General features: G+C 40.7%; 179 protein-coding genes and 3 pseudogenes (1 of these 182 cut by a window edge). 112 read left to right on the top strand and 70 right to left on the bottom strand.

Annotated elements, in window-relative coordinates; genetic code table 11:
- Positions 1-60 carry the final stretch of a HelD family protein gene (locus tag ACO1XM_RS04995; protein ID WP_486226438.1) on the top strand. 1989 nt of this gene lie to the left of the window's left edge, so 60 of the gene's 2049 nt are visible here — the last part of the coding sequence; its start codon lies off the left edge, out of view; it ends in the stop codon at positions 58-60.
- A gap of 3 nt (positions 61-63) precedes the next feature.
- Here ACO1XM_RS04995 and ACO1XM_RS04990 read toward each other — a convergent pair whose 3' ends face one another.
- The gene (locus ACO1XM_RS04990) at positions 64-765 is read right to left on the bottom strand and encodes a LytR/AlgR family response regulator transcription factor (protein WP_486226436.1); all 702 of its coding nucleotides are present in this window, start codon (positions 763-765) and stop codon (positions 64-66) included.
- Complete coding sequence (locus ACO1XM_RS04985; RefSeq protein WP_486226434.1) at positions 762-1817, bottom strand: sensor histidine kinase; 1056 nt, start codon at positions 1815-1817, stop codon at positions 762-764. The genes ACO1XM_RS04990 and ACO1XM_RS04985 overlap by 4 nt, the downstream gene beginning before the upstream one ends.
- A 172-nt stretch (positions 1818-1989) precedes the next feature.
- Between ACO1XM_RS04985 and ACO1XM_RS04980 the strand changes: the two genes are divergently transcribed.
- From ACO1XM_RS04980 to ACO1XM_RS04960, 5 genes are all read left to right on the top strand, one after another.
- Entirely contained in the window at positions 1990-2565 is a 576-nt protein-coding gene (locus ACO1XM_RS04980; RefSeq protein ID WP_486226432.1) for a hypothetical protein, read from the top strand.
- A 6-nt stretch (positions 2566-2571) separates the two neighbouring features.
- Positions 2572-3261, top strand: coding sequence for an SGNH/GDSL hydrolase family protein (locus ACO1XM_RS04975; RefSeq protein ID WP_486226430.1), 690 nt, complete (start codon positions 2572-2574; stop codon positions 3259-3261).
- Positions 3262-3271: 10 nt separating this feature from the next.
- Complete coding sequence (locus ACO1XM_RS04970) at positions 3272-4243, top strand: hypothetical protein (RefSeq protein ID WP_486226428.1); 972 nt, start codon at positions 3272-3274, stop codon at positions 4241-4243.
- Between the two features lie 135 nt (positions 4244-4378).
- On the top strand, positions 4379-4858 hold the full coding sequence (locus ACO1XM_RS04965; protein ID WP_486226426.1) for a hypothetical protein: 480 nt from the start codon (positions 4379-4381) through the stop codon (positions 4856-4858).
- A 50-nt stretch (positions 4859-4908) separates the two neighbouring features.
- A complete protein-coding gene (locus tag ACO1XM_RS04960) occupies positions 4909-5523 on the top strand; it encodes a Crp/Fnr family transcriptional regulator (protein WP_486226425.1) in 615 nt (204 codons plus the stop codon).
- Positions 5524-5529: 6 nt separating this feature from the next.
- Here ACO1XM_RS04960 and ACO1XM_RS04955 read toward each other — a convergent pair whose 3' ends face one another.
- Positions 5530-6234 carry a DUF4386 domain-containing protein gene (locus ACO1XM_RS04955; protein WP_486226423.1) on the bottom strand — a complete coding sequence of 235 codons (705 nt, stop codon included), beginning with the start codon at positions 6232-6234 and terminating at the stop codon, positions 5530-5532.
- Between the two features lie 169 nt (positions 6235-6403).
- Between ACO1XM_RS04955 and ACO1XM_RS04950 the strand changes: the two genes are divergently transcribed.
- The 5 genes from ACO1XM_RS04950 to ACO1XM_RS04930 all read left to right on the top strand — a co-directional run bounded on the left by ACO1XM_RS04950 (position 6404) and on the right by ACO1XM_RS04930 (position 10992).
- Complete coding sequence (locus ACO1XM_RS04950) at positions 6404-6901, top strand: GbsR/MarR family transcriptional regulator (protein ID WP_486226421.1); 498 nt, start codon at positions 6404-6406, stop codon at positions 6899-6901.
- An 83-nt stretch (positions 6902-6984) separates the two neighbouring features.
- On the top strand, positions 6985-7341 hold the full coding sequence (locus ACO1XM_RS04945) for a hypothetical protein (RefSeq protein ID WP_486226419.1): 357 nt from the start codon (positions 6985-6987) through the stop codon (positions 7339-7341).
- Positions 7342-7402: 61 nt separating this feature from the next.
- Positions 7403-8320, top strand: a complete 918-nt coding sequence (locus ACO1XM_RS04940) for a TIGR01777 family oxidoreductase (protein WP_486226417.1) — start codon at positions 7403-7405, stop codon at positions 8318-8320.
- A gap of 290 nt (positions 8321-8610) precedes the next feature.
- Positions 8611-9906, top strand: a complete 1296-nt coding sequence (locus ACO1XM_RS04935; protein ID WP_486226415.1) for a S41 family peptidase — start codon at positions 8611-8613, stop codon at positions 9904-9906.
- A gap of 300 nt (positions 9907-10206) precedes the next feature.
- A complete protein-coding gene (locus ACO1XM_RS04930) occupies positions 10207-10992 on the top strand; it encodes an alpha/beta fold hydrolase (protein WP_486226542.1) in 786 nt (261 codons plus the stop codon).
- Here ACO1XM_RS04930 and ACO1XM_RS04925 read toward each other — a convergent pair.
- Complete coding sequence (locus ACO1XM_RS04925; RefSeq protein ID WP_486226414.1) at positions 10989-11555, bottom strand: Crp/Fnr family transcriptional regulator; 567 nt, start codon at positions 11553-11555, stop codon at positions 10989-10991. The two genes, ACO1XM_RS04930 and ACO1XM_RS04925, sit on opposite strands and share 4 nt — an antisense overlap.
- A 108-nt stretch (positions 11556-11663) precedes the next feature.
- On the bottom strand, positions 11664-12863 hold the full coding sequence (locus tag ACO1XM_RS04920; protein WP_486226412.1) for a hypothetical protein: 1200 nt from the start codon (positions 12861-12863) through the stop codon (positions 11664-11666).
- A gap of 300 nt (positions 12864-13163) precedes the next feature.
- Between ACO1XM_RS04920 and ACO1XM_RS04915 the strand changes: the two genes are divergently transcribed.
- Together ACO1XM_RS04915 and ACO1XM_RS04910 are read left to right on the top strand one after the other, a co-directional pair.
- Positions 13164-13979: a DUF6597 domain-containing transcriptional factor gene (locus tag ACO1XM_RS04915; RefSeq protein WP_486226410.1), complete on the top strand. Its 816-nt coding sequence runs from the start codon at positions 13164-13166 to the stop codon at positions 13977-13979.
- A gap of 90 nt (positions 13980-14069) precedes the next feature.
- The gene (locus ACO1XM_RS04910) at positions 14070-14528 is read left to right on the top strand and encodes a DUF6265 family protein (RefSeq protein WP_486226408.1); all 459 of its coding nucleotides are present in this window, start codon (positions 14070-14072) and stop codon (positions 14526-14528) included.
- Positions 14529-14609: 81 nt separating this feature from the next.
- Here the strand turns inward: ACO1XM_RS04910 and ACO1XM_RS04905 are convergent, their stop codons facing one another.
- Together ACO1XM_RS04905 and ACO1XM_RS04900 are read right to left on the bottom strand one after the other, a co-directional pair.
- Entirely contained in the window at positions 14610-17078 is a 2469-nt protein-coding gene (locus ACO1XM_RS04905; RefSeq protein WP_486226406.1) for an ABC transporter permease, read from the bottom strand.
- Between the two features lie 121 nt (positions 17079-17199).
- Positions 17200-18060: a hypothetical protein gene (locus ACO1XM_RS04900; RefSeq protein ID WP_486226404.1), complete on the bottom strand. Its 861-nt coding sequence runs from the start codon at positions 18058-18060 to the stop codon at positions 17200-17202.
- A 516-nt stretch (positions 18061-18576) separates the two neighbouring features.
- Between ACO1XM_RS04900 and ACO1XM_RS04895 the strand changes: the two genes are divergently transcribed.
- The 3 genes from ACO1XM_RS04895 to ACO1XM_RS04885 all read left to right on the top strand — a co-directional run bounded on the left by ACO1XM_RS04895 (position 18577) and on the right by ACO1XM_RS04885 (position 22042).
- Positions 18577-19662 (top strand): peroxiredoxin family protein, encoded by a 1086-nt coding sequence (locus ACO1XM_RS04895; RefSeq protein ID WP_486226402.1) that lies wholly within the window; start codon positions 18577-18579, stop codon positions 19660-19662.
- 121 nt (positions 19663-19783) lie between these two features.
- Entirely contained in the window at positions 19784-20728 is a 945-nt protein-coding gene (locus ACO1XM_RS04890) for a YeiH family protein (protein ID WP_486226400.1), read from the top strand.
- A 549-nt stretch (positions 20729-21277) separates the two neighbouring features.
- Positions 21278-22042, top strand: a complete 765-nt coding sequence (locus ACO1XM_RS04885) for a prolipoprotein diacylglyceryl transferase (RefSeq protein WP_486226398.1) — start codon at positions 21278-21280, stop codon at positions 22040-22042.
- A gap of 62 nt (positions 22043-22104) precedes the next feature.
- Here the strand turns inward: ACO1XM_RS04885 and ACO1XM_RS04880 are convergent, their stop codons facing one another.
- Both ACO1XM_RS04880 and ACO1XM_RS04875 read right to left on the bottom strand, forming a co-directional pair.
- The gene (locus ACO1XM_RS04880) at positions 22105-22578 is read right to left on the bottom strand and encodes a hypothetical protein (RefSeq protein ID WP_486226396.1); all 474 of its coding nucleotides are present in this window, start codon (positions 22576-22578) and stop codon (positions 22105-22107) included.
- Positions 22579-22611: 33 nt separating this feature from the next.
- A complete protein-coding gene (locus ACO1XM_RS04875; protein WP_486226394.1) occupies positions 22612-26505 on the bottom strand; it encodes an Ig-like domain-containing protein in 3894 nt (1297 codons plus the stop codon).
- 208 nt (positions 26506-26713) lie between these two features.
- Between ACO1XM_RS04875 and ACO1XM_RS04870 the strand changes: the two genes are divergently transcribed.
- Together ACO1XM_RS04870 and ACO1XM_RS04865 are read left to right on the top strand one after the other, a co-directional pair.
- Complete coding sequence (locus ACO1XM_RS04870) at positions 26714-30124, top strand: ligand-binding sensor domain-containing protein (protein WP_486226392.1); 3411 nt, start codon at positions 26714-26716, stop codon at positions 30122-30124.
- A gap of 14 nt (positions 30125-30138) precedes the next feature.
- Positions 30139-30828 (top strand): response regulator, encoded by a 690-nt coding sequence (locus tag ACO1XM_RS04865; protein ID WP_486226390.1) that lies wholly within the window; start codon positions 30139-30141, stop codon positions 30826-30828.
- Between the two features lie 3 nt (positions 30829-30831).
- Here the strand turns inward: ACO1XM_RS04865 and ACO1XM_RS04860 are convergent, their stop codons facing one another.
- From ACO1XM_RS04860 to ACO1XM_RS04835, 6 genes are all read right to left on the bottom strand, one after another.
- A complete protein-coding gene (locus ACO1XM_RS04860; RefSeq protein ID WP_486226388.1) occupies positions 30832-31857 on the bottom strand; it encodes a Gfo/Idh/MocA family oxidoreductase in 1026 nt (341 codons plus the stop codon).
- 106 nt (positions 31858-31963) lie between these two features.
- Complete coding sequence (locus tag ACO1XM_RS04855) at positions 31964-32728, bottom strand: oxygenase MpaB family protein (RefSeq protein WP_486226386.1); 765 nt, start codon at positions 32726-32728, stop codon at positions 31964-31966.
- Positions 32725-33105, bottom strand: coding sequence for a ribosomal maturation YjgA family protein (locus tag ACO1XM_RS04850; protein ID WP_486226384.1), 381 nt, complete (start codon positions 33103-33105; stop codon positions 32725-32727). The genes ACO1XM_RS04855 and ACO1XM_RS04850 overlap by 4 nt, the downstream gene beginning before the upstream one ends.
- The gene (locus tag ACO1XM_RS04845; RefSeq protein WP_486226382.1) at positions 33089-33940 is read right to left on the bottom strand and encodes a DUF817 domain-containing protein; all 852 of its coding nucleotides are present in this window, start codon (positions 33938-33940) and stop codon (positions 33089-33091) included. Before ACO1XM_RS04845 ends, ACO1XM_RS04850 begins: the two co-directional genes overlap by 17 nt.
- A gap of 206 nt (positions 33941-34146) precedes the next feature.
- The gene (locus ACO1XM_RS04840) at positions 34147-34725 is read right to left on the bottom strand and encodes a hypothetical protein (protein ID WP_486226380.1); all 579 of its coding nucleotides are present in this window, start codon (positions 34723-34725) and stop codon (positions 34147-34149) included.
- A 43-nt stretch (positions 34726-34768) separates the two neighbouring features.
- Positions 34769-34969: a hypothetical protein gene (locus ACO1XM_RS04835; RefSeq protein ID WP_486226378.1), complete on the bottom strand. Its 201-nt coding sequence runs from the start codon at positions 34967-34969 to the stop codon at positions 34769-34771.
- Positions 34970-35529: 560 nt separating this feature from the next.
- On the opposite strand from ACO1XM_RS04835, the gene ACO1XM_RS04830 reads away from it, so the two are divergent.
- Both ACO1XM_RS04830 and ACO1XM_RS04825 read left to right on the top strand, forming a co-directional pair.
- A complete protein-coding gene (locus ACO1XM_RS04830) occupies positions 35530-36540 on the top strand; it encodes a lipid A-modifier LpxR family protein (RefSeq protein ID WP_486226376.1) in 1011 nt (336 codons plus the stop codon).
- 177 nt (positions 36541-36717) lie between these two features.
- Positions 36718-39114 carry an ABC transporter permease gene (locus tag ACO1XM_RS04825; protein ID WP_486226374.1) on the top strand — a complete coding sequence of 799 codons (2397 nt, stop codon included), beginning with the start codon at positions 36718-36720 and terminating at the stop codon, positions 39112-39114.
- Positions 39115-39187: 73 nt separating this feature from the next.
- Here ACO1XM_RS04825 and ACO1XM_RS04820 read toward each other — a convergent pair whose 3' ends face one another.
- Entirely contained in the window at positions 39188-42208 is a 3021-nt protein-coding gene (locus tag ACO1XM_RS04820; RefSeq protein WP_486226372.1) for a glycosyltransferase family 117 protein, read from the bottom strand.
- A 292-nt stretch (positions 42209-42500) separates the two neighbouring features.
- Here ACO1XM_RS04820 and ACO1XM_RS04815 point away from each other — a divergent pair, with 292 nt between their 5' ends.
- The 4 genes from ACO1XM_RS04815 (at position 42501) to ACO1XM_RS04800 (ending at position 46138) form a co-directional block, all read left to right on the top strand.
- Positions 42501-43721: a sensor histidine kinase gene (locus tag ACO1XM_RS04815; RefSeq protein WP_486226370.1), complete on the top strand. Its 1221-nt coding sequence runs from the start codon at positions 42501-42503 to the stop codon at positions 43719-43721.
- Positions 43670-44410 carry a response regulator transcription factor gene (locus ACO1XM_RS04810; RefSeq protein ID WP_486226368.1) on the top strand — a complete coding sequence of 247 codons (741 nt, stop codon included), beginning with the start codon at positions 43670-43672 and terminating at the stop codon, positions 44408-44410. The genes ACO1XM_RS04815 and ACO1XM_RS04810 overlap by 52 nt, the downstream gene beginning before the upstream one ends.
- Before the next feature lie 281 nt (positions 44411-44691).
- Positions 44692-45465: a hypothetical protein gene (locus ACO1XM_RS04805; protein WP_486226366.1), complete on the top strand. Its 774-nt coding sequence runs from the start codon at positions 44692-44694 to the stop codon at positions 45463-45465.
- 88 nt (positions 45466-45553) lie between these two features.
- The gene (locus ACO1XM_RS04800; RefSeq protein ID WP_486226364.1) at positions 45554-46138 is read left to right on the top strand and encodes a DUF1287 domain-containing protein; all 585 of its coding nucleotides are present in this window, start codon (positions 45554-45556) and stop codon (positions 46136-46138) included.
- Between the two features lie 661 nt (positions 46139-46799).
- On the opposite strand, the gene ACO1XM_RS04795 is transcribed toward ACO1XM_RS04800, so the two are convergent.
- A complete protein-coding gene (locus tag ACO1XM_RS04795; protein WP_486226362.1) occupies positions 46800-47411 on the bottom strand; it encodes a DUF2306 domain-containing protein in 612 nt (203 codons plus the stop codon).
- Between the two features lie 7 nt (positions 47412-47418).
- On the bottom strand, positions 47419-49212 hold the full coding sequence (locus ACO1XM_RS04790; RefSeq protein WP_486226360.1) for a WG repeat-containing protein: 1794 nt from the start codon (positions 49210-49212) through the stop codon (positions 47419-47421).
- Between the two features lie 499 nt (positions 49213-49711).
- Between ACO1XM_RS04790 and ACO1XM_RS04785 the strand changes: the two genes are divergently transcribed.
- The gene (locus tag ACO1XM_RS04785; protein WP_486226358.1) at positions 49712-50203 is read left to right on the top strand and encodes a T9SS type A sorting domain-containing protein; all 492 of its coding nucleotides are present in this window, start codon (positions 49712-49714) and stop codon (positions 50201-50203) included.
- On the top strand, positions 50193-51647 hold the full coding sequence (locus tag ACO1XM_RS04780; protein WP_486226356.1) for an FISUMP domain-containing protein: 1455 nt from the start codon (positions 50193-50195) through the stop codon (positions 51645-51647). Before ACO1XM_RS04785 ends, ACO1XM_RS04780 begins: the two co-directional genes overlap by 11 nt.
- A 345-nt stretch (positions 51648-51992) precedes the next feature.
- On the opposite strand, the gene ACO1XM_RS04775 is transcribed toward ACO1XM_RS04780, so the two are convergent.
- Positions 51993-52241 carry a hypothetical protein gene (locus tag ACO1XM_RS04775; protein WP_486226354.1) on the bottom strand — a complete coding sequence of 83 codons (249 nt, stop codon included), beginning with the start codon at positions 52239-52241 and terminating at the stop codon, positions 51993-51995.
- A gap of 7 nt (positions 52242-52248) precedes the next feature.
- On the opposite strand from ACO1XM_RS04775, the gene ACO1XM_RS04770 reads away from it, so the two are divergent.
- From ACO1XM_RS04770 to ACO1XM_RS04725, 10 genes and pseudogenes are all read left to right on the top strand, one after another.
- Positions 52249-52440, top strand: coding sequence for a hypothetical protein (locus tag ACO1XM_RS04770; RefSeq protein WP_486226352.1), 192 nt, complete (start codon positions 52249-52251; stop codon positions 52438-52440).
- 17 nt (positions 52441-52457) lie between these two features.
- Positions 52458-52865 carry a helix-turn-helix domain-containing protein gene (locus tag ACO1XM_RS04765; protein ID WP_486226351.1) on the top strand — a complete coding sequence of 136 codons (408 nt, stop codon included), beginning with the start codon at positions 52458-52460 and terminating at the stop codon, positions 52863-52865.
- Between the two features lie 302 nt (positions 52866-53167).
- Entirely contained in the window at positions 53168-53704 is a 537-nt protein-coding gene (locus ACO1XM_RS04760) for a hypothetical protein (protein ID WP_486226349.1), read from the top strand.
- A 552-nt stretch (positions 53705-54256) separates the two neighbouring features.
- Positions 54257-54541: a hypothetical protein gene (locus ACO1XM_RS04755; protein ID WP_486226347.1), complete on the top strand. Its 285-nt coding sequence runs from the start codon at positions 54257-54259 to the stop codon at positions 54539-54541.
- 762 nt (positions 54542-55303) lie between these two features.
- Positions 55304-55561 carry a hypothetical protein gene (locus ACO1XM_RS04750; RefSeq protein ID WP_486226345.1) on the top strand — a complete coding sequence of 86 codons (258 nt, stop codon included), beginning with the start codon at positions 55304-55306 and terminating at the stop codon, positions 55559-55561.
- Between the two features lie 385 nt (positions 55562-55946).
- Positions 55947-56447, top strand: a complete 501-nt coding sequence (locus tag ACO1XM_RS04745; protein WP_486226343.1) for a YcxB family protein — start codon at positions 55947-55949, stop codon at positions 56445-56447.
- Between the two features lie 131 nt (positions 56448-56578).
- Positions 56579-57100: a J domain-containing protein gene (locus ACO1XM_RS04740; RefSeq protein WP_486226341.1), complete on the top strand. Its 522-nt coding sequence runs from the start codon at positions 56579-56581 to the stop codon at positions 57098-57100.
- Between the two features lie 150 nt (positions 57101-57250).
- Positions 57251-57538: a hypothetical protein gene (locus ACO1XM_RS04735; protein ID WP_486226339.1), complete on the top strand. Its 288-nt coding sequence runs from the start codon at positions 57251-57253 to the stop codon at positions 57536-57538.
- A 9-nt stretch (positions 57539-57547) separates the two neighbouring features.
- A complete protein-coding gene (locus tag ACO1XM_RS04730) occupies positions 57548-57778 on the top strand; it encodes a hypothetical protein (RefSeq protein ID WP_486226337.1) in 231 nt (76 codons plus the stop codon).
- Between the two features lie 251 nt (positions 57779-58029).
- Positions 58030-59307, top strand: a pseudogene (locus ACO1XM_RS04725) (IS4 family transposase); the annotation flags it as partial.
- Positions 59308-60475: 1168 nt separating this feature from the next.
- Here the strand turns inward: ACO1XM_RS04725 and ACO1XM_RS04720 are convergent.
- The gene (locus ACO1XM_RS04720; protein ID WP_486226335.1) at positions 60476-60787 is read right to left on the bottom strand and encodes a helix-turn-helix domain-containing protein; all 312 of its coding nucleotides are present in this window, start codon (positions 60785-60787) and stop codon (positions 60476-60478) included.
- Between the two features lie 16 nt (positions 60788-60803).
- Positions 60804-61127, bottom strand: a complete 324-nt coding sequence (locus ACO1XM_RS04715; RefSeq protein WP_486226333.1) for a type II toxin-antitoxin system RelE/ParE family toxin — start codon at positions 61125-61127, stop codon at positions 60804-60806.
- Positions 61128-61607: 480 nt separating this feature from the next.
- On the opposite strand from ACO1XM_RS04715, the gene ACO1XM_RS04710 reads away from it, so the two are divergent.
- Together ACO1XM_RS04710 and ACO1XM_RS04705 are read left to right on the top strand one after the other, a co-directional pair.
- Positions 61608-61820 (top strand): hypothetical protein, encoded by a 213-nt coding sequence (locus tag ACO1XM_RS04710; protein ID WP_486226331.1) that lies wholly within the window; start codon positions 61608-61610, stop codon positions 61818-61820.
- On the top strand, positions 61807-62145 hold the full coding sequence (locus ACO1XM_RS04705) for a type II toxin-antitoxin system PemK/MazF family toxin (protein WP_486226330.1): 339 nt from the start codon (positions 61807-61809) through the stop codon (positions 62143-62145). Before ACO1XM_RS04710 ends, ACO1XM_RS04705 begins: the two co-directional genes overlap by 14 nt.
- A 258-nt stretch (positions 62146-62403) precedes the next feature.
- Here the strand turns inward: ACO1XM_RS04705 and ACO1XM_RS04700 are convergent, their stop codons facing one another.
- The gene (locus tag ACO1XM_RS04700; protein ID WP_486226328.1) at positions 62404-63138 is read right to left on the bottom strand and encodes a hypothetical protein; all 735 of its coding nucleotides are present in this window, start codon (positions 63136-63138) and stop codon (positions 62404-62406) included.
- 375 nt (positions 63139-63513) lie between these two features.
- On the opposite strand from ACO1XM_RS04700, the gene ACO1XM_RS04695 reads away from it, so the two are divergent.
- The 3 genes from ACO1XM_RS04695 (at position 63514) to ACO1XM_RS04685 (ending at position 65425) form a co-directional block, all read left to right on the top strand.
- Positions 63514-63876: a VOC family protein gene (locus ACO1XM_RS04695; RefSeq protein WP_486226326.1), complete on the top strand. Its 363-nt coding sequence runs from the start codon at positions 63514-63516 to the stop codon at positions 63874-63876.
- Between the two features lie 177 nt (positions 63877-64053).
- A complete protein-coding gene (locus ACO1XM_RS04690) occupies positions 64054-64443 on the top strand; it encodes a hypothetical protein (RefSeq protein WP_486226324.1) in 390 nt (129 codons plus the stop codon).
- Positions 64444-64702: 259 nt separating this feature from the next.
- The gene (locus ACO1XM_RS04685; RefSeq protein WP_486226322.1) at positions 64703-65425 is read left to right on the top strand and encodes a hypothetical protein; all 723 of its coding nucleotides are present in this window, start codon (positions 64703-64705) and stop codon (positions 65423-65425) included.
- A gap of 95 nt (positions 65426-65520) precedes the next feature.
- On the opposite strand, the gene ACO1XM_RS04680 is transcribed toward ACO1XM_RS04685, so the two are convergent.
- The 8 genes from ACO1XM_RS04680 to ACO1XM_RS04645 all read right to left on the bottom strand — a co-directional run bounded on the left by ACO1XM_RS04680 (position 65521) and on the right by ACO1XM_RS04645 (position 77105).
- Positions 65521-66213 (bottom strand): hypothetical protein, encoded by a 693-nt coding sequence (locus tag ACO1XM_RS04680; RefSeq protein ID WP_486226320.1) that lies wholly within the window; start codon positions 66211-66213, stop codon positions 65521-65523.
- Between the two features lie 153 nt (positions 66214-66366).
- A complete protein-coding gene (locus tag ACO1XM_RS04675) occupies positions 66367-66684 on the bottom strand; it encodes a rhodanese-like domain-containing protein (RefSeq protein WP_486226318.1) in 318 nt (105 codons plus the stop codon).
- 80 nt (positions 66685-66764) lie between these two features.
- Positions 66765-69017, bottom strand: coding sequence for a beta-glucosidase BglX (bglX, locus tag ACO1XM_RS04670; protein WP_486226317.1), 2253 nt, complete (start codon positions 69015-69017; stop codon positions 66765-66767).
- Positions 69018-69031: 14 nt separating this feature from the next.
- Positions 69032-69802: a glycoside hydrolase family 16 protein gene (locus ACO1XM_RS04665; RefSeq protein WP_486226315.1), complete on the bottom strand. Its 771-nt coding sequence runs from the start codon at positions 69800-69802 to the stop codon at positions 69032-69034.
- A 30-nt stretch (positions 69803-69832) separates the two neighbouring features.
- Positions 69833-70942 (bottom strand): glycoside hydrolase family 16 protein, encoded by a 1110-nt coding sequence (locus tag ACO1XM_RS04660; RefSeq protein WP_486226313.1) that lies wholly within the window; start codon positions 70940-70942, stop codon positions 69833-69835.
- A 96-nt stretch (positions 70943-71038) separates the two neighbouring features.
- Positions 71039-72484: a hypothetical protein gene (locus tag ACO1XM_RS04655; protein ID WP_486226311.1), complete on the bottom strand. Its 1446-nt coding sequence runs from the start codon at positions 72482-72484 to the stop codon at positions 71039-71041.
- Between the two features lie 22 nt (positions 72485-72506).
- Positions 72507-73994 (bottom strand): RagB/SusD family nutrient uptake outer membrane protein, encoded by a 1488-nt coding sequence (locus ACO1XM_RS04650; RefSeq protein WP_486226309.1) that lies wholly within the window; start codon positions 73992-73994, stop codon positions 72507-72509.
- 3 nt (positions 73995-73997) lie between these two features.
- Positions 73998-77105 (bottom strand): SusC/RagA family TonB-linked outer membrane protein, encoded by a 3108-nt coding sequence (locus ACO1XM_RS04645; RefSeq protein WP_486226307.1) that lies wholly within the window; start codon positions 77103-77105, stop codon positions 73998-74000.
- A 222-nt stretch (positions 77106-77327) separates the two neighbouring features.
- On the opposite strand from ACO1XM_RS04645, the gene ACO1XM_RS04640 reads away from it, so the two are divergent.
- From ACO1XM_RS04640 to ACO1XM_RS04625, 4 genes are all read left to right on the top strand, one after another.
- Positions 77328-80267 (top strand): ligand-binding sensor domain-containing protein, encoded by a 2940-nt coding sequence (locus ACO1XM_RS04640; protein ID WP_486226305.1) that lies wholly within the window; start codon positions 77328-77330, stop codon positions 80265-80267.
- 53 nt (positions 80268-80320) lie between these two features.
- Complete coding sequence (locus ACO1XM_RS04635; RefSeq protein ID WP_486226303.1) at positions 80321-81493, top strand: helix-turn-helix domain-containing protein; 1173 nt, start codon at positions 80321-80323, stop codon at positions 81491-81493.
- 108 nt (positions 81494-81601) lie between these two features.
- Entirely contained in the window at positions 81602-83110 is a 1509-nt protein-coding gene (locus tag ACO1XM_RS04630) for a PQQ-dependent sugar dehydrogenase (protein WP_486226301.1), read from the top strand.
- 146 nt (positions 83111-83256) lie between these two features.
- Positions 83257-83613 (top strand): DUF2200 domain-containing protein, encoded by a 357-nt coding sequence (locus tag ACO1XM_RS04625; RefSeq protein WP_486226299.1) that lies wholly within the window; start codon positions 83257-83259, stop codon positions 83611-83613.
- 113 nt (positions 83614-83726) lie between these two features.
- Here the strand turns inward: ACO1XM_RS04625 and ACO1XM_RS04620 are convergent, their stop codons facing one another.
- Both ACO1XM_RS04620 and ACO1XM_RS04615 read right to left on the bottom strand, forming a co-directional pair.
- Complete coding sequence (locus tag ACO1XM_RS04620) at positions 83727-84818, bottom strand: PAS domain-containing protein (protein ID WP_486226297.1); 1092 nt, start codon at positions 84816-84818, stop codon at positions 83727-83729.
- A gap of 184 nt (positions 84819-85002) precedes the next feature.
- Positions 85003-85887 (bottom strand): PAS domain S-box protein, encoded by an 885-nt coding sequence (locus tag ACO1XM_RS04615; RefSeq protein ID WP_486226295.1) that lies wholly within the window; start codon positions 85885-85887, stop codon positions 85003-85005.
- Between the two features lie 261 nt (positions 85888-86148).
- Between ACO1XM_RS04615 and ACO1XM_RS04610 the strand changes: the two genes are divergently transcribed.
- From ACO1XM_RS04610 to ACO1XM_RS04580, 7 genes are all read left to right on the top strand, one after another.
- Positions 86149-87021, top strand: a complete 873-nt coding sequence (locus ACO1XM_RS04610) for a M90 family metallopeptidase (RefSeq protein ID WP_486226293.1) — start codon at positions 86149-86151, stop codon at positions 87019-87021.
- Between the two features lie 570 nt (positions 87022-87591).
- Positions 87592-88611, top strand: coding sequence for a DUF2235 domain-containing protein (locus ACO1XM_RS04605; protein WP_486226291.1), 1020 nt, complete (start codon positions 87592-87594; stop codon positions 88609-88611).
- A 38-nt stretch (positions 88612-88649) separates the two neighbouring features.
- A complete protein-coding gene (locus ACO1XM_RS04600) occupies positions 88650-89411 on the top strand; it encodes an N-acetylmuramoyl-L-alanine amidase (protein ID WP_486226289.1) in 762 nt (253 codons plus the stop codon).
- 66 nt (positions 89412-89477) lie between these two features.
- The gene (locus ACO1XM_RS04595) at positions 89478-91514 is read left to right on the top strand and encodes a hypothetical protein (protein WP_486226288.1); all 2037 of its coding nucleotides are present in this window, start codon (positions 89478-89480) and stop codon (positions 91512-91514) included.
- A gap of 26 nt (positions 91515-91540) precedes the next feature.
- The gene (locus ACO1XM_RS04590; protein ID WP_486226286.1) at positions 91541-93787 is read left to right on the top strand and encodes a hypothetical protein; all 2247 of its coding nucleotides are present in this window, start codon (positions 91541-91543) and stop codon (positions 93785-93787) included.
- Between the two features lie 92 nt (positions 93788-93879).
- Positions 93880-94464, top strand: a complete 585-nt coding sequence (locus tag ACO1XM_RS04585; RefSeq protein ID WP_486226284.1) for a hypothetical protein — start codon at positions 93880-93882, stop codon at positions 94462-94464.
- Between the two features lie 7 nt (positions 94465-94471).
- Entirely contained in the window at positions 94472-96532 is a 2061-nt protein-coding gene (locus tag ACO1XM_RS04580) for a patatin-like phospholipase domain-containing protein (RefSeq protein WP_486226282.1), read from the top strand.
- A 103-nt stretch (positions 96533-96635) separates the two neighbouring features.
- Here the strand turns inward: ACO1XM_RS04580 and ACO1XM_RS04575 are convergent, their stop codons facing one another.
- From ACO1XM_RS04575 to ACO1XM_RS04560, 4 genes are read right to left on the bottom strand one after another with little or no spacing between them, the layout of a single operon-like run.
- Positions 96636-97703, bottom strand: a complete 1068-nt coding sequence (locus tag ACO1XM_RS04575) for a maleylacetate reductase (RefSeq protein ID WP_486226280.1) — start codon at positions 97701-97703, stop codon at positions 96636-96638.
- A complete protein-coding gene (locus ACO1XM_RS04570) occupies positions 97700-98473 on the bottom strand; it encodes an IclR family transcriptional regulator (protein ID WP_486226278.1) in 774 nt (257 codons plus the stop codon). Before ACO1XM_RS04570 ends, ACO1XM_RS04575 begins: the two co-directional genes overlap by 4 nt.
- 9 nt (positions 98474-98482) lie before the next feature.
- Positions 98483-99688: a 3-oxoadipyl-CoA thiolase gene (pcaF, locus tag ACO1XM_RS04565; protein WP_486226276.1), complete on the bottom strand. Its 1206-nt coding sequence runs from the start codon at positions 99686-99688 to the stop codon at positions 98483-98485.
- Positions 99689-99694: 6 nt separating this feature from the next.
- On the bottom strand, positions 99695-100558 hold the full coding sequence (locus ACO1XM_RS04560; RefSeq protein ID WP_486226274.1) for an intradiol ring-cleavage dioxygenase: 864 nt from the start codon (positions 100556-100558) through the stop codon (positions 99695-99697).
- An 89-nt stretch (positions 100559-100647) separates the two neighbouring features.
- Between ACO1XM_RS04560 and ACO1XM_RS04555 the strand changes: the two genes are divergently transcribed.
- From ACO1XM_RS04555 to ACO1XM_RS04500, 12 genes are all read left to right on the top strand, one after another.
- Positions 100648-102405, top strand: a complete 1758-nt coding sequence (locus ACO1XM_RS04555; RefSeq protein WP_486226272.1) for an FAD-dependent oxidoreductase — start codon at positions 100648-100650, stop codon at positions 102403-102405.
- Positions 102406-102440: 35 nt separating this feature from the next.
- The gene (locus ACO1XM_RS04550; RefSeq protein ID WP_486226270.1) at positions 102441-103805 is read left to right on the top strand and encodes a 3-oxoacid CoA-transferase; all 1365 of its coding nucleotides are present in this window, start codon (positions 102441-102443) and stop codon (positions 103803-103805) included.
- Positions 103806-103861: 56 nt separating this feature from the next.
- Positions 103862-104836 (top strand): ring-cleaving dioxygenase, encoded by a 975-nt coding sequence (locus ACO1XM_RS04545; RefSeq protein ID WP_486226268.1) that lies wholly within the window; start codon positions 103862-103864, stop codon positions 104834-104836.
- Positions 104837-105101: 265 nt separating this feature from the next.
- Positions 105102-106430 (top strand): DEAD/DEAH box helicase, encoded by a 1329-nt coding sequence (locus ACO1XM_RS04540; protein WP_486226266.1) that lies wholly within the window; start codon positions 105102-105104, stop codon positions 106428-106430.
- 241 nt (positions 106431-106671) lie between these two features.
- Positions 106672-107724: a WD40/YVTN/BNR-like repeat-containing protein gene (locus tag ACO1XM_RS04535; protein WP_486226264.1), complete on the top strand. Its 1053-nt coding sequence runs from the start codon at positions 106672-106674 to the stop codon at positions 107722-107724.
- A gap of 424 nt (positions 107725-108148) precedes the next feature.
- A complete protein-coding gene (locus tag ACO1XM_RS04530; protein ID WP_486226262.1) occupies positions 108149-108475 on the top strand; it encodes a PadR family transcriptional regulator in 327 nt (108 codons plus the stop codon).
- Positions 108475-111135, top strand: coding sequence for an ABC transporter permease (locus tag ACO1XM_RS04525; RefSeq protein WP_486226260.1), 2661 nt, complete (start codon positions 108475-108477; stop codon positions 111133-111135). Before ACO1XM_RS04530 ends, ACO1XM_RS04525 begins: the two co-directional genes overlap by 1 nt.
- A 321-nt stretch (positions 111136-111456) precedes the next feature.
- Complete coding sequence (locus ACO1XM_RS04520; protein ID WP_486226258.1) at positions 111457-112899, top strand: hypothetical protein; 1443 nt, start codon at positions 111457-111459, stop codon at positions 112897-112899.
- A 123-nt stretch (positions 112900-113022) separates the two neighbouring features.
- Entirely contained in the window at positions 113023-118584 is a 5562-nt protein-coding gene (locus ACO1XM_RS04515) for a carboxypeptidase-like regulatory domain-containing protein (protein ID WP_486226256.1), read from the top strand.
- Positions 118585-118819: 235 nt separating this feature from the next.
- Positions 118820-120418, top strand: a complete 1599-nt coding sequence (locus tag ACO1XM_RS04510) for a helix-turn-helix domain-containing protein (RefSeq protein ID WP_486226254.1) — start codon at positions 118820-118822, stop codon at positions 120416-120418.
- Between the two features lie 322 nt (positions 120419-120740).
- Positions 120741-121559 carry a class I SAM-dependent methyltransferase gene (locus tag ACO1XM_RS04505; protein WP_486226252.1) on the top strand — a complete coding sequence of 273 codons (819 nt, stop codon included), beginning with the start codon at positions 120741-120743 and terminating at the stop codon, positions 121557-121559.
- Positions 121560-121721: 162 nt separating this feature from the next.
- Entirely contained in the window at positions 121722-122543 is an 822-nt protein-coding gene (locus ACO1XM_RS04500; protein ID WP_486226250.1) for an alpha/beta fold hydrolase, read from the top strand.
- A gap of 525 nt (positions 122544-123068) precedes the next feature.
- On the opposite strand, the gene ACO1XM_RS04495 is transcribed toward ACO1XM_RS04500, so the two are convergent.
- A complete protein-coding gene (locus tag ACO1XM_RS04495) occupies positions 123069-123875 on the bottom strand; it encodes a LuxR C-terminal-related transcriptional regulator (protein WP_486226248.1) in 807 nt (268 codons plus the stop codon).
- Between the two features lie 165 nt (positions 123876-124040).
- Between ACO1XM_RS04495 and ACO1XM_RS04490 the strand changes: the two genes are divergently transcribed.
- Complete coding sequence (locus ACO1XM_RS04490) at positions 124041-124703, top strand: NAD(P)-dependent oxidoreductase (RefSeq protein ID WP_486226246.1); 663 nt, start codon at positions 124041-124043, stop codon at positions 124701-124703.
- Positions 124700-126121, top strand: coding sequence for an FAD-binding oxidoreductase (locus ACO1XM_RS04485; protein ID WP_486226244.1), 1422 nt, complete (start codon positions 124700-124702; stop codon positions 126119-126121). The genes ACO1XM_RS04490 and ACO1XM_RS04485 overlap by 4 nt, the downstream gene beginning before the upstream one ends.
- 333 nt (positions 126122-126454) lie before the next feature.
- Here the strand turns inward: ACO1XM_RS04485 and ACO1XM_RS04480 are convergent, their stop codons facing one another.
- Positions 126455-127489, bottom strand: a complete 1035-nt coding sequence (locus ACO1XM_RS04480) for an ankyrin repeat domain-containing protein (RefSeq protein WP_486226242.1) — start codon at positions 127487-127489, stop codon at positions 126455-126457.
- A gap of 305 nt (positions 127490-127794) precedes the next feature.
- Between ACO1XM_RS04480 and ACO1XM_RS04475 the strand changes: the two genes are divergently transcribed.
- The 13 genes from ACO1XM_RS04475 to ACO1XM_RS04415 all read left to right on the top strand — a co-directional run bounded on the left by ACO1XM_RS04475 (position 127795) and on the right by ACO1XM_RS04415 (position 144265).
- Complete coding sequence (locus ACO1XM_RS04475; RefSeq protein WP_486226540.1) at positions 127795-129333, top strand: glycoside hydrolase family 43 protein; 1539 nt, start codon at positions 127795-127797, stop codon at positions 129331-129333.
- Between the two features lie 11 nt (positions 129334-129344).
- Positions 129345-131276 (top strand): glycoside hydrolase family 97 protein, encoded by a 1932-nt coding sequence (locus ACO1XM_RS04470; protein WP_486226240.1) that lies wholly within the window; start codon positions 129345-129347, stop codon positions 131274-131276.
- A gap of 405 nt (positions 131277-131681) precedes the next feature.
- Positions 131682-132053, top strand: coding sequence for a hypothetical protein (locus tag ACO1XM_RS04465; protein WP_486226238.1), 372 nt, complete (start codon positions 131682-131684; stop codon positions 132051-132053).
- Positions 132054-132072: 19 nt separating this feature from the next.
- Complete coding sequence (locus ACO1XM_RS04460) at positions 132073-132525, top strand: HAD domain-containing protein (protein ID WP_486226237.1); 453 nt, start codon at positions 132073-132075, stop codon at positions 132523-132525.
- 222 nt (positions 132526-132747) lie between these two features.
- On the top strand, positions 132748-133674 hold the full coding sequence (locus ACO1XM_RS04455; RefSeq protein WP_486226235.1) for an alpha/beta hydrolase: 927 nt from the start codon (positions 132748-132750) through the stop codon (positions 133672-133674).
- A gap of 152 nt (positions 133675-133826) precedes the next feature.
- Complete coding sequence (locus ACO1XM_RS04450) at positions 133827-134441, top strand: DUF4145 domain-containing protein (RefSeq protein ID WP_486226233.1); 615 nt, start codon at positions 133827-133829, stop codon at positions 134439-134441.
- A gap of 310 nt (positions 134442-134751) precedes the next feature.
- Positions 134752-138558, top strand: a complete 3807-nt coding sequence (locus ACO1XM_RS04445; protein WP_486226231.1) for an ATP-binding protein — start codon at positions 134752-134754, stop codon at positions 138556-138558.
- Positions 138552-139406: a hypothetical protein gene (locus tag ACO1XM_RS04440; protein WP_486226229.1), complete on the top strand. Its 855-nt coding sequence runs from the start codon at positions 138552-138554 to the stop codon at positions 139404-139406. The genes ACO1XM_RS04445 and ACO1XM_RS04440 overlap by 7 nt, the downstream gene beginning before the upstream one ends.
- A gap of 518 nt (positions 139407-139924) precedes the next feature.
- Positions 139925-140215 (top strand): hypothetical protein, encoded by a 291-nt coding sequence (locus ACO1XM_RS04435; protein WP_486226227.1) that lies wholly within the window; start codon positions 139925-139927, stop codon positions 140213-140215.
- A 398-nt stretch (positions 140216-140613) separates the two neighbouring features.
- Positions 140614-140913: a hypothetical protein gene (locus ACO1XM_RS04430; RefSeq protein ID WP_486226225.1), complete on the top strand. Its 300-nt coding sequence runs from the start codon at positions 140614-140616 to the stop codon at positions 140911-140913.
- Positions 140914-141209: 296 nt separating this feature from the next.
- Positions 141210-142349, top strand: a complete 1140-nt coding sequence (locus tag ACO1XM_RS04425) for an AraC family transcriptional regulator (RefSeq protein ID WP_486226223.1) — start codon at positions 141210-141212, stop codon at positions 142347-142349.
- 199 nt (positions 142350-142548) lie between these two features.
- Positions 142549-143238 carry a DUF2306 domain-containing protein gene (locus ACO1XM_RS04420; RefSeq protein ID WP_486226221.1) on the top strand — a complete coding sequence of 230 codons (690 nt, stop codon included), beginning with the start codon at positions 142549-142551 and terminating at the stop codon, positions 143236-143238.
- 154 nt (positions 143239-143392) lie between these two features.
- Positions 143393-144265 carry a CPBP family intramembrane glutamic endopeptidase gene (locus ACO1XM_RS04415; RefSeq protein ID WP_486226219.1) on the top strand — a complete coding sequence of 291 codons (873 nt, stop codon included), beginning with the start codon at positions 143393-143395 and terminating at the stop codon, positions 144263-144265.
- 454 nt (positions 144266-144719) lie between these two features.
- Here the strand turns inward: ACO1XM_RS04415 and ACO1XM_RS04410 are convergent, their stop codons facing one another.
- The 13 genes from ACO1XM_RS04410 to ACO1XM_RS04350 form a co-directional block, all read right to left on the bottom strand.
- Positions 144720-145229, bottom strand: coding sequence for a GNAT family N-acetyltransferase (locus ACO1XM_RS04410; RefSeq protein WP_486226217.1), 510 nt, complete (start codon positions 145227-145229; stop codon positions 144720-144722).
- Entirely contained in the window at positions 145230-145751 is a 522-nt protein-coding gene (locus ACO1XM_RS04405; protein WP_486226215.1) for a type II toxin-antitoxin system TacA family antitoxin, read from the bottom strand. It lies immediately after the preceding gene.
- Between the two features lie 149 nt (positions 145752-145900).
- Complete coding sequence (locus tag ACO1XM_RS04400) at positions 145901-146602, bottom strand: hypothetical protein (RefSeq protein WP_486226213.1); 702 nt, start codon at positions 146600-146602, stop codon at positions 145901-145903.
- On the bottom strand, positions 146574-151307 hold the full coding sequence (locus ACO1XM_RS04395; protein WP_486226211.1) for an efflux RND transporter permease subunit: 4734 nt from the start codon (positions 151305-151307) through the stop codon (positions 146574-146576). Before ACO1XM_RS04395 ends, ACO1XM_RS04400 begins: the two co-directional genes overlap by 29 nt.
- Complete coding sequence (locus tag ACO1XM_RS04390; protein WP_486226209.1) at positions 151300-154479, bottom strand: efflux RND transporter permease subunit; 3180 nt, start codon at positions 154477-154479, stop codon at positions 151300-151302. The genes ACO1XM_RS04395 and ACO1XM_RS04390 overlap by 8 nt, the downstream gene beginning before the upstream one ends.
- Positions 154480-154499: 20 nt before the next feature.
- Positions 154500-155582, bottom strand: coding sequence for an efflux RND transporter periplasmic adaptor subunit (locus ACO1XM_RS04385; RefSeq protein ID WP_486226208.1), 1083 nt, complete (start codon positions 155580-155582; stop codon positions 154500-154502).
- A 27-nt stretch (positions 155583-155609) separates the two neighbouring features.
- Positions 155610-157070 carry a TolC family protein gene (locus tag ACO1XM_RS04380; protein ID WP_486226206.1) on the bottom strand — a complete coding sequence of 487 codons (1461 nt, stop codon included), beginning with the start codon at positions 157068-157070 and terminating at the stop codon, positions 155610-155612.
- Between the two features lie 199 nt (positions 157071-157269).
- Entirely contained in the window at positions 157270-160584 is a 3315-nt protein-coding gene (locus ACO1XM_RS04375; RefSeq protein WP_486226204.1) for a golvesin C-terminal-like domain-containing protein, read from the bottom strand.
- Positions 160585-160601: 17 nt separating this feature from the next.
- Positions 160602-161492: an ABC transporter ATP-binding protein gene (locus ACO1XM_RS04370; RefSeq protein ID WP_486226202.1), complete on the bottom strand. Its 891-nt coding sequence runs from the start codon at positions 161490-161492 to the stop codon at positions 160602-160604.
- Positions 161493-161567: 75 nt separating this feature from the next.
- Entirely contained in the window at positions 161568-162257 is a 690-nt protein-coding gene (locus tag ACO1XM_RS04365) for a hypothetical protein (RefSeq protein ID WP_486226200.1), read from the bottom strand.
- Entirely contained in the window at positions 162254-162619 is a 366-nt protein-coding gene (locus ACO1XM_RS04360; RefSeq protein ID WP_486226198.1) for a GntR family transcriptional regulator, read from the bottom strand. The genes ACO1XM_RS04365 and ACO1XM_RS04360 overlap by 4 nt, the downstream gene beginning before the upstream one ends.
- A gap of 1 nt (position 162620) precedes the next feature.
- A complete protein-coding gene (locus tag ACO1XM_RS04355) occupies positions 162621-163400 on the bottom strand; it encodes a hypothetical protein (protein WP_486226196.1) in 780 nt (259 codons plus the stop codon).
- Positions 163390-164220 (bottom strand): ABC transporter ATP-binding protein, encoded by an 831-nt coding sequence (locus tag ACO1XM_RS04350; protein ID WP_486226194.1) that lies wholly within the window; start codon positions 164218-164220, stop codon positions 163390-163392. Before ACO1XM_RS04350 ends, ACO1XM_RS04355 begins: the two co-directional genes overlap by 11 nt.
- 319 nt (positions 164221-164539) lie before the next feature.
- On the opposite strand from ACO1XM_RS04350, the gene ACO1XM_RS04345 reads away from it, so the two are divergent.
- The 4 genes from ACO1XM_RS04345 (at position 164540) to ACO1XM_RS04330 (ending at position 172350) form a co-directional block, all read left to right on the top strand.
- A complete protein-coding gene (locus tag ACO1XM_RS04345; protein WP_486226191.1) occupies positions 164540-165466 on the top strand; it encodes an ABC transporter ATP-binding protein in 927 nt (308 codons plus the stop codon).
- Positions 165463-169113 (top strand): ABC transporter permease/M1 family aminopeptidase, encoded by a 3651-nt coding sequence (locus tag ACO1XM_RS04340; RefSeq protein ID WP_486226189.1) that lies wholly within the window; start codon positions 165463-165465, stop codon positions 169111-169113. The genes ACO1XM_RS04345 and ACO1XM_RS04340 overlap by 4 nt, the downstream gene beginning before the upstream one ends.
- A gap of 202 nt (positions 169114-169315) precedes the next feature.
- A complete protein-coding gene (locus ACO1XM_RS04335; RefSeq protein WP_486226187.1) occupies positions 169316-169657 on the top strand; it encodes a PadR family transcriptional regulator in 342 nt (113 codons plus the stop codon).
- Complete coding sequence (locus tag ACO1XM_RS04330) at positions 169654-172350, top strand: ABC transporter permease (RefSeq protein WP_486226185.1); 2697 nt, start codon at positions 169654-169656, stop codon at positions 172348-172350. The genes ACO1XM_RS04335 and ACO1XM_RS04330 overlap by 4 nt, the downstream gene beginning before the upstream one ends.
- Positions 172351-172646: 296 nt before the next feature.
- Here the strand turns inward: ACO1XM_RS04330 and ACO1XM_RS04325 are convergent, their stop codons facing one another.
- From ACO1XM_RS04325 to ACO1XM_RS04315, 3 genes are all read right to left on the bottom strand, one after another.
- Positions 172647-174416, bottom strand: coding sequence for a DUF885 domain-containing protein (locus tag ACO1XM_RS04325; RefSeq protein WP_486226183.1), 1770 nt, complete (start codon positions 174414-174416; stop codon positions 172647-172649).
- 182 nt (positions 174417-174598) lie between these two features.
- Entirely contained in the window at positions 174599-175306 is a 708-nt protein-coding gene (locus ACO1XM_RS04320; RefSeq protein WP_486226181.1) for a LytR/AlgR family response regulator transcription factor, read from the bottom strand.
- Positions 175299-176333: a sensor histidine kinase gene (locus tag ACO1XM_RS04315; protein ID WP_486226179.1), complete on the bottom strand. Its 1035-nt coding sequence runs from the start codon at positions 176331-176333 to the stop codon at positions 175299-175301. The genes ACO1XM_RS04320 and ACO1XM_RS04315 overlap by 8 nt, the downstream gene beginning before the upstream one ends.
- A 203-nt stretch (positions 176334-176536) precedes the next feature.
- On the opposite strand from ACO1XM_RS04315, the gene ACO1XM_RS04310 reads away from it, so the two are divergent.
- From ACO1XM_RS04310 to ACO1XM_RS04300, 3 genes are read left to right on the top strand one after another with little or no spacing between them, the layout of a single operon-like run.
- Entirely contained in the window at positions 176537-177637 is a 1101-nt protein-coding gene (locus tag ACO1XM_RS04310; protein WP_486226177.1) for a hypothetical protein, read from the top strand.
- A gap of 45 nt (positions 177638-177682) precedes the next feature.
- Positions 177683-178135, top strand: coding sequence for a nuclear transport factor 2 family protein (locus ACO1XM_RS04305; protein WP_486226175.1), 453 nt, complete (start codon positions 177683-177685; stop codon positions 178133-178135).
- Between the two features lie 11 nt (positions 178136-178146).
- Positions 178147-178704 carry a hypothetical protein gene (locus ACO1XM_RS04300; protein ID WP_486226173.1) on the top strand — a complete coding sequence of 186 codons (558 nt, stop codon included), beginning with the start codon at positions 178147-178149 and terminating at the stop codon, positions 178702-178704.
- Positions 178705-178816: 112 nt separating this feature from the next.
- Here the strand turns inward: ACO1XM_RS04300 and ACO1XM_RS04295 are convergent, their stop codons facing one another.
- From ACO1XM_RS04295 to ACO1XM_RS04265, 7 genes are all read right to left on the bottom strand, one after another.
- The gene (locus tag ACO1XM_RS04295; RefSeq protein WP_486226171.1) at positions 178817-180823 is read right to left on the bottom strand and encodes a family 16 glycosylhydrolase; all 2007 of its coding nucleotides are present in this window, start codon (positions 180821-180823) and stop codon (positions 178817-178819) included.
- Positions 180824-181298: 475 nt separating this feature from the next.
- On the bottom strand, positions 181299-183686 hold the full coding sequence (locus ACO1XM_RS04290; RefSeq protein WP_486226169.1) for a DUF3160 domain-containing protein: 2388 nt from the start codon (positions 183684-183686) through the stop codon (positions 181299-181301).
- Positions 183676-184230 (bottom strand): hypothetical protein, encoded by a 555-nt coding sequence (locus ACO1XM_RS04285; RefSeq protein ID WP_486226167.1) that lies wholly within the window; start codon positions 184228-184230, stop codon positions 183676-183678. Before ACO1XM_RS04285 ends, ACO1XM_RS04290 begins: the two co-directional genes overlap by 11 nt.
- Before the next feature lie 970 nt (positions 184231-185200).
- The gene (locus tag ACO1XM_RS04280) at positions 185201-185323 is read right to left on the bottom strand and encodes a hypothetical protein (protein WP_486226165.1); all 123 of its coding nucleotides are present in this window, start codon (positions 185321-185323) and stop codon (positions 185201-185203) included.
- 152 nt (positions 185324-185475) lie between these two features.
- Positions 185476-186438, bottom strand: coding sequence for an alpha/beta fold hydrolase (locus tag ACO1XM_RS04275; protein WP_486226163.1), 963 nt, complete (start codon positions 186436-186438; stop codon positions 185476-185478).
- A 232-nt stretch (positions 186439-186670) separates the two neighbouring features.
- Complete coding sequence (locus ACO1XM_RS04270; protein WP_486226161.1) at positions 186671-187099, bottom strand: DUF2141 domain-containing protein; 429 nt, start codon at positions 187097-187099, stop codon at positions 186671-186673.
- Positions 187100-187117: 18 nt separating this feature from the next.
- Positions 187118-187636, bottom strand: coding sequence for a DUF2306 domain-containing protein (locus ACO1XM_RS04265; protein WP_486226159.1), 519 nt, complete (start codon positions 187634-187636; stop codon positions 187118-187120).
- A 489-nt stretch (positions 187637-188125) separates the two neighbouring features.
- On the opposite strand from ACO1XM_RS04265, the gene ACO1XM_RS04260 reads away from it, so the two are divergent.
- From ACO1XM_RS04260 to ACO1XM_RS04250, 3 genes are all read left to right on the top strand, one after another.
- Entirely contained in the window at positions 188126-188533 is a 408-nt protein-coding gene (locus ACO1XM_RS04260) for a hypothetical protein (RefSeq protein ID WP_486226157.1), read from the top strand.
- A 312-nt stretch (positions 188534-188845) separates the two neighbouring features.
- Positions 188846-189727, top strand: a complete 882-nt coding sequence (locus ACO1XM_RS04255; protein WP_486226155.1) for a hypothetical protein — start codon at positions 188846-188848, stop codon at positions 189725-189727.
- Positions 189728-189743: 16 nt separating this feature from the next.
- On the top strand, positions 189744-191945 hold the full coding sequence (locus ACO1XM_RS04250; RefSeq protein WP_486226152.1) for an ATP-binding protein: 2202 nt from the start codon (positions 189744-189746) through the stop codon (positions 191943-191945).
- 408 nt (positions 191946-192353) lie between these two features.
- Here the strand turns inward: ACO1XM_RS04250 and ACO1XM_RS04245 are convergent, their stop codons facing one another.
- The 5 genes from ACO1XM_RS04245 to ACO1XM_RS04225 all read right to left on the bottom strand — a co-directional run bounded on the left by ACO1XM_RS04245 (position 192354) and on the right by ACO1XM_RS04225 (position 196867).
- Positions 192354-192839, bottom strand: coding sequence for a hypothetical protein (locus ACO1XM_RS04245; RefSeq protein WP_486226150.1), 486 nt, complete (start codon positions 192837-192839; stop codon positions 192354-192356).
- Positions 192840-192869: 30 nt separating this feature from the next.
- Positions 192870-193229 carry an SPW repeat domain-containing protein gene (locus ACO1XM_RS04240; protein ID WP_486226148.1) on the bottom strand — a complete coding sequence of 120 codons (360 nt, stop codon included), beginning with the start codon at positions 193227-193229 and terminating at the stop codon, positions 192870-192872.
- Positions 193230-193254: 25 nt separating this feature from the next.
- The gene (locus ACO1XM_RS04235) at positions 193255-193845 is read right to left on the bottom strand and encodes a hypothetical protein (protein WP_486226146.1); all 591 of its coding nucleotides are present in this window, start codon (positions 193843-193845) and stop codon (positions 193255-193257) included.
- Between the two features lie 53 nt (positions 193846-193898).
- Positions 193899-194360, bottom strand: a complete 462-nt coding sequence (locus tag ACO1XM_RS04230; RefSeq protein ID WP_486226145.1) for a nuclear transport factor 2 family protein — start codon at positions 194358-194360, stop codon at positions 193899-193901.
- A 65-nt stretch (positions 194361-194425) separates the two neighbouring features.
- Positions 194426-196867 carry an ABC transporter permease gene (locus ACO1XM_RS04225; RefSeq protein WP_486226143.1) on the bottom strand — a complete coding sequence of 814 codons (2442 nt, stop codon included), beginning with the start codon at positions 196865-196867 and terminating at the stop codon, positions 194426-194428.
- A 595-nt stretch (positions 196868-197462) separates the two neighbouring features.
- Here ACO1XM_RS04225 and ACO1XM_RS04220 point away from each other — a divergent pair.
- The 17 genes and pseudogenes from ACO1XM_RS04220 to ACO1XM_RS04140 all read left to right on the top strand — a co-directional run bounded on the left by ACO1XM_RS04220 (position 197463) and on the right by ACO1XM_RS04140 (position 216480).
- The gene (locus ACO1XM_RS04220; protein WP_486226141.1) at positions 197463-197888 is read left to right on the top strand and encodes a hypothetical protein; all 426 of its coding nucleotides are present in this window, start codon (positions 197463-197465) and stop codon (positions 197886-197888) included.
- 21 nt (positions 197889-197909) lie between these two features.
- Positions 197910-199016, top strand: a pseudogene (locus tag ACO1XM_RS04215) (NHL repeat-containing protein); the annotation flags it as partial.
- Positions 199017-199631: 615 nt separating this feature from the next.
- A pseudogene (locus ACO1XM_RS04210) lies at positions 199632-200162 on the top strand (NHL repeat-containing protein); the annotation flags it as partial.
- Positions 200157-203171 (top strand): T9SS type A sorting domain-containing protein, encoded by a 3015-nt coding sequence (locus ACO1XM_RS04205; RefSeq protein WP_486226538.1) that lies wholly within the window; start codon positions 200157-200159, stop codon positions 203169-203171. The pseudogene ACO1XM_RS04210 and the gene ACO1XM_RS04205, both read left to right, overlap by 6 nt.
- Before the next feature lie 9 nt (positions 203172-203180).
- A complete protein-coding gene (locus tag ACO1XM_RS04200) occupies positions 203181-203681 on the top strand; it encodes a nuclear transport factor 2-like protein (protein ID WP_486226139.1) in 501 nt (166 codons plus the stop codon).
- Positions 203682-204174: 493 nt separating this feature from the next.
- Complete coding sequence (locus ACO1XM_RS04195; protein ID WP_486226137.1) at positions 204175-205116, top strand: carbon-nitrogen hydrolase family protein; 942 nt, start codon at positions 204175-204177, stop codon at positions 205114-205116.
- Positions 205117-205184: 68 nt separating this feature from the next.
- On the top strand, positions 205185-205619 hold the full coding sequence (locus tag ACO1XM_RS04190) for a YHS domain-containing (seleno)protein (protein WP_486226135.1): 435 nt from the start codon (positions 205185-205187) through the stop codon (positions 205617-205619).
- 300 nt (positions 205620-205919) lie between these two features.
- Positions 205920-207215: a glycosyltransferase family 4 protein gene (locus tag ACO1XM_RS04185; protein ID WP_486226133.1), complete on the top strand. Its 1296-nt coding sequence runs from the start codon at positions 205920-205922 to the stop codon at positions 207213-207215.
- Between the two features lie 18 nt (positions 207216-207233).
- Positions 207234-208436, top strand: coding sequence for a glycoside hydrolase family 57 protein (locus ACO1XM_RS04180; protein WP_486226131.1), 1203 nt, complete (start codon positions 207234-207236; stop codon positions 208434-208436).
- 302 nt (positions 208437-208738) lie between these two features.
- Positions 208739-209110 (top strand): hypothetical protein, encoded by a 372-nt coding sequence (locus ACO1XM_RS04175; protein WP_486226129.1) that lies wholly within the window; start codon positions 208739-208741, stop codon positions 209108-209110.
- Complete coding sequence (locus ACO1XM_RS04170) at positions 209107-210153, top strand: Rieske 2Fe-2S domain-containing protein (RefSeq protein WP_486226127.1); 1047 nt, start codon at positions 209107-209109, stop codon at positions 210151-210153. Before ACO1XM_RS04175 ends, ACO1XM_RS04170 begins: the two co-directional genes overlap by 4 nt.
- Positions 210154-210156: 3 nt before the next feature.
- A complete protein-coding gene (locus tag ACO1XM_RS04165; protein WP_486226125.1) occupies positions 210157-211005 on the top strand; it encodes a hypothetical protein in 849 nt (282 codons plus the stop codon).
- Between the two features lie 12 nt (positions 211006-211017).
- A complete protein-coding gene (locus tag ACO1XM_RS04160; protein WP_486226123.1) occupies positions 211018-211707 on the top strand; it encodes an SDR family oxidoreductase in 690 nt (229 codons plus the stop codon).
- 187 nt (positions 211708-211894) lie between these two features.
- Positions 211895-214093 carry a tetratricopeptide repeat-containing sensor histidine kinase gene (locus ACO1XM_RS04155; protein WP_486226121.1) on the top strand — a complete coding sequence of 733 codons (2199 nt, stop codon included), beginning with the start codon at positions 211895-211897 and terminating at the stop codon, positions 214091-214093.
- Complete coding sequence (locus tag ACO1XM_RS04150) at positions 214069-215562, top strand: PP2C family protein-serine/threonine phosphatase (protein WP_486226119.1); 1494 nt, start codon at positions 214069-214071, stop codon at positions 215560-215562. Before ACO1XM_RS04155 ends, ACO1XM_RS04150 begins: the two co-directional genes overlap by 25 nt.
- Positions 215563-215566: 4 nt before the next feature.
- A complete protein-coding gene (locus ACO1XM_RS04145) occupies positions 215567-216094 on the top strand; it encodes a SiaB family protein kinase (RefSeq protein ID WP_486226117.1) in 528 nt (175 codons plus the stop codon).
- A 2-nt stretch (positions 216095-216096) separates the two neighbouring features.
- Positions 216097-216480, top strand: coding sequence for a DUF1987 domain-containing protein (locus tag ACO1XM_RS04140; RefSeq protein WP_486226115.1), 384 nt, complete (start codon positions 216097-216099; stop codon positions 216478-216480).
- A gap of 606 nt (positions 216481-217086) precedes the next feature.
- Here ACO1XM_RS04140 and ACO1XM_RS04135 read toward each other — a convergent pair.
- Both ACO1XM_RS04135 and ACO1XM_RS04130 read right to left on the bottom strand, forming a co-directional pair.
- Positions 217087-218370: a sensor histidine kinase gene (locus ACO1XM_RS04135; RefSeq protein ID WP_486226113.1), complete on the bottom strand. Its 1284-nt coding sequence runs from the start codon at positions 218368-218370 to the stop codon at positions 217087-217089.
- The gene (locus ACO1XM_RS04130) at positions 218367-219449 is read right to left on the bottom strand and encodes a hypothetical protein (protein WP_486226112.1); all 1083 of its coding nucleotides are present in this window, start codon (positions 219447-219449) and stop codon (positions 218367-218369) included. The genes ACO1XM_RS04135 and ACO1XM_RS04130 overlap by 4 nt, the downstream gene beginning before the upstream one ends.
- A 346-nt stretch (positions 219450-219795) precedes the next feature.
- Here ACO1XM_RS04130 and ACO1XM_RS04125 point away from each other — a divergent pair, with 346 nt between their 5' ends.
- Together ACO1XM_RS04125 and ACO1XM_RS04120 are read left to right on the top strand one after the other, a co-directional pair.
- Complete coding sequence (locus ACO1XM_RS04125; RefSeq protein ID WP_486226110.1) at positions 219796-220278, top strand: hypothetical protein; 483 nt, start codon at positions 219796-219798, stop codon at positions 220276-220278.
- Positions 220265-222088, top strand: coding sequence for a PAS domain-containing sensor histidine kinase (locus tag ACO1XM_RS04120; protein ID WP_486226108.1), 1824 nt, complete (start codon positions 220265-220267; stop codon positions 222086-222088). Before ACO1XM_RS04125 ends, ACO1XM_RS04120 begins: the two co-directional genes overlap by 14 nt.
- A 104-nt stretch (positions 222089-222192) precedes the next feature.
- Here the strand turns inward: ACO1XM_RS04120 and ACO1XM_RS04115 are convergent, their stop codons facing one another.
- Positions 222193-222753 carry a SiaB family protein kinase gene (locus ACO1XM_RS04115; protein WP_486226106.1) on the bottom strand — a complete coding sequence of 187 codons (561 nt, stop codon included), beginning with the start codon at positions 222751-222753 and terminating at the stop codon, positions 222193-222195.
- A 23-nt stretch (positions 222754-222776) separates the two neighbouring features.
- Positions 222777-224195, bottom strand: coding sequence for a PP2C family protein-serine/threonine phosphatase (locus ACO1XM_RS04110; protein WP_486226104.1), 1419 nt, complete (start codon positions 224193-224195; stop codon positions 222777-222779).
- Positions 224196-224761: 566 nt separating this feature from the next.
- On the opposite strand from ACO1XM_RS04110, the gene ACO1XM_RS04105 reads away from it, so the two are divergent.
- Genes ACO1XM_RS04105 through ACO1XM_RS04090 form a run of 4 tightly spaced genes read left to right on the top strand, consistent with a single transcriptional unit; the run spans position 224762 to position 230604 of the window.
- Positions 224762-226729 (top strand): tail fiber domain-containing protein, encoded by a 1968-nt coding sequence (locus tag ACO1XM_RS04105; RefSeq protein WP_486226102.1) that lies wholly within the window; start codon positions 224762-224764, stop codon positions 226727-226729.
- A 10-nt stretch (positions 226730-226739) separates the two neighbouring features.
- Positions 226740-228623 carry a T9SS type A sorting domain-containing protein gene (locus tag ACO1XM_RS04100; RefSeq protein WP_486226100.1) on the top strand — a complete coding sequence of 628 codons (1884 nt, stop codon included), beginning with the start codon at positions 226740-226742 and terminating at the stop codon, positions 228621-228623.
- 1 nt (position 228624) lies between these two features.
- Positions 228625-229401 (top strand): hypothetical protein, encoded by a 777-nt coding sequence (locus ACO1XM_RS04095; RefSeq protein WP_486226098.1) that lies wholly within the window; start codon positions 228625-228627, stop codon positions 229399-229401.
- A 12-nt stretch (positions 229402-229413) separates the two neighbouring features.
- Complete coding sequence (locus ACO1XM_RS04090) at positions 229414-230604, top strand: caspase family protein (RefSeq protein ID WP_486226096.1); 1191 nt, start codon at positions 229414-229416, stop codon at positions 230602-230604.
- Positions 230605-230686: the final 82 nt, after the last annotated feature.

Below are 230686 nucleotides of genomic sequence, written 5' to 3'. Positions count from 1 at the left end.
GCTATGCATAAACTGATGCTAACGTATAGCGAAGCCTCGTCAAACTTTTTGAAAGCTTAGCATCTACGTGTGTTTTGTTGTACCGAAGCGTAGCTTTAACTTTTCGAGTACTTCTTCTCTGTAGTTGCCCCCGATGGGAATTTGCTTACCCTGAATGGAAATTTCTTGTGTGTTATAGGATTGAATTTTATCGACTGCAATTATGAACGAGCGGTGTATACGCCAGAACTTATGGGGATCCAATTCTTCTTCTATTTTGCTTAAGGCGTATTTTGACGTATAGGTACCAGATATGGTGTTTACATTAATATATTCTTTCTGGCTTTCTATGTAAGTGATCTCGTCAATCGCAACGACGCAATTTTTTTTATCGGCATAAATTGTGATAACACTTTTCGTTGTACTATCGGTAGTGGGAATGTTTACCTTATTAATGGCTTCAACAAAACGGGTGAATTCAATGGGCTTAAGCAAATAATCCTTTACGCTGAATTCATATCCTTGCAAGGCATATTCATGGTAAGCTGTGGTAAGGATGACAGCTGGCGGATTTTTCAATGTTTTAAGAAAATCCAGTCCCTTTAATCCAGGCAGGTGAATATCCAGTAATAGAAGATCAATGTGCTGACTGCTCAGGTATTCCATTGCCTGAAAGGCATCTGAACAGACGGCTACTAATTTTAAGTGAGCAATTTTCGCAATGTAATCTTTCAGGATATCTGCCGCCAGGGGTTCATCTTCAACTATAAGGCATTGTATGGTCATTTGCTCAGTGTCAAACTAAGTGCTACGGTAAAGATAGTGGCTTCATCCTGAATGACCAATCTATGCGCTGGGTAGATTAATTCCAATTGGCGCTTTATATTTTCGAGTCCAATGGAACTTGTGCTTTCATTGTTTGTATTTTTCTCAGCTTTGCTATTCATGATACTTGCTTGCAGCAGCCCCTTTGTAAGTGTTATATCGATTTTAATAAAGGCATCGCTGCGCGATTCACTGAGTCCGTGCTTAAAGGCATTTTCAACAAAGTGTATTAACAGTAGTGGCGCGATACGTTGGTTAGGATTGTCGACACTGTTATTAAATGTAATTGTTAGCCGATCTGTATAGCGAAGCCGTTCAAGACTAATGTAATCTTCTATCATCCTGATTTCTTCTGTTAATAAGATGTCGCTTTTACTAGCCTCATAAAGCATAAAACGCATCAGCTTCGATAGCTTAAGTATGGCTTCTGGCGTATGAGAAGATTCCTTTCGGGCAAGGGAGTAGATATTGTTTAAGGTGTTAAATAGGAAATGAGGATTGAGTTGTGCCTTCAGGTATTTCAGTTCAGTGTTGGCCCGTTCTTTCTCAAGTGACAATTCACGTAGCCGAATGCGTGCCTGAATGCGTATTAATTTAATAGCCAGCGCGATGCCGGTAATAAAAGCAAGACTAAAAGCGTGATACAATAAGCTGCCCGGATTCAATATTGCACTGTGCTCACCCTCATATTGAAGAATAAAAGGTAGAATAAGGTAATGATTAAGAACTGACATCAATACAACAGCCAAACAAAAGCTGGCGGTAAATGCAATGGAGGCTTTCGTAAACCATTCATTATTGTTAAGGTATTGATTAAGCCAGTAAAAACTTAAATAGATTAAGGGTATTTTGATGGTGAGAAAAGTCAATTGAACCAGAAGCAACTGTCCGAAACGCATCCAAACCTCTTTTGTATCGAAAACGAAATCAAGGGCGTCAGAAGAAATATTCAAGTAGGCCTTAAAAAGAATATAAGCCAGCCAGAAGAGTATGTGATTCCTTATCCTTTTCATTATATACACAAGTTCAAAGTAAAGCAATCACACAGAGTTTTAACAGTACCGCAGGATGTTTTAGTTGACAGAAAAATGCTTTCTGTTGACAAAGAACGTAATTCGGTTTAAGGGATTGGCCTGAATGCTTTCAAAACAATAGTTTTAAAGGCAGATCAGTAAATTTGAAAATATGCCAAACCTTTTCATAACATTAAAACCCTTGTTGGATTTGATTATTGTGATTACAGGTGTTTCGGTTGCTTTTCTTTTAAATGGATGGAGTGAGAACAATAAGGAGGCCGCTGAGCGTGAGAAAGTGATGCGAAGTCTGCAGCAAGAAATTAATGAAATCTTGTTTTACTTTCCTTCCATGGCAAAGTATCAGGAAGATAATAGCAAAAAATGGGATAGCCTGTTGAATTTGAATATTGTCGGAGATTTTAATCAATATTATTACCTGCAGCCACAGTATAATTATTCTGTAATAGAATATGCCATTGACACCCGCAACAGCGATATCGTGGATTTCCGTTTACATGAACAATTGTTAAAACTTTATAAACGAATCAAGATGCTGGAACAAGCTGAAGTATACATGACGAATATTGCATTACAATACCAGGCAAGCGATGTTAAAGAAGTTCAATCAAAGCAAAATTTATTCTTGTTCCATCGTTTTATTGGCTTTTCGAAGAATCGGGCCAGCATCATGAAGAACATAAATGATATAGCAGCTGAAACACAACAGATGATCAAATTAAAATAATACCCTATGTTACACCGTAATAATTTATGCCTGTTACTGATCATTATATTGATGCAGGTAGCCTGTGCTAAAGAGACAGCAGTAATTCAGGAAAAGGAGGATGCGCATAAGGTTACTCAGCCGAATAAACATGGAAATGATAGTAGCTATGTTGAACCAACTTTCAGGATACTTTTTGTAGGCAATAGTCTTACATACACCAATGACCTCCCTGCGATGGTGCGAGATATTGCAGCTGCTAACGATATTCAGATTGAAACAGAGATGCTGGCATATCCCAACTACGCACTGGAAGACCATTGGCAGGATGGAAACTTTCAAAAGTTAATGAATGAAAAGAACTTTAATTATGTAATTGTACAGCAGGGTCCGTCATCGCAGCAGGATGGAAGAGCCATGTTACTGGACTATGGAGCACGCTTTAAAAAAGTATGCGAGGAAAAAGGAGCAAGGCTTGTTTTCTTCATGGTGTGGCCTTCACGCGCCAACTATCAGACCTTTCCGGGTGTAATTAATAATTACCGCGATGCGGCACTGCAAACCGAGTCCATGTTATGCCCTGTAGGTGAGGTCTGGAAGACTTATATGGATGCAACGAATGATTTCACCTATTACGGAGCTGATGGTTTTCACCCTTCAGTGGAAGGTAGCACTAAGGCAGCCCATATTATTTACCAATCATTGTTTTCCAATTGAACATGTAATCATGAAGCCAATACAAATGAAACAAGCCATTTTCCTACTGTTCCTCTGCACCTGCTCATTACAGGCGCAGCAATTGGATCTATCCTCTCCACCCATTGATTTAACACTATTGGGCGCTGGATTTATCTCAACACCTATTAACGAACGCGATTTTGCAATATCTCCAAATGGCATGGAAATTTACTTTACTGTTTCCACCCCTAAATCTACTTTTCAAACTATTGTGTTTTGTAAAAGAATTAAAGGAGAGTGGACAAAACCAAGTATTGCTCCTTTTGCAGGCAGGTATAGCGATCTTGAACCAGCCTTTAGTGCAGATGGTAAAACACTTTACTTTGCTTCCAATCGTCCGTTAAGCGGCAACCAGATAAAAGATTTTGATATCTGGAAGGTAACAAGACAAGGTGACACCTGGTCAGAGCCTGTAAACCTGGGCGAAGTAATTAATACAAAAAGTGATGAGTTCTATCCTTCTGTTGCAAAAAACGGAAATTTATACTTCACTGCTTCCTATAAAGAGGGACCTGGAAGGGAAGATATTTATCAGTCAGTTTTTAAAGACAATGCCTATCAAAAGCCAGTGCCCCTGGATACCGCAGTAAACACCAAATTCTACGAATTCAATGCCTTCGTTGATCCAGATGAACAATACATCATTTTTACATCTTACGGTAGAAAAGATGATACCGGAGGCGGGGACTTGTACATGAGCAAAAAAGATGAAAAAGGTCACTGGATGTCAGCGGTTAATCTAAAGAGCATTAACTCTAAACAATTAGACTATTGTCCGTACGTTTCACCAGACGGTAAGGCATTATTTATAACCAGTGACCGTCATAATCTTCAACATACTTTTAGTCAAAATACAGCTACTTATCAGGATATTATGAGTACCTCCACTCAAATACAAAACAGCACAGGTAATATATTTTGGATTAACTTTCACCATTTAGTAAATAATCTAACTAAATAAGGTTGACGCACACGGCATAGGTTTGGTTTAGGTTAATTAAACAGCCATAAGTGAGATACCTTAGGCCATCCCGCAGATAGGGATGGCTTTTTTATTCTATTAAATTTTGAAATTAATTCGGATATTTAGGTTAAGATGAAAACAACATTATTCTGTCTCATAATAGCTGTAATGGCTGGAGGAAAAGTAGCAGCACAGACTAAAGAAGTATGGATGCTCGGACCTATGTTGCATTACAATATAGGGGGGGAGAAAAACCGTTGGTCATTTTCACTCGAACTGGCTTATTGGAACTACGAAAAATTTCCTTATAGTTTTGATGCAGCCATTGAGTTTGAAAAACAAAAGTTTAGAATTTATAGCGAAGTGCAAACTGGTATTGGCTTGGCTGGTTTGGCTGTAGGTCCATTAATTGAATTCAGAACCAAAGAAAGAGCAATTAAAGCCGGCTTTCAAGGATCCCTCTGGGCAAACTATTTTTTAGGATTTGATTTGAGAGTACGAAGTGTAGGTGGTGATACCTATTTTTGTCCTGGTACCTATTTTAAAATGCCACTTGGAATTTATGGAGATACTGATGGGGATTCAGATGACCATGATTGGGATTGGGATTAATAAGACCTAATCAATCTTCGCATAAAATTCTAAGGCATTCTTTAATGATCATGATAAAAACAACGGAGGCATACCCAGACACCAGGCCACAGCAATTGCTATTTGCTTTTATTAATCGGTTCAACACTTTTACTGAGGATGAGATTGACATTCTAATGAAGCATCTCATCGTTAAAGCCTTTAAGAAGGATACCGAACTTGTAAAAGCTGGTGAAATTTCTACCGAATGTTACTTCGTATTGGAGGGGTGCTTAAGGCAATATAAACTGAGTGATGGTACGGAACAGACAATTGAATTTTACACGGAAGAACAAGCTGTAGTCTTGTTTACGAGCTATACAAATCAAACAAAATCCGATAGCTATTTAGTCTGCCTGGAAGACAGTATTTTACTGGTAGGTGACATAAACAGTGAAAATACTTTATACGAGAAAGTTCCGGCATTACAAAAAGTTACCAGAATGATGATGGAGCAGGACTTTGGAAAAACACAGACGGCCTTTGCAAACTTCATGTCATCTACACCAGAGCAACGCTATACATCCCTGCAAACGAACAGACCTGATTTAATACAAAGGGTAGCACAGCATCAGTTAGCGAGTTATATTGGTGTTACACCTGAATCGTTAAGCCGCATCCGTAAAAGAATAGTAAAGGCTCAATAACTAAGTTTACTTACCGCCTTTTACGATCAGCCAAAAGGCAAGTACCAACTCACCTAAAGTCATGGGTATAGCCAACATACTTTCTACCAACGATTGATATTGTTTATAATCACTGAAAAGCAGATTGGCTGTATTGGTTCCCAGGTAACACAGTCCGGCAAAAAGTGTTAATAAACCCACCCCCTTTGGCAGCTGTGCTGACTTCATCATGATATAGCCAAGTATTAATAAATGAAAAGCAAAGATGATCAAGCCAAAAGACCAGGTATTTAAAAAGTGCTGAAGGTTGCGCATGACTACAGTAGCGTCCTGTACAGGATAAGCACCATCAGGCATGATTGCCAGTAAGCTAAGCAGGGAAGCACCCAGCATGGGTGCATATATTAATCTTATCCAGGCAGTCAATAGTGAAAGTCTTTCATTAATATTTCTGAAGTAGAGGTAGAGCGCCCAGGCCACAACAATGTCGAGTAGTAGTATGACGACAAAGCACAGGATGACGCTCCTGAATAGTAGAGGAGAGGCACGCAGATTCAAAAACGTGGCATCGGCATCCGAGGGTATATACATATACTGAAAAGCATAACCATAGGCATAGCCTGCAAGAGCAGCCAGGAGCAGCAAAGCATAACCAGCTATCAGGGCGGCTTTTCTTTCAGAAATAGCGCTGCGTGTTTGTGTCATGTGGTTATTAATTTTTATCAGCTGCATAGTTATACAGCCAAAGAATGACACGCATTGACTTTGGTTAAGTAATAGCCAGCGATCATCAGATTCTATAAATGAGCTAATTAGACATTAAATTCCTCCTTCCCCCACTTTATTTTATTAAACTTTCAAAAATATTTGAAAATTAGAAAACAAAATGTACCTTTGATCCGTGGAATACAGCGAAGCAAAACATAAGTTTATTCAGGCCTGGGGTACACTAGGATCCAGTTGGGGTATTAACAAAGCAATGGCACAAATCCATGCTTTGCTATTACTGTCAACAGAGCCTCTTTCCGCTGAAGATATTATGGATGAGTTGCAGATGTCGAGGGGGAATGTGAATATGAACGTACGAGCGCTGATGGATTGGGGAATTGTAAAAAAGGAATACAAAGTAGGGGAGAGAAGAGAGTTTTTTAGCACCGGCAAAGATGTGTGGGAATTGGCAAAGCAGGTTTCCAGAGAGAGAAGAAGGCGCGAGATAGAGCCGGTGTTACAAGTACTTGGTGAAGTACAACAGGTCAAAGGTGATGACAAGAAACAGATTGCAGAATTTAAGAAAGTGACCAAAGACTTGTATGATTTTTCAAGTAAAGTGGATGGTATGATAGAGAAGTTTACAAAATCCGATCAAAACTGGTTTTATAAATTATTACTGAAGCTTTAATTTTTTTTATAACCTAAAGTTTCAAAACTTATTGAAAATAATGAAATCACTTAAATATTTGTTTAACCTTAAATAATACAGTAATGAACTACATCTTGCTCACCTACGCTTTGTACTTGCCAATCACAATTGCCTTGACTATCTACGTAGCACGAACCTTGTTTCAGAATGGCAGAGTATTTTTAGTTGACATTTTTCACCAAAATGAGCTGCTGGCTGATAGTGTAAACAGACTTCTGCTGGTCGGCTTCTACCTGATTAACATTGGTTATGCTGTATATACACTCAAAATATTTACTGAAATAAGCAGTGTACAAGTTGTTGTTGAGGCGCTTAGCCTTAAACTCGGTGCCATCATTCTGATTCTGGGGGGTATGCATTTCTTCAATCTCTTTGTTTTCTTCAAACTCCGTAAAAGAGCCAGCGAGAATATAGCTTAAGGTTGATAAGGGCGTTGCACAAGCAATGCCCTTTTTATTTAACAGGTTCACGTTTATAAATATGAATAAGACAAAAATTATCCTGGCAGGTGGTAGTGGTTTTCTCGGTACGTTACTCACCAATCACTTCTTGAAACAAGGACATGAAGTAATTATCCTAACCAGAAGGACATCGCAACGAGTCGATGGTGTTCAATATGTGCACTGGGATGGAAAGCATCATGGTGATTGGACCAAACACCTGGAGGGTGCTGATCTTGTGGTTAATCTTAATGGCAAGTCAGTTGACTGCCGCTATACAACAAAAAATAGACAATTGATTTATGCGACAAGACTTGAAGCAACTGAGGCCTTAGGCAAAGCCATTCTCAATTGTAAACAGCCGCCTGCTTGTTGGATTAACGCTTCCTCAGCCACCATTTATCGCTACTCCATTGATCAAGCCATGGATGAATACACTGGCGAGATAGGTGAAGGGTTTTCAGTGGATGTGTGCAGACAATGGGAACAATCGTTTACCAAGTTTGAATTAGCGGATACTCGAAAAGTGATCATGCGCATCGGTATTGTGTTGGGTAAAGACGATGGTGCCATCAAGCCATTAAAAATGTTGGCTAGGTTAGGTTTGGGCGGAAAACAAGGATCAGGTAAACAATACATGAGTTTGATTCATGAAAAAGATTTTGTTAACGCAGTTGATTTCTTATTTAAAAATTCTACAGCTAGAGGAGTATACAATGTAGTATCTCCAAACCCGATTACTAACACCGACTTTATGCGAGACTTGAGAAGATCACTCGCCATGCATTTTGGTATACCGCTACCTTCTTATTTACTGAAGCTTGGCGCAATGCTTATCAAAACAGAAACAGAGTTAGTTATGAAAAGCAGGAGAGTGGTACCAAAGCGCCTGCTTAAGGAAGGCTTTGTATTTGAATTTCCTGTAATGAAAGACGCTTTGGCTGATTTAAAAAACTAAACAATAAAGTATGAACTGAATGGATCATTTGTAAAATCAATTCATCATAGCTTTAGTTTTCATATTTCCTATTCTTAAAAATTTTATTACCCTAAGTTAAGATGTAAACCCCCAAGTAACATTTCGATGCTATGAGGCGTCTCGTTGTCGTAAAAGCTGTTTAAGCAGCCTTAAAAACTATACGAAACACCTTGACCATGAAATGCAACAACAGAATGGGAATCACCTCATTATTGATAATTGTTCTCACCCTTTTTAGGTGCTCATCAGAAAATTTAACGGATGATGAGATGGATAAACTATACCCACCTTCCGCATTACGAGCCGATGTAGATTACCTTATTGAGACACTGGAAAAACGACACGTCAATTTTTATCAGCGCGCCCAACAGGATTCAATTGAATTCATTAAAAATAAGATCAAAGCAGATTTAACGAGTGCGATGGACAGAAAGTCCTTCTTTAAAAAGATTGCGCTGCTGAATCCTTATTTTAACGATGCACATTGCCTTGTTTTCCCCTTAACGGATGAAGCCAATCGGGATATAAGTCGTGGAGCAAAACTGTTTCCTTTTCATGTTGTGCTCAATGAGCAAGGGTACCTATATCCTGAACGCAGCTATCAGCGCCTGGCTGACAAGGTTTTACTCGACAAGACTATGCGCATTGAATCTATTAATGGTGTACCTGCCGGTGAAGTGATTCGAACCATTGAACAATATAGTCATGGAGAAACAAGCCGGTTAAGGAAGCACATGACAACCTTACTTTTTCATCATTGGCTCTATACCTTATACGGTTGGAAAGATGATTTTGAACTTACACTCAATGAAGGTAAAGTAAACATTGCACTTAAGGCTGCTGATGAATGGAAAAGCCTGGAGATAAATACGGTTCAGTACAACAGACTTGAAATGATAGCAGATGTGGCTTACCTGCGCTTAAACAGTTTTGATGTAGACGAACATCTGGAGGCCTATAAGCATTTTATTGATGATGCTTTTGCAACTATCAAGAAAGATGAAATAAAGAAACTCATTATAGATGTTAGGGGTAATACAGGCGGTCAATCAGATGCAGGCGCTTATGTACTTCAATATTTAACAAGTAAACCGATCAACCAGGTTTCAAATGCCTACGAACGTATCCATGAAGGAAATGCCGGATGGTTTAATTACAAAGGGAAACCAGGATCATTAATTACGATGAACATGGACGATGAAGATATTATACAACCTATAGCCCATGATAAGCGATTTAATGGTGAGGTGCTTGTGTTATCGGACGAGATGACCTATTCAGCAGGCATCATCTTTATTACTAATGTGCAGGATCATAAGATTGCCACACTGATCGGCAGACCAACAGGTGGCTATGCGAATCAGACGGGTAACATTGAAGCTTTCCGTTTGCCTAATACTAAATTATTAGTTTATGCGCCTGCCAGAACGTTTGTGCGTGTGAATGGAGACAGTACGATACATTCTGTCAAACCGGATATATTACTCATGCAACCTGATAGTTTATACAAGGGTACAGATTATATACTGGACTATGCAATGAAATCATTAAATGAAAAGAAATAATAACTCTGTAAGTAAGGTGAATCTATAATTTACTAATAGAAATACGTTGGCGGGTACAATCCAATAATTTTAAAGGTGATAAATATTGTGCCTGCCAATACTTACCATATGTTAATTTGAAGACAATTGCCCACTTGGATACTGTTTTCACATGCCCTGATTGCTTAAACTTGTTCAACAATCAGTAATTCATAAAATATGCACAGTGATGTAAAGGAATGATTATCTAAAGGGCATTTTTTTCAAATTCAGGAAAACAAAATATTCTACATAGCGCAGGGCGATGGTGAGGTTATCTTGGTGATTCATGGTTATCCTTATAGCAGCTTTGAATGGAGGGATGTTGTAAAGGTCTGGAGCAAGTCTAACCGCGTGATACTTATTGATTTATTGGGATTTGGTTTTTCTGATAAGCCACAATACCACAACTATACTTATGAAGACTATGTTCTTCACATAACATTGCTGATGCAACATCTAGGCGTGAGACGAGTACACGTAGTAGCGCACGATCTGGGGGCCAGTGTAGCACAAGAACTCATCGCCCAGCAAAAGGATAAGCGTTTAGATATTGAAATCAGTTCGATAGCCTTTGTAAATGGTGGCTTGTTTATGGATGTCTATAAACCGCGTTTGATACAACGATTACTGTCACAGTCGCCCGATTGGTGCGGCAGACTTATTAATCAATTACTGAGCAGATCGTTGATTGAAAAATCTATTTGCCAGCTTTTTGGTAAACAAAGTCGCCCCTCACAGGAATTACTCAACCAACTCTGGGATGTATTAATCTATAATGAGGGAAAGAACATCTCCTATCGCTTAGGACGGCTTGTTTTTGAAAAATATCGGTATCAGCTTCGATGGATTTCAGCTATGCAGGAAACGATGATTCGTATTTGCTACATCAACGGACCTGCAGATCCAAATTCAGGTGAACATATGGCCAGGCGCTACGAACAGCTTATTCCAAATCCAAAAGTTTTCAGATTGAATCAGCATGTCGGTCATTGGCCGCATTTGGAGGATAGCGTGTCATTTTTAGAAGCTTATCATGATTTCCAACAGCTGCATAGGCAAGCTTAAAATTTTGAACTTCTTATCCTGCTGAGACTTTGCGGTGTTATACCCAGATAAGCTGAAAGATCAGCCAACGGTATGGCTGCAATTTGTTTGGGGTGTAACATGATTAAATTCTTATAACGCTGTTCTGCAGTTAGCGCTATTGCTTCAATGAGGCGATTTTGCAAAGTGTGAACATAGCGTATCAGGAAGTGGTTAAGTACCAAATGATACTTTTCTGCACCCAGGCTTTTTTCAAGATTTTTCCAGGTACAACATATTATCTCGCTGTCAATTAATGCAATAATTTTAAAGGCTTGAATAGGAGGTTGCAACAGGGTAGCAGGGTCGCCATCCAAATCTCCTTTAAATGTAAAACCTAGGATGTGAGTTTCTTGCCCCAGCATTTTGGTGGTTTTAAAAATGCCATTTTTTATATAAAAGAAGAAGGGAGCTGGTATTTCAGTATTAACAATGGCTTCACCTGCTTTGATAATTCGCGTACTACCTATCTGCTGAATGGTTGTGAATAGCTTTTTTGAGAATTCATCGGATGCATGGTCTACATGAAATTCGGGACTGAGCATATATGTTAAGTTAATTCAGCCTGCAAATTACAGCATTGTACCTGATAACTTAATTTTGAAATTGTTAATAAAAAAAAGAGGAAGATTTTACCTTCCTCTTTTTTACTACTAATTTTTCTTTCTGCTACTAGAATTGTCGGCTCGCTTAAAGGTGGGGTTTGACGAGCCACCGTTATTCGATTTAATTTCGCGTGACGCTGAGCTCTTGCCTCCATTACTTGAACTCGACCGCTGAAAAGTATTACTGCTTTTCTGCTGGGGTGTATAACTACGTTGAGAATATTCCTGTTTATTTTTGTCACCACCACTTCTGTTGAAAGAAGAACTTTGTTTAACACGCTCACTTTTTTCAAAAGTTTGCTTATCGGAGTTGCTACTTCGCTCAACAGGTTTGTATTGTTGTTTTTCTTCACGACTGCTGTACTGTTTGTCAGGCGTGCTGTCAAAACTCCTCTCAGTCCTTTGCTTTTCGTTGGTCTGTAAAGTGCGTGTTCCTCCATTCGCATAACCACCTTTCTCAGCGCGACTGCTATTGTTATTGCTATAGTTTCTTTCATTAGCCTGCCTCGAGCTTCTGTATTGAACAACCCTATCGTGATGCCTGTTGTGTACCACTACCGAAGATGTTCTGTGTGGGCGATACAAGTCACGGGCATATGCTACTCTGTGGGTATGGCAATGCGAATAATAAGGTCTGTAAGGATTCCAGTAGCTGTAATAGTCATAGTAGCCTATAGGTCTCCAGCTGCTCCACCAAACTGGCCGTAAGTGCCAGTGCCATGGAGAAACCCACACGGTATAGTAGGGGCTATAAATATACTGAACCGATGGCCAGGCCCATACATTCACCACAGTTCGTGTAGTCATGGTTCCTGCGTTAATGCGTACCTCATCGGTGGGTTCTATAATGGTTTCAATGCCATAAATATCCTCGTCACCAGTAATTTGAAGCACTGCTTTTCCGTTTGCCAGTTTCTCCAGCTCAATCACCGCTATATCCTGACTTTCATTGTCGGATATGACAGCCTGCAGAATGAATGCATGAACATTGCCACGATTTTTATCAATTACCCGTATATAATCAATTTGGCCGTCCCCGTTCAAATCCAGGTTGTTTACCCTGGCGTCAGCGGAATTAAGCAATCGTTCAAATTCTTCAGGCGAGCTTGATTTCTTAAAGAGTTCGAGTGCACCCTCAAGGCTGAAATCATCCCCAGGAACTTCAGCCTGAAAGTCCTGCGCAATGAGTGCTATTCCTCCACTCAGCAGGAAAAACAGCGACAGCATTTTTAACCTAAGCGTTTTCATAACATGGTTGTTTAATGTAAACAGATTATTACAAAGAACGAGCCAAAGAAACATTAGTTTGTATGAGGAGGCTATAAAGGGATTAAAATGAGATTAGAATTGGGCTGCGGGCTTAACAATGTGTCTGGGGGCTTTTTTCGTTGTTCGTTGTTCATTGTTCGTTGATGGTTGTTTGTTGTTCGGCAGGAACCTTCCCTTAAAGAATAAATTAAGTAACCATTTATCCTCTAACTTCGAGCCTCTAACCTCGAGCAATATTGATTATCCCAATCCGAAATAGTAGTTTCGGTAAAACAAATTATGGATTATCAGACTTATCTTCCATCTGAGTTATTAGCTGATTTTGTTAAATGCTACTGGACTTTAATGGCACCTGCTGAAGCGCATCCGGAACGGCAAAAGATAGTTCCTGATGGTTGTATGGAAATGATTATACACTATGGCGATCAGTACAAACAATTCCGCGATGATGAAAGTAATTTTATTCAACCCCGCAGTTTTGTTTTCGGGCAACTCACCAAGCCATTGGAAATAGCACCTACCGGAGTTACAGGCATTATTGCCGTAAGGTTTCATCCTGATGGTTTTATTCCTTTCACTACCATGCCAGTATCGGCTATGGAGAACCGTGCAGTGGCCTTGACTGAATTGTATGGACAGGAGGGTACCCAATTGGAGACAGAGGTAATTCGCACAACCCATCATATAGAAAGGATTGCGATCCTTGAAACTTTTTTATTGAAAAGACTGAAGGATAAAAATACCATTGACGCGCTTACTGCATCGAGTGTTGATGTCTTGTTATCCCTGAAAGGTCAGTTGAGTGTGGATCAGCTGGCAACACAACAGAGCACCTCCAGAAGGCAATTAGAAAGAAGGTTTGCTGCTACCGTTGGCCTTAGTCCCAAGCAATTAGCCAAAATCATTCGCCTGCAACATACCTTAAAAAACCTGGAGCAAAAGCAGTTCGCGAACTTAGCTTCATTGGCTGTTGAGCATGGCTATTTTGATCAGGCTCATTTTATTAAGGATTTTAAAGAGTTTACAGGCATGACGCCCAAACAGTTTTATGCAGATAGTCTGAAGATGTCAGCCTTGTTTATCCATGGCGATTAGTTGTCGTCTTTTTACAATTTTATAGCTGATCTGTGTTATAATTTTGACCTGATCAAATCACTCATCAATTTAAATCTGAAGCGGCTTGCTATGAAAAGACTATTTACTTGCCTGATACTGATTGTGCTAAGCACACGTGCAAATGCACAAGCAACTGAATCATTAAAATGGATGTTAGGTACCTGGAAGATTAATACGGGCCAGGGCTATGTTGTTGAGCAATGGAGTGTATTAAATGACAGCACTTTTTCAGGGAAGAGTTTTTTTGTTAAACCAAATAATGACACGATACCCCAGGAAGTGATACAACTCGCTTTGCGAAAAGGGCAGTGGTATTATACACCAACGGTGGAAGGGCAAAACAACAATCAGCCTGTAAGTTTTTCTTTACAATTTATCGGCAGGGCAGAGTTTATCAGTACAAATCCCAACCATGACTTTCCGCAACGGATTGCCTACAGGCGTATTAAAAACCAGCTCTTTGCCAGTATTGAAGGCTTAAAAAAGAACAAGTACATCAAGCAAAACTTCGACTTTTCTGCTGAGTGAATTGTCATGCGCTGACAAAGTTTAGCTTATTCAGGCCTGCACGAATTTCATTGCGTTGAGAAGAGTGAATACTACATACAGCTATTCGTCCTTCAGTACTTCCACAGGATTTTGTCGCGCGGCTTTCATAGCATGATACGAAGTGATGAGTATGGCGACTGCAAAAGTACTCAGACCAGCCCCCACAAAAATCCATGCGGAAGGTTGAATTTTATATGCAAAACTCTCCAACCATAACTTCATTAACCAATAGGCCACAGGTGCACCCAGGATAAAAGCAATGCTGATCAGACTTGTGTAAGATCTGGATATTAAACTGAGAATGTCGTAGACCGAAGCTCCAGAAACTTTTCGAATGCCAATCTCTTTTGTTCTTTGTTCTAGTGCATAAATGATCATGCCCAATAAACCAAGACTGGCAATTAAAATGGCTAGAAAAGCCATGACAGTAAGCACCTTTCCAAATTGTTGTTGCGAACGGAAAGTTTCCGCAAATGCCTGATCAATAAAGAAGTACTGGAACGGAGTGTCTCCTGCACGGGATTTCCAAAGGTTCTGCATTTCAGTAATTGTTTGTTCCCAGTCTTTGGCATCCTGCGCCTGAATGCGAAGCGCCAGTTGCTGTCGCTTTTCAGGATAAATTTGTTCAGTCTTGATATGAAAGATGGCCATAGGTTCAATGGGGTTGGCCAATGACCAGTAATTGTAATCTGCAACGACACCAGCAATTTCAAAGCTTGTATCTTCGTAATAGATGCGCTTGCCAATCACGGACTCATTCAAAGGCCAGCCAATTCTTTTGATAGCAGATTCATTCAGGATTACGCGGTTCACATCGGCAGGAATGTCTTTAGAGAAGTTCCTTCCATACTTTAGTTTAATATCGAGAGTAGTAAGATAATGCTCATCAGCGCCTGTAAAGTTGATTGGAATTCTCAGCTCATTATTCCCCTCCGCACCAAAGGTATCTCCACCCCAGATGCGTGGGGGGACTGAATTACACCAGGTAGCATCTGCTACCCCTGTTACGTTCATGCTGGCCTGAGCAAAGCTTTCGCCATCACGCAAGGCCTCCATATGTTCTATCACCAGCACATTATCTCTATTGAATCCCAGGTCTTTAGCGGCAACAAAGTTGAGTTGCTGAAATACTATGGCCGTACAGATAATGAGGATGATGGAAACGCTGAATTGAAATATGACCAAAGCATTTCTGAACGATTTTCCTTCACGACCGACCTTCAACTTTCCCTTCATGGCTTCAACTGGATTAAAAGAACTCAGGAAGAGGGCAGGGTAGCTGCCGGAAATAAGCGTCATGAGTAAGACAAGGCTAACCATGCCAGCTACCAGGGGCAGATTATTCAGCAGGTTTAGTTCCAGTTGCTTATCGGTGATGAGGTTGAAAAGTGGAAGCAAGACCTGTGTAAGTGCAAGGGCAATAGACAGTGCAACTACACAAAAGATGAACGCTTCTGCAAAGTATTGAAGACTGAGTGCGCCCTTACCCAGTCCAAGTATCTTCCGTACGCTTGCTTCTTTCACCCTGCGCGTAAATTGCGCGGTAGAAAGGTTCATAAAATTAACACAAGACAATAATACAATGAATATGGCCGCTCCGATGAAAGAATAAATGACCGTACGATTTCCTGAATCATTCAACCTGTTAAGCACCGTATGTTCCGGTAAGTGAATGCTTGTCATGGGTTGAAGAAACAGCTCCCATTGCTTGCCGGATTTAATATACTCATCAAAGGTCATGTTAAACACCCTGCTCATGGTTTGCCCCAGGTGTTTGCGGGGAATATCACTCATTTTTTTTCGTACGCCTTCAATATCAGCTCGCTGATCTAAGCGCACGTAGGTCTCGAGTTGCGTCCACACCCAACTCCAGTAAAAACGCTCTACAGGGAAGCTCTTCATGGAGAGCAGTACATCAAATTCTATATAAGAGTTGTCGGGTGTGTCGGCAACAATACCAGTAATCTCATAAGTCTTTTGTTCTTCACCATTTACACCACCCACCCGTATCAGTTTTCCTATCGGATCGGCCTCACCAAAATATTTTTTAGCAGCAGAGGCAGTCATTACCATGGTATTAGCCTGATCAAATACAGTAGAAGGATCTCCTGCTAATAAGGGGAAATTAAACATCGAGAAGAAGTTCGAATCAGCTGCTAAAACCCTGTCCTCCTCAAAAGCAAGCACCTCACCGCCAGGCTTCGCATAAGACATGATGAAATTACCGGGCGTATGGATACTGCTGATAAGTTCTACTTCTGGAAGCTCTTCTTTGATAGCGTAGGCCACCCCTGGTCCGGTAGATGCAAATTGATCTTTATTGTTTTCGCCCCAGATAAAAGTCTGGTTTACACGGTAAATACGTTCTACGTGATTGTGAAAGCGGTCGTGGCTGAACTCATGCTGCACATACAGGTAAATTAACAAGGTACTGGCCATACTTACTGTGAGACCAAGCAGGTTAATGGTAGAGAAAAGCTTTTGTCTTTTCAGATTGCGAAAAAAAAGAAGAATGAAATTGCCGGACATGGTTTGGTTTTTTCTTTTTATAGGCTAAAGTTGTACCAAACTTAAATACTAGCAGGAATGCGGTTTTTGCTATGTTAGCTGTTCGTTGCTGAGGTGAGGTGTCCGCTTTTGGGATGATTACTCACTGATCGGCAGAGCCCATGACAAGACTATATCTCTTACCATTCCAGCTATACAGCTCATCACCTCCTTTAAAATCATATTTTGAGTACTCATCTGCAGGATACATTTCATTGCTAGATAGGAAAATGTCCATTAGTTTATTCTCTGCCTCCTGTAGCGTCAACATGGTTTCAATATAGATTTGTTGATACGACATTTCACCGTTCAATTCACTTTCAGAGTTTGAAAATTGAAAGTGGCTAACTGGATAGGATAATACTTCACAGAGTTTAGTATCGTGGCTTACAAAAATTTTAGCTACATGGTATTTATATCCCGAGTCTCCTGCACCCTCTTTAGCATCTGTGGTATTAACAATTACGGCATGCCCTTCGGATGTCAGTGCTATGGGTTCACAGTAAATTTCAGTATAAGATAATCCATGACCTCCCGTTTTTGGCAAGGTCACTTGATCTAGTAAGGTGAAGGTATTGTCTTCAAATTTTAAAAGTGCCAGTGTAGAATAAATAGTTTCAAAGGGAAAGACATCTTCTCTATTTCCGGAATATTTTCCTGTACCGGTTTGGAGCAAAACAATGAGTAAGTTGTTTTGCCCTGAGGTTATATCGATCACACTGTCTGCAGAAATAATGGCCTGAGCAAATTTCCCCTTTTGTTTAGTCTTTTCTGTTATGAGGTAATAGAAAATGGAATCAGTTCCTGAGAGATCAAGCATCACCGCATCATTTCTATTTTTTTCTTCCATTTCTTTTCCATCATCTTCTTCAGCGGTAACTATTGCAGGATAGCTGAAAGCAGATGACGAGTCAGTGTCTGAAGATATAGACGACACGTCCTCTTGTTTTTGATCCTTTATCACACATGAATAGTTTAAAAGTAGTGAGATCAATAATATCGGATGTTTCAATAGTCTTAGCATGAAGGACAATTTATTTATACTTGTTCCAACAAGTGCAGTATTGATCTTTTTCTTATGAAGATTTGACCACAGATTATATTTCAATCACCAAGGTGTTGGGATGTTGTAAGTATGGAACAGTTTATTTTTTAAGATTCATACGCAAGCCATCACCTACTTCGGGTGATAAAAAATAAACAGAGCTGAAAACTTTCTGTAATTGTAATCCTTACAGAAAAAATCTAATTGCATGAGAACTAAAAAAGCATGATGCATTTTTGGCTTTCTGATGCTAGAAATAAATTAAAACATGATTTAGACCCGTCTTTGCTTGTTCTAAACCATTCTATTACGATATGGGCAGGTATTAACATAAAGCTTATAAGATTAACAGCTAAGTAATCACCTGCATAATTAATGCTTTGATACCCTGTAACCATTCACATGAATGCCAGTAATTAATCATAAACTAAATCTATGATTAAAACGATTATTGTATCGCTAGTGAGTTTTATGTGTTTTTATGCACAGGCTCAACAGAACTTTACCTATTCCGTAGAGTTAAAGCAGCCCAAAGTAACAAAGGCTAGTTTGCTGTTGGTTGAGTATGAGCTGGGTGGTGTTAGATACACTGACAGTCTGCTATTTGGTGAATCGGTGAATGTCATCACAAAAAGTTTAGCACAACCGGTGGCCGCATCCATACGCCTGCTGGGTAGTGCTGATGTTAAACAGGTCTTTCTGGCCAATAATGTACTTAGTATATCAAATAATCAAGGAGAATTAGTACTTGCACCTTATGTGCTGGAGCGTGAATTTTTGTCACTGAGTCAGAATGACAGAATCAGGGCCGGATACTTTCCTTTGTATGGCGAATTAAATGCGCGTAACGACTCCGTTGGATTAAAGAAATTGAGTGTGATTTTTGACAGCCTGCGCCAAAACGATATTGAGAAAGCTAAAAGCTATTTCGATAAGAATAACAATTCACTGCTTTCATTGTATGCGTTTAGTCGTTTTGCTTCCTTTAGTGGAGATTACACTACCCTTGAAAATGATTATGCGCTTTTGCAGCCATGGGCCAAAGAAAGCCCTGACGGAAAGCTTGTCCGTGCAAAGATAAACGGAGCCATTGCTGCTAAAACAGGCGTGACGGCAAAGAATTTTGAACAACGCTCTTCCACAAATGATTTAATAAAGCTATCCGATTTTAAAGGTAAATACGTGCTGCTTGACTTTTGGGCAAGTTGGTGTGGGCCTTGCAGAAAGGAGCATCCTGATCTTGTTAAAGCATATGCACAATTCAAGGCGTATGATTTTGAAATAATCTCAATATCACTTGATAATATTAAATCTGCATGGCTTAAGGCAATAGAAAAAGATGGATTGACTTGGTCTAATGTTTCTGATCTGAAGGGTATGCAAAATGAAGTTGCCATACTTTACGGAGTTCAATCAATACCTGCTAATTTTCTGATTGATCCTCAAGGCACGATTGTTTATAAGAATTTATCAGGGAGGGATTTGTTGGAAATTCTGAGCAAGAACCTTGTGACAAAATGATGCATAGTAGATTAAAACTCCATGTGGCATGACTAGTTTGATTAACACTTTTTAACAAAGTTTAGAAGTATAAAATCATTCTGAGAATAACCCTTCAGCAGTCTTTTCGTTACTTGCTTGCATGAAAGTTCAATACCAGAAGATTTTTCTCATTCTAATCGTTATGCTGCTGGTGTTATTGCAGGCTTCACCTATCTGGGGACTGACTGTTGGATTACTGTTTAGTTTAGTTTTAGGTACTCCTTTTAGCCGAGAGAAACTCACTCAGTTTCACAGTCCGCTTCTAAAAGTAGCCGTGGTAGGACTCGGTTTTGGGTTAAATGTCAACAACGTACTCACTACTGGAAAGGAGGGTATTGTGGTGACAGTCATCCTGTTGGGCCTTATTGTTACGGTAGGTTATGTATTTGCGAAAGTATTTCAACTGAACATGCGAACCGCATTATTAATTACTTCTGGTACTGCTATTTGCGGGGGTAGTGCCATTGCAGCCATGTCGCCCATTGTTAGGGCTAAAGGGGTAGAATTGAGTGTAGCCATGGGTGTAGTGTTTATTCTGAATGCCATTGCGCTCATGGTGTTTCCCCTGATTGGCAAAGCATTGCATATGACAGACTCACAATTTGCCTGGTGGGCCGCCATGGCTATACACGATACAAGTTCAGTGGTGGGAGCAGCAACGCAATTTGGTGATCAGAGTCTGGCACTGGCTACCACTGTTAAACTTACACGTGTATTGTGGATTATACCGGTTTCTTTAGTAGCGGCCATTGCCATGCAAAGCGATAAGAAGCAGTTTTCTATTCCTTACTTCATAGGCTTTTTCCTGCTGGCAGTACTTTTGTCGTCTTACATTCCCTTTGTGCAAACTGCAGCACCGGTATTTACGCAAGTATCAAAAGTGTTATTCACTATAGTACTCTTCTTAATTGGCTTAAGTTTAAATAAGGCCATGTTTGCAGCAATGGGAGCTAGGCCGTTGTTATATGGAACAGCCTTATGGATTATCAGTGCAGTGTCGTCTTTGTTATTGGTGTATAACTATAGTGGATTTAATAAATTTTAAATGCTGATTATTGCACCACCACTTGCCCTTGTTGAATTACGGGTGTCTGCCATTTAACGGTGTATTATAGTTTGTGTAAGCGCTATTAATACTGAGCAGGATTGAAGAGACCTTTTGGTCTCTTCAACTTTTTTACTCTTCCCCAAGTAGAGTAAACCTGCCAGATAAGATCAGACTTTATCAGTTGATTGTTATCTGTTAATAGTTTTGGTGAACCCTTAAACGAATAACGATTGACTATTTGCTATTACAAGTTCATTTTCCATGCTCTACCTACAGCTTAGCGCATGGTTTATAGTAAACAAAGTTGCCGGCACGCTTTCAATTATACAAGGGCATAACTACGGATATTAAAACTCAGGTACTTCTACGGGGAACCCCGTAGAAGTATGGGTGTACGATCGTAGAAATGCCTGTCTCTACTTATTGATTGTGCCTGATTCAGAATCGGGTTCGTAATATGTATCTTACTGTGAGCTTTTTTTTCCTCTAACCATTAACTTGCCGGCACTGTATTTTTTATAAGTTGATAAGTTCTTTTTCACAATTATGCACCCCATTCTTTTTGACTTCGGTTCCTTTACCCTCTATAGCTATGGCACGCTTATAGCGCTCGGTTGTATATTCGCCTTTTTGTTCATGTGGCGTCAAGGCCATAAACAGTTTGGTCTATCCCTACACCAGGCAAACACACTCGCGCTTCTACTCATCGTAGCATCGTTCGTGGGTGGCAAGGCGCTGCTCTTCTTCGAATCACCGGATGAATACGTAGAAACTCCAATGCGACTACTGACCGGTGGTGGATTTGTGTTTTACGGATCACTGCTGTTTTGCATTCCTACCATGCTGTTCTTCTTTCGCTACCACAAGCTACCCACGGCAGGCATGCTAGATATTATGGCCATGGTTACATGCATTGTACATGGTTTTGGACGGCTGGGGTGTTTTATGGCAGGGTGCTGTTATGGCATACATACGGACTCATTTCTTGGCGTTGTGTATTCGCATGATCGTTGCCCGGCCCCTCTCGGGCAATCATTACATCCAGTGCAGCTTTATGAATCGGCTTTTATATTCACTGTGCTATTCGTATTGTTCATTCTTCAAAAACGGAAACAGTTTGCGGGCCAGGTTTTCCTGGTATACATGATGACGTATGCGGTCGGTCGCTCGGTGCTGGAACTCTTCCGAGGGGATGAAGAGCGTGGATTTGTAATCGAGGGCTGGGTAAGTCATTCACAGTTCATTGCTTTGTTGATGTTTGTCGCTGCAGCCGTTTTCTACTATGTATTGAAAAAGAGAGCAACGGGCTGACCAAATAAAAAGCACCACTACTGTGATAGTAGTGATGCTTTTGTATTGCCGAGGTGATGGCTCTAAAGAGTAGTAGAAAAGTCAAACCGATAGTACCCGGAGATACTGGCAGTTCGCTGTTGAGCAGGTGCTGTATACTGAAAAACTGTGTTCCATTGTCCCGGTAGGTTGATCTCACCACCATAAACTATATGAGGCACACCGTCTGACCGCATGACGTTCTGTACTACATTATATTTTTGATCAGCAGGTATTCCTAACTTTCCCGAGACTGGCCAAAAGGGTTCTACATTGTTCGTGATAGTGAAGGTATCTCCGTCTTCGCTAAATTTTATTGTCATTCCCGGAAATTCGCTAGTTACATTTTTTATTACTGTAAATCCGGTTTCATCCGTAAGAAAGACTCCCGTTGCAGAATAGCGCTTATTACCTAACGTTGCTTTCCATGTATCGATGGGCTCATCCTCCTCCTCGGATTCGTCACAACCGGTCAGCGCGGGTAATGCAAGTAGCAGCGACAGTGATGCTAGTAACATGAGTATTTTATATGCTTTCATTTTCTTCCTGGTTTATTTTTTAATGACCTTAATCGTTGTTGTCTTGCCTTGACCGCGCAGGCGGAGTACGTACAAGCCGTTTGGCATATCCGTCAAATCGAGACTCATGAGTCGGGGTGCTACTTCGTAGGCCTCGCGCTGAAAGGCAACACCCGCAGAAGTAATTATGGTAACCTGCTTCTCGTATGTGCTACTGATGGTATATATGCCATTCCCCGGGTTCGGATAGGCCATCGTATTGATGTCTGCACCTTCCTCCAATTCGGTAATGTATACACACTCTGCCGTGATTGGCTTCGTGTTGTTCGATGCGTTTGTAGTTAGTGTAAGCGTACCACTGTAATCCCTGACTATTGTTGGCGAAAACGTGATTGAAATATCCCGTGTTGCATCGTCTGCCAACGTGAACGAGGTAGGTGTTACTGTAAACCCGGCAGGTACAGTGACATTAGTGATTGTTGCCACACCCGGGCCACTGTTGGTCACTGTTATTGCCAAGGTTAGTGTTTCCCCTCTCAGCAGCAGGCCAAAGTCAATCTCTTCAATTTCAAGTATAGCCCTGCTGTCAGTTACATCAATCGTTGCAGTTGCAGAAGCCTGCAAGTAGTTGTTTGTCTCAGCCGCAAGCGCTGTAATAGTTACCGAACCAGGCGCTACAAGGTTAAGTGTGTTGCCATCAACGGTGGCGACACTCGTGTTAGACGAGGAGAAGGTAACTTGCCCTGAAGGTGCTGTTGCGGACAATGTTAGGGTGTTTCCATTGGCGAGATCATATGTTTCCAGCAGATCAAACCCGCTGATCGATTGACTGGCTTTGTTCACGGTAAGGGATCGCTCAACAGCAGCAGCTGCGTTGTAGTTGGCATCACCAGCCTGCGATGCGGTGATGGTAGTTGTACCCGCGCCTACAATGGTAAGTTGATCTCCATCGATGGTTGCAACATTTGTATTTGAGGATGTGTAAGTGATGGCCAACAGAGAAGTAGTGGTTGCTTCCAGGGTGAAAGGGCCATCGCCAAAAGTCTTTACAGGTAGTTCGTCAAAGGTGATGGTCTGATCGCATTTTACTAACGTAACTGTAACTGCCAGGCGGCTCGTGCTCTCGCAATCAACAGTCTGGCTAGCGTAGTAGGTAGCATTGGCTGTCAATGCAGTGGTAGTTGCTAATGGAGTACCGCCTGTTTCTGCCGCGTACCACCTAATAAAAGTACCCATAGCCGTTAGTTGCGCCACAGTACTACCAAAGCAAAAGTCTTGAGTAGCATTTCCAGTGGGTGCAACCGGTATAGCGGGGGGGGCATTAACAGTAGCTATTGTGGCTACTGATGAACAACCATCTGAGCTTTTAATGATTACCTGATAATCACCCGTTACCAGTCCTGATTTGATATTGCTACTCTGATAATCAGTGCCATTATTGAAACTGTAGGTATCACCAGCTTGTTGAACAGTCACGGTAATAGTACCAGCACTCGTACAGGAAGGCTGAGTTAATGTAACAACAGGCGCTGCAGGCGTAATGGGCTGAGTAGCGATTGTGACTGTAACTGATGCTGAAACACACCCGTTTGAATTCTTGATACGCACCTGATAGTCACCTGCCATCAATCCTGACTTGACATTGCTGCTCTGATAATCAGTGCCGTTGTTGAAACTATAAGTCTCTCCTGCATTCTGTGTTGTAATGGTTATCGCACCTGTAGCGGTAGAACAAGTTGGCTGAGTCACTTCACTAACAGGGGTTGTCGGCACAGCTAACAGTTCAACAGTTACTGCCGAACGGCTAATGCTAGGGCAGAAGGTAGAAAATAGTTGCTCTGCGTAATAGGTAGTTCCATTTACCAATTCGGTTGTACTTGGCAGTACAGTTCCTCCTGTAGCATTGGCATACCACATAATCTCGGCACCGTCCATGGGGGTTGCTGCCAGGTCCGCAATGGTAGAAGCATCACAAAGTACCTGTGTGGGATTAGCCATAGGTGCCGATATTAAATAAACGCCAGCAGCCACAGCAACACGGTCAGCGCTTTCGCATCCATTCACGGTTTGACTGGCATAGAAAACCAGTTCAACATTCGTATCCAATGCCTGGCTGCCACTGAGTGGAGTTCCTCCAGTAGCTACATCGTACCATTTCAGATTAGTGCCATCGGCTGTAAGGTCAGCCACTGTAGCTGAATTACAAAAAAGCTGTGCACCTAAGGAGCCAGGTGCAGCAACAGTATTAACGGTAACTGAAACGGCCAGACGAGTACTCTCACATCCACTGAGTGTCTGGCTTGCAAAATAGGTGGTATTGTTAACCAGTGCGGTAGAGCCCGCGAGCAGATTGCCATTTGAGGCCGCATCATACCATTTAATATCTGTACCAGTAGCTACTAAATTAGCGATTGTTGATGCTGAGCAAAAATTCTGTGTGGCATTTCCGCTTGGTGCCGGTGTCGTGTTGATAGTTACCGTTACTGCCAAGCGAGCTGTACTTTCACACGTGCCCACTGTTTGAGAGGCATAGTAAATTGTGTTGTTTACCAAAGCAGTAGTACCATTTTGTAAGGTGCCACCTGAGCCTGCATCGTACCACTGAATGTTAGTGCCGGTAGCCGCTAATTGGGCTATGGTAGCTCCACTGCAAAACACTTGAGAAGCCGAACCCGTTGGGGCTGCCGGAGTTAAGCATCCAGGATCGAAAATGCGAACATGTCCGCTTGAAATACCATTGCCACTGTTGGCCGGAGCACCAATTGCGATTACCGTACCATCATCATTAATGGCAACGGCTTCTCCGGAAAGATCATTTTGAGCTTCACCTATAATATCGCTACCAACCTGCTGCCAGGTGTTGGTATTAAATGTATACACTTCCGCGCGGCCATTTTCATTTCCAGTACCGCCTCGAGCACCAATAATCAGGTATTGACCATCTCCGGATAGTGCAAGCTTTTTACCAAATTCATCAAAAACAATATTGGATACAATGTCAGATCCTGACTGTGTCCAATCACTACCAGTAAAATCAAATGTGCGAGCATAGCCAATGAATTGCGCACTGAAAATCCCGTCTGTAGGGGCACCAATAGCAAGCCTGTCTGCATCATTTGAGAGACTTACAGAAAATCCAAAGTAATCACCGGTATTATCACCAGTCAGTGTCTTGGATAAATTCCAGGAGTTTCCGCTTCTGTTAAAAATTTTAACACGACCCGTATAATCCGAACCGGGACTCGGAGTGAAAGAAGGGGAGCCAATGGCTAATACCGTTTCAGGCCCTGCCACTTTTAAGCTAACTGAAGTACCAAAATTCTCATAGTCAGTATCTCCAAGCAGGTCAGATCCAACCTGAGACCAGCTTGCTCCACTCCAGCTATAGATACGTACCAGTCCTCTTAACGTACTACCTGCGCCAGGGGCACCGACTGCGAGTAGATTTCCATCCTGTGATAAACTCACATCATTACCAAAATTCTCTTGAGCCGCCCCTGCAATCAGTGCAGTGCTGCGCAATACCCAATCGGTACCGCTCCAATCATAGACATATGCTCTTCCTGAAAACGAAAATTCGCCATACAGTGCAATATCACTGTGTGTACGTGCGCCTACAGCTAGAACATTTCCATTGGCACTCAGACTTAAGGCAGTACCAAAATTATCTCCTGCTTGTTCTGCATACAGGGTACTGCCTTTTTGAACCCAGGCACTACCGTTCCACATGCGTACTTTAACCGAAGACTTTGAATTACCGGGATCCTGATCGTTTGCATTGGCTCCAATCGCCACAACTGTTCCATCAGCCGAAAAACTGAGCGCAAGCCCGATGCTTTCGAGCGTGGCTCCGTCAAGATCACTTCCTCGCTGGACCCAATTCTGGGCGTACAACGTGTGGCTAAGCCCACCAAGCGTTAAAGACATTGTTATAAAAAATGCTTGTAGAAGAGCAGGATATGTTCCTCTGTTCCAAGCAATTGGCAGAAAATTACTGCACATTTGGTAAAATTTAATCCGCATAGGCTAACTATAGATTTAGATTGGGAGACTTAAAATTTAACTGTTGCGAAGTTCCCAGAACCTGTTCATTCATAATAGAGTAGATATATGGAATTTGTAAACCCATAAAACTATGGGTTTACCCCGTAGAATTACGGGGCATTTTAATGCTTACTGCTATATGCGTTATTGCAATAACTTTGCTTTTTTAAACTTGACCAACATTCTGTTTTTAGTAAAAACCATACTGAAGCTTAAGTTGCTGCACGTAATCATTCTTATAAGCGTGTATTGTTTGTGTTTAGCTTTACCATCGCATGGGCAGAAGGTGGAATTTGAGCGATTCTCTGTAGAGCATGGCTTGTCCAGTACAAGTGTGCAGTGCATTTTCCAGGATCAGCAAGGTCTTATCTGGCTGGGCACCTTAGACGGACTGAATTCATGGGATGGCTATACTTTCAAAACCTATAAGCACGATCCTAAAGACACAACAACAATTTCTCATAGCTGTGTTTGGTCTATTTATCAGGATAAGCAGGGTAGACTGTGGGTAGGTACCATGTATGGCTTGAATCTATTCGATCCAAAAACAGAAAAATTCCAGCGTTATCATATTGTTCCGGAGGGAGCATTGCCTCAGGAAGTATTTTTGAAAAACAGCATCCGTGCTATTACTGAAACGAATTCAGGGCAACTGGTATTGGGCACCTGGGGTGACGGACTCCGTTTTTTTGATAAGGACATAAAAGTTCTCTTGCCCAAAGAACTCAAGAAAATTAAACTTGCTTCAGATAGTGTTTTCAGTATCATCAACGATTCTGCAAACCTTTGGGTAGGGACAACTTCAGGGCTCACATATGTTGATTTAACCAAGGACAGTACAGTACATTTTAAGCACAAGGCTGAAGACACAAAGTCCCTGTCGGATAACTATGTATTTATAGTATATAAGGATAGTAAGCAACAGCTTTGGGTTGGTACAGTTAATGGCTTGAATAAATTTGATGTTAAATCGAAAACTGCTGAGCGATTTTATCACAAGCCCGATCAGCCCTCCACTATTTCAAACAATAACATACAGAGCATATGCGAAGACAAGCATGGCAGGCTTTGGGTTGGAACCAGAGATGGCTTGAATCTCTTGGATGTTGCCAAAAAGACTTTCAGGGTATACAAACACCAACCCAATTCAAATAAATCACTTTCAGACAATTTTGTCTATAGTATATTTGAAGAAGCCTCGGGTCATCTTATTATAGGAACACATGGTAACGGCATCAATGTACTTGATGGCCTGGCAAAAGAATTCACTTCTTACGCGCATGACCCGGCAGATCCGAAATCACTATCGGCAAATCTGGTTTGGTCAATTTTCAAAGACAGTAAAGCGCGCCTGTGGGTAGGTACAACGAAAGGACTTAATCTTTACAAGGAGGACGGAAGTTTTGAAAATCATCGCCACAGTTCCTTTTCTTCAAATTGGTTTCCTGATTTTAATATCATGTCTATTTCTGAAGATACTGCAGGCAAGCTATGGATAAGTACTTTAGAAAACGGTGTCGCTGTGCTTGATCTTATTGCTAAAACAACCACTTGGCACAATCCCAACCAAGCCTCAACACTTACAAGCAATAACATAGGACCTGTCTACAGAGATAGGGCGGGTAACATGTGGGTAGGGAACGGTAGTGCACTTAGTCTGTTTGAACCATCTACAAAAAAGTTCATACACCATCGCAACATTCTTGGCGATTCAGTCAATCAAAAAATCTTTATAATCACCATTCAGGAGAACAATGAAGGTAAACTTTGGTTAAGCACAAATGTTGGAGCAAGTCTATTTGATCCAAAAACAAAAACATTTACCAACTACATTCATAACGACAAGGATACAACAACCTTGTCAGCTTCCTATGTAATGCATGCACTCGAGGATAGTAAGGGCAGAACCTGGTTCGGTACTGACCATGGATTGAATTTATTGAATAAACAGACCCAGACTTTTAATACAATGCACTATGGAGGGATCGAGTATCCTGGAGATTATTTCTATGAAGTACTGGAAGATAGCAGAGGTAGACTATGGAGTGGTACGAACAAAGGATTGCTTTGTTTTACTCCAGCTGTGGATTTTTCACCTGGCGAAGGTCGCTGGGGAACGATAAGAAATTACACTAAGGCTGATGGTTTGCAACATGATGAATTTAATGGAGGTGCTTTCTTCAAGGACAGTAATGGTACCATGTACCTTGGGGGCATCAACGGATTTACAATTTTTCATCCGGATAGCATTCAGGATGATGTCTTTCTTCCTCCTTTACTAATCTCAGGACTTGAACTATTCAACAAGCCTGTAAGTCCAGGCAAAGAGATTCATGATTTTATATTACCGACTTCCATGACTGAGACAAGTGAATTAATGCTGTCTTATAAAGAATCTGTCTTTACACTAAAGTTTTCTGCTTTAGCCTATGCCAAAGCAAAAGAATTTAAGTATGCATATCAATTGCAAAATTTTGAGGAAGACTGGAACTATGTAGATGCAGACAGACGCTTTGCTACTTATACCAATCTTGATCCTGGCAAATATGTGTTTCGCGTAAAAGCAGCCAATCGTGATGGCCTTTGGGGAGAGGAGCGGCTGTTAACAATTATTATTTCACCACCCTGGTGGCAAACATGGTGGTTCAAAGTGTTGCTTGTACTTAGCGCTATTGGAGCGGTGGTATTACTTCTGTTTATCAGAACTAAAAGCATCAGACAAAAGAATCAAGTATTGAGGGTGGCAGTGCTATTGAAAACCAAGGAACTTAATGAAAAAAATGAAGAACTCACCGTTCAAACCGCCTTGTTGCAACAAAAGAACCTGGAACTGGAAAGGGCTAAAGGGCAACTGGAATTTGAGTTACAATATCAACACCAACGACAACTGTTGAAGTTGAGTATTGATGTTCAGGAGGGAGAGCGCAAACGCATTGCGCAGGATTTGCATGATGAACTGGGAGCCGTGCTCTCTATTGCCCGCATGCACTTAGTCCATCTTGAAAGTGTACAATCCGAAAAAAATACTTTGCAAGGTCTGCAACAGGCACGTGTGCTGACTGAAAATGCACTTGTAACCATGCGCAGAATCAGTCATGAACTGATGCCTTTGCAATTGCAGAAATACGGACTGATAAAAACACTTGAAGCGCTGGTAAATCAGATCAACGATGCCAATAAAATAACCGTTCAGTTAATATCACCTGAAGATGAACCACGCTGGTCAAAGCCCGTTGAACTTGGCTTATATAGGGTTTTAATGGAGATGATAAACAATACAATCAAACATACACAAGCAGATTGTATCTGGATACAGCTACACCAATCGCTGGAGCATATCGTAGTTTTGTATTCCGACAATGGAAATGGCCTGCCGGAAAACCATAACAAGGGACTCGGTCTTCAGAACATAGATGCGCGCATAAACGCGCTTGGCGGCACGTTTGAAATCGTTAAAGAGCCTGCCACAGGATTTAATGCCAGAATAATAATTCCACTGTAATTAGAACAATCATCATGAACAAAAATTCATTAGCTGAAACAACAAGTATCAAGATAGGATTAGTGGAGGATCAGTTTTTATTCCGTCAGGGTATGCGGGCTATTCTTCATACGCGTCCGGGATTAGAAGTTGTTTTTGAATCGGCTGAAGGTTACACAGTAATTGATAAGCTAAATGAAAGCACAATATTACCAGATGTCATGCTGGTAGATTTATCGCTACCACAATTGGGTAATGAGGAATTTGGTGGCAAAGAGGTGACGATAGCCTTACGCAAGCATTTCCCTGAGATAAAAATCATTATACTCTCAGGACATGAGGATGAAAACTTTATTGCCGACCTGATCGGAAGCGGGGCGCATGGATATTTAATAAAAGACAGTGATCCAAGTGAAGTATTTGAAGCCATTGCATCCGTTAAAGAGAAAGGATCTTACATCAATCCCCGCGCATTGAGGGCTATTCAAAACCAGTCAGGGAGAAAGAAAGCGAGCCCTGGACTTAGCTCGCCATTAACGAAAAGGGAAGAAGAGGTACTTCAACTGATCTGTCTTCAACTTACTTCCGAGGAGATCGGTGAAAAACTCTCCATCAGTGTTAAGACTGTCAATGGTTACCGCATAAGCTTACTGGAGAAAACAAACTCGATTAATGTAGCGGGCTTAACCTTGTATGCAGTGAAAAATGGCATCGTAAAATTATGATGCCTAATCTTTGCTACTGTTAAACGCAGCTTCAATAATACGCATTACGTTAATGCCATCCTGAGCAGATACGGGTACCGCTTCATTGTTAACAATGGCCTGATACATGGCCTCATAAAAGGACAAATAATTACCTCGTAAGGTGGGTACACGCTCACGTATTGTCTTACCATCTTCTACATAATGCAGAATGCCTTGTTCGGCTTCTGGTTCTTCACCCCAGTCAGGCAAGCTTGGTTTTTCTCCGGCCTGCAATCGTATTTCCTGTCTGTCGCTGCGCGATTTTACAAAGGAGCCATTGCGGGCATGAAGAATGTACGCGGGGCCCACTTCTTTTACAAAGTATCCTGATTTTAAGCGTACGCGATGATTGGGATAATAAAGTATTATCTCGAAGTAATCATCTACACGGGAATGTTCACGGGTAATGGCTATGTCTGCAAAGACTGCTTTGGGCATGCCAAAAAGCACCAGCACCTGATCAATCAGGTGAGGCCCAAGATCATTTACAATACCTGCACCAGGTCCGGGCGTTTCTTTGTGTTGTTTAGGACTCAGTACAGGATTGAAACGATCGAAAGAGAAAGTCACTTCAACGAGGTCTTTTAACTTGCCACTGTCAAGTACATGTTTCACCGTCATGAAATCACTGTCCCACCTGCGATTCTGGAATACCGCTAACTTTTTATTTTGTCTGGCGGCAAGCGATTTCAATTCTTCTGCTTCTGCAACGGTGGTGGTGAAAGCTTTCTCTACTACAACGTGCTTGCCTGCCAACAGGCATTGCCTGGCATAATCGAAATGAGTATAGGTGGGTGTGTTGACAATAACAAGACTTATGCTTTCATCATTCAGTATAGCATCTATGGATGGGTAGCCTTTAGCATTCGCATAGTGTTTTGAGATTTCATCTTTGGAACGCTCCCAGGCACCGGCTATCTCATAGCCACCTTGTGCTTCAAGAAAGGGCGCATGAAAAACCCGCCCCGACATACCAAATGATAGCAATGCTGTTTTTATTTTCTGCATGTACAAATATGCATACTTTGTGTGCTTTAAAAACACAAAATTTTACATTTCTACCTTGCGTGCAAAGCATGTTGATCAGCGATATAGTCGAATGGAGCTTAGCTTATCAAGTTGCTTCAATAGCCCTGATCTGTGCTTTGTATTGTGCGGGAAGAAGCATTTCCTTCATCAGCCAATCAAGTTTAATGCGTTTGCTGATTTTATACAGACCGAGCAGGGGAGGCACAATTGAAAATTTCCTAAAACGCAATAAACTGCTCACTGCTGGAGGAGCAAGGTGATTTTGTACTTCTTTCAATATAAAATAACGCAAAGGCCCAAGGTGTTTTTTATATTGTAGAAATAGATCAGCGCTATGGTGACTGTATTCCAGATGTTGCTGAAGGTGTTCTGCGCGCTGCACATACCATGCTTCGAGATTTTCAGGTAAATCAGCTATGCCCATCCCTACACCCAATCGCTGGAAGACAGCAAATACTTCCTGCTTTTCTTCCAGTGTTAGCTTGCGTTCCAGGGTCTCATAAGAGCGGATTGAATAATCAACAAGCATATAGAGTACATCGCGGTAGGCCCACTGTGGTATGCTTGTGCCTCTTTTAGTTTCAACACTACCATGGATGTGAACAAGATTACTAATGGCTTGTTCTGCCACTTTTTTTTCAGACAGAATAATGGCATGCGCATACTTTACAGTGCTGAAAAGCCGGTTCAAGGGATCAGCAGGGAGTTTGCCTGTGAAGTATAACCAATCTACCGCTTTGTTCAATGCAAACTCAGCAGCAGCACCCGCAAAGATGAAGAGTACGGTGTCGCTCTTTCCCCAAATTTTACGCACAATGGAATTGTCAGTAACAAAATATTCCTGCTTCATATAAAAATCTTTCGCTGCCTGTATACTTCAACTACTAAAACAAGTATGATCCCTGCTGTGTAGGCAACGATATCCAACCAGGCAAAAGAATTGCCAATAACTGTATTCGCCAATTTAGAATTTTCCAATCCTATTTTTTCAACAAAGTTGATAGATTGCAGCCACTCTATAAAAAATGAGAAGAGCAAAACGCCTACGGCAGTTTGTTTATAGGACCAGCTGAAAAAAGACTGGATAAAACAATAAATCAGGATAACCACCAGCACATCTCCTAGGTAAGGTCTTACAAAACGATCGCGGACAAAAAGTGCAATCAATACTTCAACAACAAAAATAATTGAAGTTATGATAAAGTAAGTTTTATTGAAACGTATCATTGCGTGGGATAAGCGGTATTATTTTTTGATTTTGTGCTCTGAAGAACTTGAGTTGAATAACAATAACAATGCTGAGTACTACAAGTAAAAACCAGGAAGATATTTTTCCGAGACTCACCATTTTCCATCCTTCGTGTTGTGTGGCATATTTCCAGGCACCTAAGTAGGTGGCAATATTCTCACCAATCCAGATAAAAAAACCGATGAGTAAAAAAGAGAGCACGAGGGGCATTTTTCTTTCTACATTATTGGTATTGAAAACCACTTTTGTTTTCCAAAAAATGATGACCAACAAAAAAGTCAGCACCCAGCGAAAATCGTATATATAGTGGTGGGTGAAGAAATTGAGGTAAATGCTGATAGAGATGAAAGCAGCAGGAAGCAAACCAGGCCAGTTTTCCAGTCTTAACTTATTCCAACGCCAGGCCTGACAAACATAGCTGCCCACACTGGCATACATAAAACCACTGTATAGAGGCACATCAAATATTTTAGTATAAGCAAACTCAGGATAAGACCATGAGTGCATGGCTACCTTGAATATCTCCATGAATAAACCCAGTAAATGAAACAGGGTGATGACGAGTAATTCTGCGCCCGACTCCACTTTAGAAAAGTACAGGATGGCTTGCATCGCGATACAGGCGATGAGCAGAAAATCGTAGCGTGGTAAAAAGGGTATGTTTACCAGATTGGATACTATGAGCATACAAAAAATAAAAGCCGGGAATACACAAGCTAAAACCTGCTTGATGCCAAAGGAGAAGAGTTCCTTCCAATATTTCTCTAGCAAGCCATCGCCACTTCTGGCGCGCGCAAAGTACAGTACATGCATGAGCTGTTTCAACGGAAGGGCAGTGGTTTTATATAAACGAATAAGCAAGACGAAGCATTACAACATGATATATACATTTGGCGTTTTAACCGTGAGTAGAAATGAGGTAATCAGAGTTAAGGCAATAGCAGCACCAAGCAGCATGTGCTTGCTTAATGTCAGACGATTGTGATTTGTTGTACTTGTTATCATAATCGTATTGGATATTAAGCATTGGATTTATTAAGTTGCCTGGCTTCTTCAAGGGATACAAAACGAAATAACATCCCCGCGATAACATATAACGCAGTAAAGAATCCATTAACTCCGATAATTTCTTTAATAGAGCTGCCAGGATAATGCTGCATGTCAGCGGCCAGTGCGATGATGGCGATAATCATAAAAGTAGAGGCCATAGCAAACATAGTGCACTCCATGCCACGCGAAGAGAAACGAGCAAAGTAAGTCCCCACCAGGCCAACAAGTATAACAGCCGCATACATCAGGTTACCAACATGCGCGCCACCCCCAATTAGGCCTACGGCCAGGTTAGACCAAATAAGTAGAAAGGTAGAACTCATGGCAAAAACCATGGCTATCTTGTAAATGTAGTTAGAGGAGAAAGCAGTGAGTAGAACAAAGGCAGCACCAGTACCAAAAAATAATATGCCCATAATGATAAAGTCCCCCACACTCCAATCTACTTCTGTGGTATACTGCATAGCAACCAAAGGGACTAGTAAGAGTATGGCTGTAATGACAGCAACAATCATGAGCGGTTTAACGAGATTTACATCTGCATTCATGCTGTTAAAATTTGAATTAAGACTTTTCTTGCGCTAACAATTACTATACTGTTTTTTTAAGCGTGCGTAAGCGATACCGTATAATAAAATACCAAACACTCCCGATCAGCAAGAGTAGGAGTGGAAGGGCACCAGGTTCGCTATCGGCATATATCTTAAAAGCAAGTAGCACTAAGGCAAAAAGCAAGAGGATGCTCGCCATAAGTTTTTGCCTGCGCAAAGTGTATGATTTTTCGGTATTCATGGAGATACTATTTGAATGACGATGCAAGGTAATTAAAAGTACTTTTAATTTCAAAGTGATTAAATGTAAAATTGACAAAAACCTCCTTTTTTTCATGAAAATAGTCTTTTGGATAGGGGAGAACTACCCTGGGTCAGCAGTTCAACACTTGGATCATGGAAATTAATTGTTGGGCAGTGCTTATCTATAGGCTTACTACATCACCATACATGACATCGTGAGGAATAATCATGCGCTGTGATCGGAACCTTAGCTTCAGGCATACAATTTTGTGGATGCTATTCACTTTGGCACTGATGCTACATTGCAAAAAAAGGTAGTGAATATTCTTTTGTATGACATTTGATTTTTAAAATATTTTAGAAGTGGATAAACACGCAGTGCGATACGAGACCGTAGACTTAACAAATGCAGGCTAGACACAACTCCCTACATCATCAATACCAAAGGTCATGGATTTAAGCAGGCTCAGGTTATTGTCAGGGTCAGAGGACGCACAAATTTTGCTTAAAGTTACTTTAGCATTATCTTGTGTTACTAAAGCTGTTTTTTCTGTCTCTATGCCTTTGATCAAAGCTTCGTGGCTCACACTTGTATTACTTTTAAGTGTAATTTTTACAGTGGGTGCGCAGCATACTCGGACTGTGGCCTTCAATCAACAACTGACTGTCACCTGCGATAATAATTTCTTATTGTTTAATGGCGATGATGGCTACTATACCAGTGGTTTGTTTTTGCGTTACGACAGATTGCGCAGCAAGACATTACCTAATGTAGCGAAGCAGGTTTTTTCTTTTGAAGCTGGTCAACAAATTTACACCGCGCACAGTCGTAAGATATTACCTAATCCTACCCAGCAGTTTCCTGGAGGCCTGGATGAAATAGACCGGCCCATCGCTGGCTACCTGTACGCTAAAATATCCGTGAACACAATATTCAATAATAATAAGCTGCTCAACCTGGGTATTTCAGTGGGTAGCATTGGAGAAAATTCTTTCGGAAGCGAAGCCTATGCTTTTTGGCATCGTGTAATAGGTGTAAAGGAGCATTGGAACTGGGTCTGGGATCATCAGGTAGAGGACGTTTTAGGTGCAAACCTGCATGGCACTTTTGCAGCACCTTTAATACGCCAGGCCAAAAAAATTCAGCTGACACCAATAACAGAGGCAAGGATGGGTACCAGCTTTATGGATTTTAAGCAAGCACTCTTATTTGAGTACGGCAAGTTGCTGTCGATCAGCAACAGCAGTTATTGGCACACAAAATTGCAATCCACAGCACGTGCAGAAGGTAGTCAACATGAATTGTCGGTGTATTATAAGCCAGCGCTTAGCTACCAGTTGTACAACGCCACAATAGAAGGTGGGAGGTTTAATGAGCCGCAGGGTATTGTTGGGGCTCCCGAACCCTGGGTAATAAGCCACGAAATTGGCTTGCGCTTTTCTACACCACGGTATTGCCTGTCGTATCAGTTTGTTGTGCAAAGCAAAGAAGCAAAACTTCAGTTCCGGAACCAGTCTTATGGAAGTTTGAGCATGGCCTACCGTTTTGGCAAGTCTGTAGACCAATAAGTTTGCTGGCTGTGGTGCTAAATTAACGTACTCGATAGTGAAGGTTGATCAAGCAAGATGAATCACACTTTTTTACACTGCCGAATTTAAAACTATTTAAGGCTTACAGGAATCAATAGAACGTATAGGTAAGTAACCTTTTGTTCTTACCTGAGTATTACCCTAAATAAGCACCTTATGATCAGAAACTACTTGTTGATTGCCCTGCGAAACATCCGCCAGAGTCCGCTCTATGCATTCATTAACATATTTAGTCTGGCCATAGGTCTGGCTGCCTGTTTGGTTATTTATCTCTTTATTCGGGATGAACAAAGCTTCGATGCTTTTCACACCAAGAAGGAAGTTATTTACCGCCTGGACGAGGTGCAGAATTTTACAGGTACCAATGTGCAAAAGGTCGCGCTGAGTATGCCGGGCATGGGGCCTAATTTGCAGAAGGAGTTTCCTGAAGTGGCCATGTACACGCGCTTTATGTGCAGGCCAAAACAATTGGTGGGAGATAACGACAAAAAATTTCTATTACCCAACCTGGCCACGGTTGACAGTACTTTTCTGGAGATGTTTGATTTTGCTGTACGCATTGGCGACAAATCTACCGCGCTGGATGAGCCTTACTCCATGATGCTGACTGAGGAAACGGCTTTGAAATTTTTTAATAGCATTGATGAGGCTGTGGGTAAGTCCCTGACTTTTCGGGACAAGGAATATAAAGTGACCGGTATTCTGGAAAATATTCCGGAGAACTCGCACATGCAGTTTGATGCACTCGTCTCCATGACTACCTTGACCAGCGAGAACAAGGCTTTTAATGATCGTTGGGGAAGCAACTTTTTAAATACATATCTGGTATTGCACAGTGGTACAGATGTAAAGGCATTGGAAGAAAAGTTTCCTGCTTTCTTAAGACGGCACATGGACGATCCGCAGATTAATACCTACTATGTGCTCTTCCTGCAACAATTGAAAGATGTACATTTGGCATCGACAGACATAGAACACGATTACAACAACTACCGCAAATTCAATGGCAAGTACCTGGACGTATTTGCTATTGTTGGTTTCTTTATCATCCTGATTGCCTGCGTTAATTTCATGAACCTGAGCACGGCCAGGTCATCGCACCGTTGGAAAGAAATTGGTGTGCGCAAAACTGCGGGCGCAAAAAAGGGGCAACTGTTTATGCAATTCATTTTTGAATCAACAGTGCTGGCCACCTTGGCATTGGTCTTGGCTTTTTGTATCGATCTATTATTACTTCCGCTCATCAATAATGCAATTAACCGTCAACTCTCCTTGCTGCCATTGTTTGAAGTACAAAACATCACCTATGTATTACTGGCTACTGTAGTGCTGGGTGCCATTACAGGCATTTATCCATCGGTGTACATGACATCCTTTAATGTATCACGTGTATTAAAAGGAGGCGATGCTGCATCAAACAGCAAGTCAGTATTCAGATCTGGTTTAGTGGTGGTGCAATTTGGCCTGGCCTTGGCTATGATTGTAAGCACTTTTATTGTGGTGCAACAACTCTCTTTCATGAAAACCAAAGACCTGGGTTTCAATAAAGACCAAATGATGCTGATAGACATGAATGGTGAAGCCAATGAAAAATTTGAAGTGATGCGGACGGAGCTGAAGCGCAGCCCTTATATTTTAGGTGTAACAGCCAGCGGTCAGCGCTTAGGAGAAAATTTTCATCAGACATCATTCAAAGTAAAAGGGGATACAGGTGTGTTCTCCATTACCCCCTCTAACGTAAATGTTGATTACGAGTACCTTGATGTGTATGGTATACAATTGAAAGAGGGCAGAAAGTTTTCGAAAGACCGCAGCACAGATAAAGACTTCGCTTTTATTATCAATGAAGCTTTTGCGAAAGAGCTGGGCATCAAAGAAATTATTGGTACACCAGCCGGAATGGGCTGGTACCATAACGATACACTGGGAACAATTATCGGTGTGGCAAAAGATTTTAATTTCAATTCACTGCATTATAAAATTAACACCTTGCAAATGTCGGTACACCCGGAGTGGGGCTATGATGAGATGTCGGTGAAGATTGATGAAGCCCACACAGAAGAAGCGATTGCATTTATCAAGAAGACCTGGGAGGAGCATGTTTCTTATCCCTTTGATTATTCTTTTCTGGATGCACATTTTGAAAACCTCTACCGGTCAGATAAACAAATGAGTGCTGTGGTTACGATTATGGCGGGACTGGCTATTCTGATTTCATGTATGGGGCTTTTTGGTTTAGCAGCCATTACGACTACCCGAAAAACAAAAGAAATTGGTATACGAAAAGTCCTTGGTGCCTCAGAGGCACAACTCACTTTAATGTTGTCGCAAAGTTTTGCCGTGCTCATTGCCATTTCGTTTGTGTTGGCCAGCCCGTTAACCTATTGGCTGCTCTTGCAATGGTTGAATGGCTTTGCATACCGTATTACTATTAATCCCCTTATTTTTATACTGGGTGGTTTGCTGGCTCTAAGCATCGCATTGGTCACGATTGGTTATCACACATTGCGCTCAGCACGCAGAAATCCGATACAATCATTACGGTCAGAGTAAAAAAGTTTGTACGCATTAGATACATTGAAAGGATTGTGCAGACTTACTGTACAATCCTTTTTTTTGATGTCCTTTACAATCCCAGGTTGTTAACTTTTTCAGCATAAGTGGAGTCCCCAAGACTTTGCATGAGTGTAGCAGCTTGTGTGAGCATATACCGATCCAGGCGCGTAACAGTTTTGTTTTCTGAAAGATTTTGCTTTGTCTGGCTGTAGTAAAAATTGAACAAATCTTCTGTTACACTTTTGGCGAGTATGGTGTTATCAAGTTCAATCAGTAATTCTGCTGTATACAGATCCGTGTATGCAGGAAGTAAGTGCGGATGGTGTAATTTTTCCAGTGATGCTTTGATCACCTCCGCTGCTTTATCTTTATTGCCTGCCAGAACATAAGCTTCTGCCAGTGAATTAAAAGCTTGTCGCAGCGGCACGATCATGCGTGCATGATAATCTTCATAGTTAAAGTGTACTGACTCATCAGCCAGATTAGAGAAGTTACTTTTTTCCACAAGATTTTTATAAGTCAGGTCGGTATTTACAGCCAAACCCTCTTCACTTCTCATAGTGGTAAGCCGGTAGAGCAGCCCTTCTTGCTCCAGGTAAGGTTGGAGATCGATTCCCAGACTATTCATGGAGCTTACATTAAAGTAAAACGGTCTTTTCCAGTCATTGCTTACGATCAGGTCGAGTATGGCCAGCGCATTTTTCTCCAGATAATTACCGCTGAGGTTAAATGATAAGGTTGCCGCAGGATCATATGGTATTTTTAGTTTTAACAAGCGTGTTGGTACGATGTGATAGGCTTCTTCATTATAACCCACTCTCTTTAATGCAGAATGTTCATCACTAAGGAGTTTGAGGTATTGCTGTACATCAATGCCCTGCTTGATTTTATCATCAATGTAAAGCACATCATTTGGTCCGTATTGCCGATAATCTTTTTCGGTGAGGGTGAGTTGTAAAGGCGCTGAAGTGTAATATTGTTTACGGAGTTGATTGATGTACCAGTCTGTATTGAAATAACTTAATACAACCACACGAACATCAGTGCGAAAGCCTTCAACCTCCTGTAAATACCAAAGCGGAAAAGTATCATTGTCACCTCCGGTAAAGAGTATAGCATTAGGTGCACAGGTATTCAGCATGGCTTTGGCATAATCAATCTGAAAGGTTCTGCCAGCGCGGTTGTGGTCATCATAATTCTGATAACACATCCAGGCAGGAAGTAATAAACTGATGCTGGCAATGAGTATTTGAGTACTGTGTGATTTGTTGAATAGTAACGCGATTGACAATAGCCCCAAACCCACCCAAATGGCAAAAGCGATGTAAGAAGCAACGTAGATGTAGTCTCGCTCCCTTGGTTCAATAGGGGGTGAGTTGAGATAGAGCGCCAATATCAAACCAGTGCAGAGAAAGAAAACGAGGTTGACAGTAAATCCCTTTTTATCCTTTTGAAATTGCACCCAGGCTCCGATAAGCCCCAGTATTAGGGGGATCATCCAGTATTGATTACGGGCACGCTCAAAGTGGCCCTTACTAAGTCTATCCCAGGGCTTAAGCCAGGCACTATCTTGTACATCACTTTCCCTGCCAGCAAAATTCCATAGCAAGTAGCGCATATACATATGACCAAGCTGATAGCTGAGCATGAATTTTATGTTATGAACAAAATCAGGTTTTTCACCTGGTTTCATGCCTAGCCATTGACGATATGCTTCAATATGGTTGGCATCTCGGCTGTATAAACGGGGTAATATTGTCTGCCTCGATTTTTCAAATTCATAATCAGCGCGACTTCCTGCTATTTTGTAGTGGTGACTGTCTTTGTAATAAGCTTTATGTGTTGCGTTTACTTTTTCGATTTGGGCATCAAAGTACGGACCATACAGCAAGGGGCTTGAAGGATAAGACTCCCGGTTCATATAGGCTTTTATCTGATACAAGTCTTCAGGATTGGTTTCATCAATGGGCGGGTTTTGATTAGACCTGATGAACAACATGAGATAAGGCAGAAAACCCAGCAAGAGAAAAAGTGAGGCCCATGTGTACATCTTATAGCTGGCAAACCTTTTCAGGAGGAAATAAAATCCAATGAAAAGAAGAAGTAATAAAATCAAGGCTCCACTGTAAAAAGGTAAATGCAGTGTGTTAACCGCCAGGCGATCGAAAGTAAAGGCAAGACCAAAAATGCCAATGGCTACAAAGCGATTGATGATAAATACAAGCAGCAAGCCCATCAATACCCTAAACAGTACAGGGAAGAGTTTCATTTCATTGTGTTTTGTACTCCATAACAAGGGAAGTATCGGCAGTACAAGCAGACACATGGGATGAATGCAGTAAGCAAGGCCACTCAAATACGCCAATAGTATAAACAGGCGCGAACGGACGGATGCTTCGCTGTCTGCGGCTTGTAGCATGATCCAGACAAGCAGTAAAAGAAAGAAACAGGCGATACCATACGTTTCCGCTTCCACAGCTGTGTACCAGAAAGTATCAGAAAAAGCAAGACACAAACTTCCACAAAGGGCGGCTACCAGTAAAAGACCAGGTTGACCATCCTGCTGTGGCGTCAATAGTTTTTTGCCAAAATGAATGATAATATGATAGACCATAAAAACAGACAAAGCAGAGAAGAAGGCACTCATGGCATTTACATACCAGGCTACTTGTTGCACATCGGTGGCCAGCATAGAGAATAGTCGCCCAAACAATAGAGAAAGGGGTGTACCAGGCGTATGTGGCACTTGCAGTTTGTAGGCTGAAGCAATAAACTCAGCGCAGTCCCATAGACTAGCCGTTGGTTCCAGGGTAATCAGGTAGGTAAGAAAAGCAAAGGTGAAAACCAGTAAGCCCAGGATGTTTGTTCTTTTGTACCATGTAGTTCGAAAATTTTTTAACATGGAAATACCATGACTGCCCATAATTGCAATAGCAGGTAAGAAAAATCCTAGCAGTAACAGGGGAGGAGCCACCCAAAGCGTGGCGATACCAAATCCATTCGCTTCCGGGTCGAAAGCCATACATAAGTAAGCGATCAAAATGAGTAAGCCTGAAACAGTAAAGAGAATAATACTTCGGGTAGTAAACATAATAGATGGATATGCGTACAAGTCTACGGCTATCCATCAGGGAGAATAGTTAATAAGTGTAAAGAAGTGTTAATATAGAGACTCGATGCTTGAGTCTCTTGCTCGATGCTCGAGTCTCTAGTACAGACCCAAGCATTGGGTCTATACCTCAGCCCCAAGCATTGGGTCTGTACGTTAACGAAGTGTTAAAAAACCAGATCCATAAAAATTAAAGGTCTATTTCTTTTGGCACTGCCTATAAAATCTGCAATTTGAAACAGGATTAATAAGCACCACCTACATTCGACCATTCATGAAAAGTACACACCTACGAAGGATTATTATAGGGGGAACCTTTTTACTAATCTGTCTCTTCAGTGTTCAATTGTATTGGTTCAACAGGGCTTTTGATGTGGCCGAGCAACAGTTTGATCACAGCGTACAAATGGCATTAAAGCGAGTGGCAGATTCGGTTTCTGAAAATGCAGAAATTAAAAAACTATCGTCCAACTTCTTTCTGGCAACCACTGAAAGTGAAATCAACAGTGAAGAAGTGGATCAACTGGTAAAAAATGAATTTCAATTGCGGAGTCTTACGTTAGATTATGAAGTAGGTATTTATAATGCAGATGATGACACACTTGTGTATGGAAATTATGTAGGTGCCACACGACAGCAAGTGTTAAAAGAGGGCGCTAAATATCTTGAGGCCGGAGGCATTAAGAATTTAGCCATTTACTTCCCGGGAAAAAGAAGTTATCTGGCAGGAGAACTGAAAATATGGATTTTTTCTACCGCCATACTTTTGCTTTTAGTTGCCTTCTTTGCTTATGCCATCGTTTCGTTGTTGCGGGAAAGAAAATTCTCGGAACTTAAAAACGATTTCATTAACAACATGACGCATGAGTTCAGAACACCTGTAACCAATATTGGCATCGCTGCGGAAATCCTGAAACATAAAACGCAAGAGGATGTGCACTTGTATGTTAATATCCTGATGAAGGAAAATGAAAAGTTGCGACAGAAAATAGATCAGGTTTTATTGGGTGCATCCGTGGAGCAATTCAAACGCCCTGCATTGGCGCAGTTAAACTTGCACCAATTGATTACAGATTGTGTGGAAAACTTTCAATTCAAACTGAATCAACGCCATGGCAATATTCGGGTAGAGCTTAGGGCAAGCAATCCCGAAATTTTAGGCGACCATGCCTTATTATCGCAAGCACTTGCTAACTTAATTGACAACGCAGAGAAGTATTCTCCACAACAACCGAATATTGTAATTCGGACACTGGATACCAACAAGGGCCTCGAAATTCAAGTTGTAGATAAGGGCATTGGCATGGAGTCATCCATGACCAAAAAAGTGTTCGACAAGTTTTTCAGGGTGCCTTCTGGTGATGTACATAATGTAAAAGGCTTTGGCCTGGGACTCAACTTTGTAAAACAGGTAATACACGCGCATAAAGGTTATATAAATTTATGGAGCGAACTGAACCAGGGAACAGAAGTAAGAATAATGCTACCCAACTGATGAAGCAGCGCGAAATAATGCTAGTCGAGGACGATGAGAGCCTTGGCTTTCTGATAAAAGATTCGCTCGATGCCCATGGCTGGAAAGTGAATTTATATACCAGTGGTGAGAAGGGCCTGACTGCCTTTCATAACAATAGTTTCGATCTTTGTATTCTAGACATCATGCTTCCGCAGCAAGACGGTATTTCACTGGCAACAGAAATCAGAAAATATAATCAGCAGGTGCCCATTGTATTTTTAACAGCCAAAAGTCAGATCGAAGACCGCATCCGTGGATTTCAGTCCGGGGCTGATGATTATGTGTGCAAGCCTTTTAGCATTGAAGAATTTAAGTACCGCTTGGAGGCTATTTTAAAAAGAAGTCATGGTGCAGATGTAACCAACAAGCATTCAATATTAAGCGTTGCCAACACTACCCTGGATATCCATAATTTGCTGTTGAATGCCAACGGAAGCACTACACGCCTTACACACAAGGAGTGCAAGCTTTTACAACTTTTTTTCAGGCATGCCGGCAAGCTGGTGGCACGTGAGGTTTTTCTGAAATCCATTTGGGAAGACGATGGCTTTTTTGTTGCCCGCAGCATGGATGTGTTTATTTCTAAACTGCGCAAGTACTTGCAGGCGGATAGTCAACTCAGGATAGAAAATATCAGGGGTGTGGGGTATATCTTGAAAATGGAATAGTTTTATATTTTCATTTTTAAAATATTCACTCTTTCCTGGATTACCTCGAGGAGCATGGGATACAAGCCGCTAAAGATAATCCAGGAGATTATTGGAGCGTACAAAACGATTTTCATCAGATGTTGCAGCAACATACCAAATGACAACAGACATGCTAAATGTATCAGTGAGCATAGCCTGTAAAAAATCACCAGCGTTAAAGGAGCGGCTGTGATTAATTTTAGTTAAAGTCTTTATTATCATCAGTTGACTTTTTATATTGGGTATAATATCCTCAACAAATGAAAAGAGTACATGCTTTAGAGTGGGAAGATTTACAATGGTTTCCCAAGAGCTGGAGAGATTATGGAACAGATTATTTGAGGTTCATTGCAACCAAATTTGATATATATAAACCTGTATTGCCTTTTATAAAGCGTGGTATTGCTAATAGCAGGCAGCAGCATTGGGTAGACTGCGCTTCGGGTGGTGGCAGTGGCTTGATTAACCTGGCGAAGGAATTGAAAGGAGAGGTGCCTAACCTTACAATAACGCTGACTGATTTTTATCCCAACATCAAAGCTTTTGAACGCACACAACAGTCGGAACCAACGGTGTTTGCCTATGAGCCAGCATCCGTTAATGCCATGCATTTACCCGATCATCTGCAGGGGAAATTCAGAACGCTTTTTGGTGCCTTTCATCATTTCAAGCCAGCTGAAGCGCGCAGTATTTTACAAGATGCCCTCGACAGCCATTCGCCAATAGCCATCTTTGAACCCGTAGGAAAAAATGTTGGCAGTTGTTTCTCCATGCTCTTTGTTCCGCTTAATGTATTATTGCTTACACCCTTTATCAGGCCCGTCAGATGGCAGGTATTACCCTTTATATACGTATTACCAATAATCCCTCTTTACATTTTATGGGATGGCATAGCCTCTATTCTCAGAACATATTCAGAAAAGGAATTACGGGAGATGGTGGCCTCACTTAAAAACCATACCCATTATACCTGGGAGATTGGAAAAACCTCGGGTGCCATGCCTGTCTATTACCTGCTCGGCAATAAAAAATAAGAATGACGACCTCAAATAAAGCGAGTTAAAAGTAAAATCGGATATGTTGCGTGACTCTTGTATCATTGAATTAATCGTTTGATAATGTATGAAGAAGACAGCGCTAAATTTTGTTCTTTACTTACTTCCCTTTTATTCTGCTTTTGCTCAGCTTAGTTTTTACGATAAGCTGGCAGAAGCCGCGCTCACCCTGACAAATCAGTCAGTTCAATACGATCCCGCTTATTTCAGCATGGCCTATCCGAATGGTGATGTACCGGCAGATAAAGGTGTATGTACTGATGTAGTAATCAGGGCCTACAGAAAAATGAATATTGACTTGCAAAAAGAAGTGCATGAAGACATGCGCAGTAACTTTAGTAAGTATCCTAAAAATTGGGGACTCAGCAAGACCGACAAAAATATTGATCATAGACGTGTGCCCAACCTCATGACTTTTTTTACTAGACATGGTACCGTTAAACCCATCACACAAAATGCAAATGATTACTTGCCGGGAGATGTAGTTTGCTGGAATTTAGGCGGGGCTATCACGCATATCGGTATCGTATCTGCAAAAAAATCGACAGATGGCAAAAGATACCAGATTGTGCACAACATCGGTGCTGGTCAGGTTTTAGAAGATTGTTTGTTTACCTATAAAATAATAGGGCATTACCGATATGAGAAATAAAGATGAAGCCATCCTCTCGTCCTTTCATCGTCTCCGCGAGGGACGATGAAATGAATAACATATTCTCGTCCAATCATCTCTGTCTCTAATTTGGTCTTGTATCGTCTCCCATTTCGGGGACGATGCAAATAAGCTCAATGCTTATTTCTTGTCCGATCATCGTCTCCGCGAGGGACGATGAGATGAATAGCACGTTCTTGTTAAATGATCTATGCCTAGGTTGGTGTCCTCACCAAAAAAATAAAATGGCTTCGCTAAATCTCTTTTCCAGTATATTGATTGGTGCATGCAACTTTGAATACACAGGTGATTGGTAATAAGCGAGTTTTTGCTCTCAGGCCGCGTGGCCTCGCATACTCATTCAAGGCTGTATGCTATCCGCGCCTTCCCTGCCAGACCAAAGATAGCATAATGCCTTGCCTGAGTATGCTGTAAGTAAGCATAGAAAATTCGATCTTGTCCAACCAGAGCCCCGCCTTAGTAATCAATAACACACTTGTCTTGTATCGTCCCCCGCCTTGGTTCGTGTCTTCACGAACCAATAATTCCGTCTTGTATCATCTCCCATTTCGGGTACCATACAAATAAGCTCAATGCTTATTTCTCGTCCAATCATCGTCTCTGCAAAACACGATGATATGAATAACACGTTCTCGTTCAATCATCGCCTTCGCCTCATCCACAGCTCGCACACCAACAAATTCGGTACCCAGCTCAACCAGGCAATGGTCGCATAGGCCATGGGTTGCGACAAGTCAACCGACCACGAACTGATAAATACATAGATGCGCAGGGTGATGGCCGCCAGTGTTAAGGCATAACTGCGCAACATCCATTGCTCATGTGCCTTTACATTGCCCTGGCGTATGTAATAGTAAGCGAGATAAGTAAACACAAACCACAAGCTGCACTGCGCAATAAAACTGCTGAGCACCCAGGGCCCGCGGTTAATGAAAAAGCTCATCACCATACCACCCGGTGCGGAGAAAAACAGAATGCCACCCACATATACTTTACCAAAAGCGCGATGCCAGACAGGCCAGCGCCTGCGCGAAGCCGGATGTAATTGAAAAATACCAATCAGCAAGATAAAAGCAGCTGCCAGCACGTGCGCGTAGTAGGCAGGCAAATACCAGCCCGTGGCAATGGCCTTTTCCTTCAGCTGCAAAAAGCCATAAGTAGAATCAAAATTAAAGTAAGTCAATGCATTCATGGCCAGGGGTACGGCCAGAATGATCAACAGTGCGAAAGCAATCCTTTTAAACAAACTCATGCCATGCCTACACCTGTGTTTGCATGAGCGCTAGTATTTTATTGAGGAAGTCAAGGTTATGTTTATCGATCTCACTCATGCCTGCTTCGGCTTCTTCTATGGAGTTGCTTTCTGCAACACCTTCCTGCACGTAGCCAAAGGCATTATTCTCTTTGGCTTCTTCCGAACGATACCCATTCGCTGCCAGTATTTCATCGCGCATATACGTAATGGTTCTTACCGATAGAAAATCCCTTTCTTCCATCTGTTGTGTTTCGTGGCTCCAGACACTGAAGCTTCCCATCAGGTAAGAGCTGTCCAGCTTTACAAATTCTGTTTGTGGGTACAGGCGATTGGATTCTAATTTAGAAATGCTACGCTCTGGCGAGATGTAGAAATAACTGTGACTGATTAAATTCTGTTCGTCACTGGCTTCATTTTCCATAAACCAATAGTCGTGCGGGGTGCGCACTTCCAGCAAGGTACTGTCAATACTGTGCAGGCTTATTTCTTCGCCCGATATGCTGGAGGTGCTGAGTATGTTTTGCTCATCATCAATCAGCGTTAGTCGGCTGCTGGTGTAAAATTCTTCTCTTCCTTCCAGGTAGCGTTCATTAATAGTGGTAACGACTGCACGCAGGTTACTGCTGATGCGCTCAATAAAAGTGCCTGTTGTTTCTTTGTATTCCGTCCATCCATTAATCGGAACTTCTGTAGTGCTGATACCCGCTTCAATGGTGCGGAAGATATCGTTGATTGAAAAATAAGACGATGGAATGATGATTCCATTGCCTGCATATTCAGCCGAAGGTATTTCACAGAAAGTATAACTGCCCGGTGCCAGCCTGATCTCCTGTTTCAAATATTCAAAGTTGTTATACCATTCCTTCATGGTTTCAGAAACAAAACCAGGGGTGTAAGTATATTCATCGTCCAGCCAGCCGAAAACAGTATCTTGTTTTACCAGTGCCCAGGCACCTTCGCTGTTGTAGGGAATAATCAGATCATAGATCGGTTCAACCACCTGTTTCATGGTGACTACATCGTAATAGCCATACTTACCGTCTCTGCTTACTTCTACCAGATCATCAGTTTCAAAACCGATCGTACCAATCAAATCGTAGTCGATAGGAATGACCAACTCACCACTGGCATCGGCCAGCCCCATTCGCGTGTTCACGTTTTGCTGATCGCGCTTATCGTATTGCATAAAGAAATTCTCCCAGGAGCCACTCACCACATAAAAGTAAGTGTCGCCTTGATGTTGGGCATACCAGATCACAGAGTCATACTTATCGCGCATGCTGCGGGCTGTTTCATAAATTTGCTCGCGTTCCAGGGCGGCCATGGCTTCTGCTGCGGCCCACTGATTGCTGTTTTTGATTTCCTGAAAGGCCTGGTAAAATTCTTCACCGTTGATGTAGGTAATGGTGAAGCTATCGCCCACAGGCTTGAGCCAGAGCATTAAGGTAAAGCTGGCACTATCAGCCGAGTCCAGATCTTTTACCCGGAAAGTAACGGGTATCTGCACCGTTACCACCTCCAGATCAATGTTGATGGAGGCATTGGCCATGTTCGACTCACACACAATAAAGGGATCTTTGTTTTGCAGAATACCGATGACAGAAAGCAAGGCATCGCGCGACTGCTCCACACGGAAGGGACTGAGAATGTCTTCATCCGATTTACTAAGACTCGCTTGAAAAGAAGACAGAAATGTTCTTACGTTTTTCTCAGGGTCTTCGCTTTTAAGAATAGAACAAGCTGAGAAGGTAAGCAGGAGCAAGGATAAGATGCCTATGCTGCGGTTGAGGGTTTTCATGGTAGGTTGGTTGAGATTTAAAGGTAAAAAATTGTTGGCAGATACGCATACAGAAAGGAGCGAGGCCTAGGGTGGATGCAAGTTTTGCAGGATGTAAAGTAGTTTAAGTATTGCACTACTTTTTTTGGTATAAAGTACTGATACAGAGCACATCAGCCTGATTTAAGCCTGTTGTTGTAAAATGAAGCCAAAATGGCCAAAAGTATATGAATTGAGTACAATTAATATGCAGTAAACCAGCACTTTATTATGTTTTGCTTTTAGGTAATAATACCCTTCCTGCATTAGGCGGCATTTATTTGGTGTGTCCTGGCTCGAACACATTTGCAGATGTTGTACATGAACAAGAGCGTTGCTCGTACATGAAAAAGATATTGTCTATATAAAGTAGAATTGGTTCTAAATTCCTAATTTTGACAATCATCATATAGACTTCGTTGTTGCTTTACTTAGGCTTAAACATCAATATTTACGCAGATCCATAAAAGTTACCTATTCAATGAACTTGCCTTTAAGCCCAATTTTTTTCATTTGCGCCCTATACTTTCTTTTAAATAATTCAAGTTACTTAGAAGCTCAGGTTACGCAGACTTTCAATAACGGAGGACAGAATACTAGCAACTCTAACAATATAGTTTCGTCAAACTTTGGTGAAGTATTCGTAAAAACATATCAAGTTTCCGGTCTGCACCTTTATGAAGGTATTCTTACGTCCAATTTACTAGTACTAAGCGTGCAAGAGGACGAAACAACGCCCTTTGTAAAGGTATATCCAAATCCTCTTAACGATGAATTGACAATTCAAACAAGTTACCCGGGAAGTAAATTCATGATTTTCACAATGAGCGGACTTTTGGTGAGACAAGGTAATTTGAATGAATTAAAAACGATTATCAGATTTGTGGAAGCTCCAGATCAATGGTATTTCCTAAAAATAGAAGATAAGAAAAATGGCAAAATATCAACTTTTAAAATCAGACGTGAAAAATAGTTTTTTGGTACTTCTGTTAGTAGTTGCATCTACAGATTTCATATATGCTCAAGATGTGAGAGGCATAAATTACCAAGCGGTAATAAAAGATGCTTCAGGACTTACATTAAGTGATAAACTGGTATCATTTCGATTTTCCTTAATTAAAGGATCAACAACCCTTTATTCTGAAAGACATCAGATAACGACAAATACTGATGGTGTAATTAATGTTGTCATTGGAAAAGGTACTATTATCAGTGGTGTTTTCTCATCCATTGATTGGTCTGGTGAACAAGTGAAAATAAAGGTTGAACTGGATAAAAATGGAGAAGACAATTTTGAAGAATTAGGAACAACAACAATGGCTTCGGTTCCGTATGCATTTTACGCAGAAAAAGCAAAACTTGATTTAGTAGGACACGGGCTCATCATAGAAGGAAACCATATTACCGCAAGAGATTCAAGTGCCACCAATGAAATTCAATTTCTTGAACTGAATGGTAACACCTTAAAAATAACAAATGGTAATGAGGTTACATTGCCCGCTGGTTTCCCTACTTCAGGTTTACTCATGCTCACTCAAGCTGAGTTGGATGCAACTGTAAAAACTAAGGGATTGTATGTGTGGAACACTACCAATAGATGCCTATACGTTTACGACACTCCCCCTTACTACTTTAAATGGTGTGGATTTACTTGCGAACCCTTACCTGATCAGGCGAACGCAGGTGCTGATATTGTTTCTAACGAACAGCCCTTTAATTTGGTAGGAAATGTTCCTAGCTCAGGCAGTAGTACCTGGCAGGTTATTAGCGGAACAGGTGGCACAATTGCTGATCCAACCAGCCCATCAACAACATTTACAGGTTCATTGGGTCAATCGTACCTGCTGAGGTATACAATAACCAATAGTTGTGGAACAAGTACGGACGATAAAATAATTAATGTAGCCCAATCTACTTCCGTAAGCGATTTTGAGGGTAATCAATATCCAATTGTTACTTTAGGTACACAGACATGGATTGTTCCAAATATAATGTCAACTAAATATGCAGATGGCACAGATATTCCATTTTCTTACCCAGACAATAATGCCGCTAACAAAGAAACGTACGGTCTTTTATACACACCACAAGCTATCCTTAAAAATACCTTCACGCCAGGTACACAAGGCGTATGTCCAAACGACTACCATGTTCCAACAGAGGCCGAATTGCTTACCCTCTTCAGCTTTTTAGAAAACAATCCGGCCAATTATAGCCTGTTTTATCCAATAAAAGCAGGGCAGGGAAATACTTCAGGAGCTTACGGATTTAATTCCTATAATATGGTCGCTACTTCTACATTAACTGGTAATCTTCAGGCTTTGTACTTTTACGGATTTGCCGTTGGCAGTCATGTATTCTTCACCGCCCCAATAAGCTCTAGCAGTGGTATCTCTGTTCGATGTATTAAGAATTAGATTGTAGGGCCCTTGCAATTATTGAGCTTGTGCGCATGCTTTCAGGCATCACCAATCCATGTATTGATTTCCAGGCACAGCTGACTTAGGCTTTTACCCCCTCGCCATTGTTGGTGTTGCGCAGGCCTTGTGGCAGGTATCACCAACAATAAATTAAACTTTTACCCTTGCTTTCTGCCACCGCTTGTGCTGGCCCTGCAGGTCGCGGTAAAACTGTAGCGCCAGTTGTGTGGTGCGTTTGCGGTTATGTGTTTTAGCCTATGGTCGGTGTTTTCACCGACCACGCTTGCCTCGCCATTGTTGGTGTTGCGCGCAGGCCTTGCGGCTTGCATCACCAACAGTAAATTAAACTTTTACCCGTGCTTTCTGCCACCGCTTGTGCTCGCCCTGCAGGTCGCGGTAAAACTGTAGTGCCAGTTGTGTGGTGCGTTTGCGGTTATGTGTTTTGCTCATTCTTTTGGTATAGTAGTCCAGGTGCTTTACGTAGAAAGTCCATACTTCATCGCGCCACATCCACTTGCATGAGCCGCAGAATGATGGTGCCGAGGCAGGGCTGGTAGGGACATTCCCCAAAGCCGAGTTGTTGTATACCATAAAAGAAATGGTTGACTTTAAGTTCTTCGCACAAGAGAGAGAGGGGCAGATCAACTTTCCGGGGCAAACGAACGCGGTGTTGTTGGCGCTTGTTCATACCTGTTGGTGTTTGTACGAAATAAGTAGGTGGAAAGAAGGGTATGCACAAGGTGAGGCCGTAGAACACGAGAAGTTGGGTTGTTTTTTACGATACACATAAACTTCTATATTTGGGATATGGAAACCACGAGCAAAGCACCCCGACATGTAGGCAGAAGAATAGGACGCATACGCGAGATGTTGGGCGTGAAGCAGGAGACCCTGGCCGAACAAATGGGCATTACCCAACAGGCCGTGAGCAAGTTGGAGCAGAGCGAGGAGTTGGAAGAGAAAACGATAGAGCGGGTGGCAAAGGCTTTGGGCGTTCCGGCAGAAGCGATTAAGAACTTTAATGAAGAATCAGTCTTCAATGTTATATCCAATACATTTCACAACACAAGCTCAGATCAATCTACGTTGATTTCAAGTTCCTTAAATTACTATCCTACATTCAACACCATTGAAAAGATCGTTGATCTCTACGAACGCCTTCTCCAATCTGAAAAAGAGAAGATAGCACTTATGGAAAAAATGCTGAAAGACTAAGCATTCCTACTACTTTTCCCAATCACACAATTTACTTTCCAAAACATCTAAAGCGGCTTCCCAGGCTGTTTAGGTTATTGTATTGCTTGCCTCAAACTAAATTAAAGCTCATTTAACATTTGCAGAAGTGCAAAAAGGTTTGCGATATTAGAGGAGATGTGTGCGGTGGGTGGGAGGTTGTAGTTATAAATGTGGTTACATATCCACAGGCGTTGGTCGAGATGGTAACCTGAAGTACAGTTCAACGCGGATACCTTTTGACGTTACACTTTTAGTTAGACTCACTACTTATAATTTAATAAATGGATTACAAAATACCAGACAACATAAAAGTACTTTGTGAAAAACAAGATCTGAGCGACCCTGAAGAACAGGAATTGGTAAAGCAAGAATTTGTAAAATTTCTTATCCACTATCTTGACTTAAAAAAGGGTAAAAATAGTTTAGCAAATATTACTGATATAGTTACTAATGAATTTCCTGTAAAAGGAACAGTTTATCCTTTTGAAAGAGATGTAGCGGGACGAATGGTGCGGACACGGAACTATACGATGAAGGAAGGAATTAATAAGGCTGGCAAAGAGGAAGTTTATGTTATTGCTGTCGATAGACCATGGTGGGAGAGATATAATCCATTACAGACATTTGGAGGAGTGGTTTTAGGTACAACTTTATCGTTTATTGGCACTAAGATAAATAACCTAGAAAAACAGGAAACCCCCTTAACAAAAACAAACATAGAAGACACTAGAATTCAACCTTTGTTTGATTCTTTAAAAGTTCTTACTAGCAAAGTAGAGGCTTTAGAAGATTCTTTAAAGAATACAAAACAAGATTAGCATTGACGTTTTTAATTAATGGATACATTTGACATACTTTAACGGTGTCGCTTATCCTCTGTCGCGGATGTTGTGTTTGGGCAATTGTGTAAGGTAATCCGTGACCTTGGTTAGTCAGTATTTTTTTGAGAGATTTGAGTAAGGTGTTTATTAAGATAAAAGCTGGTTCGTGAGGACACGAAGCAGGGCAGAGTTAAGTGCCTATTTACAAAGGACGAGAAATGAAAAGTATTTTGGTTAACGCGGGGCTGTTGATTTTTTTATTTATATCAGGATTCTTCATTTTCACATACTTTGAATTGCTCCATGATAAAATAGTAAATCCAACATTCAGAAATATGAATTCTACCGAGATATTTTTCTTTGGGCTTTTAATAGGACTATTTATTATACTCGATTACTTTATTTTAAGAAAATTCTACAGACTGCTAAGAAACTCAAGATAACCATCTAGTCCTCGTTTGTAAAGAGGATGTATAAGTACAGCGATTGTATGCACAGACGTTTTTGGCAAAACATCCCGGACAAATTTTCAATCACTAATTATTAATAATGACCGCGCGATACATAATTAAGGATACATTTAAGATTACTGGACGTGGTCTCGTTTTAGCTGGATACATAGCAGAGGGGGCAATTCAAATTGGAGATTATATTGAGTTCACTGCCTTGGGCAAATTGAGAAAAAGAAAAATTACGGGAACAGATGGAATTAGAATGGCTACTCCTGACAAGACTACCACGGGACTCCTAATTCAATGTAAAAATGAAGACGAGATTGATGAGTTGAGATCATGGAGACCCAATGGTGATTCAGCCACAATTTCAAACGAATGAAGAATAAGGTCGCTGTCGCGGATGTTGTGTGGGAGCAAGTATATAAGTTCATCTATGACCTTGGTTAGTCTGGAGTTTTTTGAGAGATTTGAGTAAGGAGTTTAAGGAAGATAAAAGCTGGTTCGTGAGGACACGAACCAGGGACAGGGAAATCGGCACTATGACAATAATAAAAATTGCGTTTAAAATTATTCTGAGATTAATCGTAATCACAATAATCTGCCTTACGATAATGTTGAATTATAAAATTTTTGCGAGAGTTGATAGCATCTATAACAAATATTCAGCATTTTATGGTGTCTTAGTAGAAGACAAAAGCTATCAACAAATTCCGACAAATATTCAAATTGAAATGGAGACAACCGACTCAAATATCTTAATGCTTCATTCAGTTTCATGTAAAAGTTCATACATCTTTGGAATACTTCTAGGACTGTGCATTATACTGATACTGATAAATACATTTACAGAAATTAGAAAAGACTTATTAGTAAAATAAATCAATGCAATTGTACACGAAGCTTAAAAATACCCCACCTCGCCTTCGTTTTTAACGATTGTGTATGAGCACAGCGATTTAATCACTGGCTATTCGCTCTCGCGGATGTTGTGTGTAACTCATCTGTGACCTTGCTTAGTCTGGAGTTTTTTGAGAGATTTGAGTAAGGAGTTTAAGGAAGATAAAAGCTGGTTCGTGAGGACACGAACCAGGGTGGGGAGGAATTCCCTTAGTTCGTGGTTAGAGATGAATAATTTGAAAATATGACTAATCCAATTCTAAATTTTTTCTTCACAGCAACAGGAGCATTTGTAATCTGGTTAGTGAAAGGATTTAAAGGATCGTTTGACAAAGAGATGGTTTCAGTAGACGAGAGTAACTCAACAAAAGGAACACTGAGATTTTTCTTAGGATTAGGAGTTTGGGTTTTTATTGCCATGATAACTATAAAAATACTGACTAGGTCTACTGAGACAACAACCTATAGACTTATTGAGAATACCAAAAAGGGAAATAACTAAATTGCAATTATAGACAACCAAGTATCACTTAGTAAACAGATTCACGACCGCCACCCACCTCGTTCTCGTTTGTAACAAGCGTACCTGAGTAATCGCAGGATACTTTGTTTCATATGGTATACGTTAAAGAACAAGGGTGAGAGAGATGGATTAGCAATTTATATTGTACTCTCAACTGAGCCATTTCGCTTTGGATAAAATTAAAAGCGTTTTAGTTAACCTTTTTGGTTTCGAAAAGAAGTCAACTGAAAAAAATATATACGTAATTGGCCTGTTTAAAGTATTTATTGGGTATTTTAAGCCGTTTTATATAAGCGAAGTATATACCATTGTTGTACATACACGTACGTTAGCGGCAAGCCAAAGGACAGATCAACATTAAAATATGGACAAAATTATTTTGACAACGAAGCTCAGTATAGAAGATTACATAAAGGTTAACTATCACTTACTCTATCGAAAGTGGGCAATTAAGTTTATGACAGGTATCGGATTTTTTATGTTGATTTTAATTCTTTTTTCATTTAATTCATTTACGCAATTCCCTTGGTTTCAATTGATCTTCGGACTGTTCTTGACAGTTGGACTACCCATTTCAGTTTACTTCAGTGCTAAGAAAAACTATAAATCAAACGGACGAATAAGTGAGACGATAAACTATGAATTTGACAAGGATAATATTCAACTGACTGGCGAGTCGTTTAACTCAAAATTGACTTGGGACAAGGTATATAGCGTGACAGAGAACACAGACTGTATCTTGATTTGGCAGAATCGACAAGTTGCAAACGTAGTTCCAAAGCGTGACTTCAAAGACGGAGAGCTACAAGCATTTAAAGAGATTGTAGGATCCCATGGTGGACTTAAAAACAAGTTAAAAAAGTAACGTGGACATTGGACCATCCGCTAACAAAATGTATAATCGCTAGCGCTGATGATGAGGACATTTTTTTATTTTTGCTCAGCGCCATGGCTTATACATAAACGTTAGTGGTAAGCTTCTTAGGGCATCAGAAAATGAAGGACTATTACAAGATTCTAGGTGTAGATAAAAAAACAACATCTGAGGATATAAAGAAAACATTTAGACAAAAAGCACTTTTAGTTCATCCTGATAAATCTGGCAGAAACACTAAGGATGAATTTATTGAACTATTTGAGGCCTATGAAATCCTTGTCGATTATAAAAAAAGGAAGAGATATGATTTGATATACCATTGGATTGATTCAGCAACAGCTGAGCAAAAAGACAAGGAATTAGAGAAGGATATTTTATCTATCCAGGAAAAAGCATTCTTATACGCGGAAAACTTTAGAAAGTTTAAAAAAGAAGTCATTCTTTACATATTATTAGATCTATTCTTTTCCAAATTTATGTTGGGCGCAGTTACATTATTTATAATAGGAATCTGTACAATTGGGAAAGGGATTATTAACTTAGCGCTGGACTATTGCTTAATCGGAATTGTTATGACACTGATTGGGATTTGGTTTTTAAGAATAAGAATGAATTGGATAGTTGACGAAGCCAGCCGCTAACAAAAGCCACAAGTCATGCCGCGTATTTTGCCAATTAAATACAAACTACTAACTTCGTTACTTAATGTTGGAATCATACGGGCTTCGAAAAGCGCCACGCCATGTAACCAAGCGTTGTGGCGCATTTAGGCGGGCGACATAGACTGACGAATGACTAAGGACCTTGACAAAAAACATATTTTAATTGTCGGTAAAAAACATAACGACAGGCATGAATTCTTAAATGACTTGATCGCTGGGACAAATAAGCTGATTTACAGAATTTCGCCCAACCTCAGGACTTTTGATGAATACATTGAACAAGTAAGAAAATTATTCCCCTTTGTGCCGACAAATTGGAAGGAACAGAACCCGAAAAATTGGTCAAGGAATCAAGTATGGGACTTTCACTTAGATTGGACAGAGAACACCCACAGCATACTTATTATTATAGACTAGTTTGGTGAAATGGAACCCACTTGGAAAGTGGAAATCATTAGAGATTATATACAGACATCGTACTATCAAGAGGGACAAAATAACGGAAAACTGAATTTTCAATTGATAGTCACACAGGACAAAGATGACGACTTGGTTGAGAAAATGATTCAGGTTTTTAGACTATCCGACAATGAAACACGGACAGAGGAACAAGTAATTCATGGTAAGTTGAAGGTAATTAATTTAGATCAAGCCTAAACGCGCTACAACATTGTATTTATTTAATTGCGGGGTTCAGAGTAGAGATAAAGTTTGTTTTACTAATTTAGTTCGGTAACGGGGACAAGAACTGAGCTGGTCGATTTTAACATTCCGCTCAGCTTCATTCTTAAAACCCACCTCGCCCTCGTTTATAATCATAGCCGTCAGGTTAAGCGTGTAATCCATTGAATTAGAGCAAGAAAGAGAATTTTAGCAATACCTTAAACAGGTATTTTTCTGAGTCTTTAAGCGAGTCACGTATTGAAGCAATAGCAAGATCAACAGGTTTTTGTAAACGTAAGCGTAAACTATCACCAGTTGATTTTCTGTCCACTTTACTTTTCAAAGAGTTTGACGAAAGCAAACAAAGCCTCAACGATCATGTAATCCAGTTAAATACTAATCATGACACAATAATACAGAAGCAGAGTCTGGATGAAAGATTTAATAAATTCTCAACAGAGTTTGTTAGACACGTCTTACTAGAGCAATTGAGCAGTAGCATCCAATACCAACAACTGCCTGCTCTAGATTTCTTCTCTAATGTTTATCTACAAGATTCTACTAAGTTTAAACTACCTCATCGGTTTAAAAACAAATATCCCGGGTATCACCAAGCCGGAGCGAGTATTCAGTTAACAGCGGATATCAAAAAGAATAATTTTGCCCGTCTTAGTATTCATCCAGAGACTTATAACGATTCAAACGAGTGTGAAAATGTTGACTGGCTACCCAAAGGTTCTCTACTCATACGAGATCTGGGTTATTTTTCAGCTAAGGGGTTTAAATCTATAGAGGAAAATGAAAGTTTTTTTTTATCCAGACTCCAACCCCGATCAGCTCTCTTTACTAAGCGGGGAGAAGAATTCATTCGATTCGATATCGAAAAATTACTAAGGAGAATGAAGAAGTATAACATTCATTTCTATGATGAGATTCTTTTCATGAATCGAGAAATCAAATTTCCAGTACGGGTGTGCTTTTTTATTGTCCCCAAATCAATAAGAGATAATCGACTTAGAGGTAAAAAGAAGCTTATGAAAGGACGAGGATGGAATCAAAGCAAAGAATACTCAAGTTGGTCTTGGTTTAATGCCTACATAACTAATGCTGGGTGTGACAAAATTTCTACTAAAGAAATTATTACCTTCTACAAATACCGCTGGCAGATTGAGTTAATATTTAAGACCTGGAAGAGTAATTACCGTTTAGGAAGTATGAAAACAATGAAAGTGGAAAGAATGGAGTGTTATCTCTATGCTTTACTCTTGAAGACTTTACTGCATCGCAACATTGTTAATTTATACTGCAATTCTATAAGTAAAGATGCGCTTCATGAGCATGACATAAGTGTAATGAAGGTAACTAAGCTTATGATCTTTTTTGACAAATTGATCTACAATATTGTTCGCAAGGTAAACGGATCAATACACGTTCTAAGTGAAACCTTAGAGAAGCTTGATAAATCAATTCTGCTAAAAGAAATTAAGAAAAAGGGAGTTATCTTTGAGCATGCTGGTGAGTAAAGCCCATCTGATCAGCAAATCAAACAAAATGGGCATTAAAAAATATGAGCATCCCCTACGATTGGGGTTACTGATTTAGCTTTCCTTAACCTGACGGCTATGGTTTATAATGAGTGTGTATGAGCACAGCGATTTAATCACTGGCTATTCGCTCTCACGGATGTTGTGTGCGAGCTTATGCATAAGCTTATCGGTGACCTTGGTTAGGCATCAGTTTATTAATAGTTTTGAGTAAAATAAAAGCTGGTTCGTGGGGGCACAAACCAGGGCAGAGAATTCCCGCTACTGCTTATGCACATTCGTTATGTTCAAGCCTCTAAGAAAGTTATGACCACAGAAGACATAGAGAAAACAATACTAGACATCTTCGAACGGACGCGACAAAAGCCAAATTCGCCTTACGACAAGAATCATTTCCTTGACTACCTAATTGACCCTCCAGCGACAAAGGATAACATCAAGAATTCGTTCAAGGGTGTTCGGAGGTACTACATGTTCTTTGAGGGGGTTGAACAAACATTCGGCATTTGTTTCTCATTGTCCGACCAGGACAGATTTTACAGCGTTGACAAATTTTTGACTAAGACAAAAGAACGGATTGAAAACGTAAGAGGGAATAAAATGATAATAAGGCAACGAGTTTCTGAAAAGGAAACTTATTACATAGAAATCATTTTGACATTGATTCTAGCATTGGTCGTTGCATATTTTAAGTTTCATTTTGTTTCATTCACTGCGACAATCTTATGGGGGACAGCAATGTGGTGGATTATTGGGAGTAAGATTCGGGACAAGAGACATAACAAGACCTTGTTTAAAAAGTTGATTGGAAGCGAGACCAAGGGTAAGTGACCCCACCTCGCCCTCGCTTGTAACAAGTGTGTCTGAGCACAGCAATTTAATCGCTGACTAACTCGCTGTCGCGGATGTTGTGTGTGAGCAAGTGTGTAAGCTTATCGGTGACCTTGGTTAGTCAGAAGTGTTTTAAGCGATTTGAGTTGGGAGTTTATTAAGATAAATGCTGGTTCGTGGGGACACGAACCAGGGTGGGAGAGACGGATTTAAAAATCCGTATTATTAATAGGTCGCGCTGCGCTTACATGACTGACAGCGGGCTTAGATAAAAGCTGTTTTGGCAGGTACGAAGGAGGGAGCAAGCGCATGTAATTTATTCAGTCAACATGCCAACTACCTTCTTTTTAGAAGCTCCAAGCGCGAACATGGAACGAAACAGGAGGTCTACACTAACCGAAGTATCAGCAGCCTCCATTTTGGCCACTCTTGATTGACTGGATTTTATTCGTTTGGCAAGTTCCACCTGCGTTAGCTTTTTTGATTTCCGAAGTTCCTGCAGTGCTTTGCTCAGAGCAAGTTTAAGTTCAATATAGGCTGCTTCTTCTGCACTAAGTTTAAGAAATTCTGATGCACTCCCCACTTTCCAACCATTGGCTTCCAAGCGCTTTTTCTTTGCATTATTCATGGCTCTTTTTTTATCATTATTCACCATCATATTGTATGATCCGCTTTTTACACTTGCTAATGACAGCTTTAGGCGTTTGTTGTGTTTGCTTCTTAAAAACTTCTAAAATTATAATTGCATCCATATCGATGCGATACACAATTCTCCAGCTTATATCGGCATCATTTACACGTAGCTCGTGGCACCTTTTGCCAATAGACGGCATCGTGCGTGAATGCGGCATAGATAGCTTTTCTCCTTGTTGAAGCTTGCGTAATAAAAGGCCTACTTCAATGCGAGCCATCATTGAGAAAGGTGGTGTTTTTACTTCACCATGTAGCCAAACAAGCGGCTTCTCCATATTAACTCAATTACAAATATATGTCAGATTAGATATATGTCCAAATAGACATATGGTTAATTCCCATTAAAGTAGTAAATCACACCATTAGGCGTGTTTTCTAAACTAAATTTGATATTATTTGAACTGCGATTACAGCATGCTTACCTATATCTTCTTTATAACGAGCGTTTCTGATTATAGCCATTCAATAACTGTCTAATTCGCTGTCGCGGATGTTGTGTGGGAGCAAGTATATAAGTTCATCTATGATCTTGGTTAGTCTGGAGTTTTTTGAGAGATTTGAGTAAGGAGTTTAAGAAAGATAAAAGCTAGTTCGTAAGGACACGAAGCAGGGTGGGAGAGACGGATTAAAAATCCGTATTATTAATAGGTCGCGCTGCGTTAACATGGCGAACAGTAGACGTGAGACGAGAGTGAAAAAGGGATAGAAATTTGTTAAGTAATTTCATTAAATTTCCCAATCCAAACTAGAGAAATATGCATACTGCAGATTTGTTACAGGAAATTCAAAAGTTACCACTTTCACAGAAGTTCTATGTTATTGAAGAAATCATTAAGGCTATAAAGAAGGAAGAAGTAAGCCACCAAATGGAATTGGCCGCAAACGATCTTGCAATTGTTTATAAGACCGATAAAGATCTAACGTCTTTTACTTCATTAGACCTGGAGCATTTTTATGAAGCAAAATGAAATTTGGCTCATAGACCTTGATCCCACAAAAGGCGCTGAGATACAAAAGAAACGTCCTGCAATTATTATTAATGATGATGCCTTGGGTAAGCTACCATTGAAAATAGTGATACCAATTACCGATTGGAAAGACCGTTATAGAATTGCGCCATGGATGGTACGTCTTATTCCTAATGCAGAGAACGGCTTAGAGAAAGATTCTTCTGCAGACTGTTTTCAGATACGATCAATCTCTCAGGAACGACTTATTAAAAAGCTGGGCACTATTAATGCCAACATCCATGAAGAAATAAAGGAAGCAATAAAAAAGGTTTTATCTATGTGAAACTGCTGTCGCGGATGTTGTGTGTGAGCAAGTGCGTAGCTCATCCGTGACCTTGCTTAGTCAGAAGTTTTTTGAGAGATTTGAGTAGGGAGTTTATTAAGATAAAAGGCTGGTTCGTGGGGACACGAACCAGGGGAGAGACAGATTAAAAATCCGTATTATTAATAGTTAGCTATGCGCTGTGCTAACATGACTAACAGCGGGCTATTCCTTGCTTATAATAACAGCAAGGGTTAGAGCAAAACATGGGTGTTAAGCCTAATGGCGATTTTGTATACTCATTGCTATTCCTCCGCAGGCAAACCAGTTGGCTTTGTAAAATTTTGGCATATCAACGCTTTCACCAACAAAGCTTGAACCATCGATGGTATCCATTACCATTTCTCCGTAATTCCAGTTACCATGAGCTAAGACGGGTTGCACCCCCGCATTGAAGAAAAGAATAAGTCGAAATGGAAATCTAGCAGGATTAGCTGATTTTTTTTCCAACTTATATGAAGTTAAAACCTCAACCCGACCTATCATGGCAGATACTCGAGCAAATGGATCGGTGTATTTGGAATCAATATCTTGTAAGGAGAAAGGTATACCATTTTCAAAACGGACAAAAGCATAGGCCAGTCCTATGCCAGCCATCGTCTTTACTTGAAATCTATTTTGATCAACCACAGCATAACCCGATCGAAATGAAAAATTGAAATAATAAGGCTCTGCTCCTCCAAACGTTCGTAACTCAAAATCTGCATTCAAACCATAAACCATTCGCTTATGGTTATATAGCATATCAAAGCCAATGAGGGTATTTCTAGTGCTTGCAGAAATATTATTGAGACCTTCTCTAACTGTCCAGCGCTGAAAAGCTGATACATTGCTGTAAGCAGAACCAAATTTATACGCCATCCAAAATGAATTGGTACTCAATGAATCTTGTTTTGCAGCCATGAGATGGCTAGCAGGGTAAAAAACCAGGAAGAATAAAAATTTAACCTTCATATTCCAAGTAGATTGAAATTTAAGGAATAAGTGTTTTGAAATTTTAGATCATTACACGTTTAGTTAAATTTTTATCATTCCACCTTTTTTTATACTATGCTGGAGAAATACTATAACTAAATTAGGTACATTAGCCTTACCCCAACCTCGCCTTCGTTTGTAACGAGGGTGTCTGAGCACAGCGATTTAATCACTGACTATTCGCTGCCGCGGATGTAGAGAAGGGTCTGCACGTAAACTCATCAATGACCTTGGTTAGTCCGTAATTTTTTGAGAGATTTGGATATATAGTTCAGTCAGGAAAAAAACTGTTTGGTTAGGACACGAACCACAATGGGGAAGACTCTGGACAAGTGAAAACAAAAACGACAGTATATGCATTTTACAAAATTAGTACCCAGTGTATTTTATTCAGATATTTCAGATGGACTTAAATTATTTGTCGACTGTTTGCACTTTACGATTAAGCATAAAGATTTAAATACTTCGCAGCCTTACTGTGTACTAGAAAAAGACGGAATAGGTATTATGGTTTTTCAGGATGCTCAACTAGCAAAAGAGCATAATCCAGAATTAAGGCTTGTAACGAATAATATTGAAGAAGTTTTTGCAGAGGTGTCTGCATCAAATCCTCATCTACTTCATCCGAATCTTAGCAAAGTTACATTAAGACCTTGGGGTGCAAAAGAATTTGCGATAGCGGATAATCAGCTGGGTATTAGATTTCAACAATGGTGATTAGAGATATGTGAAAATAACAAGCTGTTGTATAAGACGGTGTATTAGTTGATCTGTGATCTTGAATAGACAAGCGTTTTTTGGATAATTTGCTTTAGGAGTTTGATTAAGATAAAAGCTGGTTCGTTGTACACGAACCAAGTCTTGAGAAATGGAGTATCTGCAAGAAGATTGGTAATGAGAAAAGTAATTGTACCATCAGCAATTGTATCGGCTTGCGCCATAGCCGTTTATTACTTCGTAACATTTCATACCGTTCAAGCTAAATTCGCTAATGACGGCATTTCAAATGATTTAAAATTTGAGCCTAAAACCTGGTCAAAGGGTACAAGGAGGCAAAGAGGACAGATGGTCAACTACCTCTTGGATAGCATTGGACTCATGGATAAATCGAAGGAAGATATAAGTAAGCTCTTGGGGCCCCCAGATGCTGAAAACAATGTGGCTGACGGTGAATACAAATCAAAGTTTTACTATGCTGTTGATAAGGGAGATGCATTTACCTATGATATGATTGTATTTTTCGATTCTACTGACCATGCGAAATTTGTATTATTTGACGACTGATAAATGTGGCTCACCTCGCCCAACCTCGCCCTGGGTGTCTAAGCACAGTGATTGAATCATTGACTAACTCGCTCTCACGGATGTCGTGTATGAGCAAGTGTATAAGCTCATAAGTGACCTTGGTTAGCCTGGAGTTTTTTGGGAGATTTGAGCAAGGAGTTTTAGTAAGATCAATACTGGTTCGTGGGGAAATGAATCAGGGCGGGTGGGATCTCCGTTTGTAATGTAAAATTTGAAATGAATTTCCTATTTTTGCCGAATGATTTTTTATGCATCACGTAGGCACTTTGCTCTCGTTATTGGCTTAATTATTTTACCTCTTGCAGTTTACGCTCAGTTAAGTAGCAAACCAACACTGATTAACGATTTTAATACAACAACAAGACCAGGAAAAATAGTTACAGCGGATGAAGTTGAATTGAAAGGGACAATATCCTTTAATCAGAATGAGGGTATTGTTACCATTAACACGATTAACGAAACTAAGTCATTCACTGCAAAACGTTTGATTAGCTTTGAAATTAATGAACCGGGTGGGCAGAATCGCCTTTTTTATTCGCTACCATACCAGGACAGTGATGGGCGTTTGTACCAACCTGAATTTTTTGAAGTACTGGCAGAGTTTGCTGACTTTGCGGTTGTTGCAAGACAAGGTCGTTTAGAAAGTTATTCAAGTGTAGAGGTGACCAGCTACGCTGCATCTAAATCAGTTACATTTTATCGCAGCGAAGTAATTTACTTCGTGAGTAAGGAAGGTCAATTTTTCCCCTATGCTTCCAGCGGTGAAACCGAAAATTCAAATGACTTATATAGTTGGAGACGCAAGGGGAGTGGATACATTGAGAAAGATGTACTTAAAAATTTTACAGGAGAGTACTACCCATCATTAAGGGATTATGCAAAAAGAAACGGGCTCATTTTTAAAGACAAAGAGGACCTTAGAACAATTTTAAAGGAATATAAAAGATTATCTGGTAGCTAATCTCTGACTTTGTTTCACTTCCCTGTTGTTGGTGATCCAGTATTAATTTCCACGCACAACAATAAGTGCTTGTGCGAATAGCAAAATTTTTACGCTCATTTATACTCCTTCAATGCATTAACAAAGTGATTTTGTTTTGGCTTATTAATAAACCAGGGAATATATAAGCATACTGCACCAGCAATTAAAGCAGGCGGTATTTTGATACTTGTATCGTTGGGATCACTAAGATTATTGCTATTTAAGTCACTTGAAATTCCGACCGCTATTAACGTAGCCCCCAAACCGTAAAGTAAAAACTGTGAAATTCGAAGTGCATTTGCTTTTTTTAAATGCTCTATTGATTTGAAATTATCAGCAAGGTCAATTTTCAGATTTGAATGTGTTAGCTTTTTTAAAGGTTGCTGATCTTTAGTGTACTGGAAATATTGACTTTTGTATGAAGCCGTCCAAGAACCACTAATAATGTTGGTGTAATAAATATCAACACGTTGAGAAGCGTATGTTCTTTCTCCCCAAATTTCGGAGCCTTGCAATGTAATTGGTTTAAAATATTTATAAGTTCCGCTTTGATCAGTTCCTTCAATATGATCTACTAGATCAATTGATATTTTTTCACCCCTTTTATGATCAATACGAACAAACGCGTTTGAAAATCCACCACTATTATTAAGAAATGCGTATCTGGTGGATTTAATAATTCCTCCCTTTAAATGTATGCTAATGGGTCCATCTTGACCAAAGCAAAAAAATGGAAATAAAAGAAAAAGCACAGCTTGGTATCTCATATAATTGAATGTTATGATGTTTTACTTTGGGGTTATGCTTATTTCTGAGGTTTGCTTTTGAAAGACCAAGAATTCAATGAAAACTCCGCATTTTTTATGCACAACGCTAACAAGTAATTAGTCAATAGCCTGGTGGATTATAAAAAAGATAGATTAATAGATTACCATACTAGCATCAACCTCTTGTGCCCAAGCGGTAATGCCACCTTTTAAGCTGTACAGGTTTGTGTAGCCGTAATTCTTTTCAAGATATTTAACTAATTGACTACTGCGGTTACCACCTTTGCAGTGGATAACCACCTGCTTGTCTTTTTGAATGCGGTGCAGGTTAGGGATGACTTCATCTAAGGGAATAGACTCACCCTTGATGTTGCAGATGCCGTATTCAAGTGTTTCGCGAACATCAATGAGCTGAAAATCAGCTTTTTTGTCGATTAACTGCTTAAGTTCAAGTACGGTTATCTCCTTCATGGCTCAAAATTAAGGACTCTTGAGCAAGAAAAAAAGCGACAGCTTTCGCCATCGCCTTTTCCACCTGAACCTAAACTTGTTTACTTCAACTCAAAGAAATCGTTTAATGTAACTGCTGAGTTGCCACCCACCATTACCTGAAAGCGCCCAGGCTCTGCAACAGTCTGTAATGCCTCGTTGACAAAGCTCAGTTGGTCTTTGGCAAGGGTAAACGTGATTGTCTTTTCTTCTCCTGCTTTGATCAATACTTTCTGAAATCCCTTTAACTCTTTTACAGGACGGGTAGTACTCGCTACTACATCGCGGATGTAAAGCTGTATCACTTCTTCTCCGTCACGCATACTGCTGTTCTTAACCTTCACCGTAACCGTTAACGTTTCATTCGCCTGAATGCTTTTACTGCTCAGCGATAGGTTGTTGTATTCAAATGTGGAATAGCTCAAGCCAAATCCAAAGGGATATAAAGGTGTATTCGGTACGTCTCTGTAACGCGAACGGTATACGCGTTCTGTCAAGGGTTCCTCATGCTTACCTAAATACGGTCTGCCTGTATTTTTATGGTTGTAATAAATCGGTAACTGTCCTACCGCCCTCGGAAAAGTAATGGGTAGTTTGCCAGCAGGATTGTAATCACCAAAAACCACATCGGCCACCGCCAGTCCTGCTTGTGAACCTAAAGTCCATGTTTCTACTATGCCCTGGATATTTTTGTCCATCCATTCAAGTGCCAGGGGGCGACCATTCAGCAACAATACAACGATGGGTTTATTGGTTTTATGAATCGCTTCCAGTAATTGTTGTTGCACACCTGGCAAACTTATATCAGCTCTGGAAGCACCTTCACCATTCATGACAGCACTTTCGCCCAGCACCATCACCACTACATCGGCTTCTTTGGCAATACGGATGGCTTCTGTAAATTTGCTTTGGTCATTGTCGTAAAGATTACACCCTTCAGCAAAAGCAATTTTTGTTGAACGAGATACTTTCCGTTTGATGCCTTCTACAATAGATACAGGATGTTGTGCTTCACCGAAGAAGGACCAGGAGCCGTTCATATCTTCTTTGTTATTGGCCAAAGGCCCGATAATTGCCAGGCGTTTAATGTCTTTCGCCAAGGGCAATATGTTGTTTTCATTTTTTAAAAGCACAATGGATTTCTTAGCTACTTCATGTGCTGCCGCCAGATTGGATGCCGACCTGATTTCATTTTGCTCACGTACGGTATCTGAATACAAATAAGGATTATCAAAAAGGCCGAGTTTAAATTTCAGTTCAAGCACATGTCTTACTGCCTGATCTAAAATCTTTTGATCCAGCTGACCCTTGGCAATCAGCACAGGTATCTTCTTCAGATAGATATCCGCCATCATGTCCATGTCTGTTCCCGCTTCCATTGCTTTTTTAGCGGCTTCAAGACTATCGGCTACAAAGCCATGGTCGAGCATTTCGCCTATGGATTGCCAGTCTGAAACCACCATACCGTTAAAGCCCCATTGCTTACGCAATATATCTTGTAACAAGTAAGTATGTGCTGTGGCAGGTATACCATTCAATTCGTTAAAGGAAGTCATGATGGTGGCACTGCCTGCCTCTACCGCTGCCTTGTAAGGAGGCAGATAAGTTTCATGCAAGGTCTGCAACGACATGTCTACTGTGTTGTAATCGCGGCCTGCAATGGGTGCACCATAGGCTGCAAAGTGTTTTACACAAGCCGCCAGCGTATTGGCATCGCTTAAGTTAGCACCCTGAAAGCCACGCACGCGGGCTGCGGCTATTAAGGATCCGAGATAGGGATCTTCGCCTGCCCCTTCAGACACACGACCCCAACGGGCATCGCGTGCAATGTCTACCATAGGCGCGAAGTTGAAGTTAATGCCTGCGGCAGTAGCCTCTATGGCAGCGACACGGGCAGCCAATTCAATGGCTTCTAAATCCCAACTTGCAGCCTCGGCCAGGGGTAGAGGAAATACAGTTTTGAAACCATGAATAACGTCTGCACCAAATAGCAACGGAATGCCTAAGCGCGATTCTTCAACGGCTATTTTTTGTAAGCGGGCGGTGTATTTGGCACCGTGTACATTGAAGAGTCCCGTGATTTTACCTTGCTTAATTAATTCATTGAAGCGTGCTGATTCTGCCGTGCGAACGGTTGGGCCTGTGTTGAAAAGATCGCCTACGGGAAAGTTGAGTTGCCCCACTTTCTCTTCAATGGTCATTACACTAAGTAAAGAATCGACTTTTGGATTCGCAGATGAAGTTGATTTCTTATCGCTGCTACAAGCGACAACAAAAAATAAAATAAACAGAATAGGGGAGTAACGAGTAATCATTTTAATAGTTTCAATTATTGGTAAACACGCACATAGTCAATTTCCATTCTTTGAGGCCAGATAGATTCATCGATACCTTCTTTACCGCCCCAGTTGCCACCCACTGCAATATTCATGAGTAAGTGGAAACGTTTGTCAAAGGGCCATTCTTTATAAGTATCATTATCGTTTCTGTTTGCGGTATAATAGAGTTTGTCATCAACGAAAAATTCTATTTTGTCTTTAGTCCAATTAACAGCATAGGTATGGAAAGTGTCCGCAACATCGGGTATAAGCAACTGCCCTGATTTTTCTGTGCGCTTAATGTGGTTATACGATTCTGTGTGAATTGTACCATGCACAGAGCCTTGATTGTAGCCTACATGTTCCATGATGTCGATCTCACCGCTGGATGGCCATCCGCCATATTCCCAATCTGTAGACAACATCCATATGGCAGGCCATGTACCTCTGCCATAGGGTAATTTAGCCCTGACTTCAATTCGGCCATACAACCAATCGCCTTTGCCTTTAGAAATGATTCTGGCAGAACTAAAAGGTTTTCCTTCTACAGAATCGCGCAGTGCCTCAATGATCAGGTTCCCGTTTTCAACCCTTACGTTTTTAGCAGCTTTTGTGTAAGCTTGTTGCTCGTTGTTGCCCCAGCCGTTATTGGCTCCCAGATCATAATTCCACTTGCTTGAATCCGGTGCTCCATTATTATTAAATTCATCGCTCCACACTAACTTTGGCTTGCAAGAGGCAAAAGCAAGTACTGTGAGCAATGTCACGATGACAATTCTCATGTGTATTTTTTTAAATATGTTTTAAATCAATTACTGAAACACGCGCACGTAATCCACGATTAAACGCTGAGGAAATTGCGTAGAAGCATTTGGATTGCCAGGCCAGTTACCTCCCACAGCGATATTAAAAATCAGAAAGAAAGAAGCATCAAATTCACTCATCTCTGCAGGGCGTGTGTCTATTTCATGATGCACAACATTATCAACATACCAGGTTACTTTATCGGCTGTCCAAACAATGGAGTATACATGAAATTCATCGGCAAGCGAACCTGTAGGGATCGTATATCCGGCATCTCCGCAAGTACAGGCATTGGAACCATTGTTATCCCAATGCAAGGTTCCGTACACGGTGTTATCCTTACCTGCGCCACCGACCATTTCCATAATATCAATCTCACCGCACTTAGGCCAGCCTACAGTAGAGAAGTTAGCGCCCAACATCCAGAATGCAGGCCAGATGCCTTGCCCTTTCGGCAGGGCAGCGCGGATATCCACACGACCATACTGAAAAGATTTCTTATCCTTCGTAATGAGCCTTGATGAAGTATACTCAGCACCACTGAAATTCTCCTTTTTAGCGGTGATGACTAAATGGCCATCAACAATAGAAGTATTTTCCTGACGATAGAATTGCAGTTCGTTATTGCCCCAGCCATTACTGCCTCTTCCTGTTTCATATGACCAATCAGCATTATTGAGCTCAGTACCTGAAAAATTATCTTCCCACACGAGTGTGAGTCCATCATAGCTGCTTGGGGAGGTGTAGCCAGTGGTTGGTATCACCAGGGCACCGTTGTTCAGCACAATGGTCACTTCTTTTTCCTCTTCAATGAATTGTGTAACCGTAGCATTGGCCTGCACCTTTATGGTAAAGGTACCTGCGCTTGCGTAAGTGTAAGAAGCCTTACCATCATTTGACTTAACGGGGGTTTCATTGGTTGCTTCTCCAAAGTAGATGGTATAGAAATTTGCATTGACTGCATTGGCTTCAATGGATACAATACCTGAACCAGGTGTACTGGTTACCGTTACAACTAAATCAGAGGGCAGAAGCAATTTGCCATTCTCTTTCTCATCATCACAAGCAAGCAAGAGCACAGAAGAAAGAAAGAACAACAAAACGTATACAATTTTCATTATCGTGTAGTTAAAGAACAATAACTGTCGTTCTCATTTTAAAAGAACGACAGTTATCATTAAAATTAAATTTCAGGAATACATACGTGATAAGTGTTATAATAACTCCAGATCATCGATAAAGAAGATACCGCCTGTATGAATTGCTTCACCACCCAATTGTATAACAATCTGGTCGAAATCAGTACGGTCACTGAAAGCACTGAAATCAAATTCTAATTCAATCCACTTGTCAGTTTCAAGATTAGCGAACTTCACTTCAGCCTGCGTAGTGTAAGCATTGCCTGCCAGGTCGCGATTTTGTAGTTTAAGTGCTACTTGTTTCTGTAAGGTATTATAAGACTGCCAAGGTTCTCCGCCTTGCGTTGTATAATCATTATAGCTTGGAATAAACACTTTCAATTTAAACTTATTACGTGTTGTAATGTCCATTTTGTAGTTAAGTCTGATCTGCACATTGGCAAACTGCGAAGCAGCACCATTTGCTTTCACATACATAGCTACTTTAGAAGAAGTGTTTGCACCAATAGGAGCAGGGTTATCGTAGTTGGTGGCCAAGGAACCACCACCGTCATTCACATAGGCTATAACTGAAGCAGCCTGGAAATTGTCTTCGATGTCTTCAATTTTATATTCTGGTGGATCTGGAGGTGTTACCGGTCTGGTAAAGCCTTTTCTGATTAAGCGCTGGTACCAGGTACAGCAAGGATCACCACCATTGGGGTCAACAGACTTAATTAACATCTCGTCATTGGATAGTGAAACAATGGTATAGGCTGTTGCGCCATGGTAGTATCCAATAAATTCTGGGTTAGATACAGTAAGTCTGAAAGTACCATCATCGTTGTCTGAAAGGCTCCAGGTGCTGGTTTGAGGTGTCCAGGGAGCAAAGAAATCACCACCACCGGGCTCTTGAACGGCACCAGGCAATGAGGCACCGTAGCCACCATTTGCATAAAAGAAATCATTGACAACATGCGTATAGGTAAATCCATCCAATTTAAAAGTCATCTCATCGTCATAGAAGTTCCTGTTCTCCTTTTCAAAAGGAGCAGCGGAATACCATTCACCAGGTATAGCACCACCATTAGGGCCCACGCCTAAATGTCCGGGTGTTTCTTTATCAATGATCCAGGTCTTGCCATTAGCGGCATTAACACCACCCGTCAGCATGTTATAAGACGGTATGTCTAACATGAGAGGATTTGTTTCTGCAATGTTAACCACTTGAGAATTGCTGGCGATACCACCGGAGGTAAGCAAGGTTAATTTAACCTCATAATCTCCTTCAACCGGATAAGGCACTGTTACCTCATTGGCTGTTGAGGTTACACCGTTTCCAAAATCCCAGATGGGTTTGAAGCCAACGGTAGATGTATTGGTGAAGCGAACAATATTAGGATTTGATGCATCGTATGCAAAAGTGAATGTAACATCGGCTGCACTGGGTGCAGGACCCAATTGCGGGTCATCTTCTTTACAGGCTGTGATAACTGTTTGCAGGCAAACAAACCACAGTAACGTATATAGTATCTTTTTCATAATGTATTACAGCTAAGTTCAATTAATTATTGTAACCTATGTTTTGTGACCAACCGGCAGCAGCCAGATCAATTTCATCCTGCGGTAATGGAAACAACTCGTTCTTGTTAGTTGTGAAACCAGTTATTTGTGCAGCGGCTCTTCCGGTTCTTACCAAGTCAAAGAAATGCAAACCCTCACCAGCAAGCTCAACCCTGCGTTCGTGCCAGATGGCTTGTGTCAGAGCAGCACCTGTAGCGTTTACTGCAGGCATATTCACCGATGGTCTCTGTCTTACTTCGTTTAAATATTGCAGTGCCAGGGCATCATTAGGTGCAGCCTTGCGATTATGTGCTTCAGCAGCCATTAACAACACATCAGCATAACGAATTACTTTGTGGTTCATCGGGCTGGTTAAGTCATCATCACCTGCACTGGGTTCATCCAGTCTTTTCAAATACTTGTTATTGAAGTAGCCAGTATGGCCACCACCACCAACACCATATTTTACTACAACAGGAAGCTGGGCTGTTTTAAAGGCTTCAATGTCAAGGATAGAAGCAGGTAAACGAGGATCACCAGTTTCAAACTCGTCAACTAAATCCTGTGTAGGCAAGTTGTAGCTATTACCACTGGTGTAGGTTGGTCCTTCGTATTGACGAATACCATGGAAACCTACCGCGGCAAAACCTTCCAGGCAAACAAAGCAACCATAGCTACCACCTTCAGTGCCTACATATTCAATATCAAAAACAGTCTCGCTGCTTCCTTCATTGGCAGAGCGAAACATCGTAGTGAAATCACTAACTAGGGCATAAGGGCCTTCATTAATTACCTGATCAAGGGTAGTTGCTGCTTCTGTAAACTTATCTTGATAGAGGTAAGCCTTTCCAAGCAATGATAGTGCTGCGCCTTTGGTAACTCTACCCTTTACAGAGGTTGTCCATCCCAACACATTGGCTGCGGCAATTAAATCATTCTGGATTTGCGTATACACTTCTGCTTTTGGTGTTCTTGCTAAGCCTGAAACCTCTGTAGCAGAAAGTCTTCTGTCTACCACTAAAGGAACATCTCCAAAGAATTTAACCAATTCGAAGTAGTAGTAAGCGCGCAAGAAATGAGCTTCTGCTAAAATTCTGTCTTTGCCTTCAAAATCAAGTTTGTCTTTATTTTCGAAGATGTAGTTAACACGTGCGATACCTGCATACATCCATCTGAATAAACTTCTTAATTCAGTATTAACGCCACCATGCGTCATGGCATCTATTTGATGAAGACCTTCACTGTCGGTAACACTTTCGCCCCCGGCAATAGCGTTGTCCGAAGCAATTTCACCAATCCAGATATCCAGGTAAGAGGTTTGCATTAAATCGTATGCGCCAACCAAGGCACGTTGGTAATCATCAGGACTTTTAAAGTAGTTCTCTGCATCCTGTGCATAGTAAGGATCAATATCAACGAAGTCATCGCAGCTGAATGAAACCAGGCTGATACCGGTTGCTAGTAATATAGTTCTTATAAATAGTTTCATGTTTTAAAAATTTAGATTGAAACCTGCCATGAAAATTTTTGATTGAGGATAAACACCCTGATCAACACCCCCAGTTAAAGGACTGCCAGAAGAGAAGTCAGGATCGTAGCCCATGTATTTTGTAAACGTAGCCAGGTTATTAGCAGAAACATAGATGCGTAATTTGTTAGCACCAATCTTCTGACTTACACTGGAAGGAAGTGTATAACCAAGCTGAATATTTTTAATACGAAGGAATGAACCATCTTCAACAAAATAATCAGACAATACGTTGTTTCTGGTCGGTGCCGTAGTCAAACGAGGATGTTCGTTGGTAGAACCTTCACCTGTCCAGCGGTTGATGCGGTAAGCCAGTTGATTAGCCAAAGGCTGATCACGTTCGTAGTTTCTTAATATTTCATTACCGATAGAGGCATATAAGAGTCCTGAAAAATCGAAACCTTTATAGTTCACGCCAAGATTAAGTCCCATAATTACATCGGGGATTGCTGAACCAAGCATGGTTTTATCAGAGTCATCGCTGAAGTTAATGCTTCCGTTACCACTGATGTCAGCATAGCGCAAATCGCCAGCTTCTGCACCTGCCTGGGTTACACCACGCTCGGTAACTTCCTGTGCACTTTGATAAACGCCTTCAGTTTTGTAACCAAAGAAATAACCAATAGGATAACCTACCTGCATACGTGTAGCAGTTCCACCACCTACACCAAAGCCACCAAACTCATAGAAGTCAACGCCCTGTTGCAAGGCTGTAACTTCATTCTTGATGGTGGTAAGGTTATAGCCAATGCTGAAATTAAGATTTTCACCAATTTTGTTGCGGTAAGTAATCAAGAATTCAAGACCGCTGTTTCTTACATCTCCACCATTTACTACTGGAGGGCTGCTGCCGGCTCCGTAGGGACCTACGACTGCCGAGATATCAGGCGTAAACAATAAATCGCTGGTTGCTTTAATGTAGTAGTCAGCCGTAACATCCACCTTGCCACCAAGCAAAGACAGATCCACGCCAAAATTGCTTTGCTTTGTTGTTTCCCATTTCAAATCCTGGTTACCAAAAGCACCAATGGCCACACCTGTAACTAGCTGATTATTGAATGGATAAACACCTTCACCGTTCAAGAGGGCTCTGTAACGGAATAAACCGATTTTATCATTACCGGCTACACCAAAACTAGCTCTTACCTTTAAAAACTCAATCAGACTTGAATTAAAGAAAGATTCTTCAGATGCTACCCATGCTGCAGAAACAGCGGGGAAATAACCAAAACGATTGTTTGCACCGAAGTTAGAAGATCCATCTCTGCGGATCAGTGCAGATACCAGGTATTTTCCCTGATAACCGTATTCAGCCCTTAAGAAGAAAGATTGTAAGCGACTTCTGCTCTGGAATGATGAATTACTTCTTAATAAGTTATTACCATCGGCAATAGAGATGTCTCCAAATGCCGGAGAGTTATAAGGGATTGTAAAGGCAGTAGCTGAAAGTCCTTCGCTGTTGTCTTCGATAAATGAAGTTCCAAGCGTTCCTTTTACTGAATGCACATCGTTGAATACCTTATTATAGTTTAAGAAAGCTTCAGCGTTGTAGTTAAAGTAAATCTGTTGCGATTCAGTAACATTACTGGTGCGCGGTACTTTGTAAGTAACTTCTACACCATTTACTGTTTTAGAGAAGAGTGTAACAGAATCAGGAATCAAAGCAGGGTTGTTCACAGAGTTCTGTGCCTTGCCATTTCCATAGTAAACTAATGGATTAAAAGTTTTTGATCCGACAATCGCATAGTTATAACCGATGCGTCCGGTAACTTCGAAATTATCATTGATCTTATAAGTAAGCTCTTGCTTACCAACAATTTTATTAACCTTGGTATCATTAAAGGTATTTGCCATTTGGGCAAATGGGTTAATGATGTCACTGAATTCCTCCAGGTAAGTGTAGCTTCCATCAGGCTGTAGAATGGTGTTGGCAGGTGAAGCATTTACTGTATTATACAGAACAGATCCTATACCTGATTCTGGTAAAGTCTTACGCTTTTCATGTGTATAGAGCAATACGTTCTGCAAGGTAAGTTTAGGAACAATCTCCGTAGTGAAATTGATACGTGCGTTGTATCGGCTGTAGGTTGCTTTATCACCACCCACAATACCTTCCTGATCGAAGTATGAACCACCAATAGAGTAAGTGCTCTTATCTGTTCCACCACTGATATTCAAATTATAGTTTTGAATAGGGGATTGCTGAAAAAGTTCGTCTTGCCAATCAGTGCCATCACCAATGTTTACATTATTAAATGGAATAGGCTGACCACCGGCCGCGAAGGCTTCGTTCTTTAATACGGCATATTCGTAAGCATTCAACAAGTTCAGTTTCTTCGTGGTGCTTTGTATACCAGAGTAACCGCTGAAATCCAGGCTTGTTTTCGTATTTTTCTTGCCTTGTTTGGTGGTAATAATAATAACACCGTTGGCAGCTCTTACACCATAAATACCGGCACTCGCATCTTTCAATACGTTTATTGACTCAATATCAGAAGGATTCAACGCATTTAAACCATCTGTGCTATAGGGTACACCATCTACCAATACTAGAGGATTGTTATCACCATTGGTAGATAATCCTCTGATACGAATATTGAGAGCACCACCCGGAGAAGCAGAAGCAGTTGAAATCTGCACACCAGCTGCCTGACCCTGTAAGGCTTGATCGATACGCTGAGGGTTTAGCGCCATTAATTCACTTGCCTTTACAGAAGTTACAGAACCTGTAAGCTCCTTAACAGTAGAGGTACCATAACCCACCACTACAATTTCCTGCAGGGCTGTTATATCTAAGGTCATCTGAACGGTTAATTCCGTTTGACCTGTATAAACAACTTCTTGTGTTGCATAACCAATGAAGCTGATCACCAGTGTTTCATTGTTATTAATGTTTGCCAGTGTAAATGCACCTGAAGCATCGGTAACAGTACCCTGCGAACTTCCTTTAATCAATACATTGACACCAGGCAGGGGCATTCCGCCTTCGTCTACGACCTTACCCTTTACCTGGCTTTGGGCCTGGGCAAACAGGGAGAAGACGGTGAACAAGATCAGTAACTTTACTTTCATAGATTGTGGTTTAGTTTGTTGCACTTGTTTGCAATGGTTGTTTATCGCAATCGTTTGTGATTGTCCAACAAACATCAAGTTTACTTCGGGGTATTTCAATTTTTTTACCTCATCAATACTACTACGTGTCCCTCAAACGGCTACATCAAAAATACATCATCAGCTACCATTTCTTTTAAATTTTGCTGAATTCGCTGATTTTACTATATATTAGCTACTACAATGTTAATTTCACAATGCTACATACGGTACTGCCAGCTTTTGCGCTCTTTTAATAGCGCTCTTCTTTTAACAATTGCCCTGATAATCAGTTCAAACCTTGCTATAAAGGCGCAAAACAGCCTCAATGGCCTTCCTTTTATCAAGAACTATAGCCCTCAGCAATATAAGGCTGGCATTCAGAACTGGGACATTGCTCAAGACAAACGTGGGGTTATCTATTTGGCCAATAATTATGGTTTATTGGAATACGATGGCCATGAATGGGAGACTTACCGCACGCGTAATGGCAGTAAAATGCGAAGTGTAGCCCTGTCCAGCGATGGCAAGATATATGTGGGTTGTCAGGGTGACTTCGGTTTTTTTTACCCCGATGATCAGGGCAGGCTGGTCTATACTTCATTGGCCGACAGCTTGCCGAGTACGGTGCGAAATTTTGATGAGGCCTGGAGTGTATTCATCGATCAGGACAAAGTCTTCTTTTGCACATTTGGAAGAATCTACATCTACACCCCTACAGGTTTTGTACTTGTGGAGTCTGCATATCCCTTAGAACTGTCTTTTTATGTTAACCGTCAGGTTTATGTTTTAGAGAAGAATAATGGTTTATCACGATTGGCGGGAGAAAAACTGCAATTGATACCGGAAGGAGATTTTTTTGCGAAGAGAAGTATATCTGCCATGCAGGCCCTGTCTAAAGACAAGATACTCATCAGCACTTTTCAGGACGGCATTTTTCAGTGGGAAAACAATCAGATAAAGCCTTGGACAAAAGTATTGCAACAGCGATTTAAAGAATCCATAGTTAACTGTATGCTGCTATTGCGTAATGGTAACGTGGCGATTGGCACACAAAACAACGGTCTGCTATTGGTAAGCGCTGCTGGCGACTTGTTAATGGAACTTTCTAATGGCAAAGGCCTGCAGAACAGAACCATTTTAAGCCTGTACGAAGACGACCTGGGTAACTTATGGATAGGGCAAAATAATGGTATTTCCTATGTAGAACTGGGGTCGCCCTTCAGTCATGTGAATGAGCAAAGCGGATTACCCGGCACAGGTTATGCGGCCTTACTTACAGAAAATAAACTATACCTGGGTACAAATAATGGCTTGTTCGTCAAAAATGTGAACAATCCCTTACAAGCACCGCAATTGGTGGAAGGTACCAGAGGCCAGGTATATCACATTGGCAGGTACGATAATGACTTACTAATAGGCCACCATACCGGAGCCTACCGTATAGATGGTTTGCAAAGTAAACGGATTTCAGATGAACCAGGTGCCTGGATATTTGTCAATATTCCTGCCGATCAAAATTTGATGGTTGGTGGTTTGTATAATGGGCTTCAGCTATTTAAAAAAGAGGGAGGCCATTGGAAGTACGCGAAGAAGCTTCAGGGCTTCTCTGAGTCGTCACGGGTAATGGAGTTTGACAGGTCTGGTGATTTGTGGATTACACATGGCTACAAGGGCGCATTCAAAATATTACTAAAGCAGGATAGCCTGCACAAGGTTACTTATTATGCCACCAACAAAGGCTTTCCTTCTAATAATCTGATCAATGTATTCTCTATCCGGAATGAGTTGACCTTCACCAGTGAATATGGTTTGTATAAATATGAACCTTCGGCTGATGCTTTTATCAATGACAACTTTTATGCGAAACTTTTAGGACCACGGGCACAAATATGGATGATGCGTGAAGACTCTTATGGTAACATCTATTTTATCGGTAGCGACAAGGTAGGGGTGTTGAAAAGAAACACGGTGGGAGAGTATATACTGGAGAGTAACTCCTTTAACAGGATCAGAAGTTTTCTGAATGATGATCTAGAGAATTTACATGTATTGAGTAACAATGAAGTACTCTTTGGTTCGAAGGAAGGTTTTATTCATTATGATCCCAAGAAGGAACCCCCTAAGGATTTTCGCTTTCAGACCCTGATACGCAGGGTTACCATTGTAAACAGTGGCCAGGATTCTGTACTTTATTTCGGGAATGAAATAAAAGGGGATGAATCAGATAAGAAAGAAATCATTAAACTATCATTTGCTCAAAACTCCATACACTTTCGGTACGCAGCCACAACCTATGAGGGCAGTGAAATTCAATACCAACACTTCCTTGAAAATTTTGAGAAAGACTGGTCGGACTGGACAAGTACCTCACAAAAAGAATATACCAACCTGCGTGAAGGACGTTATGTATTTCATGTAAGGGCGCAAAATATAAACGGTCAGCTAAGCAGTGAGTCGAGCTACACCTTTTATATTCAGCCTCCCTGGTACAGATCTCTATTAGCCATTGCGGCCTACATTACAGCAACTGTTGCTTTATTGATTGTGGCTTTCCTGACTATTGACAGAAAGTATAAACGGGCACAGCAAATGATGCGCTTGAAACAAAAGAAAGAATTGATTAGAAAGGAGAATGAAATTGAAAAAATTTCCCAACAATCGCTTGAAGAAATTAACCGGCTCCAGAATGAGAAACTGGAATCAGAGTTGATGCACATCAATAAGGAATTAGGCACCTCTACTTTTCACCTGCTAAATAAAAATGAATTTATATCTGGTATTAAAACCAATTTAAGTGCCATTATCAAGCGCGAAAAAAATGCCGATGTTCAAAAGGAGCTGAATAAAATCGTAAAAGAAATTGAAGAAAACATTTCCACTGACAGCGATTGGGAACATTTTCAAATTCATTTTGACAGGGTGCATGGGGATTTCTCCAAGCGATTTAAAGCTACGCACATTAACCTCAGTCCGCAGGAAATTAAACTGAGTGCCTATTTGCGAATGAACCTTTCCACTAAAGAAATCGCTCAGCTCCTGCACATTTCCGTACGCGGTGTTGAAATCAGTCGTTACAGACTTCGTAAAAAATTGCAATTAGACCGTAGCATAAATCTCCAGGAGTATATCCTTGGCTTCTGAGTTGTAGATGTGATAAAAGCTTCGTGACGGTAGTCAGAAAATAAAGTCACGCCATGCATGCTTTGCATAAACGCACGCCATCAGCTGCGAAGAAGCTTAAGCAAGGCAAACAATCTCAAAACATTCCTTGTATATTTGGCTATATAGAAAAGATCAGGTATAGCATGGACTTTCAGCATAAAGCACTCTTCTTTTTTAGTAGTTTAGGTGCATTTAACGGACTTATTCTGGGAGTTTATTTCATCTTCTTTACACCTAAAAAATATTTATCCAATTACCTACTGGGAGCTCTGCTGATCATGCTTAGCCTTAGAATAGGTAAGTCAGTTGCTTATTTCTTTGATTATAATTTACCAAGAATATACCTGCAGGTGGGCTTAACGGCTTGTTTTTTTATAGGTCCATTTTTGTATTTCTTCGTAAAATCTGAAGTCGGTCAAATTATTCGCATGCCGAGAACATGGATAGGGCAGCTCTTTGTCTGGTTGCTCTTAATTCTTGGTGCAGGTCTTATTTATCCTTATGAAAACTTTCCACAGCACTGGGGACAATTATTTATCCCGCTTATTTATTTACAATGGGGATTATACATTGCTTTTTCCATTATTTTGTTAATACCCATACTCAAAAAAATAGTCAGAAGAGAGCGTCTGAAAACATATGAGAAATGGGTATTGACTGTTTGTGGTGCTGTCTTGTTACTCTTTATATCCTATGTTTGGGCTTACCTGAATCTGAGTAGGGGTAGTTATATTAATAGCGCACTTTATTTTTCCCTGATTATTTACCTCGTTGTGTTTATACTACTTTATCGTAGAAAAACTACTGACCTATCGTCTTTCAGTAATCAAAAGTATCAGGACAAGAAAATTAGTGATAAAGAGGCACAGTACCTTATTGTGCGCTTACAAAAAATAATGACAGAAAAAGAACTCTTCAAAAACCCTAACCTGAAAGTTAATGACCTGGCCAAAGAACTCAGCGTTTCTCCGCACCAACTATCGCAGATATTAAACGATAATCTGGAGAAGAATTTTTCTGTTTTTGTAAACGAATACCGGATTAATGAAGCCTGTACACTGCTCGCCAAAAGAGTAAACCTGACCATAGAGGCCATTGGTAATGAGGTAGGGTTTAATTCAACCTCTACATTTTTCGCAGCCTTTAAAAAAATTAAAGGACTGACTCCCAGCACTTATCAGCAGACTGTTACTCCGGATTTATAAAATCGGAGTACTGATCCCGGTTTTTAGCAACTTCATCTCTAAAGTATACTTCAATTTTGTGAAGCAAAATGAAGCGGTTTCATTTTGATAGCAAAACAACCCTTTAAAATGAAGAATATAATTTTAACTGTCTGCTTATGTCTTATAACGCTTTCTGTTTTTTCGCAGGAGAGGGCTACAGAAAGGCAGCTAATAGAACAAACTATACAACTGTATTTTGATGGATGGGCCACGGGGGATACTACCAAAGTAGGAAAGGCGATGCATGCTTCCTGCCGTTTAAAGAATTACCGGGATGGTCAGTTTGTCGAGTTTTCAAGAAATCAATATCTCAGTTTTTTTAAGCCCCACCCGGCACCAGATGGTTTAACCACGCGCATCGTGTCACTGGACATTACCAACAATATGGGAAGTGCAAAAGTAGAAATCAGCACAAAGCGTGATTTATTCACGGACTATTTCAACCTGATGAAAACCAAAGAAGGCTGGGTGATTGCCGATAAAATTTCCACCCGAACACCGCACAAGACTTTTGATATCAATGTTATACTGCCGCAGAAAGAGGTGATTACCGATGGACTGAAACGCCCCTGGAGCATTGCCTTTTTATCGGAGGATGAAGCATTGATTTCAGAGAAGGAGGGTGACCTTATTAAATTCAATTTACTGACCCGCGAAAAGATTAAGATAAAGGGTTTCCCGACAGACCTGGAAGATAGCCTCGGTGGCTTTGGCGATAATACAGGGAAGTTTGAAATTCTGCTTGACCCTGATTTTAAAAATAACAAATATGTTTACATCTCTTATGCAGCCAAAGCGGCCAAAGGAAGAACGACTAAAATTATCAGGGCCACCCTGGAAAGAGAATCTTTAACGCAAACCAAGGTGCTTTTCGTAGCGGAGCCCTATACTTATGAACGCTTTCACTATGGTGGTGGTATGGTTTTTGGAAATGATGGTAAATTGTACTTCACTATTGGCGAACGGTTATTTAATGAAAAAGATGAACCCAGCCTTCCGATTGCACAGAATGCTGAAGACAAAAGAGGAAAAATTTATCGGATTAATACTGACGGCACAATTCCAACAGACAACCCTGATTTTGGTGCGAAAGTACAGCCCGGTTTATATGCGATGGGCATTAGGGCATCACAGGGCTTAACCGTTGAACCCCGTACAGGTAAAATTTGGTTTAGCGAGCATGGTACTCACCAGGGTGATGAGATAAATGTGTTGAAAGCAGGTGCCAATTATGGATGGCCAATGAAAACAACCGGTAAATACCGTTTTGCTGAATTTGCGCCAACGCCAATTCCCGGAAACAATTACACAGATCCTGTTTGGTCTTGGTTGCAAACAGTAGCACCAACAGGCTTACATTTTTATTCGGGCAGTGAATTTGCAACCTGGAACCACAACTTGCTGGTGGGTGGCTTATCACGCGGCAGCGTATGGCGCTTGGTTATAGAGGGTGAAACTATAAAAAGTGTAGAAGAATTATTTACCGACAGTCGGCTGAGAATACGCAAAGTAGCGCAGAGTCCGATGGGCAAGTTATATCTGCTTACCGATGAAGTAAACGGTAAATTGATAAGAATAAAAAATGGAGCATTGTAACATGGCAAGTGTTGATTCCCCATCATAAGATAGACGGCAAATTCAGGATCTTTATTCGTTGTATAAAAATATTTACATTTGACATAATGATCCTGTGATGGATTAAGATCAGCGTAAAATGTTTTTGGATAAGCAGGAATGTTACAATGAGCACACACAACGAGAGGGTTTACAGAATGTCATTTGCCGGAGTTTATCCGCACTACATAGCGAAGGCTGAGAAGAAAGGCCGCACCAAAGAAGAGGTAGATACTATTATTTACTGGCTAACCGGTTACAACGCAAAAACATTGCAAAAGCAAATCGATGCCAAGGTAGATTTCGAGACCTTCTTTAATCAAGCACCCGCACTTAATCCCAATGTTTCAAAAATTACAGGGGTTATTTGCGGGTACCGTGTAGAAGATATAGAAGATGCACTTGTACAAAAGGTACGGTATCTGGACAAACTGATTGATGAATTGGCCAAGGGGAAGGTGATGGAGAAAATTTTGAGAAAATAATTTTTTCTATCCCAACGGCACATGCTGCATTAATATGATCTCATAGGAATTAATAATCTCGTGCCTTATCAAATAACAAAACTAAATTAACCATTACAGAAAATAAAGCATGACTAGTCATGCTTTAAATAAATGTTAAAGGTTGTGCCTTCGCCAAGGATACTTTCTACTTCAATCTTACCACCTTGGTTAGTGACCATTTTGTCTACAATGAAAAGACCAACACCGGTTCCTTCTATTTGCGGTTTCAGTCTTTCAAAAATGGAAAAGATGTCCTTTTGTTTTTCTGCCTCAATACCAATACCATTATCTTTGATGGACAGCAAGGTATACGCTTCACGTACCTCCGTTTTGACCAGGATCTCTGGTGTTTTGTTGTTGGCTGTAAACTTTATGGCATTACTTAGCAGATTGTAGAGGATGCTTCGCATGTTTTTTTTCGAGAATAATAAAACAGGTACTTGCAGGTTGGTGGTAATCTTGGCATGCGATTGGAAAATCTGATTCTTTAAAGTGAACTTTACTTCTTCCAAAATCTGCGCTATGTTTATCATTTCAGGTCGGTCTTTGGAATCAACCCCAACCTTAACCATTTCTGTGAGCTCATTGATGATGGTGACCATGGATTGTGCAGACCGCTGCATAGTATCCAGTAATTCAGCGATTTCACGATCGTCTTTTTTGGTCAGGGCCGTCTTTAACAAGTCAATCAATAAAACCATATTGGTTATCGGACCACGAAAGTCGTGAGAGACAGAATAGATAAACGTTTCATGATCGGCATTTATTTTTTCAATAACTTCTTTATCTGAAATGCGTTCGGTGATGTCAATGAAAGTGATTACAGCACCATTGGTGATGTTTTGCTTCTTGATAATGTAGGGTAGGAGGTTCATTTGAAACCAACGTTTATCATTGGTTTGTATTTCTTTTTCTATGTCTTCATTGCTTGCAATCACCTGTTGAATAGATTCAATAAGTCCAGGTAAATTAGCGAGCGAAGGAATATCATGTGTAGATTTTCCGATATCCTCAGCTGTTAATTTGAAATGCATATTGGCTGGTGGGCTGAATTTCCTCAGCACCAGGTCGGCATCGATAAATAATTGCGGTATAATGGTATTTCGGAAGTAATTCTCAAGCTCTTCATTAAGTTCAAGAAGCTTTTTAATTTCTTTCAGTTCAGTTACTACTTCTTTGTCCATAGATGGTGTTGGTACATAACTTAAACCATTATCATACCGAATTGCAAAAGAAGCAATTGGCTATGTATTTCAAAAAGAAATTTTTATAACGCTGTAAAGTGTAGAATAATCTCTACAGTGAAGCGCACTGATGTCCAGCAAGCGTATATCAACCCAATGGGTGAGCGCTTGATCAAAAGAGGAATTAGGCATTCTTATATTTGGTAATATCCAATGCCACCCCCATGTAGTTTCCGTTTGGCAACATAGAGTTAGCCCAGCTTAACCAGACTGTTCTGCCATCTTTGGTAATAACTTTTGTTTCAATAGAAACAATTTCTTTCGGGAGAATATTGGGATAATTCAAAATGTACTCACGGTTTATCCAGCTATTGCGCAAGTTCAGATAACTCCACCAACCATCTTTTACAAGATCTTTTGGATCGTAGCCAAGTAGTTGATGAACAGAAGGGCTTATAAAAACAATTTCTCCGGCTTTGTTAGCAACAATTGACAGTACATTAAGCTTTTCAAGATTGGCATGTGTATTCTGAACACTGGTGATCAGATTAAGTCTGACTGATATTACAATTCCAAAGGCACCCAATGCAATAATTAAATTCAGCAAAGCCATCATACTTCCACTATCAAGCGTATAACTCATGTAAGCGAAAAAGGAAGACACTAAAATAACCAGTGACTGTATAGCGTAATAAAATAAACTATTAAGCACGATCGTACTTACACCGACTACCAGAATAAGGATGATTACAGTATTTGGGTTAAAATGATTGATCAATACAAAAGCAATCAGGTAAATGAGTGTGAGCAAGTAAAGAAAAAATGAAAAGTATACAACCACAACACCGCGTTTATGGCGTATGTAAGTAGTTATAAAAAACACACAACCCAATCCGGTAATTGTCCAGCGCAGCACATTGATATCTGCCAGCTCGGGCATAAAATGATTGTACAAGAGCTTAATAACTACGGAGCTGATGGTAAACAAAGCGATGACTAACCGGACAGAAGTAATGGATTGTCGTAAAAGAACTTTCGTAGCGAAAGAACTGCTATGCGATGGGCTCATAAGTAATATGGTGTTGAATTGGGGGCTTGCGGTGGGCTATAGACAAAAGTGTTTACTCAAATATAGAAAATAAACTTAATCAACGTATGCGGTTCTTTTTTAATAATAACAAGGGACATAGCTTGCCAAGAAGACGCTTGTGAATTCATGCTATAAGCCTATGACCTGATTTAAACCCAAGGCTAGCCACCAATGCAGGCACTTTTATATTTATGCTGTAAAAGGCTTACACTATATTGCATCCGACTAATATTGCATACTATGCTTTGGGGATTTCTTCTTGTTTTTGCCGCAGTTATTATCTACAAGTTTTACCACCAGCAGAAGGCAGACGAAAAATTTATAGAATTCCCGCCTTCGTGGAAATCTGTGCTCGATCAGAAGGTGCTCTTCTATCATAACCTGGCTGCCATCGATAAAAAACGCTTCGAACATGACATCAGCCGCTTTTTAAAAAATGTCCGTATCACGGGTGTAAATACCGAAGTGACGCTGGAAGACAAATTACTGGTGGCCAGTAGTGCTGCCATTCCTGTCTTTGGTTTTCCACAATGGGATTATACTTTTCTGGATGAAGTATTGCTTTATCCTGCATCTTTTGATAGTGACTATACGATCAACAGTAAGGCAGAAACCATCACCGGTATGGTAGGGAGTGGTGGTGCCATGGAAGGCAAAATGATTTTATCGCTTCCCGCATTGCGGCAAGGTTTTGCCAATGACAGTGATAAACAGAATGTGGGCATCCATGAGTTTGTGCATTTACTGGATAAAGAAGATGGAAGTATTGATGGTATTCCGGCCACACTGGCCCATAAGAAATTTAGCTTACCCTGGTTGCGCCTGATCCGCGAAAAGACTGAAGCCATATATGGAGGGGAGAAGGATATCAATCCTTATGCGGCCACGCATGAACGTGAATTTTTAGCCGTACTTGGGGAATATTTTTTTGAACGCCCTCATTTATTGCAGGAAAAGCACCCCGACTTATATGCCTTGCTGGCAAAAGCCTTTAATCAGGACATCGCAAATACCTACACCATAAAATCCTTGCCTAAAAAGGAAATTCAACGCAATGATTTATGCCCTTGTGGAAGTGGATTAAAATTTAAGAAGTGTTGCCTTAACAAGTAGTGACCAAGGCAGTCGCTTGAGAAATTAATTCACTTTATTACCATCATCAAACTTTTCCTGCTTCTCAAAATGCCCTAGAACTGTATACCTTAATTTTAAGGTATCGCACTGGAAATTATACCTTAAGTGAGGTATTAAAACGTAAAAGGAATTGTAAAATGCAAAACTTCCAGCTTAAAAGTTTGGAGTAATGCAAACAAATTTCTTAAATTCATTTCAGTAAAAAAACGTTGTGCAGGTAATGATGGTTGATCCCATGACAATCCTTGAAGATTTCAGTTCGCTGAGAACAAGCAAAAGCGTATAGCAAGTCAGTTGCGTTTTATTGCCTTGATCAAAGCCACAAGTACTCGAATTTTACTGCACGATTAAAACAATAACGTTCTGTTCCCGGCAGGTTCTGGATGCATGATTTCAGTAATTGTTTTTTTTTACATGGCTTTAGTTCAGTAGCATAATTAAAGGTGATGAAAACACTCAATACCCTGTCTGGCTCAAGAACATCTTTTTTGAGGGCACTCCTTCCTTTACAATTTTATAAAAGTCTTCGATCATAATCGTCCGCTCACTATGAAACGCATTATTACTTGTAGCGATGGTACCTGGAATCAACCCAATAAAACAGCAGGTGGAAAACCTATTCGTACCAACGTGCAGAAAACCTTTGATTACATCTTGTCGCGAGATGCTGCAGGTATTACACAGATTAAGTACTACGATGCAGGTGTCGGTTCCGAGGGCAGTATAGTGAGTCGTTTACTGCATGGTGCTACCGGAAAAGGCATCGATCAAAACATCATTGATATTTACCAGTTCATCGTGTGGAATTATGAGCAAGGTGAAGATTTTCAGGATGAGATCTATCTTTTCGGTTTCAGTCGTGGCGCTTACACAGCCCGTAGCCTGGGCGGACTCATTCGTAAATGTGGTATTTTAAAAAAGTCTAACCTCAACCTGATTGCAGAAGCCTATGCACTTTACAGAGATCATAAGGCAGGTCCTGAATCTGAAAAAGCGAAAAAATTCAGACAGGAAAATAGCTACGATGTTTCCAGCATCAAATTTATTGGGGTGTGGGATACAGTAGGTGCATTGGGTATACCCCTGAATGCTTTGCAGTGGTATAATAAAATGAAATATGCTTTTTACGATACCACCTTAAGCAGCATTATCGAAAATGCTTACCATGCCGTTGCTGTAGATGAGCAACGCGCTAACTTCAAACCAACCTTGTGGCAGAAGAGTACCAATACCACCAACCGCAATTTTGAGCAAGTACTGGAACAAAAATGGTTTGCCGGTGTACACTCCAATGTAGGTGGTGGATATGCAGATGAGGGGTTAGCAGATATTGCCCTCTTGTGGATGTTGGAAAAAGCCAGCAATACGGGCCTTGCTTTCGACCGTCAAATGATTGCACAAGATGTGAAACCAGATGTAACAGCCACCTTATACAATTCGCGAAAGGGAATTTTTTCGCTAACGCCCGGAGCGCCACGCAGCATTAGCGATGGCACTATTCACGAGACGGTATGGGAGCGTATCAACAAAATAAAAGACTATCAACCCCTGAATGTAAAGCGTACCTGAGTCTTATGTGAAATTATGTAACAGCCAATGAATCCTCTATGAAAGCCACCAGTATTCCCACACACGAACAATCCTTCATCACAACCGGCATTGATGCACAAGGAAAAAAATTTAAACTCAAGCTCAATACGCTTGCAATTCCAGGCAGTACAGATACTATAAAAATAGTAAACTGTGTGCGGGAGAATAAAGATGATTCATTTTATATAAAAGAGAAATTTCCGAAAGAACGTATTGTCCTTCATTTTACTGCAGGGTATTTAAAAGGGGATATCTCCAAACTTACCGAACCTGGCAATGATGTATCGGTTGCTTATGTGATTGGGCGTGGTGGTGCTATCTATCAACTTTGGGACGATGCATACTGGTCGTACCACCTGGGTAAGGGTGCATCTGGGGGTAATACAGAAATGAGCAAACGATCCATTGGTATTGAGCTAAGCAATATTGCCTGGTTAAAAAAAATCGGAAACAACTTAGTTACTTCTTATAATGACAAGGACGTGTATTGTAGCCTTGACGAAAGCACCTACTACACAAAACTGACAAAACCTTATCGAGAACAACGTTATTATGCCACCTTCACTGAGGCACAGTATAACAGCTTATCTAAATTATTACGCTTGTTATTAGCCAAGTACCCTTCAATTGAAGCTGCCTTTTTGCCGGAGCCTTTACGCTATGAGTACATAGCGAAACCGGAAAAATATAAGTGCATTATGAGTCATGTTAATTTCCGTGCTTCTGGTAAATGGGATATCGGGCCGGCTTTCCGCTGGGATAAAGTGATTTTAAAATAACAAAGGATTAGAATGGATTAATTGCAAAATCCAAGGAACAATATAAAATATCTAAACCAAACACTTATGAAAAATATTTTTTACGTACTCATACTTTTACCGCTCTTCGCTATAGGGCAGGTGGAAAGTCCTCCGACATTAGCACTCGGTGTAGCCGGAGTAGTTGGCGAAAAGGGAAGTATAGACATTGATGTACTTGCCCAACTCATTAGCGAAAAGCAAGGCGAGCTGAAAAAAGAGTTTATAAAGAAAACGATTTTCCGAGATCTGGAGGGCCAGAGTTATGTTGTCTGGGAATACGTTCATAATTCACTGGATATTTTACTTGAGAGTGAAAGTAAGGAAGCGATTAAAAAAAATCTACTGGAGCATACTGCCAACCTTGCTTTAGTGTATGGCTTTTCTGAGTTATACCTGCAGTTATCTTCACGAATGTGCAATAGCGATTTACATAATTTATTGAAAGTCTTTGACAATGATTATAACACAAAAAATGAATTTGGATGTCCTGCTGTTTCTGGTACTACGCAATTAACAATTAAGTTGCAAGACTTGAAGAACTATAAGCACAGTGACATTACCTTCAGCTCTTTTTTTCTGGATATGGTTTACGAAATACTGCGTAATGATAAATCCGTCAATGAACTTGGGTTTCTGTCCAGGGCTCTCCCATTAAATAACAGTTACTATCAAGCGCATAGTGCCTACTTTAAGATTCGTAAAATATTTCCTACTGAAACGGATAGCTTTTATAAAAGAATGAAGGGAGAAGTGGAAATACTCTTAAAAAATTATCAGTTGGTTCGTAAATGGAGTGACAATAGCACCAGTTTAAATAGCCTAGTCTCTTTATTTGAAGAAAAACAAGGTGCTTTGATGGAGCAAAAAAATGTGAGGTCTCCAGAAATCTTATATCAGCGCTTATTGGGCGAAACAGTTGATATTTATAAGGATCTTCAATCTAAGAATGCTCCATTCAGGGTATCTGATGTTCCTTCGGGGGGAAATGTGGCAATCGCTTATGCTGAAACGAATAACAGCAAAGAACTGTCCGAGAGTATTGAAAAAAACCTGGCTGCTTTTAAACGTTTTTCGGGGAGAGGTACAGCATTTGATCAGGACGACTTGTTTTATCTTGAAAAGAGCATTCGGCCATTGTTAATCCGTCTGGTGTCTGAAAATGGTTTGAATCCCAAGTACCTTCAAACTGCTGATGACCTGGAGATAATGATTACCAATGTCTTACTTCAAAAACTACAGCGTCTGCTGAGTGAATCATCATTTGGCAACCTGGCAGCGGTTAATATTAGTGAATTCAGTGAACTAATGGATTTCATTACTCACCTGGACGAACTTGACAAAGTTGAAACATATCAGTTTGTTTTTAATGTGCTCAAAGAGGCCAGTGAAATCTTTCAAGATAAGAAACTGGGTTTTTACCTGAAAAGTATTCTGGAAAATGTAGATAAATATACCATTATCAATAGCCAGGATAATAAGGTAGAAATTGCCGTTGAAGATATCATTACACGGATCTATGAAAAGTATGCCAACCGTCAATCAAGCATATTTAGTTTATATTTCTCGATTGGGGCTAATCAGTCAATTCAATCTAATTTTTCAGTTAGGGCGCTTCTTCCTGATTCAACCGGATTTAGAACAGACTCTATTAAATCCATAGCCTTTGCATCAGAAAAAATCGGTCTTAAAGTTAAACTTGTCGATTTTAAATGGAGAAGGTCCTTCGAGTATGGCGAAACGTTTCATTCCAGATTAACCGGAAAACCAACGACAGTTTCATCCTTTAAGTCGAAGGAGCCCTTGTTGTCTGATATTTATTTCCTGGCCTATGGTTCAGGTATTTTATATAAGATTGCCGATCTCACTTCGGATAAACAATTTCAGGATCCGATTGCAGGTTTGGGTTTGGGCTTTGCCTTTTTTAACTCACTTGATTTAAATATAGGTTACAACTGGCCACTACAGGCAAACAATAGTTTCTTTGAAAACTTTGATAAAAAGAACATCTGGACAGTATCATTTGAGGTGAAAATATCAGAGTATCTCACTGCGTTAGGGAAAAAGAGAAAATCGGTCAAGTAGATTGTAGTTTATGAATCAATAAATCTATGGCTAAGTTAAACGACTACTCCGGATTCAATCAGATTTTTCGCGACTCAGCGCTAGGTATTGCCTTGAGTGCTGGGGGATTAAGTACCCTGCTTCCTAATATATTGGAAGCCATCAGCGAAACACGTGACATGGCTACATTCAACGCCTTGAACTTTTTTTCAGTCATTTATTTTATCGTACCTGTTCTTTTATACACCACTTACTGGCTTGTATGGGGTTTTGGCAAGTACCTGGTAGCAAAATTGCCCCCGCATGTATTGACTGATTATGAAAAGAAAAGCGCTGTATTTAAAAACTATAAGATTCGGGTATTAATCTTCTGCAGTCTTAAAATAATCCCCATCTTTTTTTTCATAAGCTATCTTGGATCCTTGTCATCGCTCTCCTTCATGCTTATTTGCGGTTACTATGGTGTGCTCTCTGTAGCACAATTGGATTTTGTAACGCGACACATTCGTCATGTAAGTTCTTTTTTTCCAGACGAGGAACGAAAAAAGCAAAGTAAACTACGGGCACGAGCCTTCCGACTCAACGTTCTCATTTTTACGCTAGACATTTTTATAGGTTTGGCCTTGGCTGTATTTAATGAGCCTTGGATTGTTTATCAAAGTTCTTTTTATGTGTATTTCGCCAGTGTTATTGCAGTGTATTCCATTATGGCACTCAGCCTCCATTGGGCAATAAACAAAGCAGTCGGTATCTCTTACGACCTGATAATTGTTTGGCTGTTAATTGTATGCCTCGGACTTTGTATCCCTGCCGTTAATTTACAGGCGAAATCAGTGATTTCAGCCATCGTATTTACTATTGTGGTTACTTATATGATTTTGTTTGCCTGGCCGCTTAAATCGTTGACAGACTACTTCAAGGTATTATTTCCAACCATCATTTTTGTACTTATTTATTTTTCAATAACCTCAGGTTATGAACGCATTAACCGTAGCTATTTAAATAACCGTATGGATGCTGCGAATGAAATGCCAACTGATAAAATATTTCCATTTTATTTCTTTAAGAATAACCCAGGAATTTCAAGAGATTCTGCGCTTACCCTTGCCCTGCAGGTTGATAGTCTGAATCATCGCTCTTTTAAAGGACCTCAAAACGAAGAAAGACTGCTTGGTACTATCAAAAGAAATGACTTCAATGTGAGAGCTATATATTATGGAACCTATGATACATTGCTTAAATCTCCCAATAAAAGTGTTTATAAATATTTTAAGCAACATGAAATTGATAGTGTATACGACAGTCTGGTTGTTCAACTACACAAACATGTTTTTCCAGTTTACTTTGGTTCCTGCAAAGCAGACCCATTGATGGATAAAAACTATGAGTTACGTGAATATGGACATCCGATTGATTTTTATTCAAGATTTCTGGATGATGAGAAAAACCAACGCGATACCATGCGTGAAATTATCATCCTGCTGGAGCAGATAAAGATGTACCGTCACGTGTTTGCCCAGATTGGCGATAGCGCAAAAAGTAGGCTGGTGAAGCGTGACTATGATGTGTTACTCGCGAAGTATGAACGTAAACTTAACGTGGTTCAGGATATAAGAAGCTTTACAGATGAATTGAAACCGGATGCCAAGCGACTGGTTCCAATATTAGTTGGTCCCAAGATTAAAAACCCGCTCCGTAAGGAAGCAATCAGGGATGATTCCTTAAGTATTAGGTCGATGCTTGTACTGGCTAACGAGTTGCTGGCATTGCAGGAGCAGCGTTATGAAAGAGTATACAAAGGAGCGCAAAAGGTTTACAGGAGTTATTTGGTGGACTCACAGCGAATAGGTGTTTATATTTTCCTTACCACACTTATTATTCTGGCACTTGCCTGGTGGTTTAATAGCCGCGATGAAGACCTCGATATGCCTGCTGAAAAAGAAGACTCCTTTGGTGTGCGGCAGATCTTTTTTATACAAACACTTTCTATTTTCATTTTATTAGTTCCGTTGGCGAGACCGATTAAACCAGAAAATATTAATCCGGAAAAACCTTATTGGATGATGACCCTTCAAAACTGGCATGCACCAACATTTACGGCATCCCATTCTTATAAACATCCCCCCAGCGCGGCCATTTCAGTTTCGACACCTATGTTGAATTTGTTGGGTGAAATTCGGGATGAACTGCAGGGAACAAACCAAAGAATTGACAGCGTTTATCTTGACATACGTCAGCTGGAAAATTATGATGAGGTGGAAGGTTTGAAAATACAAAAACTTAAAAAACAATGATCAGGAAAATTTTACTTCTTCTTGTGTTGAGCGTTGTGAATGTGTGCTATGCTCAGAAAAAGGCACAATGCGATATGGTCATATCCATAAGCATGGAAAGAAATCTGATGCTGGGAGATAGCATTGATTTTTGGATAGAAACATTGGATGTGATTGAACATGATATTTCAAAAAACCGCTTTAAAAGTAAGAAAAAACTTCAATCACTCCGCCATTTGATCAGGTCATTGGAACTTGTAAGGGATTCGACCGTCTGTAACCCGCAAGAGGGTAAACTTGCAAGTTTGGAAAAATTTCTTGTGCAGAGCCCAGAAGTTTTAAACGATATCAATAGTGGTTTAGCGTTAACTAGTCTTACGCTGCCTCAGCTAAATTCAAAACATGCTCAATTTATAAAAGCAATCGTTGCAAGAAATGAACAACTTCAAAATATACAAATGGATATACTTCGGGATATTACAAATGTTAACCTCAAAACAAAGGAAAATCTGGAATCACTCATGCAGTGTTTTATCATCAATCAAAATAGATTGTTTGAGGCTGAACGAGATTGGCAATATCAACAGAGAATGCAAGAATGCAAGAACAAATTGTACCTGAATAAGCATCAGGTAAAACATGCAATCGATGAAATTAAGTTAAATTATTCAAAAGCGTATCGGAGGTCATTAAATTAGAAGATGTATGAATCAATTCCGTGATATACTTATTGTACTAAGGCCTTTATGGTTTATCGGTCTTCTCCAGATTCTTTTTGGTGTAACAATCATTATCATGCCACAAGGTCAGGATATGATGTTGAACATGATAGAGGATTTCTTAAATAACGAATATTGGTCATTCCTGTATCTTACCATAGCAATCTATTTTTGGTCAATTACCTCTGAGTTTGGCAGTCGCTTTTTATTATACATCTCCGACATCTCTTCCCATCACCTTTCACCTTTGCGTGTACAGAAGCGCAAGCACATTCAGCGTACTTTTAATCGCTATGTCATTTTTCTACCCATGCTGTTCACGACCATCGGCTTTATAAAAGTCTTTAGTATCAACTTCCGTAATCATGACTATTACATCATGACATTCGGTATCATTATGGCTGTACTGGGACTGATAACGCTTACACTATTTCTGATCTACATACGTGATGGTAAACTTCGGCAAAAATTTTATGTACTTTCATTTCCGGCAGCGACCAGAAGAGAGGCCATCAGTGCATTGGGTAAACTCACCGGGATTTTGCAGGAAAAGGTTATTACTTCATTTGAGCTTAAACAAGTGGGCAATGAAAAAATCTGTAAAGAGAACAAAAAGCTGGTAAAGCCAGATCCAGCGCTTTTTCAACCACTCTTTAAAAGATTCTGGATTCTGTTTACAATAGCCATTTTGTTCATACTTCTGTTTTGCATAGCACCTGTTCCTTTCTACGCCCACGTGGGGGCGCTTGCAATCATATCCTTGGCCTTTGGATGTTGGATCACTGTATATTTTGCTTTGGAGTTACTAGACAAGACACAACCTTTTTTAGTAAAACTGCCCTGGAAAGCAGTAGTACTTTCATGGATTATTCTGGTATCCATTATAAACCAGGATCATAGGATTACTGAGCACGAGGTAAAAAACACAGCGCTATTGGACCGACTTTCATTGGAAGAACATTTTATACGATGGACTACTGAACATCAAATGGACACCCTAAATACTTTTTCACCAGTATTTGTCGTGGCTGAGGGGGGCGCTTTGCGTACGGGGGCGTTTACTTCCATTTTACTTTCGACATTGGCAGATAGCCTTGACAGTGTCAAGCGTAATAGCATACAAGACCGATTATTCTCTTTCAGTTCTGTTTCCGGTGGAACAATAGGTGCAAATTTTTTCCACACCTTGCTTTATCACGATAATACAATGAATTTTAGTGAGAAGTCAACGGAATTCTTCTCACACGACTTTCTTTCTGCTACTACAGGTACACTGGTGTTTGGTGAAATTGTAAACATGGTTATACCAGTGAAAATTAAAAAGTTTGATCGTGCCTATGCACTGGAAAGAAGTTGGGAGCGAGCCTTATCAGGTAAAACAGAAATAAACACACTTGCAATGCCCTTCGAAAAAGTAGTGGGTGATGCTTCCCCTGCAATTTTTATTCACAGCACGGAAGTTGAAACCGGCAGGCGCAGCATCTATAGCAATGTACAAATCGACAGTGGATTTGATCATGCAGTGGATTTATATGCAGGTATAAGCAAACCAATACCCTATAGTGCCGCCATGGGTGTAAGTGCACGCTTCCCCATTATTTCGCCTGCCGCTGCCGCTGTCATTAACAATTGTATGGTTATGCATTATGTAGACGGGGGCTATTATGAAAATTTAGGCGCGACTACCACCCGTGAAGTTATTTTACGATTAAAGAAACGATATAAGGATAAATTCTCACCACGCGTATTGGTGTTGAGTTTTGGTGAAAGCAGCACACCAGCAGGTGGCTACAATGCCTTTGATGATGTTACTTCGATCCTTTCTGGTATTTATAATGTGAGAGGGGCGCATACTACCCACAGTAATTTACTGTTGAGAAAGGAATTGCCAGAAGGCAATTTTGTGCAAATTGACTTGTCCGCTACAACAGAACAGGTGCCACTCAATTGGATATTATCCGAAAATGCGGTTAATACTATTCAGCAGATTTGTCAGACTGAAATCAAAAAGCATAAGCAACTGTTAGAATGGTTTCAACACGACTAATATTAGCAGGCATATCATTTTTCTAATTTATGGCTAACAAGTTGAGTAAAGATTTCATTGTTTTAAACACACAAAAGAAGTTCTTAAAAGAACATTGTCAATATCATTGAAGAGTCAGCCTCCCCTGATATGCTTTCAAAAGTAAATCAGCTAATCCTTTTTTGGTTACGGGCTTGGGGTTTGCATAGGGTTTAGCCATGACAATCTCAATTGTCTTCTCAATGTCTGGTTGTTTAAAACCAATGGCAGCTAGAGAAGTAGGTGCATTCATGTTTTTTGCCAGTGTAAGCAATGCAGCAGGTGGATATGTATGCTCTAAAGCCACAATGAAGTCTTGTTGTATTTCCGTGGATAAAGCATCCCATTGGTAATCCAATACAAAAGCCTGTAATACAGTGTGAACTGAGGCATGATCTAAGGAAAAGGATCCACCCAAGACGTGCGCCAACTTATGGTGCAGGGACATGGAAACTTCGCACAAACCTTTGCCTGCCAGAAAGGAACCATATTGTAATAATTGATTTGCTTCTTTTGTTAGGGCCTTGTGTTTAGCCAGAAGTACCATACCTGCACGCAACTTCTTTATACCGTCTAATGAATTATTGTAGGTGATGGGGTTAGAATCATGACCATATAACGCTTCCATTAAATGCGCCATCGCATTCATGGCACTGGTGGCAGCTAAGGGCATCGGCATGCCGGCTGTCATGGCAGGATCATAAATAACAAACTCAGGTAAAACACGCATATCTCGCCCGGTTGTTTTTCCTTCAGTTGTAGTAGTACCCCATATATTTGTCATTTCTGAACCAGCGTAGGTACTTGGTACAGCAATGATATCATGATTTGAAATTAAGGCGAGTGCCTTTGCTAAACCGATAGCAGAACCACCACCAATCGCCACCAATACATCGGTCTGTGCTTGCTGTTGTTTTAGTTTTGCTTCTTCCACTAAGGTAAGCGGTACATGCTGTATCACTTTATTAAAATGAAAAACCTTATCAGCACTCGTCTTCTCCTTAATGAAATTCACATATAGTTGCTGTCGGTCTGCAGCAATCACAAAGGCCTTCTTATACGAAGCTAAAAGAGGAATGATTTTGTCGAAACTCTTCTCACCAAAAAATATCTTGGAAGGAAAGGAAGTGTATTCAAAAGAATGGATAGTCATAAGTTAATAAGGGCTTGTTCGATTTTTTCCACTTTATCTTTCAGGGCACTTAAATATTTCTTCACTAAGTCCTCCAATGTTACGCGGCTGGCGTGACCGCTTATATTAATGGCGGCAATCACTTTACCTTTTTTATCACGTATAGGGCAGGCAATGGAACGTACACCAATTTCCAATTCCTGATCGGAGATGGCCCAACCTTGTTTACGCACAACATCAAGGTGTTGAATAAAAGCATTCTTGGATAGTGTAAAAGGCGTGAGCTCTTCAAATTTCATTTGACCAATGAGTTTAGTGGCCTCCATCGGATCCAGACTTGCCAGTAATACTTTGCCCATAGAGGTGGCGTGGGCTGGCAGACGTGTGCCAATGCCTAATGAGATGGTCATGATTCGTTTTGTATGCACGCGCGCGATGTAGACAATATCACTTTGATCAAGTACAGACATGGAGCAAGACTCATTAATTTCTTTTGCCAGCTCCTGCATATACGGATGCGCTAGTTCGCGAAAGGGGAGTCCAGACAAATAAGAATAGCCAAGGCTCAACACCTTGGGAGATAGAGAAAATAATTTGCCATCTAAAGAAGTGACATAGCCCAGGTGTTGAAGGGTTAGTAAAATTCGCCTTGCGTTGGCGCGTGTCAAGTCAACCTTCTTGGCAACGTCACTCAAGGTCATCTGTTCATGATCCATGTCAAAGGCATTTATCACATTCAACCCTTTTTCAAGTGACTGTACAAAATCAGATTTCTTGATCTCTTTATTCATAAATTGTTTTTAAACACGTTCAATAATGGTGGCGTAACCTTGACCTAAGCCTACACACATTGTACAAAGCGCATATCTAGCATTACTTTGCTGTAATTCAATGGCTGCGCTGTATAAAATTCGTGCGCCAGACATACCGAGGGGATGCCCTAAGGCAATAGCTCCGCCATTAGGATTGATACGTGCATCATCATCTGCTAAGTTCCATGAACGAATGCAAGCAAGACTTTGTGCAGCGAAAGCCTCATTTAATTCGATGACATCCATATCACTCATTTTCAGTCCGGCTTTAGCCAAAGCTTTATTCGAAGCCTCAACAGGGCCAATACCCATGATACGCGGTTCTACACCCACCACTTGTGAACTTACAATCCTGGCCAAAGGTTTTAATCCGTATTGCTTTACGGCCTCTTCCGAGGCGATAAGTAAGGTGCAGGCACCATCGTTTAAACCAGAAGCATTGCCTGCAGTAACAGAGCCATTTTCACGGAAGGCAGGCTTTAAATTTGCCAGCACTTCTATGGTAGTATCCGCTTTAATAAATTCATCCTCTGAAAATAGTATTGGATTGCCTTTGCGTTGTGGAATCTCCACAGGCGTAATTTCCATCGCCAATCGTTTTCGACTTCTTGCGCGTGCTGCTTTTTGCTGACTCTTCAAAGCAAATAAATCCTGATCTTTCCTGGAGATACGATGTAAGTCCGCGAGATTCTCAGCTGTTTCACCCATGGCCTCAGTACCATACATCTTCTTCATCTTGGGATTAATAAAGCGCCACCCAAAACTACTGTCATACAATTGCGCATCATTTCCATAAGGTGAAGATGTTTTCGACAATACAAAAGGGCTTCGCGTCATATGCTCCACACCACCGGCAATAAAGATATCGCCATCACTTGCTTTAATGGCGCGGTTGGCCTGCATGACAGCCGACATCCCTGAGGCACAAAGTCGGTTTATAGTCTCTCCGGGTACAGAAACGGGCAAGCCAGCCAGGAGTGAGGCCATGCGTGCTACATTTCTATTGTCTTCTCCCGCCTGATTATGGCAACCTAAAATAACATCATCAATCAAAGCAGGATCAAAATCGCCCAACTTATTCATTAATGCCTTAATGGTGAGGGCTGCCAGGTCATCGGCACGCACTTCAGACAAGCCGCCTTTAAATTTGGCAATGGGTGTGCGAGTACCTTCTACAATATATGCTTGTTTCATGTGGGCTTATTTTTTTGCTAAGGTAAAATCATATTGCACTTCATAAAAAGGCGAAGTCACTTTCCATTTCGCTGCTTGGTCAGCATCGGTGTTTTTTACAAAGGGAATGACAAGTGAATCCTTCACGCCAAATACAGCGTCTGATTCCAGATACTCATCACCTTCAACAAATAAATGAGTGATAATGTCCTGATAGCCTTCCGCTTTAATCCAAAAGTGAATATGTGCTGGTCGCATAGCATGGCGACCTGATGCTCTCAGCAAGTCACCCACAGGACCATCCGTTGGCACAGGATAAGCCGCAGGCTTAATGGTACGAAACCAGAATTCACCCTGCGCATTAGTCGTGAAAATTCCGCGCAAATTCATTTGAGGTTGATTGACATCCTGCACATCGTAGTAACCAATATCATCCGATTGCCAAACATCTAGTGTTGCATTCGCTATAGGCTTTCCATCAGATGTTAACACACGACCACGCACTACTGTAGCCTCACCGCGTTCAGCCTCACTGCCACGGGCAATGTTTTCACCTGCTTCATAGTGTTGTGCTGCTGCATGGAAAGGTCCCTTTACGGTTGTTTCTGTTATGCTTGATTTGGATCGGTGATTGATAGCATCCACCAGCATAGAAACACCCAATACATCCGAAAAAAGGATAAACTCCTGCCTTTTATCATCGCACTTTTGTCCGGTTTTCGTCAGAAATTCAATAGCACTGAGCCACTCTTTTTCTGTTGGTTCCACATCCTTAATAAAGGCATGGAGATGTTTTACAAGTTTGGTCAAAACCTCCTGATTTCTGGAATTTTCGGCCTTTATACGGCTAATCACTAAGTCGGTAAGGGCGTTTTCTATTGAATTTTGCATGGTCTTAACGAAATTATATGTTCTAATATCAAACAAAAGTACGGTAAAATAGTTTTTGCACTATATTTCACCGAAACAAATACTGTCCCATGCACAAATTCGAAACAGACGTTCTGATAGTAGGAAGTGGACCCGCGGGTTCTGCTGCTGCAGCCTTATTAAGTGCCTATGGTGTAAAAAATGTAGTGGTTACGAAGTATAACTGGATGGCCAACACCCCTCGTGCGCACATCACCAATCAACGCGCCATGGAAGTTTTTCGTGACCTTGGTATTGAGGAAGATGTGATACAAAAAGCAGTACCTCAAGAGTGGATGGGTAATAATGTTTTTTGTACCAGTCTAGCTGGAGAAGAACTTGGACGTTTGTATTCATGGGGCACACATCCCAACCGATTAGCCGATTATACTTTAGCCAGCCCAACGAAGATGTGTGACATTCCTCAAAATTTATTAGAACCCATCCTTGCTCATGCTGGTGCCAGTAAAGGCTCGCGCTATCGCTTCGATACTGAATACTTAGGATTAGAACAAGACAAGGATGGTGTTACGGCTACTGTACGCGACAGACTTTCTGATGAAGTCTATACTATCCGTGCTAAGTATCTACTCGGTGCAGATGGAGGAAATAGTCAGGTAGCGAAAGACATTAATCTACCCTTTGAAGGCCAGATGGGTGTGGGCGGCAGCATGAACATTGTGTGCGAAATGGATTTAACAAAATATGTTGCGCATCGTCCAAGTGTTTTGTATTGGGTATTGCAACCTGGTTCTAATGTGGGCGGCATCGGCATGGGCCTGGTGCGCATGGTGCGTCCGTGGAATGAATGGTTAATTGTTTGGGGTTACGATATTAATGATGGTCCTCCTAAAGTCACGGATGAATTAGCAAAGGATATTGTCTTAAAACTGGTTGGAGATCCTAACATCCCTATTAAAATTAAATCAACTTCTACGTGGACAGTTAATCACTGTTATGCTACACAGGTTTCAAAAGGCAGAGTGTTTTGTATGGGTGATGCCATTCACCGTCATCCCCCTTCCAACGGTTTAGGTTCTAATACCTCTATACAAGATGCCTTTAACCTTGCCTGGAAGCTGGCCATGGTGGTAAAAGGACAAGCAGGTGAAGATTTGTTGAAATCGTATAATGAAGAAAGAGCTCCTATTGCCAAACAAATTGTTGAGCGTGCGAATAAAAGCATTACTGAGTTTGGTCCTATTTTTCAATCACTCGGTTTAACCGATACCTCTGATCCTGTGGTGATGCGTGCGAACATGGAGAAGATGAAAGATAATAATCCTGAAGCTGAGGTACAGCGTGAAAAATTGCGACAGGCTATTCTATTTAAATCATACGAATTCAATTGCCATGGCGTTGAAATGAATCAACGCTACACTTCTCGTGCAGTAAAGTCGGATGGCACTATCGAGCCTGCTTACAAACGCGATAAGGAATTGTATTATGAAGCAACAACATGGCCAGGTGCTCGCTTACCTCATGTTTGGATTGGCAATGATAATGGCCACAGGATATCTACACTAGACCTGGCTGGCAAAGGTGTGTTCACCTTGTTTACGGGTATAGGAGGAGAGCCTTGGATGAAAGCAGCACAAGACTTATCCGAGCGACTGAATATCCCTATCCGCCTTGTTCAAATCGGACCGGGCAAAAAATATACTGACTTATATGGTGAGTGGGCTGCCATTCGTGAAATAAAAGATGCTGGTTGCTTATTGGTGCGACCAGATTTTCATGTGGCCTTCCGCGCTAAAGAAAAAGCAAGCGATCCTATAACTGAACTTACAGCAGCCCTGACTCAGATGCTCGCACTGAAGGTTAATTAAATACTTTAAGAGAAGATATACTTATCAAATTCTATATGAAGCAAGTTCCCATCATTACGTTGGAAGAAGCAGCACAAAAGGTAAAAAGCGGAGACACATTATTATGTGGTGGCTTCGGCATGACAGGCAATCCCGTTCATTTATTGGATGCACTCGCAAAAACGGATACAAAACAACTTACTTTCATTGGCAACAATGTGGGCGAGCCAGGTTTGGGTGGCGGCAAACTCTTGCGCAATAGTCAGATCAAAAAAATGATCGGCTCGTATTTCACCAGTAATCCCGATGCTGTCAAGGCTGCACAAGGTGGGGAAGTAGAATATGAAATACTTCCTCAAGGCACATTGGGTGAAGCCATTCGCTGTGGGGGTATGGGTATTGGTGGATTTTTTACACCAACTTCAGCAGGCACCATTTTAGCACAAGGCAGAGAGTCGCGCGTCTTAAACGGATTTGAACAAGTTTTTATTCCTGGTATACGCGGCAATGTATCTTTTATACGCGCCTGGAAAGCTGATACTGCGGGTAACTTAACCTATCGCTTAACAGAGCAAAACTTTAATCCTGCGATGGCCACAGCATCAGACCTGGTGATTGCTGAGGTAGAGGAGATAGTACCTGTAGGGCAACTCGATCCGAATCATATACATACACAAGGTTGCTTTATTGATTTTTTGGTTGAAGCCAAATTGCAAGAAAGTGACCTTGGATCATCTGCATCGGTAAAAGGCAGCTTAAAGAAAGTAGACGAAGCGCGTTTGCACATGGCGAAGCGCGCACTGCAAGAATTGAAAAAAGGAAACATTGTCAACTTAGGCATTGGTATACCTACTTTAGTCGCTGATCTGATCAAACCGGAAGACGGAATTATTCTGCATACTGAAAATGGTATGCTGGGCGTTGGTCCTGAACCTGCAGATGGAAGCGGGGCCATGCATTATCCGGTTAATGCCGGAAAAATTCCGGTAACCGCTTTACCGGGAGCAAGCTATTTCGATACTACCACATCTTTTGGAATGATTCGCGGCAAACATGTAGATGTAGCCATTATGGGTGGTTTGCAAGTAGATGAAAAGGGCAACCTCGCCAATTGGGCTGTACCGGGTAAACCGTTATTGGGTGTTGGTGGTGCTATGGACCTGGCCAGTGGCGCAAAGAAATTAATCATTACTATGAATCACAACGAGAAAGATGGCGGTGCAAAAATTGTTAAAAGCTGCAGCCTGCCTGTTACCGCCTTTGATGCTGTTGATATGGTCATCACTGAGTTAGCTGTATTTGAGTTTATACATAAAAAATTAGTGCTGACTGAATTGATGCCGGGAGCTGATCTGGAAACAGTAAGAAAGCTAACAGAAGCACAGTTTGACGTTTCGCCTTCGCTCGCACCAAGCAAGTAAGACCTTTCATCATCTGAAATATTAATAAATAACTAAAACCAAAATCTAAATTTTCTATGAGACCACAAGATTACATCACAGGCTTGCATCACCTTACGGTTTGCGTAGGTGGTGCTCAGGAAGACATCGACTTTGTTACCAAGGTCATGGGCATGCGCATGATCAAACAAACTGTTTTATTCGATGGTGGGGCAAGTATTTATCACTTGTATTATGCGAATGCCGATGCTGAAGTAGGTTCTGTGTACACTACCTTTCCCTTTAAAAAAGCTGGTGTAACCGGTAAGCGTGGTTCAGGTCAGGTTGAAGTATCAGGTTTTTCTGTGCACAGCGATGCGCTGCCTTTTTGGAAAAAGCACCTGGATAAATACGGTGTTAAAAACTCCGGGATACAAGAACGTTTCGGTCAGAAATATATCGATTTTGTAGATCCTTCAGGTATAGGGATTGGAGTTTATGGTTGCGATAACGATTCACGCAGAGCCTGGAAGACCGATGAAGTTTCTGCAGACAATGGAATTCGCGGTATTCATGGTGCAGTACTTTCCTGCCGCGAAGTGGAGATGATGGATATTTACCTGACACAAGTGCTGAGCTTTAAAAAAGTAGGGCAGGAGGGCGATTATCACCGCTACCATATTAAGGATGGTGGACCAAGAAGAGTAATTGAATTGCATCATAATAAAGACTTACCTCAAGGCTCATGGACTTTCGGTATAGGTATCCCACATCACATTGCCTTCGCCACCGGAAATGATCAGGAGAGTGCAGACTTGAAAGCCTATATTGAAGGAGCAGGTTACACTGATGTTTCAGATATCAAGGATAGAAATTATTTTCATTCCATTTATACCCGTACACCGAGTGGTGTATTGTTTGAGTTTGCTACTTCTGATATTGGCTTTGCGGTAGATGAACCTGCGGATTCTTTAGGACATCAGTTACTTTTACCACCTTTCTTCGAAAACAGGAGGGCAGAAATTATTGCACCACTGGAGCCAATCAAGGTGCCATCCTATTTGAAAAATTAATTATTCAATATTGTAGAACAAACACTTTACTATACTTTAACTATCTTCTTCATTAGTTTGGAGAAGGTAGTTAAATTTTCCTTTCACACATGTTTTGCTTTCCAGCTTCATCATCCCATAGACATAGCGTTGCAGAATGGAAAGAATACTTCAATGCTGCTTCAGGGTAACGACTTACATGATCAATGTTGTCATCTGGTGTTTAACCGTGTCGGCTGTCATCATTAAAATAGTATGGCAGGGCTGATTACACTATCTTTGCCCCATGCAGCATGACCTCAATACACTTTATAAGGATTTCTTAGCTAATTTGTCCATACCAGCGTTTAATCCTATGCAGGTTGAGCTAATAGAAAAGGCAGCCCCCCCGGGTGCCAATCTTATGTTGCTAGCGCCTACAGGTTCTGGAAAAACCCTGGCTTTTCTGATGGCTGTAATCCACAAGCTCTCGGCTAAGGATAAATTAGCGCAAGCCATTATTGTTGCACCCTCACGCGAACTGGCGCTACAGATTGAACAGGTTTTCAGAACAATGAAAACCTCTTATAAAGTCACCTGTTGCTATGGAGGTCATGATTTTCAGGTTGAACAAAATAGCCTGAGCGAAGCACCGGCAGTAATTATTGCCACACCGGGCAGGCTTGCCGATCACATCGACCGTAAGTCTTTTGATGCCTCAGGTGTCAGGATTGTAGTACTGGACGAATTTGATAAATCCTTGCAGATGGGTTTTCATGATCAGTTAGAAATACTCTTCGAGGCTTTGAATAAACGTCAGCAACATATACTTACCTCTGCCACTAACCAGGGGGTATTGCCAGACTTTCTTCCCTTCAAGCGAATTGACACACTTGATTATCTGACTTCTGTTCCCGATCCAAAGCTTGAACTAAAAGTACTCCACACCAATAGCACCGATAAAGTTGATGCGCTGATGAAACTCGTGGCCAGCTTTAATCAGGAAGTGTGTCTTGTTTTTTGCAACCATCGGGAAGCTGTGGAGAGAATCAGTATGTTGTTTAAGAGCAAGAATTTTGAACATGGTACCTTTCATGGCGCGATGGAGCAGATTGATCGGGAAAAAAACCTGATCCGCTTCCGGGGTGGAGCTCACAATGTTTTAATATCCACTGATTTGGCTTCACGTGGCTTGGATATTCCAGACATTAAACACGTTGTTCATTATCAATTACCTCCTAAAGAAGATGCATTTATACATCGCAATGGCAGAACGGCTCGCATGCATGCGCACGGTGAAGCCTATCTGATTCTTGCCGATGATGAAATACTACCTGAATACATTACGCAAAAGATTGAAACCCTACCGGTACCGAAAACATTAAAACTGCCACCACCACCTGCCTATGCGTGTTTATACATCAGTGCTGGTAAAAAAGATAAAGTGAGTAAGGGCGACATCGTTGGATTTTTAACAAAGAAAGGCGGTCTTACCGGAGACGATATCGGTCTTATCATGCCACTGGACTATGCTTCTTATGTATCCATTAAGCGTCCCCTGGTAAAAAAGGTGTTGGAGGCCATACAAAACGAGAAGTTGAAAAACATTAAAGTGAAGGTTGAAGTAGCAAATTGATTTTAAAAGCTTCTCTCAAGTAGTCTGCTGGATTTTCTGGAAGCTATTTGAAGCCAACCTTAGGTGTTAGATAAATGCTGGTTTTAGTACGCGAAACCAGTGAGCTGAGCTCCATCACTTACATTGAAACCGTGGTGTAATCTTTTTACAAATCCGTTTACATCATTTTACACTTGAAATGGCAGTTTGATTCCCAGTCCCTCTAGTTTTGATGTATTCTTTCACTAAAATCAAATTGATTATGGACCTACTGCAGATGACTTTGTTTTGTATGTTGAGTGTGCTTTTCGCTGAACCCGTTTCGGAGTCTACACCATCACCAGAGAAGAAGATTTTGATGCATGCCACACCAAACCAAGCGGTGGCAGGCGTAGCAAGCAACATCATTTACCAATCCAAAGATGGAGGACAGACCTGGCAAGACGTCAGCCAGACTTTGCCTGTTAATGCACAGCCTGAAGGATTTTTTGCAAGTGAGTCAGACGTTTATATGCGTGTAAAAAATGAATTGTACCACAGCAAGAGCAATCTTAAGGAACCTGCCTGGGAAAAAGAGAGTTCGCTTGATCTGCAAGGGCCTTCGATCGCCTTTAATCGTTCGGGTGTAGTGGCCTACAATTATGACGGACAGATTTATAAAAAAGAATCCTCAGCATGGCTGCCTGTTTATACCAATTCAAAAAAGCATTCGCTACAAAGTGTTTTCGAAACCACTGATGGAACCTTATTCCTGGGTTCGGGTAACGGTCTCTACAAATCTGCCGACAAGGGGAAAAGCTGGAAGCAAGTTCAGAACGAGGGTTGGGTGATGGACATGGTAGAGTCGGATGGCGTGCTGATCGGTACTGGTCAAAAAGGTATTATGCGTTCTACAGACATGGGCGAACACTGGGAATGGGTGATCAGCGAAGGGGGCGTGGGTATAGCGGCTGAGCGTATAACTGGTGGATTTGCTGCGATTGTTTACAGCTCAGCTAAACAGTCCAGAAGAATATACACTTCCATAGATAACGGCAAAACCTGGAAAAGTATTGAAGAAGGACTTCATCCTTCTTTATCCATTTCATCCATTAAACAAGTAGGCAACTATTTACTCTGCAGTCATCCGGATGGTATTTTTCGCTCAGCCGATATGGGTAAAACATGGCACATGGTTCAATCTGGTGTGACGGAAAGAAAGTTGGTATTTGTTCCGACATGGAATACTGCTACTTACAATGATCCTGAAAAAGTGTTTAAATTATACCTGGCAGGCAATGTAATATATGCAGTGGCCGTCAATTCAGGATGCTGATATAAATTATTATAAATGAGATACTTATAATCGATTAACTAGTGTGTTCAGTTAATATTAATTAAAGTATTACATCAAGGCTTGGGAGTCGTAATAAACCAAGCCTTTTTTGCATTTCTACAAGCCAAGCAGATTAACAATTATTACTTCGCTGTCGCGGATGCTGTATACAGCCAAGCATGCAGTTTCATCCATGGCCTTGCTTCGCCTGCATTTATGTGAGCGATTGGAAAAGGAGTTTTGATTAAGATGAAAGGTGTTTCGTCAGGACGAGTACCAGGGTAATACAGTCGGCCTTTGGACCCGTCCTGATTTCATTATGGGGGATAACTAAGAAATATTGTATTAAAACGAAATGAGCTTGTAACCTATCCATTACTTTCACGTTTGTTAAGTAAATGACCTTCTTTAAAAGCATAACCCTATGAAGCAGCATTCACTTGGCGAATTTGAGGAACTGGTACTATTGCTGGTAGCCGCCCAGCATAATGAAGCATATGGGGTTAGCATACTGGAAGGCTTGGAGGATAAACTTGAGAAAAAAATGAACATTAGCGCGGTTCACGTGGCCCTTAAACGCCTGGAAGATAAAGGTTTTGTGAAGTCAAGGTTTGGCGGAATTACCGAGGAGCGTGGTGGCAGGCGAAAGAAGTTTTACATGATTACGGCACTCGGAAAAAAAGTGTTAGACACGCAGTACGAGTTAAGAAGCAGCATCTACAAACTGATTCCTAAAATTTCATTCAGCTAATGCATCCTCCAAAAAAAGCACTGGCTTTTCTTCGCTGGTTTTGTCGCGAAGATTATATCGAGGAGATAGAAGGGGACCTGACAGAGGTTTTCGAAAAGCACTTTGAAGAAAATTCGCGTACAGCAAAATGGAAATTCGCCTGGAGTGTATTACGTTACTTCCGGCCGGGTTTTATCAAGTCGTTTAGAAATTCGTATCAACCTGATTCTTACAGTATGTATAAAAATTATTTTAAAATCGCCTACAGAAACCTAAGCAGCAATAAGGGTTTTTCGATCATCAACATTATTGGGCTTTCTATTGGAATGACATGCTGTCTTCTGATTTTTCAGTTCGTTGCCTTCGAATATAGTTATGATCGCTTTCATGGTGAGAAGGAAAATATTTATCGTTTGCTTCAATCTTACGGACAACAGGGGCAAATCATGGAAGCAGGCCATGCCTATACAGCTCAAGCACTCGCACCTGCGTTGAAGGAAGGTGTTCCGGAAATTGTCGGGATCACGCGAATACATTCCGATGATGCTGTGTTATTTGATGCCAGGCATCCTGAAAATGTATTTGAAGATGACAACCTTTTGTATGTGGACAAGGATTTTCTGAAAATGTTTACGTTCCCGCTTGTATCAGGAGATGTAAGCAAGGCATTGCAATCCGGCACTGTATTGATCTCGGAATCAGCGGCACGTAAATATTTTAACTCCAATAACCCTATGGGAGAAGTACTTGAAGTAACGGGAACGCTGGAAAAAGTCTTTACCGTAACGGGTGTATTTAAAGATGTTCCTGCCAACTCGCATTTGCAATTTGAGGTGCTCTTGCCTTTGGAAGATTTGTTACATGAATCATATTATGCAACGGAGCCAGAAGGTGGATGGAGTTGGAATAATTTTACTACGTTCATTCACGTACAAAACGGTTCTGACAGGTCTGTTGTGGATAAGAAAATGACGGCAATCTACTTGGACCATCGGGGCAAACAGCTCGCGGAACGGGGCTATACCGGAGCCATCAATACCCAGGCACTTACTGACATTCACCTGAACTCGGAAGTAAGTGGTGCCGGTAATATTGTTAGCGGTAGTTATCGGACTGTCTATTTCTTTTTAGTGGTGGGCTTCATCACACTCATTATCGCATTGGTGAATTACATCAACCTGGCAACTTCCCGCGCAGTGAATCGCTCACGTGAAGTAGGGGTACGAAAATCTGTGGGTGCTAAACGTACACAGTTGGTTGCTCAATTCCTATCAGAATCGGCACTTACTAATATCATAGCGGCTGCGTTGGCCATGCTTTTCGCTGCTTTACTAATACCTGTTGTGAACGAGATGATTGAAACACAACTTTCTTTGGCGCTGTGGATGAATCCTCGCTTCTGGATGGTCTTCACACTCACCATGCTGGTGAGCACCTTGCTGGCTGGTGTATATCCTGCTTTTGTGCTCTCATCATTCAAACCTGCTGCCGTGCTAAAGGGTCGCGCTTCTTCTACGGGTGGTCACTTATGGTTGCGGAAAAGTCTGGTGGTGGTTCAGTTTGTCGCTTCTATTGTACTGGTGGCGGGCACGGCCACCGTCTTTAATCAGTTAAGTTTTATGCGAAACATGGATCTGGGTCTTAACCTTGAAAAAGTGGTAACAATTCGCGCACCACGTGTGCTTCCTGAAAATGCAAACCGTGCGCAGGTTACCGAAACATTTATTCAGCAGGTTAACACTATTCCAGGTGTATTGGCGTCTACACGATCCTCTACTGTACCCGGCAGCGGATTTAACTGGAACGGTGCAGCAATCCGCAAGAGTATGGATGATCCATCTGCCGCTATTCGTGGCGTAGCCACTTATATTGACAGCACCTTCGCCAGGGTATACGGGTTGACAATCGTTGCTGGAAAAGAATTTAAAGACATTACCTTATCTAATGATCCTGAGGCACCATGGAAGGTGATGGTGAATGAGACGACTGCGAAGTCTCTTGGCTATACTGCTGCGCTTGAGGCTGTTGATCAGTTGCTGTTCGTTGGTGATTACCGCGCGCAAATTATAGGGGTGTATAAAGATTTCAACTGGTCATCTGCCCATGAAGCGCAACAAAATATTGTGTTTGGTCATAGCCTCAGTGGTCGTTATGTTTCTGTTAAATTATCCGTTGAAGACGCTAGTGCTGTTATCAACACAATCAAGACACAGTTTGAACAACAGTTTCCAGGTAATATTTTTCAATATGCTTTTGCCGATGAATCTTTCAATCAGCAATACAAAAATGACCAGCGTTTTGCAAAATTGTTTAGCATAGCATCAGGCATGGCCACTTTTATTGCCTGCTTAGGTCTGCTGGGTTTAGTAGCCTTTACCGCACAACAACGCACGAAGGAGATTGGTATGCGCAAAGTACTGGGCGCTTCTGCAGGTAGTATTGTGACCTTGCTTAGCAAAGATTTTTTACAATTGGTTGTTGTTGGATTTATTTTAGCGGTGCCAATTACCTGGTACGCCATGAATCAATGGCTCAACAATTTTGCTTATCGTGAGGAAGTAAGTCTGTGGGTACTTGCCCTGGCGGGGGTATTGTGCATGCTTATTGCATTGCTTACCGTTTCCTGGCAATCACTTAAAGCTGCCCTTGCTAATCCTGTAGATAGTTTGAGGAGTGAATAAAGAGAAATTACAGAGTCAAATTTTTCATTAATTGCCTTGAGTAAGGTGAACAAGTTGACAAAAATCCAAGCCTTACTTTGTGTCGCCAAGAAAATCATTGCATAAACGATTACCACTTCATTGCTTTTTATGTGAATGCAGTTAGTTAATCCCGGCCCCTGGTAGCCGGATTTTCTTGCTCGATTTGAACAGGCATTTTGAATAAGACAAAAACTGTTTCGTGAGGACACGCGCCATGGAATCTAAAAGGTCTTACAACAAATACGTTGTTACTTTTTATAACTGATAGCATTATGGCTATACAGACTAAACCCAAGCGTTATGAAATTCACTGCATTGTTTTTGCTGAGTATGGTGGCTGGTACTGTCTACAGTCAGGGAGAATTTAAAATTCATGAAAATGGGCTGATCTATAATGAAGCAACCATGGCCCGCTTAGGCACTATCGTTGACTCACTGAATCTGAAATTTAAAACGTGCGATTTATCACATCCCTATTATTCTTTTGATCAGGGTATGGCAATCCAGGTTAACGTACACAATAAGGAAGCACGTACGTTAATTGAAAGGGGCGTTTCTCTCGAAGATTTTAAAAAGCGTTTTCCACGCAGCGCATACAAGCAGCTATGGATTGTGAAAATGCATTACATTGATTATGAGAACAAATCAAAATTAGAATATACTGGCTTGCCTTTTGGTTGGAATAGTGAGCCATCTATTACGGTGGATGACAAGCCGGCCAATGACAAAACCAAGGGGTGGATTTTAAGTCCGAAGGGGAATGTAGCATTTTATCTTTCGAAGCTGGAACGCTATGAATTGCCCTTTGCCTATGCACGCTTGGTGCAGTACGTAGATTGCATGATCGACACCACTACAGGGATATACTTACCGCAAGCAAACCGTTCGGTAAACAACCGGTGGGAAGCCGACATGCCGGAGAATGATTTTATGGCGTGGGCCAATAGCTATCCAGGTAAGCCTGCAGATTTAAATTATGATAACATGGACGATGATAACTTTGATAGTTTGAGCAATCAATACTATCAACAATACAACGTATGGGATAGTTTACGGAGAATTTATGTGGAAGAGCAACTAAAAAATTCCCCTGAGTGCAGACGCCAGTTAGCAGCGTCCATTGAAGAGAGTATACAGAAGGGCAACTCCAACAACGAGTTTGAAAGCTATGTGACCCGTTATGTGTCACCAAGAGACGCATTGCAATTAAAGCGAAGTCGCAGAGTAGTAGGCTATTGCAGTATGGATATGAGCCCGAGATACCACGCCATGGAAATCTGTCAGCTGGCTGCAGAAACTGCACAATGGGATATTTTCCTGCGTTCACACCTCGACATAATGAATGACAGATTTGACCGCAGAAGCGATGGTAGCTGGGCTTGGGCCGATCGGAAAACCTACCTGAAAGAACTGGAAGAGTTGGAAATACCGGCTATTGATTTATTACTCGGCACAAGCTTGAGAATATCCAACGTCAGCAAAAATCACTATTGGAGTTCTATTAGCCGCACAGGTCGCGCCCTGATTGACGCAGAAGATAAAGAAGCCTTGGAGAAGCGATTGATGCAGATGATTCAGGATGATAAACTGGATCCTTATAATCGCTTGCTGATGGCCTATTTGTTCAGCAACTATATTGGGCACATGGAAGATGAAGTACAGCGAGAAGCCAGTGCAAAACGTCTTGAAAATATTGTAGCGACATTGCCTGATTACGTAAAGGCAGTATGGAATAAAGAATAAGTGCTTACAAAGGGTTGGTGCCTTATCCGGATTTTGGTGATCTTGCTTCTATTAGCTTATTTTCCGTATGGAATAATGCCCACGGGTGCATCTTATGGATGGAGAGCACCCTAACCTTTACCTATGAAAACCTGGAGACTTACCATTCTTTGTTTACTACTTTCATGCCTCAGTGTTTCTGGGGCGCAGGCACAAAATGTCAATTGGGATCTCGGTCCGCAAAAAGGGCTGGTGTTTGAAATCACTAATAAGGAAGCACAAAAACTGCTCACAAAAGGCAAGTCGGATGAAATCTTCAAGAGTCTGTTGCACACAGTCATTGATACATTCGATGTCAGCACTGGCTGGAAGGAGCGTCCTGCGAAGGGTCATTTTATCATGGTCAGCATTCATAAGAATAAAATGCATTGCGAGTACACCAGTGTTTTTCCCTATCAGGTATTTCTATTGAAAGAATTTGGTGCCCTGGCTTTACAAGTACTGGACCTGGAGGGAAACATCAGGGAGGACGCAACGGTGAGGCTAGGGGCAAAAAGAATCCAGATTGATACATTAACAAAAACGTATCGGATGGAAAACGAATGGTTCATAGGTAATAAGCGCTTTGTTACGGTTGAGTTCGCAGGCTTCCGAAGTGTATTTAACATCGAAAAGCATGAGGTGCCTTACTGGTACAATGACTATTACTACAACAGTGACGATGGCCCTGATTTTTATAGTTACATGATTACTGATAAGAACCGCTACAAGCCGAACGAAAAAGTACGGTTCAAATCGTTTGCATTGTCGGGCACAAAAACGCCCTTGCGTAAAGAACTTGAAGTATGGCTTCTTCAAAACGGCAAACCAAAGAAGGTTGGAACTATTAAACCACAACGACCCGGCAGTTACGCCAGCGAACTTCATCTCCATGACTCGCTTAAGCTCGTGCTCGACAGGCATTATCCTTTGCAGTTAAGGGAGCGAAGCGGCAGGGTAGTGGCCAGTTGCAATTTTAAATATGAAGACTACGAATTGTTTGGCAACCAACTCGAGGTAGAACTAAAGAAAGAAAGACAATTTCATCCAGAAAATAATGAGTTGAGTATCAAGGCAACAGATGTGAACGGACTGATGCTAAAAGATGCCACTGCTACCATTGTTGTGACAACGCATACGATCCGCGAAACATTTGATCCGATCGTTATTCTTCCAGACACTTTGCTCTATAAAAAGATATTACTGGATCCGGATCTCCCGACCATCGTAACTATACCCGCTACCTTGTTTGGAAAATCAAATACAGCCTATAACGTGGATGTGGTGGTCACCAATAGTGAAAATCAAAGAGTGGTACAGTCACTGGGCGCCATTCATTATTTTTCGGAATATGAGATCGTCACACGCTTTTCGAATGATAGCATCGTCTATGAACTTCAAAGCAGTGGCGTACCACTGAAGCATGTTCCTGCAAGAATTTTTCACAGTGAAATTGACTCCTTAGCCGTTGTGCTCCCGTTTAAGGAAAAGATAAATCCGGTTGTTACCAATGTAAAGATTGTAAGTGCATTGGCCACACGTGACTTCAGTATGCGCAACCTGATGCCAGCACTGGAAGTTACAGGAGGCATTCTGAAAGACAGCTTTAATGTTTCATTAAACAATCCGCAGAAACTGGAGGTGTCGTGGTTTATCTACCAGGGAAATGCACTGCTTGCCAAAGGTTCAGAGAAGATGGAATTTAAGTCTCTTATCACCAATCGATCGTTAAGCTATTATGTTGAATTGCTGTATTCTTTCGGAGGCCAGGAAAATATCATCACCGAGGAATATGAATTCACAGACGACATCCTCAACGTATTGCTGGATCTTCCTGAAAGAGTGTATCCAAGTCAGTCTGTAGAAGCGCTGATCAAAGTTGAGGATCAGGAGGGACGCCCTGTTTCAAATGTTGATTTAACGGCTTTTGCTGTAACATCCAAGCTCGGCTATTATCCACCACCGCTTCCGTATTATGGCGCCACGTCTGATGCTCGCCACCAGGCGGCTGACTTCAGTAAAGAGGATGTTAATAAACGCACGGCTATTCTGGATCTTGATTACAACAAGTGGGAAAAAAGCTTTCGCCTCGATACCATGAAATACTATCAGTTCACATATCCCGATGCAGAATCCTTCAAACATGTGTATGCTATTCAGGACAGCACTCAGTTTGCACCTTACGTGATGAAAAACGGATTAGCACAAGAAATTTATGTCATTGAAGTGAATCGTCATCCCGTTTATTATTCGTGGGTGTCCATGCCACCAGCCTATTCATTCTATATTTCCTCAAAAAAGAAAAGTCAGGTTACGCTGAGGCTTTATGACCGCGTGCTGATTCTCGACTCTATCCAGTTCGAATCAGGAAAGAAAACAATCTTGAGTATTGACCTCGATCATCTTCCAAAAGAAGTAAATGTTGTTAAACTATACCAGCCCGCGAAAAAACGCAAAGATCGTAAACCACCCGCTTTTACACCTACCGAGATTGCCCGACACACGCCTCTTGTTGCAGGGTTTAAGCAGGTGGCCACACGAGGTTATCTCGAATCGAAGACAGGCTTCATTCCGCTTTTCTACGAGCGCAATATGAATTTTATTACAGCAGGTCCGATCACCCCTGGGCGGCAAACCTTTTCCGGAGATGATCTCCGGTCAATTTCGTATCAGCATGTGGGTGGCTTTAACTATGCCTTTGAAGATAATGTCGTTTACAAGACTGACACTAAAAACCTTATTCCAGCCAGGTTATTGAACAATAAATTAGATCCTTCTACAACCATGAGCGATTTGGTATTGACGAAGAAACAATTTCTTGAAACACCACCGCTTGTTAAAAACAAATGGCACGCCCGCTCCCTTGAATTCATGGATCGATCGATGCGATTAACCTTATTGCTACCGGAGGAAAAAGAGAAATCTGGAATTGCCCGCGTATTCCTGGTGGATAGTAAAACTGGCAAACTGATTTCACCTTGTGAATACAATTCGCAAGCTATTGGCAGCTATACACTGCCACGTGGCTTACACCATGTGGTGGTGGTATACAATAACGGTCGTTATTTCAAAGCCGACAATGTTGATCTTCGTTCCTTTACCAAAGCAGTAATCAACTTCAATCAGTTTAAAGTACATCCAGCCGATGAAGCATCGCTAGCCTGGCTGCTCATTGCACCAGACAATTGCTATCAGCCAGCCATACGCACTACACGGACCTTTCAGATCAGGTCGCGAAAAGCAGTTAATGGAAATGTGCAGGGAACTATCCTGAGTGCGGAAGACAATAGTCCTTTGCCAGGAGTCAATGTAGTTATTAAAGGTACGATGGATGGAACCGTAACCGACATCAATGGACATTTCTCCATTAACATTACTGAATCTCCTTCTATACTTGTTTTTAGTTTCATTGGACTACAAACCAAGGAAGTAGAAGTACGTTCTGGGTCTGTTATTACGGTAGATTTAGCAATGGATGTTACGCAACTATCTGAGATAGTTGTGGTTGGATATGGTATATCAAGCGAACGAAGATCAATGACTTCTGCCTCTGTTACAATCAGGGGAATGTCCTCTCTAAGTGGAAGAGTGGCTGGTGTTCAAATAGAAGGAGAGGATGACTACGATGATGCTCCATCCCAAAAGCAAACACAAGCAGAAGTACAGCGGGCTGAACAAAAACTCTATCAGGAACTTCTTAATTTAAACAGCATCCGATCTAATTTCTCTGATGTCGGATTCTGGGAGCCAACGCTGTTCACGGATAAGGAAGGTAAGTCGAAGTTCAACATAACCTTTCCAGACAATATTACCCGATGGGATGCAACGGTATATGCCATGAACAGGCGACTTCAAAGTGGCACGGCAAGAAAGAGTATCAAGTCTTACAAACCTTTGATGGCTGAGTTTCATGTACCGCAGTTTCTCACCCAGGGCGATTCGGTTTTCTTGCTCGGAAAAGTGCTGAACTACACACAAGACTCCACCATTCAGGGAAAAATAAAATGGACACTTGCTGGTCAGGAGCAGGAAAAGAACATTTCGTTTACTGATTTCCATTCCGAAAAATTATTAACACAAGCAATGTCGACAGACACGATAAAAGGCAAATTCATTTTTAACCGAAACGATGGTTATCTCGATGGCGAGGAACGTGAAGTACCGGTGGTAGATCAAGGCGTCATCCGTGCAGCAGGCTCATTGCATATCCTGAAGGGAAATGATGTTGTTCTTATCAAATCAAAAGAAAATGAAAAAACCATAGTTGAAATTCTTGATAATCCACTGGAAGTTTATGTGCGTGATGCCGAAAGCCTGATGCACTATCGCTACGAATGTAACGAACAGCTAGCCTCCAAACTGCTGGGCTTATTGAGTTATAAACTCGTTATGCAGTTTAAGAATAAACCTTTCCGATACGATAAAGATGTTAATAGAATCATTAACCGGCTGCTGAAAAACCAAAATCAGGAATTTCTGTGGTCATGGTGGGATGTTTCGGGCAACACCTCATACTGGATGTCAGCTCACATTTTGCGTGCATTGAAAACTGCAAAAGATGCCGGTTACACTGTAAACCTGGATGTGGCCAACCTGGCCAGGAAAGCTTCTTACCGCTATGAAATGCAAAAAGATATTCGTGTGTGGGATGCTGAATTACTGAATGCACTGGCTACCTGGGGCATATCGTTAGACTATACTAGGCTGGTTAAAAAAGTTGATTCAATAATTTATCAAAGTCAATTTGTGAAAGATATACGAACAGGAGAAAAAACATGGAAGGCAGCGTACCTGACGCAAAAGCTATTGATGCTGGAAGTAAAACAACTTAAAAATATTTCCTACGAACGCGACTCGCTGCTCAAATATAAAAAGGAGGGGATACTGAGTGATGTAAACTTTAGCGATGGCTCGTCATCTTACTGGTACTACAACGACCTTACAGCAAATGCCATAGCCTACCGTATTGTAAAGAACGATTCTGTCTTGAAAAACTTAACCATTCCCATGCAATTGTTTTTCCTGAAAGAGAGGCGAAAAAATTTCTGGAATACCTATCACACCGCTAACGTACTGATGAGCCTGTTGCCTGATTTACTGGAAGCGGGTGCTACCAGCGACCAACTGGCAAGCGTGAAACTATCCGGCAAAGTTAACGAAGCAATTACGCAGTTTCCATACAAGATTGAACTTATGCCTGGTGAAGAACTTCGACTGGAAAAACTATCAGGCGTACCCTTATACTTTATGCAATACACATGGGAACGTGTTACGGTGGCTACATCGGGGGTGGACGGGTTTACCATCAACACTTCGCTCGGAAACAAGCAAGCTACACTTCAAGCCGGAAAACCTGTTAACCTGCTGGTTGAAGTAAATGTAAAACGAGATGCATCCATGGAGTACGTTATGATTGAAGTCCCCATTCCTGGCGCATGTAGTTATGGTGATAAACAGCAAGACAGAAGTAAAGAGACACACAGAGAATACTTTAAGGATAAAACTGTCATTTTCTGCGAAAATTTAAAAGCAGGAAAACATACGTTTAGCATTTCACTGTTACCTCGCTTTACGGGCAGTTTTTTTCAAAACCCTGCACAAGTATCCTTAATGTATGTGCCAGTAGTAAATGCCAACAATGACTTAACAAGGGTGAGGGTAGAGTAGATAGTCAAGTCAAGCGTTGCCGGATTTTCTTGCGCGATTTGAAATGGCATTTTGAATAAGACAAAAACTGTGTCGTGAGGACACAAACCAGGATAAGGGTAAAAAGCGTTTTGCCTAGGTAAGAACGCTTTAGAAGGATAAATACAAGGGCCGCAGCATTCTACCTTGCGCTGCTGATGTTTAAGCCGTATGAAAGTATATCCGTAAATTTCGCTAAGTTTTGTAATTTGCTCTCATGAAAAGAATTCTCCTGGGCGTGATTGTTTTATTCTCTCTTCCCGCATTTTGCCAAGGTATTCTTACCACACACCAGGACAGCCTTTCAACACAGCACGACATCAACGAAGTAGATCGACTGATTACAGTAAGCAGACAACATCAATGGATTGATTCGTATAAGTGCCTGCACTATGCAGACCAGGCACTTTTGTTGGCGCAAGCGCTTGATTATAAAAAGGGAATAACCGAAGCCTATAATCTAAGAGGTTTTTGTTATTGGACTTTTGGCGACAATGACCTTGCTGTGCAAGCCGCTATGCAGGCCATGGAACTTGCCACGAAAGAAACTAACACAAGCGCGCTGGCTGAGAGTTATTATATTCTTGCTCGCGGGTATATGGACCTGCGCGAATCTGTAAAAGCAGAGGAATTTATTCGTAAGGCCGAAGCGCTGGCTAATCAGACAGAGAATTGGGCGCAGGTATTAAGTATTTACAATTTAAAGGGAGTAATCTTTTTTATCGATAATAAGATTGACAGTGCCCTGTATTTTTACAACAAGGCTTTTGCCATCGGAAATGAACACGGAGTTGATCCAATCAATTTTCCCAGAATTCTCTCTAATATTGGTGAGTGTTACATGCCCGAAAATACAGCACTGGCCTTCTCTCATTTTACAAAAGCATTGGCACTGGCCAGGGAAACAAACAATAAAATTGCCGAGGCTTCCATCACCAGTATCATAGGACATGCCTACTTGCAACAAAAGAACTTAACGCATGCCGAAACTAATCTGCACACTGCGCTCTTGTCTGCACAAGCCCTAGGCTTGCGGAGAGTCATCCGGCATGCTTATGCTGGTTTAGTAAAAATCAAATTGCAACAGGGAAGGGGCGATGAAGCAGTTGTCTACCTGCAACGGTATTATGATGTACGCGATAGTTTATTGAACTCGTCCAAAATACGACAGATTGTTGAACTGGAAGCGAAACACGAGCTGGCGTTAAAGGAACAAAACATTAAACTCCTGGAAAGTGAAAAGAGAATTCAGACTATCTGGAAAAATTTATTGATTGGTTTTATCCTCTTGTTGGCGCTGTTTTTCATCGCCTTGTTTCAGGCACAGCGTTTTAGGCATCGCAAAAACCGTGAAATGCTTAACCTGGAAATTGATTACCTGACCAGGCAGCACAAAGAAACAACAGCTCGCTTCAATGAATCGTTGATCCAGGAATCGGACGAAGTACTGGAGTCGTATGATCAAAAGCTGTTAAAGAAAGCGATATCCATTGTAGACGACAACATCAAGGATCCGCAACTCAGTGTGGAAAAAATGGCCATGGAAATGAACATGAGCCGCACAAGTCTGCACAGAAAAATCAAATCCATTACCGGCTTTTCGCCTAGCGAGTTAATTCGAAGCATCCGCTTGCGAAGAGCTGCAAAGCTGATAGCCAATAGGGTGGACTCAGCCACACAAATTGCCCTGATGGTGGGCTTTGATGATTACGCCCATTTCTCAAAAGCCTTTAAAAAACACTTTGGAACCTCGCCATCCGGTTACGAAGCACACGCCAAAAGCCAGTCTCCAGCTAGTTCCACAGAGCAAGTCTGATGTAGCAACATGATGGGCTTGTACCTGCATGGCAAATGCTTGTCATGATGTTTCAGTGTGGCCCCATCTGTTGAAATTGGCACCTGTGTACATGTTTATGAGCAAATCTGACAAGTTTCAGCCTTGATCACTGTCCTAACTTTGCCGTATAAATCCAACAAAAAAAGGAAATGAAACAGCAGATCAAACGTATTTCAAAAGGCGAAAAAATTTTCACCCTCCTCATGGGTATTGTCATTGGAGTCATTATCGTAGTCCATGTACTGAAGGATACCAACGCTATTTAAACATGGTTTTAAACAATTTAACTGAAACGATCCAAATGAATCCAAATAAAGCATTGTGGGAGAAAGGCGATTTTACCCGAATCGCAGTAAGCATGCGCGAAAGTGGTGAAGCACTGATTGCGCAACTAGGAATAGGCAAAGGCATGCGTGTAATAGACCTGGGCTGTGGCGATGGAACCACGGCCATTCCTGCCGCCAAACAAGGCGCACAAGTAGTTGGTGTTGACATTGCCAGCAACCTGGTGGAAGCCGGCAGAAAACGTGCGGAGCAAGCACAACTCAGTAACCTTACTTTTCAGGAAGGAGATGCCTGCGACCTGAAAGCATTAGAGACGGCTTCCTTCGATTATCTGGTGAGCATTTTTGGAGCGATGTTCGCTCCGCGCCCTTTTGATGTAGCCAAAGAAATGGTACGTGTTATAAAGCCGGGTGGAAAAATAGTCATGGGTAACTGGATACCCGGAGATCCAACCTTGGTTGCGCAAATACTCAGGATCAGTGCATCGTATACACCACCACCACCCGAAGGCTTTGTGAGCCCGATGCTTTGGGGCGTGGAGAATCATGTAGTTGAGCGATTTGAAAAAGCGGGTATTGCTGCTGAAAACATTTCATTTTTGCGCGACACCTACACCTTTAATTTTGCGGGAACACCTTCCGAATTGGTGAGCACATTTAAAAATTACTATGGCCCCACGATGAATGCTTTTGAAGCGGCCGATAAAAACGGGAAGGCTGATCAATTGCAAAAGGAGCTGGAAGACTTATTCACACAACAGAATGAAAGCAGGCTGCCGAATCGGACGACCATCCCGGCCACCTTCCTGCGTGTAACAATTCATGTACCTCAGTAGTCTGGTTATTATCGATGCCGTTCCACAGGTTGCTTCCTCAGCCCAGTACACAGGCAAGGTTTATTCATCGCAAAGATGAGTTTATATTGTATCAGGTATTTCTGAGGTGACTGCTGGACTATGGCATCTTGCTATTGTAAAATAACATTCAAACACCATTCTATGTCACTAAAAAATTTTATTGTCATCGCATGCCTTTCATTTAGTTCGGTACAGGCACAACAAAATGCAGCGCCCAAATATGGAGACAATCCAAAAGCAGGCGCTTTCTATAACCATAAGGGTGTACAGGTGTATTATGAAATTTACGGTCAGGGTAAGCCACTTGTATTGCTGCACGGCAACGGAGGTTCTATTGGCAGTCGCGCCAATTTAATTCCTGATTTTGCAAATCACTATCAGGTGATCGCTTTTGATAGCCGGTGTCATGGAAAGTCGGACTGCCCCATGGGTTATCTCACCTACGAACAAATGGCCTCGGATGTGCATGCCGTATTAAACCATCTGAAAATTGATTCCACCTATATGTGGGGTCACAGCGATGGCGGCATAGTCGGTTTGCTCATCGCCATCCACTATCCGCAAAAAGTAAAAAAGCTTTTGGCCTCAGGCGCTAACCTGCGGCCCGACACCACAGCCATAGACCCGGCACTTGTACCTATTTTGGACAAGATGTGGCCGCTTGTGAAGAACGACAGCATTCGAAGTAAACAATTCAGACTATTAGTCGAGCAGCCCAATATCACTAGCGCTGAATTAAAAAGAATTAAGGCTGATGTCATGATTATGGGTGGTGACCGTGATGCTATCCGCAACGAGCATCTATTGGAAATGCACCAAAAAATTTCCGGTTCACTACTTTGCATTTTACCAGGAACCACTCACTTTCCTTATCAGGATCGCACCAAATGGTTTCTGGAAATTCTGTACGATTTTTTTGACAATCCACCGCGCAGAACTACTACGGCTCAGTTGTTTAAGTAATTTGATGTTGAGCGCTTGAAACGATTTGTGTCCACGTGAACCATTTATATAAACAATTAATACTTCGTTATGAATCCGTTTTCTTCGCGAATTGCTTTATCATGGAAGCCCGATTGAAACGAGTTATCTCCTCTTTTTCTTCAGTGTTTCCTCTCTTTGATTTTCCGCTCCAGGGTAATACCGGGGTGGATGCCCTTCAGTAGTTCAAGTGCTTGATCCATATGACAACTATAAACAACTTTGTTAATAGGTGTTTTAAAAGCCATAAAAAGGCTTCCTATCTAAATTTTGAGGATTTCATACTAAGCCTTGGTTCTTGTCACCACGAACCATTTGTTTAAAAGTTACATTTCATTATCGAAATGTTGTGTGCATATGTAGCAGTAGCACTCGTAACAATGCTTAGACTTGTAAGGAGATTGGCAAATCAATTTTAAATAGGAAAAACTGTTTCGTGGGGACACGAACCACGGTCGAGGAATTTTAAAAAAACCTAACTCATTGTCCAACTAAGTCAAATGTAATCTAATTACTATATAAACTCCTTGTAATGTTAATGAGTTCAACGGTACTTTTAACTCTTACTTTGCGGAATAGTAGGCTCTTGTGATTTTTTACAGTATTGATGCTTATAGACATCTCTTCTGCAATGTCTTGATTACTATATCCCTTACCAATTAGGTTGATAATATCCTTTTGTCGTGGCGTAAAATCATTTTTTATTGTCCTGGGGTTATACGTTTTTATCTGTAAAAGTTTTCCTCCGATTTCATGATAAACATTCATTTTTACATCATGAAATTTAGCTGTTAGCGTTACATCTCTAACTAAGTTAAGATAAATATATTTATTCTCTTTACTCATCATGGCTAACTTTTCTTCAACAATATTAATATAATGCCCTTTCTTGTGTTTGAGTCGATAATGGATTTCAAATCTATAGAGCAGGGGATCATAGGGTTCTAAATCATTTATGAACATGAAACAGCGTTCTACTTTTCTCATATCTTCTGGATGAATCAAGGCTAAAAAATCAGAAAGCTTCATATTCTTTATTTCTAAAGCATCATATCCAATAATTTTTTTACAGTTAGCACTGACATATTGAACAGAAGGATCAAATGTTCGTTGACAAACAATAATAGACACTTTTGGATATAAATTTTCTACAAACTTCATGATGGTGTAAAACTCATCATCAGATTTATTTATACCGAATGCAGGATAGTTGTTGGAAATAAATTGACTTCTAACAAACTGTTGGGAGGCAGGCAAATTTGATCTCATCTGAACTGTAATAACGAAATTTATTCCAGGAAGTGTAAAACCCATGTTACTTATTTGGTTACTCACTATTTTAGTTTTTTTCTACGCAGATAATTCGTGACTTAATTCCTATTTAAATAGGGTAATAGCTTGGCTAATTTTGTGAATTAAAACGAAGATTTAATACAAAATGGATGTTCCAGTTTTTTTATTTAATTCAACTAATTCAAGATGAATATAATTATTTTCGGAGCCTCAGGACGAACAGGCTCCTTGCTTGTGCAGCAAGCATTACAACAAAATCATACAGTTACAGCTTTCGTAAGGCGTTCATTCAAAAATATTGAGTATCATCCAAATTTGGAAATTGTTCAAGGAAGTTTAAGCGATAAACATTTTATACGAAAAGTACTTAAAGATAAGCAAGCCGTTTTGAGCACCTTAGGAGTTTCTAAAACATTGAGGCATGATCCCGAAGTGATTGAGGGAATCAGTAATATTGTTGAAGCTGCAGCAGAGGAAAGTATTCCACGGTTTGTTTACCAAAGTGTATTCCTGGTTGGAAGTATGCCTCATGAATTTAGTTTTTTTACTCAACAGATATTAAGACGCATAATCCGTAGTGAGGTTGAAGATCACCAGATAAAAGAAGACCTTATCCGCAAAGGAATAAATGACTATACTATTGTAAGGCCTGTGCGCTTAACTGATGCACCTTTTTCCGGTAAATTCGCTCATGGAACGGGTATCACTTCTAACGAATTTCTTCCATCCATTGGGCGGGCAGATGTAGCACATTTTATGATCCAACAATTAACAGATAAAACGTATCTGAATCAATCGGTTCGAGTGATGAAAAATAGTATGAATAGACATCAACCGCAAAATAAATGAAAAGTCAAATTGACGATGAACAATCTAAAACCGTCTATATAAAAGGTTTGCAGGCACTTCGGCAACGTTTACAATGTGAATTGTTAGGGCCAGAAGATAATCGATATGAGGAAGCAACCAAAGCTTGGAATTTGAATGTAAAGCAGGGTCCATCATTGGCTATTATACCTGAACGGGTACAAGATATTATACTCGCTGTTCAATTTGCAAAGCTTGTAAATATAGGTGTTGGTGTTATGGCAACAGGTCATGGCGTAGGTACATTATGTAATGATGGCTTACTCGTGAATACCTCCAAACTTCGAAAGGTAGAGATTGACCCTATAAAGCAAATTGCCAAAGTTGAGGCTGGTGCATTATGGAAAGACGTAATTCAAGCTGCGCACCATCATGGTTTGGCTAGTCTGGCAGGATCAGCGCCACATGTTGGTGTTGTTGGGTACACACTTGGAGGAGGCTTTGGATACTTAGGTCGAAAATATGGATTTAACTCTTCTCATGTTATCGAAGCAGAAATAATTACCGCGGATGGAAAACTTTTGCAGATAAGTGAAAAAGAGAATTCCGAACTATTTTGGGGTATAAAAGGAAGTTGCGGTAACTTAGGTATTATTACTTCGCTAACTTTTAAATTGTTTCCATTAAGAAAAGTTTATGGCGGTGCAGTCTTTTATCCAATTGAAAAGGCCAAAGATATAGTACAACATTTTGCTCAATGGACAGAAATACTTCCAGATGAAATTACTACAGCTTTAGCTTTTATGAATTTTCCGCCACTGCCACACTTACCTGAGGTGTTACGAGGAAAATCAGTTGTTGTAATTAAAGGATGTTATTGTGGCGAGAACGTTGGTCTTGGAGAAGAACTTTTCAAGTCGATTCGTAATAATTTTAGCACGCCAATGTTGGATACTTTTGATGAGATCGAAGTAAAAAATATGGATAGCATAAGCAAAGATCCTGTCGATCCAATAGGCATTTTGCAATTTGGTGGTATGCTCTTAGATCTTTCTTCTGAAGCAATAGATGCTTTGATAAAAATTGCAGGTGCTGGTTCCAAATCTCCACTTTTAATGCTGGAACTTCGTTTACTAGGTGGAGCACTTAAGAAAGACAAGGAAAACATCAACCTTATGGGTAATCAAGATGCAAAATTTTCTATAAATGCTATTGGTGCAACTTTTACAAATGAAATGTTTGTTAAAGTAAATACAAGCCTTACACAATTATCAGATACACTCCGTCCTTATCTTACAAGTGAAATTTTTGCAAATTTTATAGAAGTAGCGCCTTCTGAGGCTCGTGTTAAATCTGCCTATACCCCGGAAGACTGGGAAAAATTAGTCACGCTGAAATCTAAATACGATCCTTTAAATATGTTTCGATTTAATAAAAATATTACTCCCCATAAGCCATAGATAACTGCTTGTTGTAATTACCTGTGCTTTATTTTAGTCACTGGTCGCACAGTATATCATGGATATCTTGTGTTTATAGTAACATCATCTTAAAGGTTTCAAACGCTGGTAATAATCCTATTTCATTTAGACTTTTGTTGGAAATCAGGTTAAGCAGAGCACTGCTATCAGTAGCTGATAACATTTACCAAGAAAGGCTGACATAGATTAGCCAGGGATTTAGTTGAATGTTTATAGAAGGCATTTTGAATAAGATAAAAACTGGTTCTTGTCTGCACGGAGCATTTCTATTAACCCTTAACATCCCTCTTTCACGCCTGTCACATGCGTAACTTACTTCTTCTTCAACATCTCAATAATCTCTGCCTTGGTGTCGTAGTCCGATTTTTTAGCCTTCTGCATTACATTTTCTCCTTCCGTGTTGGTTGCATTCACATCGGCTCCTGCCGCGATCAGCAGTTTTACGGTTGTAGGACATCCGTTATTCACTGCCGACATCAGGGCAGTTCCTCCCCACATGTTTTTCAGGTCGGTCTTAACACCCAGCTTAAGCAAGTGTTCTACCATATCCGGATAGGCGGAAGAGACACTCAGCAGCGAGCCACTGTATTGATCTGTTTCATTCAGGGGAAGACCGCGACTCACAAAAAGCTGGAGCATTTCTATGCTCCCTGAAGATGCAGCATCGAAGCCTCCTTTCAGAAATTCCTTAGGCTGTAGCTTCACCTCAAACTTGTCGAGCATATATTCGGTCAGCTTCAAATCGTTTTTACGTACGGCAAAACCAAAAGCCCATGCATCCAAAGTTGTAGCTGCTTCTGCCTTGGCGAAGGCCTGCTTACTTTCCTCTGTCTCTGCGAACTTCGAAGGCTGCTTGCAAGGATAATCATAGCCCTTGCTGGCTGCCAACAGCGGCTTGAACTCGCTCAGTGGCATGGTCTTGCCATTGTAGGCAGGCCATCCGTTGGTGGTGGCTTTCATAAAATCACGATTGATCATACCGGAAACAAGATCACCGTTGATCTCCACATAATGTTGTCCGCAGCCGGGCAGACTATGAGTGCCTTTATTTGAAGCCAGCGCGAAAGCATATACCTGGCCTACTTTGAGATTTCTCAGACTCTCCAGACATGAATCGCCACGGTCGCCATACATTTTGATTTTACCCGATGCCTTTCCCTTAATGCTTTCTTGTATGGTGATCTCTGCGATGTGCCCGTTAATAGATTCGACCCGGCCAATAACGATGAGCGCGGAATTGGGTGCCACCTCCAGAAAGGGGCCCGCAAATGTACAGGAGCAGGCGAGTGCCTTATCAGACAAAACCAAGAGTAATAAGAAACTGACAGCGAACAATTTATTTTTCATAAACGGTTTGATTTAAACCAATCGCTAAAATACGCTCGAAGTCTGGAATTCCAACCATAGTAAAATGCAGTTTGCATTCACAGTCTATTAATTTACCAAGCCCAGGTTGATGAGGATAAATAGCAGGGCGTGGGCTGTAACTTCACATCAAACTTGTCGAGCATACCTGCTTTACCTTGATGTTTAAAGGGTATTAATTTATACTTGTGATAATAACACTTATTCCCTGAATGATGAGGCACTTATTTACCAATAGGCTCATGGTTGTTTGCCAGCTTTTGATCGGAAAATGGGTATTGCTCGTCATGGTATTGGGTCTGCTCAAGCCACTTTCCGCGCAGGATAAGCAGGCACGTAATCCAATCATTTTTGCCGATGTTCCTGATGCATCTATCGTGCGGGTTGGTAACACTTATTACATGAGCAGTACCACCATGCACATGAGTCCCGGTGTACCCATCATGAAGTCAAGTGATTTGGTAAACTGGCATTTGATCAACTATGCCTACGATACCTTAGCCAATGTGGACGCCTTGAATCTAACTAAGGGTAAAACCTCCTATGGTCGCGGCTCCTGGGCAAGTTGCCTGCGATATCACGCAGGCACGTATTATGTGAGCACCTTTGCCAACACTACCGGCAAGACCTACATCTATTCTACTAACGACATAGAAAAAGGTCCGTGGAAGCTTGCTTCTTTTAGTCCTTCTTATCATGATCACACCTTGTTCTTTGAAGATGATCGCGTGTTTATGATTTATGGCGCTTCTAAACTCAAACTGCTAGAACTTACTGCTGATGCTTCGGCCATAAAACCAGGTACGGAAGAGACTGTGATCATCGAAAACGCAAGCGCACCTGCAGGAGATCATATTATGCTAGGGGCGGAGGGATCGCAAGTATTTAAAGTGAATGGAAAGTATTACCTCTTCAACATAAGCTGGCCAAGAGGTGGTATGCGCTCCGTTATTATTCACCGTGCTAATAAGCTTACCGGACCCTGGGAAGGCCGACTGGCTTTACAAGATCTGGGCGTGGCGCAGGGTGGGCTCATTGATACACCGGATGGTAGCTGGTATGCTTATCTCTTTCGCGATTATGGTGCTGTCGGTAGAATTCCATACCTGGTGCCCGTAACGTGGCAAGACGCTTGGCCTATTTTAGCTGTAAATGGTAAAGTAAACGAAACACTAAATCTTCCTGCCAACAAAAGTTTAATTCCGGGGCTTGTACATTCGGATGAATTTGATCGCAAGAAAAAGGAGCCAGACTTGCCCTTGGTTTGGCAATGGAATCATAATCCGGATAATACACTGTGGTCTGTTACTGCTCGAAAAGGTTTCTTGCGACTCAGCTCCGGGCGCATTGACTCATCGTTTGTTATGGCCAGAAACACCTTGACACAACGCACCATCGGGCCGGAGTGTACAGGCTCAACATTAATTGATGTATCAAACATGAAAGAAGGAGACCTGGCAGGCCTCGCATTGTTACAACAAAAATATGGTTTGGTGGGTGTGAAATTTGAAAACGGAGCTAAAGCTGTTTTTATGATGAGTGCGGAATCAGGCAAAGCTGTTGAGGTAGAACGTATACCCCTTATGCAGCAAAAAATTTACCTGAAAGCAGCGTGCGATTTCCGGGATCGCAAAGACACTGCCTACTTTTTCTACAGCCTGGATGGCAAGTCCTGGGTGCGTATTGGATCCGCTTTAAAGATGTCTTATACCTTACCGCATTTTATGGGTTATCGCTATGGCTTGTTTAACTATGCCACGAAAAGTACGGGCGGTTATGCTGATTTTGATTTTTTCAGGATCGAAGATAAAATATCAACCAAATAAAAATTCATGCTATGAGATATGCCTTCCTCGTAAGTCTGTTCTGTGCACTTCGTTTTTTCTCCTTAGCACAGGTAGTAACTGTTTCCAGTCCTGATAAAAAGATAGTCATCACTTGCCAGGTGGAGCAAATGACTTATGCTATTGCATACAATGGAAAACCAGTGATGGAAAATTCCAAACTCGGCTTGGTTCGCGAAGACGCAGATTTTTCTAAACAGCTACAGGTGAATAAAATCTCATCACCTAAACAGGTGAAAGACAGTTATACCATGCTCACCGCAAAAAAGAAGGACATCACCTATGTGGCCACCGAGCGCGTGATTGAAACGCAAACTACATCCGGTAGAAAGATGAATATTATTTTCAGGGTTTCGAATGATGGTGTTGCTTTCCGTTATGCGTTTCCGGAACAATCCACAGAACTTAAAAAAATACTATCAGAGGAGACGAGCTTTCATTTTATCAATGGAACACGTGCATGGCTGCAACCCAAAACGGAAGCGCAGTCGGGATGGGAGCACACCAATCCCTCATACGAAGCGCATTACATGATGGACATTGCCACAGGCACACCCTCACCTGGAAAGAACGGCTGGGTTTATCCGGCCTTATTTAAATACAAGGATGTCTGGATGCTCATCACAGAGGCTGCCTTGGGCCGTACGTATTGTGGTACCGCCTTGCAACAAGCATCTCCTGATAATGAATACAAAATTAATTTTCCACAAGCGCCTGAAGTATTCACCGGTGGAGCCTTACATCCTGAGTCAACTTTGCCGTGGAAAACACCCTGGCGCATCATCGCGATGGGTGATTTGAAAACCATTGCTGAATCAACCTTAGGCACCGATCTGGCTGCGCCTGCAAAGAAGATGGATGCTTCTTTTATTAAACCCGGCAAATCATCGTGGAGCTGGATATTGAAGAAAGATGATTCAACTGTATTCAACGTTCAAAAAAAATATATTGATTTTGCCGCTGATATGCAGTGGCAATATTGTCTGCTCGATGCCACGTGGGATAAGTTAATTGGTTATGACGCTGTTAAAATGCTGGCCGACTATGCGCGAAGTAAAAATGTGGGCTTACTGCTCTGGTACAACTCTGCCGGAGATTGGAACACCGTAAAGTTTACACCCAAAGATAAATTGCTTACTCATGAAAGCAGGATGGAGGAGTTTTCACGAATTTATGCTATGGGTATTAAAGGAGTAAAAATTGATTTTTTCGCTGGTGATGGTCAGTCTATGATGAATTACTATGAAGATATTTTGGAAGACGCTGCTGCGAATCAGCTCCTGGTGAACTTTCATGGCGCCACCTTACCGAGAGGCTTGCATCGCACATACCCTAATCACATGACGAGCGAGGCCGTGTTTGGCTATGAGATGATAACATTCGGTCAGAACGCAGCCAATGCAGCACCTTCACATGCCGTCATGTCGGCACTGGTACGCAATGCATTCGATCCCATGGATTTTACACCCATGAATTTGTATAAAATCCCAAACATACAACGCGTAACAACGGCAGCTTTTGAGTTGGCAACATCTGTGGTGTTCTTGTCGGGCATTCAGCATTATGCAGAAAGTCCGGAAGGCATGGAGCGTGTTCCGACATATGTAAAAGATTTTTTGAGATCGCTGCCCGATAGTTGGGATGATGTTAAATTTATTGAAGGCTATCCCGGAAAGTTATTGGTCGTAGCCAGAAAGAAGGATAAGCGCTGGTACGTGAGCGGTATCAACGGTGAAAATGTGGAGAAACAACTCACACTCGATTTATCATTCCTGAAAAACTACAAAGGAGCACTCATTAGCTCCGGTGCACAAGAAAATGAGGAACCTTCATTTCAAACGACATCGCTCACCTTGCCTAAAGCTGGAAATCTTACAATCACCTTGAAAGGAAACGATGGCTTTGTGGCGGTCTTTAAAGAGTAGTGATGTGACAAGGCTTGGTTCGTGTCCTCGTGTACCATTTGTATAGCAATAGGGGATAGTTATGATCGTGCAGCTTTCTTTAGTTTTCTCAACGAGAGAACTGCATTCTCTTGACGCACCTTTTCCTTTTGAGTTAGCGGGCGCTCAACTCTATCATGTTTTAATTCCTTGTATGAACTGTATAGTTGCAAAGAAGCCATATGTAAATGTAGTGCTGACCTGTCCATTGTCAAATGTTTATTGGAGATAAAAAAGTTTTGGTCTTCAAATAAGTCCAAGCCTTGGTTCGTATATAGCAGTTTTCATTTATATTGGTTTGATATCGGGGATTAAATTTTGAGTTTGGATAAAAAGTTCTTGTTGTATCTTCTAAGGACCACAAGTTTTAAAGGAATGACTACGCAAATGAAAGAGAAATTAATTCAACTGATGCGAAATGAAAAACTTATGCTTGTTTCAACTCATGAAAAATTATGCTTCCCAATTATTGAAAGAATAGCAAAGAAGATGCGTATCGGCTTAGTCTTTTCCGGCATTAGTGTTGACGGAACTTTAATAGTAAACGGACATCACAGGTATCTGGCCTCACTGCTTGCGGATTATAAGTTAGATCAAGTACCATGTCCAAAGACTGCAGCGAAAGAGCCTGTTGACTGGAAATCAGTGAAATTGGTTGATGAAGACTGGGATACAGATGCCAAGATTAGGATGTTAAACGAACAGGATGCCAGGTACAACGATTTGAGTTTTGATGAGCTTATGGATAAACTTAAATAATTTCTGTATCTTTGCTAACATGTTGATTTTCTTAGACATAGACGGTGTAATGGTTCCAGCGACTCATTGGAAAGCCCCCGAAAATCTCGAGGATGGGATTCCTATGTTCACTCAAAAATCAACTGAAGCCTTGAGAAGTTTAATTACTAATGATACAACCGTCATTCTCACTTCATCGCATCGCGTAAGGTTCACAAATGAGCAGTGGAAACAGATATTTGAAAGGAGAGGGCTTAGCATCGGGAAGTTATTGTTGATGGAAACCAATCCTGATTTCAAAAAGAGGAAAGAGGAAATTCTGGGGTGGTTAAATCTCCATCCGCTAACTGAGGATTTTATCATTATTGATGATGATACGAGTCTCCATGCACTGCCTAAAGATTTAAAAGAACATTTAATCTTAACGAGTCCATTGATTGGCTTGACACCTGAACACATTACTGATTTTAGAAAGAGGCTATACGCAGCGTAGATTTAAAGTAATTTATTTACTAGAAATTATTCAAGCCTTGGTTCGTATCTACGCAAACCAATTGTATAAACAGTTACTCATTACTACCCTGTAGTCGCGGATGTTATTTGAAGGACTGCATGATATATCCTTCAACCCATTCTAATTCCTTTTAGATTCTCAAACCAGTATATTGTTATCTTGGATATATACTTATCAGCGCTTTCACTGAATACCAAAAACATGAACGTAAGTAAAACAATGCTCGCCTGCCTGCTGCTGGTATCCGCCTTGGCCCAGGCGCAAGATGGGACCATCTACCCACTGCAAGCGCCACCGGAACCCAATGCCATTTTGCTCGGTACAGGTGGTGTGGAAGGTCAACAGGCACCGGAGTCATGGTTTCGCCAGTGGGGTGATCCGATGGCGCGTAACATTTCCACCGCTACACTCACGCCTTTCTTGCCCAAGCCAGGCAAAGGAAATGGTGCTGCCGTTATTGTAGCACCGGGTGGCGGCTTCCGCTGGCTATCCATGGACAACGAAGGATGGGAAGTAGCACAAGCACTGGCGGACCAGGGCATTGCTGCCTTCGTGCTCAAATACAGGCTTAATCCCACACCTGCAACACTGGAGGGTTTTAAGGAATCCATGAACCAGACCTTCGCAGGGGCAACACCTCCATCAACAGCTTCAGGAGAAAGTGTGCGGCCAGTACCTCCGCGCATGGACCTTACCAACCAGTTACAAGATGCTGAGGCAGCCTTCGCATTGATTGTGAAAAGAAGGGTAGAGTGGGGTGTGGATACGGCCAGGCTTGGCATGATCGGCTTTTCTGCCGGTGCGGGACTCACCCTGCACGCTACACTACATTCTAAATCCATGCAACTGGATTTTATTGGTCCAATCTATGGCGGTATGGGGCCCGTTGAAGTTCCTAAGCATGCTCCGCCCATGTTCAATGTAATCGCTACCGATGATTTTCTTTTTCGTGGCCAGTTCGGTGTGATCGATTCCTGGTACAAAGCAGGGAGGCCTGTCGAGTTTCACTTATACCAAAATGGTGGTCATGGTTTTGGCCTCGGTAATCCCGGTCGCACCAGCAATAGATGGTTCAATGCCTTCATACACTGGTTGGATGTTAATGGCTTCATGGCAGCCAAAAAATAACAAGACTGTAGCGCAACACGTGGTAGGTGCATAGGGGTGGGTAATCTGGAATGAATGAAGCTTAATGATTGGTGTCTTGCAGAGTTGCAATTATATTGTGAGTTGCAAAACAATCCCTTATCTTAATAGCCATTCGTTCAAAAACTCTCAAAATGACTAAAACAGTCTTAACATATTGTAGTGAATGCGATGGTGACAAAAACCACAAAAAGCTATTTTCCAAAACGGCTAAGGGATATTCAAAAAGCACTGAAGAATTTAGCGTGGTTGAATGCATGGGGTGTAATTCAATTTCGTTTTTACAAATCATAAAACAGTCAAAAAGATCAAAGGCTATTCACTTTAATTATCCGGATGATGGGAATGCAAACCCTGGGTATTATAATTTTCTGTCAGAAAGACATGTAGCAATTTTCCCCAAAACAATACGCAAACTTTATGATGAACTTATACCAGCATTCGAAGCTGGTTCTACAATTCTATTAGGCATGGGTTTAAGAGCTTTGGTAGAGGCAATTTGTATTGATCAATCGATAACTGGAAGCAATCTTTTAAAAAAAATAGAAAAGCTTCATCATGAAGGACACATTTCAAAATCAGAACTGCCTATATTAGATAAGCTCAGAATAATCGGGAATGATTCAGCACACAAGATGAAAAGCTTGTCAATGTATAAACTCGAACTGGCGACAGGTATTGTAAATCATGTTCTAACAAGCATTTACATCCTTCCTGTTATAAATAAGAAGTTGGATGTCACTAAGTAGTCCAGCACCCAAATCTTGATTAGAGTCTCCACGAAGTAAATATTTGAAGAATTAAAACATCAATGCCGCAGATGTGGCGTGCGGACAAGTGTGTAGTTTCACCCGCATCTTTGGTTAGAAGGAGTTTTGAGTAGAATAACAAAACTAGTTCGTGAGGACACGAACCAGGGCAGTGCAAGAAATTTTTACGTCAGAATGTGAGATAATTCTTGGTGGGAGGTAGTTGTAGGTATTGAATGGTTCTTTATATTGGTATTTCTTCTAGGAGACCAAACCATTCAGGGGTTCTGAGAGAATATCTAAATTAACTATGACTATCAATTGGCAACTTTATGATGACAAATTCTTTCAGCGCTTTTGTAACGCGCTGCTGAGCCTAGAAGTCTCAAAAAGCTTTGAGCCGTTTTCAGCACCAGGAAAAGATGGAGGCATAGATGGATTATTTACAGGAACATATGCTGGGAGGTCTGGTAAATGGCGGTTCCAAGATAAGTTTCATAAAACTGCAAGAAAAGAGGCCTACAGCTCTCTTAAGGCAGATGTACCGCTCGAAATTCAAAAGCTTGCAAACGAAAATCACTTTATTATTCTTTCAAATGTTGGACTGCTCCCACAGGAAAAAAAAGAATTACAATTATTGGCAGAGAAGGAATTAGATCGCATTAATAAGCCAGATGTTTCCTTTGATATATGGGATGATGCAAAGATTCATACCCTTTATATCCGTCATCCAATATTGCGATTGTGGATGGAAGAAGGGTTTACAACAGCCCAGCTAATTTCATATCAAGATTATTTTGGCAACAGGCTTAAGGTGGGTATCGATGATCCGAGCACATTAGCAAATGAGTTTATTGCACGTGAATCTGACATCAATATTCTAAAGGACTTTGTAAACTCGGATAGTAAGAGCATAGCCATTATTTCAGGTGAGGCAGGAATTGGAAAGACTAGACTTGCAATCGAGTTTTTTAAGTCTAATCTCGATAAACAGAATGATTGGCAAATTCTTGTACTCAATTCCCATCGAATCAATTTTGAAAAGGTCGCATTCGTTTTATCTGGTGATAAAAATACCATGGTGTTGGTAGATGACGCACATAATTATACTGCTGAAGTAATTGCGGACCTTCGAAATCTCACACGACTTCCATTACAACGCAAGTTGAAATTTATTTTGACTGGCAGACGAGTCCTTATAGATCATGCGCTAGAATTGATTCCTACTGTTGAAGACAAGACAATTAAGTCTGTTAAGCTCGAAAAGCTGTCGCTAGATGACACAAGAGCGCTTTTCCAACGGCAAATTAATATTGGCAGGTACAAAGACTACATTCCAGCATTAGTTAATACTTCGAATGGCAGGCCAATTTTGATCGTGGCACTATTGCGTGCTATCCATCAAAATGTGCAGTTACCAAAAATCAAAGATGAAGGTGTTCTTAAAGATTATGTTAGAGATTATTTTAACACAGTCATTCGAGTTGTTTCGGAATACACCGGGACCAGCAAGCTTAAGATCGAAAGGCTACTACGGTTAATTTGCCTGCTAGAGCCTTTGCCTGTTTCGGATGACGCTTTCTATGTAAAGCTGGCTGAGTTTAGCGAAGTCGACATGGGAGTGATAAGATATTTGATGGATCGGCTTTTAGCAGAAGGTTTAGGTTTGAGACGTCTCGAATTCGTTATCTCTCCTGACTACTACAGTGATATAATTCTTGCGACAGCAGATCCAACACTTGTCATTGCGAGCATTACAAATTTTCCAAAGTTCATTTCGAATTGTATTATTAACCTATCAGCAGTTGATGAAGCTTATGATGATGAAGCTAAAGGTAATCTAGGTCTCGAGCCTATCCTAACTTTTTATATTCATCAAATTGAACACAAAAATTCAGAGGCTGTACAGGATATTTTGAATACAGTGTCTTCCATTGCATATCAAAAACCTGAATTTGGAAAGTTAGCAATAAAACTTCTTTTACAACGGCTTAAACTTCCAGAGTCCCAGTCTCTTCGTGATTTACTAATATTTGATGTTGAAAATAGATCAACCAATTCCAAATCACTTTATGGATCGATTTCGTGGCTGCTCCATAACCTTCTTTATAGGCAAGGAAACGAAAAATTCGTGTTTGATACTGTAGTTACAATTTATTCGTATGCACCGGATTTGGGGCTTTTTAATAACACGTTTGCGCTCGACAAAAGGCACATCATGCCTAGCTACAACTTCAGTGAGCAATACGTTTTCATAAAAGAGGCATTGGCTTTAATGGAAAAAGATGATAGTTTGACAATCTTTTTTATCGAGGCTTTCAAAGACTTTCTGAAGTTAGAATTTACAGTAAGCTCAGCTGATCCGTTTAAGTCTGGTCAAATAAATCTTACAACATTTTTCATCCCATCAGACGAGCAAGTAGTTGTTCTTAGAAAGAAAGTAATTGAGTCTCTTATTAGCATATACAACCTAACTAACAAAGAATATGTTAAAAAACGAGTTGTTCATGAGTTAATGGATGTGCCTCGAGGTATTTCTGCATCTACTAGATCTAAAAGTCCTTATACTAGCATTTTTGAAATAATATCCATTTTGGAGTTTATTGAATCAATAGCTGAAAGTATGCCATTGGCTGCAAGTAGGGAAGTGATAGATCGGTTATATTGGATAGAGAAATGGAATACAGATGAGCGAGTTATTTCGAGAATTAATTTGGTGAAAGAAGCTTTAAAGCCACAATCTCTCACCGAAAAGATTCTATTCTTAGTAAGCAGTGCTGAAACAAGATTAGAGCATGATTATAAAAAGCTAGTAACTGACATTGAGAGTAAGGCTAAAGTACTGATTGACGAGTATGAGGCCGAAGAGATTGCGCATAGTTTAGCAGCTGTCAGAATAGTTCAAGAACGTCACAATGAGTTTATATGGACTTTCAACCGTGCGCTGTTCGATGGATTTGTTGATAAGGCGATGGTCGTTTATGATATACTCTGGGTCATTGATCGAGAGTTCATCTACTATTATGGGGCTGGATACCTTTCAACATTACGTTTTAAGCACAACCAGCTTGATTTTTACTGGGCTAAAATAACCGAGCTCGAGTTAGAGGCTAGCCCCCAATCTCTGAATGTTATTTTATTTGTTTACCAAAGATTGACGAAGCCAATCGACTCAAAGGATGTCGAACTTGTCGAGCGGATATTTTATAAAAGCAAAGAGAACTTGGAGATTTCGTTTAACCTGCTTATGGCCTTAGTTACTCTCAAGGATTCTGGTCACGGCAAGTCGAATATGATTACTAATCTCTTTGATATAACTAATCAAAGGTCTGTTGATAACTTCCTTATGTATAATCGCGATATGGAAGGTAGTTTTCTCAAAGAGCTTATACTTCATCACACAGCGCGGTTTCAATTGTCATTCGATATACAACATGCATTTGCTTCTTTATTAGAAATTAACTTGATTTCTGAAGACGAATTATTTGATTACTTCTTGCTACGCTTTAAAATCAAAAGTGAGAAGATTAGCACAAAAGATTATAGCTCATATGAGTTTATGCCTCACGATAACTTTAACATGTTTGTGAACATGGACGAAACACGCAAAAGAAATGTTTTTATACGAGGGTTGACGTGGTATGTCAGTGCTGAATACAAAGGCATGGAGTACTATTATGCAAAGGATTTTCTTGAATTCTTACAGCAATCTAAAGAACTTACTTCTGACCTGGCTGAAGAGTACCGAAAACTGATGCACCTAACAACAGATCCCAAACGAGTACAGCGCATAGTTGCCTCAATTGGTATTTTTGAGACTAAAACGAAAATATTGATCGACTTAGTTGTCGAAATTTTGAAGAAGGGTATCAGAATGCAAGGAGTTGAATTGGATCAGCTTCGAGCATCAGCGTATACTGCAATAACTACAGTCGGAGTGAAATCTGGTTTAGTGGGCGAGCCATTCCCGATTGATGTCGAACTGCGCGATCTAATAGTGGAATGGATTTCGGAACATTCTAGTGACGAGGTTGCGTTCGAATTTTTGGATAAAGTGGTACATAGTTTAGATCAGGACATAAAAAGATCAACTGACAGAGAAGAAAAGTTATGGTAGCACTTAAGAACGAAACGATTGTCGACATTTCAAGTAACAAGAATGCATTATTGGTTGAAGTCGATAAAAAAATAAACTCGAGCTTGTTAAGTTTACTGAATGATGGCTTCCACAATGAAAAGCTTTATCCAATTTCGATTAACCGAAATGAGGTTAGCTATTTGTTAGACGGTATCGATTCTCGTTTAAGACATGCACATGAATTAAAGCTTCAGTATTTCGATACTCTTAATCATGATTTCATTTGTGGGATTTCTCCTATAACAAGTTTTGGTGCACGTTGTACCTTCACCTTTCCAGGAACAGTGATAAGACGCGAGTTCTCAATAAGTGATAGAATAGGCTATTTTGATGTCGTACACGCAGCCTTTCAAGATTTCATTCTTACCACGTCATCATTACTTGAGAATTTGGTTCGAATTACCGAAATGCTGGTAAGGAAGGTAATCATAAATTCACCAAAGCGCCCTGCACCACCAGGTAATGAAACTTTACAGCTTTACCTTGAATTTTTGGACGTGCTTGTTAAACTTCAATACAGGCCAAAAGATGATTTGCACAGTTGCCTTACAAGCTTTGACCTATTCTTTAAAAGGTATTTGACGCCTCTTTATAAATTGAGGGGATCTTTTATTCATGGGTACCACCGAAATCTAATAATCGACTCTACTGCAGGAGTATGTCTAGTGAGAAGCATTGATAATACTTTTGGCTCTTTGTCAAAGACCGATCTTATGCTTGATCAGTTTTCAGAGCAAGTATTCCGAAATCTCGAAAGTCTGACTGTCGAACTTTTAGTTTGTCTTAAGAATAAAATTTCTGATCCTACCACCAAAATTCCGATTTAGACATTTTTGTTAAAATGAGCGCTGAAGAAAGCTCTTTGGTAAAAATGTCAACATACTAAAGGAACATTCAAAACAATCCCACAAAGTGTTGTGACAACTGTTTAGTGGACTTCACCAATTAAGCGAAACAATTACTTTGATAGCCGAAACCAAGATAAAGTAAATCATAAATATAAGAGTGGACCTTCGAATATCATATAAAGCTAAAAACGCCAGCCTCCATGTCTTGGCCTTTTCTGATCTCCTTCTTCCGAACGGAAAGATAAGCCCTCAATGTTAGTGTATATTTTCTGTAATTGAAAATGTCCCAAAGGTTTATGTTATTTCTTATGAGTTAACAGTATTCTTTCCCCACCTCCCAAAAATAAATCACCCTCCTGCGTCTAACTTGTATTAATACCAAAAGAACAAGTAGTCTTCCAAAAACTTTTTGTAGAAATGTAAAAAGTACTTGTATTTTTTGAGCCCTTTCAATTTTCAAACCGTGTTTTACTTTGTGGCTGTAAATCAAAACAGCCATGGAAAACACTACAGCCACATCACCTACACAAAAAGAGCATTCCAATCATGTGCTCTCGCACAGCAAAATCACGCCAGAGGTTATCTACCGCCTGGATGCATTTTTCGAGTGCATGCCACCGCTTGAATTGCGCGATCATCTGATCGAACTCTACCACAATTACATCCTGCACGAGCATGAAGCGCTTCCGCATAATTTCAGTCAGCTGGCCGAGGGTCTGCCGCTCTTGTTAGATTTCCTACAATTTGCAGATGAAGTACGTACAGGCCAGCACAGTGAAACTGAGTAAACAGCAGGAGAGGAGTAAAGTGCAAAGTCCGCTGTTACCTTTCCCTGTCTTTGATCAGCTTAATATCGTATCAATCAAGAATTTATTGTTAGTTGATGTGCCTCTTCATTAAGCCTTTATCAGGTTTTATTTTAAACTGGAATTTAGCAAAGCGCGATTAGTCTTAATGCGTTGGAGTAACCCTCACGTGAAAAAAAACTATTTTTTTTAATCTAATTCTTCCTCAACTTTAAGTCCTACTTAGATAAGCATAAGTCTAACTTAAACTTTTTAGGCCCTCTTTGTTTTCGCTCAAAAGTGCTACTTGCAGAGCTTGTTGTTTCTGATTTATTTTCAGTGAAATTGATCGTTGAAGTATCAATATTCCTTTGTAAGTAAACACCACCAACGCAAACAATATGGCAAAGTCAGCAGTTCTACAAACAAAACTTGAGCGCACAAGGCACTTCCCTGATCATGTTAAACTAAGGCCAGAGGTGCTCATCCGGCTAAATGACTTGTTCGAGTTTCTTCCACCCAATGAGCTTCGAAATCACCTGATCGAACTCTACCACAATTACATCATGCACGAGCATGAGGCGCTTCCGCATAATTTCAGTCAGCTGGCCGAGGGCCTGCCGCTCTTGTTGGACTTTTTACAATTTGCAGAGGAAGAACGTAAAGGCCAGGTTGGTAAAACAACAACACGAGAGGAGTGAGGTGCAAAAAACTTGATCGCCTCATTAAGTGATGGTTTGTGTCTAAACAAATCACTTAAGTAAACAACTCACATTTTAAGTTACGCATGTTGTGCTTGCAGCCCATAGAGCTTCCGTGATTTTTAGGAACTGGTTCGTGAGACACGAACCAGGGCAGTGGTTGTTTTGTTTTTCTGCTTTCTGTCTAATTTTATTACCTGACTCTATAGGTTAAGTAGCCAAAATTCAAAAATTAAGTTGATTTTTGTAGTAGACAACTATACTAGCTTTAAGCATCTTCACTATAATTCGGCAACTTGTTCTACATCGTATCCACCTCTTTATCATTCCTGCTTGCGTTAATACTTTTTACGAAGCGCGGAAAAACAAAGGCCGATTTACTCTTGGCGTGTTGGCTGGTAATTATCGGAATCCATTTAGCCTTCTATTACACTGGCTTAGTGGCTGATCCTTATTATCACCCTTACCTCTTGGTTAGTTACCCTTTTCCCTTGCTTCATGGACCCTTTCTTTATTTCTATACGGCTTCTCTTACCAATCAACATCCGTATTTGAAAAAACACTTTATCTGGCACTTTACACCTACACTGTTTATTTACCTTATACTGCTTCCCTTTTTTCTTCGCCCGCATGCCGAACGACTTGAGGTATTTGCAAATGAAGGAAGGGGTTATGAATTAGTCTTTATCATTCAACGTATACTAGTATTGGCCTCTGGTGTAAGCTACACTTTGCTTTCATTATGGTTGTTGCGCAAGCATATTGTCAACATGCAGCATAGGTTTTCACAGACAGAGAAAATCAATTTGCTTTGGTTACGATATTTAATTTATGGAGTGGGTGTAGTGTGGTTCGCTGTTTTTTTTGGAAATGATTTTGTCATTTTTTCCCTGGTTGCATTATTTGTGTTGCTGTTGGGTTATTTCGGAATTAAGCAGGTTGGCATTTTTACCCAGACTAATATTGGTGATACAGAAATTTTGCCTCATCCAGTGATGACTTCAAATGCGGGTGAAAGCCCTGCATCACAAGAAGCTATAAAAACGAAATACCTTAAGTCTACACTATCACCAGAAAAGCAAAGTGATATTCATCGTAAACTCACCAGAGCCATGGAAGAACAGAAGTTATTTTTAAATCCTGAGCTTACGATTGGTCAATTGGCAGAGGCACTGGCCGTGCACCCCAGTCATTTGTCGCAAGTGATTAATTCCATGGAGTCAAAAAGCTTTTATGATTTTATAAATGCCTTGCGGATAAATGAATTCAAAAAAATGGCTGCCAGGCCCGAAAATCAAAAGTACACCTTATTGGCACTGGCTTTTGAGTGTGGTTTTAATTCCAAGACTGCATTCTATAGAAATTTCAAACATGTAACAGGACAATCGCCAACGCACTATCTAAAGGAAAATCATATCCAGATTAAGGCAGATTAAATTCAATCAATTACCAGAGAAATTGGTTCTGATATTTAGTTCCACTTTAGGGGGTCCTTGACAATCAACGACATAGGTACTGGAAGCCTTGTTTCAACAATACGTCCCAATTTATAAGGCGGGACTTTTGGCTGAGCTCATTGCCATTTCTTTGTGGCAAGTTATAGATCAAACAAATCTTGTTGAATTAAAAATATTCATGAAAGGCCTCCTTTTGAACATGGACAAGCAAATGAAATCCTTAAGCCGCCTCGGAGTGGTTCTTGCCTATTTACCATTTATCGTCTTCATTATTTTTATTGGCTTATATCCTTTAAAGTTTTTTTTGACTGATGGTGCAGTGGGTATACTCACAATGAAAAGTGATGCCCTTTTGAAAGATAAAGTTTGGAAGGCTTTTTTTAACGCCCACATCATTTTTGGTGGTATGGCTTTACTCATTGGCTGGATTCAATTCAATAAGTACATCAGGACTAACTACCGCAGCTTGCACAGAATTATTGGGATGGTATATGTATTTTCTACCTGGTTAAGTGTTTTAGGAATTGGCTATATCAGTTTTTTCGCAGAAGGTGGCGCTATAGCCTTTTTTGGTTTTGTTATAGGTGCTTTAATCTGGTTTTACACCACGATACAAGGATACATTTCAATCAGAAAGGGACTGTTCATTAAACATCAGCAATACTTAACGTATAGCTATGCTACTTGTCTTGGAGCTGCAACGCTTCGCATCTGGCTGCCCATCTTAGTGATGAATACCGGTAACTTTATTTTGTCCTACCAATTAGTGTCATGGATCAGCTGGCTTCCTAATTTGATCGTAGCTTATTTTATTATTAAAAGGCAAGCGCATAAGGCAATTCATGAGCCATCAATTTATAGTAAATGAATACGTTGAAGATAACGCTTGATCCGCTTGGATACCATCAGTTCCAAAAACACTATTGATTTTAAAAATGAATCATCCGTCACACCGCTGAAAGCGGAAGCAAACAGCGCTCGGTCGGATTTTAAATAAAGATAGACTTTGTCAGTTTTAATATATGAAAACAGAAACTATTTCCTTCAGCTTAATTCTTAAGTATTGCGGCTGGCTTTTTATAGTAAGCTGGAGCTTACAGCTACTCGGCATATTAACCACTAATGGTTTGGATGATCCAGAAATGAATTTGTGGTTGGCGGCTACGATGGTATCGCCTGCGGTGGTTACAATCTTCTATTTGCGCTTTAACCCTGAATTAAAGTCTAAACTATTATGGAAGCCAAACTTGAAATTGATCCTCACCATTTTCCTGGCGGTTTTTATTCCCATAGTATTTGCTTTTATCGTAGTGGCCATTTTTCAATCATTGGGGTGGGGCACATCAAAGTGGTTTGTATTTTCCACGAAGTCTGTTCTTATTTCTGGTGGCCCTTTTTTACTAGGTCTCGGTAGTCAGTCCTGGCTCATTTTTTCTCTTAACGTATTTGCTACAGGTTTTTTCTTTGCACTAGTTAACAGTTTTTTAGCAGCAGGAGAGGAGGTAGCCTGGCGTGGTTTATTTCAAGGCTTACTCATTGAGCGTTTAGGTGTATGGAAAGGTATTTTGCTTTTAGGTTTTATCTGGTCGATGTGGCATTTACCCATGCAACTATTCGGCTATAATTATCCTGAAAACCCTGTGCTGGGCAGTTTGATCATCTCGCCCCTTATAATGATTGGTTACTCATTTTTTATGGGTTGGCTTACCCTGCATTCAAAAAGTTTTATCCCAGCGGCTGTAGCACATGGTGCCGGCAATGGAATACAGGAAGGAATCATTTCGCAGCTCGACCTTTCTACTCCCGAGTTGCATCTGTATCTCATCCGACTTTTAACTTCATTAACAATTGGATTAATCTTTATGTACTTTTTAATGAGGGGTAAATCGAAATAAATCCTTAAAATACTAGTTAAATTTTTTTTGATGAGGCTTACTATTTTGGACTTTTTTTAAGTTCAAGGCCCTGGTTCGTGAGGACACGAACCAGGGCAGTAGGGATCATTGAGTTGACAATCCAAACGATATACTGTTGTGCACTTAGCGCATAGGGTCTGCGTGATTTTGTTAAGCTGGTTCGTGAGGACACGAACCAGGGCGTAGTTTTTTTGATATTGGAAAAGAGGAGCAAGCGAAGAGCTGGGGTTCGTGAGGGCAAGAACCAGGGCAGTAGCTGTCTCCACGAACCAATGATACCTCACACAAACTTCTCCCTGAATTGCAAATTGAACATCCCGAATAAAAGACATAACACACTCAGGATGCTGAGATACACGCTCGTAAAAACAGTTAACAGTTAAAACTTTACTTTAACGGATGTTGTGTTTGACCAAAAGAATTAACGTGATCTTTAAGGATTGCTTAAAAGGTTGTGAATGGTTTTCATGGGAAGGAATAATTTGTCTGTATCCATCAACTCATGAAATTCATATTTCTTATAAAAATCCTTAGCAGTCTGATCGATTGAATCTACGACAACAGCAAAGGATGCTATTGTTTTGCTAACCTCGTATGCTCTTTTAAGAGAATCAAATAATAGAATTCCTCCGAGGCCTTTTCCCTGCATAGATGAGTCTATGGCTAGCCTCCCAATTAATGTGCAGGGAATAGCAGGATATGTTAGTTTATACTTTTTTCTAAAAGCTGGATCCCATTCAGCGGATGGAATAGAAAGGTTATTAAGCGTATAATAACCTTTAATAATCTTTTCTTGATCAATCAAAACAAAGCAACGCGCTAAATCTCTATCAACGTCCTGCCTGGCGACAGATCTTAAATAATTCTGGAGGCTTGGATGCTGATTTATAAACTTATCTCTGACATGCACCTGAGTATCAAGAGACTCAATTGTGTATCCCATCTATTCAACTTCTTTAAATGACAGGTAGTCTGCCATCGCTTTTTTAAGATTCTTACCGGGTTTCGGTGGATTCTCTAATGTCTCCATAAAAGAAATCCGGTCTCTTTCTGAAAGCTCTAAGATTTGTTGTTCGCGAATTACATTCCTGGAATCAGTAATGGCAATATGAAGTACGTAGTCGCTTACATTTTTAAAGCCACTTACATTTGAAGCTTTGCTTATGACTTCTTTTTGGAGCTTCGTAAGTCGTAACTCCAATCGTTGATTCTTATTTTCTTCAATTGCATAAGAAACAGATCCAAGGGTAACTTCACCTGCCGTGTTTTTATGACTCCATTGCTCCATTGCATTCTCATGTGCTATTCCATGAATATTTTTACTTTGTCCATGGAGGGATGGAGTAGAGACCTTGTATGCTTTGCTGCTGGCCTTTTTAGCAGAGGTACTTTTACTATTTCTCTGCTTAACGACTTTAGGCGCTTTACTTGGCTCCAATTGCATTCGTTTGGTTCTCTTAGGCATAAATGTAATTTAAACAAATGTACGTAAAAATGCCGTACAAAGTTCTCTGTCTGTACAATTTATTATGTAAGTGCTATCAGGTCATCTATTATGGGTTCTGGCCTCGACAAAGTCAAAGCCATGGTTTGTGTCCACAAACCAATTGTACCTCACACAAACTTCTCCCTGAATTGCAAATTGAACATCCCGAATAAAAGACACAGCACACTCAGAATGCTGAGGTATACCCTGTTTTTGTAAATGATGGTCAGCCAAATAAACTCACTCATGTCGCGCGGTTCTCCGAAGGGATTCAGGAATATATTGTAAACGCTATACTCCATGGGCTCTGCAAAAATCAGAAAGATGAAGGAAACGATAACGAGTACGATCGCTGTTCCGTTGCCATTTTTAATCAGCGTAGAAAGCATAAAGGCCACGGAAGACAAAAAGGTAATGGGAAAAAGCACCTGACCGATCATTGGGAGTATGTTGAATCGGTACAAGGTGAGGTTGGCCAAATTGCCGAGCACAAACAAAATGACGGCCGCGATACCGATCGTTAACACAAAACGGACCAACCATACTTTGTAGCGGTAATTGGGAATTCCGAAAATGGTCTCCAGCATTTTAGCATCATCGTCATTCTGTATGCCGTAGGCCATCGGGTAGAAGATCAGCAACAAACCCGGGAAAACCAGGAAGCCATAGATGACGGCTTCATCGAATTGGGGATCATCAAAGATGGTAATCGTGATGATGAAGGCAAAGAATAAAAATGCCGCGACTACAAAGTAAACAAACTTGTTTCCAAAAATTACTTTCACGTTGTAGGTGATCAGCTTATACAAGAGCAGGAGGTAGCTTTTCATTTTTCTTTTTGGATTTACTTTTCATTAACCATAAATAGGCATCTTCCAGGTTCGCACGTACCTGCACGGCCTCTGCGCGTGGACGTTCGTCTGACAAGCACTTCACGCGGATGAGCTCACCTTCGCGCATGTGGTGCACGATCATGTAGTTTTCTTTTTCCATTTCAAATTCACCCGGTGTCAGGTGAAATTCCCACACCTTTTCATTCGCCAGTTCGGCCATGGTGGTAGGGCTTCCGATGTATTCTATATTGCCGGAGATGAGCACGGCCAGCTTGTTACAGCTACTCGCAATGTCTTCGATGATGTGTGTCGAAAACACCACAATCCGTTCACGGCTGAGTTCTACCAGTAAGTTGCGGAAACGAATACGCTCTAAGGGATCGAGACCTGCTGTTGGTTCATCGACTACTAATATTTTGGGAAGATGCAAGAGAATCTGTGCAATACCAATGCGTTGTTTCATCCCGCCTGAGAAGGAACCAATCTTCTTGTGCTGGTGCTCATCCATGTGCACGGCCTTGAGCACGTACTGCACTCTTTTTTCTCGCTCCACCTGATTGGAGATTTTTCGCAGAATGGCCTGATAATCCAGGAACTCGAATGGCGTCATATTTTCATATGTGCCAAAAGCCTGCGGAAGATAACCAATCAGCCCTTGTAGTTCTTCTCTTCGCAAGGTGGTGTCGTGGCCGTTGATCCAGATCTTGCCATAACTCTGATCAAGAATACCACAAAGGATACGCATCAAGGTTGTCTTGCCGGCACCATTGGGTCCCAGTAAGCCGAACATGCCTTGTTCGATTGTCAGGTTGGCGCCTTTGAGTGCCTTGAACTCGGCCTGCTTCGGTTTAACAAAAGGAATGGACAGTAATAATTTATAATACAGTTTTCGAATTTTTCTGAATCGCCCCTTGATTTCCATGATATCCACAGGATGCTCCTTCAGTTTTTTGGAAGCGCGCACCAGCAGCAATCCGATAAACCACAAGATGATGAGTATGATTCCGATGGCCTTGATCTGTACATCGCTGTACAAATAGATGGCACTCAGCATCGGAAAGCCCCAGTAGAGTAAGCGCTTGCTGATGTTCAACAATTTCTCTTTATGCGCAAATAATTGTCCTGCGCGATTGAGCATGGATCGCAACAAGGCGTGCAACGAAATCATGAAGGCCAGTTGCCAGAAGGCCTTATCCAAATGGAAGTAAATAAAATAAACGAGAAAGCCAATCAAGGCAACTTGCCAGATGAGGTCTTGCAATACGACTTGCCGGGTTACGGGCTCTTCGCCTCGGATGTTAAAGAGGTTTTTATTTCCTTTCCATTCTCTTATCCATCGTTTGTCTCTGCCATATACTTTGGTCAGGTTTTGAATGGTGATGTGCATCGCTTCACCCGGTGCCACCATTTCAGCATTGGCCTGGCGTAAAGATGACATGATGAAGTGTGTACCACCTGGAATTAAAATGATGGCTCCGATGTAGGTCATCATTTGCCAGATGAGTCCTTCTACTTGCAAGGATATAAATGTGCCGGCCACAACCATGAGCACAATCTGTATGGCTTTAATCGCTGGCTTCAAATTTCTGAACCAATCGAGTACACTTTCCAAGCCAGCACTCATGGTGGGAATGTAAAACAGTGTGAGTATCGTGGCGAAGGCTAGTCCACCCATCACCGTCACTGCAAAAGGCTGACCAATGCTCAGCACATATTCTGCTTCGCCCAGTGCCAGCGGCAACATCGCGATGATGGTGGTGATGGAGGTGATCAGGATGGGTCTCAGGCGTGAGATACCACTCATGATGAGTGCTCGGTATTTTGTATAACCCTCTCTTCTTAAAATGCGCGAGTAGTCAATTAATATGATACCATTATTGACCACAACGCCCAGCAAGATTAGGAAGCCGATCAAGGTGTTGGCGCTCAGCATGGAGTTGCCCGTGAGGGTGAGGCCCATCAGCGCTCCGATGCCCGCCAGGGGAATGGAGAACATGATAACGATGGGCAGGTATAAGGATTCGAATACACCCGCGAGAATCATAAAGATGATGACGATGGCAGCAAAAATGAAAAAGTAAAAATCATCATACAAACCTTCGTCATGAACAACCTCTACGACAATGCCAGAAGGAATGTTTACACCGGATACGATCTGATCAATCTCCAGGCGGGAAGATTCCTGAAGTGCCTTTGACTTGACAACTTCATCGATGAAGTTGTAGGTAATCTGAATGCGTTTTTCCTGATTCATTCGGGTGATGGTACTTTCACCCGATGAATACAATGCCGTTCCGATATCCGAAAATCCGTGGGTCGCACCGGTTGCACTGCTTACTTTCATCTCGCGTAAGTCGCGCATTTCTTTTGCGCGAGCGGCCACTTGATTTTGGGTGCGGATGGTTATTTCATATTCCTCACCACCACTGATGAAGTTAGATCCTGATGTAAAGGAGGGCTGAAAATCATTGAGCGCCACCACTACATTTTGTAAGGTCACCTGGTTCTCGCTCATTCTTTTTTGATCGAAAACCAAATGCGCCTCGGGGCGTTCAGGACTTAAATTCACCGAACTCTGCTGAACGGATTGCAAACCACTCACCAGGGTGTTGATATCCTGCGCAATAGTTTGCATCAGTTCGAAGTCCTGACCTTTGATGATGATACGCTCGGAGGCCGTGCCTATTCCCAACATGCGCATAAAATCTTCCTGGGCAGCATTGCCGGCTCCACCGCCTCCGTTGTTCTGACTCGGTGGCTTTTCAAGTGAAATATTAACATCACTAAAGTCTTTGGACAAACCTGTCAATCTGTTTCGAACATCTCCTACAGAAATGGTATCCAGGTCATTAAAGCCTTCAACAAGTTTGATGGTGAGTACACCTTCCACTTCCGAAACCTGGCTGATCACTTTTTCGATCACCGGAATCTCCATTACTTTTTCTTCAATCTTCCTGATCTTAAGATCGGTTGATTCCAGTGTGCTACCTTGTGGCATGGTGATGAAGAGATTCATCTCAGGTGTTTCCACTTCCGTGGTGCCGGCAATGCTCACAATAAGACTGATCCCAATGGTAACAAAAAATAAAACCAGGCCTCCAACAACCGTGAACATCGGTCTTCGGAAACAGGACTTCAACAGTACCATATAGATTTGAATGATGCGCTGACGGATCGATGCATTCCTGATCAGGGGAGCTTTGTCCTCATCTTCTTTACGGATGGCCGTATCCGATAGCATGGGAATCAACACCAACGCCACCACAAGCGAAACCAGTAAGGTAGAAATGATGGACACACCAATATGGGTACCAATGAGTGTGACCAGAAAATTAGTAGAAAAGATAAAGGGCAAGAAAACAGTTACGGTCGTGAGTGTGGCGGCAATCACCGAGCGCATCACTTCATTGGTTCCGCGCACTATGGCTTCTTCGCGCGGGACTTTATTGACAACATGCCGGTAAATGTTTTCAATCACCACTACACTATTATCCACCAGCATACCGATGGCCAGCGCCATACCGATCAGTGTAAGGCTGTTGATGGAGATGTCGTAAGCGTAGAAGAAATTGAAGGCTGTGAAAACTGAAATGGGAATAGACAAGGCAATGCTAAGGATGAATTTCATCCTGCGGAGAAAAACCCAGAGCACAAAGATGGCCAGTAGTCCTCCCGTTATGGCCAGCTCTTTGATCTGATCAATGTTACGCGACATCATCTCGGCCTGGTTATTCTCCACGATGATCTTGACATCCATCGGCTCGAGATCTTTATTGATGGCATTGATGGCTTCCAGCGTTCTGTCAGATAGGGCAATCAAATTAGCCTGCGGGTCTTTCGAAACGCGGATGGAAACCGCTTCTTTTCCATTGACACGGCTCAAGGAAGTTTGTTCTTTTACACCGAAGAATACATCTGCCACATCGCTCAGCAGGAGGGGACCCTTCTCCGACACGACCAGACTCTGTATGTTCTTAATATCTTTTAATTCAGCTGTTACATTCACAAAAACTTTCTGCCCTTCCATTTCCACTTGTCCCGCAAAAGCACTTTTGTTTGAGTTGCGCGAAAGTACATTGCTGATGGTATTGGGTGTAATGCCATTGGCCTCGCAGATGGCCGCATGCATGATAATCTCCACGGTCTTTTGTCGTCCACCGAAAACTTCCACGCCTCCCACGCCATCCACATCATTCAGTCTGTCTGTAACATATTGGTCCGTAATGTTCCGCACCCTGTCTACACCACCGCTACCCAGCACTTGCAAGTCCATGAAGCCATTCGAAAACTCTTCTGTATCGATCTTGATGATGTTGACAAAAAATTCGGGTGTAAGGCTCGTCTTGATCGCACCCACTTTCTGTTCAAGCTTCAGGTAAGCGTATTTGATATTCACGCCTTGCTGAAAGGAAATGAAAATCATGCCCTGTCGGCTGTCTGCGTTGGCCGTGATCTCAGCCACGCCTTCTAATGTACTGATGGCACTCTCGAGCGGAACAATCGCTCGCTGTTCCATATACTTCGGATCCACATCTGTTGGCGATTGTACATGGACAATCAGTATGGGCAATTCAACGTTGGGAAAAAGTTCAACCGGAAGTTTCGTATAGGAAATATAACCCATCACCGTGAAGCCGATGAACAACATCGAGATGAGGACTTTCCTCCTGATGATCGTTTTTAACAGACTGTTATTACCCATTGGAAACTTCGATTTTCACTACCTTCTTCCGACTGATGCGACTGACTATGTTTTCAATGCCTTCGTAGTAGCAAGGAATGATGATGAGTGTTAATAGTGTTGAAGTAACCATACCACCAATTACAGCAATAGCAATAGGTGCTCTCAAGGCAGCACTCTCTCCGAAGCCCAGGGTTAAGGGAAGTAATCCGAGAATGGTAGTCATGGTCGTCATCATGATGGGGCGAAGCCTGCGCTCGGCTGCATCAAGAATGGCAGCGCGTAAAGGCATCCCGTTTTCCTTGTTCTGGTTGATGCAGTCTACAATCATGATGGAGTTGTTGACAGCAATACCACCCAGCAGAATAATACCGATATAGCCCATCATGTTTAAGGGCATGCCCAGTATAACGAAGGCGAGGATAGCACCGACTACTGCAAAGGGAATGGTTAACAAAATGGTGAAAGGATGCAGCAGTGATTCGAATTGTGAAGCGAGCACCATGTACACCAGTACAATCGATAAGATGAGTGCAAAGGTCAAATTGTCTACCGATTCCTGACGCCTGATCTCCTGACCGGCCACCCTTATTTTGTATTGGGGCGGTACTGAAAGTTTGGAGAGTGAAGTTTGAATGGACTTGACCACCTGATCGTAAGGCTCGTCCGGATTGACACGCGCACCAACTGACACCGTTCTGGTCTGGTTTCTTCTGTGAATGGAGTTGCTGGCATAAGCTACTTCAACACTGGCAATCTCACTTAATGGGAATTCGCGCTGACCACTTTTAATTTTGATGTTTTGCAATCCGGCTAGGGTGACTTCTGGCACTTTAATTTTTATATCCTGCATTTCGCCACCGCGCTCTATCGTGCCTGCATTTTTTCCTTCCAACTGATCTTTGATTTGAAGAATGATATCATCGATCGATAAATTAAAAATACCTGCTTTGTATTTATCAACATCAACATGGATTTGCGGTACGCCTTCTTCCAAATTGGATACCGGATCGTACACATGTTGATTGGAAGCCATTACCTGCATGATGGAATCGGAGAGGGGTTTTAACTTTTCAAAGTCGGCTCCGCTTACTTCTACCACCAAGGGCATTTCATCTTCGCCCATTACAGCATACAAGGCACTTTCATCATTGGAGAAAGTCGCTTCAATGCCGGGTAGTGCTTCAAAATAGGATGACAGTTTCGCAGTGACCGGTACGATGTCAAGTGCAATGTCTTCCCGGAAGATAAGCTTGATCGTAGCCTTGTTTTCATTGTAGACGTTTTCGTTTTTAATACCCGACTGACTTTGCTGCGGTCCGATGTGCGTATAGATTTTATCAAGCTGTCCTTCGAATAATTGTTGCAGCTGAGTTTCAATCTGGTTGACCGTGGCTGAAGTTCTCGCGAGGGGCGTTCCATTGGTCAGCGTTACATCCACTGAAATCGCTCTCGTATCGGATTGCGGCATGTATTCACTACCGATAACAGGTAGCAATAAGGCTGTGCCCAGTATCATCACTGTTGAGGCTACAATCCAGGCCGTCTTGTGATTTAATACTTTTTCCAATACAGCACGATACCGCTTAAAGCTGGTGTGCTTTTCATCCGAGAAGACTTTTCTTTCTTTCGCAAACACTTTGTCTTTACGGAAAAACTGAGCAAAGAGCATTGGTATCACCAGGATCGCGACAAAGAGAGAGGCGATTTGTGAAAAGGCTACTGTCCAGGCCTGGTCTTTAAAAAGTTCTCCGGAGGGTCCCTGCAAATAAACAATCGGCAAGAACACAACGATACAGGTGAGTGTTGAAGCCGTGATCGCACCGCTTACTTCGGCCGTTCCTTCAATGGCGGCATCAAACACGCCCTTTCCTTCTTCGCGTTTGCGGAAAATATTTTCGACCACGACAATCGCAATGTCCACGAGCATCCCTGCACTCAGGGCCAAGCCACCCAAGGTCATGACATTGAGCGTAAGACCATTGAAGTACATCAGATTAAACGTAGCGATGATCGAAATGGGAATAACAATGCTGATGATGAGTGTAGAGCCAATTCTACGCAGGAAAAGAAACAACACGATCACTGCGAAAAAAATACCAAAGAGTCCTGATTCTTTCACTTCGTCAATAGCGCCCTGAATAAATCTACCCTGGTTCTGGATGATGACAAATTCATAACCCGGCACTGTTTTCTTCAATTCCTCGAGTGAGGCCATCAATTCATTGACAGCATTGACAGTGTTATAGTTCGTCTCTTTGTAGATGGACAAACCAATGCTGCGCTTCTGATTCACCCGAACAATACTGCTTGCTTCTTTATCCAGTATTTGAATCGTGGCTACTTCGCGAAGCAACACCGGCACCTGATCGGAAGATGCAGTAGTACTCATGGCTGCGGGTGTGGTGACAGCAGGCGCTTCAGGACTTGCTGTTGTATTTCTGCGAGTAGTGTAGCCCACCACCAGGTCTCCAAGGTCTTCGGGCTTTTCAATGATGCCCAAGCCTTTGATCACATACTTGCGTCCAAGCTCTTCGATGAATCCGCCCGAGACACTTCTGTTGTAGTTTTGAATTTTTGTAACAAGATCATTTACGGTTAAACCCACCGAAGCCAATAAGTCAGGATCCGTTTCTAACACTACCTCTTTATCCTGTTCACCGGAAAGCCGCACTTCAGCAATGCCTGGAAGTTTGACAAATTCATTTCTGAAGTTATTCTCTGCAATGTGACGGAGTGCTTCCGTATCATCAGATGCGGGGTTGTAAATCCCGAGGATCATAATGGGCGCTGCATTGGGATCAAATTGCGAGATGACGAATTCGTCAATCTCATCGTTCAGTGAAAAAGAGGAGAGTGATTTTTGAAGATCGAGAAAAGCCTCGTCCATATCCTTGCTCCAGTCGTATTGAACTGTAACACGCCCATAACCTGTCTGGCTGATGGAGCTTACTTCCACAGCACCATTCTGGCGTATCGCAATGGATTCAATCGATTCGATAAATTGTTTTTCAACTTCTGAGGGTGGTTTAATACCCACCTTTAGTTCAACGAACAAGGTTGGATTCTTTAATTCAGGCACCAACTCAATACCGAGTTTCCCGAATGAAATAAATCCCAGCAAGATGACGGCCAACACCATCATGAGGATTGACACAGGGTAGTGTACGGCCAGCGAGACGATCTTTTTCACAATAGCGCTTGTTTAAAATATTACTGAATGATGCTCACTTTCGATTTGTTGCGCAGGGTTTCAAATCCTGAGATCACAAGCCTGTCATTAACCTTTAAGCCGCTGACCACTTCGATCACATCCTGACTTTCAAGTCCTGTCGTTATTTTTTTCTCGGTGGCAATACCATTTTCTACCGTGAAAACAACTTTTCCATCCTGACGGGAGATCACTGTTTCTTTAGGGATGACAATGGTGCCATCTCTTTTTTCAGAGAGGATAAATGCTTTGATAAACATGCCGGGACGTAACAAGCGTTTATCATTGTCAATTTGAAGGACACTTTGAAAGGTTCGGGTGTCCGCATTGATGACAGGAGAGATCTGACTGATTTTTCCATAGATCGTATCCTGTGCTACATTATAGTTAGCAATCTGTACCACTTGATTCAGGGTAACTTCTGCCAAATACTTTTCAGGAAGTTTTACATCCATCAGCAATTTGTCGTATTGCATAACTTTTAAAAGTGCCTGTCCCTGATCAATCTTCACGCCATCGGTGTGGTAGGGTAGTTCAACAATCACACCATCGAAGGGAGCGCGTACAGACATTTTCATCAGTTGCAATTCAGCATTTTCGAAAGCATACTTGGCATTGACGTAGGAGATGGCTGAGTTTTTCAATTCCGTTTGTGTTACACCTCCCTTATCATACAAGGACTGTTGCTTTTTATGATTGTTATCAGCCAACTCCAGGTTTAATCTTTTACCTTCTATCTGAAGTGTGTTCTGAAATTCTTTATCCTCAATCCGGATCAATTCCTGGCCGGCTTTTACCTGATCACCCAGGGCGAAAGGTCTTCCTGTATTCGGATTTCGCTTTAGTGTATAAAGACCTGTCAGCTCAGCTTTTAGCGAAGCTTCTTTAAAAGGGTAAACAGTTCCTGTCGTCTCAATGAAACGTGAGATACTCTGTGGCTTGATCGTCACGACAGATACCGGTATTTTGATTTCCGTTTTTATGTTTGAGTTGTCAGGACTGCAGGAGGAAACGACCATCATGGCCAACAATGGAAGTACTACTTGACAGCTTGTTCGGGCGATGGCTGTGGTCAGCTTTTTCATGCGTAAGAATTTTAGTTCGATGGATAGTTATTTTTGTGGACCGAGGACGGGCTCTTGTGTTTCAAAATTGTAAAGCGAAAGAATTTTTAAGTTCAACAGCTCCATCTTATAGTTAATTAAGGCATCCGCGAGTGTGCCCTTTTTTTCTGAAAGCTGACTTTGAAAGCGGTTGAGGTCAATGCTGGTTAAATCACCGTTCTTGTAGCGCTCCAGGTTGAGATCATACGTCAGGGTGGCATTCTTCACATTTTGCTCAGCAATAGCAATCTGGTTTTCCAGGTTCTGCAGATTTCTATACACCTTCCGAATGTTGATCATGATGTCATTTTTCTCTACTTCCAGATCGATCACTTTTATTTCCCGCGAGGTATTGGCCGCATCCATTCGGGCCCTGTTTTCTCCCCAGTCGAAAATGGGAATAGAAAATGAAATAGCAACGCGCGGGTTTACAGAAGGAACATCGTAGATATCCGGTGCGCGTTCATTATCACCAAACACACCCAGCGACAAGGCGACAGCACCTTTAAATTCATTCAAGGCTTTTGTGCGAATCAATTCAAACTGCGAACGCTCAATATCAATCGCGCGCTGCCTCAATTCCATCCTGTTTTCTAAGGCGTAGGCTATGGCCTGGTTGAGGTCTACCTTCCGGGTTACAAAGTTGATATCGATATCCACCGAGACTTCCTGTGTCAGGTCCATACCGAGTAGAAGTTTAAAGTCATCAGCGGCATTGGCCAATAGTACTTCGTTGTTTTCCAGTGTCGACTTGGAGGTTGACAGGTTAAGTTCTGCCTGATACAATTCTTCTTCGGCAAGCAAGTCAGCCTCTACCTTTTTCTTGGTGATCTCATAGCTGATCTTTTGATTTTCATATTCATCTTTGGAAATCTGCAAACTGTTTTGGCGCTGGTAAAAATTATAAAATGACTGTGTCACATTTTGTTCGAGTGTTAGTAATTGCAGTGCATTACTGATGGTTGCATTTTCAAGGTTCAACTCCAACTCCTTTAGCTGAATCTTTGTGCGGTTGTAGGTAAAGATTGGCTGATCTACTTGTAAGTATAAGTTATTGCTAAAGGTCTTGGTGCGAATGTCCTGGAATTCTGAATAGTTGTCGCGATAGCCCAGGCGATTGATTAAAGAAATCCGTCCGTCCGTTGCATAGATGGGTTGGCTCACGGATAAGTTCGCAAATGAATTGTAGTCTTCATTGGTGTTCCAGGTAGAGAACAAGTCATTGAAGTTTCGATTCCTGTTGTAATCGAAAGGCGTTACATCCAGTGCAAACTTCGATTTCAAAGCCAAGCGCTGCGCATCCAGACTGCGTTGACTTCCATACAGGTTTAACTGCGATTTCCGAATGTTGCGACTGCTCTGCTGCGCGATTTTAATAGCATCACTGAGCGTGAGTTTTTGCTGGGCAATAGAATTTCCCCAGGAAAACGCACAACATGCGATCAGGAGAAGCACTTGCAATACGCGCATAAGCTGCGGGCTTTGAGCTGTGTGCCTCGAGCTAGTCACGGTTGAATTAAATTTCGTACGACTAAAAATCATTGGTTTTGAGTTTGAAGTTTGTATTTCACTTTTCGCATTCGAATTTTCTATTTATTAAGGTCTTATCTTATATTTCTCACTCACAGGCTCGCAGCTAGCAGCTCGTAGCTTGTAACCAGTAACTTTCTCATTGCTTCACCCACTTTACTGCATCTGCATACACTCGCCAGAGGTCGCATTTATCTGTTAAGGAAACACTGCCTCCGGTTTTATTGAAATAGTAAGATCCTAAGTAATTCCAGCCTGGCTCCGCGTTGGTGATGTTGTACTTGATCTGATCGGTACCATCACCGTTGCGAATGATGTAGTGATAGTCGAACTGTTTGCCGGCATTCTCGTTTCCGATGAATTCGTTTTGATTTTTGCCTTGCATGTAAACATAAATATCATAGAAGCCTTCTTCTTTGAATTCTGGCGTCCAGGTGGCCAACTTTTCACCACCGCCTGATCGTGTGAAATGCGCTGAGCGGATAACGCTGCCATAAAAATCAGAACCTGTGGTTGCCAGCCAGCTGGAATAGGAGCTATTCCAGGCCCCATGATATTTTTTAACAACGGTGTCACGACTGTCCAGGAAGGCTTTCAGCATGGTTGGTTTGATCGGACTGAAGTGCGTGAATTGTTTGTCTTCATTGTCTACAATCACTTCATACTGTGCGGAGTTGTTTTCATTGTCAACAACCTGTTCACCATCAAAGAGTATTCCGCCTTCGCGCTTCGACAAGGTTCCTAATGACATGTTAATCACCGAAGGAATATTGCTTGAAATGATGGTATTGATGGAGATCGCATTTGGTTTTTCGTCCAGTACATAGCCAAAGAGTTTGGTTTCTCCTTTTTTGATGACCGACAATCGGCCGGGCGCTTCCTCAGTTACTTCTTCATTCACCTTGGCATAGTAGTCGTCTTCATCATCACTATCTTCTTTGTGGTTGAATTTTACTTCAAGCACACCATCACTATTACCTGAGTTCCTGGCTTTTACCATTACCTGGTAGCGCTTACGGTCACCGTCCATTACTTCGTATTTCTGCACCTCCAGAATTTCAAATGCAGGCTGTGAGGTTTCAGAATATACCGTGCGGATGATCGGATCGATGTCTACATGGAAACGTGAAAGCATGGCTTTCCGGAAGTCTTCATAGCTGTTTAGCTGGTGCTGATGCGTGTTCACCCATTCATACAAAAAGGATTTGAAATTACTTTCGCCCAACGTCTGGCCCAGGTAGGAGAAGAGGTATTGACTTTTCAAGGCAACCGCTTTGTTGATTTTGCTGAAATCGGATGTCGTCAGGATTTTGGAGAGGGGCGTAGTTTGCATGAGTGTGTTGCATTCTTCTGTAAAAGAGATGCCATTGATTTCTCTGGAGTAATCATTTTGCACCTGCTTATCATTTCTGAGGTAAGAGGCAATGCAGCGGTTGAGCAGGGCCCAGTCGGTGCTGACGATGCCCGCATTGAAATCATAATAATTTGGAAAGAGTGAATAGTCTGGATTATCAATATCCTTACCATCGTACACCCACTTGGAACCAATCTGTTTTGTAAATACTTTTCTGATCAGGTCGTTAAATACGTTCGCTTGCTTTTGCTTGTCCGTTAACACCTGGTTTGTCTTTTTGGCCTGGGTATTCATGTCCCTGAGTTGTCGGCCAAAATCGAACTGTCTGATTTCCGCACCTTCTTCAGGCCAAAAAACTGTCTCGGGTTGCAGAAAGGCCTGATGGCTTTCGTATATCTTATTGAATGCCGTGAAATGAAGTGGTACTTCCACAAACTGCATTCTTTTGAAAGGGTAGGAGAGCTTTTGAGCGTCTTCGTATTCGTTCACCACATCGGTAATCAGGTAGCTGAGTGTGTCTGCAATCAGATTGAGTTGCTCAAGAAAATAGTCGTTCTTGGGATAATGAAATACAGCATAGGCTACGCTATCGACAATGATTTCTTTTTTAAGGTAATCACCGATCACGAGTGAGATGTAAGGCAATGGGTACTCTGGTTTAAATTGTTGAACATCACCGTTCACGGTTAGGGCTCCTTGCGAAATGGCTGTTTTGCCTTCTGGTACTTTTACTTTTAATTCAAAATCGATAAAGGCTTGCCTTTGCTTTACCGCCTCCATTCGGTTGTAGCCCACTTCCGTATCCGGATACCACAGTACATCATTCGTCAGCAACACATAATCATCTTCAAGGAAGGCGTACTTCTTTGCTAAGGAGAACATGATGAAATCATTGGAGTTCTCATATCTTTTCTGATCCACCTCCAGGTGCGCGGCAGCCTGCAGGATCGCTCCGTGATATTTGATGCGGACATTAAGCGTTTCGCCAGGGTTAATGCTGATGCCCTCACTGATGTAAATAATGTGTACGTCCCGGTCGAAGGGCACGAGGGCTTCGTTGACGAGAACACTATCCACCATTAAACCCGGATTGAGCGAAAAGTAGATGGTGTGAAGCACCTGAGCTGTATTGTTTTTTAGTTTTAAGTCTGAAGTACTGATGATCTCTTTGCCAACCCATTCCATTGCGATGCTGTGTGAAGTGATGGACAGGTTAGCTTCGTTTGCCCGCTTGTCATTAGCCGTGATCATCGCTTGTCGCAGTTCTATCGGACTTTGTCGCATAGACCATAGGTTAACAATAACGCAAGATGAGAGAAGGAGTAGCACTACACCGACTACAGCCGTAGCACGATGCGTAGCTTTATGTCCCGACAAGCGCTCAAGAAGAAAAGCCGTGAGAAACAAAAAGGCAATGCCCGTGAGAAAGTAAAAGGCACGTTGCCACAACGCAAATTCAATATCTACAAAACCGGACATCTCGGACGCCAGCATGGAAATTCTGAAGCCCGTGAAGTCGAGGATATTTGAGAACTTATCAAAATAATAAATTACTTGCACACCCGCCATGCCCACGAGCAAGACAATCGAGATGGGTTGATTACGGATAACGGTGACCAGCAGGAATGAAATCCCCATGGTAAAAACAATATTCGGAACACTGACGATCAGTGGATAGACGATGAAGGCCATCGGATTGACAGTAGCCAGTGGGTTGGTCAGGCCTACAATAAAGGGAATAGCCAGTATGACAAAATTTAAAAGGAAGAAAAGCTTAAACATGGCCAGCGCTTTTCCTAACACATAATCCAGGTTACTGATGGCCCTTACAAAAAAGACTTCATTCGTATCCAGTTTTTTATCTTTCTTGATAAGCCCCGTTCCCAGAAAAATAACGGCAGCTGCTTGTGGAATGCTGATGAAGATGATGCTGGCATAGGGGAGTACAAAACCGTTGAGCATCGCCCACCACGATGGGTTATCCAGCGAAGACATTTCCACGAGATTAAAAATCCCGATAAAGAAAATTCCGGCAAGGGCAACGATACGGAAAAACCAATTTCTCCAGAGAACTTTTGATTCGTAGGTCGAAATCGTCACTATGTTTTTAATCGATATCATACTAACGACACACCAAATTCATTTTCCATAAAATATACATAGGCATGTTCCAGGTTGGGATTGGCCATTGTAGCATCCGGGTGCGGTTGATCATTCGCAATAACTTGCACTTCCCATTTTCCATCCACAGGAATGGTAGAGACTACCGGATACTTTGCTTTTAAACTATCAAAGGCTGAGTCGTCCAATATAATCTGCCACACATGACCACGCACCTGATCGATCATGCCTTCGGGTGAACCTTTGAAGGCCACTTCGCCTTTGTTAAGCATCGCCATGTTATGACAAGTGCTGCTGATATCGCCCACAATGTGTGTTGAGAGTATGATGGTAACATCTCGTTGACTTAAATCGGAAAGAATATTTCTGAAACGAATACGCTCTTCTGGATCCAAACCCGTAGTAGGTTCATCAATGACCAACAACCTCGGTTCACCAATGAGCGCTTGTGCTATACCCAGTCTTCGTTTCATCCCACCTGAGAGTTTGTTGGCCATGCGTTCGCGCACATCCAGCAAGCCCACCTGATCCAGTAGCTTGTCAACTTTGGCCAGCCTTTCTTTTCTTTTCAGGGAAGTAGAAAGCTGAGCCGCGTAATCTAAAAACTCCCACGTCTTAAGCTTCGAAAAAAAGGTGAAGTCCTGAGGCAAGTATCCAATCAGTTTTCTAATCTCATGACGGTGTTCATTGATGTCCATACCATCCATGAGAATTGTTCCGGACGTGGCTTTTTGCACGGTTACCAGTATGCGCATAAAGCTGGACTTGCCCGCTCCGTTAGGTCCAAGCAGTCCAAACATACCACTGCCTATTTGCAGGTTAATGTTTTTAATGGCTGCGTGGCCGTTGGGATAGATTTTAGAAAGTCCTGTTATCTCAATATTCATATCCAGATAGGGTAGTCGTGAGCATGCACCATGAAGAAGATTTTATGAATGATTTGTTACAATACCTGGCCACATTTATTGATATACATGCATGCTTAGTTTGCTGCTATCATCTTTCTTTAACTGAATTTCCTCAACCTTATTCAGGTGTTCTAAAGACGATTGGTTGTTCAGCGTGCCTTGCAAGCGCATCAAAGGAGAATAAATATTTACCGTTGATTTTTCAAGCGTAAGCGACACAGTATCCACGCTTGTCTCCGTCATATTCAAATAGGCGGCCTCCAGGTCGAGTTCTACTCTCTCTATGTGGCAGTCACTCATGTATACTCTTCCCTTATTTTGGTAAATATTTAAAAGCTGGGTATGCAAGCCTTTGATATGCGCCTCTGCACTGTTTACGTGGATTGCTTTGAAACTGGTTGAAGGAACAAATACAGTGACCTTGAAAGTCTCAATATCACCTGCATCAATACCAGACAACGTGAGTGTATCTCCCGAAACAACATACTTTACTTTTTGCAGTAAGTCTCCGGCTATGCTCCGCACTTCCAAGGAAGATTGATCAGACCCGATCACGTTTACATTTTTATCCACTCCACTTAAAACGAGATGGTTAATGACAGATAAGTCAATTCTTTCTGCCATGCTATTATCATCGTTGATAATGTTGGGCGAACCCGTCAACCTTATTTCCATAAATGCCGCATTCACGTAAAGGAAGATGAATCCAAAAAATCCCAGGAGTATTTTATTGCTTAACTTCATATTGTTCCGTTCAAGGTTTCCAATTCTTTTTTTAGTTCATCAGCTTCTATGCCGAGTAATGCAGCCTGCTTTAAAAATTCAGGTAAGACCTTATTGAAAAATTCCTGCCGCTTTTCTTTCAGAATAATTTTTTTCGCTTCGGGATTTACAAAGTATCCGATGCCTCTTTGGTTTTCGATAATATTCATTGCCTGAAGTTCACTGTAAGTACGCATTACTGTATTGGGGTTGACACCCATCGCTGCAGCGAGTTCCCTTACGGAAGGAATTTTTTCGCCCGCGGGAAATTCGCCATTCACCACTTTCTCGGTGATCGAGTCTGCTATCTGCAGAAAAATACTTTTACCCTCTTGAAATTGCATACTACACCTCCCGTTCTTTTAACTTACAATAGGCCACAAAAAGCATGACTGCCGATGCTGCATAAAGCGCAAGGGTAAAAAATGTCAGTGCCGGCTCCTCCTCCATAGGAATTAACAACATGGTCTCAGGCGGATTAAACCTTCCGACACCCACATGCTCAACAATGATATAGCTATAGCCGACAAAGAACATGACAAGCATGGCCACTGCAAAAAGTGATTTAACCAAGGGCTGTTTTGTAAACATGGCTGATCCTGTTAAGGCAAGGGAGAGCACAAACAACACGCCACCGCTTACCAGCCAATAGACGAGGCCAGGCACATCCTCATCAATCTTTACCATGTACTGAATACCTACGGATTTGAAAATCTCACTGGTGAACATGGTGAAGAAGTATCCCTGTAAATGAAAGGTGATCCAAAACAAAAGGGGCAGTGTTAACAGAATAATTAAAATCCGGCTGACAAATTCAAAGAGGAATTTTTCCAATGCCGAAGCAGGCAGCATCAAATAGCTGATCGTACTTTCTTTTGATCGGAACGCAGGAAAAGAATGACCGACATACAGGATTCCAAACACCGATACAAAAGCCATCAGGAAACCCTGGAAATTTTCTAATCGATGTGGCTGAAGTCCGTTGCCTGCTTGTGCGAGTGACAATACAATAAAGATCACACCTACATAGGCACCACTTGATAACAAAAGAAATTGTCCGTTGTGAATGAAGTGTTGCTTTAATAGCAATTGAAAACGCTTTCCGCTGAATATATTATTTGACATACTCTTTCATTTTTTCGGTTCCATTAGAAATCGCATTGAACAATAATTCAATGTCGACAGAGGAACTTCCGTCTGTCTGGGGGGTGATTACTTTATAACCACCTGGTACCATTTCGTGGTACAAAACATTTTCACCATAAGGAGTAGACATGGTGGCGAAATGAAGTTTTGAAGCGATCTCATGCAGATTCTTTTGCATGATAAATTTCCCTTGCTCCAGCATCAGCACCCTGTCAATCAGGTTCTCTACATCCCTTACCTGGTGCGTAGAAATAATCACCAGTTGATCTTCGTCCAGTGAGCCTGCCATCACCCTTCTGAAAATGGCCTTGGAAGGTATGTCGAGACCATTGGTAGGCTCATCAAAAACCAATAGCCTGCACTTGGTTGAAAGGGCGAAGGCAATCAGGAACTTCTTCTTCTGACCATACGAAAATTGATTCAGTTGTTTAGTATCCGGTAGTTCAAAGTCGTTGAGCAAACGCTTGAGCAGTGCCTCATCAAACCTCGGATAAAACCCTGCGTTGGCCTTCACATACTTTCTGATGGAGATGGAAGGCTGATGAAATTCTTCCGGCAGAAAGTAGATGTCCTGTAGGAGGGAGGGTTGGCGTTCTGAGGGTTGTTGGTCGAGAATGCGCACCGATCCTTCCGTTGGCTGGATTAAACCTACCATCAGTTTAAGCAAACTGGTCTTACCGGCTCCGTTCTTACCCAGCAGCCCAACTATGCTGCCAGCGCTTAGCTCACAGCTAAGTTCCTCAAAAAGAGGACTTTGCTTTTTAGAATACCTGAATTTTAAGTCTTTAATAGATACCATTATCTAGTGATTTACTGTATTACTTAACTAATACAGTGCAATGATGTTACTTTGTTTTCACTTTTGCAAGTCGGAAGAAGATATTGTTCAAAAAATTTATTGTAGCACCAATAAGCCGATAAATCTGAATCTCGTGACACCTTCTTTGAGAGTTTATTCATTTCAACTTAAGTATCTGTAAATCTGATATTTAAACCTGTAGTTGAGTTGAGATTCGATCTTGTAAAGTTTAACGCGTTGCAATATAAAATTAAAAGTACTTTTAAATACAAAGTACAATGCAATATATTTGTACCGCTCAACCAATCTTATACCACAGATGACGCTCAAGATTAAAAATGTTTCTAAGACTTACGGAAACGGTGTACATGCTTTGAAAGATGTAAGCTTAACGGTGCCTCGTGGGATGTTCGGACTCTTAGGTCCCAATGGAGCAGGAAAATCTACTTTGATGCGGATACTTGCCACACTTCAACAGCCCGATACAGGAGAAATCAATCTATTTATTCCAGCAACTGCCACTCATGCAGGTAAGGTGATCGATGTTATTAAGGAGAAAGATGATGTCCGTAAAACCTTGGGATACCTGCCGCAAGATTTTGGTGTTTACCCACGAGCAAGTGCCGATGGTTTGCTGGAGCATTTTGCCATATTGAAAGGCTACCATGAACGAAAAGCCCGAAAGGTGGTGGTTGAGTCATTGCTCAAAAAAACAAACCTATGGGATGCCCGCAAGCAAAAGCTTGGCGGATATTCGGGCGGTATGCTTCAGCGTTTTGGCATTGCAGTAGCTTTATTGGGTGATCCAGAACTTTTAATCGTTGATGAGCCTACCGCTGGACTTGACCCTGCAGAGCGAGTTCGGTTTTTAAATCTTTTAAGTGAACTCGGAGAAAATAGTGTGGTGATACTTTCTACACACATTGTAGAAGATGTACGAGAGTTGTGTGCTAACATGGCTGTTATTGATAGGGGAGAAATTTTATTACAGGCGAAACCCGATGAAGCTACACAAAATCTCAGAGGAAAAATCTGGCGTCAAACTATTGATAAATCAGCCTTAGATACAATTACACAAAGACATGCGATAATATCAACCAAATTATTTGCAGGGCGAACAATTGTTCATGTGTATAGCGAGGAAAATCCAGGTAATGAATTTGAAGCCGTGGAGCCTGATCTTCAGGATGTATACTTCTGCGCTATTGCCGGACATGTTGGAAACAGAAAACTCGTGACGCAATGATCTGTTGGGAAATTTTTAAATATGAGTTGAGCTATCAACTTAGCAGAGTATGGTTCTGGTTTATCATCTTGCTGCTAATGTTCTTTGTCTTTCTGTTCATGCGCGATGGATCCATTGAAGCGGCATTATTCAGTGAATTTTATTTAAACTCACCCTTTAGGGTAGCCATGGCCACGGTTTTTAGTTGCTTGCTATGGTTGGTTACATCAGCGTTTGTGGCTGGCGAGGCTGCCAGTCGCGATGTTTCCTCTGGCATGCATCCGCTTACATATACCATGCCCATTTCAAAGGCACAGTACTTAGCTGGAAGATTTTTAGCCGCAGTCACCATCAATGCATTTATGCTTGTGATGTTGCAAGTAGCCATGCTCTTGGCCATCTATTTACCAGGTGTTCATCCGGACAGCCTCGGACCATTGAGAGTGGAAGCACACCTGACGGCTTATGGATTTATTGCTATACCAAATATGTTGACCACCACCGTAATTCAGTTTGCTGTTGCCTTGCGCAGCGGTAAACCGATTTCCGCTTACATGGGAAGCTTTGCTTTGTTTTTTACTGCCTATTTTATTGCAGGCCTTATTCTTTTCAATTCAGGATTAGGTTCTATCATCGATCCGATAGGAGTGCGTTTTATTTGGGACGATCTTTCACGACTGTGGACAAACACAGAAAAAAATTTTCGTCTACTTACACTAGAGGGAACATTATTACAAAATCGCCTCACATGGCTTGGCTTGTCATTGGGTTTAGCTGTAATAGTCTACTTCACATTTAAATTCACACATCGCACGGTTAATGTTAGTCTTTGGAAGCGCTTCTTCGCTAAAGCCAAACCTGCTGCGTTGGGTTCTCAGCACAATGTTTCGCACAATACAACATATATAAGCAAGGTGTTGATAGTGCAGCATAACCGTGAGTTTGGTTTACGCTTTCAATGGCATCAGGTTAAAGAAATTGCGTGGTCATCCTATCATGCACTCGTCACAAGCGTACCTGGTTTAGTGATGCTTATTTTTATTCCCTTACTTTCAATCCCGATTATTATTGATCAGATGGTCGCCATGGGATTACCCCTGGTTCCTTCCGCCCCGCGCCTTGTTGGCGAATTAACGTCACCGATAAGCACCATGAGCAGGTGGATGATAATTCCAGCATTGATCATTTATTTCACTGGTGAATTAGTGTGGCGTGAGCGAGACCATCGTGTGAACGACTTAACAGATACGATGCCAGGATCAAGCTGGGGTCCGGTGTTAGGCAAAATGTTGGGTATGGCTATGCTGCTGATCACTTTTATGTTGCTGTTGATTGTAGCGGCTGTTCTGGCCCAGAAAATTCTGGACTATACACCAACGAGTTTTATGGTGGAGTTGAAGTTTTATCTGTTTGTTATGTTCGGACTACAGCTTCCTGAATATCTCTTGTTTGCGGTGCTTACTTTTTTTATTCATTCCCTCATTGGACACAAATATGTAGGTCATTTTACGAGCATACTCACGTATGCCTTTATTGTGGGGCTCGCCAGGCTCATGGGTATTGAGCACAACTTGTTAATTTTTACTGCGGGTCCTCATTGGTCGTATACTGATATGCGAGCATTCGCGCCTACACTTGCACCATGGTTATGGTTTAAATCTTATTGGGTAGTCTGGGCTTTGCTTATGATAATAGGGAGTGCATTGGTGTGGGTGAGGGGGCGTGAAACTAAATTGAGTTTAAGACTTAAAAAAATTCGGGAGCGACTCACGCTAGCAACACGTATGGCTTTTGCAGTGAGCCTCACCTTGATAGCAGTCTTGGGTGGTTTTATTTTGTATAATACGAATGTTTTGAATAGGTACCGTAACTCAGCAGACATTCATCAGCTGCAAGCCAACTATGAAATGTTATACGGTAAATATGAAAAAACTGCACAGCCTCGTGTGAAGCGAGCCGTTTTACACATTGAATTTTATCCCGACAAACAGACATTGGAAATTCGTGGAAACTATTTTCTACAGAATACCAGCAATCAGAAAATTGATACCGTGTGCATCAGCACAACACACTATGCAGATGCGATCTCTTTTTCAAGAAAGACTAATCTTGTGTTGCATGATGACACTCATAATTTCTTAATCTATACCTTAGAAAAGCCCCTACACCCCGGAGACTCTTTGCAACTGATGTTTCAGGTACATGTGGCTCCACATGGGTTTACCCATCGCGGGGTAAATGCAGCGATAACCAAAAACGGAAGTGCATTCAACAACCAAACTTACTTTCCAGCCATAGGTTATCAATCCAATCGAGCACTGATCAGCCCCGCACAGCGTAAAGAATATGGTTTGCCAGCGCGGCCCCTGCTTGCATCACTTTCATCTGCGCACGATGGTGACCGGATTCTCTTCGGCAGTGATGAAGGCATATGGCTAGAGACCACCATGGGCACAAGCGACATCCAGATGGCTGTGGCACCCGGAGATTTGAAAAATAAATGGACTGAAGGTAACCGTAACTATTATCGGTATGAAACCTCACAGCCCATAGGCAGTGAATGGAATTTCTTTTCTGCACCGTATGCAGTATATGAAAATCAGTGGACATCAAAGCATCATCAACCAGTTATGGTCCGTATCTTCTATTATCCGCCACACCAGACACATATTGAACACATGATGCAAGGTGTGCTGGCATCATTGGATTATTATACAAGTCATTTTGGACCTTACTCTTATGATCACTTATCCATTGTTGAACATCCGGCTGCACCTGGCACCGGTATGCATGCCGACCCAAGTTTAATTTACTATGGTCAGGGGTATGCACACTGGATCCCGGACAATGAAAATTCACTAGACCTGCCATATGCCATCATGGGCCATGAGATGGGGCATCAATGGACATTACCTTATGCTTATGCTGAAGGCCTTCCATTTTTAAGCGAAGGACTTGCCTGGTATTTCAGTATGATGCTGGTGCATGAAAAACACGACTCACAACAAATACGAAAGTTGATGCGTTTCATGCGTCAGCCATATCCTCATCAACCCATCAGAAGGGGAGAGCCCCTATTACGCGCCCTTGATCCATACTTAGCCTATAAGCGTGGGCCCTTAGCCATGTATGCACTTACACAATATGCAAGTGTGAATAGCGTAAACGCAGCCATTCGTTCACTCACAGCGAAGAGTAAAGAACCGGGCGCCAAATCTGTTACAACCCTGGATTTATTGAATGAACTGAAAACAACACTTCCAGATTCAACACAAACATTATTACATGAACTTTTTGAAGTAAATACTTTATGGCAGTTTGATACTGATCGTGTAGGCGCTGAAAAGATTAATGAAAAGGAATGGATAGTAACACTTGATTTTACAGCAAAGAAAATAGCATACGATAGTGCTGGTACAATAACAGCATTGCCAATGGATGAATGGATTTACATTGGTTTATTTGGCGCACGCAAAGCGGGTCAGGATGAATTGAGTAATGCTCTATATTATGAAAAACATCGAATTCGCTCAGGCAAGCAAAGTATCACCATCAAAGTTTCAGAAAAACCCATAATGGCTGGTATCGATCCACACCATGTATTGGATTGGGAAGAAAAAGAAGAAGATGACAACCTGAAGACAGTAGTAACAAAGTTAAACGACTAACAAATATTTTGGTACAAGTTGAATGGCTATTGTTTATGCTTTATCTATCTCCACCTTCCTTAATCCTTAATGTCCAAAAATTGAACTAAACAGTGTGCAATTCCACAATAATTCTCAAGAAAAGAGAATTTAGAAAATATTTTACTACAAAGTAGGAATTTTATACAACCTCCAGTATTATTACTACGTAATAGTATTATTTATGAAAAAAATCCAACTTGGTGAATTTGAGGAAGTGGTGCTGCTGACAGTAGGGGTGCTGCATGGCAATGCCTACGGGGTAACCATTAAAGATGATATAGAACAAAGGCTTAAACGCGATGTAAGCATTGGTGCCTTACAAATTACCTTGCGCAGGCTTGAGGCCAAGGGCTTTCTCAAATCGAAACAAGGCGAATCATCAGAAAGCAGACGAGGGCGGCCCAAACTTTTTTTTGAGATTACCGCATACGGAAAGAAAGCACTCACACACGCCAAAGAAACACGCGATGAACTTTGGAATGCAATGCCTAGCATGGTATTGAAATTAAAATATTCAGCATGAAAAAATCAGAGGCACCGGGCTTCCTGTTGCGTTGGCTAAAAGGTTTTTGTAAACCTGAGTATCATGCTGACATCGAAGGTGATTTACTGGAACTTTACGAAAGACGGGAGGCCGAGTCAGGAAGGACACGTGCCAATCTAATGCTGTTTAAAGATATACTCTTTCTCTTCCGGCCGGGCATCATCCGCTCAGCCGATCTACACCAACCTTTAACCAATACCGGTATGATTAAAAGTTATGTTACCATGGGCTGGCGAAGCCTTTTGAAAAACAAGTTGTACGCTACCCTAAATGTGGTAGGGCTTACATTTGGCATCGTTTGCTTCTTGCTGATCGGTTTGTATGTGTACGATGAACTTACTTTCGACAATCAGCACCTGAAGGGTGACAGAATTTACCGCGTTATTACCCACGAGAATAATGCTAATAACGGAGCAACCAATGTGGCTGCTGCTGGTTATATGCTTGCACAAGAATCAAAGCGCGCCATTCCGGACGTAGAAATGACTACCCGCATGCAACGCTGGGGAAGAGCAAATCTGGTAGACCCTGAGAATCCTGTTAACGTGCAGGAAACGATTACGGTGGCCGATGAATTTTTTCTACAGGTTTTTGACTTCCCGCTCATGGAAGGTGATCGTAAAACAGCACTGAAAGAACCCAACTCTATTGTGATTACGGAAGACCTTGCCATGCGCATCTTCAGTAGAACTGATGTAATCAACAAGTACCTGCAGTTTAGCTTTTTGCAAACTCCGCTAAAAATTACAGGTATTTTAAAAAGTCACCCGCATAATTCCACTTTCAATTTTACCAGTTTAATGTCTGAGTCAACACAGTACAGCGATGAAGATTTTCAACGCGAGGCAAGCAGTGATTGGACATCAACCAGTTTTACTGTGTATGCGCTGCTTCAGCCGCAGTCAGATCCTGATGCAGTTTCTGCTAAGTTGACAGAGTTCGTACTCGACAATGCATCACTTGAGCCAGGATGGACATGGTCACTCAGCCTGCAACCATTGCTTGATGTACACTTGCGTTCTGAAGGCATTATCGATGGCGCACGAAATTCCAATGTGGATAGTATTCCACAGGGTAACCCGATGTATGTTAGTATCTTTTCTTTTATTGGAATTTTTGTATTGTTGATTGCGGGTATTAATTATACCAACCTCACTACAGCGCGCGCCTCCAGTCGCATCAAGGAAATTGGCGTGCGCAAAGCTATCGGAGCAGTGCGCGGAAACCTCATCCGTCAATTCCTTGTGGAATCACTCATTACAACGCTGATCTCGTTCTTAGTAGCAGTGTTAATTGTTTGCCTGCTGCTTCCACCCTTTAATAATTTTGTAAACAAAGAGCTTAGCATTTTCACAACGACTGGTCTGCACTTTTGGGCTATTGCAGGGGCCTTAATCCTTGGCGTTGGTATCGTTTCAGGTGGTTATGCCGCTACGCTGCTCTCCGGTTTCAACCCCGTTGCTTTGCTAAAGGGTTTAAAAATTAAGCGTGATAGCGATTTTGTGCTCCGAAAAGTTTTAGTGGTGTTTCAGTTCACCCTTTCTACGGTGATGATTATTGGAACCATTGTGCTGCTCATGCAAGTGCGCTACCTGCACAACTCAGACCTTGGATTTGATAAGAACCTAATGCTGGTAATTGATGTGAATGTAGGCAAAGCACGTTCGAATTTTGAATGGATAAAAAGTGAGATGCAAAAAGTACCGGCTGTGCAGCATGTTTCAGTAAGCTCGCGTGTGCCAGGTGAATGGAAAACAATACGCAGGGTTAAGTTAAAACAGGAGGGAAGTGAAAATGAACATCAGGTAGCCTACGCTATTGGGGTTGATACAGATTTTCTTACCACTTACGAGATTGAATTGCTGAAAGGAAGGAACTTCCAAAACGACAACGACACGACAGCTATCCTCATCAACGAAACGGCAGCAAAGATGCTGGGCATTACAGAAGTGTCTGATCAGGTGGTGGATATTCCCCTGATTGCACGTAATAATTTTTTCACGCCAATTTACGAGGATCCAAACGCATCCTTCAAACCGCGCGTAGTAGGCATTGTTAAGGACTTCCATTTCCAATCCTTACGCGATAAGATTCAACCCTTGATCCTTAGCTATTATGATAATCCGATTCACCCTATCGATTATTACTCTGTGCGCATTGCTTCGCACGATATACAAGGCACACTGAAAAAACTAAAAGCCATTATGGTGGCCAACGATGAAAACGAACCATTTGAATATCATTTTCTAGATGACCAACTCGCCATGTTTTATAAGGAAGACCAGCGCAGTCAAACCATTCTCAGTTGGGTAGCGCTTGCCAGTGTATTCATTGCCTGTTTAGGTCTTTTCGGTTTAGCCACTTATTCGGCAGAGCAGCGTCAGAAGGAAATTGGCATGCGAAAGGTGCTGGGTGCCAGTGTGGCGGGCCTGATCGCCTTGCTCTCCAAAGATTTTGTGAAGCTAGTACTCATCGCATGTTGTGTTGCCTTTCCCATAGCCTGGTGGGGCGCCCATCAGTGGTTGGAAGAATACGCCTACCATATGGATTTGAGTTGGTGGATATTTGCCTTGGCTGGTGGCATCGCCACAGGTATAGCCTTGGTTACTATTAGTTACCAGGCCATCAAAGCTGCACTTATCAGTCCGGTGAAGATATTGAAGGCAGAATGAGCATATCGAAATGTAGTATAATAAATTCTGCACAAGTATAAATCACAGCTCAATGATTTCTTCAGCTACTGCTTGGATAGGTATCTAACCTTCATTGCTGCTGATGTGGCACAAACATCGCATAGATCTTCCGTGATTTTTTTCGCAGAATTTGTCTGAACAATATAGGAGTTGGTTTAGGTAGAAGGATAACTTGGTTCGTGGGGACACGAACCAAGACTGGGAATCTATTCAATAAATCGTGAGTGATTTTTGAATGACGTAAGCGCGGCCTCGTGCGAACCAAAACTAGGGCCTCACATTTTCACGCCAGCAAGCCAGGTATCAATCTCTCGCTCTAAAATGGATAGGGGTAGGCATCCATTCTCTAATACCTTATCGTGAAACGCCCGAATGTCAAACTTATCTCCCAATTGTTGTTTAGCCTTTTCACGCAAGGCAAGAATTTTCAATTCTCCCACCTTATAACTCACAGCCTGCCCGGGCGTAACCATGTAGCGCTCAATGCGCTGTATGGCTTCTGTTTCTGACACAGGTTGATTCTCTAATACATAAGCAATGGCTTTCTCTCGTGTCCAACCTTTATGGTGCATACCGGCATCTACCACTAAGCGAACGGCTCTTTCAATTTCATTATTAAGTCTGCCCATGTATTGATAGGGGTCGGTGTACATGCCTAATTCAGTTCCTAAACTTTCGGCATACAAGGCCCAACCTTCACCAAAAGCACTGGTCCAATATGATTTTCTAAATTCAGGAATATCAGCCTCCTGTTGAATAGCCACTTGGTAATGATGGCCAGGTATAGCTTCGTGTATATAAAGACTTTCCATGGCAAAATAGTTGTACGTCAACGGGTCGCGAACTACTTCATAGAATATACCGGGACGTTTACCATCTCTGGAGGGTTGCATGTATTGTGCATTGGCACCTGCCTCTCTGAATTTCTCAGTAGCTTTTACTACAAATGAGGCCTTGGGACGGAGATTAAAGAGACGTTGTAATTCAGGTTCCATGCGCGCTTCAAAACTACGGTAGCGATCCAACACTTCCTCTTCTGTTTTAAATGGAAAAAATTTGGGATTAGTTTTGATGTATTGAAAGAATGCCTGCAAATCGCCCTTAAAGCCTGTCAATTTTTTAATTGAATCCATTTCAGTACGAATCCGCGCCACTTCCTGAAGTCCTAAATCAAAAATTTGATCACCCGTAATGTCTGATGTGGTGTAGTACTTTAACCAGTAAGCATACTCGGTTTCTCCATTGTTTTTATCCAGCAAGCCGGTGCTGGTGCGCGTGTTAGGAATATAGGTGTCCACCAGAAAATCATTTAGTTTTTTGTAAGCTGGTTTAATATGCGTTTCAATAGCCTTGGCATAATCCGCGAGTAGTTTTAAGCGCGCAGCACTGTCGATGGTTTCGGGCAGATTTTGGAGCGGCTTATAAAAAATATGGTCCTCAAGGGCTGCTTCAAACAGTGGTTTTAGCTGTGCCGGTACCTTTTCCATGCTGGCCTTGGGGTTTGTATAGTTCAACTCCAATCCACTTTGCATGTTACGAATGGACTGATCAATCCAATTCGGAAATGACTCCATCCGATTGATGAAGTTTCTGTAATCCTGCTCATTGTTAAAAGGAATATAGCCTGCTCCTGAACCCAACACGGCAAACCGTTGTGGAAAGCTGAAAACAAATTGATCAACAGGCGTATACGATGCATATCGATTCATTAAGCGTTCATTGCTGATGGTCAATTGGTATTGTAGAACATCCACACTCAGTTTTTCAGATTGCGTAAGACTATCATACTGAATTGTTTTGAGCGTATCCAGGTATCGCTTGTTCAGTGCTATGGCTTTTTCCTGATGCGCTTCGCTGATATCGATCGCTAGTTGATCGTTAAAGTCGTGCACATTATTTTGTGTTGCCACGAGCGGGTTGAGCGCATAATTTTCCTTTGCGAATTGTTCAAAAATTCCATTGAGGTCAACCTCTTTTTGCTCTCTGGCAGGGGAACATCCCAAACAAAAGAGGCTAATCACGGATATAAGGGCAAGTCTGTTCATTTGTTTCATCAGCTTTTTTTGAGAGCCTTGGCTAATATAGGTTTTATTATGACAAAATTTTAGAGAAAGTTCATTTTAGGAAGACTGAAATCCACCCTGCTTAACTACCAGGCGTGTCTTATAAGGCGGATGACATTATCAGAGGCAATTGTTTGTAAGGATGAAGCAAAGAGAGCGAGTTCCTACTCTGTCTGCTTACTTAGTTTGTCAACTACCTGTTGTTTATAGTTTCTACCAATTTGTAAGGTGTGATGCGCCACCACTACCTCTGTGGAAGAGAAAGCGGTAATTAATTTGATATTGACCAGAAAAGATCGGTGTATGCGTAAAAATGCCCAGGGTTTAAGATGTCCTTCTATGTTCTGTAAGGTCTCATAATATTTGTAGGTAGCATTTCGTGTATGAATAAGCACATGGTCGTTCTTGCTTTCAATAAAAAGAATTTCCTGCAGGTGTACCTTAATTGTTTTCTTATCAAACTTGATCCATAAGTACTCAGGATTCTTGCTGTCGAACGGTTGCAGCGGTGTGTTGTCTGTTGTAGTGGCTTTATACTTATTTACGGCAGCGAGAAATCGTGTAAAGCTGATGGGCTTTACAAGGTAATCAAGGGCGTTCAAATCAAAAGCCTGGTGGGCATATTCCCGGTATGCTGTTGTAAAAATTACCTGAGGTGGATGCGGAAGGGTTCTGATGAAATCCATCCCCGATAATAGCGGCATGTTAATGTCAGTGAACAGTAAATCAATGGACTGTTGTTGCAGGATTGTCTGTGCATTTAAGGCATTTTCACACTCTCCAATGAGTTGCAAATAACTTACTTGTTCAATGTAATTTCTAAGCACATTCAGTGCCAGGGGTTCATCATCCACAATCAGGCATTTAATCATGTTGGTAAAATGGGATTTGCAAGCTTGACTCGTAAGTGGTGTCGCTTATCGTGGTGGATAAATGATATAGGTTTTCAGATCCATAAAGTAAGATCAATCGCTTTTTTAAGTTTTCCAAACCAAAGCCCTTTCTTTCTGCAGAGGCCCTAAAATTGTTCCGCACCAGACAAGTAACAGCATGCTCCTGCACCTCTATCAGAATCGAAATAAAGTAGTGAGGAACAGATCGATCCACATGCTTAAAGGCATTCTCTATCAAGGGAAGAAAAAGTAAGGGTGGTATTACTTTATCGTTGATTGATCCCCTTACTTCATAGTTGATTTGCTGAGGATACCTGAATCTGAGTAGTTCCAGGTTCACGTAATTTTGTAAAAAGTCAAGCTCCCTGCGCAGGGCTTGTCGATCCTCCGTGCTATCGTGCAGCAGGTATTCCATCATAGCAGAAAGCTGAAGAATAGCATTTGAAACTTTTGTTGAATTTTCAAGGCTGAGAGCATAGATATTGTTTAGTGTATTAAAAAAAAAGTGTGGTTGAATTTGTGCTTTCAAATGCCGTAGCTCAGCCTGAAGGAGTTGATTCTTGCGCTGTATCATTTCCTGCTCCTCATGATGGCGGCTCGCCAGCAAGGCATAGCCAGTTGCAATTGACCAGGCTAAGACCACATCAATTAAACAAATAAATAAGTAGTAGGGCTTCAGCAAGTCCCAGAAGGAATTTACAGTGGTTGGGCTATTGGTAATCCAGGGTGCCACCGAATACCAGATCAGCGAATTATAAAACACTAAGACCACTACGATAGCCAGGGTGAAGAGTGCATAGTAAAGATACTCCTGCCGGTATAAAAATTTTGGGGTAATGATCCTGGTATTGTAATACACCGCAGGTATAAGTATGATCATCTCAAAAGCCCTCGTCACCAGTTCCCAGGTTACCCTGCCATTTGCATAGCCAAATAAAAAACTCAAGCCAATCCAATAGAGGCACCATAAGAGCAAAGGCATGGCCAGGTTCCAGATTTTATTCATTACTCCCTTTATTAGTTAATTGTGGCTAGGTCCAGTAACGCAAATCATCAGGTTCAGATTCAAGGCACCCTGCCAACAGCAAATTTAACCCTGTAAAAAACATTGGCAAGGCGAAGCGGGCTTTTGGCAGTAGACAAACAGCTATCTGAGCTTCGCTTACATCTACAGAAAAGGCTTCGCGTTAAGCAAGAAAAATTCCTGCCATGTTAAGATCTATTATTAGTTCCTTGCTACTCTTCACCCTGCTTGTTATGGCATGTACTGGTCTGCTGATGTTTTTTATGCCTCACACTAATACAACAGCTTTACTACACCTGATCTTCGGTTTGCTGTTCTTATTGTTTTGTGGATTTCATCTGTTTAACAACTTCAGAGCCATTAAATCATACGCCACGGTTGGTAAAAGCGGGAGCAGTCCCTTCAATCGAAAATTTGCTTTGATTCTTGCGTTGATGACTGCATTGACAGTCGCTACCTATTTGCAACTACCCCCTATGCGAACTCTATACGAATGGGGCACGGCTTTTCGACTGGCACAGGAGGGAGCAACATCAACTGAATCACACAACATAGTGGTTCACCACAAAAATGAAAATGAAGCCGGAGATGCGCTGGTGGTAGAAGTTTTGAAAGGCCCTTATTTCAGATGGCCCACTTATGCTATCTGGATTGAAGATACACTGGGTAATTACCTGCAAACGCTGTATGTAACAGAAAAGCTTGCCAAGAATAACTTTTATGTTAAGGTTGTTACGATAGATGGAAAAGATCAGTTTCTGGCTGAGCCTGAAAGCAAGGGTGATCGTGAGCGCCCTGAAGCCTTACCGATCTGGTCTCACAAATATGGTAAGCTATCAGCAAAAGGCAACTATATACCTAGTGGTCAGGATGTGATTCCTGATGCTTACTCTGGTGCTACACTTACCACTGATTTTAGGCTTGAAACTAAAACACCTCAAGTTTTGCCTGATGTGTATCGTGTGAGGTTAGAAATCAACCAATCTTTTGACTGGAACGAATACTATGCTAGCGATCGCTTTCCAGAAGATCCAGTCTATTCCGGTAATGGTAAACCGGGACAGCCCTCCCTGCTCTATGAGGCGCTGGTGACAAAGAACAGCACAACTAAGGTTTTTGCTTTTGCACTGGCAGGCAGAGGACATCACTCGGGTAAGGATGGTGTTGTCTATACCGAATTGGATGGCATTACCACAGCACGGGGAATTATTAAAAGAGCCTTAGTTGAATTACCTGAACCGACCGCTTATGGCAAGGATTCATTTCCTTATGACCCGAAGAAATAATCAATAAATATTTATCAAAATTTTATAACACAAAACGTTACCACTATGCAAAAATTAATTCTTCTTATTTCCGCATGCTTGTTTTCACTTGAAGGCACTTCACAAAACTTACGTCAGCAAGATTCACTCGCTATTGTCAACACAGCACTTGACTACGTAGATGGGTATTATCATGCCGATGCTGGGCGTATGGAAAAAGCCCTTCATCCCATGCTGGCTAAACGCGCCTATGTACCTACTAAAGAAGGCAAGATGCGGTATCATGAGTTAAGCGCACTCGCTTTAGTGCAAGGAACAAGAAATGCCAGTAACTATTTAAAAGATCGGGACAGAACAACACTTAAAAGAGCAATACACATTCTGGACATTAATCGCGAGACAGCCACCGTGAAAGCCTATATGGAAGAATGGATTGATTACATGCACCTCGTTAAAGTTGAAGGAGAGTGGAAAATAATAAATGTGCTGTGGGAATTAAATTCATCTGAGAAAAAGTAATCCTAATGGTTATGAAAAAAATACTATTATCCTTCTTAGTTGTTGCTTCGTGCTATGTCGTAAAGGTAAACGCACAGCAAATCAGCACCAACATAGATGACCCTAATACAGTAAGAGAAATTTTGCATGCAGTAGATACTCAGGTTTGGCAACCATTTATACTTGCCTTACAGAAAGGAGATAATACGGCCTACACAAAAGTACATGCGAAGGATGTCTTGAGAATTTCAAATGATTTCACCGGAATTGTGCAAATTGGGAAAGCGTATTTCGAGAGAAATGAAAAAACATTTGCAAGCTTGAAAGAACGTAAGATCGAAGCGAAAATTGAATTTGCTTTCGAATCGCGAATTGTTTCAAAATCTCTTGTTTCGGATCAGGGTTATTATCGGTACACCTATGGAAAAGCAGGGGAGACCCCCAAGTTCATTTATGGAAAATTTCTGGTAGTGAGTGAGCGAAAAGGAAGTACCTGGAAAATAATTCTTGACTACGATTATACAAGTCAAGAAGATAAGTATCGTATATCAGAAGCTGACTTTCAAAATGCCTTGCGCAAAATGAAATGACAAGATCCGTATTTGCAAAATATGATAAGTTTTAACTGTAAAGGACTTATATACCAAAGATACACGCATTGGTTGGTGTCTTCACGAACCAATGATTACGCAATTCAGTCCCTTACTTTTTTATGAGCTTGAAGTGATAGCACTTACCATCCGCTGCAAGTTTAATCAGATAAATTCCTTGCGGTAAGGACTGAATATTAGCGTGTAAACCATTTTTACCTTGTTCAAACACAATACCACTCGTTTTGCCTGTTACATCTGAAAGCTGTGCTTGAACTTTCTTATGCTGCAAGCCGGCAATCTCAACATAGTCATCAGCTGGATTTGGAAAAACAGCGACCCTATCTATGTTAACACCTTCTTCTCCTGTAATGACTAACACAGTTTCTTCAGACATGTCACTGGCACAATCATCTACTGTAACCTGAACAGTATACACACCCGCTTCATCCGTTATCAGCGTGGCAGATGTTTCATTCTCCATCACATTACCATTGAAGAACCATTGGTTACCGGTAGCCGTACTCGAGGTGAGGGTAATCGGTTTACTATTGGGATTAGTAATCGTAATGGATGGTTTTACTGGATTAATGCAAAAAGACCTTTCTACAATGGCTGCAGCAGCGAAGGACGCATTGCCCACTTGATCAGCGGTGATCGTAGCACGACCAGCAGAGATGGGATTTACTTGATTGCCTGAAAGTGTAATATTATTGGAAGGCCTTCTATAACTTACCGGTAAACCTGAAGAAGCAGTGGCGGCTAAGGTAAAGGCTGGCCCGCCTGCAAGTTTATCTGCTATAGCGGGGAATGTTATTTGTTGACTCGAAACACCTTCTTGATAAATGCGAACATAATCAATCACCATCGTGGATTGTGTAAAGCCTGGGTCGACAGGTCCAATACCACCACCCAAGGCAATATTAAGCAAGAGATATTGAGGCTTGTCAAAAGGCCAGGTGCTCGCATTCTTTACTGCGGGGTTGTAAGTATAGGTGGGCACATCATCTATTAAAAACTGTAGTTGGTTTACATCCCAAATCAGTGAGTAGACATGGAAGGTGCTGGTCACTTGCGATACAGTGGTGGTATTGGTGTGGATAGTGCCACCAAAACTGGAAGGCGTATGCACAGAGCTATGAATTACATCAGGGTTGCTTCCCCAATGCTCCATAATATCAATCTCACCTGTTGCCGGCCAAACAGTGGTACCAAACTCGCTCGCAAAGTATGCACCGGTTTCGCTAATGTTTTTCCCCAAGAGCCAAATGGCGGGTAAGGTACCGGCTCCTGGAGCTATCTTGGCACGTACATCCACACGACAATAGGTAAATGCGTACTTGGAGTTTAAACGCGTTGATGTATAATTTTTAGTAAAGCCCTGATCGGTATAACTTTCCTTTTTAGCTACGATATTTAAGTAGCCATCTGCCACATAGGAGTTCTCGAGTCTGTTCGTGTAGTGTTGCTCTTCGCCACCAAACCAAGTGCCGTTTATCGGGAATTGTGTTTGCCTGAACCAATAATTAGCATCGGGAGCACCGGTGCCTGAAAATTCATCGGACCACACTAAGTTGTAATTTTTCGTAACACCAACGCTTGTGGTGCTGAAATAGAGATTGTCCAGGTAAACAGTGCCGTTACCTTCAAACTTAAATTGAATAACATTACTTAAATCAACTGTAGGGTTAGTGAAGAAGGACAAGGGGATATCAACACTTACCCATTGATTCTGACTGATGGGCAAGGCATAGGGCTTTTCAACCGGACCAGGACTGATGATGTAAACACTTAGTGCAGTGGAATTAGCAGTCCAAAAATCTACATGCAACAGCGCCATGCCAGTCACATTCAAGCCACTGGCAAATTGCATACCTTGATAATTTAGATTGGTATACCTCAGCGTTTTATTACCGGCAATATCTAGCTGGGTCACTTGCGTACTTTGTCCCCAGTTTGGATTAAAGTCAGTTCCTGAAGCATTCGCATAGGCACCACTGAAAACTGACATGACGTTAGTACTCGCTACAGTAGGTGTAGGGGCGCCAACAAGCGGTTGGGCTTGTATAGACGTAAGTGTGTAGCAGGTGAAAAGCAGAACGACTACAATGAATTTCATATGAAAAAATTTTAATCCCAAGATCTCCGGGCTTTCAATGCCTCTTGATCAATACCCGTAGCTTAACATCTTAAACAGAAGACTCTCGGAAAAGAATTGATCAACTATTGTAAGCCGTCAGGTTCAGGAAGGTACGAAGTTTACTGAAGACCTTAGCTTGGTAAGCCGTGCACTTACTCGAGCCAAGTTTGAACGAAGTATAAATAAGGCAAGGTATGTCATTAGCTAATTAAACTATTATAAATGAGTGGGTTATAGAGGTTAACTTCTTGCTATCAATTAAGAGCTTTTAAAGTACAAGCCTTGGTAGGTGAGGACACAAAACAATTGTATAAACAGTTATTACCCTTTATTAGCGGATCTTGAATGCTTGCAAGTGTGTGTGCCTAGCCGGATTATTTATTAAGTGCCGATGCAGGTTTGAATAAGATAAACACTGTTTCGTGAGGACACGAACCAGGGATGAGCAGTTCCCTTAAAAGCTATACTCAGGCTTAGACTCTAACGATCTTGTTTTTACTGTAATGTCATTCATCCAAATAGGGCGCTTAATCTCTTTGCCGGATAATAATTGTTTTTGCCATTTTTCATCCGAGAGTGGTTGCTCACTATTAAATTCATAATAACTGAAAACTGCTCCCTTCGTAAGGTACGGTTTACCATTAATCTCTGTCACCACATAAATTTCATCCACCATACCAACGGCTTCTTCAAGGTACTCTCCATTGTATTGATATACATCAGCAACTAGTGCCACCAATCTTTCTTTTTCCGGTAAGTGATCTGAATTGAAAATTCTGAATGTGAGATATTCGATACGTCCGCCCAACCAGTTGAGGTAATCAAACTCCTCATCAGTAACCTGCTCTTGCGCCAATTCTTTTTCGCTAACCCTTAGAAGCAAATTTCCGATTTCCTTCAGGTCTTCATTTATTCTACGAACATCTTCACCCAATAAATTCATTTTTGTCAATGTCTTTTCCTGAAGGTCAACAAGCTCCAGCGCCTTTTTCCAGAATGTAATATTAGGTTCTACGTAACTCAAATGCTGAGGAGGAGGGGGGCCACCGCCTTGTCCGGCTTGTGCGGCATAAGGTTGTTCCGCATACAGCAGCATGTCATGCTTTAATTCTGTCCAGGCTGCCAGCGAGGTATTGAGGTTTTTTCTTTCCCATGATGGTGTTTTCATAAAAAGCGGATAGTCGCTATTGTTTGTGTGGAGAGCATTTATTGCTTCAAACGTTTTGGTATAGATATTTCTGTCCCAATCGGTGTAGACTGCAAATTGGTTCTTAAGTTTTGACAATGAGTTTGAGTATCCATCCCATTGCTTATCTTCTTTGTATTCGTTGATGAGGATACTTTCAGCTTCTTTACTTCCAAAAGTTGCAAATACATCAAGCCCTTTCGGAAAGGGTCTGCGTGGTTTCGGTTGCAAAACGTGAATTAGTTTACTTAAAATCTCTGCATCGAAAGTGTAACGCCCCGCTGTGAATAGGATGGATGCTTGTGAAAGTTCCTCACTTGTAGTTTTATCGCCACTTTGGCGTTTAATTTTATCTACATCAAGTGCGGCAAGCTTTTCTCTCAAATCCTTTAATTTAACAGGATCATTAAGCAGGGCAGGATCTTTTGCTTCTTCCGGCTTAATAAAGCTGATCAAATGAGCCAGGGAAAGATTATCTTCATCACCAACGATGAATTTCATCGCGTCATTAAAAGTTTGAAATGATTGAAGTTGCTGCGCAGAATTTTTGATATAGGTGGCAAGGAGTAAGGCAGACAAGAACCGTTCGTCATCTTTGATGTAAATGGGTGCTGTATTCAACCATTTCACACAACGGAAATAATTTTCAAGTTCGGGGGTCTTTGTATAATTGCCCCTCGGTTTAAATTGCGAGTACTGAAGTACCCTACTGTTCAAAAATTCAGATCCAGTCCCATTAGCATTTAAAATCCTTTCGGTTTCATCCCTATAAAACTGACTCATTTCATCTGAAACGCGCTGAGGTTTACCTGAAATCAAATTATAGGCAATAGCCAAATAGGTAGTTGACCATTCTGCTGCTTTTTTTAGTTGGGCATCGTTGGTTTTCTTTTCAAATTGAAGCGATTCTTGCAAGGCATTCTTCAGGAGCTCAGATAGAAGAGGAGAAAATTTATCTTCTTCAATCTTTTGAAGAAGGGAACTGAAATGCTTATGTAAGACTTGTAAATAAAGATCAGTTGTTATGAAGTGTGGAACATATTGGTAATGGTTCTTATCATAAACATGGAACAATTGTTCATGTTGGGCCGGGACAATTGCAAAATTATTTCTTGAAAGGAGTTGGTTCAATTCGGAGGGTATTTCCTTAAACTGCATTTGATTGTAAACATGATCCATCTTAATCATGCTATAGTTTCCAGACTTTATATAACGATCATTTTTTAACTCGTTCTCGCGTGAGATTACTTTATTAACAAAATCCTGCTCTTGTTTATTTAACTGAGCTTTAAATTCAGGAACATCAAAAATAGGTTGATACCATTTAAACTGGTTAAAGTAGCCTCTCAAAACAGCGTCTTCAAACAAGTGCCCGTTTCGCGCAAATATTTCGTTGCGCAGCAACCAAAGTTCAACAACTGACTTTTTTGAAATATCCATAGAATAATCAAAGACAGGTGGTAAGATTCTTTCCGGGTACCACTCTTTGATGTGCTCAAGTTGATAATAGCTTGTCAATGATACTTTATCTTCAGACACTTCATAGGGTAGGGCAGAAGACACTTCGCTAGCAGGCTTTTCATCGCTCTTTTTGGTAGCACAATGCATAAGCAAGAAAGAACTTAGCATTCCGAGTAAAATTGAATTAATTCTCATGTTTAAAGCGTTGAAGCGCGTCATCAAATGTGATTTCAGTATGTGAGTAATTTCTTAAGGTTAAACCAAAGCTCTCCCAGTAGTAATCACCAATAGAATACCGGTTGTTAGCATTCTTTTCGATGGTTTGAATAATGCCATCATCGCTACTTTTAAAATGCACCAATTCCTGGCATACTTTTGATCCAAGCCAAAGAGGGCGTAAATGTCCATTGTCAATACGAAGAATAAAGAGGCGTTTTTTCTCAATAGGATCAAACTCAGTTGCTTTAATCAATCCAATGATTATGTCAGTTGTTCCATCTCTATCTACGTCAGCTGTATCAAATTGATATGGTGCATACCTAAAGATTGTTTGGTCGATCACTTCTTCGGTGGAATCCTTTAAAATGACTTTAAATCCCAGGCTGCTTGTTAACTTTTGAAACTGAACCTTTCCTGAAAAGAATTTATCATTTATCGCAAGCTCAGAAGAATGGTGTAGATATGTATCTGCCTCATTGCAGGATACAAGGATTATAAATAGGAGAATGAAGTGCTTCACGAGTAAATTTCAACTAAAATAGTAATACTGTTTGAAAACTTAACAAATGGATGGTGCACTTGCTTGAGTCAGCTTTGGTTTGTTTATATGTAACTAGGGCATATTCTGTGTTAATAAAGAATTATAAATGAGATAGTTGTATGAAAATAACGCTGTAATTAATTAAGCTCTTTTAAAGCAATACTTGAATGCTTTTGATCTTCAAGACGATCATTAAACAGGAGCGAGGCTTGATTTTTGCCAAGCCTCACTCCTTGCAAAATTTCTATTTTTTGTGCCGCTGGTTACATTCTTGTTTGCAAGTTTTTAATCATGTTTGGTTTTCTTTTCTTGCTTCAATTCATGGCTATTAAACCTTGCATTTCTCACGCCAGGGTGCCTGATGTACGTTATTTTTAACAGGGCAAAGACCCATAAATAAGACATCATTTGGTGCACAAGGTTCCGCTAATCTTGCGACCAGGCCTTATTTAACACTATATTGAGAACTGGAATTGGGTAGACGGACAGCTTCCTTACAATCAACACATTAGGCATATTTAAGTTATATAATTTACATTATGTTAAATAGTTTAATTGGAATTTAGCCCCACCTACTTACGCTTCCCCGGCACAAGATACAACAGCTGCATGGGACAGACTATCGAACTTTCGTTGCTGCCAAGGTCAACCGCTATTAATGACCCCGATTCAACCCGGAACAATACTCATGAGCTCCCAACAAGATTGTGTTGATCATTGAATTGTTTCTAACAAGTTTATTTTACCTTCTTACTTGGCGATCACACCATGTAGTAGACGCTAAGTAAAAATGGTCTTGATTCCCCAAATCAGAGCTTCAATAATCTATTTCTTGAAAAAGCGTTTGATGTAGCTATTCGTTGCGGTTTGTATTTTTACGATGTAGAGACCTGAAGAATATCAACAACGTTCACGGATGTTTTCATTCCTGTTACAGCTTCCAGATGCATCACGAATCCTGTGCATCGATAATCTCCATATACTTCTCCCCTGTTTCCCTGAACAGAATTTCAATTTGCTGTTTCACTGGATTGGAGTAAAGCGTAGTCATGGATGATGCTCCCTCTTCCACGTCAGTATGTTGAAGAATTTATAATTCTGAATTTGTTTAGATGATTCTTTTTTCTCTACGGCTGTATTATTGAGCTTCTTTGAAATTTTTCACTGTAGGCTCCGTCAATAGTCCAGCGGTGCGGTCATTACTGATCCAGTAATTACTGATCACTATGATTTCAAATTTCTTTCAATAAACTCCTCTATTCTTTTTGCTATATCTCCCACGTATTCTTCTAAAGCAAAATGCCCCGTCTTGTAAAAAACAAACTCAATACTCTTAATGTCTCGGCCATAGGCCAATGCTCCGGCTTTAGTGAAAAATGGATCATTTTCACCCCAAACCACAAGTGTAGGTGGCTGTTTTGCACGAAACATCGCTTGCCATTCAGGATAAGCCTTCACATTGTTTTGATAGTCGAACATGAGTTGAAGTTGAACTGACTTACTACCTGCCCTGTCTAAAAATTGTTGATCGAAATAATAACTCTCAGGGCTAATCAAGGTGGTGTCTGTTACACCTGCAGTATATTGAAACTTTGTTACAGGTAACTCAAAGAAATCCAAAATGGCCTTTCTGTTGTCAGGATTTATAGGATCCTTCCAGAAAGCTTTTATTGGTTCCCAAGGTTCACCCAAACCCTCTTCATAAGCATTTCCATTTTGCACAATAAGGCATTGCAGTAGTTCGGGTCTTCTTGCAACCAACCGCAGGCCAATGGGGGATCCATAATCCTGAATATACATCGAGAATTTCTTGATTTGCAAGGCATCAATAAAATGCTCCATCACCTTGGAGATTTTGTCAAAACTATATTCAAATTCTTCTGGCGGGGGGAAACTGCTGAAGCCGAATCCTGGGTAATCTGGAGCAATTACATGAAACTTGTGTTTTAGTTTTTCGATCAAATTGCGATACATAAAAGATGACGATGGGAATCCATGCATCAACAAAACTACCGGTGCTCCTCTCCTCCCCGCTTCACGATAAAATATATCCAAGCCATCAACTTTTAGCGATCTGTAATGAACATTGGTTTCTTCCATACTCTTGCCTTTATCTTTCTTGTCTGCAGTATACTCGCAAGCTGTTAAAAATAGTATACTTGTGAGTACCAGTTTATGTATGCACATAAAAATCTCTAATGTTTATAACCACTTAACCTAAACCTCACCTTTCTCAAGATTGTTCCCGCCTTCGGTTCAGCATTTGTCATTTACATTGCATTCTGACAAAAATGGTTATTATCAGGTACTCTAGCATTCATCCAAATTACCTTCTTACAAGATTACAAGCGCATGCTGTATTTAATGCCGTGCTTAGTAGTTTTGAATCGGTAATTAATTGTTTAATGTAAAGAACTTGCTAAAAGTAGCGTAGTGTTATTTTTTGAGTAACGTTGCTGATCACCGTAAATCTAGCCTTTTCAAAAGAAGGTGGCCCAAAAAATCCCTTTGCATTATTAGAAAATCCAAAACCCTCTGAGGGCATACCTAATAAATTAGAATTGAATTTTCCATCGCTGTTTTCATCGTGAATAATGGCTATCGCATATTCACCATTTGCCAGGTTATTAAATTGAACAAAAGCTTCACTAGAACTGGCCGAAACTTTCTCTACCTTGAATTTCGTCTTAAGAAAAGTCTTATCAGAATTGTATAAAGCAACTAATATGTCTCCCTTCCTGTTTTTTACGTTTTGTATCTCAACCCGTATGTAAACTGTCTTCTGTGCATTTGCCATTACAGAAAAAAGATTAGCGAGTACAAACAATATTGTATGAGCATTATTCACGATTGTCTAATTTTTAGGTTAGTTCTTAAGACGACTATATTTCTCTACAAAATTATTCCATTGTGGCTTCATTCGCCTAAAGAAGATTGCAGCTATGATTATCACTATTCCGGTAGTCCCAAATACACAATAATGAAAAAAATTGTGAGGTAATACGTCAGCGAAAAACTCCCTAAGCTTCGGAACCCTGACAATCATCTCAGCAGCAAATGCACAGTATAGTCCACCTACTGACCAAAACATAAATCTGAAATGTTGATCTAATGTTTTTTTAGTCGATTTGATTACAAGGGGAAGCATACCAAGCAACAAGGTGAGGCCACTTACCAGTGCCATATAATGGAATACCCCCCATTTACCATACACTCGATAGATTAGCAATGCCGTTAAAATCGTGATTGACATTGAAAAGCAATAGATATACCCCACCCTTTTATGCGATCTTGTTGCTTTGCGCTTAAATAGCACTATCGTTCCTGAAAGAAGTGCAAGTAGTGCCATGATAAGATGAACCAGTCCAATTTCGTCCTTAATCATATTATAAAGTAGATGAACCTTCACTGGCAGTGTTGTCAGATTATTGTCACAACCGTTAACAATTTTCCAGATTAGATCTCTTTTCTGGAAGGATTGAAATATCTAAGGACATGCTTCGCTACGTTCGTAAAAAATCTTACGCATTTATATTTCATAGTGTACACAAGGTGTACACCATCTAAAAGCAGGCCCTTAACAGGGCTCCTTGAGCTTTGAATGCTTGTACACCCTTAATAGACTGCTAAATACTTGCCTCTAAATAGGTAAGTATCACCTTTGGTCAATAATCAGACAATTAATTTAACGCGCTTGAAAACTTCGTCTATAGAAAGGAATTGCCAAAGAACCGCCCAACTGACGCACTTATTGCTTACTCTATTGTTTTTAACCTTTGCAATAGTATCCGGCTTTTCTAACTCTCTGCCACTCTGTACAGAAGGTCATTACCACGAACAGAAAGTTACAATAGTTCCTTCTGGTTTTAAGAAAGTGAAAAAGCGATCCTACAATAAATATGCCCTCAGTAAGGGGCACCACCGCTTTCAGGCCTATAGCCATAGTAATGGTTGTGAACTTTTCTTTTATTCTACAAAACGCAAATGGGACAACTCAAGGGGAGGACTTCGCTTGTGGGAGGTTCCCTCTGAGTTGACAAAAAAATTCGTTGGATATAAATGGATGGAAAGTGGGTTTCATAAACTAAACGGTTCCGATGTGCTTTTTGTGCTGCTGGCTAAAAGCAATACAGACGGAGCAAGTTCTACAGCCTTAATCGTTCTTCAGAATGTAGATAATAAAATAGCCTACAGCATTTATCTCGAACCTAGACATAATCCAGGATACTTCAATAAAGTGACAAGGGCCATGCTGATGAATCAGTTACCTGAATTAAAGTAGACCCCATTTTAGTAACAAAATTTACTTCACATTTAACGGATTACGCTCACTCTGACTATCATGAACCTGTACCCTGTTTTCTATTCACTCTCTACTCTGTTACGTTCAAATTGTATACTTGTTCTGTTACCGCTTCTCACATCTATTTCTTTTGATGCATGGTCACAGATTAGTACTAACGAATATCAAATGCATTGTTACTGTGGAGTCGATCACTATACCCCAGACCACATTGTTTCACTGGAGAATAATAGGGAGATACTTCTGCAACTCCAAAAGTCTGCTACCGTAGAGGAGTTGAGACGCTCAGGTTTGAAATTTAGTGAAAGCCAAATTGAGCTCCTAAAGAAGTGGAGATTAATAAAAGTAGATAAGCAAAAACTACAAACTAACTTTCCTATTCTCAAGGGAGCAGAGGCCACGCAATTTTACGAGGAATCAAGTCGACTAGCAAGCGTGATTATAAACAAACTACGCCCATCCTTTGTTGAATATGTTCAGGTGCTAAATCAGCACCGCTTAAATCCATATTCATTTGCAATTACATTTTCCTATCTTCTGGATGGTCAAGTATGGAAGCAATTTGAAAGTGAAATGTTAATTGAGAAGAAAGAACTCGACAAGGAGCATACACTATGGAATGGTGAATTTTGGATGATAGAAAGAAAATCTACCTATTCGTACGGCACAAGCTCTTTTAAGACTAATAATATGACCCTTTTCATCAATTGGGATAATGAATCGTTAGGTCCAATACGATCACTTCTACTTGATACTGAATCTCTCGACATGTTGATTAATAAGATATCTGCAAACGAAAAGATTACGGATGCATACCTTTATAAACGGTTTAAAAACTATGGATTAATTGGAGAAAAAGGTAAACAACTTATACCAATACTTGATGAGAATAATCAGAACAGAATAACACAAGTTTCAGAAAAGTTAAGCAAGGAAATTGCGCATGAGCTAAAGAAATTGCCTTTAGAAGCTATAAGTCAACGCTACGGTTTTGTTTCTATGGAGCAAACCTTAATAATCCTCTATCACGAAATTATGTCTGAGATAATAGAAGATTTAACAGCTCATAACATTATAATAAAGCCTCGCTTTTTTGAAGAAAAACATTCAACAGATTTAGGTAACGTTTCTGATGTGGTATTTCTTGTTAAGCACAAGAAGATGGAGGAATAGAATGAAACTATTCTTAATGGTAAAAGGAATCATTACATTAGTAGTGCTCCTTCTGGTTAGTGCAAATGCATACAGTCAATCTCTTGTCACGAATATTGATGATAGGATACGCTTTACCCAAACAACTGATAGTTTACATCAGTTGATAGCTGTCACTAACAATGATACTTTAAAAATACAGGCCCTTGCTGCATTAACAAGACTCTACTTGTTTAGAGAAAGAGAAGAGGTGGTAGATAGTCTACTGATGGTTTTACACGATTGGTCCACAAGATCTAACTATTCGTGGGGGCTTGCAAAATCATATCAGTTAATGGGGTTTTATGAACGAAGTATTCATTACAATCCCGAGAAGGCTATTGACTGTTTTGAAAAAGCAATATACTATTTTGAAAAAGCTAATGAGTGGGAGTTAGTTGGCAATTGTAATTTGATTATTGGAACTATTTACTCTCAACAGGGCAAATTGCTTACCGCGCTCAATTATGCCCTGAAGGGTTCCGAAATATTAGACCACCGTGAAACTCCCGTCTCAACATCAGGATGGGGATTAAACTCAATAGCTTGCATCTATGCAAAACGTAAAAATTATTTGCTTGCTCGGAATTACCATCTCAAATCACTTAAGATGTTTGAAAGTAATCCAAATCGGGCTCAAATCTCCTATCTGGATGTGAGATCCGACTACACTATTACACAACTCAAACTTAATGTTGACAGTGCTATTAATTATGCGCATCAGACTCTTCAATATATACAAAATAATAAGATCAGAAATAATTCCTTTATCATTAATGCTTATAAAGCACTTGGAGATGGTTTTAAACAAAAAAAACATTTTGACTCAGCAGTATACTGGTATCAAAAAGCAATAATGCAAGGAAAGAACTCGGGTAATAATTATGATAACCCAGCTATTATCTATTCTGATTACGGAAGGGTACTAACCGAGCAGGGAAAGTATAACTCCGCTGAGGAGCTATTGTTAAATTTCATACAATATAGGAAGGAAAGTAAATCACTGTATTATTGGTATCAGGATGATATTGAAGCTTATAAACACCTGGCGTATCTCTACGAGAAGCAGTCAAGATGGAAGGACGCTGTTGCATATCACAAAAAGTATGAGTATTTGACTGACAGTATCAATTCTGTTCAACGTGAACTAATCTCCAGTGACATGGAAGCCCAAATAGAATTGCAGAAGAGAGATAAAGAGAATAAGATATTGCTGGAGCGGCTGGATTGGGAAGTCACGTTTAAAAAAATTACTATTATCTCGGTGCTAGTGATTTCAACTCTGGTCGCCATTGTTGTCTTTGTAATTACAAAATCCAGAATGAGAATTAAAGAGAAGAACACTATTCTTAGAAGACAATTTGAAGAAATTCAATTGCAGAATAAAGAGATAGCATCTCAAGCTGAAATGCTTAAATTAAAAAGCAGGCACCTTGAGCACCAAAATACTCAGTTAGAGGAACTCAATAGTGAGAAAGACGGGCTAATGGGAATTGTTGCACATGATTTGCGTGCACCTTTAAATCGTGCAAAGGGTCTTGCTGGGCTAATTAACAGTTACCTAACTGACTATGAATCAAAGGAATTGCTCGCAAAGATTGTTAAGGTATGTGACGATGGCCTAAATCTTATAAAGAGTATTCTTGAGGTTAATTCAATAGGTAATCAAATGTTACAATCCGAAACGGATAAATTAATAAATCTCCGAGTGTTTGTTGATAGTGAGATTCTGCAGGAAATGACAACGGTCGCTCTGAGCAAGGAAATCAAAATCAATAATGCTATTGAATCGCAGGTTTGGTTAACGATAGACACCACTGCTTTGAGAAGAGTTCTTGAAAATATAATATCAAATGCTATCAAGTTTTCAGGCCCAGGTACAAATGTTACAATTTACACGAGTTTACTGGATAACAACAGGGTTTCCATTAATATTCAAGACCAGGGGCCTGGATTTAGTTATGAGGATAAACAAAAAATGTTTAAGCGATTTCAGCGCTTAAGTGCTCAGCCAACGGGAGGCGAAAGCTCCACAGGGTTGGGTCTTGCCATCGTGAAATCTCTTGTAGAGAAAATGCAGGGCTCAATTCATCTTGACTCCACAATTGGCGTTGGTTCAGAATTTATTATTGAGCTTCCTGTAGGCGAAGTAAACCTCAGGCATGCTACGCTTAGTCCGACAAATATCCAGAATGCCTAATCAATTTATACAGGCTTTAGTACATAATTATTAGTTTCATTCTAAGCGCTCTGTCACCTATGTCAGATATTTGCAAGCCTTACTTTTCGTAGAATGGCTTGGCGTAGCACGACAAACAGTCTTAAAAGAGTCTTCTGGCTGTATTAAGAACATATGTGCATACTTGAATACATGTTTAATCGTATCACAACACCTAGATCTCTCAACTCCCTTGTTTCAATTCTCGTCCCTTAAATTATTTCGCTTGTTCCATTAACAGCTAAAAGCGTCAACACCACATTTCTCAGTCCCTGTGCGAGCCCTTGAGCCCAATAGTTTTTTATCATCCCCCCTTATCATAGTTGATTACAGCAGTAAAGTGCTAAAAAGTGTTGGACACCAAAATAAATTGTAACAATATTATCAATGTCATGGATATTCAAGGAACCAGGTCATCTTATGTTTTTGTGGCCAGTTTTTCACCACCTCCCCCGTAATTGCACTATAGATCATGGCATTAAATGCACCTTTTGTTGTAAGAACACATTGCCAAATGTTTTTCGGATTGTCAAACTCCTGCTTGGTTATATCTATGTAATTCTTCAGGAAAGGGTGTGGGTTTATAATAGCCGAAACATATTTTTCCTGAATAATGGAAAGGAATATTGGCTCAGCAAAGTGTTCCAACGTAACTGTAGAATCGCCCAACTGCTTTGTCCAACTCCAACCAATCTTGAGTGAGTAGCCTTTTCTCAGCCCATCGAAGAGTAGGTTGAGTTCGCCCATAGTTGCATTGCCATTTTCGTCATGAGAATAAACAGCTGTCCAGCCACTTTTATTCTCTGTTCTACTTTTTTGTGCCAATACTGTTGCGCAAAAGAGCATTAGGATGAAAACATTCAACATACTTTTCATTATGGTTCTTTTTAGCGTAAAACCTTGTCTCTACAATTCAACTTTTGACTTTGAGTAATCTGTAAGTAGCCATGTGAGAAATACAGCTATACCAAAGCCAATATAAAAGATAACATCTGTACGTAAATGACTAAACCCTACAATCCAAGGTGCAATCACGAGCACTACTGAAACTACAAGCTCGATCCATCCATGAATTTTAAAACTAATTAACTTAATTACCCCATACCGGAAATTTGTAAGAACAGTGAGCATTAAATGTACGCCTGCTAACGCATAGGTTATTAGCGAAACAAGTGCCGAAAGACCAAAGAGAGATGGTGACACCAAAAGGAATATAACAACTACGTAGTCAATTATCCCGTGAAAGCGATCATTAATAATTTTCATAATTGCACATTATTAGTACTACATTTTACCGGTATGATCCGGATTTTCTATAAAACCTAAACCCTACACTGATAATAAGTCCGTTGGAATAGATTGGCTGAAAAGGAATTTTATCGGCCTTTGCGCCTGAGCCAATCCCTCCTATCTCAATGAAATATCCATTTGTTTCATCACTCAAAAACTCAAAGCCAAAGAGTCCATAACCTCCAAATACAAATTGCTCCGAAGAAAATTCATTCGAGGGCAGAAGTCCAACAGCACCCCCCTCTCCATATAGATTCACTCCGTTATTCATTTTTTTACTTATGCCTGCAATTCCAAATGCCACATTTGAATACGGAACCCATAACGTTGTATTATTCTTAGCGTATTGGTAGAACATTTGATTCCACTTTACGCGTAACGCTATTTTACCCTTAGCCAGTGTGGGGCTCGTTAAGTTCACCCCAATGCCAAAGTCTTGTTGATACTCGCTAATCTGCAGACCAAAACCAAATGAGTGCTCGGGCTCTTTTGATTGCGCTGCCCCCTTAAAAGATAATACTGTAAGTAAAAGTATGGCAGTAAGACACTGATTCTTCTTCATAACAATCGCAAAACTTAAGAATTGCTTCATACCGAATTGTCGAGTATATGGCATAAATCCGTACAATCCTGAATTAGCCACTGTCACTTCTTCTCTACAAATGCCTCATGCACAATTTTCCATTCAGCGCCTTCCTTTTTATAAACAAGGGTGGTGTAAACTGTAAGGGTATTGATTCCCTGGGGGTACGATGCTGATATTTCGTTTTGCAAAAGCTCATATGCCATTTTACCATCATCAGACAATTGCTGTTTCAATACCGTTGAGACTATTGTATGATCTTTAAGATTCCACGCTCTCAGATTATTCTCCACAGAATCCATGTTTTCGATCGTACCCCAAGAAGTAATCACAGTCATGTTACTGCTTGTTAAAGCTCGCATGCCAGTAAAATTCTTCTTCGTTTCATTTTCAAAAAATTGTTTACGTACGATTTCAATCTTCATTTGCTCCTGCAAAAAATTTGGCTTTTCTGAAGCTGAGCAGCCTATTGTAAATACAATAATTAGTAATCCGAAAAGATGACTGAGTATGGAGTGTTTCATGATTAAATGAGTGAATATTAGTATAATTAATTAAAACAGGAGTAATCGCATGCAATGCTCATTCTCTATTCATTTCTGATGGAAGTGATAGGGTTAGCAATTGCTGCTCTCAATGCCTGGTATAAAACAGAAGTCAAAGTAACCAGTGTTGTTATTATCGCAGCCAGCAAGAAAACATCAACGCCTAAATCAATTCTGTAAGCAAAATTATTCAGCCATGCATTGAGTATAAACCACGCCACTGGGATGGACACGGCAAAGGCTATTCCAATGAGCTTAATGAACTCAGATAGTTGTAGCATTACTACTTGTATGGTTGTAGCACCTATAACTTTACGAACACCAATTTCCTTCTTTCTTATCTGTGCCGAGTAGGCGGCTAATCCCAAGAGTCCAATGCAGGAAATCATAATAGTAAGTGAAGCAAATACGAGTAACATCTTTGCTGTTGTTTGCTCACTGGCATAAAGCTTGTCAAGCGATGTCTCCAGGAATGAGTATTGCATAGTTTCTTCGGGAACCAGTTCCTTCCAAATGGCTTCAATATTTTTGATGGTAGCTTCGTTAACACTTTCCACCTTTATAGTTAAAAAATTCATGGTAGATATAGCACTCTCTTTACTGACCAGGCATAGCGGAGTGATGTTTTCATGAAGAGAATTATAATTGAAGTTTCTCACAACACCCACAATTTCAAATTGAATAACTTGAGGCGCTGAGGTACCATTTGGACCATAGAATGTATATGAAATTTTCTTACCAATGGGATCCGTAAGTCCTGCAGCTTTTATTGCTGCCTCGTTTAATATGATTGACAATGAGTCGTTGAAAATTTCACCAAAGGATCGCCCTTCAAGTATTTCAAGCCCCATTACGTCTGCGTAATGATCATCTATTGAATTAAACCGGCTTGTCACAGCTTCGGCAGCACCCTCTGGAGTAAAAGGAAAACCGAAAAAGTTAATACCAGGTACACTTAAAGACAGCGAAGCATTTGATACGCCACCTGCCAATCGCATACGTTCTGCCAAAGCATCATTAAGATTATCAAGCCTGTTCACATAAGGAATTACTATTTGGTTGTGTTTGTCGAATCCTAAAGATAGGTTTTGAATATGTTGCAGCTGTTTATAGAGAGTAACTACAGCAATGATAAGCACGGTTGAAATAAATAACTGAAACACGACCAGCATTTTGCGAAGTGTCGCTCCGCGTGAGCTCGTCTGAAAGTTACCTTTCAAGACCTGCACAGGATTAAAGGATGAAAGCACCAGTGCCGGATATATACCGGCCAACAAGCCTGGCAAAAAGGCGAACAAAATTCCGTACTTAAACACGTTGCTTGTTGCCCAGTTCAGAGACAGCGACCTATGAACTAAGTTGTTGAATTCCGGTAAAAGCAAATAAAGTATTCCTGATGTTACTAAAAACGCAGCAATGTTCAACAAAACCGACTCAAGAAGAAACTGAGCAATCAGCATTATTTTTGCAGAACCTAATGTTTTACGGATACCAACTTCTTTGGCACGTTGAGATGAATAGGCCGTGGCCAGATTTATAAAGTTGATACAGGCGACAACCACAACAAGGATGGCAATGCCACCTAAGAGGTAAAGATACACCTTACTCGTACCAGGCTTTTGCTTATACTCTACTGGAGTGGAATCAGTATGAAGATCGTGAAGTGATGTGAGAAGATAACGATATCCGTTGCCTGCTTTTTTATAATCGGCCCATGTTACCCCTAGCGATTCCTCTACCTGAGGTGCTACATAACGATCTGCAATGCCTGTCAGTTTACTTTGCAACGTGGCCACATCAGTTTCATCTGCCAATTCAATATACGTGTGTACATCCAGCGACCTGAAATTGAAAGTTTGCCAATACGGGAGAGTCTGAGAAGCTGCTAGCAGGTCGAATTTAAAATGTGAATTATCTGGCACATTCTGCATTACCCCCGTTACAATATAATCGGTAGTATCAACACGCAGTTTTTTCCCTAATACATCCTGCGTGTTAAAATAACGAATAGCCAATTTCTCAGTAAGTACAAGATTACCGGCCAATGCTAACGCTGATTTGGGGTCTCCCTTCAATAAGTTAAAAGGAAGCACAGAAAAAAAGTTCGAGTCGGCATAATAAAACGCACGTTCTTCATATGTAGTTCGTTCTTTGCTCTGCTCTACGGAAACAAGTACGGGGGTTCCAAAATCCGATAAACGAGTGGCTTGTTTTACTTCTGCAAACTCCTTAACAAGGGTTTCTGCCATAGGAATGTGGGTAATAGCAGCAGTTACTTTACGTGTAGGAAATGTACGTTCAGTATGCACTTTATAGATTTTACCAGCGTTGGGAAGAAAGCGGTCATACCTGCTTTCATACTCTATGTAAAGAAAAATAAACAAGGCGCTGGCCAACCCGATGGCGAGTCCTGCAATATTAATAACTGAGTAACTACCTTGCTTCCGGAGGTTACGAAGACTTGTGGCAAGAAAATTTGGTATCATATCCTGCTTACTAACTGATTTCAGTAGTTTCGGTTTGACACAAAAATGACAATACTATTATTTGATTAGCAGAATCCTAAGAAACGATTCGTTGATGGCCAATAATGCTGCCAATGAATATTCATTTTTAACTCAATCATTCAGAATCTTAGTAAATCACCTGTGTTTTAGCATCACATTTTACCTGCGTGATACTGAATTTATTCAGCTTCTAAAACTTGAATTTCCAGAAAGGGTGCCTGATAGGGATATCTATAGAATCTTGTTTCATACCGTACCCGCTATCCATAAACAGCGAATTCTTTACCTAGTAAGGACGGCTCCGGCAAACAACAGGTGTTCAATGCCTTATTTTTATCTCAATCCACAAGTATACTTCCAGTAATAGATCAAAAATCAGATAGACAAGTAGTGTACCAACGCTTCTTTTTGTCTATGAATTGTTTGCAGAATGCTCGATTCTATTGTACACCGTTAATCCATTCTTTATTTAAACCTCCATTAGCAAATTCTGCACAATTTGGGCCCGAGCTTAACTATGGTAGGTTCGGGCACGTGCTCATTGATAGTGTTTACAATTAACTCTTTTACTTATATGAATTGGATTTGGGAAGACGAAATTTCATCGATAACAATTGACAGGCACGTGCCTTGTATTGTTTCCTACTGCAAAGTTGACAAAGTATCTGTGGGTCAATTGTCTGAATACTTGCAGGAACTGCGTAAAACACTTATGCGGTTCCCCGAAATTTATCCTGATCTGAAAATAGTCTTTCGTTATCACTATGACGCAAGTATAGAAATTCATGCCCTCTCTGCACTTCTGGAGGAGCTTGTTGAGATTATTTCCACAGCACAATCAACAAAAATCGGACTAGTTAACGATGGTGACAGTATGAATGAACTCCCAATAGAGGCATTAATCTGGAAAAAGAAATATTCTTTTCAAGCCAGGCATTTTATGAATGAATCGACAGCCAAAAATTGGCTTACCATGCCATCTGGTGTCGCAGTTTTATAGTGTAAACAAGCTATTTGAAATATGATAGAAAACTCTACGATTCCCGCCCTGCTTTTCAGGCCTCAGAATATTTTAAAGATAGTGATCGCTATTTTATTGATAACATCATTCATCAGTGCACACGCACAGTATCGGTATACCGGAGCTGTTGGTATGCCTAACTATATATTCGATAACCCGGTTGGAGTAGCTGTTGATAACGCTAATGATTGGTTGTATGTTGCTAATTATGGCGATGATCAAATCCTTGGGTTTGATATCTCTGACAGGCAATACATTTTTGCTATAGGAAATACAGGGTCTGGTGCGGGTGAATTTGTGCAGCCAACGGGACTGGCTATTGATGATAGTGGTAATCTTTATGTAAGCGAGTTTGGCAATGGTGGTAGGATTCAGAAATTTCTACCAGGAGGAGAAGTTGATGTGAGTTTTAATTTTGGCTTTCCAATATCAGGATTAAACGGTCCACACGGTATTGCTATTGATAATACAAATGACCGACTCTACGTAGCCGAATCAGGGGCACATAGAATTGCCGTATACTCAAGGAGTGGCACATTAAGAGGATATCTCACAACAGCCTCCTTGGGAACTGCCGCACTTGGCACTACACTTAGCAACCCACTTGGTGTTGGCGTACACGCTGACGGCACGTTGTATATTGCTAATACAGGATCTGGAAATGTTCTACGGGTTCCATACAATGCATCTGTGGGATCAATGACAGCCAATCACCAGCAAAGTGTTAGTTCTCCTTATCACATTACTATCAACTCTGCTAACAACAGGCTATTCGTAACCAACATTAACAGCCATAATGTTGTAATCCTTAACATAAGTGCGAACTTAACTCCAATTACCACAATAGGTTCTTCAGGTTCTGGCGCTTCGCAGTTTAGCCGACCAAGTGGTATTGCCATTGATGCCTCCCAGAATATTTATGTTGCTGAGTTTGACAATAATCGCATTCAGAGTTTTTCATCAACCAACGCATGGAACTGGACACTTTTAACTACTGTAACTTTTAATGGAGCAGCAGGCGTTGCTATCAATGAGAATTCGGGGCAAGTATATGTTTGCGACTATAATAATCACAGGGTACAGGTCTTTAGCCGGGCGACTGGAGCGCTTACGTCCATTTTTAGTGGTACCGGAGCCAACTCTTTATATTATCCTGTTGGTGTTGCAGTGGGCCCAGCTCCGAACTACTTTGTGTACGTTACGGAGGCTTCGCCTACGAATCCCTACACCCCATACCGTATTCAAGTATTTAATAGTTCTGGAATCTATACTGGCTATTCCCGAACTGATTTTACGGCACCTTATCAGGTAGCGGTTGGCACTGACGGCAGGGTATATGTAGCTGATCGGGTTGGTGGGGCTGTCCGCGTTTTTAATGAAGACCTCTCCGTTAATCATTTTAACATTTCCGTTGGGACAGAGACAAGAGGAGTAGCCATTGATGATGTCAATGGAAGAATTTATGCTATCAATAACAATGGTGCAAACACCAATGTACAGGTGTATTTAAAAGCAAATGGTCTTCCAGATTTAAGCACCGGTGGAGGAGATGGTGTTCTTGGGGACGATGTGGGTGAAGCCGATCACTCAGCTACATTGTCAAACCTGGCATACTATAACGGAGAAATATTTATCACTCAAACTGCCAGTTCTGTTATTTACAAGATTAATGCAGTCACAGGTGCATTGGTTCAAATATATGGATCACCTGGTACTGCCATTATGCAATTTACTAACCCTGTTGGGATTGATGTGGCATCAGATGGACAGATCATTGTAGGGGACTTTAATAACCATCGAGTACAAGCTTTTACAAGTACGTTTGGCTATTCATGGGCAAACGGTCTAATGGCCACAGGTAATGCTAATGGCGCGCTCTCGCGACCAACAGATGTTTCGTTTTCAAATAATGGGCGAGTGTACATCGCTGACAGGAACAACCATCGCGTACAAGTATTTAACCCAACCGGAGGGTACAGGGCAAAGATTGATAATGGTGCAGGCGGTGCGGACAATCAGCTTCTTAATCCCTCGGGCGTTTTTGCTGATGGAACGAGGCTTTATATTACTGATACAGGTAATCATAGAATTCAAATCTTTGACATTAGTTCGCCCACTGAAACAGATAATCCGGTTGCCTTGACACGATTTGGTTCTATGGGTTCTGGCGCGAATCAGTTCTTAAACCCGGCCGGAATTTGGGTCGATGCCAATAGCATCTATGTGGCCGATCAAAGTAATAACCGTATCCAGGTATTTAACAAAACAACATTTGCACGAACGTTAGAGATTACCAATGCCCAACTTAATCAACCAGCAGATGTGGCCGTTGACCCTTCAGGCAATATTTTTGTAGCCAGTAGGGGCAATAGTAGATTAGTGATCTTTAATTCTGCAGGAACCTTACTAACGGCTATCGAAGGCCCAGCGGCTGGAAATACTTTTGCAGCCCCCGAAGGTTTATTTGTAGATGCTAACGGGGTGGTATATGTAAGCGATACACAAAATAACAGGATAGTTGCCTTCAGCTTATGTGGAGGAACAGACTGGGCTACCAACTGGAGAGCACATTGGATACACAATACTGCATTTGGTTTTGGAACCAGCGGTCAGGCTGGTGCACAATTTAATAATCCGGTTGGCATTGGCATGGATCCGACAACTTACAGAATGATTGTAGCTGATCGGGGAAATCAACGTGCCCAAATTTTTGTACCACTCCCCTACATAGTCATTCGCTCGGCCTGCACAAACATTGCAGATGGCACGGGCTCCTATACAATAAGTGCTGGAGGGGTGGCAAACGATGCTGCTAGTTTACCATATGATGGCGTAAGCCAGGCGACCTTTACAATTGAGAACCTGGGTAATGCTCAATTGACATTAAACTCAACTCCAAGAATTACCATGTCTGGTACAGGTGCAACAAGCTATTACATAAGTCAGGGTAGCTTAAACGGTGCTGGCAATACGTTTAACCCACAAGTAAGCCGAACATTCATTGTTCGGTTCCGGCCTTTGTCACCAGGCCCAAAGGCCGTTACCCTTACAATAGCTACAAACGAGGAAGCGAGCACTGGGCGAAACTCGTATACATTCAATATGTCGGGTACTCCTTTACCAATTGCCTCCTATACCTATACCTGGACCAATGCGGCAGCCGATGGAAACTTCCAGAATCCTAGTAATTGGCTATTGCAACAAGATGGATTTTCGGGTCGTACGCAGCCGAAGAAGTGGGATATACTATTGTTCAATGGTGGCACCGAGACAATAACTAATGTTCCGTCAGACACAGTTGGTGCGATTGTATTATCGTCAAACGCCAAAATTAGTTTAGTGCCAAGTGCACCCGGAAATGTTTTGGCAATTAAAGGACGCAATGGTACGGATCTGCAACTTCCATCGGGGCACGAATTGAATATTGAAAGTGACACTCCAATGGAGATCCATATGGTACAAGTTGGCGGTGTACTTAATGGATCAATTACACTGGATAATGCAACAAGTGGAAATCCAGCACACCGGTTCGTTGCTAAAACGTTACCTGTAACCTTTGGAAATTCTGCAGCTTTTTATCCTAAAAGCATTTCAGGAAATCCATTTGGAGCCGATGTCGGTAACAACTTAATCGTTTTTGCTTCAGGATCGACCTTCTTTTCACTTTCTGGTGGCTCACCTTTTGCCTTATCAGCACCTAATAGTAAAGTGAGTTTCGAAAGCGGAAGTACCTACAGTCATCAACAAGCCGCAATTCCTGAAATTAATAACCGTACATACGGAACCTTTGAGTTCGACTTTTCTGGAACCTTAGATATAAATACCGCTGGAACTGGGGGCTCCTTCCTTAATGATTTGGTAATTAAGCAAGGAATATTTCGAATATCCAACGATCTTCCAATTACCATTAATGGCAATTTGGATGTAAGAAATACTGCCTCCTTTGAGTACTTGCCTACTACAGCTAATACACAACTAACCTTAGGAGGAGCAAGTTCAACCACGTTTGGTGGTGCTGGGACTATTACATTAAATTCTAACACACATCTTCGAGTAGTAAAATCAGTTAGCTCAAGTGAAGTCAGTCTGACAAGTGATTTATCAATCCCAGGAACCGTAAGCTGTATCTCAGGAGATATAAACCTAAACAGCAGAAATTTAAGTTTAGGAATATCAGGGAGCGTCAATGAAGATCTCATAAACGGCCATATTATTAAAGACAACAGTGCAAGCTTCGATTATATAGTTAGTGGTTGTGTGCCTGGAGCAGCAGGGCCGTGTGTTACCGGTACTATTGGAGGAACTGTTTCTGCATCTTCTCGTCATGTTAATGGAACAGCTACCAATATAGCCGGATTAGGTCTTTATCTGAGCGAAGCTGAGCCGGCTGGCTATGATGCTACGATTACCCGATACCATTACAGCGCAGATCAAAAAAGTATACGCAGGGTTTACAGTGTTTTAAGTGCACCTAATCCAACCAATACTACATTGGAAATCCGCTACGCAGATGAAAATATACCAACCTCACCTATTCTCATATCTGAAGGAGACTTTAGTCTATATCATAGGTTACATGGTGCTGGCAGGCAAGGATGGGAAAACGCTGGGATAAGTAGCAGAAACGCAACTACGAATTCTGTAATCCTTACAGGAGTCAATTCGTTTTCCGATTGGACTGTAGGAGGTGAAGAAGCGACTGAAGTATTACCAATCGAATTGATAAATTTCAATGCCGTTCTTGAAAATTCAAACACTGCTTTACTTTCCTGGGAAACAGCCACGGAATTAAATAATGATGGTTTTGCGATTGAAAGGAGTTTTAATGGAGAAGATTTTATTAGGATCGGTTTTCTCAAAGGAAAGGGAACCACCTCAGAACGCAGCGCATATGCATTCAGGGACTCGAATTTAGGAGAACGAAACTATTACCGCCTGAAGCAGTATGATACCGATGGGGCATTTTCCTATAGCAATATAAGACTTGTACAATCGGAATCTTTACAGGAGCGAGGGCTTGTTGTCTGGCCTAATCCATTCTCCGAGTCAGTTGAATTACAATGGGTTGGTGGTGCTTCTGACTTGTCAATGACTCTGCATCTATTTACCGCCAATAGTCAATTGCTGGGCACATTTCAGGGCACAGCACAACAGCTCTCTGAAGCGTTAAACCAAAATCTACAGGGCATGGTACCTGGCCTATATATTCTAAATGTTCTGACTTCTCAATCGGTATACTCATTAAAACTCATTAAGAAATAATTAGCACCTATGAAAAATGAAGAAAGGTTAATTAGTGATTTCTTTAAGTCACTTCAGGAAGGTAATACTCAAAGTCTGATTGATCTGTATGAAGAAAATTCACTTGTGGAGGATCCTTTGCTTGGCTATATCAATGGTGATAATGCTCGATATTATTTTGCATGGCTATCGGTAAAATTTACTAACATAAAAATAGAACCGACCGTAATGGAGTTGAGCGTCTTTGGCGCTACCATTGCTTGGCATGCCATAATGCAAACAAGATCCTCAAAAAAAACACTAAATGTCAAGGGAGAAATGAAAGTACTATTTCGGGATGGAAAAATTTATAGACAAGAAATTGATTTTAGTGTTAGAAAACTATTTGTTGAATTGTACGGAATAAAGGGTCATATACTATGGATGTTTCCTTATTCAATAAGAAACTTACAAAGCTCAATGAGATCAGGTTTGAGAGATTACATCACATTTAGAAAATCTCAACTGTTCGAATCCAAATCAGCTATTTAATACTGCCTGTCATTAATTTAACAAATAATAAACTCACCGATTAACTCCCTATGAAAAAAATTACTAGGCCCTCGTTGGCAATAATTTTGCTTATGTCTCTCATCATTTCTTCATGCAAATTCCTAGAGCCGTGTCCCACATATGCAGGTAACGAGAAAAAATCATCAGCACATCTATCCAAAAGCTACCCCAAGCATCTTAGAAAAAAATAAATTCGGTATGCTTAACAATAATATTGAACATAAAAGTATGTATCAAAAATTACAACAGTAAGGCATTACTTATTACCCTATTTTTCAAGTCCTTAGATTCACACGCGAGTTTTTTGGTTCTCTCACTTGTCCGTGATCAGGGCAAATAAGTAACTAAATAGTAGTTGGATGGCTATCAGCTTTATAAAATTAATTCAGATTGAGTCAATCAAAAGCTTACTTGTAATCTATACGACAATTGGGTTCTTCTTATTTTCTGATATTAGAACAGTTTAGAAAATATGGAATTGGTACGAATAGCTATCGCACAAATTAGTTCTGTCCATCTTCAGTTAGATAAAAGTCTTGAAAAGTTTGAAGCAATTCTCAGTGAAGCTTCAAAAAAGGGAGTTCACATACTTGCCCTTGGCGAGACATGGCTATCGGGATATCCTGCTTGGCTGGATCATTGTCCGGATGTTGCAAAGTGGGATTATGAACCGATGAAGCAGGTATACGCGAGACTGTATAATAATAGTCTGTCCGTAACAGGAATAGAATTTAGCCGTCTGCTTATGCTTGTGAAAAAATATAAAGTAGTGTGTTGTATAGGCATTAATGAAAGGGTTGACAGTGGACCTGGAAATGGAACGATCTATAATAGTGTGTTGCTGATTGATGAAAATGGTGTGCTGAGAAACCACCATCGAAAATTAATGCCAACCTTCAATGAAAAGCTTCTTTACGGTCTTGGTGACGGGCATGGATTAAAGGCTGTCGATACTTCATTTGGAAGAATAACAACCTCTATATGTTGGGAACATTGGATGCCACTTACTCGCCAAGTCTTACACGATCAAGGTGAATATTTTCATATTGCCTTGTGGCCTACCGTAAGTGAAATGCACCAAGTGGCAAGTAGGCACTATGCCTTTGAAGGTCGGTGTTTTGTGTTGGCCGTTGGGCAAATGCTTCAGGCTAAAGATTTTCCACCCTCTCTCCTACTACCTGATTATCTGAAACAAGACCCGGAGCAATGGGTATTGAGTGGCGGTAGCTGTGTTATCGGGCCAAACGGTAAATACATTACAGAGCCACTCTTTAACAAAGAGGAAATTATAATATGTGATCTTAATACCGATGTGCTTATCAAAGAGCGAATGACTCTTGATACAAGCGGACACTATCAGCGAAGGGATATTTTCACATACAATCATCATGTCGGTCGGCAAACAGAAACCTAATTGGACATAAATCTGACATTTCGATATCGTGCTATGTATCACTTTTGTCAGGTAAAATTATAAACAGTATGAGAAAAACAACATTACTTCTGATCGGTATATTTTTTTCCCTTTTAACGATGGCCCAAAATAAGGTTTATAAAACTGCTGACGGAGCGATAAAAGGATACGATCCTGTTGCTTATTTCACTATGCACAAACCCGTAAAAGGTAATAGACAGTTTACTTATGCATGGAACGGTGCAACTTGGTTTTTCAGTTCGCAAGATCACTTAGACAAGTTTATAGCTAATCCTGAAAAGTACGCACCTCAATATGGAGGCTTTTGTGCTTACGGTGTCGCCAATAACAATAAGGTAAAAATTGAACCGGAAGCCTGGACTATTTTCAATAATAAGCTCTACTTAAATTATGACCTGGATATACAGCGTGATTGGAATAAAGATAAAGCCGGCTATATACGAAAAGCTGATAATAATTGGCTGAAAATTTCCAGTAAGTAACGCAGTACATCATTTAAGACCTTATACCAACACATTTTTTACTAAGGCGCCAATCTAACTGTGACATGCGTTTACGCTTCTACTATCAGCGCTGATCAACCTATCTTTGCCTTGCTAAGTTCTTTATTATTTATTAACTAAAGTTAGTTGAGTTCACCCATTCTGATGGAGATATAGTTGACAATTGCAAAGGTCTCTATTAGCTATTACAATTAACAAAATACGTTCTGAATAGTCACTTTGCTTACTTCTATTTTCTGCAACATTAAGTTTCTTTGAATTGTATTTATAAACGATTTCATGTTGAGAATATTGATGCTTGGTTGGGAATTTCCGCCATTGTTTAGCGGTGGACTAGGGGTCGCAACTTATGGCATTGTTAAGTCGTTAAGCAGAAAAGCTAACGTACAATTGATCATTCCAAATAGCATAGGTGTTACAGGTTTTGAAAACGTAAACATTGTAGGGCTTAATAGGGAAACACTTCGCGAGCTTGAAGTTGAGAAATCGCTGTTTGATTTCTCTACTGTACTTAAAGAAGTGCACCGTATTCCGATAGCTTTAAGTCCTTACCACGAATCAAACCAAAGAATTGATGAAATCCAACGCTTTGAACGAAATGAAGGTCTGACAACGGCAGATTACATTGAACACATCCATACCCTGTTTAATGGAAACGAAGTATACGGATCTTCAATTATGCAAAAGGTAGGTTTGTTTGCTGCACTGGTAGAGAAGATGACTATTGGTGGACATTTCGATATCATTCATGCGCACGATTGGGTAACATTTCCAGCAGCCGTCAACGTAAAAAAGAAAACCGGAAAACCTCTGGTGCTGCACGTTCATGCGCTTGAAACAGATCGTGCAGGCATAACAGCACGCAACGAAATCTATAATCTTGAACATCAGTCCATGCAATATGCTGATTTAATATTTGCTGTGAGTGAGTTTACAAAGAATCAGATTATAGAACACTATCACATCAACGCTGATAAAATTATTGTAGTACATAATGGAATAGAGCGAGCCACTCCGCAGAAGCAGGCACACAAAGTTCGCGACAAGATTGTTGTTTTTCTGGGGCGGATTACACACCAGAAAGGACCCGATTTTTTAATTGATACTGCTGAAAAAGTGCTGAAAGTTTATCCAGCTGTAAAATTTGTGGTCGCTGGAACAGGAGATCAACTGATACACGCTCTCGAAAAAACGGCAGCGAAAAGGTTAGGACGTAAATTCTTATTCACAGGCTTTATGTCAAAGAGTAAAGTAAACGATCTCTTATCCATGGCTGATGTGTACTTTATGCCATCTGTATCAGAACCCTTCGGTCTTACGGCACTAGAGGCAGCCCAGCACCAAGTGCCAAGTGTTCTCTCATCACAATCAGGTGCAGCAGAAGTATTGAAAGCCTCATTGAACGCGGACTACTGGGATACCGATAAATATGCCAATTACATATTCGCTTTGTTGAAATACGGCAGACTGAGCCGTGAGCTTTCCAGCCAGGGCAAAGAAGTTGCTGATAAGCATACCTGGGATTATGCCGTAGACAAAATATGGAACGCCTATCAGCTATTATTAACATCTTAAACTAATTTCCCTAATCAGATGCCATCAGTTTGCTTTTATTTCCAGGTTCATCAGCCTTTTCGGCTTAAACCATATGATTGTTTTAAAATTGGTCACGATCATTTTTATGAAGATGAAAAGACTAACCAGTATATATTAGATCGGGTTGCCAGAAAGTGTTACTTACCGGCCAATCATATTATACTTAACTTAATTGAAAAATTTAAAGGAAATTTTAAGGTAGCGTATTCGATTAGTGGAGTGGCTCTTGAGCAGTTTGAAAAATACCAACCTGATGTACTTCGTTCCTTTCAGGCACTCGCTGATACAGGGTGTGTAGAGTTCTTATCAGAAACCTATCATCATTCCCTGAGTTATCTATACTCAAAAAATGAATTTGAGAGGCAAGTGGAAGCACATAAACAAAAAATAATTCATCTTTTTAAGCAAACACCTCGTGTGTTCAGAAACACAGAGCTTATCTATAATAATGAAATAGCTAGCTTTATTGCAGATAAAGGATACAAAGGTATCATATGCGAAGGCCTTGACTATGCTCTTGGTTACCGCAGTGCGAATTTCATTTATAATCCACCGAATGACTACAGAATAAAATGTCTGTTGAAAAATTATAAGCTTTCAGACGATATTGCTTTTCGTTTCTCTAACCATGCATGGAGTGAGTGGCCATTAACAGCACCCAAGTTTGCTAACTGGTTACATCAGGTAGCGGGTAATGGTGAAACTATTAATCTGTTCATGGACTATGAAACCTTTGGAGAACATCAATGGCCGGAGACCGGAATCTTTAATTTCCTGGAACATCTTCCCGATGAATTGCTAAAGCATGGAGACTTCAGTTTCAAGACACCTTCTGAAACAATTAATGATTATGATGCCCGGGGTGACTATGATGTTCACGCACTCAGTTCCTGGGCAGATCAGGAACGTGATTTATCAGCGTGGCTTGGTAATGATTTACAACACGATGCTATGGAACGGATTTTTGGGCTCGAACAAGTTGTGAAAGAAACTCGCGATCAGTCTTTACTTGATACTTGGGCCAAGCTTACAACTTCTGACCATTTTTATTATATGTGTACAAAGTATTGGAATGATGGCGATGTGCACAAATATTTTAGTCATTACAATTCTCCATACGATGCTTATATCAACTATATGAATGTTGTTACTGATCTGGAGCATACATTGGATTATAAAGCGTTTGAGGTTGCAAGATAAGTTATGAGCGAAATCGATTGTTATCGCCCATTGGTCATAATATCGACCAAGCATTTCGTAATAGTTTTGGAGATTTGGCCCTTAAAACAACGGTAACAACATGATTATTCTGCATGTGCTTATTCTTTATTGCATAATAGGATTACTCTTTACAGTGATTTTTCTGATCAGGCTAATTCATCGTGTTGATGAGGCAGCTGTAGATACTACATGGAAGTTTCGTCTAACCATTGCACCAGGGTGTGTTATCTTTTGGCCTGTTTTGCTAAGGCGCTACATCTCATCATTAAAGAACGATCATCATGATTAAGCCTCTGCGCAAATATCATTTCTGGTTGTGGCGCAGCCTCGCTGTAATTCTTCCAGTCATTCTTGTATCGGCTATTCTGGTACGTCCGGGGGAACGCAAAACGACACCATCATTAAATGATATTGAATTCTCATACTCAATTCATTCAGACACTACATTCACTATTCTTCTTCAAGTTACTAATCCGCCTGCTGCACCATCATGTCTTGCATTTAGTGAATATAATGGCATTGCAACTCTGCTGGGTGATGTGCATACACGTGGCCGCTACACTTTTGTTGTGAGTAGAAAGTCAACCCACATAATTTTGCGTGACGTTGTTCACAGAAAAAACATAATCACTTATCCCCTCAAGCAATTATGAGTGCATCGTATCAACCCGTGCTTTGGAACAGGCAAAAGAAACGCTACGATAAGGTGATCGTAGCCTTTGTTGCGTTATACCTGATAATATTTTCAGTTGTTACCTGGTACGTTAATTCAGATGTAACGCAAGAAACATTGATTATCCGTAGCACCTCGACACTTGCTTTATTAATGCTGCATGTTATTCTCGCTATTGGTCCACTTGCAAGAATAAAGCCAGTTTTTCTACCTTTACTTTATAACCGAAGGCACCTTGGCGTAACCATGTTCAGCTTAAGTGCTGTTCATGGTATTTTTTCTATTATCCAGTTTCACGCATTGGGGAATTTGAATCCCTTGGTATCCGTTTTTACTTCCAATACTCACATCAATTCTCTTGCGAAATTCCCTTTTGAGATTTTTGGCTTTTTTGCATTAGTCATATTTTTTCTGATGGCCATTACCAGTCATGATTTCTGGTTGCACAACCTCGGAGCCCAAGTATGGAAAACATTGCATATGCTCGTGTATGTGGCATACACGCTAATAGTGTTACATGTTGTATTGGGCATTATTCAATACGAAACTTCCCCAGTGTTCGTCTCCCTCCTTGGTTTAGGAATGACTGCCCTTATCTTACTCCATGTTCATGCTGGCAGACAAGAGCATAAAAAAGATGAGTCTGCATCTGTTGATCTGTTGCTCAATATGGTTAAAGTTGGTTCGGTTCGAAATATAAAAAATAACAGGGCGAAAATTGTTACAGTTGGTAAGGAGCGTGTTGCTATATTTAAGTACGATGGAAAAATTTCTGCAGTTTCCAATGTATGCAAACATCAAAACGGGCCCTTAGGTGAGGGACGCATTATTGATGGTTGTATTACATGTCCCTGGCATGGATATCAATATCTTCCTGAGAATGGGTGCTCTCCACCTCCCTTTAAGGAGAAAGTAGCTACATTCAACCTTCAGCTAATTGGAAATGATATTTGGATTGACCCCAGACCGAATGCTGAAGGTACTCATGGCAGAACTATAAAATTACCAGCTGAAATGGTTTAATGTATGAAAGAGTATAAAGAAGAATGTGATGAGTTCTACATAGGTTATATTCCGCATGCTCCCCCTCGCACGGGAAAAATCATTAGCTATTCAATCTTAGTTCTAGGGATCATCGTAGTAGGTATTGCACTCATTTTGAGCATGACACAACAGAAGTTTGCATCCTCTGCTTTTGAATATGGAGTTAACACTGATTTGGAAGGATACATCTTTCTAAAACCTTTGCCTTACCTTTTGGTAGATCTCGGAACTGATGCGAACAACAGTCCGATCTACCAATCCATTCTCCTTGTCGGTTATGGAAAAGCAGGAGTACAGGACATTCCACAGTTAACTTCAGGGAAAATTGAAGGGCAAAAAATAAAAATTAAAGGTTCCCTTATTTATGGCGAAGGAAAAACATTGCTGCAAGTAACGGAAGCAGACGCTGCAAAAATTATTGTTACCGATACGAATATTGCAACACAGCAGGGACAAATGGACTATGGAGAGATTTCTTTCACAGGAGAGGTTATAGATCCGAAATGTTATTTCGGAGTTATGAAACCGGGTGAGGGTAAGCCTCATCGATCGTGTGCCATTCGTTGTATTTCGGGTGGCATCCCTCCTGTTTTTCATACACTTGAAAATGACTATTTAGTTTTAATGAATGAACAGTTTGCGCCAATTAATCAGGAGATACTTGATCTTGTCGGAGATCGAATTACATTAACAGGTCAGGTAATTCAATTGGGGGATCTAAAAATTGCTACAGTGCAAACGACTGCGATCAAAGCATTAAGCAGGGCGGCATCTGCAAAAAAACAACTCCTTGCTTTTGAAAAAGGAATGACACTCTGTACAACATACTAATCTATTTATTAAATGAAAAATGTTCTAATTACCGGTGCATCAGGAAATCTGGGAAAAGCCACTGTTGAAAAGTTTATTGCGTCAGGATATCGCGTTATTGCTACCGTCTCTCCAGGCAAGGCATTAGGTTACTCAACAAGTGGCTCTGTTGATATACGTGAGGTAGATCTTACCAACGAGACTTCGGTTAGCGATGTTATGCAAAGAATATTGGACGAATATGGAAATATCGCTGTCGCAATTTTGCTCGTAGGTGGCTATGCTAAAGGCTCTATTCAACAAACGGATAGAACAGTATTACAGAAAATGATAACCCTCAACTTTGAAACGAGCTATTTTGTAGCAAGAACTTTGTTTGAAAGGATGAAGCAACAGGCTTCCGGAGGGCGAATCATTCTCATTGGTGCACGTCCTGCATTAAATCCAAAGGAAGGCAAGGATGCGGTTGCCTACGCATTATCAAAATCTCTGATCTTTAAGTTAGCTGATTATATAAATGCAGAGGGTGAAGGTATGAATGTGACCGCATCAGTCATAGTTCCAGGAGTAATTGACACCGAGCTTAACAGAAACACAAACCCATCTGCTGACTTTTCACAATGGGTAAAACCAGATGACATTGCCGAGGCAATGCGCTACATCTGCTCGGACGCAGCTCAACCTTTACGAAATACAAAAATAGAAATATATAATAATTCGTAGTGCAGTTTATTGTCTGTAATATTGTAACTAATTGATAATAAGTAATTTGAGTGCATTTTCTTCAGTAACTACGCCTGCAAGCCGCTATGCAGATCCAGGTTAGTAAATGTCATCTTTCTTACAATTTAGGACATTCCAATCCGCCATTTTTATACTCTTATTATCACAAATTTAATTGTCATCAAAAGTGTTACTGGCACCAGCAATAAGAAGATTTCTTACTACTGTAATTTTTATTTCAGGGTTCGCTTCTCTCCTTTCTGCTCAAAGGCACATAAACACAGATAGTCTGATCACAAGCCTTAATACGAATCTAAAAGCAGATACCCTAAGGGTCAGAATTCTTAATAAAACCGCGAGCTTACTTGGTCAAAATGGAGTGCCTGATGGAATAAAATATGCTCATGAAGCCAGCTTATTGGCACTAAAATTAGGCGACTCACTTGGACTGGCTGATTCTCATTATACCTCGGGATATTTTGCGAGATTTGTCCGTCCTAATAGCGATTCTGCCAAGTTTTTTTTTCTCCGTGCCTCTGAAATATATATCCGTCTTAAAAAAGTAAATCGTTATGTTGATTGCCTTACTCACCTTTCGGTAATCTGTAAAATCGAATACAAATTGCAATCCGCGCTTGAGTATGCCTTTATGGCCAACGAGGCAATGGAAGGAAAAGGCATTCACACCCATAGTATGTATGGTTTTCCCTACGAAATTATAGGAAGCGTATATAGTGAAAAGGAAAATTATCGAAGAGCCGAAGAATATTATTTAAAGGCGCTTGAGCAGTATCAAACACAAAATAATTCAATTAATATTATTCAGGTAAAAACCAGTTTGGCCCATAACTATATCCAGAAAAAGAATTTTGATAAGGCACTTAAAATTGCTAAAGAAGCATTAGTATTATCAAAAAAAACAAGGTCCTGGTACTCTATGATTCTCAGTCATTTTTGGATCGGCTATGCTTTTCATGCGTCCGATAATAGAGACAGTGCCCTGTACTACTTACATACAGCCGAAAAAAATTTGAAAGCACATCAGGGAGAATCGTGGGATGCATTGGAGGGGTTTATATTTGAGAAGCTTGGTGAAGTTTATTTAGATAATGACTTTGGAAAGGCTGAACATTATCTTCTAAGTGTAATTAACAGAGCTCCTGCAGGAATTGATCCCTCCTATTATCATTCAAGTGAAATTTTACTTGCAAAATTATATATGAAAATAGGGCAATATAAGAAATCAGCCTATTATTATCACAAGAGTCTGATGTATTCAGATAGTATAAATCACATCCGGAATAAAACATCAGTTGAAGACATTGAGACTCGTTACCTGGCTGCTCAAAAGGAGAAAGAAAATGCAAGTCTAAAGGCAGAATTGATTGTTCGGCAGACTCAAGCTAAAAACAGGCAGCTTCAGCTTATACTAGCAATCGCTGTTGCTACTCTAGCCTTTGTTATATTTATTCTTCAATACCGATCTCATTTATTAATAAGGAAAAAGAATATATTGCTAACAGAACAGAACCAGGAAATACAGATTCAAAATGAAGAAATAATATCGCAACACGAAGAGATCTCGTCACAGGCTGATTTATTACAGTTTAAAAATAATTTTTTAGAAAAACAAAATGATAAATTGGAGGAAATAAACAGAGAGAAGGATGGACTCATGAGTATTGTGGCACATGACTTACGGGCACCCTTAAATCGTGCTAAAGGACTAGCTGGCTTGATGAAGACCCGGCCTATGCCAGATGGTGACACTATTATCTTGAATAAAATAATGGATGTTAGCAATGAGGGGCTTTCTCTCATAAAGGATATTCTTGACGTCAATCGACTTGATTACGATAAGGTAACTGCAGAACCGACCCTAATTGTTTTACGAAAATTGTTAAACGAAGAAATTATTCAGCCTGCTGCAGATTTTACAACTAAGAAAAATATTAGAATCATAAATGCAGTTGATGACAATCTTGAATTGACTTCTAATGTATCGGCATTAAAAAGAATATTGGAAAATATTCTCTCAAATGCTGTGAAGTTTTCACCCCCGTCCTCCAGTATTTTTATTCGTGCTGCGCAAATAGACGAGAAAGTTTGTATTGGTATTCAAGACGAAGGCCCGGGGATTAGTAGTGAAGATCAGAAAAAAATGTTTAAAAAATTTCAACGGCTCACAGCTAAACCTACTGGAGGTGAGAGTTCTACCGGCTTAGGACTTGCTATCGTAAAGTCTCTTATTGAAAAACTACAAGGTGAAATTAGAGTTGAGAGTGATTTGGGCGTTGGTACAGAATTTATAATTATCCTGCCTAAAAATGCACCTCAAGATTGGTATGAATCCGATAAACTATGGAGTCAATACAAAAAGGCATAAAAAGAATATGTAATCAGTGCCTAAATATAGGTGTGGATGACAACATGCCTTTTGGAAAAAGGCGGAGTGTACGTGCACTTAATCTAGTTGGTTTTCTAGGTGCTTTGCTGCCTGTTACTTTATCTGCTTCAATATGGTATCTTCGAAATTGTGATCAAAGAATAATATTAATTGGTTTAGTATCAACATTTATCATAGGACTCCTTCCGCTGCTGAATCATTTGAGGTTATCAAAAATCGGAACGCTTCTGTTTAATTTGACCATTTTTGTAAATATTATTGTCGATTCTTATCTGGCTGGTCCGGGCATTGGTATTGAGTATGCCGTATTTTACATGCTCGTAGGCGCTTTCACATTTTCCACCGACCACGGTGAGATATTATCATACTCAATTCTGGGTTTGCTTGGAATTATTAGTTGCATTGTTATATTCAATTATACATATGGAGAATTCAACTTTGGCAATTTTGCACTTCACTTGCTATTTGGTGTAAGTATTCTTGTTTTTTCCTATACCAGTCTTAGCTTGTTGAAATCGCAAAGTGAGGCGTATGAAAATGCCATACAAGAAAAGAATGCAACACTTGAACAACAAAAAATAGAGCTTACCCAACAACATGAAAACTTAAGTAAGCTGCACTTGGCCATTCGGGAAAAGAATGAGAAATTAGGCTTAAAGAACTTCATGGTTACTGAAAGTCTAAATTATGCTAAGCGAATTCAACTCTCCACCCTGCCTAGTCTTTCAAAGCTTCGGAAGGAGTTAGGAGATTGCTTTGTTTATTTTATGCCCAAGGATATTGTGAGTGGTGATTTTTATTGGTATGAAAAGCAACGCAATATCCACTATTTTGCCGTAGCTGACTGTACTGGCCATGGGGTTCCGGGAGCCTTCATGTCATTAATGGGGACTAATATTTTGCATCAAATTGTGCGTGAACCTCGCTTTGAAAAGCCAGCGGAAATTCTCAACGAATTAGATTCACGGTTGAATAATCAACTTGAGCCTGATTTAACAGATGAAAATGCACGTGAGGGAATGGACATTACTTTATGTTCATTGGACCAGCAAACAGGTATGCTCACATTTGCCTCGGCAGGGAGGCCAGTGTATTTTCTTAGAGACTGCCAGCTTACAGAGTATAAAGGAACTCGTGCCTATGTTGGGCGCACCTATTTTGCTGATGAACAATTTATGGATACTGAAATTAAGCTTGAGGATGGAGATACGATTTACTTATTTACAGATGGTTTTAGTGATCAATTTGACGTGACTGATAAACGAAAATACAGCATTAGTCGATTGAAGAGTTTTTTACCAGAAATATTTTATGTGGATATGAAAGATCAAATGGAGTTAGTTAAGTCTGAGTTCGAACGTTGGAAAGGTCATACTCATCAAACAGATGATGTTCTTATTTTTGGATACCGTTATAAACGATTAACAAATCTCCATAATAACCTCTGATATTATGAAAGAAACAGATATAAATACAGTTATACGGTACGAGGGTGAAATTAATTCTGAATTAAGTCGCGGATTAACCTTGGCAGTCCATAACCAGATGAACGGAATAGAAAGCGATTTACTTACTCGCAAACGAGTTACGCACCTCATAACTGAATGTTTGTTAAACCTAACTCATCATGCCGAAGTTAACAGCGAGAATTCACATAATGGCAAATACGTCAGACTGTTAATAGAAAATGGTATTAGTCATTACTTCATACAAACCTGTAACATTATCTCTAATAAAAAAATAAACTTTTTGAAAAATGTATTGGACAAAATTAATAGCATGGGTAGTGGTGAATTATACGAGCACTATATGAACCAACTTCAATCAGGCCAGTACACAAACAAAGGGACAGCAGGGTTGGGTTTTATTGATATGGCCAGAAAATCAAACAATAAGCTTAGTTATCAATTTCAAGAATTAAATGCATTATACTCTAATTTTATTTTCGAGCTAACGATTGAAAAGAATAAAAAGAAATAGTCATGGAAAAATTGGTAATTAAACCGACACAATTTACCCCTTCAATTATCCTGGATTCCGACACCTGTCGTTTCGAAATTTCTGGACGCTCAACATCTGAAAATGCACACGATTTTTATCGACCTGTGTTACGATGGGTAAAGGAGTATACTACTGAGTATAGGCCTGAAACTACTTTAAACTTACAATTAGATTACTTTAATTCTAGTTCATCGAAGTGTATACTAGATTTGATAAAATTAATAGCAAGGCTTAAATCTGATAAAAATATTGTTACTATTAATTGGTTCTACCAAACGGAAGATGTGGACATGAAGGAAACGGGTGAAGATTTTGAATCACTTTCAAAAATAAAATTTAATTTTATCAAAGTCGCTGAGACTTAACTTTTTTAAGAACCTCAGACGCTGCTTTTTTTACCTAGGCATTTGCAGTCTTAAAGTCCAATCTCAACTTTCGGCAATATTCTGGAGTCTTCCAGGAGAGTCACTTTATGTCCATATGCTTAACATAGTTCGTGTTCAGTTTATTTGCAAGCTGCTTGTTCGCACCATCTTACCTAACTAAAAGCATAGCATCCCAATGCGCAGAGGTGAAAATTCTATTAAAAAGTCTCCATTTTTCCGTAAATAACATTTCACTTCTTGATTCTTATAAGAACAGGGGCTAATGTTACACGTAAACCTCCTAAGTATACCCTATCAACTTATAGGTTTATACACCTTAACCTCAGGCGCAGAGGAGCAATCTGCCACCTTCCGAAATTGAAGTCATTTGGGCATTACAGCACTTCCTTAAATATGTTGCATAACCAATTCTCTACCACCTTCTCGTGTTGGCATTAAATGCTTAATATTTTGTATCAACGATGCATAAAATAAAAGGTGGGAATTAAATATTCAGAGAAATTCGTTTTGCTAGTCCTAAATTAAATTTAGTAGTACCAAAAACAAATAAACAGATCCACTTGTAGGTAATTTGTAGAGCGAAATTTACACATCGATTTTTCCACTAATAGGGAAGGTAACTGTAAATGTGCTGCCCTTATCTTCTTCGCTCTCTAATGTTATAATTCCTGATAACTTTGTAACCAATTCCTTAACTATGTACAGGCCCAATCCACTGGAAGATTCACCGGCTGTTGGGCGTGCGCTTAGCTTACGAAATTTTTTAAAGATCATTTTTTTATCGTCATCATTGAACCCTTTGCCATTGTCCATTATTGAAATAGATACAGTGCTTCTCTCTCTTAGAACTGTAATATTGATTTCGCTCTTGAGTGGCGAATATTTCATAGCATTAGAAATTAAATTATCTAAAATTCTTCTTAAATAATTTTTTGAAATTACACATTCAACTCTATCAGCATACTTCAGGTGTATTGTCAACTCCTTAAACGCAATATGCTCTTGAAAGTCCACCAAAACTTCATTCTTTATCATATCTACTATCTCTACTTTCTCTACTGCCGGAAGTATTAACTGGTCCGAATTTATCGTTAGGATATCATCTGCCATCTCCAGGCCTTGGTGTGCTGATTTCGTGATCTTACTAATAATCTCTTCCTTTTCAAACTCATTTCTGGCATAGCCAATGATATGACTAAGCCCAATTATTCTTGACAGTGGCCCTCTTATTTCATGCGCTACTATATGCACAATCTTTTCCATTTCTTCATTGATTCTCCTTAACTTTTGATTGGTGTCGCTAATAATGTCACTATTTTGTTGTATCTCAAAAATGGTTTTACCTAGATAGTTGTGAATTTCCACAAATGTAAAACCTACCATTAAAAAGGATAAGAAAATTGTAGTAGGCCACTTTACCGCTTCGGCATTAACATATATAGAGGCCACTGCAAATATGACACTGTAAATCAAAACAAGCCATCTACCCATATGTGGTTTTCTAAAAAGTATTCCCAGTTGCAATGTCCCCCCCAGTGTTAAGATCAATAATCCTTGCCACCATCCGGTATTTATATAAATAAGCAATGCCAACGATGCGCCTCCAATGTGACGTACTAATTCAACTTGCCTGGCCTTGTGTTGACTTGCTGATAAAAAATCTTCCCACTTGTTGCCTAGTAAACTAATTAAAATATTGAAGAGAAAGAATGAGAAAATATAAAAAAATGCATACCAATCTTGACGAAAGATGTACGGAATAAGTGCTGCCAGATTATAAGCACCGAAGATAAAATCGATTACTTTGAGTGATTTTTTATAATCTAAGTAGACTTGAGTGTTACTAATGCCTCTGGAAGATTGGTTCATACAATCTGCTTATTTATAGTTTCAATGCTGTTCAAAAAATCAAAAAGGTTGTCGGAATTCTTTAGCCCCACTTTTTTTCTGATTCGGTAACGTGCTGTTTTTATACTTTCAGGTAATACGCCTAAAATGCGTGCAATTTCTTTTGTATTAAGATTAACTTTGATCAGAGCACAAAGCTTCAGATCGGTTGATGTTAGATCAGGATAGTTTTCTTTCAGTTTTTTAAAAAAATCTTTGTGTATTCCTTCATAATGGATTTTAAACTCATTCCAGTCTTTATCAATCTTAAATCCATCCTCAAGCATTTTACTAATCCCGTTAATCTTCCCTACCTGATTATTAATTTTATTTACTTTCAGATCATAAAATTCATTTTTTACGTTTTCAATCAACTGATTTTTTTGAATAAAGTTCAGGGAATAAACAGCCAGTTCTCGATCTCTGTTTTCAAGTTTCTCCTGTAATTCGATGCTCCGAAGTCTTGCATTCTCTTCACGCAACTTAACAATAGACTCCTTAGCCTTTTGAAGTTCAATCATAATAGAGACTGAATTTTTAATTTGAGTAAGCACCAAAAAATACATTATACTAACAACAATATATTGTCCCACCCTGGAAAAAACTGAAAGAAATGTAAAATCAAAAATAATGTACTCTATAAAAAATGCTACAATTGCATAGTAGAGAATTAGAAAAATGGCAACTTTTTGGTTGTTGTATGTAAGGCAGAGGAAAGTGACCCCACCAAGCGTCATAATGTACAATGCCGGCCACCAGGGTGAGAGCACAGGTGCTTGAAGAAGAAAAGCAAGAGGCGCTACAATTAATCCTCCTATTATCCTGATTTTTTCCGGTACTCTACCGCTGCTTTTAAACCTATAGGAAACCAAGCTAATGATTGCGTTGAATAGAAGAAAAAATGTTAAAGATCCGATAGTGAATAAGGATGAATTATTATTATAATAATCAATGATAGCCAGGACAATCAGACTCACATTAAAAATTCCAAATACCATATCGAAATGCTTTAAGAAAGATGGTATGGCGAATAGTGCATTAAATTCTTTATGGAAAGTCATGGGCTCAAAATCTTCTCCAATGATTGCAAAACGGTTTTATATGTTTGGCAATGAAAATTACATTGACTCGACAAGACTCTGAAAGGCGCCTTTAAAGTGCGAAAAACTGTCATTATCCGGACAAGTAATCTGCATTCTATTACGCAAATGAAATCATTTCTTTTTTGCCGCATCAATTAAAACAGTGCATTTTTTGTAAACAAACACCAAGGTGTACACAGTCTACTGATGCAAAGATTGACTTATCCCCCTCCATACACTTGTACACCCAAAGTCTATTGTCATTATTCCGGCTTACAAGAGCATTATGCGTACTTAGAAGTTTTAATCTTAACAATATTATTTGATGAAATTTCCCGATGTATTTTTGACTAGTACTGTTGAAATTGAAAAAACAATATTTACGGAAGAAAATTTCAGCGTACTGTTAGATGTAGAGGTGCCTTGTGTTATTTGGAGAATGCAAGGGGTGCCAGCAAATAGTAAAAAATACCGATCATCGGTAATCACCACAATGGATAGTTTTATTTATTACAAGGCTGTATTTCCTAAGCTCCAGGTAATCATAGATGGTACCGCAGTTGGGGGCATATTACCAGTTGATCTTGAATGGGCTTTCAACTGGTGGTCTGCGAAAGCAAGCGATGCTGGAAATACACATTTCGCAATGGTAAGACCACAGTCGACATTCGGGAAAGTAGCGCTTGAGACTTATCTGTCATTTCCTTCTCCAGCAACACCCGAAATAAAAGTGTTTGAAACTCTAGAGCTTGCAAAGAGTTGGATCCGAAATAGTAACAACTCAACATATTCCTATGAGAAAAATTAGTCCTGAATCTACAGCTTTAGTCATTTTAAAAAGTGTTCTGTTTGGCAAAGGGTATAAAGTATTGTTAGGTGATGACCGTAGGATATCGCTAATAAACTCTGTCGTCTGTATAATTGGTGTTTTCTATTTTATAGTATTGTTTTTCTTTAAATCTTTAGATGTTTATCATGCAGGTTCATGGCTGTGCATGTATGCCATTATCTCCACATCACTCCTTTTTTATTTGAATTATAATGGAAAGATTAAAAGTGTACGAATTCTTTGGTTATTAAACGCTATGGTTATTGTTATGTCCATGCATGCTACACTTTTTTTAACTAGTGTGTATTTTCATTACATAACACTGGCAGTAGCTGGTATTATCCTGTTTGGATATAAACATCGAATCCTGGCAATTGCTCTTGCCGGACTTTCTTTATCTCTATTCTTTGCATCGTCCATGTACGTATCAAATTTTTATTCATACGACCAAATCATAAAATCAATAACCCTATTTGAATTTCAGCTGAATTTTATATTTTGTTTTTTGGCTTGTGTTACAATCATCTATTTACATATCAAAGAGCATCATTTTTCCAAAATTATCGTAGCTGAAGAAAAAAGTAATAATACAAAGTTATTGGAGCAGCTAAGGTACAGCGCAAAAAAATATGAACTCATTTCAAAGGCCTCAGGTGGCATGTTCCTTGAACTGAATTTAGACAGTAATGATGTTGTAATTGATGAGAGCTTGTTTAATTTCGCCAATATTCAAACAACTTCAGCTAATGCTGGTGAGCTCTTGGAAACTGTTCATAAAGATGACCGAGATTTCCTTCTAAGTAAGCTAAGATCGATTTCAGAGGAGGGGATTATTAATACTTCAATCACGTTCCGAATGAAAAGCCGTTCAGGTACCTTTCACTGGCTTACAGCGACCTTAGCACTTTTTGAAGAAGGTAGTAGTCGAATACTGTTTGTTTCAATGGTAGACGTCAATGATAAAAAACTAGCAGAGGAAAGAATTTTAATTCAAAACAGCCAGCTGATTAAAGTGAACGAAGAGCTAGATAATTTTGTTTATCATACCTCGCATGACATCCGTTCTCCTGTGTGTACAATTTTAGGGCTCACGCACCTTGCAGAGAAAGTGAGTGACCCCGAAGAACTGAAAATGTATTTGCGAATGATCGAGGAAAGAGCTAGCGCACTTGAGCGATTCATTAAAAATGTCATGAGTTACTCTAACAATTCACGGTCCGAACTTTGTCTTGAGGAATTAAACATTCAGGAACTTGTTGATCAAATTTGCAGCAGTACAGATATATACGTCCCAGCCAAAAGTACCCCAGTTAATATCTCATTACAAATCTCCACAAATAGACCCTTCATCTCCGATCGCGCGCGAATTCAAATTATTTTAAAGCAACTTATTCTGAATTCCATCACCTTCTCAAACGCAGATCAGAAGAGGTGTTTTACAAGAATTTTCTTTTCGGCCACATCCGAACATTACATTTTAAAAGTGGAAGACAATGGAATGGGCATTGAGAGTAGTCGTCTTAATCTAATCTTTGATATGTTCTATCGAGCTTCTGAGCATGCTAAGGGTTCAGGCATTGGTTTATATATAGTTAAGGATATCGTCTCCAGACTTAAGGGAGAAATCGATGTTAATTCGGTTCTTGGAAAGGGTACCAGTGTAGTGGTACGACTACCTATAGTAGCAAAAATTTATGACCATAGGGATCAATGGGAAAGGCATCGAGAAAATGATGTCTTTATGAAAATCAATGGAGATGAGAAAAGCAGATACGTTTCTAGCGCTTAATTTCTACAAAGAAAGTAAAGTCAATTTCTATTCCTTTCGTATTTAACTGTACTGCGACAGTCATTCTAGTTATATCCTTTTGCTTAGAACTAGCTATAAGGGTCTTACACTGGCTTTTTACAGAGGTTCTTTGGTATATATACTGTAAAGTGGAATTGGGAATGAGAATCACTAATTTTCTCTATCGAGTAAATAAATTTTTGATTAGATTTCTTTGCTATATCAATGAATCCGAGACCAGCTGTTCCTTTTGCAGAGAGGGTCCCATTTTTTAATATTCTGGTATACTCCTCTTTAAGTTTCGTACCATTCAGAGAGCTGATTTCCTCAAGCCGTGCCAATAATAGCTTCGAATTTGTATTTTGTACTATATTATTCGTATGGATCGCGTAGAAATTTTGATGTGAGTAAATAAGAATACTATTGACGTCCTTATCTATACCATATGCTTTATCGCTATGGTGTGAAATGTTTTGTAAACATTCAATTAGAATATTATAAACACGTTTCCGTGTTTGCAAGTCATTCTCCAAATTCTTAAGACTTGTTTCGAGTTGATCAAGGAGTGCTGTGTTTAAATCTTTGTTTAAAAGACCCTTGTAACAAAAAACAATTTCTTTATCCTGCAAAACCTGATGAAATCTCACACCATCCATATTTTCCATTCTACTTTAATTGTGCACCTATCCTAAAACTGAATTCCCATTAACAAAATGTCATCAGTTTGTTCGCTCTGTCCTTGCCATTCTTGTAACATCGAGTCGATGAAAGTATGACGTTGGTGAATCGGCAGTGTCGAAGTTATCTCCAGCATTGTTCTTAATTGCTTTGTCCCAAATTTCTTTTTGTTCGTATTATCAAATTGATCAGTTATACCATCGGTATATAAATAGAGTTGATCGTTCACTTGCAGGGTTATCCTTTCTTCAATAAAGTTCACCTCATTGAATGTACCCTTTCCAATGTAATAGCGACTGCCTCTATATTCAGTTATTAATCCATTTCGGAAAAGTATAAATTTTCGATTAGCTGAGCAGAGTCTTATTACATTGCTTTGCTTATCCAAAACAAACAGCACAATTTCCATACCGTCAGAGGTTTCTGTCTTTTCTTTATTAAGCAGATCAGAGAGCTGAATATCCAGGTACTTTAATATTAGGGCAGGACTCTCAGCAAGTGTGCTTTGTACAATCTGTGACAAAATGCTGCTACCTAGCATTGATAAGAGTGCACCAGAGACTCCATGTCCTGTGCAATCGGCAACAGCGAGATAGATTTTATCGGCTTTGCGATAATGCCAGTAAAAGTCACCACTTACAACGTTGCGCGGTTTAAAGAGTAAAATTGTACCAGGAAGATCACGTTGAATTGTTTCGAGGGAGGGCAAAATAACTTGCTGTATTCTATTTGCGTATGCAATACCGGATGTGATCTCCCGATTTTTACTGGATACCTGTTTTATCAATTGAGTCGTACTCTCATTTTGGGCCTGAAGTTCTTCCTTTTGTAACGAGAGTAATCTATTTTTTTCATCAATTGATTTTTCATATTGATCTTGCTCTCTACGAAGGATAAGCATAGAAAAGAAAATAATAATAAATGTTAATGAAGCAAATGTAATATGAAGGGCCTCTTTATCTGCAAAATGCATGATCGGCTTTGTATTATATCCAATAAAAATGCATATAATAAAAGCCACTACAGATAAAATTGCAAAGAAGAATACCTCAGGCAAATCTTCTGAAAATGTAAAGGCTCCCAAGAACATAATCAACACAGTCAGCTCAATACCAAAGCCAAATCCATAATAGTAAGTGCTTAATGTTATTCCGGAAAGCATAATAATATAGTGCACCATTTTACCAAGGAAATAGAGCCGTCTGTAATTAAAAAAAGGCAGCATCAATAAATTTAGAGACATTAATGTTCCGGCAAAAAATGGGATGACATGAAAGTCATCCTTTGTTACAAGTAGCGCAAGAATAAAAGGGAAAGGAAACGAACAGATCGACAAAATATTTAGGTTGCGAATGGATCGTTGTTTACGAATTGGCATATCGTTAACCACTCCGAGGTTGATTACATTTAGCCAAAGCTCATTCATCATAAATTCTTTAGGATAAAAGACACAAGTCTGTATTGAATTAAAAATATTATTACTTGCCGACAATACAAATTTAGCAGAAGCAACTATCAGAAAGCATAAGAAACAGTGGATTTAGAGTGTACATGACGAATTAGTAAATAAGTGGAATGACTACATAGGGGTAAATAAGTCAATTTACATCTATACTGATATACCTATTAGTAGCTGAATAGATTTCAAATGCACTGTGCCGTAATGTATTATAATTTGTATACCAAAAATCTATTTAAAAAATTGTATTCATATAAAACTGCTACCTACTTTTGGCATGCAGTCAAGTTAACACGTGCAGCAATTTGAGAATTATGGGCAGGCGGCTGTTGCTACTCGGTATTTCTACCGGGTAGCAACTATCTTATATCTGAGATTATGTCGGTATACACTCAATTGATTAATACGTGTAACAGTAGCAACACATCAATCTGTTAACTCAAAAGAAACTAAACTTCTATAAAAAGTAATATTTCTTGCAATTCGGTTAATTGCACACATGCATTTTGCAAGAACAGTCGAATTAAAAGTCTTTTATGAAAAAGAACATCATAACACTTATTGCTGCAATACTCGTTATAAATGGGTACGCTCAAATACCAGGTACTTTAGCGTATCAAGGTATAGTTTTAGATGCTCTCGGAAATCCTGTTGGAGATGGTGAACATCAGGTACGTTTTAGCTTTTACAGCAGCAACAATCCTGATGCAACTCCAGAATTGACCCGTGGGGCACTGAGCGTCCAGACAGCAAGGGGCTATTTTAACGTCATTATTGGAGATGGTACCGGACCGAATAACGCTCCGTTACCTTCAACTCTCGGATTGCAACAATATTGGATAGGCGTCACTGTAGACGAAATCAATCAACCTAATCGGGTTCAGCTCACTTCCGTTCCGTATGCCTTTAATGCTTTTAGAGCGCAGCAACTTGATGCCGGAGGGCTTATTTCCGGAACAATACCGGATGACAGATTAAGCATACATTTAAGAGATCTGTCGGATGGCGAATTAACTGGAACAAAGGTTGGTGATGGAATAAACGGACTTAACCTGATTAATGCATCTGTAACAGGCTTAAAACTGGCTGATAATTCAGTGACTAATCTTAAAATTGCAATCGATGCTGTCGACAATTCAAAACTTTCTGATGGTGCTGTAGGAACAGCAGAACTTCTTGACAATGCTGTTACTAACAACAAACTTGCTGCTGATGCTGTTGATAATACTAAGTTAGCAGACAATGCTGTTACCACAGCCGAGATTGCGGATGGTGTTGTTACCAACAGCAAACTTGCCACTGGCATTGACGCTTCGAAAATTACTACGGGAAGTTTACCTTCCACCGTACTTGATGCCAACCTACAAGACCTTGCTGATGGCATGCTGAGTGGATCAAAAATTGGCTCTGGAATTAATTTCAGCAATGTAACAGCAAGTGGCGCCAATAATCACTTAGCCTACTGGACTAACTCTTCGCTTGCGGTGCCTTCTGAACTTACCTGGGATAATACTACACGAAGAATGGGCATAGGCGCAACCTCTACATCTGACGCATTAACAGTGGCCACTGCCAATAATAGTGCAGGCGGAATAGTTGTGAGTAATAATTACGGATTAGCGGCTTCACAGCAGTATGGTCTGCGCACAAATGTTACAGGTGCAGGGAATCCATTAGTAGGTACATTCAATTCAATTGTTAACAATGGAGGATTAGGATCAAGCGTTGGCTATGGCAGCTGGAACAATATTTCAGTTGGTTTTTCCAATACCACCGACAACTATGGAAGTTATAATGTGGTAAGTCATAATGGTAATAGTGGGCGGGCTATTGGTGTTCATTCCGCTCCAACAAAACCATTGGGAAAAGCAGGCGATGTTTATGGCTTTTACGCCATTCCAAATAATAATGGTATGGGTATAACTTATATGTTTCGTGGAGAAACAACTGGTGATGCTGCCTCTGAGTTTGGGCTGTACATTCAGGGAGAAGATCGAAATTATTTATCCGGAGATCTTGGGATTGGGATATCTTCAGCATCTTATAAATTACATGTAGTAGGTACTACCTATCTAAACGGGACACCCTATTCCGGTCAATCTAACTTTACAGTCGTCTCTGACGCACGAACCAAGAAAAATATTGCATCTTTTAGTGATGGACTCAGCACACTACTAAAAATTAATCCAGTAAAATATTTCTATAATGGCTTAGGCGGGTCATTGGATAATGGAGAAGAAAAGATCGGAGTTATCGCACAGGACATTCTGCCTGTAGCACCTTATATGGTGAAAACTGAAATGAGGAAGCTGACTAATGATGATGAACATGAAACAGAGATGCTTGTGTATAACAGCTCTGCACTTAGCTACGTGCTCGTAAATGCTGTAAAAGAGCAACAGAAGCAAATCACAGAACTACAAAATGAAATTGAGAAGTTAAAGGGGCTGATACTCCGTTCTTCCTCCCCCACCGAAGTTACTGCAAGTAAAGCAAGTAAATAATGGTGTCTGCATGAAAAAGATAATTACACTGTATTGTATACTGCTTAATGGTATAGCAATGGCGCAGCAAGTACACATTCCATTTCAAGCGGTTAGTGCCGGTGTTATGCCACGATTATCAGAAGTGGGCGCGCAAAAACATGTGGGTGCACTGAGTATACTGGGCGGCAGTCCGGTTTCAGGTTTTTACTCGTCAAGCAATTTTACATTTCGGAATTCTCCAGTCGATAATAGTGCACCATTGGTTAATTCACCCACTACACAATTCGTGTTAATAAAGAATAACACAGCAAAACTAACCGTTATTGCAAGTGATAATGTTGGTGTAGTCTCTGCCAAAATATTTTACAAACCCATTAGTGCAACCCCTGAAGCGTACCGCAATACGTTTCTTGAGATGCTTCCCAATAATGAATTTGGAGTTGATGTTCCTGATTTAGACAGCCCAGATAATTGGTACGATAACATGGGGATGGAATACTACTTCGAGATCAGAGACGCCTCTAATGTAAGTCGTTTTCCGGCAACAGGTACGTTACAGTCATTCTTGCGAGAGAGCGATGCCAGAATCCCTGCTTCCAATTTATCGTTTGGATCCAATGCAGAAAATTACAGGATTTTTTCAGTCCCCTACATTATTCAAAACAATAGTATTGCACGCATTTTCACGGATCTGGGAACAGAGAACAAAGCAGCATTTAGGATATACAGGTACGACACAAATGATGGCAAAGGAGATTTTAATGAATACGCAAATTTTACTAACATAGAGCGCGGACGTGGTTATTTTATTATTATTGGAAAACAAACTGCTTCGTTTTCCAATGGCATTGAAATTGAACCCCCTTCCCAGGATGCCCCTCCAAATTTTATAAGTAATTTATACCAACTGTCTCTTAAGCCTGGTTGGAACCTAATCGGCAATCCATATACTGTACCGATTAATTGGGAAGATGTAAAAGCGTTTAATTCTAGTGCTGAACTTAATAGTCTTTATGTATACAGAGGAAGTTATAGTAAATCTGATGAACTCAATTCATTTGAGGGCGGATTTGTGTATCTGGACGGCACCTCTGAAACAATTATTACAATCCCCTTCAAAGGCCAAAGCAATCCGCAGGCAAGAACGAGGGACATAACAATTGAAACTATTGGTGCGCATCAATGGAAGATTCTATTTACAGCTAAACAAGGCCAGGTAGAAAATTCATTCTCAGGTTTTGGTATGCATCCATCGGCCGCACTACAAAAAGACAAGTACGATGACCTCAATCCACCAGGCATAACGTCTGGTATGGAACTTCAATTTTTACACCCAGAGAGCAAACCCGGAAATTTTGCATTGGATATAGTACCCTTTAGCGACAAACATGTGTGGAGATTTAACGTTCAGGTAGCAAACCCATCTGAAGTAGAACTAACCTGGCCGGAGCTTCGTGTGCAGGAACATAGTGGCGTAGAGCTGTATCTTTTTGATATTCGAAAAAATACAGTAGTTGATATGACAAGCTCAAATTCCTACACATTTCACTCAATTGAATCGGGAGAGTTTAAAATCTATTATGGAAAAAAAATACGCGATGAAATAGCACCTGACCATATTCAGATTTCGTCACCCTATCCCAATCCATTTAATGATTCATATCCAGCGACCATTGCTGTTGGTCTACCCTATGAAGCAGCTTCATCGACAATTAGGTTTTCTGTTTTTACCTTAACTGGGGTTTGTATCTATACCGAAATGAACGAAACGCAAACAACACTCAGACAAATTAAATGGAATGGAAATAATAACAAAGGAGAATTAGTTGCCGATGGCATGTATGTCTACCGTATTGTCATTGGCAATCAGGTGCATACAGGACAATTTAGCAAAGTATCCCAAAATCATTAGTATGAAAATTCCCATCCCGTTATTGCAAAAATTTTTTACTACTGTTGCCTTAATTTCTCTGGTCTGTGCAAATAGCTATTCCCAAAAGGTAGAAATTGAGTGGACAGAAATTGCAAAGGATAAGATTATTGTTCACTACATCATTGATGACATAAATCCAATGCATGAATACCAGGTAAGTCTGTTTGCCTCACACGACAGTTTTAGTGCGCCTTTAGTTAAAGTATCAGGCGATGTCGGCCCCGAAGTAAAACCGGGCAAAAACAAAACAATAGTTTGGTACATTAAACAAGAGCTAGGTAATTACAAAGGCCAAATTGAACTAGAACTAACGGCCAGGATATTTGTACCCTTTCTTAAACTTGCTAATAGAACCATTGCAAAAAAGTATAAACGGGGAAAGAGCTATCCACTTGTGTGGACCTCAGGAAATCTTAGCGGTCACATTGATATTGAATTATACAAAGGAACAACTCGAATCAGTAGCGACCGTAACGTACCAAACACAGGGAAATTTGAATGGCTGGTTCATGCGCACATAAAACCAGCTAAGAATTACACCCTGAAATTCACGAATACAAAAAATAGAGATGAAGTTATCACCTCTGAGAATTTTGCAATAAAACCAAAGATACCCTGGACTGTGAAAGTGGGCGTGCTCACAATCATTGGAACAGGTGCTGTACTTCTTATACAACAACTAGCGGAAGGATCGGGAAATAGCAACAACGATTTAGTTGATATAACATCAGTAGGAGTACCCAAAAGTACAAATTAATTTTACCACACCATGAAACTATTACACACAACACTTGCCCTATTAATTCTATTCAATTCAGGAGCACAGGTAATTCGGTCAAAGACTGACAAAGTGTTAATTGATCTAACAGATTCTAAAAACGAAAAAAACTCAAGCTTTCCGAAAATAGTCTGGACATCACCAAAAAATGAAACGATTTTTCAAAAAGAGTTGAAGGCGAACTTAAACTTTACTGTATACTCCAAAAGCGTATTAAAAAATATTACGTTGAATTCATATAAGGTCGATGGAGAGATTAGAAAAACTCTTTTATCCAAAGTAATTAACCCAAAAGAAAGCGAAAAACACGAAATTGCAATCGATCAAAATGTCGTTTTTTCAGAAGGTGTAAACGAAATTGAAATTGTGGTAGAAAATATGGAAGGTATTCGTGCCTATGGTCAACGAATTTTTCATATTGGAGAAACTGCATTAGCAGATGCTTCGAAACTTAACAGAAAGGATTACGCACTTATTATTGTAACAGATAAGTATGATAATTGGCCCGAACTGGTCAACCCTGTTTTTGATGGAAACACCATAAGAAGAGAATTAGAAGAAGCGTACGGATTTAATACCGAAATAATAGAGAACCCATCGCAGGAAGCAATCTGGGCTAAACTGCGTGAATATGCAGAAAAGAAATATCAGCCATTGGATCAATTGTTTATTTTCTTTGCCGGACACGGTCATTATGATGACACATTCAAAGAAGGGTACATTGTAACCAAAGAGTCTCTACCTAACGATGCCTCAAACTCATCCTATGTATCGCACAACCGATTACGTTCTAATATTAACAATATTCCATGCGAGCATATCTTATTAGTAATGGATGTTTGCTTTAGCGGAACGTTCGATGAAGCCATTGCCTCAGCAAGAAGTGTGGAGAGCATTTACAAAGATGTATCGCAAAGCGAGTTTATCACCCGAAAGTTAGCGTATAAGACACGTAAGTATTTAACCAGCGGTGGTAAAGAGTATGTTTCTGATGGCGTGAAAGGAAAGCATTCTCCATTTGCCAGTAAGTTTATTGATGCACTAAAGACTAAAGGGGGCAATGATGGCATTCTCAGTCTTAACGAGCTTCTTAGTGGCATTGAAAAAAATGTGCCAGAACCTAAATTTGGGAAATTCGGGAACGATGCACCAGGTAGTGAATTTGTATTTGTTGTAAAGTAAGCAAGTGGAAATTTGGCTAACTTGCCAATTTACAGCCACAGCCTTCTTTCGGTGGTAATTTCAAGGAAAATAATCCTGAACG

The organism is Chryseotalea sp. (genome assembly GCF_057350905.1).
Note: the sequence above shows the minus strand (reverse complement) of the source record. Positions and strands in the feature narration are given on the sequence as shown.

Coding starts and splice junctions, on each gene's coding strand:
- ACO1XM_RS04785 (WP_486226358.1), top strand. CDS start 49,712: ATGAACTTGCCTTTAAGCCCAATTTTTTTCATTTGCGCCCTATACTTT.
- ACO1XM_RS04640 (WP_486226305.1), top strand. CDS start 77,328: ATGTTAATTTCACAATGCTACATACGGTACTGCCAGCTTTTGCGCTCT.
- ACO1XM_RS04345 (WP_486226191.1), top strand. CDS start 164,540: ATGACGCTCAAGATTAAAAATGTTTCTAAGACTTACGGAAACGGTGTA.
- ACO1XM_RS04855 (WP_486226386.1), bottom strand. CDS start 32,728: ATGAAGCAGGAATATTTTGTTACTGACAATTCCATTGTGCGTAAAATT.
- ACO1XM_RS04370 (WP_486226202.1), bottom strand. CDS start 161,492: ATGAATATTGAGATAACAGGACTTTCTAAAATCTATCCCAACGGCCAC.
- ACO1XM_RS04495 (WP_486226248.1), bottom strand. CDS start 123,875: ATGGGTTTTACACTTCCTGGAATAAATTTCGTTATTACAGTTCAGATG.
- ACO1XM_RS04600 (WP_486226289.1), top strand. CDS start 88,650: ATGAAAGCCACCAGTATTCCCACACACGAACAATCCTTCATCACAACC.
- ACO1XM_RS04530 (WP_486226262.1), top strand. CDS start 108,149: ATGAAGCAGCATTCACTTGGCGAATTTGAGGAACTGGTACTATTGCTG.
- ACO1XM_RS04315 (WP_486226179.1), bottom strand. CDS start 176,333: ATGAATAAAATCTGGAACCTGGCCATGCCTTTGCTCTTATGGTGCCTC.
- ACO1XM_RS04605 (WP_486226291.1), top strand. CDS start 87,592: ATGAAACGCATTATTACTTGTAGCGATGGTACCTGGAATCAACCCAAT.
- ACO1XM_RS04490 (WP_486226246.1), top strand. CDS start 124,041: ATGAATATAATTATTTTCGGAGCCTCAGGACGAACAGGCTCCTTGCTT.
- ACO1XM_RS04380 (WP_486226206.1), bottom strand. CDS start 157,070: ATGCGCGTATTGCAAGTGCTTCTCCTGATCGCATGTTGTGCGTTTTCC.
- ACO1XM_RS04555 (WP_486226272.1), top strand. CDS start 100,648: ATGCACAAATTCGAAACAGACGTTCTGATAGTAGGAAGTGGACCCGCG.
- ACO1XM_RS04755 (WP_486226347.1), top strand. CDS start 54,257: ATGACCGCGCGATACATAATTAAGGATACATTTAAGATTACTGGACGT.
- ACO1XM_RS04720 (WP_486226335.1), bottom strand. CDS start 60,787: ATGAATAATGCAAAGAAAAAGCGCTTGGAAGCCAATGGTTGGAAAGTG.
- ACO1XM_RS04095 (WP_486226098.1), top strand. CDS start 228,625: ATGAAAATTCCCATCCCGTTATTGCAAAAATTTTTTACTACTGTTGCC.
- ACO1XM_RS04665 (WP_486226315.1), bottom strand. CDS start 69,802: ATGAGAATTGTCATCGTGACATTGCTCACAGTACTTGCTTTTGCCTCT.
- ACO1XM_RS04240 (WP_486226148.1), bottom strand. CDS start 193,229: ATGAAAATTATTAATGATCGCTTTCACGGGATAATTGACTACGTAGTT.
- ACO1XM_RS04825 (WP_486226374.1), top strand. CDS start 36,718: ATGATCAGAAACTACTTGTTGATTGCCCTGCGAAACATCCGCCAGAGT.
- ACO1XM_RS04910 (WP_486226408.1), top strand. CDS start 14,070: ATGAAAAGACTATTTACTTGCCTGATACTGATTGTGCTAAGCACACGT.
- ACO1XM_RS04620 (WP_486226297.1), bottom strand. CDS start 84,818: ATGGACAAAGAAGTAGTAACTGAACTGAAAGAAATTAAAAAGCTTCTT.
- ACO1XM_RS04525 (WP_486226260.1), top strand. CDS start 108,475: ATGCATCCTCCAAAAAAAGCACTGGCTTTTCTTCGCTGGTTTTGTCGC.
- ACO1XM_RS04115 (WP_486226106.1), bottom strand. CDS start 222,753: ATGGAAAATATGGATGGTGTGAGATTTCATCAGGTTTTGCAGGATAAA.
- ACO1XM_RS04655 (WP_486226311.1), bottom strand. CDS start 72,484: ATGAAAAAGATACTATATACGTTACTGTGGTTTGTTTGCCTGCAAACA.
- ACO1XM_RS04355 (WP_486226196.1), bottom strand. CDS start 163,400: ATGTCAAATAATATATTCAGCGGAAAGCGTTTTCAATTGCTATTAAAG.
- ACO1XM_RS04740 (WP_486226341.1), top strand. CDS start 56,579: ATGAAGGACTATTACAAGATTCTAGGTGTAGATAAAAAAACAACATCT.
- ACO1XM_RS04100 (WP_486226100.1), top strand. CDS start 226,740: ATGAAAAAGATAATTACACTGTATTGTATACTGCTTAATGGTATAGCA.
- ACO1XM_RS04870 (WP_486226392.1), top strand. CDS start 26,714: ATGGGTTTACCCCGTAGAATTACGGGGCATTTTAATGCTTACTGCTAT.
- ACO1XM_RS04545 (WP_486226268.1), top strand. CDS start 103,862: ATGAGACCACAAGATTACATCACAGGCTTGCATCACCTTACGGTTTGC.
- ACO1XM_RS04775 (WP_486226354.1), bottom strand. CDS start 52,241: ATGGTATACAACAACTCGGCTTTGGGGAATGTCCCTACCAGCCCTGCC.
- ACO1XM_RS04350 (WP_486226194.1), bottom strand. CDS start 164,220: ATGGTATCTATTAAAGACTTAAAATTCAGGTATTCTAAAAAGCAAAGT.
- ACO1XM_RS04875 (WP_486226394.1), bottom strand. CDS start 26,505: ATGTCTTTAACGCTTGGTGGGCTTAGCCACACGTTGTACGCCCAGAAT.
- ACO1XM_RS04615 (WP_486226295.1), bottom strand. CDS start 85,887: ATGAGCCCATCGCATAGCAGTTCTTTCGCTACGAAAGTTCTTTTACGA.
- ACO1XM_RS04325 (WP_486226183.1), bottom strand. CDS start 174,416: ATGAACAGACTTGCCCTTATATCCGTGATTAGCCTCTTTTGTTTGGGA.
- ACO1XM_RS04955 (WP_486226423.1), bottom strand. CDS start 6,234: ATGCAGCTGATAAAAATTAATAACCACATGACACAAACACGCAGCGCT.
- ACO1XM_RS04365 (WP_486226200.1), bottom strand. CDS start 162,257: ATGAAGTTAAGCAATAAAATACTCCTGGGATTTTTTGGATTCATCTTC.
- ACO1XM_RS04400 (WP_486226213.1), bottom strand. CDS start 146,602: ATGAAAAGCTACCTCCTGCTCTTGTATAAGCTGATCACCTACAACGTG.
- ACO1XM_RS04135 (WP_486226113.1), bottom strand. CDS start 218,370: ATGAACCAATCTTCCAGAGGCATTAGTAACACTCAAGTCTACTTAGAT.
- ACO1XM_RS04505 (WP_486226252.1), top strand. CDS start 120,741: ATGAATCCAAATAAAGCATTGTGGGAGAAAGGCGATTTTACCCGAATC.
- ACO1XM_RS04585 (WP_486226284.1), top strand. CDS start 93,880: ATGGAAAGAAATCTGATGCTGGGAGATAGCATTGATTTTTGGATAGAA.
- ACO1XM_RS04650 (WP_486226309.1), bottom strand. CDS start 73,994: ATGAAACTATTTATAAGAACTATATTACTAGCAACCGGTATCAGCCTG.
- ACO1XM_RS04395 (WP_486226211.1), bottom strand. CDS start 151,307: ATGGGTAATAACAGTCTGTTAAAAACGATCATCAGGAGGAAAGTCCTC.
- ACO1XM_RS04185 (WP_486226133.1), top strand. CDS start 205,920: ATGTTGAGAATATTGATGCTTGGTTGGGAATTTCCGCCATTGTTTAGC.
- ACO1XM_RS04800 (WP_486226364.1), top strand. CDS start 45,554: ATGAAGAAGACAGCGCTAAATTTTGTTCTTTACTTACTTCCCTTTTAT.
- ACO1XM_RS04760 (WP_486226349.1), top strand. CDS start 53,168: ATGGATTACAAAATACCAGACAACATAAAAGTACTTTGTGAAAAACAA.
- ACO1XM_RS04420 (WP_486226221.1), top strand. CDS start 142,549: ATGAAAGGCCTCCTTTTGAACATGGACAAGCAAATGAAATCCTTAAGC.
- ACO1XM_RS04275 (WP_486226163.1), bottom strand. CDS start 186,438: ATGTGCATACATAAACTGGTACTCACAAGTATACTATTTTTAACAGCT.
- ACO1XM_RS04880 (WP_486226396.1), bottom strand. CDS start 22,578: ATGTTACTAGCATCACTGTCGCTGCTACTTGCATTACCCGCGCTGACC.
- ACO1XM_RS04330 (WP_486226185.1), top strand. CDS start 169,654: ATGAAAAAATCAGAGGCACCGGGCTTCCTGTTGCGTTGGCTAAAAGGT.
- ACO1XM_RS04165 (WP_486226125.1), top strand. CDS start 210,157: ATGAAAGAGTATAAAGAAGAATGTGATGAGTTCTACATAGGTTATATT.
- ACO1XM_RS04750 (WP_486226345.1), top strand. CDS start 55,304: ATGACTAATCCAATTCTAAATTTTTTCTTCACAGCAACAGGAGCATTT.
- ACO1XM_RS04410 (WP_486226217.1), bottom strand. CDS start 145,229: ATGGGATACACAATTGAGTCTCTTGATACTCAGGTGCATGTCAGAGAT.
- ACO1XM_RS04535 (WP_486226264.1), top strand. CDS start 106,672: ATGGACCTACTGCAGATGACTTTGTTTTGTATGTTGAGTGTGCTTTTC.
- ACO1XM_RS04520 (WP_486226258.1), top strand. CDS start 111,457: ATGAAATTCACTGCATTGTTTTTGCTGAGTATGGTGGCTGGTACTGTC.
- ACO1XM_RS04610 (WP_486226293.1), top strand. CDS start 86,149: ATGCTTTGGGGATTTCTTCTTGTTTTTGCCGCAGTTATTATCTACAAG.
- ACO1XM_RS04960 (WP_486226425.1), top strand. CDS start 4,909: ATGATAAAAACAACGGAGGCATACCCAGACACCAGGCCACAGCAATTG.
- ACO1XM_RS04160 (WP_486226123.1), top strand. CDS start 211,018: ATGAAAAATGTTCTAATTACCGGTGCATCAGGAAATCTGGGAAAAGCC.
- ACO1XM_RS04820 (WP_486226372.1), bottom strand. CDS start 42,208: ATGTTTACTACCCGAAGTATTATTCTCTTTACTGTTTCAGGCTTACTC.
- ACO1XM_RS04140 (WP_486226115.1), top strand. CDS start 216,097: ATGGAAAAATTGGTAATTAAACCGACACAATTTACCCCTTCAATTATC.
- ACO1XM_RS04690 (WP_486226324.1), top strand. CDS start 64,054: ATGAGAAAAGTAATTGTACCATCAGCAATTGTATCGGCTTGCGCCATA.
- ACO1XM_RS04590 (WP_486226286.1), top strand. CDS start 91,541: ATGGCTAAGTTAAACGACTACTCCGGATTCAATCAGATTTTTCGCGAC.
- ACO1XM_RS04915 (WP_486226410.1), top strand. CDS start 13,164: ATGGATTATCAGACTTATCTTCCATCTGAGTTATTAGCTGATTTTGTT.
- ACO1XM_RS04470 (WP_486226240.1), top strand. CDS start 129,345: ATGAGATATGCCTTCCTCGTAAGTCTGTTCTGTGCACTTCGTTTTTTC.
- ACO1XM_RS04865 (WP_486226390.1), top strand. CDS start 30,139: ATGAACAAAAATTCATTAGCTGAAACAACAAGTATCAAGATAGGATTA.
- ACO1XM_RS04130 (WP_486226112.1), bottom strand. CDS start 219,449: ATGACTTTCCATAAAGAATTTAATGCACTATTCGCCATACCATCTTTC.
- ACO1XM_RS04510 (WP_486226254.1), top strand. CDS start 118,820: ATGAAAAGAATTCTCCTGGGCGTGATTGTTTTATTCTCTCTTCCCGCA.
- ACO1XM_RS04415 (WP_486226219.1), top strand. CDS start 143,393: ATGAAAACAGAAACTATTTCCTTCAGCTTAATTCTTAAGTATTGCGGC.
- ACO1XM_RS04860 (WP_486226388.1), bottom strand. CDS start 31,857: ATGCAGAAAATAAAAACAGCATTGCTATCATTTGGTATGTCGGGGCGG.
- ACO1XM_RS04980 (WP_486226432.1), top strand. CDS start 1,990: ATGCCAAACCTTTTCATAACATTAAAACCCTTGTTGGATTTGATTATT.
- ACO1XM_RS04890 (WP_486226400.1), top strand. CDS start 19,784: ATGAAAGTTCAATACCAGAAGATTTTTCTCATTCTAATCGTTATGCTG.
- ACO1XM_RS04450 (WP_486226233.1), top strand. CDS start 133,827: ATGACTAAAACAGTCTTAACATATTGTAGTGAATGCGATGGTGACAAA.
- ACO1XM_RS04625 (WP_486226299.1), top strand. CDS start 83,257: ATGAGCACACACAACGAGAGGGTTTACAGAATGTCATTTGCCGGAGTT.
- ACO1XM_RS04440 (WP_486226229.1), top strand. CDS start 138,552: ATGGTAGCACTTAAGAACGAAACGATTGTCGACATTTCAAGTAACAAG.
- ACO1XM_RS04245 (WP_486226150.1), bottom strand. CDS start 192,839: ATGAAAAGTATGTTGAATGTTTTCATCCTAATGCTCTTTTGCGCAACA.
- ACO1XM_RS04815 (WP_486226370.1), top strand. CDS start 42,501: ATGAAAAGTACACACCTACGAAGGATTATTATAGGGGGAACCTTTTTA.
- ACO1XM_RS04170 (WP_486226127.1), top strand. CDS start 209,107: ATGAGTGCATCGTATCAACCCGTGCTTTGGAACAGGCAAAAGAAACGC.
- ACO1XM_RS04235 (WP_486226146.1), bottom strand. CDS start 193,845: ATGAAGCAATTCTTAAGTTTTGCGATTGTTATGAAGAAGAATCAGTGT.
- ACO1XM_RS04850 (WP_486226384.1), bottom strand. CDS start 33,105: ATGATACGTTTCAATAAAACTTACTTTATCATAACTTCAATTATTTTT.
- ACO1XM_RS04200 (WP_486226139.1), top strand. CDS start 203,181: ATGAAAAATGAAGAAAGGTTAATTAGTGATTTCTTTAAGTCACTTCAG.
- ACO1XM_RS04990 (WP_486226436.1), bottom strand. CDS start 765: ATGACCATACAATGCCTTATAGTTGAAGATGAACCCCTGGCGGCAGAT.
- ACO1XM_RS04310 (WP_486226177.1), top strand. CDS start 176,537: ATGTTAAGATCTATTATTAGTTCCTTGCTACTCTTCACCCTGCTTGTT.
- ACO1XM_RS04515 (WP_486226256.1), top strand. CDS start 113,023: ATGAAAACCTGGAGACTTACCATTCTTTGTTTACTACTTTCATGCCTC.
- ACO1XM_RS04595 (WP_486226288.1), top strand. CDS start 89,478: ATGAAAAATATTTTTTACGTACTCATACTTTTACCGCTCTTCGCTATA.
- ACO1XM_RS04695 (WP_486226326.1), top strand. CDS start 63,514: ATGCATTTTACAAAATTAGTACCCAGTGTATTTTATTCAGATATTTCA.
- ACO1XM_RS04975 (WP_486226430.1), top strand. CDS start 2,572: ATGTTACACCGTAATAATTTATGCCTGTTACTGATCATTATATTGATG.
- ACO1XM_RS04580 (WP_486226282.1), top strand. CDS start 94,472: ATGAATCAATTCCGTGATATACTTATTGTACTAAGGCCTTTATGGTTT.
- ACO1XM_RS04110 (WP_486226104.1), bottom strand. CDS start 224,195: ATGATGAATGAGCTTTGGCTAAATGTAATCAACCTCGGAGTGGTTAAC.
- ACO1XM_RS04965 (WP_486226426.1), top strand. CDS start 4,379: ATGAAAACAACATTATTCTGTCTCATAATAGCTGTAATGGCTGGAGGA.
- ACO1XM_RS04685 (WP_486226322.1), top strand. CDS start 64,703: ATGATTTTTTATGCATCACGTAGGCACTTTGCTCTCGTTATTGGCTTA.
- ACO1XM_RS04190 (WP_486226135.1), top strand. CDS start 205,185: ATGAGAAAAACAACATTACTTCTGATCGGTATATTTTTTTCCCTTTTA.
- ACO1XM_RS04680 (WP_486226320.1), bottom strand. CDS start 66,213: ATGAGATACCAAGCTGTGCTTTTTCTTTTATTTCCATTTTTTTGCTTT.
- ACO1XM_RS04660 (WP_486226313.1), bottom strand. CDS start 70,942: ATGAAAATTGTATACGTTTTGTTGTTCTTTCTTTCTTCTGTGCTCTTG.
- ACO1XM_RS04575 (WP_486226280.1), bottom strand. CDS start 97,703: ATGACTATCCATTCTTTTGAATACACTTCCTTTCCTTCCAAGATATTT.
- ACO1XM_RS04360 (WP_486226198.1), bottom strand. CDS start 162,619: ATGCAATTTCAAGAGGGTAAAAGTATTTTTCTGCAGATAGCAGACTCG.
- ACO1XM_RS04455 (WP_486226235.1), top strand. CDS start 132,748: ATGAACGTAAGTAAAACAATGCTCGCCTGCCTGCTGCTGGTATCCGCC.
- ACO1XM_RS04105 (WP_486226102.1), top strand. CDS start 224,762: ATGAAAAAGAACATCATAACACTTATTGCTGCAATACTCGTTATAAAT.
- ACO1XM_RS04895 (WP_486226402.1), top strand. CDS start 18,577: ATGATTAAAACGATTATTGTATCGCTAGTGAGTTTTATGTGTTTTTAT.
- bglX (WP_486226317.1), bottom strand. CDS start 69,017: ATGATTACTCGTTACTCCCCTATTCTGTTTATTTTATTTTTTGTTGTC.
- ACO1XM_RS04730 (WP_486226337.1), top strand. CDS start 57,548: ATGGAACCCACTTGGAAAGTGGAAATCATTAGAGATTATATACAGACA.
- ACO1XM_RS04465 (WP_486226238.1), top strand. CDS start 131,682: ATGAAAGAGAAATTAATTCAACTGATGCGAAATGAAAAACTTATGCTT.
- ACO1XM_RS04295 (WP_486226171.1), bottom strand. CDS start 180,823: ATGAAATTCATTGTAGTCGTTCTGCTTTTCACCTGCTACACACTTACG.
- ACO1XM_RS04710 (WP_486226331.1), top strand. CDS start 61,608: ATGCATACTGCAGATTTGTTACAGGAAATTCAAAAGTTACCACTTTCA.
- ACO1XM_RS04320 (WP_486226181.1), bottom strand. CDS start 175,306: ATGATTAAATGCCTGATTGTGGATGATGAACCCCTGGCACTGAATGTG.
- ACO1XM_RS04715 (WP_486226333.1), bottom strand. CDS start 61,127: ATGGAGAAGCCGCTTGTTTGGCTACATGGTGAAGTAAAAACACCACCT.
- ACO1XM_RS04405 (WP_486226215.1), bottom strand. CDS start 145,751: ATGCCTAAGAGAACCAAACGAATGCAATTGGAGCCAAGTAAAGCGCCT.
- ACO1XM_RS04485 (WP_486226244.1), top strand. CDS start 124,700: ATGAAAAGTCAAATTGACGATGAACAATCTAAAACCGTCTATATAAAA.
- ACO1XM_RS04840 (WP_486226380.1), bottom strand. CDS start 34,725: ATGAATGCAGATGTAAATCTCGTTAAACCGCTCATGATTGTTGCTGTC.
- ACO1XM_RS04735 (WP_486226339.1), top strand. CDS start 57,251: ATGACTAAGGACCTTGACAAAAAACATATTTTAATTGTCGGTAAAAAA.
- ACO1XM_RS04765 (WP_486226351.1), top strand. CDS start 52,458: ATGGAAACCACGAGCAAAGCACCCCGACATGTAGGCAGAAGAATAGGA.
- ACO1XM_RS04940 (WP_486226417.1), top strand. CDS start 7,403: ATGAATAAGACAAAAATTATCCTGGCAGGTGGTAGTGGTTTTCTCGGT.
- ACO1XM_RS04560 (WP_486226274.1), bottom strand. CDS start 100,558: ATGCAAAATTCAATAGAAAACGCCCTTACCGACTTAGTGATTAGCCGT.
- ACO1XM_RS04145 (WP_486226117.1), top strand. CDS start 215,567: ATGAAAGAAACAGATATAAATACAGTTATACGGTACGAGGGTGAAATT.
- ACO1XM_RS04475 (WP_486226540.1), top strand. CDS start 127,795: ATGGTATTGGGTCTGCTCAAGCCACTTTCCGCGCAGGATAAGCAGGCA.
- ACO1XM_RS04305 (WP_486226175.1), top strand. CDS start 177,683: ATGCAAAAATTAATTCTTCTTATTTCCGCATGCTTGTTTTCACTTGAA.
- ACO1XM_RS04250 (WP_486226152.1), top strand. CDS start 189,744: ATGGTAAAAGGAATCATTACATTAGTAGTGCTCCTTCTGGTTAGTGCA.
- ACO1XM_RS04905 (WP_486226406.1), bottom strand. CDS start 17,078: ATGTCCGGCAATTTCATTCTTCTTTTTTTTCGCAATCTGAAAAGACAA.
- ACO1XM_RS04810 (WP_486226368.1), top strand. CDS start 43,670: ATGGAGCGAACTGAACCAGGGAACAGAAGTAAGAATAATGCTACCCAA.
- ACO1XM_RS04120 (WP_486226108.1), top strand. CDS start 220,265: ATGAGAAAAATTAGTCCTGAATCTACAGCTTTAGTCATTTTAAAAAGT.
- ACO1XM_RS04500 (WP_486226250.1), top strand. CDS start 121,722: ATGTCACTAAAAAATTTTATTGTCATCGCATGCCTTTCATTTAGTTCG.
- ACO1XM_RS04300 (WP_486226173.1), top strand. CDS start 178,147: ATGAAAAAAATACTATTATCCTTCTTAGTTGTTGCTTCGTGCTATGTC.
- ACO1XM_RS04630 (WP_486226301.1), top strand. CDS start 81,602: ATGAAGAATATAATTTTAACTGTCTGCTTATGTCTTATAACGCTTTCT.
- ACO1XM_RS04180 (WP_486226131.1), top strand. CDS start 207,234: ATGCCATCAGTTTGCTTTTATTTCCAGGTTCATCAGCCTTTTCGGCTT.
- ACO1XM_RS04340 (WP_486226189.1), top strand. CDS start 165,463: ATGATCTGTTGGGAAATTTTTAAATATGAGTTGAGCTATCAACTTAGC.
- ACO1XM_RS04830 (WP_486226376.1), top strand. CDS start 35,530: ATGCCTTTGATCAAAGCTTCGTGGCTCACACTTGTATTACTTTTAAGT.
- ACO1XM_RS04925 (WP_486226414.1), bottom strand. CDS start 11,555: ATGCTCAGTCCCGAATTTCATGTAGACCATGCATCCGATGAATTCTCA.
- ACO1XM_RS04430 (WP_486226225.1), top strand. CDS start 140,614: ATGGCAAAGTCAGCAGTTCTACAAACAAAACTTGAGCGCACAAGGCAC.
- pcaF (WP_486226276.1), bottom strand. CDS start 99,688: ATGAAACAAGCATATATTGTAGAAGGTACTCGCACACCCATTGCCAAA.
- ACO1XM_RS04290 (WP_486226169.1), bottom strand. CDS start 183,686: ATGAGAATTAATTCAATTTTACTCGGAATGCTAAGTTCTTTCTTGCTT.
- ACO1XM_RS04635 (WP_486226303.1), top strand. CDS start 80,321: ATGCATGCTTTGCATAAACGCACGCCATCAGCTGCGAAGAAGCTTAAG.
- ACO1XM_RS04985 (WP_486226434.1), bottom strand. CDS start 1,817: ATGAAAAGGATAAGGAATCACATACTCTTCTGGCTGGCTTATATTCTT.
- ACO1XM_RS04540 (WP_486226266.1), top strand. CDS start 105,102: ATGCAGCATGACCTCAATACACTTTATAAGGATTTCTTAGCTAATTTG.
- ACO1XM_RS04805 (WP_486226366.1), top strand. CDS start 44,692: ATGAAAAGAGTACATGCTTTAGAGTGGGAAGATTTACAATGGTTTCCC.
- ACO1XM_RS04335 (WP_486226187.1), top strand. CDS start 169,316: ATGAAAAAAATCCAACTTGGTGAATTTGAGGAAGTGGTGCTGCTGACA.
- ACO1XM_RS04885 (WP_486226398.1), top strand. CDS start 21,278: ATGCACCCCATTCTTTTTGACTTCGGTTCCTTTACCCTCTATAGCTAT.
- ACO1XM_RS04645 (WP_486226307.1), bottom strand. CDS start 77,105: ATGAAAGTAAAGTTACTGATCTTGTTCACCGTCTTCTCCCTGTTTGCC.
- ACO1XM_RS04195 (WP_486226137.1), top strand. CDS start 204,175: ATGGAATTGGTACGAATAGCTATCGCACAAATTAGTTCTGTCCATCTT.
- ACO1XM_RS04230 (WP_486226145.1), bottom strand. CDS start 194,360: ATGAAACACTCCATACTCAGTCATCTTTTCGGATTACTAATTATTGTA.
- ACO1XM_RS04150 (WP_486226119.1), top strand. CDS start 214,069: ATGGAGTCAATACAAAAAGGCATAAAAAGAATATGTAATCAGTGCCTA.
- ACO1XM_RS04385 (WP_486226208.1), bottom strand. CDS start 155,582: ATGAAAAAGCTGACCACAGCCATCGCCCGAACAAGCTGTCAAGTAGTA.
- ACO1XM_RS04480 (WP_486226242.1), bottom strand. CDS start 127,489: ATGAAAAATAAATTGTTCGCTGTCAGTTTCTTATTACTCTTGGTTTTG.
- ACO1XM_RS04435 (WP_486226227.1), top strand. CDS start 139,925: ATGGAAAACACTACAGCCACATCACCTACACAAAAAGAGCATTCCAAT.
- ACO1XM_RS04550 (WP_486226270.1), top strand. CDS start 102,441: ATGAAGCAAGTTCCCATCATTACGTTGGAAGAAGCAGCACAAAAGGTA.
- ACO1XM_RS04675 (WP_486226318.1), bottom strand. CDS start 66,684: ATGAAGGAGATAACCGTACTTGAACTTAAGCAGTTAATCGACAAAAAA.
- ACO1XM_RS04265 (WP_486226159.1), bottom strand. CDS start 187,636: ATGATTAAGGACGAAATTGGACTGGTTCATCTTATCATGGCACTACTT.
- ACO1XM_RS04795 (WP_486226362.1), bottom strand. CDS start 47,411: ATGAGTTTGTTTAAAAGGATTGCTTTCGCACTGTTGATCATTCTGGCC.
- ACO1XM_RS04705 (WP_486226330.1), top strand. CDS start 61,807: ATGAAGCAAAATGAAATTTGGCTCATAGACCTTGATCCCACAAAAGGC.
- ACO1XM_RS04460 (WP_486226237.1), top strand. CDS start 132,073: ATGTTGATTTTCTTAGACATAGACGGTGTAATGGTTCCAGCGACTCAT.
- ACO1XM_RS04220 (WP_486226141.1), top strand. CDS start 197,463: ATGAATTGGATTTGGGAAGACGAAATTTCATCGATAACAATTGACAGG.
- ACO1XM_RS04745 (WP_486226343.1), top strand. CDS start 55,947: ATGGACAAAATTATTTTGACAACGAAGCTCAGTATAGAAGATTACATA.
- ACO1XM_RS04090 (WP_486226096.1), top strand. CDS start 229,414: ATGAAACTATTACACACAACACTTGCCCTATTAATTCTATTCAATTCA.
- ACO1XM_RS04225 (WP_486226143.1), bottom strand. CDS start 196,867: ATGATACCAAATTTTCTTGCCACAAGTCTTCGTAACCTCCGGAAGCAA.
- ACO1XM_RS04935 (WP_486226415.1), top strand. CDS start 8,611: ATGGATAAACTATACCCACCTTCCGCATTACGAGCCGATGTAGATTAC.
- ACO1XM_RS04845 (WP_486226382.1), bottom strand. CDS start 33,940: ATGCATGTACTGTACTTTGCGCGCGCCAGAAGTGGCGATGGCTTGCTA.
- ACO1XM_RS04970 (WP_486226428.1), top strand. CDS start 3,272: ATGAAGCCAATACAAATGAAACAAGCCATTTTCCTACTGTTCCTCTGC.
- ACO1XM_RS04920 (WP_486226412.1), bottom strand. CDS start 12,863: ATGAAAACGCTTAGGTTAAAAATGCTGTCGCTGTTTTTCCTGCTGAGT.
- ACO1XM_RS04570 (WP_486226278.1), bottom strand. CDS start 98,473: ATGAATAAAGAGATCAAGAAATCTGATTTTGTACAGTCACTTGAAAAA.
- ACO1XM_RS04125 (WP_486226110.1), top strand. CDS start 219,796: ATGAAATTTCCCGATGTATTTTTGACTAGTACTGTTGAAATTGAAAAA.
- ACO1XM_RS04790 (WP_486226360.1), bottom strand. CDS start 49,212: ATGAAAACCCTCAACCGCAGCATAGGCATCTTATCCTTGCTCCTGCTT.
- ACO1XM_RS04945 (WP_486226419.1), top strand. CDS start 6,985: ATGAACTACATCTTGCTCACCTACGCTTTGTACTTGCCAATCACAATT.
- ACO1XM_RS04175 (WP_486226129.1), top strand. CDS start 208,739: ATGATTAAGCCTCTGCGCAAATATCATTTCTGGTTGTGGCGCAGCCTC.
- ACO1XM_RS04835 (WP_486226378.1), bottom strand. CDS start 34,969: ATGAATACCGAAAAATCATACACTTTGCGCAGGCAAAAACTTATGGCG.
- ACO1XM_RS04770 (WP_486226352.1), top strand. CDS start 52,249: ATGGTTGACTTTAAGTTCTTCGCACAAGAGAGAGAGGGGCAGATCAAC.
- ACO1XM_RS04445 (WP_486226231.1), top strand. CDS start 134,752: ATGACTATCAATTGGCAACTTTATGATGACAAATTCTTTCAGCGCTTT.
- ACO1XM_RS04700 (WP_486226328.1), bottom strand. CDS start 63,138: ATGAAGGTTAAATTTTTATTCTTCCTGGTTTTTTACCCTGCTAGCCAT.